We start from the raw sequence: 230,686 nt of genomic DNA, 5'->3' as shown, positions 1-230,686 counted from the left end.
ATAGACTGCAATAGGTTTCGAAAGCATTTTAAAGCCACTCATCGCTGCGAAGATAGCTGAGATACCGATCAGGGACATCCCAGCGCTTTTCGATAATACTTTTGGCATTAAACAAAGAATAGCACCACTGATGACACCAGGAATTATCCAACGATCCAAGGAAATGGTCATAAATTCTGCTGTGAAGGTAGAGCCGATATTTGTTCCTAGAATAATACCGATTGTTTGTGGGAAAGTTAAACTTCCTGCAGAAACAAGGCCGACCGTCATAACCATGACCGCTGAGCTGCTCTGGAGGATTCCTGTAAAAATGGTACCGGCAAAAAAACCTTTCCAGGGTCTATCTGTTACCTTTGAGAGGAAAGTTTTTAATGCAGCACCGGACATATTGAACAATCCGATACGTAAAACAGCCATACCGGCTAAAAATATCGCAATGAATAATAGAAATAAAATTAGCTCATACATGACTCTCACCCCTTAATCAGCTTATGGTCCAAAGGGGGTAGACATGCTATAAAAAGGATTTCTTTGCTCTAGGATGATTGTTTTGTGAAAAATTATGACATAAACATGATAATATTCGAAATAAGTTTGATTTTATTGGTTGACCTGTTAAAGATGATATATTATAATTGTTTAGTACATGTATAACATGTTGACAACTTGAGTTAGTGTGTTGTTTTCGGAGGGAGGGAAAGAGATGTCTAAAACCGTCGTTCGTAAAAACGAATCGCTTGAAGATGCTCTTCGTCGTTTCAAACGTACTGTATCTAAAGCAGGATCGCTTCAGGAAGCTAGGAAGCGTGAATTTTATGAAAAACCAAGCGTAAAACGTAAGAAAAAGTCTGAAGCTGCAAGAAAACGTAAATTCTAAGAGAGGGTGGAAAGATGAGTCTTCTCGAGCGTTTAAATAATGATATGAAACAAGCGATGAAGAACAAGGAAAAGGACAAACTATCTGTTATTCGGATGCTGAAAGCTTCTATTCAAAACGAAGCTCTAAAGCTGAGACAAGATTTAACAGATGATGAAGAATTGACAGTGCTCTCTCGCGAATTAAAACAACGCAAAGACTCCCTCCAGGAGTTTGAAAACGCAGGTCGTTCCGATCTCGTGGATAAAGTCCGCACCGAACTAGTATACGTAGAGGCATATATGCCTGAGCAACTTTCAGAAGAAGAGATTTCTAAAATTGTTAAAAAAACAATTGAAGAAGTCAATGCAACGTCCAAAGCAGATATGGGGAGAGTTATGGGAGCTTTAATGCCTAAAGTTAAAGGTAAAGCAGATGGTTCTCTAGTAAACAACTTAGTACAACAACATCTATCTTAAACTCGAAACCTAACCGCAGGCAAATTGCCTGTGGTTTTTGTGTATTAAAGGATTAGATTACAATATTTATGCGTATATTATTGGGACAAATGGCGAGATATTATGGATACTTTTAAATTTATTTGCTTTTTTTGAAACCTTTTTCATATACATACGTAATAACTAAGGAACAGAGTAAAGGGTAGCTTCATTTGCAGGGGCCTCTTATTCAATTTTTAGTTACGGGCTGAATTTATCTAGTAAGTATTCTTCGGAAAATCGGAGGCCGCTTACAGCGTTAAGTACGGGAAAGGAGGCGTTCCGTTGAAAATTTGGCGTTATATTTCTTTGCTCTTATTTGGATTGCTGTTTACCATGTCTTCACTGATGGTGCCGGCTGTTTCTGCAAAGGAGAAGATCGTTTACCATGTTCCGATTGAAGAAACGGTGGAAAAGGGACTCTCTGCTTTTTTAGAGCGTGCGTTGACCACTGCAGAAGCCGCTAATGCAGATCTTGTCGTTTTCGAGGTGAATACCCCTGGTGGTGCTGTTGATGCGGCAGGGAAAATTGCTAAGTTAGTGTCCGATTCACCAATAAAGACAGTTGCCTACGTCAATAACAGAGCTCTTTCTGCAGGCGCCTATATTTCTCTGAGTGCCGATGAGATCTATATGGTTCCGAGTGCGACGATGGGATCGGCAGCTGTTATTGATTCATCAGGAAACGCTGCAGGAAAGAAAGCGCAATCTTATTGGCTTGCTGCCATGACGACTGCTGCTGAACAAAATGGACGCGATCCGATTTTTGCCCAGGCGATGGCGGATGAAGACATCAACCTTCCTGAATATGGTGCAGAAACCGGAAAGCTGCTGACATTTACAGCGGAACAGGCTAAAAAGGCTGGCTATAGTGAAGGTACCGTTTCTGGGATAGAAGAGCTGTATAGTATACTTGGGGTTGAGGATGCCGATATTCGATCTATCGAAGAAAGCTTTCCTGAGAAACTTGCCCGCTTTTTGACCAATCCAATTGTCATTCCTATTTTATTAACAATAGCAGGAATCGGGATTGTGATTGAATTGTTTTCACCTGGTTTTGGAATTCCGGGTGTTATAGGGATTTCCAGTCTTGTGTTGTTCTTTTATGGCCATCTTGTCGCAGGTATCACCGGGTACGAATCGTTAGCATTGTTCATTATTGGAATCATTCTTGTACTAGTAGAATTTTTTGTCCCAGGGGGGATTATCGGGCTGCTTGGGTTTACCTCGATTGTGGGAAGTCTATTCCTCGCATCAGGTGATCCTGTTCATATGACGATTTCCTTGCTAATTGCGATTACCGTATCCATTTTGGTATTCATCCTACTTGTAAAGGTGTTTGGAAAACAGATGAAATTTTTCAGGAAAATGATATTAACCGATGCAACAAAAACGGAACAAGGGTATGTGAGCAATCCGAATCGAGTGGATTTATTAGGTGTTGAAGGGAAGGCCCTTACAGATTTAAGGCCTTCAGGAACAGCTTTGATTAATGATGAAAGAGTTGATGTCGTGACTGAAGGAAGTTTTGTTTCCAAAGGTTCGTCAATCATAATTGTTAAAGTTGAAGGATCTAGGGTTGTCGTCCGGGAAATTCCGGAATCAAATTAAAAGATACAGGAAGGATGAATCATTAAGTGATAACTTCAGGAACGATTTTTATTGTACTGGCAGTGATTGCTGCTATCATCGTATTGGCAGTGTTTTTCACATTCGTACCAGTAATGTTATGGATTTCTGCTTTAGCGGCAGGAGTCAAAATCAGTATATTTACATTGGTGGGTATGAGGCTTCGTCGAGTTATACCAAGCAGAGTTGTCAATCCTCTTATTAAGGCCCATAAGGCTGGAATCAATGTTTCAACGAATCAATTGGAGAGCCATTATCTTGCAGGCGGTAATGTCGATCGCGTCGTGAATGCATTAATTGCTGCGGAACGTGCGAATATCGTGTTACCTTTCGAAAGAGGTGCGGCTATTGATCTTGCTGGTCGTGATGTACTGCAAGCTGTTCAAATGAGTGTTAACCCGAAAGTGATCGAAACTCCGTTCATCTCTGGTGTAGCAATGAATGGGATTGAAGTAAAAGCGAAGGCAAGGATCACGGTTCGTGCCAATATTGAACGTCTAGTCGGTGGTGCCGGTGAAGAGACGATCATTGCCCGTGTAGGGGAAGGGATCGTATCGACAATTGGTGCTTCGAAAATGCACACGGATGTACTGGAACATCCCGATTTGATTTCAAGAACAGTTTTATCAAAAGGGTTGGATTCAGGAACAGCATTTGAAATTCTCTCCATTGATATCGCTGAAGTGGATATCGGGAAAAACATCGGGGCGATCTTGCAAACAGACCAAGCCGAAGCGGATAAGAAAATTGCCCAGGCAAAAGCAGAAGAACGACGTGCCATGGCTGTTGCGCTTGAACAGGAAATGGTTGCCCGCGTTCAGGAAATGCGAGCGAAGGTTGTCCAATCCGAAGCGGAAGTTCCGTTGGCTATGGCAGATGCACTAAAAAGTGGAAACCTTGGAGTGATGGATTATATGAATATCCAAAATATCACGGCTGATACGGATATGCGTGATTCCATCAGTAAAATATCCGACAATCCAAAAGATAACAACATTAACAATAATAATAATAACAATAATAATATTTAGATCAGGGAAGGGAGGTCTTTAAATGGGAGATTTTATTGATTTCTTTCTCAAGAACCCATTCCTTATCATTGTCTTGATCGGTATTTTAACGTCCATGTTAGGAAAGAAAAAGCAGCCTCAGCAAAGTGATGATCCAAACACGCCTCCGAAAAAGAAATGGCAGGAGGTCATCCGGGAGCTTCAAGGTGAAATGGCACAAGGTAATCAACAGCAAAGGCCTACACCTGCTCCCGTAAGGAAAGTCGAACAGCAGGCAACTCAGGCTGCTGAAGTTATCGATGAGACGAAAACTGAAGCTAACAAAAGGATTGCGGAGCTTAGGCGTCTGCAGCAGAAATACGATCAAGAGCGTTTGTATCAAAAAGCAAAGGCTGATCAAATTACATCAGCGATTTCAGATAACAGCAGTTCAGTCTATCGTAAAGGTCCATCTTATGGCAAAAAGCAGCTGATTGATGGAATTATCATGTCAGAGGTGTTGGGCCCGCCAAGGGCAAAGCGCAGTCTGCAGAGGTCAAGGAGATAACTCGATAGGGGACCTGTTTGCATTATGTATTTGATGCAATAAAAAAATAGACTTTTGTTCCTTTATAATTTTGTGCTAGAACCCTCTTTCATTTCATACATTGAGATGAAAGGGGGTTCTTTTTTATGGCTCGTAATTGGGGAAAAAAAATGAAACAGCTTATGACCAAAACAATGGACCTTCCGCAAGATGTCATGATGGACCTGCCGCGAATTACTATGATCGGACAATTACATATTTATATTGAAAATCATCGTGGCTTATTAGCTTTTACTGACAGTGAAGTACGATTGATGCTGAAAAATGGTCAGTTGCTAATAAAGGGAACAGCCTTTGTCATTAAGACGATTTTGCCGGAAGAAATCATGCTAGAAGGCAAGATTGACAAGGTATATTTTATCAATGAATGATCCCGGGAGGTCTCCATGAAAAACCAATGGACAAACTACTATACAGGCTATGTTAAAGTGAAGGCATATGGCAGAGGTGCGGAACGGTTGATTAACATGCTGACAAGGAGAGGGCTTCATATCTGGGATGTGAAGCGTGTTGGAAGTGAATCTCTAATTTTTCATATGGATTTTAGAGATATTCCAAAGCTCCGTCAGGTTATGCGTAAAAGTGACTGCAAAGTAAAGTTCATGCAGGGAAAAGGCGTTCCGTTCCTATTGAAGAGAGTTATGAAAAATAGCGGGTTTTTGGCTGGTCTAATTGCCTTCCTGCTTTGCATTTTTGTACTTTCCAATATGGTTTGGGGCATTGACGTGCAAGATGCAAAGCCGGCAACCGAGCATGCCATCCGAAAAGAGTTGGACAAGATGGGCGTGAAAATTGGTAAGGTGCAATTTTTTGTTGATGATGTGGATACAATCCAGCGTAAACTATCTGATCGGATTGGCGCATTAACGTGGGTGGGAGTTGAGCTGAAGGGGACAACTTACCATTTTAGAGTTGTTGAAAAACGGCAGCCGAAAGAAATCGAGAAAACGTCTCCACAGAATTTGGTAGCTTCGAAAAAAGCAATAATCACTGATTTGTTCGTAAAAAAAGGACAATCTATAGTAAACGTAAATGATTATGTCGGCAAAGGGCAGCTTCTTGTTTCAGGTGTGATAGGGAAAGAAGACAAGCCGGAAATTGTATCAGCTCAGGGAGTAATAAAAGGGAAAACCTGGTACAAGGCGGAAGTGAAGGTTCCATTGAAAACTAAATTTTCTGTTTTAAACGGAAATGAAACGAGTAAGCACTATATAAAAATGAGTAGCTTTTCTTTGCCAATCTGGGGTTTCAAAGATCCGGGATATGAAAAACAGGAAAAAGAAACGACTGTGAGGCCGTTTCACTTTCTTCAATGGGAACTGCCTATTTCCTATAAAGTTGTGACCTTAAGGAGCAAGGATGATATTGTCCGAAGTTATACGAAGGAAGAAGCGATAAAGGAAGGTAAAAAAATGGCCCGAGCCGATTTGCAAAAGCTGCTCGATGAGGAAGATGAAATCGTGGGAGAAAAAATTTTGCACGAAAGCATAGAGAATGGTAAAGTTAAATTATCTATACATTACCAAGTTATTGAAGATATAGCGATTGGACAGCCAATCATTCAAGGAGACTAACGAATGGCAGATGATGTGAAAGTAATTAAGCTAGAAATAGAATCACCTAATGAAGCAATTGCTTTATTGGGCAATGGAGATTCAAATGTAAAAGTGCTTGAAGAAGAGCTTGGAATTTCAGTTATTACCCGAGGTGAAGCAATCAGTGTTGCTGGAGAAATCGAGCGGGTAACAATGGGTCAGGAAATATTGAAAGCACTATTAACAGTAATTAGAAAAGGAATTACAATCAGTTCCAGGGATGTTCTATATGCAATTGAATTGGCTAGAAAAGGGACCTTGGAATATTTCGGTGAATTATATGAAGAGGAAATCGCTAAAACAGCTAAAGGGAAATCCATTAAAGTCAAAACAATCGGTCAGAGATACTATATTCAAGCTATAAAGAAGCAAGACTTAGTATTTGGAATTGGACCTGCTGGAACCGGGAAGACCTACCTTGCTGTAGTGATGGCGATTAATTCATTAAAAAATGGCCATGTTAAAAGAATTATCTTGACTCGACCGGCTGTTGAAGCGGGTGAAAGCCTAGGTTTCCTGCCAGGAGATCTGAAGGAAAAAGTAGATCCGTACCTACGGCCGTTATATGACGCCCTACATGACCTTCTGGGGATGGAACAGACCCAAAGGATGATAGAACGTGGAACGATTGAAATTGCTCCTCTTGCCTACATGAGGGGACGTACGCTTGAAGATGCATTTGTCATCTTGGATGAGGCACAAAATACGACTGAAGCCCAAATGAAGATGTTCTTAACTCGGCTTGGATTCGGTTCAAAGATGGTCATTACGGGAGACCGTACACAGATTGACCTTCCCAAAGGAATGAAGTCTGGTTTGGTTCGGGTTGAAGAAATCTTGAAAAATGTTAAAGGTCTTTCATTTGTTTATTTTGAACAAATTGATGTTGTAAGACATCCACTTGTAGCCAAAATCATTACTGCTTACGAGCAGGCAAAGGAATAAGAAAAAAATCCGCCAATTCCACTCGGCGGATTTTTCGTGCTGTGTGTAGATTATGTGTCTTTATTAGCAAAAAGTAGAAATAGAACGGAAGAAGCTTTACATTTATCATAACCAGGGTGAAAATTAACAAGAAAACTGTTATGATTTTACATATCTAGAATATTACATCACTTTCTTATAGGAGGACCTTCCTTGAATCGTATCCAGAAATTTTTCACTAAAATAAAGGGGCTATTGGTCCATCGTTTTTTTCAAGTACTGTTGTTTCTGATACTTGGTTTGTTTGCGTATGGATTAATGTTTTCCAATGTCAAACCGGAAAAAGTCCAGGTAGAGCTTTTTAAGCCGGCAGAACAAACTATTCGTTCAACAAAGACTGTAGAAGATACATATAAGACCGAACAAGAAAAAGAAGAGATTTCAAAACAAGTGGCGGATGTCTATACATTAAAAAAAGAATACGCCAAAAATAAAGTAGATCTGATTTCATCCATTTTTGATTCGGCGATTGAGGTGAATAAAGAAACAGATCCTGAAAGAGATAAAAAAGAGGAAGGAAAGGAAGATAAAAAGGAACCAATAAAAACTGATGCTCAGAAGGTTTCCATTTTAAAAGAAAAATTGACAGATGAAGTCAATAGAAATATTGAGGATTCTGTTTTCCTTGCTTTAGTACAGGCGGATGAAGATGAGTTGAAAATTGCAAAAGACTCAACGATCACGGCTGTTAATAATGTGATGAGCTCACGAATTGCGGCCAGTGATGTCGAAAATGCCAAGAAAAAGGTTGTAGAAGAATTAGGGTATATGAGCATTAATAGCGATATGAAAAAAGCCTCTAATTCCCTTGCACGCACGGCAATCATCCAAAATGTGTTTTTCGATAAGGATAAAACCGAGGAGCAACGTAGGAAAGCAGTCGAAAGCGTAGAGCCTATTAGAATTCTTCAGGGGCAGATTATTGTTGAAGAAAATCAGTTAGTAGACCGGGATGTGTACAGGCAACTTGAACTGGCAGGTTTTTTAAGTACAGAGTCTACCATTTATCCTTATATTGGGCTACTGCTATTTATCCTTTTAACTTTTGGAGCTTTTTATTACTTTTTTTACTTTTCAATTTCCAAAAGGGATAACAAATACAATCAGTTATTGATCTTCAGTCTTGTCTTTATCCTTTCAATGGCAACTATGAAAACTGTCAGTGTTTTGGCAGATCTTAAAAATTCGAATTTGGAATACATTTTCCCAGGTGCCATGGCGGCTATGCTTATTAAGATTTTATTGAATGATAAGCTAGCTGTAGCAATGATTATTTTATTAGGTTCGTATGGTACGATTATATTTAATGGTGATACACCTGGAAATCTAGATTTCTCTATGGGACTTTATATTATTTTCGGGGGTTTGGCGGCAATCATTATATTATCGCGCCCCAATTTCAAATCAAAAGTTCTGATTGCAGGACTTCTGATGTCTTTAATCAATATGGCATTTGTATTTTCGCTTATCTTTATAATGGACGGGCATTATACTAAAATGGAGTATTTGTACTATGCTGCTGCAGCTATAGGATCGGGAGTGGGTTCAGCTGTTTTGACAATGGGCCTGTTACCGTTTTTTGAGGCAGGTTTCGGGATCTTATCATCGATGAAGCTAATCGAACTTTCAAATCCAAACCACCCTTTACTACGAAAAATTTTAATTGAAGCGCCAGGGACTTACCATCATAGTGTAATGGTGGCCAATTTAGCGGAATCAGCTTGTGAAGCTATTGGATCAAATGGATTGCTTGCAAGGGTCGGCAGTTATTATCATGATATAGGCAAGACGAAACGTCCGCATTTTTTCATCGAGAATCAGATGAATGAGGAAAACCCGCATGATCGACTGCAGCCGGAAACGAGTAGGGATATCATCATTGCCCATGCTGTTGATGGTGGAGAGATGTTGCGCAGTCATAGATTCCCGAAAGAGATTGTTGATATTGCGGAGCAACATCACGGGACTACTTTATTGAAATTTTTCTATCATAAGGCGAAGAAGCAGGATGATTCGACAGTTGAAGCCTGTTACCGTTACCCAGGCCCAAGGGCGAAAATGAAGGAAGTCGCTGTCATAGGGATTGCTGATAGTGTAGAGGCCGCGGTGAGATCGATGCAGCACCCTACACCTGAGAAGATTGAAGAGCTGGTAAGTTTTATTATTCAGGACCGAATTCAAGACGGTCAATTTGATGAATGTGACATTACTATGAGAGAATTAAGTATTGTGAAGCATTCCTTATGTGAATCGCTTAATGGTATCTTCCACTCTAGGATTGAATATCCGGAGCCGGATAAATTAGGACAGAAGGTGAAAGAATGATTTTAGCAATCGATTTAATGGATGAAACGAACGAAGTTACGGAAAAAGCTCAGAACCTTGTTGAAAGTATTCTGCAATTTGCGGCTAAAAAAGAAAATATTGAAGAAGATACGGAACTGTCTGTCACTTTTGTAGATAATAAAAGAATTCAGGAAATCAATAAAGAATATCGCCATAAAGATGCAGCTACCGATGTCATTTCTTTTGCACTGGAAGAGATGGGTGAAGATGAAGTGGAAATTATCGGGGCCGAAATGCCTCGTATGCTTGGTGATATTATCATTTCCATTGAGCGTACAAAGGAGCAGGCAGAAGAATACGGACATTCTTTTGACCGTGAACTTGGGTTTTTAGCTCTTCATGGTTTTCTTCATTTACTAGGCTTTGATCACATGACTGAAGAAGATGAAAAAGTGATGTTTACTAAACAAAAGGAGATCTTGGAAGAATATGGACTTTCAAGAGAAGGATAAAAAAAAGTATCCTTTAATAAAAAGCTTCTCGTTTGCCTGTCAGGGGATTTTGGAAGCAGTTCGAACAGAACGTAATATAAAGATTCATTTCGTATTAACAGTAATCGTCGTATTCTTTGGTTGGTATTTTTCATTGAATGGGATGGAATGGCTGTTCATTTTGGCTGCCATTGCTGGTACGATTACATTAGAGCTCGTTAATTCAGCGATTGAAAGGGTTGTAGACCTGGTAACAGACCAAATCCATCCCCTTGCTAAGCAGGCAAAAGATATTGCAGCGGGAGCTGTATTCATATATGCTATATTTTCTATAATAGTTGGATTGATTATCTTTTTGCCGAAGTTTGGTCTATAGGTGGTTGAAATGGTATCCAATTTGAAAGGAAGATGTGAATTGAATACGAATGAATTGATCGAGGAAGCTAAAAAAGCAAGGGAAAAGGCTTATGTACCTTATTCAAAATTCAAAGTAGGGGCTGCTTTATTAACTGCCGATGGTAAGGTTTATCATGGGTGCAATATAGAAAATGCTGCATATAGTATGTGCAATTGCGCAGAAAGAACCGCTTTATTTAGTGCCTATGCCCATAATGATAAGAAGTTCACAAAACTAGCAGTCGTGGCAGATACTGATCGTCCAGTTTCTCCATGCGGAGCGTGCAGGCAGGTTATTTCAGAACTATGTGAACAAGATATGATGGTTGTTTTAACCAACTTAAACGGGGATATTAAAGAACTAACAGTACAGGAATTGCTTCCAGGAGCTTTTTCACCGGAGGATTTAAATGAATAAACTATTTGACGAAACACAAGTAAAAGGTTACAAATCAGGTTTTATTTCAATTATAGGACGACCTAATGTTGGCAAGAGTACATTTTTGAATCGGGTTATTGGTCAAAAAATTGCCATTATGAGTGATAAACCGCAAACAACTAGAAACAAGGTTCAAGGTGTACTTACACAAAACGATTCACAAATGATATTCATTGATACACCGGGTATTCATAAACCGAAGCATAAGCTTGGGGACTTTATGATGAAGGTAGCAACAAATACATTGAAAGAGGTCGATTTGATTCTCTTCATGATTAATGCGACAGAAGGATACGGACGTGGTGATGAGTTTATCATTGAAAAACTACAAACCGTAAAAACACCTGTTTTCCTTGTAGTCAACAAAATTGATGCTATGCACCCTGATGATTTGCTTCCAATTATTGAGAAATATCAAAAGCTTTATCCGTTCGCGGCCGTCGTTCCAATCTCAGCGCTTGAGGGCAATAATGTCGATACACTGCTTGAGCAAATCAAGGAGCATCTTCCTGAAGGTCCACAGTTTTATCCAGCTGACCAAGTAACCGATCATCCGGAGCGTTTTATTATTTCCGAATTGGTCCGCGAAAAAGTTCTGCACCTGACTAGGGAGGAGATTCCCCATTCAGTGGCTGTTGTTATCGATTCAATAAAAAAAATGGATAACAGTGATACGATTAATGTTATGGCTACGATTGTGGTAGAACGTGATTCACAAAAAGGTATTGTCATTGGTAAGCAAGGGAAAATGTTGAAAGAAGTCGGTAGCCGTGCGAGGGTTGATATCGAGAATTTATTAGGCTCGAAAGTATTCCTGGAACTATGGGTGAAGGTACAGAAGGATTGGCGTAACAAAGCAAGCCAACTTCGCGATTATGGTTTCAATGAGAGTGAGTATTAATTAGCAAAATTTACGCTTCATGAAAGTGTGGAAAAAGGTCAAGCTAATCATATGGTCGGATATTTATATTGCTAGTTAAAAATGAAAGGTGGGCTTTATATGTTGGATTTTACCTGGGAGTTATTTAGTGAAACAGGTAATGTGGACACCTATTTGCTGTTTAAGGAGATAGAAGTCGAAAGACAGGAAAGACCCTTAGTATTGAGTGAAGAGCTAGCAGATATTGATTTTCCTGTTTCATAAGATAGTCTTGGCAAGCATGGGTGGTGTCTTGGTATGCTCCAAAAATGTGAAGGCATTGTCATAAGACGGACTGCATATGGAGAAAACAACAAAATTATTACTATTTATACCCGTGAGCTAGGGAAAATTGGAGTTATGGCTAGAGGAGCCAGTAAACCTAATAGCAGGCTTGCTGCCGTCACCCAACTTTTTTGCTCCGGGTATTTCCTTGTTTCTACATCAAGCGGACTCGGAAGTCTTCAACAAGGAGAAATGGTCGACTCGCTTCGTTTTATAAGGGAGGACCTTTTTGCCACTGCATATGCTTCATACATTGTTGAATTGGTTGATAAAAGCGTTGATGATAAGAAACCAAATCCATATCTGTTTGAATTACTCTCGCAAACCTTGCATTACATAAACGAAGAATATGACGCGGAGGTTTTGAAATTTATTTTCGAAATGAAGATGCTGCCCGTCAACGGGATTAACCCAGTACTAAATCAATGTGCTGTTTGTGGTGAAACAGAAGGGGAATTCTCCTTCTCGCTACGGGAAGGTGGTTTTATTTGTCACCGCTGTCTGGGAAAAGACCCATATCACTATAAAATTTCACCCGCAGCCGTTAAATTGCTGCGAATATTTTATTATTTGGATTTATCAAGGCTCGGAAACATTTCGGTTAAGCCTGAAACGAAAAAAGAACTGCAGAAAATCATTGATGCTTATTATGAAGAGTATTCAGGCCTCCATTTAAAATCAAAAAAGTTCTTAAAACAGATTGATACGATGAAAGATATGTTTTAAGATTTGACCTATTGACATTCCAGGCCTGATTGTATAAAATTCTAATCATTAAAATAAGAAGATTGCGTTGATGGAAAAGAGTATCTGTCATTCTCCATAAAAAGCGAACCCGGGATGGTGAAAGCCGGGATATGGATTTACAGGGAAGGCATTCCGGAGCATGTAGCTTTGAAAAGAGGCCGGTTTATTAACGGCAATTAGGGTGGAACCGCGGGTAAACTCTCGTCCCTATGCATTTCGCATAGAGACGGGAGTTTTTTGTTTGCAAAAATGCGAAAGAATAACAATGAATGGACCGGTAAAACACTTGAATTAATTGGTGAAATGCATGCGTGGCCGATAAACGATTCAAAATTACTGGTATAGGAGTTCCCGTCCCTAATTCATAAAGAGGCGTTTTAAATAATCTGGAGGTGTACGATGAATATTCAAAATATGATTTTAACTTTACAAAAGCATTGGTCTGAACAAGGCTGCATATTAATGAATGCTTATGATGTCGAGAAGGGGGCAGGAACGATGAGCCCTTATACGTTCCTTAGAGCAATTGGACCTGAACCGTGGAGTGTTGCTTATGTGGAGCCATCCCGCCGTCCAGCAGACGGTCGTTATGGAGAGAATCCTAACCGTCTCTATCAACATCATCAATTCCAAGTGATCATGAAGCCATCACCAGACAATATCCAAGAGCTGTATTTGGATTCATTGCGCGCATTAGGTATTAACCCACTTGAGCATGATATTCGCTTTGTAGAAGATAACTGGGAAAACCCATCACTAGGTTGTGCTGGTCTCGGCTGGGAAGTTTGGCTTGATGGAATGGAAATTACACAATTTACGTATTTCCAACAGGTAGGCGGTCTTGAGTGTAAGCCGGTTTCCGTGGAAATTACATATGGAATCGAGCGTCTGGCTTCCTACATTCAGGAAAAAGAAAATGTGTTTGATCTAGAATGGACAGAAGGATTTACAGTACGGGATATTTTTGGACAGCCGGAATACGAGCATTCAAAATATACGTTTGAAACATCCGACCTTGATATGTTATTTCAACTTTTCACAATGTATGAAAAGGAAGCACATCGCCAAATGGAAGAAGGGCTTGTACATCCTGCCTATGATTATGTTTTAAAATGTTCACATACATTTAATCTTTTGGATGCAAAAGGTGCGATTTCAGTAACGGAAAGAACGGGGTATATAGCCCGCTGCCGTAACTTAGCACGTAAGGTTGCCAAAACCTTCTATGAAGAGCGGGAAAAATTAGGCTTCCCGATTCTAAAAGTGAAAGGGGAGAATACAAATGAGCAAGCGTGATTTGTTATTGGAAATTGGATTGGAAGAGATGCCGGCTCGTTTTGTGACAGCGTCTATGAAACAGTTGTCAGATAAAGTACAGAAATGGCTTAAGGAAAAAGCAATTGAATTCGGAGCGGTTGAAGCTTTTTCCACACCAAGACGTTTGGCCATATTGGTAAAAGACGTTTCAGAATCACAAAAAGATATCGAAGAAGAAGCAAAAGGACCAGCTAAAAAAATTGCTTTGGACAGTGAAGGAAACTGGTCTAAAGCAGCATTAGGGTTTGTTAGAGGCCAAGGGATGACCGCTGAGGATATTTATTTTAAAGAACTTAAGGGTATTGAATATGCCCATGTAAATAAATTCATTAAAGGACAACCGACTTCCCAGCTTTTATCTGATTTACAGGAAATTATCAGCGGGATGACGTTCCCGAAAAATATGCGTTGGGCCAACCAAGACCTTCGTTTCGTCCGTCCGATTAAATGGCTGATTGCATTATTCGGCAACGAAGTAGTGCCATTTTCCATAGCTGATGTTGAAACAGGCCGTGAAACAAAGGGACATCGCTTCCTAGGAGAAGTTGCAATGATAGAGGCTCCTGAACAGTACGAAGCAACGTTAAGAGACCAGTTTGTCATGGTTAATCCAGATAAACGTCGTAGTGTTATTTTAGAACAGATTAAAAGTCTTGAGCAGGAAAAAGGCTGGATTATCCCAGTTGATGAAGATCTGCTTGAAGAAGTCAATAATTTGGTTGAGTACCCAACGGTGTTATTTGGCCACTTTGAAGAAGAATTCCTTGAACTTCCAGCTGAAGTTTTGATCACTTCAATGAAGGAGCACCAACGTTATTTCCCAGTTAAAGATCAAGACGGCAAGTTACTCGCATTCTTTGTAACCGTTCGTAATGGAGATGACCGTCATCTAGAAAAGGTATCTAAAGGAAATGAAAAAGTGTTGCGTGCCCGTTTATCGGATGCGGCATTCTTCTTTAAAGAAGATCAGAAAAAAGAGATAGCAGATGCTTTGAAAAAACTCGACAGCATCGTTTATCATGAAGAAATAGGTACCTTAGCTGAGAAAACAGCCCGTGTAACAGCGGTGACAGGCGTTCTGGCAGATGCTTTGAATTTAAAGGCAGAAAAGGATCTGGCGGTTCGTGCTGCTGAAATTGCTAAATTTGATTTAGTAAGTCATATGGTTTATGAATTCCCCGAATTACAAGGGTATATGGGTGAGAAGTATGCGCTCCTAAAAGGAGAAGCAAAAGAAGTAGCGGCTGCAATCAATGAACACTACATGCCAAGACATGCGGATGACAATGTGCCGCCTTCTGTTATTGGAGCAGTTGTAAGTATAGCCGAAAAAATTGATACTCTCGCATCATTCTTTGCTATTGGCGTCATTCCAACCGGCTCCCAGGATCCATACGCATTGAGAAGACAGGCAAGCGGTGTTGTTCAAATTTTAGCGGAGAAAAAATGGAATATCTCTTTAGAAGAGCTTATTACTCTAGGACTTAAAGGACTTGAATCAAAAGGTCTTCTAAAACGCGATTTAGAGGAAGTAAAAGCAGACATGTTTACCTTCTTTAAAGCGCGGGTAAAACATTTACTTCAAGAACAGCAGATTCGTTATGATTTAATTGATGCCGTTCTGATCGATGAGATTGGGTTTATACACTCTTTAGTAGAACGTGCTCATGTATTGGACGCGAAAAAAGATGAAGCAGGCTTTAAAGAAAGCCTCGAAGCATTAAGTCGCGTTATGAATATTGCTGTAAAGTGTGACCATAAAGTGACAGTTGACCCGAATGCTTTTGAAAATGAGCAGGAAAAAGCGCTTTATGAAAAATATCAAACAGTAGCATTGCGATATGTTGAATCTAAAAAAGAGAAAGAGCGTTTTGAACATCTTATCTCGCTTCAATCGGAAATAGAATCATATTTCGAGAATACAATGGTCATGGCAGATGATGAAGCAATCCGTAATAACCGCTTATCCCTAATGAAAGAAATTAGCGATTTAGTTTCAGGCTTTGCGGCTATGAATAAAATTATCCTTTCATAATTGAAAGGATTCATCGAAATCGGAGACACTTTATATAAAGGTTTCCGATTTCTTAAAATATTAAATGGTCAATAAATAGGACAAACCTGCTTTTATTAAAAAATATAGTATATAATTGTTAGATGAATAACTTTTGTTACTTTTCTCTGCGAAAGCAGTGGGGTGGTGATTATAATCCAATTGAATAAGCGTCAGGAGCATATTTTACAAATTGTTAAAGAGAATGGACCGATTACAGGTGAACATATTGCCGATAGACTGAGCCTTACAAGAGCGACGCTTCGTCCGGATCTTGCTATCTTAACGATGGCAGGCTTTCTTGATGCGAGGCCGCGTGTCGGGTATTTTTATACAGGCAGGTCAGGAACACAGCTTTTGACAGATAGTTTGAACCATCTTTATGTACGAGACTATCAATCGATCCCTGTCGTTGTTGATGAAGGCATTTCCGTATATGATGCAATCGTCATGATGTTTTTAGAAGATGTCGGTACCATGTTTGTTGTCGATAAGCATGCTCTGCTAGTTGGTGTCTTATCAAGGAAAGACTTGTTGCGTGCAAGTATAGGTAAGCAAGAACTTAACTCCATTCCAGTCAATATTATTATGACTAGGATGCCCAATATTACAATGTGTTCAAAAGAAGACTTATTGATTGATGTTGCCAAGAAATTGATTGATAAACAAATCGACTCATTACCGGTCGTCAAAGAAACAGAAAAAGGCTATGAAGTAATCGGAAGAATTACAAAAACCAATATAACAAAAGCATTCGTAGCTTTAGCTGATGAAGGCTATTAGGGGGCTTGCAAAAGGAATGACGGAGAATATGAACGGTTCTATTATATATGTTGTATCGGATTCAGTGGGGGAAACAGCGGAATTGGTTACAAAAGCAGCTGCAAGCCAGTTCTCGGGATCTGCTTTTTCCATAAAACGGATTCCGTATATTGAAGATGAACAAAACGTGGATGAAGTAATTTCACTGGCAAAATTAGATGGAGCGATCATTGCCTATACCCTTGTTAAGCCAACTATTAGAGCTTACATGAAAGCACAGGTCGAAAAAGAAAATCTGTCTGCTTATGACATTTTAGGGCCGCTCATGGACATCCTTCAGAAAAGAGCGCCAAAAGGACCGCTTAATGAACCAGGTCTCGTTAGAAAGCTTGATGATGATTATTTCAAGCGAGTCGAAGCCATTGAATTTGCGGTAAAATATGATGATGGGCGGGATCCCCGTGGTATTTTACGAGCAGATATCGTCCTTGTAGGTGTATCACGCACTTCAAAAACACCTCTATCTCAATATTTGGCACATAAACGTTATAAAGTCGCTAATGTACCTTTAGTGCCTGAAGTGGAACCACCAGAAGAATTATTCCTGGTCCCACCTGAAAAATGTATTGGTTTAAAGATTAGTCCGGAAAAGCTGAACCATATTCGTAAAGAGCGATTAAAGTCCCTGGGGCTTAATGATCATGCTATTTACGCAAATGTGGAACGGATTAAAGAAGAGCTGACGTACTTTGATACAATCATTTCGAGGTTGAATTGTCCAATCATTGATGTTACGAATAAAGCTGTTGAAGAAACAGCCAATTTGATTATCAATATCCTTCAAAAAAAAGATCGTTGATAGGTGGATTTATTTAATTCTTAAATTATGGTAAACCAAAATGTGAGCTAGACACTTTAAGTGTCAGCTCACATTTTAATGCTAAGGGGATTTAAGGGAATTTCGCACAAAAATAGGAAATGATTACATAATTTTCTCCTCTTTTTACATTTGAAATTCCATCGATTTGTATAAAATAAGAATCGGAATTTAAATGTTGGCATCTTCTAATCAAATAGACTATAATAAAAAATTGTGAGAAAAAAGTAATCTTAAGGTTTAGACTTAATTAATAAGGAATAAACTAAAGGTTAATGAGAAGTCAAGGTTTTTATCATAAAAATAATTCGACATGTTCCGTATAATTTTAAATTGGCTGACTCTGAATCAAGGTAAAAGCAGCATTGTAACTTTACTAAGAAGAGATTCCTTGAATTAAAAAGGTTGGCTCTTTTAGAGAATATTCTCTGACCCATGGCTGAAAGTTACACTATATCTCGATAAAGTTTAGGGGAGAAAAAGGATTATGCAGAAAGATGTAGAATTAAAAGGTATGAATAATAAACCAACCATACACGTCGATGCCGATGCATGTCCGGTGAAAGACGAGATCCTTCATTGTGCACGATTGCACGATGTCGAAGTCTGTTTTGTTGCGTCATATAAAAATATGATGAACAACCCTGAGGGTAAATGGGTATATGTCGATGCGGACAAAGAAGCGGCCGATCTTTATATAGTAAATTCAGTAAAAAAGGGTGATATCGTTGTAACTGCAGATATTGGATTGGCTGGAACCCTGCTTCCAAAAAGCGTTTATGTTCTTTCACCGAGGGGAAAAGAATACACAGACGAGAATATTTTTATGCTCCTAGATATGCGTTATCAGTCAGCGAAACTTCGCAGGCAGGGTAAACATACGAAAGGGCCGAAAGCATTCACAAAGGAAGATCGAACATGTTTTACAAATAAACTTTTGAAAACTTTGTCGAATTTTGCAGGGATTTAGAAGTCGGTATCGAATTAGAAACTATCACCAAAATTGCAAGGTGGAAAAATGACAAATGGCCGTATAGAAGACGAGAAAATAAACCAAATTCGTGAAGCTGTTGACATTGTTGATTTAATTGGAGAATATGTCCAGCTGAAGAAGCAAGGGCGAAATTACTTTGGTCTTTGTCCTTTTCATGGTGAAAACTCGCCGTCGTTTTCCGTTTCAGCTGATAAGCAAATCTTTCACTGTTTCGGTTGTGGGGCAGGCGGGAATATTTTCACTTTCTTAATGGATATAGAAGGCTACAATTTTGTGGAATCAGCGAAAGTTTTAGCTGAAAAAGGAAATGTTCCTTTAGATGTTGAAATAAATAAGGACTCCCAGCGTTCTAATATGCCTGCTGGCTCGCAGCAAATGTTTGAAGCACATGACTTGTTGCGAAAGTTTTACCACCATCTCCTCGTAAATACGAAGGAGGGTCAAGAAGCTCTTGAATATCTTCTTAAACGCGGATTTACAGAAGAGACGATAGAAAAGTTCCAAATTGGTTACTCATTGGATTCATGGGACTTTGTCTCCAAGTTTCTTTTAAAACGTGGGTTTCCAGCGGAATTTATGGAGCAAGCAGGGCTAATTATTTTTAGGGAAAAAGACGAGTCATATTTTGACCGTTTCAGAAATAGAGTCATGTTTCCAATTATGGATCACCAAGGGAATACGATTGCGTTTTCGGGGAGAGCAATGGGGGACGATGAGCCCAAATATTTGAATAGTCCCGAAACGCCAATCTTCAATAAAAGTAAAACTTTATATAATTTTCATCATGCAAGACCTCACATACGAAAGAAAGAACAAGTAGTTATTTTTGAAGGCTTTGCCGATTGTATTTCAGCTGTTCGTGCGGGTGTAGAGAATTCGGTCGCTACGATGGGGACCGCCCTAACCGATCAGCATATCCAGCTATTAAAAAGAAATACTGATCAGATACTAATCTGCTACGATTCGGACTCTGCGGGATTGAATGCGGCAAACCGTGCAGTTAATATGTTACAGGACAACGATTTTACAGTTAAGGTCGCGCTGATGCCTGATAACTTGGACCCCGATGACTACATAAAGGAATTCGGTGAAAAAAGCTTTGTTTCTGAAGTAATAGGGGCCAGTTTAACCTACATGGCATTCAAAATGCATTATTTACGACGAGGAAAAAACGTAAATAATGAAGGAGATCGAATTCAATATATCGAAGAAGTTCTTAGAGAAATTTCGCGATTGCCCAATGCTGTGGAGAGGGATCATTATCTCCGGCAGTTATCCTCTGAATTTTCTCTATCATTGGATGCGTTGGAACAGCAGCAGCGACAGGTATTTTTTGCAGAACGCAAGAAGGGGACACTGCCGCAGCCTGCAATACAAAAGAAAATGACCCTGCAATATGAGCATAAGTTAAAGCCAGCTCACCATAATGCTGAAACTAAGTTAATTGCCCATATGCTGAAAAGCAGGGATATGACTTTCAAAATTCAGCAGTTGCTTGGGCAAACAGTCTTTCATGTAGATGAACATCAGGCAATCATCACCTATTTATATGCGTTCTATGAAGATGGACACGAGCCGGATACAAGCTTTTTCCTTACTTATTTACCGGATCCAAACTTGAGAAGGATCGTTTCGGAAATAGAAATGATGTCAGTGAATGAGGAAGTTACCGAAAAAGAACTGACCGATTGTATAAATCAAGTGTTGAAATATGAAAAGTTGTTAAAGATAAAAGAAAAACAAGTTGAAGAAAAAGATGCAGTTAGACGTAGTGATTATGTAACTGCTGCACAAATTGCCATGGAAATCATTAAATTGCGTAAATTGTTGTAGTAAGTTGTTTAGGTGTAAGTCCTGGAAGGAGGGGAACTAATGGCTGAAAAACCAGCACGTTCCAAACAAGTTGATAATGAATTTAGCCTTGAGCAGGTGAAAGAAAAATTAATAGAGCTAGGTAAAAAACGGGGCTCTTTAACTTTAGAAAAAATCGCAGAAAAAATTGGCGGTTTTGAGTTAGATTCCGATCAAATGGATGAGTTCTATGAGGTGTTAACTGAAAACGGAGTCGAAATACTCACTGATGGTGAGGAAGACGAAGATGAAGATGATCCCGATGAGAAGAAACTTGCAAAAGAAGAAGAGTTTGACTTAAATGATTTAAGTGTTCCTCCTGGCGTAAAGATTAACGACCCTGTCCGTATGTATTTAAAGGAAATTGGTCGCGTTGACCTTTTATCAGCCGAAGAGGAAATCTCTTTAGCGATGCGAATTGAAGAAGGAGATGAAGAAGCAAAACGCCGTTTAGCTGAAGCCAACCTGCGTCTAGTTGTCAGTATTGCTAAGCGTTATGTTGGACGCGGTATGCTCTTCCTTGACCTTATTCAAGAAGGTAATATGGGACTTATCAAAGCGGTAGAAAAATTTGATTATCGCAAGGGATACAAATTTAGTACGTATGCAACATGGTGGATTCGCCAGGCCATTACTCGTGCCATTGCTGACCAAGCAAGAACGATTCGAATCCCGGTGCATATGGTTGAAACCATCAATAAATTAATTCGTGTTCAAAGGCAGCTTCTTCAGGATCTTGGACGTGAACCATCTCCAGAAGAAATTGCAGAGGATATGGATTTAACTCCGGAAAAAGTTCGTGAAATCTTGAAAATAGCTCAGGAGCCTGTTTCCTTGGAAACGCCAATCGGTGAAGAAGATGATTCCCACTTAGGTGACTTCATTGAAGATCAGGACGCGACTTCTCCATCTGAACATGCAGCATATGAACTATTGAAAGAACAGCTTGAAGACGTATTAGACACACTGACAGATCGTGAAGAAAATGTCTTGAGACTTCGCTTTGGACTTGATGACGGCCGTACACGGACGCTTGAAGAGGTAGGTAAAGTGTTTGGAGTTACCCGCGAGCGTATCCGTCAAATTGAAGCGAAAGCATTACGTAAGCTGAGACACCCAAGTCGCAGCAAACGCTTGAAAGACTTCTTAGAATAGAAATAAATATGCCCTTCACAAGAGCCACTCTTTGAATGCCAAGCGTTCGGGAGCGGCTTTTTTTCACGTGATTAAATGTAAAAATATACATATAAGAACAATATTTATGTATTTATCTATATAATGGAGACGAGATTCAGTGCATTAAATATCTATTAATAGGAACATAGGTAGCCACTGGTATCGTACGAACGTTCCCCTTAGTGCCGAGCAAAATTGTAAAATCAATCTTAAATGAATGGCTTTATTAGCCGATATAAAGAACAAACGGGCATGAGGATGTGTATTCATGGATGAGACGAGAAAGAAAATTATCATTCAAGAAATTAACTCCTGGAAGGAAAGTCATATGATTCCGGAGCAATATTGTAATTACTTACTTGCATTATACTGTCAAGGAGAATTACCACCTGCTTATTCGAATAAAACCGGGAACGACAAAAAAGACATTCTTTCAGGGCTGATAATGGGAGCCTTTTTTGTATTTATTGTATTTTTGAATTATTTTACTGAAATACCCATAAGAATGCAAATTGTTGTGACAACAATTTCTATCATCATCTTTGGGTTTTTAGTTCGCCGCTTTATTAACAAAAAGATTGTTTTTCAATTGACGTTAATAGGAATGGCATTATTAATGCTTTTATTTACAGTTAAATTGACTGAATTAATTGCCCCTGGTAGAGAAAGTATTCTTAATACTTGTTTGTTTATCCATTGCGGGCTCTGGATTTTAATAGGGAAAAAACTAAAGCTGCTCTATTTCTCCATATCGGGGTGTCTAGGGGTTATTATCACACTTTACTTTTTATTAATATAATTAAAATGGACAATCAAGTGTTTTAAAAGAAATTTTAGGGTATTATGGAATATATATAAAGAAAAAACTGTTTGGAAATATACATAAGTTTTTGACAATTTTAAGAAATTATATAATATCTTCTATTTTTGGGCTTTTACTTGAAACTCTTTTCAAGTAAAATAATATATAGTTGTTTGTATATAATATTAAATATGGTAGGTTTAGGTTCTACATAGGGGAGGAAATACTATGAAAAATCCAGTAATGCCTTTTATTATTATCATGGTTTTTGGTATTGGACTTATGTTTTTACTTTCGTTTAAAGGTTTGGGTGATGCCAAAGATCTTGCTAAGGAAAAAGAAGGCGGCGCAAAGACAGAAGAAACAGAAAGTGCCTCAGCATCACCTGAAGACATCTATAAGCAGACCTGTATCTCTTGTCATGGTGATGCCTATCAGGGTGGTGTCGGTCCAGCTCTAAAAGGAGTTGGCGATCGTCTATCAGTAGACGAAGTTAAAAATGTAATTACTAATGGACGAGGTGCCATGCCACCAGGTTTAGTCGAAGAGCAAAACATTGATGCCATGGCCGAGTATATTCACGGACTGAAATAATTTATGAAAACTGACTCAAAAAATCGTTGGAAGGCGAGCTTTTTGAGTCAGTTTTTCTTTTCTTCCGCAAAACAAAGATTCCAATGATGGAAGTTGTCCTTTGTCTAGTGATTGAGAGAGAGCCATATTTCTCTCGTTCTGTAATTTTTCCATAGAACTTGTTATAATCGAATGGGAAACTAAACTATGTAAGACATTATTTGAGTTAAGAGAGTTGATAATATGAATCATGAAAAACTATCGATGAGATTAGAACGTGTTGCCATACATATACCAAAAGGAAGCATCCTTGCAGATATTGGTTCAGACCATGCGTACTTGCCTTGCTATGCAGTGAGTAATGGACTGTGTGACCAGGCTATAGCCGGGGAGGTTGTAGAAGGACCATATCAGTCAGCTCGCAAGCAAGTGGCTATAACAGGGCTTCAGGACAAGATTGAGGTCCGTAAAGGAAATGGACTTGAGGTGTTAAATCCTGATGAAGCTACATGCATTACGATTGCAGGCATGGGCGGGACATTAATCTCAAGTATATTGGAAAGTGGAAAAGAAAAACTGGGCAAGGCAGAGAGGCTTATCCTTCAGCCGAATGTTGGTGCAGCAAATGTTCGTAGCTGGCTAATCGATAACGGCTGGGCATTAACTGGAGAAGAAATCCTCGAGGAAGATGGAAAAATCTACGAAATCTTAATTGCTGAAAAGGGGGACCCGCTTCAACCTTATCGTGTAAATAAGCAAATTGGCCTCATGTTTGGGCCGTTCTTGACAAAGCAATTCAGTGACACTTTCATAAAAAAATGGCAGCTTGAGAAAAGACATTTGGAAAGAATCATCGAACAATTGGATGAAAGCGGCCGAAGCGGATTAGAATCGAAGCGTAATGATTTAGAAGCTCAAATTTCTGTAATTGAGGAGGTGCTTAAAGGGTGAAGACAGCAAATGGTTTTCAAATCATTGAGATGTTTGAACAGTTCTCCCCAAAGCAATATGCGATGGAGGGAGATCCAATCGGATTACATGTCGGACAATTGAATAAGCCGGTTACAAAAGTGATGATTGCCCTTGATGTGCTAGAAGAGGTTGTGGACGAAGCAATAGAATGTGGCGTGGAACTAATCATTGCCCATCATCCCCTTATTTACCGTCCATTAAAGAAAATAGATACAACCGTTGCTGGCGGACGTATCATAGAAAAGCTGATCAAGCATGATATTGCTGTTTATGCTGCACATACTAATTTGGATGTTGCTAAGGGCGGGGTAAATGATTTACTTGCTGATGCTCTTCTATTACAGGATACAGAGGTACTTATTCCTACTCATGAAACAGCTCTAAAGAAATTGGTCGTGTATGTGCCTAAGGCTGATGAACAAAAGATAAGAGAAGCCTTAGGTAAGGCGGGAGCAGGAGCAATTGGAAATTACAGCTATTGTTCGTTTTCAGGTGAAGGTACTGGACGATTTTTACCAGGCGAAGGCAGTGAACCGGCAATTGGCTCACTAGGAAAGCTTGAAGCGGTTGCTGAAGTTCGGGTTGAAACGATATTCCCGGAAAATATCGAGAAGAAAGTGCTTTCTGCGATGATTAAAGCCCATCCGTATGAAGAAGTCGCTTACGATATTTATAAGCTGGAGAACAAAGGAGAATCACTTGGATTAGGTAAAATTGGTGTGCTTGCAGAAGAAATGTCACTTGAGCAATTTTCCGAACATGTGAAACAAACACTAGATGTTGATAAGGTACGTGTCGTCGGAGATTTGCATAGTCCGATAAAAAAAGTAGCAGTTCTTGGAGGAGACGGTAATAAATACTTTACGACCGCGAAATTTAAGGGTGCTGATGTGTATGTTACAGGTGATATGTATTATCATACGGCCCATGACGCGATGATGATTGGTTTGAATATTGTGGACCCTGGCCACAATGTTGAAAAAGTGATGAAAAAAGGCGTTGCGCGAATCCTAAAAGAAATGTGTCACGAAAGAAACTTCGATGTAGAGTTCATTCCATCCGAGATAAATACCGACCCTTTTCGATTTATTTAAACATACGAAAAAAGGCAACCACTATGGCTGCCTTTTTTTGAAAATTTATTTCTTTACTTTGATTTTAGGTAAAATTTTATGCAATGGTGTTTTCTTTTCCGTATTCCAGGTCAATTCATTATTTGGGTCATATTGCTCTATGAATGCAATAACTTCTTTTGTAATCGGTGTTGGTGTAGAAGCACCAGAAGTAACAGCAACGGTTTCTGCATCTTTTAGCCACTCGAGGTTCAGCTCGGAAATGTCAGCGATGCGATAAGCGGTTGTGCTGGCAATTTCTTGGGATACTTGTGCAAGGCGATTAGAATTGTTACTTTTCGGATCACCAACAACGATTAAAACATCGGCTTCTCCAGCTTGCTGGGCAACTGCTTCTTGACGTACCTGTGTGGCTAAACAGATTTCCTTATGAACTTCAGCGTGTGGAAACTTTTCTTTAACCTTATCCATGATATCCAATACGTCCCATTGGCTCATGGTGGTTTGATTGGTCACAATAATCTTTTCACTGTTCAAAGTTAAGGCTTCAACATCTTCATCCTTTTGAACCAGGTGAACGACATCGGGGGCAACTCCAACAGCGCCCTCTGGTTCAGGGTGGCCTTTTTTGCCGATATAGATAATTTGATACCCTTCAGCTTCTTTTTCCCGTATTAAGTCATGTGTTGCGGTAACATCAGGGCAAGTAGCATCGAGTGTAACAAGCCCTTTTTTCTCAGCAATCTTCCGAATTTCAGGGGAAACACCGTGAGCAGTAAAGATAACGGTTCCGCTGTCCACTTGTTCGATGATCTCGTTACGGTTACTGCCATCTAACGTGATGATTCCTTCTTCTTCAAAAGCATCAGTTACATGTTTGTTATGAACAATCATACCTAAAATGTAAATAGGACGTGGCAAGGTTTTATCTAAAGCCGCATTTCGGGCGATGACCATGGCATCGACAACGCCATAACAATAGCCGCGCGGGGAAATTTTAATCACTTTCATCTATGTGTCCTCCTTCAAAGGCAAGAAACTCTCACTATTTATACCTTTCTATTATATAAGACCATAGATGATATTACAAAACATCCTATTTGCCTAAAATTAGCTTTTTCGAATTTTAAATATAAAGCTTAGGGCCAGAAGACCTTACCCTTGTGGTTTCAGGACGAACTTTAGAGATTGGTTTATCAGGGATAACGGTTTCTTGTTTAGTTGTATCCTCCTTTAACTCATTGGTATTTGGTGACACATCCTTTGCTTTTGTTTCAACTTCACTTTCACCTTCTGATTTCACTGTATCATCACTGGATGATATGCTTCGGAAAACCTTCCACATGGACGGCAAGTTTTTAATAACTGGGCCATATTGCTCTACCATTGGGGTGAATTGTTCGGCTGCCTGCAGCACTTTTTGCGTGTTGTTGAGCATATTGTTCAGGGAATCAGGGTTTTTTAATGTCTCCAAAATCCCACCTCCACTACTTCTTGAAGAATTTTGGTTGGTGGAAGAAGCAGCTGGCGCAAATAAGTTGGGGGAAGCTGCATTCTGTTTGGACTTACCCAGAATTCTTGATAGCAATCCTTCTTTCTTCGCAGGTGGCTGTTCCTGCCTCTGTGGCTGATTGAATGGGCCTCGGAAACCTTGAGGTACTTGAGGTCTATTTGGTGCAACAGGCCGACGCATCTGTTGAAAAGCGTTTGGATTTTGCTGCTGGGGTCCTCTAAATGGGCCTGGTGGCTGCGGCATTCGCCTTCCATTAGGTGGTTGAAAACCGGGTCCGGGTGGCCGATTTCTACCTGGGAACATAGGTTTCACCTCCTCTAAGTTTATATGCTGGTGTTTTCTTCTATATAAATTATGCAGTTCAACAAAAAAGGTTTGAGGAAAGAATGACTGGGCTGTTGTGAAGTAACCGGAAAGAAGGTAAGATGGTAACGGTAGTCTTTTAGCTCCATGTCTGCGGGGGATACGCTATGGCCAGGACAGGGGCTTTTCGTTTGCAAGAGTCCATTTTAAGAGAACTAACCAAAGCGCTTGCGCTTTTTATATTTTTTTAGCTTCAGCGCCTAGCTCGTTGTGAAAAAGATGATGGACCTCAAAAGGCAAAAATCGCCTTATGGGTCAATCCCTATTTTCTTCACGAGCTACCCAAGGCGCTTGCGCTTTTTGTATAATTTAGCTTCAGCGCCTAGCTCGTTGTGAAAAAGATGATGGACCTCAAAAGGCAAAAATCGCCTTATGGGTCAATCCCTATTTTCTTCACGAGCTACCCGAGGCGCTTGCGCTTTTTGTATAAAATTTATTATAATAACAGGACATGTCTATTGACTGACAAGGATAAAGGAGTTTTTTGATGAAACAAAACCAATTTGAACGATTTAATTTGAAAAGCTACATTCTAGATGCGGTTCGTACTTTAGGGTTCGATAAGCCGACGGAAATTCAAGAACGTGTGCTTCCGTCGCTTTTAAAGGGAAGTAGCTTAATAGGACAGTCGCAGACAGGTACGGGTAAGACACATTCCTATTTGCTGCCAATTATGAACAAGCTTGATGCTGGTAAAAATGAAGTTCAAGCGATTATTTCCGCACCAACCCGTGAGTTAGCGAACCAAATCTACAAAGAAGCTTTGAAAATTGCAGACCATTTCCCAGAGGATGAGCAGATTCAAGTCCGTTGCTTTATCGGTGGTACTGATAAACAGCGAATGATTGATAAATTGAAGACACAGCCACAACTGGTTATTGGGACTCCTGGTAGGATTAAGGATTTGGTTGAAGCTCAGGCCTTACAAGTGTATACAGCAAAAATGCTTGTAGTCGATGAAGCGGACCTTATGCTTGACATGGGATTCCTTGAAGATGTCGATTTATTTGCATCACGTATGGCTGAAAAAATTCAAATGCTTGTTTTCTCAGCAACTATACCAGAAAAATTAAAGCCATTTTTGAATAAATATATGGAGAATCCGAAATATGTTCAAGTGAACCCTAAACAGGCGACTGCTGCAAAAATTGAACATGTCTTAATTCCGCTCCGCCATCGTAACAGAGAGCAGTTACTGCATGATATCATTGTTCGTTATAATCCGTATTTGGCGATTGTTTTCACAAACACCAAAAAAATGGCGGATCATGTGGCTAATTCCTTGATTGAAAAAGGGTTGAATGTCGGTCGTATTCACGGAGATTTAACACCTCGTGAGCGTAAAAAAATGATGAAGCAAATTAAAGATTTGGAATATCAATTTATTGTTGCGACAGATTTGGCTTCGCGTGGAATTGATATTGAAGGTGTCAGCCATATCATTAACTATGAATTGCCATCAGATTTGGACTTTTATATCCATAGAACAGGAAGAACAGCTCGTGCAGGATATTCAGGTATCGCCGCAACAATCTATAATACATCTGATGAAGATTCATTGAACCGTCTTGAAAAGATGGGAATCGAATTTCATGATGCCGATATCCAAAACGGCGATTGGGTTAATATAGAGGAGCGCAATAAACGGAAAAACCGTAAGAAACAAAAATCTGATATTGATGTTAAAGCAAATAGGCATGTTAAGAAGCCAACTAAAGTTAAGCCTGGTTACAAGAAGAAAATTCAACGTGATGTGGAAAACTTTAAAAAACGTGAACGTCGTATACAGAGAAAGAAATAATAAGGGAGTAATTAGATGCTGAAGATTGGATCGCATGTTTCAATGAGCGGGAAAAATATGCTTCTTGCTGCGAGTCAAGAAGCGGTTTTATATGGCTCCAACACATTCATGATCTATACGGGAGCCCCTCAAAATACAAGACGTAAAAAAATCGAGGATTTAAATATCGAAGCCGGTAGATTGCATATGGAGGAAAATGGAATTAGTGATATCGTGGTCCATGCCCCCTATATCATCAACATCGGAAATACGACGAATCCAGCCACATATGAGCTGGGAGTCAACTTTTTACGTAGTGAAATCGACCGGACAGAAGCGTTAGGTGCAAGACAGATTGTTCTTCATCCAGGTGCACATGTTGGAGCAGGCAGTGAACTCGGAATCAAGAGAATCATCGAAGGCTTAAACGAAGTGCTCACTGCCGATGATAAAGTTCAAATTGCCCTTGAAACGATGGCTGGTAAAGGAACTGAATGTGGCCGTTCTTTCGAGGAGTTAGCGATGATCATCGACGGTGTAACCCATAATGATAAGTTATCGGTATGCTTCGATACATGCCATACTCATGATGCTGGATATAATATCATCGAGGATTTCGATGGTGTACTAAATGAATTTGATAAACTAGTAGGTATTGACCGCATCAAGGTCCTTCATATCAACGACAGCAAAAACGAACGCGGTAAGCGTAAAGACCGCCATGAAAATATTGGTTTTGGCCATATTGGTTTTAATGCGTTGAATTATATTGTCCATCATCCGCAATTAAGCGATGTTCCGAAAATACTGGAAACACCTTATGTAGGAGAAGACAAGAAAGACAAAAAGGCACCATATAAATTTGAAATTGATATGTTTAAGAACAATCAATTCGAAGAAGATGTATTGGAAAAAATCATGTTACAAAAATAATAATGTTGAAAGGGCGATTCATCGAAATAACGATGAATCGTCCTTTCATTTTACTTACAATGTGGACGAATGCCTAGGTAACTAAGTCAGACAGCCGGCAGAGTTATTTAAAAATTGGAAGTAAGATTGTTGAAGAGGGTTTCAATTTCCCTGGCTGTGCTGGCTCCGGCAACATTAGTAATTTGACCAAGAACGTTCTGTCTTTGACGTATATCAAAAATGTTAATGTTTTTACCTTTTAGAAGTGCGCTGATATCTTGTGCTTGTTTTTGAGTTAGTGAAACCTGGTGCTGCCTCGCAAGGGAAAGTAGTTCATCGGGTCGTATATTGTTAATTTTATGATTAACCATCATTTCAAATAATTTCATACGATCTCCTCCTTTTTTAAAACATATGAAGAAGGTAGACGTATGTGAACATGAAACTTTGTTTGATTCTCGAGAAATTGATGTAAATAATGAATTTTGGTATTTCAGGGCGAAAAAGCTCTTGATTAGAGGGCCGGATTCTTTACATCTGAACTTCTTTGATTTATACTAACCATTGTTAATCGTAATGATTCTTAAAAAAAAGGTGATCTCTTTGGATAATGTAGTAAACCCCATTGTTAAATTAGAAGATATATCTTACAAATATACAAAAGATCTAGTGTTGGAACATGTTTCGCTTGAAATCCCTAAAGGGGCTTTTTTAGCAATTGTCGGGCCAAATGGATCCGGTAAGTCCACGCTTTTGAAGTTGCTACTTGGTTTGTTTAAGCTCCAAAAAGGAAAAATTGAAATATTTGGGGAAGATATACGACGCTTTAAAGATTGGCAAAAGGTCGGGTTTGTGTCACAAAAGGCGAACTCCTTTAACTCAGGATTCCCTGCAACTGTATTTGAAGTGGTTCAAAGCGGTTTGACCAAAAAAATCGGTTTATTTAAATTTGCAAGTAAAGAGGATAAGCAAAAGGTAAAGAAAGCTTTGGAATCTGTGGACATGCTCGATTATCAGAGCCGCAATATCGGTGAATTATCTGGGGGCCAGCAGCAGAGGGTATTCATTGCCCGATCACTTGTCAGTGAGCCGGAATTGATGATCCTGGATGAACCTACGGTCGGAGTGGATTCAAAGAACGTCCACCAATTTTATGAAATGCTGGAAATGTTAAATGAAAAATTAGGAATTACCCTAATTTTAGTCACTCATGATGTTGGTACGGTGACCGATAAAGTCACACATGTCGCCTGCTTGAATAAAAAGCTTCATTTTCATGGGGATGCCTGTGAATATAATGATTTGGATGAGGGAGAATTGTCATCAATTTATGGGCACGGCGTCCAATTGTTAAATCATAATCATTAAAATGTTTTGGAGGATAGCCCAATGATATCGGGGATATTGCAATTTGAATTTTTGCAGAACGCTTTTTTGACTGGAATCATCATCGGAGCGCTTGCGCCATTAGTAGGCGTTTTTGTCGTGGTAAGAAGGATGTCGATGATTTCCGATGCACTTAGTCATGTAGCGCTTGCTGGAATAGCATTTAGTTTATTGCTTCAGAAGAGCTTTCTATCACTTGCTGGATTGAATCCGCTATATATAGGGATGGCTTTTTCGGTAGGGGGTTCTTTATTTATTGAAAAATTAAGAGGGGTATACAAGCATTACCAAGAACTTGCAATCCCAATCATTATGTCCGGTGGCATGGGTCTGAGTGTAATTTTTATTTCAATTGCGGATGGTTTCAATACGGATTTATATGGTTATTTATTCGGAAGTGTCAGTGCAGTCAGCCGTTCAGATTTGTATGTCATTTTGGCAGTGGGGATTGTCGTTGCCTTGATGCTTACCCTATTGTATAAAGAACTATTTCTGTTATCATTTGATGAAGAGCATGCGAAAGCATCTGGAATACCTTATAAAGCGATTCATTTTATTTTTATTGTCATGGTAGCATTGGTCATTGCTGCTTCGATGAAAATTATTGGAATATTGCTAGTATCCTCGCTCATGACGCTACCAGTTGCAGCTAGCCTCCGCTTTGCGAAGGGTTTTAAGCAGATGATTGTATATTCCGTATTATTCGGTGAAATTTCCGTTATCGGCGGATTATTTTTATCTTACAATCTTGATCTCGCTCCAGGTGGGACAATTGTTATTATCGCAGTGCTAATTCTCATCTTGTCAATTTTGTTTGATAAGTGGAAAAATCGATAGATGGGGTGATGTTTTGAACGTAACAACTGCCATGCAATTACTAAAAGATAAAGGCTTTAAACATACAGGAAAGAGAGAAGAAATGCTTCAGCTTTTTTCTTCCAGTGATAAATATTTAACCGCTAAAGATGTGTTGGAGAATATGAAACAGGAATATCCAGGCTTAAGTTTCGATACGATTTACCGTAATCTTTCCTTGTTTGTCGAACTCGGAATCTTTGAGGCGACCGAGTTGGAAGGAGAAAAGCATTTTCGCTTTACATGCGGACATTCTTCACACCATCACCACTTCATCTGTTTGAATTGCGGTAAAACGAAGGAAATCGAATTATGCCCGATGCAGGAACTTCAGGAAAGTTTGAAGGACTATGATGTTTCGGGACATAAATTTGAAATTTATGGACGCTGTCCGGCATGTAGTGTTTCTGTAGAAGCGTAAAAAACCATTGACTTCAGTCAATGGTTTTTCTTTTTATTTTATAGTAAGGGCTTTTCTGCCATCCAATTATTCACCCAGTGAGAGGCTTCTTGCCAATTGTTGACTCGTATCACTCTATCGGGCACAGGATCTTGGTTATAAGGGGTATTAAATAAAATTACGGGTATTTTGCATTCTTCAGAAATGGCCACCGCATTATCATGCTTGTCCTCCAAAAAGAGATCGACGGCAAATTTTTTGGCTGTAGCAACTTTATCGTGTGAACCAACCAACTCTAGGTGGTTATAAATGACCTTATTCGTTGAAAACCAATTCTTTGTTACATCCAGCAGGCGGTTGCTTCTGGCACTGATAAAATATAAGTCAGCTTGGTCTGTCCACTTTTCCAATACATCTTTTGCTCCCTCAGCCAATATAGACTCGGAATAAATGAGTGGCTCGGTTTCTATGAACCATTTGGTGAAGTCTTCTTTTGGTACATTTACAAACGGGAATAGGTCATACTCAGTAATATCCTCATAAGCTAAATTCAGTTGAAAAGCTTTATTTAAATAGGGGACCATGGTATCAGGTCTTGTAACAGTCCCATCTATATCAATGCCAAAACGTTTTTTCATGATGAATCTCTCCTCATTTTCAATACTTGTAATAGTGTACCATATACCAACTTAGCAATGGAAAAAAACCATATTTATTTCCAAGATATGAAACCTTTTTCACGGTAGTTTCTATAGATTGTACATACACTATAAATGCTCCTACAAATGAAAGTGAGGGATGCACGAATGGAAAAAGATCAATACTCCAGTATTGACGATGAGATGCGATCTAAAGAGGAAAGTGTACCAGCTGTTGTAGATGATCAGCATCATGAGCGTTATTATAATGAAGATACAGCTGCAGATGACAGGCGTTATGAAAATCGGGAGTCTAATGTAAAGACGGATAACCGCTATCGTGAAGAAACTTCTGCCGAAATATCAACACCGCCTCAGCGAAGCAGAGGATATAATGACGAGTCGGTTGATTCTGAAGATATGACTTCAAGAGGAAACGTTGTTGGAGTTATATCCTTAATCATCTCCATAATATCGTTATTTATGATGCCCTTCATCTTAGGGGCTTTAGGGATAATTGTTGGTATTTTTGCTCGCGTTCGAGGATCGAAAATGGGTACATGGGCCATAGTTATTGGTGCAGTCTCCATCATTGTCGGCCTATTTATTCTGCCGTTCTTTTAAAGGAGCATAAGCTTGCCTTCGATGTCGTTTTCATGACATTGAAGGCGCTTTTTTTGTTTGTAATCAGTACAAATTTTATGCTTAACACTTTTCTAATAGCGGATCGACCAATGGTGAGTTATATTTATTAGAATTTAGTGCAATTAGTGTATTAAAAAGAAAAAAGTCCCGAAAATAAAATTCGGGACTTTTTTTATTTAGTTAAGGCTGCAGCAGCAGCAGCTTCTGCTCTTTGTTTTTCATAGTACTCTTCAGCGATTTTGTCAATTTCCTTTTTCAGTTCCTCGACCATCGTTTCTTCAGGCACTTTACGTACGATTTGTCCTTTTCTAAACAGTAAACCTTCACCACGTGCTCCAGCAATGCCGATATCCGCCTCACGAGCTTCACCAGGGCCGTTTACAGCACAACCTAGAACAGATACCTTAATTGGTGCTTTAATCGTCTGGATGTACTCTTCAACCTCATTAGCGATTGAGATTAAATCAATTTCGATACGTCCGCATGTAGGACAAGAAATTAAAGTAGCCATGTTAGAAGCAAGTCCAAATACTTTTAGAAGCTCCCTTGCCACTTTCACCTCTTCGACAGGATCAGCACTTAAGGAAACACGCATCGTGCTTCCAATACCTTGGCTTAGGATGGCACCTAGTCCGGCAGCACTTTTTACAGTTCCGGAAAACAGTGTACCTGATTCCGTAATCCCCAGGTGTAGAGGATAATCGAATGCTTTTGAAGCTTTTTCATATGCTTCGATGGCTAAATTTACATCAGAAGCCTTCATGGAAACGATGATGTCATGGAAATCGTGATCTTCCAGGATCTTGATATGGTGTAAGGCACTTTCAACCATGCCATCGGCAGTTGGGTATCCATATTTATCGAGGATCTTCTTCTCGAGAGAACCTGCATTGACTCCAATACGAATCGGAATTCCTTTTGCTTTCGCAGCTTTAACAACTGCTTCAACTTTTTCACGTCGTCCGATGTTACCAGGATTAATCCTGATTTTATCTGCTCCGCCTTCTATTGCTTTAAGAGCCAGCTTATAATCAAAATGAATATCAACTACAAGTGGGATGTTTATCCGTTTTTTTATTTCAGGAATGGCATCAGCCGCTCTTTCATCTGGGCAGGCGACACGTACGATTTGGCAACCAGCTTCTTCAAGACGAAGAATTTCTGCAACTGTTGCTTCAACATCATGTGTTTTTGTTGTAGTCATGCTTTGTACAATAACTTCATTATTGCCGCCAATTGTTAAGTTTCCGACTTTAATTGGCCGCGTCTTAGTGCGATGTATGATTTCACTCAAGTGGAATTCTCTCCTTTAGGAAAAAATCAGTTTTGATTTTTAATTTATTTCTCTAAAATATTGTATCAATGTACATACCGCTTTACAAGGAATAGGATGCATTATCTTTTTTTTGTATCAAGAAAGTATTCCGTTTTTGAAACCGTGGACCCTTTGATAGCTATTTATAAACAGGAATTTTATATGTTTTGCCAATTTGCATTTGTTCGGGCTTCAACCCTTCGTTCAGTCCTTGAAAGTCAGATATAATTGTCTCAATCGGCTGGTTTGATGCGCCGATTTCCTTTTCAACGATGGAGAGTAATGTATCACCAGGTTTGATGGTGATTTCATTGTAAGCCACTGAAGGGACAGATGCAGGCTTACTTGCCGGAACAGATGGCTCGACTGAAGTGGTTGATGGATGGGAATCCGGCAGTGTACCTGTGGTTAAATCAAAATAAATAATAAATATAATGAAACAGAATGAGATAAAAAGCAGTAGCCGTTTCATTTTACCATCCTTCCAAGCTTGTCTTTAATACATATATACTTGGAAGGTTTAAAGATTATGCCTAATATTGGGCAGATTTTTCAAATGAAAATTAGGACTTGCTTGTACGACTTTTTTATTTTGTTGTGTAAAAGCCCTTTTATATGAATTGTTAAGAAAGTAGCGGATTTCCTTTGGCGTCAGATCAATCTTTTTTTGCCTCCATTATTACGATTAAAGGTTAATAAACCTAATAAATAACAACTGAGTGATTGTATAACAGTGATATTTCCAAAGTAAAAACCCGGGCCTTATCGGCGCGGGTTTTTTGCAATTCATTAGCATATAATTCATTATTCCTTAACAGCTGATGTTTCTTTAATTGATAAGTACATTATAATTAATGTCACAAACCAGCTAAGGAGCGAAGCAAATGGAACATTTGCCTTAAAGATGTCCATGATGGTAAAGAAAATAGTGGAAAGTGTAATACTGTATGCACTAATTCTCCATAGATGCCTATAAGCAAGCGAACGACCAAGAGTGCTTTTGAAAAGAAGACCAAAAGCGGCTAGAATTGTCACTTTAATGAATGTTCCACAAGCAGTAAACAGGTATAATATGAGAAGCAGTAGCGAAAGGATAATCGGCAGCACAGAATCGACTGAATCAAGCCAAATGGATATGTCCTGATTATTTCCTTCTAAAAGGGAATAAGGAGAAGTTTGAACGTTACCACCAGAAACGAAAACCAGCTCGGATTTTAAAAGGGCGATTGCCTCATCAGCTTTAGAGCCCACATCTTCTGGGGTCAAGGTCCCTGAACCGTCTACAAAAATTTGGTATCCGTTTTTATTCAAGATAAAGGGCTCGCTACTTTCAGACGTTAATGTGCCATTTTTAATTTCAAATTCCGGCAAATCTTCAGATACTGTTTCGTGCATCGCATCAATCCCGTCCACAACCATTGTACCGAAGTAAAAAGCTGAAGGGAGAAAGGCAACAAGGCTTAATAAAAATACAAATAGAATCGTTTTTCCAATTCCTTGGTTTTGAAAGGAAGCGATATCTTTAGGTGAATACAAGCTTACCCATAGTTGTTTGAATATGTTCAATGTTTTCAGCACCTATCTATTGTGATATACCTATCCAATTTTAACTACATGGTAAAAATAAAACAACCTGTATTCTACTTCAATGGTTTCACATATCTGTAAACAGGTAATTATGAAGAGATAGAGGCAAATTATAAATGAAATGTGAAAGGGCGTTTTAATTGTGGATACAATATTTTGGATAATTATAGTCCTGATGTTCATAGTGGGCTTTGTCGGATTAATTTTTCCAGTTATTCCAAGCGTTTTATTTATATTTGGGGGGATTTTGTTATATGGGCTATTTTATTCCTTTGAACCTTTTGGATGGTTCTTTTGGACAGTCCAAATTTTATTTGTCATTCTCTTATTCGCAGCAGATTATATCGCAAACATGGTCGGGGTCAAAAAATATGGAGGGACCAAAGCGGGGGTTTGGGGCAGTACAATCGGGCTTCTTGTCGGACCATTTGTGATACCATTTGTCGGGATATTAATAGGGCCTTTTATAGGCGCATTCCTGGCAGAAATCATAGTCCATAAAAAAGACCCTATTACTGCATCTAAAATCGGCCTTGGTTCCGTTATCGGATTTATAAGCAGTGTGATTACAAAAGGTATCATCCAACTTTTGATGATTGCGTATTTTTTATTCGTGGTATTCTCATAGGAAATAGAATTGAATTGAAAAAGTGAGGCATAAGGTTTGAAACCGTTTCAAAAATTTGATACTCTATTGCTAGCGAGCTTTAGGTATCTTAAGAGAACTAGAGCCCTCAAAAAAACAGCTTACATAGGGAGGAATTTTATTATGGCTTTCGAACTTCCACAATTACCGTATGCATATGACGCATTAGAACCACACATCGACAAAGAAACAATGAACATTCACCACACTAAACATCACAACACGTATGTGACAAACTTGAACAATGCTCTAGAAGGCAACCAAGAACTTCTAAGCAAAAGCGTTGAAGAAATTGTTGCTAATCTTGATGCAGTACCTGAAGCTGTTCGTACAGCTGTACGTAACAATGGTGGTGGACATGCTAACCACTCATTATTCTGGGAAATCCTTTCACCAAACGGTGGCGGACAACCAACTGGTGAATTAGCTGATGCTATCACATCTAAATTTGGCAGCTTTGACAGCTTTAAAGAAGAGTTCGCTAAAGCGGCTACTACTCGTTTCGGATCTGGCTGGGCATGGCTTGCTGTAAACAACGGTGAGTTAGAAGTAACAAGCACACCGAACCAAGACAACCCATTATCAGAAGGTAAAACTCCACTTCTTGGATTGGATGTTTGGGAGCATGCTTACTACCTAAACTACCAAAACCGTCGTCCTGAATACATCAATTCTTTCTGGAATGTTGTTAACTGGGATGAAGTTGCAAAACGTTACAGCGCAGCTAAATAATTAGTAGGAATTAAAAAGACGGGAATCCCTTTTACGGGGATTCCCGTCTTTTGTTTATCTCTGTCTACGCCTTACAGGCTAGCCAATCGAAGAGTTTTCTTTACACTTCTTATAACCCGTTGAGAGGAAGAAAATTCGAGGTAGTAACGGGTTAAGGTAACAAGTGTAAGGGCACCTACATCTCTGTCTACGCCTTACAGGCTAGCCAATCGATGAGTTTTCTTTACTTTTTTTCACATAAATACCCTTGTTTTTTCAAACACTAGAGTGGAATTTAAAGGAGAGTTAAAACAATGGGTATTTTAGAGAGATGGATGGGTGAAGCGGGAGCGAAGAAGGATTTGCATCTCCTCTTGCTGATTGGCGGCCTGTACAGCCTCAGTATCGCTTTATCCAATACATTCGTTAATGTGTATCTGTGGAAACAATCCGGTCAAATTGTTGATATTGCCGTATATAATCTAACCGTGGTGCTTTTTCAACCGCTAACCTTTGTATTCGCTGGCAGATTAGCGAAAAAAGTAGACCGGATCATTGTCCTGCGTTTGGGTGTTATCTTTTTGGCCCTATTTTATTTATCAGTTCTTTTGGTCGGCACAAGGGCCACGGATTTCATTTGGCTACTTGGTGCACTGTTAGGGATTGGGTATGGGTTCTATTGGCTTGCTTATAATGTGTTGACTTTTGAGATTACGGAACCAGAAACAAGAGACTTCTTCAATGGATTTTTAGGGATTTTATCTTCATTTGGAGGGATGATTGGTCCCATTCTTTCAGGGTTTATCATTTCGAGGCTCGAGAAATTCACAGGTTATTCTATTGTTTTCGGATTATCGTTACTTTTGTTTTCCATAGCAGTGTTTCTCAGCTTTTCATTAAAAAGGCGTCCGGCTCATGGGAAATACTTTTTCATACGGATAATGAAGGAACGAAAAAATAATCGAAATTGGCTTTTAATAACTCGTGCTCACTTTTTTCAGGGAATACGAGAAGGAACATTCATGTTTATCATTTCGATTATTGTTTTTATTCAGACGGATAGTGAACTTGCTTTGGGCGGTTATGGGCTCTTAAATTCAGCTATATCTTTTATTGCTTATTTTGTTGCTTCTCGATATATAAAACAGCCGATGCGAAAAAAAGCAATTCTTGTTGGGGGAATCCTGTTGTATGCAGGGATCTTGCTAATTGCTTTTGATATCACATTTGGAAAGCTTCTCATTTATGGGGCAATCGTTGCAACCGCCTACCCAATTCTACTCGTACCGTATATATCATTGACTTATGATATTATAGGCCGGGCTTGGAATGCCGCAGAAATGAGAATTGAATATATCGTAGTTCGTGAGCTGTTCGTTCATTTTGGAAGAATCGTTTCTATATTAGGATTTATTCTGTCAGTCATGTTTTTCGAATTAAAACAGATCCTGCCAATATATCTGTTAATCGTCGGGGCGGGGCATACTATGATTTATTGGTTTGTGCGGAAAATCGACATCAATGACCAAAATTGAAAAAGAGGCCTTAGAGGCCTCTTTTCAATATCTAAGACTTACGATTTTTGAAATTATGAGCCGTAAGTCACTTTTTATGTAAAGTTCGTTAGATGTTTAATATTTCTAGTACACTAAGGTAGAAAAAAATATAAATGTTCTATAGAATGGTATAGGACTATTATGACTATGTAAAAAGGATGTGTGGCTTAGTGTGAATAAAAAGAAAAAGAAAAAGACGCATGTGCCTTTCAGATTGAATATTCTTTTCTTTTTAGTATTTGTTTTGTTTTCTGCTTTAGTTTTGCGTTTGGGTGTTGTACAGATTGTGTATGGTGATGATTACCGGCGCGAGATTGAAAGAACAGAGGAAGTGACCGTGAATAATTCGGTGCCCCGTGGGAAAATGTATGACCGTAATTTAAAACTGATGGTCGACAACCAACCACTGGATGCAATTACATATACAAGAAAGCAAGGTACGAAACAAATTGAAATGGTCGAAACGGCTGAGAAACTTGCGAAGTTGATTGATAAAGAAACGAATAAAGTGACGGATCGTGATAAAAAGGATTTTTGGATTTTGAATAATCCAGAGCTTGCCGAGAAAAAGATTACGGATAAAGAGAGAAAAAAAGTAGAAGAGGGCGAGCTTGAAGAAGGTGATTTGTATAAGCTTCAGCTTGATCGAATTACTGAAAAAGAAATGGAGATTCCTAAAGAAGAAATGGAAGTCCTTGCTATTTATAGAGAATTCGCAAGTGGATATGCTCTGACTCCGCAAATTGTGAAAAACAAGAAAGTAACGAAGGAAGAATTTGCAAAGGTGAGTGAAAACCTTGATTCGCTTCCTGGGGTTGATGTATCAACGGATTGGGATCGTTTCTATACGTATAATAAAACGCTCAAATCTGTGTTAGGGAAAGTTTCTTCTTCTGAAGAAGGATTACCTAGTGAAAGCCTGGACTATTATCTAGCACGCGATTATAGCCGGAATGACCGAGTAGGTAAGAGTTATATTGAGGCGCAATATGAGGATATTCTTCAAGGACAGAAAGCTAAGGTAAGGAATGTGACCGATAAATCAGGGAACATTGTGGATTCCGAAGTGATTACAGAAGGTTCGCGAGGAAAAGATCTTATATTGACAGTTGATATGGATTTACAACTTGCAACAGAGGAAATCATTGAAAAGCAATTGATTGCCAAGAAAAAAATGGGCAACACTAAGTTCTTGGATAGAGCCTTTGTCGTTATGATGGATCCTAATACAGGGGAAATTTTAACGATGGCTGGTAAGAAATATGAGAAGGATCCGAAAACAGGGAAATCTTCCATAGAGGACTTTGCATTAGGGAATATTACGACTTCCTATACGATGGGTTCTTCCGTAAAAGGTGCAACTGTTTTGACCGGTTATCAAGAGGGTGCCATCCAGCCGGGTACTTACTTTTATGATACGAAGCTGAAAATCAAGGGTACAAAGGAAAAAGGCTCATATAGTAACTTCGGGAATATTAATGATTTAACCGCCTTAAAAGTATCCTCGAACGTTTATATGTTTAGGACAGCGATTAATATTGCAGGTGCAAATTATGTTCCGAACGAACCATTAAATATAAGTTCAAGCGCCTTTTCAACTATGCGTAATTCATTTGCCCAGTTTGGCTTGGGTGTCCGTACGGGGATCGACCTCCCGAATGAAATGAGTGGATTCAAAGGTTCGGAAACGTCACCAGGTAAGCTGCTTGACCTCGCAATCGGACAGTACGATACGTACACACCGATGCAGCTTGTGCAATATGTTTCAGCCATTGCGAATGGTGGAAATCGTATGAAGCCGCATATGGTTAAGGAAATCCGTGATCCTGTTGATAATAATGAGGAATTGGGTCCTGTTGCGGAAGACGTTTCACCAACTGTCCTTAATCGTCTTGAAATGAAGGAAGAATGGATAGAACGTGTGCAGAGCGGTTTCGAGAAAGTTTCGATGGAACAAGGCGGAACAGCATATACTTACTTTGGGAATAAATCATATACGGTAGCGGCTAAAACTGGGACGGCGCAAGCGTTCTATGACGGTCCGAACCGAGCGGATTATAGCGAACCTCAAGATACGATGAATATCACGTTGGTCGGCTATGCACCTGCTGAAAACCCTGAAGTTGCTTTTGCTGTTGTTGTCCCGTGGGCGTACCAGGGCCATTCGGGACATAATATGAGTAAAGAAATTGGCGAAGAGATTATGGATACTTATTTCAAACTGAAAAAAGAGCGTGCTAAGAAAGGGAAGACTGAAGAAACGACTGAGTTGAAGGTAGAGAATGGTAAAGACGTTCAAAAAGAGCAGGCTGAAATAAGAAAAAGTCAGGAAAATGAATAAAAAGTCGTAAAACACGTTTTTGGGTAAAACCGAAAGCGTGTTTTTTTGTCATAAAGTAAAATTGCTCCGTGGTGTCATGCTATCAGTTTGCCTCGACCTTTGCACTTTCCCCTTATGAAAAAGACTTATAATCACTTCAGTTGGAGTTGGAGTAATTTCCCCCGTATGTAAATAACCACTGGGCACAAAATAAGAGAGTGATTAATGTAAAAGATACTGTTGTTAATTAGTACCATATTACTTTTTGACTACCTTTACAATATATAAACAATTATTTACTGAATGTTTACAATTGCTTTAAACGGAATTTACAGTCAAAACGTATGATGTGTTTGTAGGACAAAATATTCATATAAAATTCTTAGGGGGATATACAAATGAGACGTTTCAAATTTATGGCAATGACTGCAGTAATGGGTGGAGTAATAGCAGTGGCAGCTGGATGTGGATCTAATGATACTTCAAACAGCGGTAAAGGAAATGAAACGGCTTCAGATAAACTCAAGGGCGAAGTGATTATGGATGGTTCATCGACTGTATTTCCAATCATGGAAGCAGTTGCTGAAGAATATATGACGGCACAACCTGATGTTAAAGTATCTGTAGGATCATCGGGAACAGGTGGAGGATTTAAAAAATTCATCGCTGGAGAAACGGATCTAACTAATGCGTCCCGACCAGTCAAAGACGAAGAAAGTGCGTTACTTGATGAAAAGGGAGTTAAGTATACAGAAATGAAGCTTGCGTTTGATGGTATTTCTATCGTTGTCAATAAAGATAATGAGTTCATCGATAAAATGACAGTTGACGAACTAAGAAAGCTTTGGGTTGACAATGGATCAGTGAAGAAATGGTCTGATATACGTCCGGAATGGCCGAAGGAAGAAATTAAATTTTACTCTCCGGGAACTGATTCTGGCACATATGATTATTTCAACGAAGTTATTTTAGAGGAAAAACCAATGGTCGAAAATGCGACTCTTTCTGAAGATGATAACGTTCTTGTACAAGGGGTAGAAGGTGACAAAAATGCGATTGGTTTCTTCGGATTTGCTTACTATGCAGAAAATAAGGATAAATTAAAAGTTGTATCCATCGATAATGGTAAGGGTGCTGTTGAGCCGACACATGAAACGATTAAAAGCGGAGAGTATGCACCACTGTCTCGTCCTTTGTACACATATGTATCCAATAAAAGTGTAGCTGAAAAAGAACAAGTGGCTGATTATACTCAATTCGTCATTGAAAATGCTGGAGAGCTTTCTGAAGAAGTAGGCTACGTCAGCTTACCGGAAGAAGAGTACAAGAAGGATCTTGAAAAATTGAACGAACTAAAAAAATAATCAGTTTAACAGGCTGCCCAATCTCTTAGTATAAATAGAGGGATTGGGTAGCCCCTTAATATTGCGTGTCTGAAATGGAGGATACATGTTGGAACCGAAACAAACAGATACCTATTCTGTACAGCAATTAATTCTAGAAAAGAAAAGCAAAAAAAGATTGAATATAGAGAAACTCATTCCTAAGCTGTTGTTCCTTACAGCAGTGATTTCTGTATTTATAACCATTGGGATAGTCCTTACGTTGATTTTTGAAACTTTTATATTTTTTGAGAAAGTGTCCATCGTGGAGTTTTTAACAGGACATAAATGGTTACCCTTTGCATCCACGCCTTCCTTTGGGGTTATGCCACTTGTTGTTGGAACATTAAAGGTAACGGTAATAGCGGCGATAGTTGCAGTTCCGATAGGTCTTGCAACCGCCATTTTCTTGAGTGAATATGCATCAGAGAAAACACGGAGAATCATTAAGCCGATTTTAGAAGTTTTAGCTGGAATCCCTACTATCGTTTATGGCTTCTTTGCCTTAACCTTTGTAACGCCAGTATTGAGGGATATATTCCCTTCCCTTGACATGTTCAATGCTATAAGTCCTGGGATTGTGGTAGGAATCATGATCATGCCGATGATTGCCTCTTTATCGGAAGATGCACTTGTCTCAGTACCGAAATCGATTCGTGAGGGTGCGTATGCTCTAGGAGCTACAAAGCTGGAAACGACGATTAAAGTGGTATTGCCAGCAGCCATGTCCGGTATCGTTGCTTCAATTGTCCTGGCTTTATCCAGAGCAATTGGAGAGACCATGATCGTAAGTGTCGCAGGTGGATCGACTCCAAGTATGAGTATGGACGTCACAAATTCTATTCAAACGATGACTGCCTATATCGTACAGGTGAGTACTGGAGACGCAGGGTACGGGACAACGATTTACTACAGCATATATGCGGTTGGAATGACACTGTTCGTCTTTACGCTTATTATGAATTTATTGGCGCAGTTCATCTCCCGCAAGTTCAGGGAGGAATATTAAAACATGAAACTGATAAACAAAAATCATGTTGTAAAAAAAATGCCCACTCGGCTGGCGGTTAACTCGATATGTAAAGGATTATTCTTCTTAGCAACCTTATTTGGCCTTCTGGTATTGGCCATTTTATTTTATCGGATATTGACTCAAGGAATTGGTCATTTAAATTTAGATTTCTTCCAGAATTTCGCTTCAAGGAGACCGGAAGAGGCTGGTGTAAAGGCAGCTCTTATCGGTTCGATATGGTTAATGGCCGTCGTTACCCCAGTTTCCCTTCTTCTCGGTGTGGGAACGGCGATTTATTTAGAGGAATATGCACGAAAGAATTGGATCACATCTTTTATAAAGTTGAATATATCCAACCTGGCAGGTGTTCCGTCAATTGTATTTGGATTGCTCGGTTTGACGGTTTTCGTTAGGGCTCTAGCCTTGGATCGCTCCGTGTTGGCAGCAGGTTTGACGATGAGCCTACTCGTCTTGCCAGTCATCATTGTTGCAGCTCAGGAAGCCATACGTTCTGTACCGCGTGACTTAAGGGAAGCTTCTTATGGAATGGGTGCAACAAAGTGGCAGACAATTTTAAAAGTGGTTCTTCCAGCTGCGATACCTGGTATTTTGACAGGTGGAATACTAGCTTTATCCCGGGCGATTGGGGAAACGGCTCCATTAGTGGTGGTTGGTATCCCGTTGTTCATCGCCTTTTTACCGCAATCGGTCATGGATACTTTTACGGTGCTACCGATGCAAATCTATAACTGGACATCCCGGCCACAGGAAGAATTTCAGCAGGTTGCGGCTGCAGGTATCATCGTTTTACTTGCCCTGTTAATTTTAATGAATTCGATAGCTGTCATAATCCGTAATAAATTCCAGAAAAGATACTGATTGGAGGAAGGAAAGAATGAATATGACATTAACGGGACCCAAAAAGGCTCCAACAGTTGGAATAGAAAATGAAAATGCAGATTCTGTTTTCTTAAAGGAAACGGTGTATGAAACGTCAGATCTCAATTTATGGTACGGTGAAAACCATGCTTTAAAAAATATTAACCTAGATATGTATCAAAATGAAGTGACTGCCATTATCGGGCCTTCAGGATGTGGAAAATCTACCTACATCAAAACGTTAAATCGGATGATTGAACTTGTTCCAGATGTTAAAACGACTGGGCAGATTAAATATAGGAACCGCAATATTCTAGATCAGTCTTACAAGGTAGAAGATTTAAGGACACAGGTTGGTATGGTTTTCCAAAAACCTAATCCCTTCCCTAAATCAATTTATGAAAATGTTATATACGGACCAAAAATCCACGGTATCAAAAATAAAAAGATTCTAGACCAAATCGTAGAAAAGAGTTTAAAAGGGGCAGCCATTTGGGATGAAGTGAAAGACCGTCTGCATGAAAATGCGTATGGACTTTCTGGTGGACAGCAACAGCGCCTTTGTATCGCTCGTTGTCTGGCGATTGAACCTGATGTCATTTTAATGGATGAACCGACTTCTGCTCTTGATCCTATTTCCACTTTGAAAATAGAAGAATTAGTCCAAGAGCTAAAAAAAGATTTCAGTATCATCATCGTTACTCATAATATGCAGCAGGCTGCTCGTATCTCTGATAAAACGGCCTTCTTCTTAAATGGGGAAGTCATCGAATATTCCGACACTAACACCATCTTTTCGAACCCGAATGATAAGAGAACAGAAGATTATATTACCGGACGTTTTGGCTAATGAAAAGGAGATGCGACAATGGTTGTTCGTGAAAATTTTGAGCTTCAATTAAAAGAATTGCAAGAGAAAATAGTGAAGTTGGCAAATTTAGCTTCAGGTGCGATATCAAAATCATTTACCGCACTGGAAAACAAGAATCTTGAAGAGGCTCTTGAAGTTATTGATGATGATACAATAGCTGATTTACTTGAAGAGGAAATTAATGACTTTGCGATTTTACTGATTGCTAAGCAACAGCCAGTTGCGATTGATTTGCGGAGAATCATTGCTGCTATAAAAATAGCTTCAGATATTGAAAGGATGGCGGACTTTGGCGTCAATATCGCTAAATCAGCCATCCGAATCGGTGACCAGCCATTTATTCTGCCTTTAACACCATTAAAGCAGATGCATGATATTACATTAAAGATGATTGAACTTTCGATAGATGCATTCGAGAAGGAAGATGTTGTTCTTTCAAGAGAAATCATTGAAATGGATGATGAGGTCGATCGCTTTTATGGAGAGATGATTCGAAGTCTCCTTCGACTTTCAGATGAAAAAAACCTTCAGCAGATCACACAGCTTTCTTTAATTGCCCGTTATTTAGAAAGAACGGCTGACCATACAACGAATATAGCTGAAAATATCTACTTTCTGGTAAGAGGGAGATATATTGGCAGGAATGAATGAATACATTCCTAAATGGAAAAAGAGTGACTTTTTTTTCGGACAAAGTCCAATTAAAAAGTCTCTCTTTTTTTTAATGAGTTAAAGTATGGGCCAACTGTCTGTATGTCATATTATTTGTAACGACAAAGTCGCCGATTTGAACATTTTTAGAGAAATCATGTTCATTCATATAAGCTTCAAAACCAGCAGCATCATCGATGATTTTCTCTTTAGCTAGAATCTGGGTAATTTCTGTAGTGGTCATATTCGATTTCACTTTTAAAGTATAGGAGACGATCGAGCCTTCCTTTTTGGAAATCTCTTTCTCTTTCGCTTCCTGAATCGGACTTACATCTTGTTTTTTCTGTTTTTCTTTGTCCGCATTCTTCGAGGGCTTGCCTGCTATTTCGCCTTCATCCGTCGGAGATGACACGACAAATCCTTTTTTTACGAGCAATTCCTTAGCTTCCTCCGTAGTCGGAGCGTGGCTTGCATTCGCCCCTGTGCCATAATAAAAGCCAGCAAATATTGCGGTGGAAAAAATGATACCGGCGGAAAGACCCTGCAGTGTTGCTTTATTCATCTTCGTTTCCCGGCAATCTATGTTGTTCGATGACAGAGATGGTTTGTTCCGTTGTTAAAGAGGATTGCTCAGCGATTTGGTTCAAAGAAAGGCCTTGGCTGTATAAAGAAAGAACCTGGCTTTTTAAAATTTTATGAATAGGCTCCAATTCATTGGAAGAAACAGCTTGTTGGAATTTGGATTCAGGATTAATCAGCTCATCCTGAATAACAAATTCCTCCTCAAGAATCTTCACTTTCTTCTTTAATTGGTAGATATCCTGCATATAGGTTAAGGTCATCTGCTCTAGATCTTCTTCTAACTTGGCAATCTTATCTTGTTTGAAAAAAGATATCATAAGTATAACGGTGGCTAATGAGAATAATAGGATAATAAGGGCTTCCATGCTTTCACCTCAGAAGAGAATTTTCGACATTTACTTATATTTTACACATATTTAAGAAAAATTGGTGATTTTCATATTTTTATATCATCTAAAATACTGCTTAGCTTCATAATTATGTCTTATTTGTAACAAATTTTTGTCGAAAAACATGATGCCTTTTACTGAGATGGAAAATTTTTGATTTTAAAACGGGAAAAAACCCTTTGCTAGCCAACTTACATAAAATTCGACAAAATGTGTTTATTGTCCATAAGCCAATTCAATGCTAACATGAAGATAGAATAAAAAGAAAAGACGAAATATTTTGAATAGTTAATTATAAGTGAAACTAAAGAAGAATATGGTGTGCAGAATCTAATAAGGATAGTTACGCTGTCAGCGCCTAACGATAAGTTATATATAAATTAATTAGAGAAAGGGATGATTGTATGAGTTCACTATCCGCGTATATGCCGCAGGATAACCAGGAATTATATCGAAAGGGGTTAAAGGCTGGGCTATGGATGGACGAGAGTTTTGATTGGTATCCTGAAGAGGATATAATGAGTCATCCTAATGGAGAGATACGGACGCTTGTACAAACTTATAATCAGGGACAGGTAACCTTTTCAAAGTTTACGATAAGGAATACCTCATTTGAGCCTAAACATCCGAAGGTGTTTTTTCACTATGAAAACGCTTTCGAAAGGCAGGCAGTGGCTTTTTACAGTCCAAATGAAAGGGCGATTTTACATGTTGCCCCTCAATCGATTGCTTTATTAGGGGGATTGGTAAAGGGTAAAAGCATCTCGCAATATTGCATTCAAGGTAAAGGAAGCCTTTATCAAGAGGGGTGTTTTAAATCACTGAAAGAAGGACTACTTGCCTATTCACCGCTTGCCAAGGGAGAGGTCACGAGTATGTTTACCTTAGAGACGGAGATCTTGCCGAAGGAATGTGTGGAGGCGGTCGCTTGGGCCATTCATGCTGAAACTAGAGAAGAAGCGAAAGTCATAAATAATCAGCTTCTCCTGACGATGCAAAACATGGGTAAATAAACTATAAAAAAAAGTTTATGTTGTATTTCCCGAAAAACATACTAGCAATTCACACTAAATAATGCTATTATAGAAAAGTCCTATGTGAAAAAGTCAATATGTTTGGAGGGAAATACACATGCGCGTGAATATTACGTTAGCTTGCACTGAATGTGGAGACCGTAACTATATTTCTAAAAAAAATAAACGTAACAATCCAGACCGTCTTGAGCTTAAAAAATACTGCTCAAGAGAAAAACGCAGCACCACTCACCGTGAAACAAAGTAAGCAACAGGATTTTTCCTGTTGTTTTTTTTATGCTTTTTTGATTGTCCCCACTTTAATATTCGATTTTTGAAAGAATCTAGCCCCTTTTAATGAACCTTTTTCTAATATGCACGGAATAATTCGACAATTTTCTACTTCGTATTTAGTAAATGAATAAATATTATGAGATAATAATAGAAGTAGACTAAAGGAGTCGGAAAAGATGAGAGAACATAAGAAAAAGCTCCGGCAGGAAGTTAGATCTCGTTTAATGGAGCTAACCAAAGAGGAGCACGAAGAATTATCGAATAAAATTGCTGAAAACTTATTTTCCCTTGATGAATGGAAAAAAGCTAAAACCATTGGGATTACTATTTCAATTCCTCCGGAAGTTCCAACTGTCCGTATTATCGAGCAAGCATGGAGTGAGGGAAAAGAAGTAGCCGTTCCAAAATGTGACCCTGAAAAGAAAACGATGGAGTTCAAAAAGATTATGTCCTTTAATCAGCTGGAATCTGTTTATTATGGACTACTTGAACCTGTAGCTGAAACAAATAAAGCTACTATTGAGGAATTAGATGTATTAGTTGTACCAGGCCTTGCTTTTACAAAAGAAGGGTATCGACTGGGGTTTGGGGGCGGCTATTATGACCGTTTTCTCTCTTACTACCGAGGAGCTACATTAGCTCTTACATACGAAGTTCAAATAATAGATGATCTGCCTATTGAGGTGCATGATATCGCGGTGGGTAAACTTATTACCCCAACAAAGGTTTTACGGACATATGCCCATTAGAAGATGAAGTTCATTAATTATCATTTTTAGCTCATAAAAATCCTATCCTGTATCACACTAACGGTAGGAGGGATTGTTATGCTTCGATTAATTGTTCAGATTTTCTTGGTTGGATTAGTGGTTTATGCAGGCTATCAAAACCGGTATCGCTTGATAAATGTTGCGCTATCTAACGGCTTAGTAAGAAGGTTTCTAGTGACCAAATCCTTGGATATGCCAATTGTCAGGGATAAAATGATGCAAAGCATGTTCAGTCAGACCAAATGATGATGTCAGCCTTTTAAAAAGGAACCTGAATAAGGGTTCCTTTTTTATTTAAAAGGAGAGAAAGATTGGAATTAAACAGTCTCTTTTTTTACTTTTTTCTTAATTTCGTCTATAGTTTTAATTAAATGAAACAGGAATTTTAGAAGGAAAAGATTCATTGGAAAGTGGGGAAGGTATTGGGATTTAAAGAGGATTATTTGTTTTGGGAGATTGTAAGGCAGTTGTCAACCCAATATGATTATCGAATGATCACTGTCACGGAAAACCATCAGGAGATTTGGCTCGAAAGCGATAAAAATAAGGAGTTCCCGGTCATCAGACTTATTCGTCATGATTTGGATTGGGCAAACTGGCTGAAACGCGATATTGACCGAACCTTGCAGAATGGGGAAAAAATCCGAAGAAAATTATACAAAAAACCTATTTCGATATTAAGTATCTACGTTAGTAAATTTGCTCCTGTAGATGATTATGAATTTAGTTTGCAGCCTGCATCATTTCAAAAATCGAAGGTTAACACGTTTATTTTAGCTTGTGAAACGTTTCCCGCTTCGTTACAAAATCTTGAGCATGTCCTAAAAAAACCGCTAACCATTCACGATCTGAAAGCTGAAGATTTAGATGAAGAAAAAGTTCTCACGTTAAAGCAGGCCGCCATCACGGAATCCGTTAAAAAGACTAAGGCTGAGCAAAAAGTGTTTCAAAATTCTAAACCATTCTTTACATATATATTCATTGCTATACAAATAGCTGTTTTTATCTTGATGGAGTTCAATGGTGGAAGCACCAATTCGAAGACGCTGATTGAGTTTGGAGCTAAATATTCTCCCTACATCATACAAGGGGAATGGTGGAGATTCTTTAGCCCGATGATCGTCCATATTGGCTTTATCCATTTACTTATGAATACATTTTCGTTGTATTTAATCGGTGCTGAAGTAGAAAGGATTTATGGAAACGCCAGGTTCTTATTCATTTATATTTTTGCTGGGTTTGCCGGGACTTTGGGCAGCTTTATTATGACACCAAATCTTTCAGCAGGAGCGAGCGGTGCTATTTTCGGCTGCTTTGGGGCACTTCTGTATTTTGGAATTGTATATCCGAAATTATTTATGCGATCTATGGGCTCTTCGGTCATCGTTTTAATTATTATTAATCTAGTTTATGGTTTCACTGTTTCAGGCATTGACAATGCAGGGCATATTGGCGGATTGATTGGCGGCTTCTTGGCTGCTGGAGTGGTCCACCTTCCAAAAGCTAAAAATCTCTTGCGTCAGCTGGCCTTTTTAATAGGAACGGCAGTACTGACATATATCTTGCTGCAATTCGGTTTTAACCATCAGAATAGTGCAGCTATAGATGATAAAACCATGGCTATGTTGGCCCAGGAATACATTGACAATGAAGAAGAAGATAAAGCGGAGGATATATTGATCAAATATGTGAATGAAAATTCTGACGCACCGCTTTCACTTTTTATACTAGGGAATTTATCTTTTGGCGCAGAGGATATAAATCAGGCTCGTGATTATTATGAAAAAGCGATTGAACAAAATCCTGAATTACATGAAGCCCATTACAATCTGGCTTTAGTTTATGTGAATCTAGGGTTATATGATCAAGCTAAAGAACAAGCTCAAAAGGCAATTGAGCTTGCTCCAGAGAAAAAATCATATACTAAATTGTTAAAAAAAATTGAAAATCAACTATAGCTTCTGACGTAGCATAATAGGGGTACCGTCTTCCAGTGTAAACAAGACAAGTATTTCACTTTGATTCTTTGCTACAAGCAATTGGGGGATGGTGCTACCTTGTGAACTCACAGTAGAGCCATCCTCCTTTTTTACCCCTAACACATAATTTTTATAAAGTCCTTCCCAAAGCTTTCCTACAATTTCTTCACGTTGGAATTGGGGAAAGGCAGAAAGCCATTGGTTTTTTTTTGAAGGTAACTCGGTTAATGAGATAATTTTGTACTGATCTTGATTAATTTGAAATGTATTACTAGCTTCCTCCAAACTGTTTTGAGTAATTTCATCGGTCAAGTTGTCCAGCGTTTTTTTCCATTCGTTCTGTACTTCGGAAAGAGGTCTATGGAAATATTGAAAAGTTGGTGTAGTTACGGTATAAAGTTTATCTTTACTTAGTTGTTGAGCACTGGTAAAAATGGTTTCAGTTGGGTGTACCTCGGCATAGTGAAAAGTTACGGCTTCATAACGCCCGCTTTCGCTTTCTTTGGATTTAGCTTTTTGGGAGAGTCCTTGTTTATTTTGTCTCCAATTTTTTAAAGATCCAGTCAATTTCCCATTTTTGTATAGCAGGGAGACATCTTGGCGCAGGTAGGCAGACCGGTCCAACGAAGAATTGACCTTCCAAGTTATAGAGTATGTTGAATCTCCTATTTTTTTCGGCGTCAAATGAGTGGCAGCTTGTTCAAAATGGAGAGAGGTATCGATAGGAAAATAAATAATGGTTTCCTCTACCTGATTTTTATTTGAAAAATAAAGGATGACAAAAATGGTAGTTAGTACTAAAAAAGCAGTATACTTCAATTGTAGTTTCATTTTTCCCCTCCGTTTTAACGAATGATGACTGTTCAAAATACTAGGTTGGTTCGAATAATGAAATATGGAAATTTCAAAAGACCTTCAATGAACGTTCACTTTCCTAATGTTTCATCATATGAATAGAGTTGGACATCTATGAGGGGATGGGAAAAATTATCATAAGGGGAAATCTGCGCTTGTTACATGGCGGCGGATTCGTTATACTTTCCTATAGAATAGAGTAAAGAGGTTTATTATGAAAACATTTTATGATCTTCAACAATATTTGAAAAGATTCGGGACGTTTATTTATATTGGTGATCGTTTAGCCGAGCTTGAACTGATGGAAGCAGAAATCAGAGAAATTCATCGAATGCAGATGATGGACACGAAAGATTATCAAATGGCGATACTTTTAATTAGGCAGCAATTGTCTCTTGAAAGAGAAAAGCAGAAAAAAAATTGATAAAAAGGTGAGAATGATGGAAAAGTGGCTGATGGGTGTCGATTTAGGCGGTACAACTACCAAGCTTGCTCTAATTAATTTATACGGAGAGATTATTCATAAATGGGAAATCAGCACTGACATCTCCGAAAATGGTAAATTCATTACGATGAACATAGCCAAAGCGATTGATGCGAAGCTTGAAGAACTCAATGAACCGAAGAGTAAAGTGTTAGGTATAGGAATGGGCGCCCCTGGTCCTGTGAAATTTGTTAACGGTTCCATTTATGAAGCCATCAATATAGGATGGAAAGACTATCCTTTAAAAGATCTATTGGAAGTGGAGACATCTCTTCCGGCTGTAATCGATAATGATGCCAATATGGCAGCATTGGGGGAAATGTGGAAAGGCGCGGGTAATGGAGCCAAGGACCTTGTATGTGTTACTCTTGGAACAGGTGTAGGTGGCGGAATCATCCATAATGGGCAAATCGTCCATGGTACAAGTGGGGCGGCGGGTGAAATCGGACATATAACCGTTGTAACAGATGGTGGAGCTCCATGCAATTGCGGGAAAACGGGTTGTTTGGAAACGGTTGCTTCAGCAACAGGAATCGTCCGACTGGCTTTAGAGGCTTTGCACAATTCCGAGCAAATGTCCCTTCTTCAGCAGAAAATCAACGAGGGAATTATGCTCTCTTCTAAATTGTTATTCCAATGTGCAAATGCAGGTGATCCTCTATCTAAAGCTGTGGTAGATAAGGTATGCAATTACTTAGGGTTAGCCTTATCACATGTTGGGAATGTCATGAATCCAGATAAAATCGTTATTGGTGGAGGCGTTTCACAAGCGGGAGACATTCTGCTCGCCAATGTCCGTTCGGCATTTGAAAAATATTCATTTAAGCGGGTTTGTAAATCAACGAAAATTAGCCTTGCAACACTAGGCAATGATGCAGGGGTAATTGGAGCAGCTTGGCTTATTAAAAATCAATTAAATCCATGATTCTTTCCTTATAACCCTGTACAAACAGGGTTATAAGGTTAATTAATGCAATTTTCAAAAAAGTTTGTGCATCTAACAAATTGTAAGGCTTCATCTCAGTTAGGAAGTTCAATGTTTCTACTAACTATCAGTTGTAAGTGAACAATGAATCGTGATGGAAGTGTTTTGTTGTTTGGAAGTAAAAGATTATAGCTCCAACGCTTTTTTTATTAGGAGGGACCAGATTGAAAAGGGACTTCAAGAATCAGAAATATTCGTTATTTTGGGTTGTGTTTTTATCACTTTGGCTTAAAACATACATCGCTTATAAAACAAGTTTTGAGATAGATATTGAAAATTGGATTCAGGAAATCATATTATTCATTAATCCGGTCAGCTTCCTTTTACTAGCTCTTGGCATAAATATTTTTTTGAAAGAAACCAGACGAACAGCCTATTTGTTGACCATGAGTTTTTTAATTACCTTAGTACTGTTTGCCAACCTTGTTTTTTTTCGCTTTTTTAATGATTTTTTAACCATTCCAGTGCTTTTTCAGACGAGCAATATGAGCGACCTTGGAAGCAGTGTTCATGAACTGATTAATGCGAGTGACCTTTTGTATTTTGTTGATCTTCTTTTCTTGATAATACTTTTAAAATATAAACCGAAATTATTCTTTAATCGAGCGAACAATCTGCAGGATCGAAAATTCTATTTACTAATGACGATAGGAATTACGTTTTTTAACCTAGCATTAGCAGAAGCGGAGCGTCCTGAACTCCTTACTCGTACTTTTGACCGTGAAATCCTCGTTAAAAACATCGGTACGTACCATTACCACCTGTATGATGCAATATTACAGACAAAGTCATCGGCTCAGCGTGCTTTAGCAGATGGCAGTGAATTGACTGAGATTGAAAATTATGTTCGCGCCAATCAAAAAGCAGAGAATGATGACTTCTATGGGCTTGCCAAAGGAAAAAATGTGATTCTTGTATCATTGGAATCCACCCAGAGCTTTGTCATCAATAAAACCGTGAATGGTGAAGAAATCACCCCGTTTTTGAATAAATTTATTAAAGAGAGCTATTACTTTGATAACTTTTATCACCAAACTGGTCAAGGAAAAACGTCTGATTCCGAGTTCATTATTGAAAATTCTCTCTATCCATTAGGACGAGGCGCGGTATTTTTTACACATGCCCAGAATGAATATAAAGCTACTCCTGAAATATTAAAGGAAAATGGCTACTATACAGCTTCCTTGCATGCCAATAACAAAAGTTTTTGGAATCGTGATTTGATGTATGAATCTCTTGGGTACCAGCGTTTTTATAATAGTGATGATTATAAGGTTTCAGAAAAAAATTCGGTCAATTGGGGTTTGAATGATAAATCATTTTTCCAGCAATCAATTGCTCACTTAAAGGGAATGCCGGAGCCTTTTTATGCAAAGTTCATAACTTTAACCAATCATTTCCCATTTACTTTGAATGAAGAAGACAGGACATTGGAAGAATACAATTCTAATTCCAAAACATTGAATCAATATTTTCCGACTGTCCGCTATACTGACGAAGCGTTAGAACAATTTATCACAGATTTGAAACGTGACGGTTTATATGAAGATTCTATTATTGTATTATATGGCGACCATTATGGAATTTCGGAAAATCACAACTCAGCGATGAGCCAGTTCCTTGGGAAGGAGATCACTCCGTTCGAATCCATTCAACTTCAGCGTGTCCCATTGATCGTTCATATTCCTGGAGAGAAGGGACAAACCATTTCCACCGTTTCTGGGCAGATTGATGTAAGGCCTACTCTCCTTCATTTACTGGGTATTGAAAATGATGATTATATCGAATTCGGAAAAGACTTATTTTCTAAGGAGAAAATTGATTTTACCGTTCTTCGCGATAGCAGCTTCATCATGAAGAATTATCTCTATACTATGGATACCTGCTATGATAAAAAAACCGGAGAGCCTACGGAAAAGGAATCATGTGAAAGGTATTTGGAAAAGGCAAAGCAAGAGCTTGAATACTCAGACAAAATCATATACGGAGATTTGCTTCGATTTTATGAGCATTGATGTAAGGAACCTGGTGAAAACCAGGTTTTTTGTTTTTCTAAAGATAATTCAACTGGAATTCAGGATAAAGGCATCCTTTTATAAAACGCTGGAGCTTGGTGAACATCTTTCGGCTTTTCGTTTCATAAAGATTAAACAATGAAAGGGGCGAAGGCTATGAGAGTTGTGAGCAGAAGCGGTGATAGGTTGGCGTATTACAGTGATTTGTTTCAAATCCCAAAAGAATTAATTGAGGATGCCAATCCCGATATTCATGAAGGAATTTTGCCAGAAGGCCTGGATGTGGAAATTCCGGGTTTCATTCTTCAGAAGGAAACCCGGCTAGATATCGATTTAGCAGCTATTGCTTTACAATATCAACTGCCTATTGATGCGTTATTAATGGTAAATCATGTTGAACAAAGACCATTTTCTGTACCCGTTCGAATCATGGAACCTCTCCTTGTCACCGAAAAGCTCTATGATTATCAGTCGCTTCTTGATGACCTAGAAATTTTATCTTTTCATTACCCTTTTATAAAAGTTGAATCGATTGGTTTGAGTGTGTTAGGGAAAGAGCTCCTTGAAGTAAGAATAGGTAAAGGTGATAAGGTTATTCATTACAACGGTTCTTTTCATGCAAATGAATGGATTACATCGGCGGTCTTGATGAAATGGTTGAATGATTTGCTACTTTCAGTTACGAATGGTAGTTCTCTTTGCGGAATGGATTGCCTGCCCTTCTATAGAGATGTGACTATTTCGATGGTTCCAATGGTAAACCCGGATGGGGTTGATCTTGTCCTTAAGGGGGAGGTGGCTGCAGAGGAAAAGGTTGATGTGCTGAAAATAAATAATGATAACCCTGCATTTTATGCCTGGAAAGCCAATATCCGTGGAGTAGATCTGAATAATCAATATCCAGCTAATTGGGAGATTGAAAAGAAGAGGAAGGTTCCAAAGGCGCCTGCACCGAGGGATTTTCCAGGAGAGACCTGTTTATCAGAGCCAGAAGCAGTGGCAATGAAGGAGTTGGCTGAAAGACGAAATTTTGAAAGAGTGCTAGCGCTTCATACACAGGGAAAAGAGTTTTATTGGGGATATGAAGGACATGAACCAGAGCAGGCAGCAAATATAGCAAAAGAGTTTGAGGAGAGGAGCGGATACCGTGCTGTCCAATATGTTGACAGCCATGCAGGGTATAAGGATTGGTTTATTCAGGAGTTCAAGCGGGTAGGATTCACAATTGAGTTGGGTAAGGGAATTAATCCACTTCCACTATCGCATATGCCTACCATATATGAAGATTCAGTGAAGATTTTAATGGCAGGGCTGTATATGTGATGACGATTTTTGAAGGAATATACTTCCACGAAAATATAAGATAATTATTCGCCACATTTTCTCTTTTTTACTTTATAATGAAAGTCGTAAGGGTTTCGATTGGAAATCTTTACTCTTTCTAATGTCTCGCTCACATATGCCAGGCGTTTTAGTTTTGAAGTGGGAGGTGTGTGGAGATTAAAGTATCCAAAGCAGCTCTTTGTAAGCAGCTGTCTATCTGTAAGATGTTGTGTTTCGTCGCATTATTTATCTCCACTATCCTACTTATCTCGGCTTGTGAGCCTTCCAAGGACCTTAGTAAACCCGTAAATGATACGGAAAAAGAACACTCCCAATCTAACCAAGAAACTTCATTAAGCACATTAAAGATCCCAGCTTCAAAAACAGAAAAGATCGAAGCTATTTATGGATGGCTTGATTCTAAAACCATTTTATATTCTGTGAAGCAGGATGGTAATGATTTATCACAGTTGATGGTATGGAATTTGGAAACGAATGATACTTCCATTTTTTATCAGCCGTCTTTTGAGCTTTCTGAAGTATCAATCAGTCCAGCTGGTACGCATATTTTGGTATCGTCCTTCACGTCTTCAGGTAAAGCATCAATAGCGATCCTTGATCAAACAGGAAATCCGCTGTATTCTGTGGCAATACCAGCCTATGAATTAACTTATGAGTGGAATTCACATCAAGATGGCATGTTGTTTTTATCTAGTTTTAATGAAGACTGGACATACAGCAGCTATGTGTTAAATCCAGAAGAGCAAACAATGGAAACGCTCGACTTTCCGCAGCCATTTGCTCAGTGGTCAAGTGAAAAAGAACTGATGTTTCTTGATTGGAATAGGGAAGAACCCGCTTTGACGGCTCCTTTAGAAAGAAAAGCGCTGAATGATGATGGAGTAGAAAGCCTTATGCTCGATGTTATTCACTTTAAAAAAATGAAACAGGCGCTAATGACGATTCAAGTGGAGACAGAAAAACAAGATCGGGGTACATATGCATTTTATGATCAGACAAACAAACCGATCCACTCTTTTTCCGTACCGCTATTGAAAAGCTTTTCAGATTGGGTGATTCCATCCTATGATTTCATCGAAAAAAATAAGGAATTTATAACCTTTATTCCTAATGAATCAAAAGATGTTGACCAATATGATGGCAGGTTTACCTTAACTAAATTAAATTGGGAAAAAGGCACACAAGAAGAATTGATGAAGGACATGGAAAATGAACCATTAAGCTGTTCGCTTGATGGCAGACTATGCTTATATGGATATCAATTTGAGAAAATCATTGATATGAAAACCCATCAAATACAGAGATTATTTAAAGAAAGTTAATGACCTAAAACAAAAGCCCGCCGCATGGCGAGCTTTTTTCTTTAATGTGCAACAGGAAAACCGCTGTTGATGACAGTCATAACAGTAAACCAACCAAACACGACTGCACTGCCTGCTGCAAAAATGAATCCTAAGAAGTTTCTGTGTTTTAATGAGGTAACCACAGCTGCTGCACCTAGGATAGCCACAAGTCCGAAAACAACCATTAATATCATATCAAAACCCCCTTTTAAGTAATGAAAACCTAATCTCTAATAATATACCCAGAGAATAAAGTAACTACCAAAAATATGTAGAAAAGATTGCATTTGTTAATATTTTAATATTTTTTCAATTGTTTGTCGAGGTTTAAAAGGTGACACTTCTATGGCGTGAGTAAACTGGATTAACAATAGCAGCTTAAATTGGTGTAAGATAAGGGTAGAAAATCATAATGGAGTTGATGAAAATGAAATGGACTCAAATTCCTTTAGGCCCGCTGCAAACGAATTGCTATGTAGTTTCCGATGGACAGAACTGCATTATTTTCGATCCGGGTGAGGAGCCGCAGAAAATTATTCAGTACATACAAACTAAAAAGTTAAAGCCGCTAGCGATTTTATTAACACATGCTCATTTTGACCATATCGGAGCACTTGATGCAATCCGCGACTATTATGAGATACCTGCGTATATTCATGAAAAGGAAGCAAAGTGGCTGCTTGATCCTGCATTAAATGGTTCACAGAAGTGGTTCCCGGAAAACCCAATGCGGATGAAGCCGGCCGACCATATTCTCGTAAATGAGCAGGAACTTACTATTGGTGGGTTCACTTTTGAAGTATTCGAAACCCCTGGGCACTCACCGGGCAGCGTGTCTTATTATGCGAAGGAAGAGCGGTTGCTCTTTTCCGGGGATGTATTGTTCCAGGGAAGTGTTGGCAGAACCGATTTAATAGGCGGAAGCGAATCAGTGCTTTTAAAAAGCATTGATACAAAACTGCTAACGCTTTCTGATGATACTATTGTTTTTCCTGGTCATGGGCCAGTTACGACGATCTTAGATGAAAAGAATACAAACCCCTTTTTGAGATAAAAACTTTTGCAGGTGCCAGGTTTGGCACCTTTTTTTATTGTTGAATTTAAAAATGTGAATTTATTGAAAAATATTCCTTTCGCAATTATACTGAATATTAAAATAAATCGTGCTGCTTTTCTAGGTTTTAAAAACATGAAAGGAGGTTGGGATTATGGAGAGTGAGAACAAAGGTATATTGGAGAAGGCCTTGTTAGATTTAGAAAGTGGTTTTACTGACATTGTAAATTGGCGAAGGCATTTGCATCAGTATCCTGAATTATCTTTTCAAGAAACGGAAACCTCGCAATTTATTGCAGAGAAACTAATTAGTTTTGGATTAGAAGTTAGGAAAAATGTTGGTGGTAATGGTGTGATAGGCATATTATCCGGAGAGAATCCTGGTAAAACCATTGCATTGCGAGCGGATTTTGACGCATTGCCCATTCAGGATGAAAAAGAGACACCCTATAAGTCTTTAAAATCAGGAGTTATGCATGCGTGCGGTCATGATGGTCATACTGCGGCTCTATTAGGAACAGCCCGAACATTAAGCAAGTTCCGTGAAAAATTAAAGGGGCGTGTTATTTTTGTTTTCCAGCATGCAGAAGAAAAGCCACCAGGCGGTGCGAAGGATATGCTGGGAGATGGGGCCTTAGAGGGCGTGGATGCCGTTTATGGGGCGCATTTAGCCACAGATATACCTGTAGGGAAAATAGCGGTGGGTAGCGGGTACAAAATGGCTGCAGTGGACGCATTTGAAATCACCATTGAAGGAAAGGGCGGTCACGGGGCTAGACCTCAGGAAGCCATTGATTCGATCGTAATTGGAAGTGAGATTGTCCAAGCATTGCAAAAAATCGTGAGCAGAAGAATAAGCCCTCTACAATCTGCGGTTGTAACTATAGGAGTTTTTCATGCTGGCTCGGCCTTTAATATCATCGCGAATACGGCCAAACTCGAAGGGACCGTACGTACATTCAATCAAGAAGTAAGATTCCAAATCGAAGAAGAAATTCGCTCGATAGTGAAAGGGATAACCGAGGCAAATCATGCAGCCTATAAAATTGACTATCTGAATGGTTATCCTGCTTTATACAATCATAGGGAGGAAACGGAGATGGTTCGAAACATTTTTGTGAATACCTTTTCTGAAGAAGCTGTAGTTGAATTTTCCCCTTCTATGGGAGCAGAGGACTTTTCTTATTTCTTACTAGAGAAACCAGGTACTTATTTTAAAATCGGTGCAAGAAATGAGAATGACAACACCCATTTTCCTCATCACCATCCTCGATTTGATTTTGACGAAATCGCACTAATAGATACGGGGAAGGCTTTTATAGCTATAGTATCAAAAGATATGTTCTGAGTTTGTTTTTTTTGGAGCAGATCAAATTACAAGTTTATTGAACAAAGAAGTAATATAATCAATAACTATTTTGTGCATGAGCTTATTGTGGAAGGGGATCAAAGAAGAGGTGTTAAAATGAAAAATCTCCTGAAAGAAATGATTGTAAACAGTCCCCAAGATAGAATTTCCTATCATGATTATATGGAAGCCGTCTTATATACACCAAATATAGGTTATTATATGCGTGAAAAGGAGAAAATCGGTATAACTGGGGATTTTTATACATCTGGTAATGTTGGGGATGCATTTGGGAGGGCGCTAGCCAGATGGTTTATCTATTTGATAAAAGAATGCGGATTGCCTCCGAGAATAATCGAAATCGGTGCAGGGGATGGGAAGCTTGCCTATGATATCCTGGCCTTTATAAAAGAAACAGAGCCGGTGCTGTGGAGCTCACTCACTTATATCCTAGTAGACAGTAGCCCTTACCACAGAAAGGTTCAGCAAGAGCGTGTAGGGGTGTTTAACCAGGTTGCTTTTATGGATAGTTTAGAAAATTTGCCGAATGTAAATGGAATTGTCTTCTCTAATGAACTTTTTGATGCGTTGCCTGTACATGTCATTGAAATGTATAAGGGAGCTCTAGTAGAGGTATTTATCACTGTAGAGGAAGGACAATTGGTAGAAATAAAGGAACCTTTGAAAAATCAAGATATTCTTAACTACCTATCAAAACTGAATATCATGTTATATGAAAAACAGCGCTATGAAGTACCACTTAAAATGATACAAGAATATGAGAAAATCGTTTCGCATATTCAATCAGGTGTTCTTCTTACAATCGATTATGGCTATACGGAACAGGAGTGGAAGGAACCAGCCCATCTTCAGGGAAGCTTAAGAGGGTATTATCAGCATAAAATGATGAAAAAAGTACTTGAGTATCCGGGTGAGATGGATCTGACATCACATATTCATTTTGACACATTAATCGAAAGCGGGAAAAATGTGAATTTTTCTATGGAAGGACTATTTCAGCAAAATGAATTTTTACTCAAAATAGGGATTCTTGAGGAACTGAAAGACCACCAAGAGACGGATCCTTTCTCAAAAACAGCAAAGCGGAACCGAGCAATACGGGGGTTAATTGTTCCTGGTGGCCATAGTGAGTATTTTAGGGTGTTGCTGCAATCGAAGAATTTATCCGAGAAAGTGAGACTATTTCCTGAATAAGGACATGTAGAAACCCATGAATCAAGATTCATGGGTTATGTATATTGCTCTGTTCCTTAATGTGCAGTACCTGGCGTCATCATAAATACGCTCCAGTAGGAAAATCCTGCAAAGAAAACGGTAAGATAGGCGCCAAAAACATAAATATACATGCGCTCAGATAATTTCAAATAACTTAAGAGTACAAAAAAGCCGGTTTGTGCGAAGAAAAGTAAAGAAGTTTGATGCATATGGCCAAGATAAAAGAATATTGCCATAATTCCTGTCCAAAAACCACATACTCTGAACATGCGTTCCATCCGAATCCCTCCTTTTGTCTAGTCGTGTGCATTCAAAATAATTATAAATGAAATTGTAAGGTAATGTAAAGGATGCCTTTTGTTTCTATGCGAGAACCGACGCCTGATAAGAACATGTTACACAATTTTCCATCATATTTCCTAATTCCACAATTTTGACATTGTCAAACAATGCTTCAAACATACCTTTTAAGAATGAATTGTGCATTGCACAGATTGTACTAGGCTCGACATTGGTAACCTCTTTAAAAGGACAATTGAATATTCGAAAGAGAATGTTGTTTTCTTCTTCGCTTGCCTGTATTTCAGGTGAGAACCCAGCAATGGTAGCTGCATTTTTAAGCATGCTGACTTTTTCATCAAAAGTCAGATCGTCAATCGAAGTTGAGCTTAGGGATAGCTGCTGATTGATTAATTCCTCGCCAAATACCTTCCCTGTTTCATAAAGAGCCTTTTTTCCATGTTCTCCTAATGTCATCATCGTCTTAATGGCAATTCTTGAAAGAAGCTGATAGTCCCTGTATGGAAAATGAAGTTGAATGACTTTATCGGATAATCGATAAAGCCTGCTAGGGCGTCCGCCTTTCCCTGTCTTACGTGCATCCGAGGTAAGCATGTCCACATCTTCAAGTTTAGATAAATGTAGTCGTGCTACATTTGGATGAATTTTAAAAGAATCGGCAATTTGCTGTACAGATACATCTTGATGGTTGTTAACGATATATTGATATATATAATATCGGGTGGGATCTGCTAATACGTTTGTAATTCTTAACGTTTGTTCCATTATACCCTCCTGCTGTTCCAATAGTTTAACTATATTCCATTATAATACAGGTAGAAAAAAATGGAATAACAGAAACAGCAATCTCCCTTAAGTTAAGAAAAAGTTCACATTTCAAACAGAGATATAGTGCAAATGAATATACAAAACTTAAACAAATGTTATACAATTATTTTATAGAATCTTTAAAAAACAAAATGTGAACGGAGAGTGTTAAGAATGGGACGGTTAAAACGGTTAACTTTCTTTTCATACCCAAGCTGTACATCTTGCCGAAAAACAAAAAAATGGTTAAAAACCAATCAAGTATCCTTTGATGAACGTCATTTATTCAAAGAAACTCCAACAGAAGGAGAGTTAAAAAGAATCCTTGAATTGACAACGGAAGGACTTGATGAGGTCTTAGCAACAAGGAGTGAAGCCTATAAATGCTTACATGTTAATATTGACGAAATGCTACTTTCTGATGTCATCCAATTATTAACAAAAGAACCTAAATTATTAAGAAGACCCATCCTCATTGATGGAAAAAAGCTTGTGGTTGGACATAATGAAGATGCGTTAAGAAATTTGGTTTCATAAAAGCAAAATTTGAAAATGAGCATATAAGTTTATTCTCGAATCTTTTTTCGGGGATTTTTTTATTTTATAAGGAGGAATTTGTCGTGCAATGTCGAAACACTACTACAAGATACTTAGGAGGTGATGAAAGATTTGATATCGATTGAAAAGAAAGCAGAAAAAATCCTTTCCCGTGCCATTCAATTATCGGCATCGGATATTCACGTTTTACCACGCAGAGAGGGCCCTCTCATTCAATTCAGGATTGACAACAAACTCGTTCCTCAGGAAACATTGTCATTCTTTGAAACGGAACGACTGATCTCCCATTTAAAGTTCCTTGCCGCTATGGATATAGGTGAGAAAAGAAGACCTCAGAGTGGTTCAATTACCGTCAATTTATCAAAAAAAGTGGTTGGACTTCGCCTTTCCACATTACCAACTGCACATCTCGAAAGTTTGGTCATCCGCTTGATTCCCCAGCAGAATATCCTTCCTCTAGAACAGTTATCCCTATTTCCAAACACCGTTCAAAAACTGGTTGCCCTTCTGAAACATTCCCATGGCATGCTCATATTTACCGGTCCGACTGGTAGCGGGAAAACCACAACATTATACTCCTTGCTTCATCATTCAAAAGAGATGATAAACCGGAACATCATTACCCTTGAAGATCCCATTGAAAATGTGTCAGAAAAGGTATTACAAGTTCAAATTAATGAAAAGGCAGGTATTACGTACTCTGTTGGTCTAAAAGCTGTGCTTAGACATGATCCTGACGTGATTATGGTCGGGGAAATCAGGGATTCTGAAACAGCAAAAATTGCAGTTCGCGCTGCATTAACGGGTCATTTAATCCTCACGACCATGCATACAAGGGATGCACAAGGAGCTATCTCTAGGTTGCTCGAATTTGGAATCAGCTTGCTTGAGATAGAACAGAGCTTGATTGGTGTGACGGCTCAGCGGCTAGTTGAACTAACATGTCTGCAATGTAAAGAGGTTTGTACATCTGCTTGCCAAATGATTGCTCGTAATAAAAGGGCAAGTGTGTATGAACTGCTATATGGAAAAAGCTTGGCAGAAGTATTGAAGATGACGAAAGAGGAAAAAGGGAAGGGGACGGTCTCCTACCGCCAATTAAAGGATGAGATAGGAAAAGCGGTGGCAATGGGCTATGTGGATTCACATGAATTTGAACGGCTGGTATACGATGAAGGCAAAAAGTAAATGGAGGATAAAAGAACAAGCTGTCTTTATCTCGAAGCTGGGGGAATTATTAAGTCATGGCTATCCCTTAGCCGAGGCGATACATTTTCTGGAGTTTCAGGAATCAAAGAAGAAAGCTGAGGATTTTACTCAGGCTATTCAGGATTTAAGGAACGGGCATCCGCTGCATCAAGTGTTAACCCATCTTAATTTTCATCCACAACTTGTAAGTTATATATTTTATGGAGAACAATGCGGCGACCTCAATAGGGCGTTGATAGAAGGAGGTAGATACTGGAAGAAGAGGACGGAAGATTTGGATAAAGTGAAAAAGTTGATGGTGTATCCAATTTTCTTATTCTTTTTTGTGAACATCGTGTTTTATATCCTGCAGAGTGTCCTCCTTCCAAAATTCCAGACAATCTTTTTTACGATGGATGTTGAACAGAATATCATCCTGAAATTACTGGTAGCCTCTTCAGTTATCCTCCCTGTCATCCCCTTCATCTTGCTCGCATTGCTCCTTTTCTTTTTTTTACTCAAACAATTTTGGTTTAACAAGTTATGCCCCTTAAGGCAGCGAAGAATATTATTAAACATTCCTCTCGCAGGCACATTCATTAAGTTATATGAAACGTATTTTTTTGCAAGCCAATTCAGTGGCTTACTCTCTGGAGGGCTTTCCATTAACGAAAGCATCAAATTATTCTCCGTAAATCAGCAGCAGCCTTTTTACCAGAAACTTTGCTCAATTATTAAAGATGATTTAATTGAAGGCAGATCGCTAGAAATGATTTTTCAGGAGCTGCCTTACTTTGATAGAAATTTACCATTAATAGCCGCAAATGGTCAAAAGTACGGCAGGCTTGATTCAGAGTTACTTCATTACAGTCGTTTTTTGCTAGAGAAAATTGAAGAAAGAATGAATTCAATTTTGAAAATCATTCAGCCTCTTATGTTTTCATTGATTGGTCTGCTGATTGTTTCCATTTATTTAGCGGTCTTACTGCCAATGTTTTCTCTGCTCGAGGGGATATAGAATATTCTTAATAAATTCTGGAGGTGAATCTGCGCTGAAATAATTTTGGGAATAGGAAGTGTGAAATTTCTAATCTATTTTTATTTTTTTAGCAGCAGAATGATATGAAGAAAGTGTTGAATGAAAGAGGTTTTACATTAATTGAAATGCTTATTGTTTTACTCGTAATTTCCATTCTATTGATTATTACAATCCCAAATATAACAAAGCATCAATCGACGATTCACTCTAAAGGGTGTGAAGCGTTTGTTAAGATGGCTCAAGCACAGGTGCAAGCCTATGAAATAGATAATGGCAAACTTCCTGCAAGTATTGATGAAATGGAAAGTCAAGGGTACCTTAAACAAAAATCATGTCCGAATGGTGATGGTATTAGTCTGGATAACAAGGGAAAGGTTACGGTAATTGAATAGCAGCAAATTGATTGTGCGGCCTTCCTGTGGAGGTTATACCCTGTCAGAAACCCTCATCGTCCTCGTTATTTTTGTACTGCTAAGTGGCATCGGTCTAAATTTATATCCAAGCTTTATTAAAGGAATGGAAAATAAGATATTCATTTCTCAATTGAAAGAGGACATTTTCTATGCGCAGCAGTATGCCATCAGCCATGAAAGTCTGATTTACCTTCATATGGATAATACGAATAGGATTTACACGGTAACATCCTATAAGGAGGGGGTTGTGCTTGAGAGAAGCATACCAAAGGATATACAGTTCTTAAGTGGAACATTAGGACTTACGTTTCATTTTAATCAGTATGGAAATGCTTCAAAAGCAGGGACGATGATGATTGATACGACAAAAGGGAAGTACAAGTTAGTCCTTAATATCGGTAAAGGGAGGTTTAGGATTGAGAAACAGTAGAGGGTACGTCTACTTAGAAATGATAGCCGCTTTTTCGATTTGTATAGTCTTGGTCATTTCGATTCTGCCGATACTTGAGGAGATAATGACCAATCGGAAAAATGTTGTCTTAAGGACAGAAGCCCACTATTTGTTATATGAAAGATTGACCGCCTTCATGGATGGGGAGGTAAATGCTGTCGACCAGGAAATCCATTATCAGAAAAGATTGTATGAACTAACATGGAAGGAACAGAAGGATTTCCCAGGTATGATTGAAGGATGTGTACGATATGAAAATGAAGTGGGTAAATCAGAATCCATTTGTGATGCTGCGAAAAAATGATGGCTTTACAATAATTGAAATGCTTTTTTCTTTAATGATATTAATGACCACCTCTATTTTCATCTTACAACTTTTTTCAATTATTCACACACAGTTGGAATCAAAAGAGAAATTGCATCCTAAAGAGTGGGAGATCTTTACGATGCAAATGCAACAGGAGGTCAGGGGTGCTAAAAGTCAGGATGTAATAGAAAATAAATTATATTTACTTTCAGGTGACCAGTTATCTTTTATTGAACAATATGAAGATAAGCTCCGCAGGCGAGTGAATGGAAAAGGTCATGAGGTCATCCTGCAGAACATTTCAAAATTTAAGGTTGAGAAGGATGGTAACGTCATTGTGTTAAATATAACGGATAAAGCAGGGAATACTGTTATTCGCAGGTTTCATCCTTTCTTTAAAAGTGAGACGAAAGTTGATGAATAATCAAAAAGGGGTCGTTTTCCCGATGGTCATGATTGTAGCGAGTGTTTTTATCATGTTCACGATATTAATGATCGATCAATTTGTCATCGATAAAAAATTTTATAAAGAAGTGGAAGAAACGCTTGTGGCCGATCATTTAGTGCATCTAGCCGTTAATGAGGTAACAGCTGGATGGGGTGAAGATATACCGAAGAACCTTCAGGGGGATATCTCATATCCCAATGGTGATGTCCATTATATATTAACGAAACAAGATGCCCGTTATGCCTTTATTGAATTTGCTTCCTCGACTAAAGATAACCGAGTTGGTAGAATCATTATTCAATATGACAAAGAGTTAGGTAGAGTTGTAGAATGGATAGAAAAACAGTCCGTATAACCCGTATGAAGGCGCGGATTCAGTGATATGGAGTTGATAGACTGAAAATACTCCAGTGTGAAAACTGTGTCAGTAACAAGTGGAGAAAGGATTCAGGAAGGAGGAAAACGTTTTTGGCTGACTGAGAATGGGATTACGAACGGAATGATTTGTCCAATGTCAGGCTTCCCCTAAATGGAAATGGAGAACTTACCATCGATACAACAAGCAGGCCCAAATAGTAACCATCTCGGGTAAACTAGAAAGAATAAAAGAAGCATAAGCGGGGCATACTTTATTTAGGGTGATATTGTATGTCTACTAACGCTTATATCAAATATCTTACACAGCAGCTTGTCGAATATCTTAATTTGACTAAGAAAGAACGGAAAGAAAAACGTCGTCATCGGAAAGAGGATAAAAATACTGGTGTGTCCCACTGGTTTGGTATTGTCCCTTTCGCTTTGTCGATGTTTGTAAGAAAAAAAATCAAAAAAAGAAAACAGATGTCCTAAGCTTTTGGACATCTGTTTTTTTTGTTTAGTCAGGCAAACCTAGCTAGGCGGTTGTAGTAGAGAAATCATTTCTGAAAAAATAGATCCATTTATCCTAACGCTCTATCTGATAAGTAAAATAAACCGCCATTGATGATTGATATTAGAATATTTGGCTCATATTGGGCCTGTAATGCCTGTTTTTCAGTGAAATAACTTTCGCTTTTTTCATCCATATCCTTATAAAAATGCTCCAATAAATTTAAGTCATTCTGCCAGCGCTCCATGGCTTCTTCCGCCCAAGAATGGTCATCGTTCTCGAAGCTGGTTCGGATATATGTATCAAGTCTTGCTAACCCACTCTTTGGCATGATTAATGGTGAGAGGGTGAAGGAGTAATCCGGTATCTTTGGGGTGACTTTAACCGGTAAAACACGATTGTGAAATCCTTCCATGATCTCCCCGGAGATTAAATTCAATCCGACAGACATAAAGGTATCTTTTTTTCGATCACATTGATAAGATATTTTTACATTTAGTGTAAGCCAGGGGAACAATGGATTATGCCGACCATTTGAGGGGAGTGTATCCTCGAAAAGTCTAGTATATCCAGCCAGCCTTTTTGTTGATTCGATAATTTGATGGAGACGGGGCGAACCAAAGTGAATTCGTTCTCCTTTCATATTGGGTGGAGCCTGTTCAGGATCAGTAATGAAAGTAATCTGGGCTGGGTTTGGAATCCCGCCCGTTTTTTCAAGATAATGCCAATAAAAGGGACGGTTCATTAACTCTTTATCCATTTCAATCGTCAGTTGAACAGTGATATGGGATGGGGCATTCTCTAGTACTTCACAATCATTAGCTTCAAAGAAAGTTATTAAAAAATCATGAATTTCCTGTTGCTGCATGAATCTCACCTTCCTTCATAGTTTGAGCGAATTGAATCATCGATGAAAAATTATCCATCTTGATTTTCATTTCACCCTCAGTTCGGGACTCGCCGACCACGTCAATTAAATATTCTTCGATGTTGGTAATATCCAGCTTCGTTAAAATATCATCCAATTCACCAATTACTTTTTCAAACAAATGGATTTTTTCATATAATAATTTCAAAATATGTTCTTCAACTGTATTTTTCGTTGCAAAGTTATATATCATGACATCTTCTTCCTGGCCAAGTCGGTGAATCCGTCCAATTCTTTGTTCAAGTCTCATTGGATTCCATGGCAGGTCAAAATTAATCAAGTGGTGGCAAAATTGAAGGTTTATTCCTTCCCCACCGGCTTCGGTAGCAATTAAAACTTGAATCTGCTTTTGGAATAATTCTCTCATCCAGTCTTTTTTTCCACGCTTAAAGCCGCCGCGGAAGGGAACTGAGGAAATTCCATTCTGTTGTAAATACCATTGTAAATATAGCTGAGTGGCTCTGTATTCGGTAAAGATAATCACTTTGTCATCAATTTTCTTGATGAGTTCTAAAGCTTTTTCAGCCTTGGAGTTTTGTTCTGTTTCATTTACCTTCTCAAACAGCTCATCTAGCTTTGCTAAAAAGTCAGGGGAAGGCTGTTCATATTTGGCTTTCATGTTTTTCAATGTATAAAAAACGGCTTCTCTGCTGCTGCATGCTTCTCTTTGGAGCGTGAGTGCTGAAAAAGAACTTCCCTTCGATCCATCTGAAATAGGCTTAAATTTGGAAACAGCGTCGTACAAGGCTTGTTCAGTTGGAGAAAATTCAATGATGATTGTTTCCACCTGCCTTTTTGTCCATTCAATTCCAGTATCAGCCCGTCGGTTCCGAATCATTACAGTGTTGACGAGTTCCTTTAGGTGCTCATCCTCAATAACATTTCGGCCTTTGCCTTTATATTTCTCAGAAAAGAGTGTTGCATTTCCCAAGTGTCCCGGTTTCAATAACGAAACAAGATGGAAAATTTCTTCGACTTTATTTTGAATTGGCGTAGCTGTCAGCAATAAACAAAATTTCTTTTTCAGATTTTGGACAAATTCATAGTTCTTCGTTTTATTATTTTTAAGTTTATGAGCTTCATCAATAATGATAAAGTCATATTGCTGATTAAAAATGATATCTCGATGGGGAGCGCGTTTCGCTGTATCAATGGATGATATAACAACATCGCATGATTCCCACACATAGCTTTTTCTTTGAACAACAGCCGGAATATGAAACTTGGTATTCAATTCAAAAGCCCATTGACTTACAAGTGAAGCGGGGACAAGAATTAATACTTTTTTAACAAGACCTCGGATCATATATTCTTTAAGAATCAAGCCAGCTTCGATTGTTTTCCCGAGACCTACTTCATCAGCTAAAATGGCTTTTCCATTCATCTTTTCAACTACCTGCTTTGCCGCTTCCAATTGGTGGGGAAGCGGGGTGAGCTGTGGAAGATGCTTGGGTGCCTGTAAACCTTCAAAATCAGGAATAATGAGGTTTTCTTCCATTTGAACAGCCAATTTATAAAGCTCCCAATTACCCCATGGACCGTCATTTTCCATCTTTTGTAGAAACTCGTCATTCCAATCAGAACTGAAGGATATATTAATTTTCATTGAAACTACTCCTTCTAAAATCATAATTTTCTTATTTAAGGTTGAAACCCGAACATTTTATATGTGAAGTAAGAAAAATATTTCTCTGTAAAAGATATTGCAGAGAAAAGTTTCTTAAGGTAGGATGTAAGTATATTTAGAAAATTCCAATATCCCAAAACGCTTAAAAGAAGCGTACATTTTTATGAATGTAGTCATGTTTTTCATAGTATGGGCAACTGCCTCTTACTTTATCCCAGATTAACAGACTAGAGATCATTCATTAAGTTCTGAAGTTTTAAGGAGAGTTGGTAGAGAAAGCATTTTGTAAATGCACAGAGGTTTTACTAACTATCAGTAGGATTAATTACTTTCCTAATTGGTGGAGACACATTTATATGCGGGTGAAGATAAGGGGAGAGACTACGAATGTAGCGCCGAAGGAGCAAACTTAGCAGTGAATCTCTCAGGCAAAAGAACTCTTATTGGACGCAACTCTGGAGAGCGCCGCTCGTTGCAGAACGGCCACCAAAGGGGAAAGCCTATTATATAGGTAAACTTTCAGGTTTCAGGACAGAGAAAAAGCTCTTTAGGGCTTTCTCTGTCCTTTTTTGTGCCCTTTTTTCCACATTATGAATCAGGATGAGAAGTATAAGAAGATCTGACAGGATGGAAAGAAGCTTTTAGAAAAGTGAGCAAAGTAAACTAAAAAATCTAAGGGGGGTCATTTTTTGACCAATTTAAAAAGAACGCCACTATTTGAGGTTTATCGAGAATACGGAGGAAAAACGATCGATTTTGGCGGCTGGGAACTTCCTGTCCAATTTTCGGGTATCAAGGACGAACATGAAGCAGTTCGTACAAAAGCTGGCTTATTTGATGTTTCCCATATGGGTGAGGTTGATGTGAAGGGCCCAGGGAGTCTTGCCTTTTTACAAAAAATGATGACCAATGATGTATCAAAGCTAAAACAGGGCGGAGCAATTTATACGGCTATGTGTTATGAAAACGGCGGTACTGTTGACGATCTTATCATTTATAAAAAGGCAGAAGACGACTATCTGCTCGTGGTCAATGCCGCCAATACAGAAAAAGATTTTAACTGGCTACAAGCTAATTGTTCAGAGGATGTCCAACTTTCGGATGTATCAAGCGATTATACACAGTTGGCACTGCAGGGACCTTTGGCAGAGAAAATATTACAAAAACTATCTAATGATACACTTTTGAGTGAAATTGGCTTTTTTAAATTCAAGGAAAATGTCCTGATAAATGGGCTTTCCACGATGGTTTCACGTACAGGATATACGGGTGAAGATGGTTTTGAAATATATAGCCACAGTGAAAATGGCCCGGCCCTATGGAGAGCTATTCTAGATGCAGGAAAAGAAGAAGGGATACAGCCGATAGGTTTAGGGGCACGTGACACACTCCGCTTTGAAGCTAAACTTCCGCTTTATGGACAGGAGCTTTCACCGGATATTACCCCAATTGAAGCCGGGATTGGTTTTGCGGTTAAAGTAGATAAGGAAGCCGACTTTTTCGGGAAAGCCGTTCTTACTGAACAAAAGGAAAAAGGGGCACCACGTAAGCTTGTCGGAATTGAAATGATTGACCGCGGCATTCCTCGTCATGGCTATAAGGTATACAGTGGGGATAAAGTCATTGGTGAAGTTACGACTGGCACTCAATCACCAACATTGAAGAAAAATGTAGGATTGGTACTTATCGATAAAGATTATTCGGTGATGGATTCTGAAGTCGAAGTGGAAATTCGTTCAAAACGATTGAAAGCTGTTATTATACAAACACCTTTTTATAAAAAACCACGTAAATAGAGAGGAATGGTCATTAAGATGAAACATCGTTACTTACCCATGACAGAGCAGGATAAACAACAAATGCTGGAGGTAATAGGGGTCCCTTCTGTTGAGAACCTTTTCAACGATATTCCTGAAAGTGTCCGCTTTCAAGGCGAATATGACATTAAACCAGCTAAATCAGAGCCAGCCTTAATGAAAGAATTATCAAAACTTGCTTCCAAGAATGCTGATCTTAAAAACTATGCCTCCTTTCTTGGTGCGGGCGTGTATGACCATTATTCACCGGTCATCGTCGATCATGTTCTTTCCCGCTCGGAGTTTTATACAGCCTACACCCCTTATCAGCCAGAAATTTCACAGGGGGAGCTTCAGGCCATTTTTGAATATCAAACGATGATTTGTGAAATGACAGGAATGGATGTCGCCAACTCCTCCATGTATGACGGAGGGACGGCATTAGCGGAAGCAGCGATGCTTGCATCCGGTCATACACGACGTAAGAAAATTCTAATTTCAGCGGCAGTACATCCTGAATCAAGGGAAGTCGTTAAGACGTATGCGAAAGGTCAGCGAGTGGAAGTCATTGAAATTCCATTTAAAGATGGTGTGACAGATCTAGCTGCCTTAAAGGAATTGGCGAAAGACGATATTGCGGGAATCATTGTGCAATATCCAAACTTCTTTGGACGAATTGAACCATTGAAAGAAATGGAAGAAATCATTCATGATGTGAAATCCATGTTTATCGTTTCGAGTAACCCGCTTGCACTAGGTGCATTGACCCCTCCAGGTGCCCTTGGTGCTGATATCGTAACAGGCGATGCTCAGCCATTCGGTATTCCAGCAGCTTTTGGCGGACCGCATTGCGGATACTTTGCGGTCACGAACAAACTTGTTCGAAAAGTGCCAGGTCGTCTCGTCGGGCAAACAGTGGATGAAGATGGTAAACGGGGATTTGTGCTGACGCTTCAAGCTCGTGAGCAACACATTCGTCGTGACAAGGCCACATCCAATATTTGTTCCAATCAGGCGTTAAATGCTTTGGCAGCTTCTGTTGCGATGACCGCACTTGGGAAAAAAGGTGTCAAAGAAATGGCTGTGAATAATATTCAAAAAGCCTATTATGCGAAAAAAGCTATAAAGGAAAAAGGAATAGAAGTGGTATTTGAGGGACCATCGTTTAATGAATTTGTCATTAAACTGCCGGCATCTTACCAAGAAATTAATCAAAGTCTTTTTGAAAAAGAAATTATCGGCGGCTTCGACTTAGGGACTGTTTATCCACAGCTGAAAGACCATATGCTTGTGGCTGTAACAGAACTTAGAACAAAAGAAGAAATTGATGCACTTGCGCACGAATTGGGGGATCAACATGAATAATCAAGATCAATCACTCATTTTTGAAATCAGTACGTCCGGTCGAATCGGGTACAGTCTACCGGAAATGGATGTTGAAGAAATTTCGCTTGAAGAGATTTTTCCTGCCGAATACATCCGTCAAGAAGAAGCTGAGCTTCCAGAAGTATCGGAATTAGATATCATGCGTCATTATACAGCTCTTTCCAAACGGAATCACGGGGTGGATTCGGGCTTTTATCCACTCGGTTCTTGTACGATGAAGTATAACCCGAAGATAAATGAAAATGTGGCGCGTTTTAACGGTTTCGCCCATATCCATCCATATCAAGATCCGGCGACTGTACAGGGAGCCTTGGAACTATTATTTGACTTGCAAGAACATTTAACAGAAATCACAGGGATGGATCAAGTGACCTTACAGCCAGCAGCAGGTGCACATGGTGAATGGACAGGATTAATGATGATTCGTGCCTTCCATGAAGCGAACGGCGATACAGCACGGACGAAAGTGATAGTTCCTGATTCGGCACACGGTACGAATCCAGCTTCCGCCACTGTTGCGGGGCTCGAAACGATTACGGTAAAATCAGATGAAAATGGCTTAGTTGACCTTGAAGATTTAAAGCGCGTTGTAGGTTCGGATACAGCGGCTTTAATGCTGACGAATCCCAATACATTAGGATTGTTTGAAGAGAATATTTTGGAAATGGCAAAACTTGTCCACGATGCTGGTGGGAAGCTTTATTATGACGGGGCCAATCTTAATGCAGTCCTATCTAAAGCCCGCCCAGGTGATATGGGCTTTGATGTGGTCCATTTAAATCTCCATAAAACATTTACAGGTCCACATGGTGGCGGTGGCCCGGGTTCTGGTCCTGTCGGTGTAAAATCGGATTTGATTCCCTACTTGCCTAAACCACTCGTGGTCAAACGAGATGAGCAATTTATGCTGGATTATGATCGCCCGCAATCCATCGGAAGAGTTAAACCTTATTACGGAAACTTCGGAATAAATGTGAGGGCTTATACGTACATTCGTTCCATGGGTCCTGATGGTCTTAAGGCTGTCACGGAGAATGCGGTCATCAATGCGAATTATATGATGCGTAGGTTGGAACCATATTTTGATTTACCATATAATCGCCATTGTAAGCATGAGTTTGTGCTTAGTGGCCGCCGGCAAAAGAAGTTGGGCGTCCGAACACTCGATATTGCCAAAAGATTACTAGACTTCGGCTATCATCCACCTACTATTTACTTCCCGTTGAACGTGGAAGAAGGAATGATGATAGAACCGACTGAAACGGAGTCAAAGGAAACTCTTGACGCGTTCATTGATGCGATGATTCAGATAGCTAAGGAAGCGGAAGAAACTCCGGAGATCGTACAGGAAGCGCCACATACAACAGTTATTAAAAGGCTGGATGAAACGCTTGCTGCAAGAAAACCAGTCCTCCGTTATCAAGCTTAATAGCCTAAATAAAAATCCCCGCCATCTGAGCGGGGATTTTTATTTTTATATGTATAGAGAATGACCGGCTGGAAATGAATATACCATAAGACATAATAAGCTATAAGACTGCATTTCATTTCAATTTTTAGTATGATAGCTCTTTAATTAAAAAGAGCCCATGCGGAGATGGGTTCTTATTTCTTTGCTTTAATTTTACCGGTCCACATTTTGAAACCGCCTTTTAGGTGAAACAGTTCTTTGTAGCCTTTTTTGTATAGCATGGCTGCAGCTCTTCCGCTGATGATTTCGCTTTGAGCGTACAAGTATACAGGCTTGTCCGGCCTAATTTCGACCAGGCGTGTTTTCATTTGAGTCATAGGGATGTTTCTTGCGCCTAAGATATGACCATTATCAAATTCATTTGGTTCCCGCACATCGATTAGTTGTACTTTTCTGTAGTTAGCAATAAATTCATCCTGTGTTAACGTTTTAACGATTTTACGCTGGCGGTACCAATTAAAAAGTGAATACGCAATAACCACTCCTATGATGATGAGCAGTGTATATAATAATTCCAAACATAAAAACTCCCTTCTACCTAACGAATACAGACAATCTTTATTATATAATTGCTTTAACTAATAATCAAAAAATATTTTCGTAAAATTCTTTATCGACTTAATGGTACTTTCTTTTTTAGAGTGTTAAAGTCTGTTAAACTACTAAATGTGAGTTTTTTTATGACGGAATTACTGACTTACTTTTAAACAGTCTACATGAAATGAGGGGTAAGGATGACAAAAGAAAAATGGGGATTTATAGATTCTGGATATTGTTCACCGGCTTTTAATATGGCGATGGACGAAGCTCTTTTAAACTGGCAGAGTAAAGGGGAAATACCACCGATTATACGCTTTTATGGTTGGGACCCAGCTACATTGTCGATTGGTTATTTTCAAAAGGCAGAATCTGAAATTGATATAGAAGAAGTTAAAAGGCAGGGCCTCGGTTTTGTTCGCAGACCAACAGGAGGACGTGCTGTACTGCACGAACATGAATTGACTTATAGCGTAATTGTCCCAGAATCCTATCCGGGAATGCCTACTACTGTTACTGAAGCATATCGAGTTATTTCTGAAGGGATATTAATGGGGTTCAGGAATCTTGGATTGGATGCTTATTTTGCTGTACCTCGAACCGATCAGGAGAAAGCGGCTTTAAAAGCACCCAAGTCTTCCGTCTGTTTTGATGCGCCAAGCTGGTATGAATTGGTCGTTGAGGGCCGTAAGGTAGCTGGCAGTGCACAAACAAGGCAAAAGGGCGTCATCCTTCAACACGGGGCCATTTTACTTGAACTTGATGATGAAAAGCTCTTTAGCGTATTTAAATTCTCAAATGACAGGGTTAAAGAGAGAATGCAAAAAAACTTAAAAAACAAAGCCGTGGCCATAAATGACATTGCCGGAAGAAAGATTACCATCCCAGAAGCAAAAGATGCTTTTGAAAAAGGTTTTGCCGATGGACTTTCGATTGAATTAGAGCCATACGTCCTCACTGAACAGCAATTGCAGGAAGTGAAAGCCATTGCAGAAAGCAAATATGAAAGCGATGAATGGAATTTTTTGAGATAGAAGAAGCAGGATAATTAGAACAGATAATAAAAATGTTTTTTCAGATTTTTGCAAACAAATAAGCTTTTCCTTGCAACGATAAGCACTAACAAGGACAGGGAAAAAGCAAGGTTCAAATTAATTGAAATCTGATGAAAAATTATTATAAATCGACATTTTCCTCCCTTTTACTAACTATATTAATTGATTTATCGTTTGACAAAATTAAAAGTTAATCAACACAAACACAATATATAGTAGTCGGAATATTTATTACGACACTATATATTGATTTTTAAGTTTCGCTATGATAAATTTAGGGTAACTTGTTAAGCGAAACGGACATGTAAGACTACATATAGATTTTTGCAGCAAGAACGGATCTTGAAACATATAAAGGAGAGGGAATTATGTCGGTTGTAATAAAAGAAGCTTTAAAGGTTGATCTAGAAAGGTTGAATAAGGATATTTCTTTATTTCCCCAGGTCCATCCTGTAACAGCTGATATGAAAATGACGCATAAAGGCGTGTCCCGTCTAGTTATGCTTGACCGCTATTCTTTTAAGGATACTGAAAAAATTACGCTCTCGACTGGCGATTTTGTAGTATTGACGATTAAGGAAGATCCGAAATTCCCTGCACGGGGTCTTGGTTACATCGTTGAAATAGATTGGGAAACGAAAAAAGCTAAGGTATTAGTGGATAATGAATTCCGCGGAGCATTAGATAACCCGGAAGAAGTGGAAACGGGGATTGTAAATCGACCGCTTGATATCATTGAGAAGCCGCTTGAAATATACTATGAACAAATTGCAAAACGTAATGCAACGGGATTGGCTTCAGTGGAAAAGACTGAAGAAAAAAGAACGGAATGGTTCAATAAGTTCTATGAAGAATTAAAGAACCTTAATTTTGTCCCAGCAGGACGTGTATTATATGGAGCCGGTTCTAACACGGATGTTACTTATTTTAATTGCTATGTAATGCCATTTGTTCCGGATTCACGCGAAGGAATTTCCGAACATAGAAAGCAAGTCATGGAAATCATGAGCCGCGGAGGCGGTGTAGGTACGAACGGATCGACACTTCGTCCAAGAAATACGTTGGCAAAAGGGGTAAATGGAAAATCCTCCGGTTCAGTTTCATGGCTTGATGATATTGCGAAATTGACCCATCTTGTTGAACAGGGCGGAAGCAGACGCGGTGCACAAATGATTATGCTTGCGGATTGGCATCCAGATATTGCTGAGTTCATTATTTCGAAAATGCAAAATCCACGGATTCTTCGCTACTTAGTGGAAAACACAAAAGATGAAACCATCAAAAAGTACGCTACAGATAAATTAAAATTCACTCCGCATACCGAACAGGAAACGGCTATGTACCAAGGTATTATCAACTATAAAGAGATTCCGGGTTTAGGCGGATTTAGCGAGAAAATCATTAGAGAGGCCGAGGAAAAGGTTCGTACAGGCGGAACGTACAGTGTCCATAATGCCGATTTTCTAACAGGCGCCAATATCTCGATTTGCTTGACTAGGGAATTTATGGAAGCTGCCGAACAAGATGGCGAATATGAATTGCGTTTCCCGGATGTTGAAAGCTATAATGCTGAAGAAATGGCGATTTATAATGAAGAATGGCACAATGTCGGTGATGTACGCGAGTGGGAAAAAATGGGCCGCAAAGTCCGTGTTTACCGTAAAATCCGAGCTAAAGAGCTTTGGAACTTAATTAATATTTGTGCTACTTATTCTGCAGAGCCGGGTATTTTCTTTATTGATAATGCTAACGAGATGACAAATGCAAAAGCATACGGACAACAAGTTGTAGCAACCAACCCATGTGGTGAACAGCCACTGGCTCCATACTCTGTATGTAATCTAGCAGCTGTCAATTTAGCAGAAATGGCTGATAAAGATAACAAAACAGTTAACTTTGAGAAACTTAAGCAGACCGTAGAAGTGGGTGTGCGTATGCAGGATAACGTCATTGACGCAACCCCTTACTTCTTAGATGAAAACAAGAAACAAGCACTCGGCGAGAGACGGGTTGGTCTTGGTGTTATGGGTCTACATGATTTGTTAATCTATTGTGAAACGGAGTACGGGTCTGAAGAAGGGAATATCCTGGTAGACAAGGTGTTTGAAACGATTGCAACTACAGCTTACAGGACTTCAGTAGACCTTGCTAAAGAAAAGGGCAGTTTCCCGTTCCTAATCGGGTCAACTGATGAAGAAACGAATGAGCTTAGAACGCGTTTCACTCAAACCGGATTTATGGAAAAAATGCCAGAAGATATCAGAGAAAGTGTTGCTGCACATGGCATCCGTAATTCTCATTTATTGACAGTTGCTCCTACAGGCAGCACAGGTACGATGGTTGGGGTATCAACTGGTCTTGAACCATATTTCTCTTTCACCTATTTCCGTAGCGGTCGTCTTGGTAAATTCATTGAGGTTAAGGCTGACATCGTACAGGAATACTTGGATCGTCATCCAAAAGCGGATCCAGAAAAGCTTCCGAAATGGTTCATTTCTGCAATGGAATTGGCTCCTGAAGCTCATGCTGACGTTCAATGCATTATTCAACGATGGATTGACAGTTCGATTAGTAAAACGGTTAACGCTCCTAAAGGATATACCGTTGAACAAGTAGAAAAAGTATATGAACGTCTATACAAAGGCGGAGCAAAAGGCGGTACGGTGTATGTAGATGGAAGCCGTGACAGTCAGGTTCTTACGCTTAAAGCGGAAGAAAACCAAATGGATGAGCAACTTGAAATGGATGAATTAACAGATGTGGAAGAAAAGAAAAAAGTCGTATTGGTTGATACGATAAATGAACTGCGTTCGACGAATGTTACGATTGGGTCGGAAGTAGGTAACACCTGCCCTGTTTGCCGTAAAGGTGAAGTTCAGGAAATGGGCGGATGTAATACATGCACGAATTGTGGCGCACAATTAAAATGCGGCCTATAAGTTTAATTTAAGAAAGTCGTTAAGGTATAGCTGAAAAGCTGATCTTAACGGCTTTTTTTTTGCAAATCTAAGAGTGTATTCAATATTTTGAAATTTTAAAGGTTACCTTTTATTGGTTTGTAAACTATTAATTGTTATTAGTTCTCGTGAAGGCTTTTCTTTATATATGGTTAAACTACAATGTAATAACTATGATGGGGTGTATGAATGGAAAATCAGAAATGCGATAATACGAAGGTAAGTGCTTGGTGTATTGTAAGCATGGCTTCGATTCCGCTCGTCATGACACTAGGAAATTCTATGCTTATTCCGGTGTTGCCGGTTTTTGAAGAAAAAGTGAACATAACATCCTTTCAGTCGAGTATGATAATCACCAGTTATTCAATCGCTTCCATTTTTCTAATTCCAGTAGCAGGTTACTTGTCTGATCGCATTGGAAGGAAAAAAGTTATCCTACCCAGCCTTATTTTAGCTTTGATAGGTGGTTTGATTGCTGGTTTTGTTTCCTGGAAGATGGACAATCCGTATACCTGGATTATCTTGGGCCGCGTTCTTCAAGGGATTGGTGCTGCTGGGGCAACTCCAATCGTCTTGCCATTAGTAGGGGACCTTTATAAAGCTGATGATGAGAAAACAAGTTCCTGTTTAGGCATAATTGAAACATCGAATACCTTCGGAAAAGTGTTAAGTCCGATTTTAGGATCCTTATTCGCTTCACTTATTTGGTTTTTACCGTTCTTTTCTATTTCCTTTTTTAGTTTAATTTCGATTGTTCTCGTTTTTTTCTTTATAAAAGTACCGAAGAATAATCATGCACCAATAAAGTTCAAAGAATTTTTAAATAAAACGAAAGTAACCTTTGAGGAGGGAGGGAAGTGGCTTTCCGTTGTATTCCTATTGGGCGTTTTTGTCATGCTTGTTCTTTTTGCAGTGTTATTTTTTTTATCGGAAAGTCTAGAAAAATTACATGATTTAAAAGGCATTAAAAAAGGCTTTGTCTTGGCAATCCCTTTGTTCTTCTTATGTATCTCCTCTTTTGTGGCGGGAAGGAAGATAAAAGGAAGCATATCGTTGATGAGAAAGATTATATTGATTAGCTTAATATTAATGTCAGGAAGTATAGTTTTTGTTGGCTATACGAAGGAAAAAATTGTGTTGCTGCTTATAATAACAAGTGTATTAGGAATCGCGATTGGTGCCATGCTGCCAACTTTGGATGCGCTCATTACTGAAAATATTGAAAAGACACAGCGGGGAACAATTTCCTCTTTCTATAGTTCTGCACGATTTATTGGTGTTGCAGCAGGACCACCACTCATGTCAGTGTTAATGAAAAACTATTTAAATATAAGTTATATTATTGCCGGAGTATTTGGTATTATCTTGCTTTTCCTTGCGTTTAAACTCCTTAAAGAAAATACAATGAAAATGAAAGCAGCAGAGAAGACCGAGTCTTAGGATTCGGTCTTCTTTGCTGCATTCATTTGTCAGCCATTTTCATTTTGTTGGGCAATTTCCTTTTCGGCCAAGTATTGGTTTCCATCCTTTAACACCGAGTATTCATCGACAGAGTCTCCAGGGACATTCCGGGGATTGGGATATTTATTATCTGTTTGTACGGTAATTACTTGTTTACCCATTCCATTTGTCAAGAAGTCTTGCTTTTTAGTCATATTACATCTCCCATACTTGAATTTACCAATTAGAATCAATCATGAGGATAATTGAATTAAGAAAAACTATCCTTATAAGTTAGATTGTCTAGTTTGAATAAAAGTATGAACAAATCCGAAAAAGAATGGAGAAGTATATGAAACCATTTATCCCACAGCTAGTATATATTGAGCCAAGAGCACTGGAATACCCGCTTGGCCGAGAATTAAAAAAGAAATTTGAGGATATGAATATTGAGATCCGTGAAACTACTTCACATAATCAAATTAGAGATTTACCTGGGGATAATGATTTGCAAAAATATCGTGTCGCCAAGTCGACGCTGGTTGTGGGAATTAGGAAAACGTTGAAGTTCGACTCATCTAAGCCATCTGCAGAATATGCTATCCCGCTTGCTACTGGGTGTATGGGTCACTGTCACTATTGTTATTTACAGACGACGCTAGGTACAAAACCATACATTAGGACATACGTGAATCTTGATGAGATTTTCGAAGCAGCTGAAAAATATATAAACGAAAGAAAACCTGAAATTACCCGCTTCGAGGCGGCATGTACTTCTGATATTGTCGGCATTGACCATTTGACACATTCATTAAAAAGGGCCATTGAATATTTTGGTAAAAGTGAATACGGTGTTCTCCGATTTGTAACCAAATTTCATCATGTCGATCATCTATTGGATGCCGAACATAATGGGAAAACAAGATTTCGGTTTAGTATTAATTCACGTTACGTGATCAAGAATTTTGAGCCTGGAACTTCGAGCTTTGAGGAAAGAATGGAAGCGGCACGCAAGGTAGCAGGTGCAGGATACCCATTAGGTTTTATCGTTGCGCCAATATATCGTCATGAAGCATGGAAGGAAGGCTACTTTGAACTATTCGAGCTGTTAAGTGAGGCATTAGAAGGGGTGGATATTCCTGATTTAACTTTTGAGCTAATCCAGCATAGGTTTACTGGTCCTGCAAAAAAAGTGATTCAAAAAAATTACCCTAAAACAAAATTGGAACTTGATGAAACGAAACGGAAATATAAATGGGGTCGCTATGGCATTGGGAAATATGTGTATCAAACTGAAGAAGCAGCAGAACTTGAATCAACTATCCGAGGGTATATAGCGAAGTTTTTCCCAAAATCGGAAATTCAGTATTTTACCTGATGAAAGGTTGTTTCTATATAAATCAGTCATAAATCGCTCTAATCCTGCTTAAAAATGTAAAGACCGGAATAGAGGAGGGCAGCAATGATTATTGACGGCGTTTTTTCCGGAGGCGGGATTAAGGCATATGGTTTAGTAGGAGCCCTGCAGGAATTGGAGGAACGTGGATTTGTATTTAAAAGGACAGCTGGAACGAGTGCAGGCTCAATTATAGCAGCTTTTTTAGCTGCAGGTTATACAGGAAAAGAAATGGAAGAGGTTTTTCTTGATATAGAATTAAGTAGCCTGTTGGATAAGAGGCGGGGCCTTTTGCCTATCCCACTTGCCAAGTGGCTACTTGTTTATTGGAAATTAGGTTTATATAAAGGGGAGGCCTTGGAAAATTGGGTTGCGGGTAAGCTAGCAGAAAGGAATGTAGTCACCTTTAATGATGTTCCACCAAATTCTCTCCGTATTATTACCTCTGATATTACAAATGGGAAATTGGTAGTGCTTCCTGATGAGTTACCGAACTATGGAATCGATCCAATCACTTTTCCAGTGGCCAAGGCGGTAAGAATGAGTTGTAGCATTCCATATTTTTTTGAACCAGTAAAGCTGAATGTTGGGAAAAGTACGTTTCTATTTGTTGATGGAGGCGTGTTAAGCAATTTTCCAATGTGGTTATTTAATTCAGACCATGTAAGAAAGGAACGACCAGTCATAGGCTTACGTCTTAGTGCAGATGAGATATGGAAGCCGCATAAAGTGGATAATTCGGTTGAATTGTTCTCAGCACTATTCAAGACAATGAAAGATGCCCATGATGCACGTTATATTTCCAAGAAACATGTTCAGAATATTGTATTTATCCCGATGAAGGGGATCTCCGCTATGGATTTCAACTTGAATGATGAAAAAAAAGGAGAGGTAATGAATCGTGGTCGTCAGTTTACTAGAGAATTCTTAAAGCATTGGACATATTAAAAAAGAAAAATCGGGCTCTTAAAAAGAAGCCCGATTTTTCTTTTTATTCTTTTTCCCTTCGATGACGGTTAAGTGACTATCTGATTTCTTTCTCACTTTTATTTTTTTAGACGATTTTGCTGCAGAGAAGCTAGCCACATTATCCTTTTTCGAAGTTCGGTTCTTTAGCCTTTTTTTCGATTGGCGTGCAGCCTTTCGAAATGCCTGTTGCTCTTTTTTTACTGGTTTTCCCTTTGTTAATCCGGTATAAATCATATAAATAATCCCTGCGACAATGGCAATTATAAGAATGTTTCTAAAAAAGCCAATCGGGTCATTAAACAGTCGGCTCATTAGTCCGAGGACTCCGAGGGCGATGATTCCGTATATCATGAATGATATGAAACGTTTCAACAAAGCCACCTCCTTAAGAGCATCATAAGCATTTTTAGCTTATTTTAAACATTATTCATGTAAAATATTTGAAAAAATGAAGATTATTCTCTTTGTTTAGTATATGATTTTTCATAATCATATTGTGATAGATGTTTTACACAATAACATCCGTTTCTAAACCTTCTTCCGTCCTTTTTTCCAACCTTAACAGTTCATGAAAGGAAGCCAATGCGACTTCGACCTGATCGTCGGAAGGAGCTTTTGTAGTCAATAATTGAAGCCAAAGACCAGGATAACCAAGGTAACGCAGAACTGGAATATCTCTCACTTTGTTTGTCAACTGCAATACCTCGAAGGAAATGCCGAGCACGACGGGAATAAGTAACACTCGATCCACGACACGTAGCCATAAAGGGTCGATTGGGACGAGCATATAGACAAACATACCAACAATGACAGTAAATAAAATAAAGCTGCTGCCGCAACGATAATGAAGCCGTGAACTTGCCTGCACATTGGCGACAGTCAATTCTTTCCCGCTTTCAAAACAACTAATCACTTTATGCTCTGCACCGTGATATTGAAAGACTCGCTTGATTAATGGTGTCATGGATACTAGGTAAATGTAAATGAGCAGTAATATCAACTTAAACAAGCTTTCCATTAAAACCTGAGCCATTTGACCAGGAAAAATAGGTCTTGTTAATGCTGCAAGAAAGACTGGAATCAGTGTAAACAGCAATTTACCAAATAAGAAGGAAAGTACCCCGATTACGGCAACTCCAAGCCATACACTTAGTTTTGAAGATTCCTTTGTTTCTGTTTTCTTTTCTTCTTTCTTTTCCCCGCCTTCTTCTTCATACTGCTCTGTGGAAAAGTTTAGATGTTTTGAGCCGGTAGCGCTCGACTGAATCAGTGAGACAATTCCCCGTAAAAACGGTATTTTTTTTAAGCGATTGACAGCAGGCTTTGATTCACGCGGTATATGGTAATACACAATCGTTGAATCTTTGCGGCGGACAGCAGTGACTGTATGGTGTTTGCCGCCAAACATGACGCCTTCCACTACAGCCTGCCCTCCATAAACGGGTTTTTGAACCTCAGACATTTCTACACCAACCTAATAGTTATTCACGTAGCTCTCTCATGGGTGCTATCATGTTTATTATCAAGTATTCACAAGGTATAAGACCCTATAGAACCGCCCCTCTCAAAGATCAATGGACGAATAAATGGAGGCCTACTCCTTGCAAATACTTTATGAATGATGAATCGCAGGAAAGAAGTATCCTGTGTACATATAAAATTCAACAGAGGATGGACATAATCCTCTGAAAAAAGCACATTATTTATGTTTTTATCATACAGAATAAATCCAAAAACCTCTAGTAAATCTCCTCACTACGGATAAAATAAAATAGTTCTATTTAACAAAGGGCATACTACGTAGCGGAGGTGTTTGATATGTCTTCTAATGAAAAAGGACAAAATCAACAGGAAAATAGAATCATGTTAATCAACAATGCATTAGCTATCGGTTTTGTTGGAGGGCTCCTTGCCAGTTTTGCCGGAATAATAGCACATTATTTTAATTTTATGGAGTTTAGCCCCAAATTTATACTTACTTCTTGGTCGAATATGACATGGATTGATCGCTGGCTTGGTACGGTGATGACCATGCTCGTCTTCGGAATTCTGTCCGTGGGGATTGCTTTAATATACTATGGACTTTTTAGAAAAATGAAAAGTATTCTTTTAGGTGTTTTTTTTGGTGCCGTTTGCTGGGCTTTGCTGATATTTGTCTTAAAACCGATGTTCTCTGATTTGCCATCCTTTTCGGAAATGTCGTCAAAGTCCATTATAACCAGTATCTGTATTTTTATTTTATACGGTCTTTTTGTCGGATATTCTATTTCTTACGACCATCAGGAATATATTCGTCATAATAATAAAGGTGCTGAAAATCAGTCGAGAAGCTGAACGCCTGGGTTGTAAAAAAGTAGTAAGACAATTTGTAATTATGATAGAATGTTCATGGAAAGCATTCTTTTAATTATGAGCAGGTGTTTGATAATGACAAAAATCTTATTAATTAACGGTCCGAATTTAAATCGCTTAGGGAAACGTGAGCCTGCGCATTATGGGTCTTCGACGCTTTTGGATGTGGAAACTCTATTACAACAGCAGGCTCAAGGGTTAAATGTGGAAATCACTTGTTTTCAATCTAACCATGAAGGAGCGATTATCGATAAGCTCCATTGGTCAGAAGATCATGGGATAGACGGGATTATTATTAATCCAGGAGCATTTACTCATTATAGCTATGCGATTCGCGATGCAATTGCCGGAATTGATGTTCCAGTTGTGGAAGTACATATTTCGAACATCCATGCCCGTGAAAGCTTTCGGCATGAATCAGTTACCGCACCGGTGTCGGCGGGACAGATTGTCGGCTTGGGGATACACGGATATGAATTGGCTTTGCAGGCGATTACAAAGATTGCAAAGGGGGAGAAATAAAATGAATAATCTGAAACGTTTAAGAGCCTCAATGGAAAAGGTGGGCATTGATGGTTTTTTGATTACCAGTACATATAACCGCCGATTCATGACCAATTTTACTGGAAGTGCCGGTGTTGTTTTAATTTCCCAAAAAGAAGCTAAATTCATTACTGATTTCAGATACGTAGAACAAGCGGGCAAGCAGGCAGCAGACTTTGAAATTGTTCAACACAAGGGGACAATTATTGAAGAAGTCGGTAAACAGGCTAAAGAGATGAATATAAGCATACTCGGCTTTGAGCAAGATCATCTGACTTTTGCGACATATAAGGCATATGAAAAGGTCATTGAAGGACAACTTTTGCCGGTGTCGGGAGTAATTGAGAATTTACGCTTGATAAAGACTTCATCAGAGATTAAGATATTAAAGGAAGCGGCTGCTATTGCTGATGCTGCCTTTACACATATTCTGGATTTTATGCGCCCAGGAATTTCAGAGCTGGATGTGTCCAATGAGCTTGAATTCTTTATGAGGAAACAAGGGGCCACCTCTTCTTCCTTTGATATTATTGTTGCTTCTGGTAAAAGATCTGCTCTTCCGCACGGAGTGGCTACGAATAAAATCATTGAAAAAGGCGATTTTGTCACATTAGATTATGGGGCGTACTATAACGGGTATGTGTCTGATATAACTCGGACATTAGCAGTTGGTCAGCCAAGTGAAGAACTTATTAATATTTATGACATTGTTTTAGAAGCGCAACTGCGTGGCATGGCCGGGATAAAACCTGGGATGACAGGCAGGGAAGCGGATGCACTAACTCGTAATTTAATTGAAGAAAAAGGATTTGGACAGTATTTTGGACATTCAACAGGACATGGAATTGGTCTTGAAGTTCATGAAGGTCCAGCATTATCCTTGAGGTCTGATATCATTCTAGAACCAGGTATGGCTGTTACCGTTGAGCCGGGTATTTATTTACCGGGAGTTGGCGGAGTACGGATTGAAGATGATACAATCGTTACAATAGAAGGTAACGAAGCACTTACACATTCATCAAAAGAGTTAATCATTCTGTAAACATGTACATGTAGGAGGACAATTTTATGATTTCTGTAAACGATTTTCGCACAGGTGTTACAATTGAAGTAGATAATGGAATTTGGCAGGTTATCGAGTTCCAACATGTTAAACCAGGTAAAGGCGCTGCCTTTGTACGTTCTAAGCTTCGTAATCTTCGTACAGGATCCATCCAAGAGAAAACATTCCGTGCGGGTGAAAAAGTGGCGAAAGCGCATATTGAAAACCGTAAAATGCAGTACCTTTATGCAAGTGGAGACAGCCATGTCTTTATGGATAACGAAACTTACGATCAAATCGAGCTACCAGCTTCAAGTATTGAACGCGAATTAAAATTCCTAAAAGAAAATATGGAAGTGCATATTATGACTTTCCAAGCCGAAACACTCGGTGTCGAGCTTCCTAACACAGTTGAACTTGAAGTTGCAGAAACAGAGCCTGGTATTAAAGGCGATACATCTTCAGGTGGAACAAAATCAGCTGTACTTGAAACAGGCCTTTCAGTTCAAGTGCCATTCTTCATCAATCAAGGTGACAAATTATTGATCAATACAAACGAAGGTTCATACGTATCACGCGCATAATTAGAAGAAGTCCGAGATTATATCTCGGGCTTTTTTTTTGTCTTTTTTCATTCCTTTTTATGTATGACTTTTTCTATAGCTAGGGATTGAAGTAGCTAAGAAGTTCTCAACAGGATTACTAAAAGGTCAGTTTCTTTATTAGCTTGTCATTATTACAGGATGATCGGCATATATTTTATTGAAAGTGGTGTATACAGGAGGATTGTCAAAATGGAAACGATTCTTTCTTTTTTACCGAAAAAATTATACGAGCAGCTCCGGGGTATGACACCGATGATGATTGAAAAAATGGAAGAGTTGAGAATTCGGATTGGAAGGCCTCTAGAGGTTATTGTAGGGGGGGACCCTTTCTTCTTTTCATATGAAGTGACCCATTCGGATGCCGAACAATTACTGAATCAAATAGGTCAATTTTCGTTATATACGCTTGAGGAAGAATTAAAGCGAGGATATATAACTATAGCAGGTGGACATCGGGTTGGTCTTGCAGGAAAGGTAATTCTTGAAAATGGGGCGGTCAAAGCGATAAGGGATATTTCCTCCTTCAATATTCGGATAGCACGCGAAAAAATAGGTGCAGCGGAACCGCTCACTTCTTATTTATATAATGGCGAATGGCAGCATACTTTGTTAATCGGTGCTCCACAAACAGGAAAAACGACGATATTACGTGATATTGCAAGGATGATATCTAGTGGAAATGAAAAAAGAGGTATTGCCCCTCAAAAGGTGGGAATTGTGGACGAGCGATCAGAAATTGCGGGAAGTGTTCATGGTGTACCACAGCTCGAATTTGGAACAAGGGTGGATGTGCTCGATGGATGTCCTAAAGCGGAAGGAATGATGATGATGATCCGTTCTATGTCTCCGGATGTGTTAGTCGTAGATGAAATTGGTCGCGCAGAGGATACACAAGCAGTACTAGAGGCCGTAAACGCCGGTATTAAACTTGTGATAACTACACATGGTCATACTTTGGATGAAATTAAAAAACGGCCCTTTTTCGCCGAAATCTTAAGGCAAAACATTTTTGAACGGTTTATAGAATTGAAAAGAAGTAAATCTGGTAAGCGGAGCTACAATGTTCTCGACTCAGCGGGCCTCCCTTTATATTTGGGTGAAAGTGTGAATCCACATGTTTAAGTTAATAGGAGCGGCAATTATAATCTTAGCCACAACATGGGCAGGCTTTGAAGCTGCAAAAAAATTAAGTATGCGTCCTCGCCAACTGAGGCAGCTAAAAGTCGCCATGCAATCTCTGGAGGCTGAAATAATGTATGGTCATACACCGTTGAAAGAAGCGGCCCAGAAACTTTCCAAGCAGATGCCCAAACCTTTATCCTTATTTTTTGATACATTTGCGAATCGACTTGAATCAGGTGAAACCACTGTAAAAGATGCATGGGATGAAAGTTTGAAGAAAATATGGCAGTCCCTTGCCTTAAAGCAGGGAGAGTTCGAAATTCTTTCACAGTTTGGTGAGACTCTAGGAAAAAGTGATAAATATCATCAGCAAAAACAAATTATGCTAACGATGGCACACTTGGAACGGGAAGAGAGCGATGCACTAGACCGGCAGGGAAAATATGAAAAGATGATGAAAAGCCTTGGTTTTTTAACGGGATTATTACTAATCATTTTGCTGATGTAGGAATAAGTGGGGGGAATGAAAATGGGCATTGATGTGGACATCATATTTAAAATAGCTGGTGTTGGGCTGGTAGTGGCATTTCTTCACACGATACTCGATCAAGTTGGAAAGAAAGAATATGCCCAGTGGGTAACGCTTTTTGGATTTATATATATTTTATTCATGGTAGCTTCTGTTGTAGAGGATTTATTCCAAAAAATTAAATCAGTATTCCTATTTCAGTAAGGGGGGGATTCGCGATTGAAATCATAAAAATCGTGGGCATTGCCCTAGTTGCCACTTTTTTGGCCCTAATCGTCAAGGAGCAAAAACCTAATTTCGCTTTCCTGCTTGTCGTTTTTGTAGGTTGCTCCATTTTTCTTTTTTTAGCAGATAAAATATACGAAATCATTTTAATGTTAGAAAAAATTGCGGTAAATGCAAATGTAAATACCGTTTATTTGGAGACTATCTTGAAAATAATCGGAATCGCCTATATCGCTGAATTTGCCTCCCAAATTACAAAAGATGCAGGGCAGGGATCACTCGCTTCCAAAATAGAATTGAGCGGGAAAATCTTGATTCTGGCGATGGCAATTCCGATTTTAACCGTCATTATTGAAACAATTATACAGATGCTTCCAAGTTAATGGACTATTCCTACTAGTCAATGAGGTGAAAGTATGAAGCAGCGGATGCCTTACTTATCCATTCTATTCGTTTTACTCTTTTTTTTGCATACATCTGTTGGACAAGCTGCCGAAAATGGTGAAAGTGGAGAAGTTGATCAAGAGCCAATTATGCAGTCTGAATTGGTCCAAGCTCAAATAGAGAGACTCGGCGTTGATGAGCTCAAGAAATATTGGGATGACATTGTCACGGAGTATGGAGGGTTTTTACCTGAAAGTCAGAAAGGAAGTTTTATGGATTTTGTAAGCGGAGATAAGAAATTTTCATTTGATCAATGGATAAAAGGGATTATAAAGTTCGTTTTTCATGAACTGCTCGTGAACGGGAAGCTCCTAGGATCACTCATTTTATTGACCGTGTTCAGCATGTTCCTGCAAACTCTGCAGAATGCGTTCGAGCAAAGCTCGGTGAGTAAGGTCGCTTATGCAATCGTTTATATGGTATTAATCATTTTAGCGTTGAACAGCTTTCATGTGGCGATTGAATATACAAAAGATACGATAGATTTGATGATTTCTTTTTTAATGGCGCTCATCCCTTTGCTATTAGCTTTAATAGCAGCTTCTGGAGGACTTGTATCTGCAGCGTTCTTTCATCCTGTCTTAATGTTTTTAATGAATACCAGTGGCATCTTGATACAATATATCGTCCTACCATTATTATTCTTCGCAGCGATTTTAAGCATAGTCAGCACGCTGACCGAACATTATAAAGTGACTCAGCTAGCCCAATTGCTCCGTAACTTTGCTATCGGGATTCTGGGTGCTTTTATGACCATTTTTCTTGGTGTTATATCCGTTCAAGGAGCATCGTCTGCTGTTGCAGACGGAGTGACAATCAGGACGGCGAAATTTGTGACAGGCAACTTTATACCGGTAATAGGGCGCATGTTTACTGATGCAACCGATACGGTCATTAGTGCCTCCGTTCTTCTGAAAAATACAGTGGGTTTGTCAGGTGTCATTATCCTCCTGCTTATAACTACATTCCCAGCTATAAAAATCTTAATGATCTCCTTTGTCTATAAACTAGCGGCGAGTCTTTTGCAGCCGCTTGGTGGAGGGCCTGTAATAAAATGTCTCGACATTATAAGTAAAAGCATGATTTATATTTTCGCAGCATTGGCCATTGTCTCACTCATGTTCTTTTTAAGTATCACAGTAATTATAGCCTCTGGAAACATTACACTGATGGTTCGTTAGAAAGGAGGAGGGCTTGGTGAGTTTTTTAGCTGGCTGGGTATCCAATATTATCGTATTTGTATTGCTGGCTACTGTAATCGATATGCTCCTTCCCAATTCAGCTTTACAGAAATATGCCAAAATGGTAATCGGACTTTTACTGATTGCGATTATCATCACTCCTATATTGGGATTATTCAATAAGGATTTCGACGAAATTCTGTCAGCGGCTACAAGTGAATTTGAAAATCAGAAAAAAAAAGATTTAGGAAATTTGACAGAAATGAAGAAAAAAGAAATACAAGCTACCCAGGGTGCATATATTTTAAAACAAATGGCTGTTGACTTACAGGCTGAAGTAGAAGAGGAGCTGATGGTGGATTATAACATGAAGATTAGTTCAATTGATGTAGGAGTCAAGAATGCTGAAGAACCAAGCGTTGATGATTTGCAAAACATAACCATATCATTGGAAAAGGCAGAAGGGAAAGAAGACTCGGAGATAGAGGCAGTAGCGAAGGTTAATATCAATGCAGAGAGTCCATCCTCTTCGAATGATGCCAATCTGGATGCTGTAAAAAGGTTTCTGGCAACAAGTTGGTCTGTCGATGAAGAAATCATTGAAATCGCCGGGGAAAGGAAGTGACTGAGTATTGAACAAAGACAAAGGTCCATTATCCTGGCTGCAAAAACTATTAAATAAAGACCCTGACCAAAAAGAGCCTAAGGAAAAAAAACCTTCCCTGTATGTCTATGCTCTAATAGTTGTCCTTTTGGGAGCGGGAATTATGTTGGCCGGGAATTTGTTAACTACCAACCAGACGGGACAAACACCTGAAGTGAAGACCGTATTCAATAATGATAAACAGGATGATGAGGGGGATGTTGAAACATTCGGCCAGAAGAAATCCGAATTCAAGACGACAAAAGATTATGAAATATATCTTCAGAATGAAATGAAGGAAGCGCTTGAATCCATCGCAGGAGTCCAGGATGTAAAAGTCGTAATATACGTGGATGCATCCGAGAAAAAAGTATATGAAAGAAATAAAGTCACTCAAAAACAAGTAACTGAAGAAACCGACCAGGAAGGCGGTAAAAGAACGGTTGAAGACACATCTGTTGATGAGCAGCTAGTCTTGATCAAAAGCGGTGAAAAAGAAGGACCAATCATTTCAGAAACAAAAAAACCTAGTGTACGAGGGGTCCTAGTGGTCGCTAAAGGGGCCGAAAATATTCAAATAAAGAAGTGGATTATCGAAGCTGTCACACGCTCACTTGATGTACCAAGTCACCGGGTATCTGTTATGCCTAAAAAATAAGGGGGAAAATCTACATGTTATTAAAAAAACAAACCGTTTGGTTATTGACTATGCTAAGTCTGGTAGTGGTACTGTCTGTCTATTATTTAACCGCTCCTGAAGAAAATGCTGCTGATATGACAGCCACTGAACAGACAGAAAGTAAAACAGAGAGTAAAACGGAAAGCAAAACAGAAAGTAAAACAGAAAGCAAGGGTGAAACTAAGAGTGATAAAGAGACCTCTTCTAAGAATGCTGCTGGTTCTTCTGTAACCATAGCATCAGGCGACGAGTTCGAATCATTAAGGATGCAGATTGAAGATGAACGGGCAAAGTTGAATGAAGAATTGACTGTGAAGATGGGCAATACAGAACTATCAGCTGAGGAAAGAGAAGATGCATATGCGAAAATCGAACAATTAAGCGAGACAAAAGTAAAGGAAAATATCATCGAAAACCTAATTGTGGCCATGGATTATAATGCGGCACTCGTGCGAGTCGATGGAACGGATGTAAAAGTGAGTGTCAAAGCTGATAAACAATCAAAAACAGAGGCCAATAACATTATACGCCTCGTACGTAAAGAAGTGGATGATGCTCAAAATGTAGTTGTGGATTTCCAACCAGAAAAGTAATCATACATTCTAAAAAAAGAGCTGATACACAACAGTTTATAAATAAAAAAAATTAGAAGGGTCCTCTTTTTTAGAAAAAAAGGACTTTTTTTTTTTGTTTTTTATCAGTATAAAACAACTGGGAAACTTTGAAAAAAAAGGTTTTTTGGTGTAAATTGATTCCAGTAATTCAAATAGAAATAGTGATATTGAACTTTCGTAATATTCTAGAAAAGTAATTAATGTAAATTTTTAGCTGATTTTCTTAGGTAATTTGGTAAAACAATCTAGAAAACGCTTACAATTTTTAAATCAAAAAATATTCACAATCTTATAATAAAGGTGTAATATAGGAGTATAGATATCGAGTTGCAACTAATCTATCATTGAATTTTTATAAGCTAATATTGTATGATGTTAGAAGCTGGTCATAAATTTTTCAGTCCTCTATAGATAACAATATTTTAAGAAAGTGAAATTTCTGTTATAATACAGATGAGGTATTTATTCAGTCAATCGCTTTCTGGTTTAGAAAGCGGCTTCATTGTGAAGAATTGGACAAGGTATGGACAAGCTAAAGTTAGAAGGTACATAAAATATTGCCTCAAAAAATTAATATCAAATTAGACAAGGGGTGCCACAAATGAAAGTGCAAGAAATTCGTGAAATTATTAAGCTAGTCGATCAATCTAACATCAGTGAATTCGTTTATGAAAATGAAGGAACAAAAATTAAACTAAAGAAACCTGAAACAGAATCAGTAGGACACCCAGCGGCTGCTCCAGAAGTTGTTCATGCTAAAGCAGCTGTTGAAGTTAAGCCTGTAGCAGCGCCTGCCCCTGCAGCGCCAAAAGCTGTTGAACCAGCTAAGCCAACTGCTGCCATCACTGAGCAAGAAAATTTACATAAAATCACTTCTCCAATGGTGGGAACTTTCTACCAATCTCCATCTCCGGATGCTGCTGCATATGTGAAAGCAGGGGATAAAGTTACAGCAGATTCTATTGTTTGTATCGTAGAAGCTATGAAACTTTTCAATGAAATTGAGGCCGAAGTAAGCGGTGAAATTGTTGAGGTTCTTGTAAAAGAAGGCCAACTTGTAGAATATGGTCAACCATTATTTTTAGTAAAGCCGGAATGAGGAGCTGTTTCTAAATGATCAAAAAGGTATTAATTGCCAATCGTGGGGAAATTGCAGTCCGAATTATCCGGGCATGCAAGGAATTAGGTATTGAAACTGTAGCGGTCTATTCAGAAGCCGACAAAGAAGCATTACATGTTCAAATTGCCGACGAAGCTTATTGCATCGGTCCTAAATTATCAAAAGACAGTTATTTAAATACAACGAACATTATCAGCACAGCCAAGAAAACAGGATCGGATGCTATTCACCCTGGTTATGGATTCCTTGCCGAAAATGCTGACTTTGCAGAGCTTTGCCGTGAATGTAATATCATATTCATCGGTCCTAGTCCCGAAGCAATAAATAAAATGGGGACAAAGGACGTAGCAAGGGAAACCATGCGCAAAGCTGGTGTACCGATTGTTCCTGGTTCTAAAGGAATTATTAAAGATACAGATGAGGGTGTAGCCCTTGCTAATGAAATGGGCTACCCTGTCATCATTAAAGCTACAGCCGGTGGCGGCGGTAAAGGTATCCGGGTCGCTAGAACGGAAGAAGATCTTATTAAAGGCATTAGCATTACGCAACAGGAAGCTGCTACAGCTTTTGGAAATCCAGGCGTGTATATTGAAAAATACATCGAAGACTTCCGTCACGTTGAAATCCAAGTCATGGCTGATAATCATGGGAATGCAATCCATTTAGGAGAGCGTGATTGTTCGGTACAACGACGTTTGCAAAAACTGGTTGAAGAAACTCCTTCTCCTGCACTTGACGGTGAAACCCGTGCGGAAATGGGGCAGGCTGCAGTTACGGCTGCCCTTGCTGTTAACTACTCTGGTGCTGGTACAGTTGAATTTATTTATGACTATGTGAATAGAAGATACTATTTTATGGAAATGAATACACGTATCCAGGTTGAGCATCCAGTTACAGAAATGGTCACAGGTGTAGATTTGATTAAAGAACAAATCAAAGTTGCTTCAGGTGACAAACTTTCTCTTTCACAAGAAGATGTTACATTTAACGGCTGGTCAATCGAATGCCGGATCAATGCCGAAAATCCAGAGAAAAACTTTATGCCTTCTGCCGGTAAAATTCAAATGTATTTACCGCCAGGTGGCTACGGAGTACGTGTTGATTCTGCAGCATATCCTGGGTATACGATACCGCCATATTACGATTCTATGATTGCTAAATTAATTGTCCATGCACCGACAAGGGAAGAGGCAATTGAGAAAATGAAACGTGCTCTAGGTGAGTTTGTCATTGAGGGAATCAATACTACAATTCCTTTCCATATTAAGTTACTTCAGCATGACCAATTTGTTTCTGGAGAATTTAATACCAAATTCCTTGAAATATATGACGTAATGAACTCATAATGTAAAGGAAGACAGGAGGTGCTTTGAATGAGTGAAATGGAAGGCCAATTACTCGAAATGAATGATTACAATAGTGGACTAGGCAGAGTGGAGATTGCGCCTGAGGTGATAGAGGTAATCGCGGGTATAGCTGCATCGGAAGTTGAAGGTGTCGCACATATGCGCGGGAATTTTGCTACTGGCGTAGTTGAAAAGCTTGGCAAAAAGAACCACGGTAAAGGTGTTAAAGTAGACTTAACTGGAGAAACAATTAAAGTCGAGCTTTATTGTGTCATGAAATTTGGTGTTTCTATTCCGAAAGTTGCGCAGGAAGTACAAGACAACATTCGTGAAGCTTTATTAAATATGACCGCTATCGACGCGGGCGAAGTGAACATTCATGTTGTCGGTATAGCATTTGAAAACGCAAAACAGGAAGCGGATTACGAACAAGAAGTGTAATTAGCATCATTCAACTTACACCTGCAAAAACCCGGCAATAGGCCGGGTTTTTGTTTTTTTATTTTTACCCCATCGATTACGTTCGTATAAAAAGCCTGCTTATAATATTACGTTAAATGAACATAATAAGGCGGTGTCTGGAAGTTTCCCTTTAATTCAAGGGTGATTTCTGTTAGAGTGTAAAAGATGAAATATGAGCATGAAAGCTAGGCAAGAGCTTTTTGACACTTTCGAAATGTATACATCTCTGTTGTGAATTAAACATATATAAGGTTTTCAATTTAACTTAAAAGCACCTTGGAAAAAATGTTATGAATAATAGGTGAGTGAGGGTCTTTTGACCTTAATATTAGTGAAATTTAGCTAAACCTTGAAAAAATACAGCAAAAATCTTAATATTTTCGAAAAAAAGTTATTTAATGTTCGTTTGTTCTAGCATTTTCATATATAATAGTAGATGTTAAAGGAGTAAGATTATGAAAAGAAGAGTAGCCCGTGAAAAATCCCTTCAAGCACTATATCAGATAGATATCGCCAAGTCAGATGCAGAAGAAGCAATGGAAAGCGTTCTGAATGGCGCTCCTACTGATGAATATTTCAAAAAATTAGTTACTGGGATTACGGAAAATCGTGAACAACTTGATGGAATGATCAGGGACAATTTAGAGAACTGGACGTTGGAAAGATTAGCGAACATTGATCGGAATTTACTGCGTATCGCGGTTTATGAAATGGTTCACAGTGAAGATGTTCCTGTAAGTGTTGCTATGAATGAAGCTATTGAAATTGCTAAGAAATTCGGTGATGATCAATCGAGCAGCTTTGTGAATGCCGTTTTATCCAAGGTTAAGGTGAAAATCGGTTAAAGCAGCTGCCCTTTAAAAAAGGGTAATCTCAGCAATTTCTTTAGCAAAATTAACTTGGGAGGAAATATTACACATGTCAGCTCAAATCATTAATGGTAAAGAAATTGCAGAGGCAGTTAGACAGGAAATCAGTAAGGAAGTTCAACAATTACGTGAAAAAAATATTGTACCAGGTTTGGCAGTTATTTTAGTCGGTGACAATCAAGCTTCACAAACCTATGTGCGCAATAAGCAAAAAGCCTGTGAGGACTTAGGAATGCATTCTGTATTGATTAAAAAGCCTGCAGATTTAACTCAGGAGGAATTAATTCAGAACATTGATGAATTAAACCAGGATGATAGCATTCATGGTATTTTGGTGCAGCTACCATTGCCTGGACATATTCAGGAAAAAGCGATCATTGAAGCGATTTCCCCTGAAAAGGATGTTGATGGATTCCACCCGATTAATATTGGGCGAATGATGACAGGGCAGGATGCATTTTTACCATGTACGCCTTACGGGGTAATGGTAATGCTTGAGCATATTGGCTATGAACTTGAAGGTAAGCATGTGGTAATAGTAGGGAGAAGTAATATCGTTGGCAAACCGGCCGGACAACTGTTTTTAAATGCGGATGCAACAGTTACCTATTGTCATTCAAAAACAAAGGACCTTGCTTATTATACGAAGCAGGCTGATGTGGTTGTTGCAGCTGTCGGAAAAAGAGACACAATTACTAGTGACCATATTAAAGAAGGTGCAGTCGTCATTGATGTCGGAATGAACAGGAATGATGAAGGGAAGCTTTGCGGCGATGTTGCGTTTGAAGATGTGAAAAATAAAGCTTCATACATTACTCCTGTTCCTAAAGGGGTTGGTCCCATGACGATCACAATGCTAATGAAGAATACAGTCAAATCTGCTCAAAAAACACTTAACTTGAACAAACAAGCACTAAAAAGTTAAAAAAATCGCTAAATTATTTTAAAGAAGCGGACCTCTTGTTTTATAATAACGAGAGACCGCTTTTTTTCTATTCATAGATTTACGAAAGTTTTAAGTGTAACCTATAGGTGAGCTTTCTTATATCCGATTCTTGTCGGAAGGAGACATTATATGAGCAACCAACAATATTTGAGTGTATCGGCTTTAACGAAGTACATTAAAAGGAAGTTTGATGCCGATCCTCATTTGCAAAATGTATACATAAAAGGTGAAATTTCCAATTTCAAACAACATACAAGTGGCCATATGTACTTTACTTTGAAAGACGAGAAGGCTCGCTTGCTTTCCGTTATGTTTGCTGCAAATAACAAAGGGATGAAATTCCTTCCCGAAAATGGGATGAAGGTACTTGTGAAGGGCGATATTTCATTATATGAAGCGAGTGGACAGTATCAGCTTTATGTGAAAAGCATGGCTCCTGATGGTGTTGGGGACCTGTATCTTGCATATGAACAGTTAAAGAAAAAGCTAGAAGAAGCAGGCTTGTTTTTAGCAGAACATAAGAAGACGATTCCACTATACCCTAAATCTGTAGGGGTCATAACATCTCCAACAGGTGCTGCACTGAGGGATATTTTAACAACCATTAAGCGCCGTTATCCAATTGCTAAAATCATCGTTTATCCAGCTCTTGTTCAAGGGAATAATGCCGCTAAATCGATTGCCCAGGCGATCACGATGGCTAACTCGAGGGCTGAAAGCGATGTACTGATTGTCGGAAGGGGCGGCGGTTCCATTGAGGAGCTCTGGGCCTTTAATGAGGAGATAGTAGCTGAATCCATTTATGATTCGGATATTCCAATTATTTCAGCTGTTGGACACGAAACAGATTTTACAATTGCGGATTTTGTAGCAGATATGCGGGCACCGACTCCTACTGGGGCAGCGGAGCTTGCGGTTCCTCATCTGAATGAAATACTTGAACGGCTGATGAACCGTAAGAATCGTTTGACGCGTTCCATCCAGGAAACGGTGAATTTCGAACGTACCCGCTTGACTAGGATGGAAAGATCGTATGCCTTTCGCTATCCACACAAAATGTATGAGCAGAAACTCGAACAGCTTGACAAGACTTTGGACAGGTTAGGGAAGACAAGTACCCGGTATTTCATGAAAAAGAGGGATGAGCTAAATCAGGTGACCGATATTCTGAAAAAGCAGCATCCTGAACAGGCTGTGAAAAATTCAAAAGATGATTTGTATCAGCAAGAAAAAGCATTACGTCGGGCCATGGAAGCCATTTATCGTCAAAAGTCACAGCAGTTTGTTCATATCACTGCAACTTTGTCTGCCCTCAGTCCATTAAAGATTATGGAACGGGGCTATGGGCTGGTTTTTGCTGAGGATGAAACATTAATAAAAAGTACACAGCAAGTATCCAAAGGGGATAAGATAGCTGTTTCAATAAAAGATGGAACCCTTGAATGTGAAATTAAAGAAATAAAGGAGCGAATTGAACCATGACAAAGAAACAAGAAGTTACATTTGAAGAAGCAATGGAGAATCTCGAAAAAATTGTAGAGCAGTTGGAAGAAGGGGACGTGCCTCTCGAAAAAGCAATTTCCATATATAAACAAGGGATGGATTTATCTCGACTTTGCCATTCGAAGTTGAAGACTGTTGAAGAACAATTGACTCAAATTTTACGCGAAGATGGGGAACTTGAAACCTTCGCTGTACAGGAGGAAGAATAATATGAGTACGGCGTCCTTTGAAACGTTTTCAAAAGAATATAAAGCTGTAATAGAGAGAGAAATCGTTGAATATGTAAATAAGCTTGAAGCTCCAGCTGTTGTCAAAGAAGCGATGACTTATTCATTGGAAGCAGGAGGTAAACGGATTCGTCCTTTATTGGTTTTTGCGGTTTTAGAGGCGTTCGGAAAAAATTTAAAGACAGGAATCCCTGCAGCGGCGGCCATTGAAATGATTCATACATATTCCTTGATTCATGATGACCTTCCAGCGATGGATGACGATGATCTTCGACGTGGAAAACCTACGAATCATAAAGTCTTCGGTGAGGCGGTAGCTGTCCTGGCAGGGGATGCTTTGCTTACTTACAGTTTTCAATTGGTGACGGATATGATTGATCCTGAGGTGACTGCGGAAATGAAGTTAAACTTAGTAAGTGAAATTGCTAAATCTGCTGGCGCTGAAGGGATGGTTGGAGGTCAAGTTGCCGATATGGAAGGTGAAAGTAAACAGTTGACCCTTAAAGAATTGGAATATATTCATGAACATAAAACGGGGAAGCTATTGACTGCAAGTATCATTTCAGGTGCCATATTAGCTGGAGCAAATAACGAACAGCACCAGCATTTACGTGATTTTGCTTACCATCTGGGACTTGCTTTTCAAATTCGGGATGATATTCTGGATATTGAAGGATCAGTAGAGTTAATTGGCAAGCCAGTTGGCAGTGATGAAGGCAATCATAAAAGCACATATCCTTCTTTACTTACGCTTGATGGGGCAAAGGAGAAGTTGGATTATCATATTAAACTTGCCCATAACGCTTTAGGAAAAACAAATTTACAAACAAGTTTATTAAACGAACTAACCGATTTAATTGCGACCCGTGACCATTGAGTGTGGCTAAATTTGTTATCAAATGAGGTTTTATGGTATACTCATTGTGCAAAAATATGTAAAGATAAAGATGAATTTTTTAGTTAAGATACGTGATAAAATAGGTAAAAATAAGCCGCCGAAATCACCTGGGTGTTGGCGGCTATTTTTACCTTATAACGAATTTTTCGGTCAAGTCTTCTAAATAGCACTCTTTTTTGAGGCTTTGTTTATGCTTACAACCGAAAATGACAGAAAGTGAGTGGTCCAGTTTGGATCTTCTATCTATAAAAGACCCTTCTTTTTTGAAGAATATGAATAATGAAGAGCTTGTCGAATTAAGTGTAGAAATTCGTAAGTTTCTTGTAGAAAAATTATCGGTAACCGGTGGGCATATTGGGCCCAATTTAGGCGTAGTCGAATTGACAATAGCGTTGCATAAAGAATTCGATAGCCCGAAGGATAAAATATTATGGGATGTAGGACATCAATCATATGTTCATAAAATCCTGACTGGAAGAGCTGGAGAGTTTGATACTTTAAAGAAGTATAAAGGTCTTTGCGGGTTTCCTAAAATGATTGAAAGCCCTCATGATGTATGGGAAACCGGACACAGTTCTACTTCCCTTTCAGCTGCTATGGGAATGGCAGCTGCTCGTGATATTAAGGGAGAGAAAAGTTTTATTTTACCTGTAATTGGTGATGGAGCGCTTACAGGGGGAATGGCACTTGAAGCCTTGAATCACATCGGTGATGAAAAAAAGGACATGATTGTAATCTTAAATGATAACGAAATGTCAATTGCACCTAATGTCGGTGCTTTACACACGATATTGGGAAGATTACGGACAGCAGGTAAATATAATTGGGCAAAAGACGAGTTGGAACTGCTTTTGAAAAAAATCCCTGCAGTTGGCGGGAAACTTGCAGCTACTGCTGAACGCTTGAAGGACAGTATGAAGTATTTATTGGTCTCAGGGATCTTTTTTGAAGAACTAGGTTTCACATATCTTGGACCAGTGGATGGTCATAATTATGAAGAACTGTTAGAGAATTTAAGGTATGCCAAGAAAACAAAAGGACCAGTCCTGTTACATGTCATCACGAAAAAAGGTAAGGGGTATTCTCCTGCTGAGTTGGATACAACAGGGAATTGGCATGGGACAGGTCCATACAAGATTGAAACAGGTGATTTCGTTAAATCCCCTAGTAAAGGTCCTGCTTGGAGTGCACTTGTAAGTGATACTGTAAGCAGACTTGCACGCGAAGATGAACGAATTGTCGCGATTACACCTGCGATGCCTGTAGGTTCGAAATTGGTAGGGTTTTCTGAGGAATTTCCGGAACGTTTTTATGATGTGGGGATTGCCGAGCAGCATGCAGCAACTTTTGCTGCTGGATTGGCAACGCAGAAAATGAAACCATTTTTGGCGATTTACTCAACCTTCTTACAAAGAGCATATGACCAGGTGGTACATGATATCTGCCGCCAGAATTTGAATGTCTTTATTGGAATTGATAGGGCCGGCCTTGTCGGTTCCGATGGTGAAACACATCAAGGCGTTTTCGATATTGCATTCTTACGCCATATTCCGAATATGGTTTTGATGATGCCAAAAGACGAAAATGAAGGTCAGCATATGGTAAATACGGCTTTAAACTATAATGATGGTCCGATTGCTATGCGCTTCCCGCGTGGAAATGGTTGGGGAGTTGTAATGGATACAGAATTACAGCAGATTCCTATCGGTTCTTGGGAAGTCCTGAAAGAAGGAACAGATGCCGCCATTTTAACGTTCGGGACAACGATTCCTATGGCACTTGAAGCTGCAGCACTTCTGGAGAAAGAGGATTATTCTGTAAAGGTGATTAATGCTCGGTTCATAAAGCCACTGGATGTAAAAATGCTAAGTCGCCTTCTGGGTGAGAAAATGCCTATCTTAACAATAGAAGAAGCTGTCCTTCAAGGTGGCTTTGGTAGTTCTGTACTTGAATATGCTCATGATCAAGGATTTTATGGTGCGATTATTGACCGAATGGGAATCCCTGACTATTTCATTGAACATGGAAGTGTTGACGAGCTACTTGAAGAAATAGGTTTAACGACTAAGACAGCTATGAAAAAGATTAAAATGATTACACCCAAAAAAGAAAAAAGGGCCTGACAATATGAAAGTAATGAAAGAAAGATTAGATGTATTACTAGTAGAACAAGGCTTAGCTGAAACGCGTGAAAAAGCTAAACGTATGGTTATGGCAGGTCTTGTCTATGCAAATGAAGAGAGATACGAAAAGCCGGGGGAAAAAGTACCGGTTGATCTTGAATTAACGATTAAAGGGAAAGTAATGCCTTACGTTTCAAGAGGTGGCCTCAAACTAGAGAAGGCATTAAAAGAATTCGATTTACATGTGAATGGAAAAGTTCTCCTTGATATCGGTTCATCTACTGGAGGCTTTACTGATTGTGCTTTACAAAATGGTGCCGTCATGTCTTATGCGCTTGATGTAGGGTATAATCAACTAGCTTGGAAGCTTAGACAGGATGAGAGGGTTAAAGTAATGGAACGGACCAATTTCCGGTACGTCACTCCAGCCGATCTCGATGGGAAGATGCCAGACTTTGCAAGCATTGATGTTTCTTTTATCTCGCTCACGTTAATTTTACCGGTTCTAAAGACCTTGCTTGTACCCAAAAGCGACGTTGTAGCCCTAGTTAAACCGCAATTTGAAGCTGGGAAGGATCAAGTCGGTAAAAAGGGGATTGTTCGTGAACCCAAAATCCATAAAGAAGTGTTAAATAAAATAATTTCTTTTGCAAAAAAAGAAGGCTACGATATTAAGGATGCCTCCTTTTCTCCGATTACAGGTGGCGATGGAAATATTGAATTTTTGCTTCATTTATATTGGGAAGGGTCGAAAGTAGATGGAGACCTAATGCTCTCAAAAACGGTTGATGACATAGTTGGAGAAGCACATGCCCAGTTTAAAAAAGAATAAATAGAACTATGTATAGCTCCTTTAGCTGAATGGTTGGCTGAAGGAGCTTTTTCACTTTAGGAAGTGAGAGGCAAAAGGCCCTCGATTTATAGGGGGAGTTTACATTAAAAAATTTAAGAACAAAATATAGACATGTTATGTATTTTTGAGAAAAAGTTGTACAATTGCATAAAAATCCGATAACATTAATATTAGCACATCCTATAGCATCAGATTTGTACGCAAGGGACGTTGTTAAAGGCAATATAGATGTGTTTATAATGCGGAAGCAACGCCTGCTTGGCAGCTTGCTTAAACGCTTATATAACGGTTATTTACTAAATTAAATTAGCAACAGTCGAGAAGAGGTGCTTCTACTTATGAATAAGGGACAACGACATATAAAAATCAGGGAAATTATTACGAATAACGATATTGAAACTCAAGATGAGCTAGTTGAAGAACTGAAAATTGCTGGATACAATGTTACTCAGGCTACTGTATCAAGGGATATTAAAGAGCTCCACCTTGTTAAGGTCCCGTTAACAGACGGAAGGTATAAATACAGCTTACCAGCCGACCAACGCTTCAATCCACTTCAAAAATTAAAGAGAATGCTGATTGATGCTTTTGTTCGCATTGATGCGGCAAATAATTTGCTTGTTATGAAAATGCTCCCGGGAAATGCCCAGGCAATCTGTGCATTAATTGATAATTTAAATTGGCAAGAAATACTCGGAACAATCGGCGGCGATGACACATGTTTAATTATCTGCCGTTCTGAGGAAGATGCGAAGATCATTTCCGGCAAATTCTTGGACATGCTCTAATAATTTTGTGAGGTGACCTAGTTTGTTAACAGAACTTTCGATTAGGAATTTTGCGATCATTGACAGCTTGTCTGTTTCATTTGAAAAAGGCCTGACTGTATTGACCGGCGAAACAGGGGCAGGGAAATCCATTATCATAGATGCAGTTCATTTATTGGTTGGTGGCCGTGGTTCGGCAGAGTTCATTCGACATGGTGAGTCGAAGGCCGAAATAGAAGGGCTCTTTCAAATTGATGATGACAAACATCCGGTCTTTGCCAAGGCTGAAGAATTTGGCTTGGATATGAATGATGGGATGGCTATCCTCCGAAGAGATATCTCACTCAGCGGCAAGAGCGTCTGCCGGGTAAATGGAAAGCTCGTAACGATTGCAATTTTACGTGAGATAGGACGGACTTTAATAGATATACATGGTCAGCATGAACATCAGGAATTAATGGATGAACGACTCCACCTTCCTTTGCTTGACCAGTTCGGCGGCGAAAAAGTTGCTTCAGCTCTTGCCGAATATCAAAAGTTATTTAAACGGTATGAAACAGCTTCTAAACAACTGAATAGTTTAAGTCAAAATGAACAGCAAATGGTTCATCGTCTCGATTTAATCCAGTTTCAATTCGATGAAATTCAGAAAGCAGATTTGAAACTACGCGAAGATGAAGAATTGATGGAAGAACGGAAAAAAATTAATAATTTCGAAAAAATTCATGAAGCGCTGCAAACCAGCTATAATGCTTTAAATGGAGAGCAACATGCAATTGATTGGCTATCCGTGGCCATGAATAACCTCGAAGAAGCAGCGGGTCTCGATGAGGGTTTAAAAAATAGCTCGGAAACTGTTTCAAATAGCTATTTCCTTCTCGAAGAAGCGGTCTCGACCATCCGAGATCAGTTAGATTCTTTGGATTATGATACAGAACGAGTCGAATTTATTGAAAGTCGCCTTAATGAAATAAATCAATTAAAACGTAAATACGGACGGACCATCGAGGAAATATTGGAGTATGGTGCTGGGATTGAGGAAGAAGTCGAAAAGCTTCAAAATCGGGAAACCCATATAGCGAAGCTTGAAAAAGAAATAAAATCGATTAAAGCTGATTTAATTGTTGAAGCAAAAAACCTGTCTGAACTTCGGCAAACATTCGCACAGCAGTTAACAAAGAAAATACATCAGGAATTAAAAGATTTATACATGGAAAAAACAATTTTCGAACCGCATTTTCTTCAAACAGCTTATACTTTCGATGAGTTATCAGACAGGGGAATTAATCAGTCGGGTCTGGATTCCATGGAGTTTTATATATCCACCAATCCAGGAGAGCCGTTAAAACCTCTTTCGAAAATTGCTTCTGGCGGAGAATTATCTAGGATAATGTTGGCTTTGAAAAGTATTTTCTCCAAACATCAAGGCATTACTTCCATTATATTCGATGAGGTGGACACAGGTGTAAGCGGTAGGGTTGCACAATCTATTGCCGAAAAAATCTATAAAGTGGCAACGGGTTCCCAGGTACTTTGTATTTCACATTTACCACAGGTCGCGGCAATGGCAGATACCCATTTATTTATTGCAAAAAATGTTAGGGCAGGACGAACCAATACTTCGGTGAAGCCTCTTATAGAAAGTGAAAAAATAAAAGAAATTGGCAGAATGATCTCCGGTGTCGAGATTACGGATTTAACGAAGCAACATGCCAATGAATTAATTCAGCTAGCCAAAAGGTTGAAAATCACGTCTTGAAACGGTCTTTATAAGAGTACTTGCAACTAATCATAAGCATTCATTGTAAAGCTATCCAAAAACGGATAGCTTTTATTTTGTGCTTCTGTTATAAATGACTGTCATGAAGGCTAAATTAAAGGTGTAGCCATAAAGTGTCAGAGAGCGAGGAGAGTGAATGGATTGAAATTTGTATGGATTAACAGAATCATCGGTGGAATTCTCCTTGTTTCGCTATTAACATTAGGGTTATACCAGCCATCTCGTGAATATTTTTTAATTCCAAATCATCTTGTACTATTTGAAGGAAGTCAATATAGTATTTCCAAATCATTACCCGTTTCTGCAAAAGTTTCGGAATCCAGTGATGGGATTTCGCTTCATGATGAGCAAGCTTCAATCACGCTTGGTGCTGAGAAACCAGGTACAAATGAGGTATTACTTGATGTAGCAGGCTTGCCTGCTAAAAAGGTCGATATTAGGGTGTTAAAAGACTTTAAAGTTATGCCTGGAGGCCAATCTATTGGAGTAAAGCTTAATACTCTCGGGGTGCTCGTTGTAGGTCATCATCTAATTGATACTGAGCAGGGAAAGAAATCACCAGGAGAAAAAGCGAAAATTGAAATCGGTGATATTATAACAGAAATCAATGGTCAGACGATAAAGAAGATGGGGGATGTAACCCCTTTTGTTCAGCAGGCAGGTGAAAAGGGAGAAGCGTTAAATATTGTTATCAACCGTGATAATAAAGTGCTTCACAGTATACTCTTGCCTCTAAAGGATAAGAATGAAGGAACTTACAAATTGGGCTTGTATATCCGCGATTCAGCGGCTGGAATTGGGACGATGACGTTTTATCACCCCGATTCGAAAAAATATGGAGCACTAGGGCATGTCATCTCGGATATGGATACAAAAAAGCCAATTGTTGTAAAGGATGGGCAGATTGTTCAATCGACTGTTACGTCCATCGAAAAGGGAAGCAATGGTGACCCAGGAGAAAAATTAGCACGTTTTTCTTCTAACAAAGAAAAAATAGGAAATATTAATCGCAATAGTCCCTTTGGGATTTTCGGGAAGTTAAATCAAGATTTCAAAAATGGAATAAGGGACAATGCCCTTCCAATAACTCTTTCCCACGAAGTGAAGGAAGGACCAGCAAAAATCCTTACTGTAGTGGATGGTTCTAAAGTAGAGGAATTTGATGTGGAAATAGTCAGTTCCATTCCACAAAAGTTCCCTGCAATTAAAGGAATGGTTTTAAAAGTGACAGATAAAGAATTGCTTCAAAAAACGGGTGGGATCGTTCAAGGTATGAGCGGCAGTCCTATCATACAAAATGGGAAATTAATCGGTGCAGTTACCCATGTATTTGTTAATGATCCTACAAGTGGGTATGGTGTCCATATCGAATGGATGTTAAACGAAGCCGGTATCAATATATACGACAAAGATAATTATGAAAAGGCAAGCTAAAGAGTCTGGGTATCCATTTGGATGCCCCTTTTTAATTAAATGGGCAATGTCGGACCATTCTATCTTCGTTTTATAAGGAAAATAATCAGGTTTAAAAATGATTTCTTCAAAAATTGAGGTTTTTTTGAATTGATGTGATAAAATGATAACAAAATGAAGATTTTTCGACAATCTGTTTATTCGAATAGCAAACGAAGTCGAAAACAAGAGATATCCGGAGAATAATATTGAATTCCTTATATTTTTTCAAAAATAAAAGGAATTTAGTTTCCATTGTCGAAAAGTTCAATTACAATAGAATTTAGTCATATAGAAAAAAAGACCAATTGTAGTTGAGGAGGAAATCAAGCGTGAAAAAAATTAAGGTGTGCGTTGTAGACGATAATAGAGAACTTGTTGGCCTTCTGGAAGAATACATTTCAGCACAGGAAGACATGGAAGTAATTGGGGTTGCACATAATGGTCAAGATTGCCTGGGTATGTTAGAAAGCGTAGATCCGGATATTTTGATTCTCGATATTATCATGCCTCATTTAGATGGGTTAGGTGTACTTGAAAAACTTCGTGAAGTAAAACGGGGTGCAATGCCTAATGTAATTATGCTTACTGCATTTGGTCAAGAAGATGTTACGAAAAAAGCTGTTGATTTGGGTGCGTCTTACTTTATTCTAAAGCCATTTGATATGGAGAATCTGGCCAATCATATTCGTCAGGTGAGCGGCAAAGGACAGGCTGTATTGAAAAATCATAGTCAGTTTAGTTATCGTCCTCAAAATGAATCAAAGCCGAAAAACCTTGATGCTAGCATCACAAGCATAATTCACGAAATTGGAGTGCCTGCGCATATTAAAGGCTATTTATATTTAAGGGAAGCCATTTCAATGGTGTATAACGATATTGAACTATTAGGATCGATTACAAAGGTTCTATATCCGGACATTGCAAAAAAATACAATACAACCGCCAGCCGTGTTGAACGTGCCATCCGACATGCGATTGAAGTGGCTTGGAGCAGGGGAAATATTGAATCAATTTCATCTTTATTCGGCTATACCGTTAGCATGACTAAGGCAAAACCTACGAATTCCGAGTTCATTGCAATGGTTGCTGATAAGCTTCGTCTTGAGCATAAAGCTTCTTGACAGGGGTAGGGGGAGAACCGATTGTTGAGATTTAATATTTAACAATTGACCATATAAAGGCTAGAGCCGCTAAATATATATAGTAATTCTCCGTCTAGATGATAAGCAGACATGAAGAAGTTGCTTTGTGATTTTTTCTAATCAGCAACTTCATTATTTTTAACGCTGCCGAATACAAAAATTAAGCGCCTTTTATTTATTGGATTTTACAGGAAGAATCCAATAAATAAAAGGCGTTTTTGTTTGGGGTTTGTTATAGGCTCCTAGGAAGTAATCAGAGACAGTAACATCTTGCTACTTCATTTACTATCTGAATTATTAGTTAGTGAAATATGTATGTTTTTATTTTTCTCTCAATTTTTAGATTATAATTAGGTATATATAATTATAATCACAAAGGGGAAATATATGATATATGAGAAAAATAAGTATTTTGTACTAGGATTGGAAAATGAAATGATTTATATTACTGTTTTTCAAAAGGGTTTTTCCATTCTGCATTTAAATCCTATTTTAATAAAATTCCCACAAATCCTACTAGAGAATTTTAATGACTTAAAGGATGCCCTTACACAAGCAAGTGGAGCGAAAATTCAAATTGGAAAACAAAAACCGACCATAGAGTTGGATATAGCTGAAGATAAAATGTCAGCTAGTGTCAAACTTAATTGTTCAAAAGAGTATCTGAAAGAGAATTATTCAGTAATTATGAACAATATTTTAAAGGAGCTTCAAAGTTACAAAAGGAACTTTTTATGCAGAAAATAATTACCTGCATTTCGATTAGTTTCTATTAAAAAACCGTAGTGAAATAATTTTCTGTTTCTTTTCATAAAATTGGGGATATAGCGATTTTAGGGAGAGGGGCAGATTTCATTATGACCTTAATCTTTGCTCATCGAGGATCAGCAGGAACCCATCCGGAAAATACGATGTCGGCTTTCAAAGAAGCTGCCCGAGTTGGGGCGGACGGTATTGAAACGGATGTTCAGCTCTCGAAAGATGGTGAAGTAGTCATTATTCACGATGAAAAGCTTAATCGAACAACGAATGCCTCTGGGTTTGTGAAGGACCGGACTTTAATGGAGTTAAAAACTTTTAATGCGTCCAATAGTTATAAAGGGAAAATGGGTAATGAGAGAATTCCTACACTTGAAGAATTATTGATATGGCTAAAGAATAATCAGCTTTTTTGCATTATTGAATTGAAAAATACCCTCTTTCAGTATCCAGGGTTAGAAGAAAAAGTCATTAGGCTCATTCGTAACTACGATATGGAAGAGAGGATAATCATTTCTTCTTTTAATCATTATAGTTTAGTTAATTGTCATCAACTGGCACCTGAAATAGAAACGGCACCCCTTTACCGAGATGGTCTGTATATGCCATGGATTTATGCCAAGGCAATCGGAGGAAGTGCTATTCATCCAAATATCCGAGTTGCCTCTGATATCATCATTCAATCGTCGTTGAGTGCGGGTGTTCCTGTACGACCATATACCATTAATAAAGAATCAGATATGAAACGATTATACTGCTTGAGATGCAGTGCCATCATCACCGATTTTCCGGAGATAGCGAACCGAGTCAGAGAGGAATTTGAATAGAAGTAAGAAAGAAGGTGTCCATGATTCATGGCACCTTCTTTTACGTTTTAGAATTTATTAAACCTGCTTTGGACCTTATTTTGTTTCCGATCCCGATGAAGAACAAATCCTGCTATAAAGGCTATTCCACCAACTGTGATAATCAGCCCAATTAAAAATTGTAGCCAAAGGACTGGGTAGGGGGGCTGTAAAATACCAAAGACCATGTCCCGCATTATTTTTATACCATAGGCAGCAAAGGCACCAGGAATAAAAAGAATTAAAAAAGCGATTAAACGTTTCATGCAGTCAAATCCCTTCAAAAAATTCCGTCTTTAAAAAATGATAAAGGATATAAGAAATTTGTCAAGTTTCGGGAACTTAGAAAAAGCCTGGAAGATGGTGACTATTTATAGTCGATACTAATATGGTAAAATGAGGGTATATAGTATGAAAAAAATTGCAGAGATAATAAAAATTGAGAAAAAAATAGCAAAACAAAAAGGGGGAATGAAAATGCAAAAAGTCATGATAGTAGGAGGAGGATTAGGGGGGACAACGGTGTTGAAGCTCCTTTCGGAAATCGAAGAATTCTCAATTATTTGTATGGCAGATACGAACGAAGCTGCTGAAGGAATACTTGCTGCAAAAGAACGAGGGATTTCTACTGTATCAAATTGGAGCAGTGCGCTAGATAAAGGCTTAGACATTATTATTGATACAACAGGAAATCCGTCTGTCTTTAATAAGATAAAAAAAGATATGGATGATCAAACGATACTCATCCCAGGAATCGTCGCTCATATTCTTACCAACCTATTTGAAGAGAAAAATCGTCTTATAAATAAATTGGAGAATGCTTCAGCAAAAATGGACTTAATACTTAATACAACCAGTGACGGAATGATAGTCATCGATCACAATGGATATGTCATAATGTTTAACGATAGTGCGGAACGAGTATCGAATACAAAGCGTGAATCAGTGATTGGTAAGCATATTAAAGATATCATCCCTTCAAGTGGATTACTGAGAGTGATGGAAACTAAACAGAGGGAAGAAAATCGACGGATCACCCTCGAGAATGGGATGGATTTCATCACGACAAGAATCCCTTTAATGAATGCAGAGGAAGAAATTATAGGGGCATTTTCTATGTTTAAGGATAAAACGGAAGCGGTACAATTAGCTGAACAGATTACTGATTTAAAAGAGATTCAGACGATGCTTGAAGCGATTATTCACTCAAGTGATGAAGCTATATCTGTCGTTGATGATCAAGGAAGGGGGCTTTTGATCAATCCGGCATATACAAGACTTACTGGTTTAACAAAGAATCAGGTGATTGGAAAGCCGGCTTCTATAGATATTTATGAAGGTGAAAGTATGCATATGAAGGTGCTTCAAACAAAAAAGCCGGTTCGTGGTGTCAATATGCGTGTCGGTCCAAAGCATAAGGAAGTAATTGTTAATGTTGCTCCGATTATTGTAGACGGACGTCTAAAAGGGAGTGTTGGGGTCATACATGATGTTTCAGAAATTCAAGCTTTAACTCACGAATTGAATCGAGCACGTCAAATTATTAGGACTTTGCAGGCCAAATACTCCTTTGATGATATAATTGGAGCTTCTGAAGAAATGAAGCTTCCGGTTGAACAGGCGAAATTATCTGCAAGAACCCCGGCCACTGTTTTGTTGAGAGGGGAATCAGGGACAGGCAAGGAGTTGTTTGCCCATGCTATCCATAATGCGAGCGATAGGAAATTTAATAAGTTTGTACGTGTAAACTGTGCGGCAATTTCTGAATCATTACTTGAAAGTGAACTGTTTGGTTATGAGGAAGGAGCCTTTACCGGTGCGATAAGAGGCGGGAAAATCGGTTATTTTGAAGAGGCAAATCAAGGAAGTATATTTTTGGATGAAATTGGTGAATTACCAGCTAACATTCAGGCAAAATTACTTCGAGTATTGCAGGAACAAGAAATCATCAGAGTTGGTGGAACAAAGCCTATTCCAATCAATGTCCGGGTAATAGCTGCTACCAATATTAACCTTGAACAAGCCATTGGTAATGGATCATTCCGGGAAGACCTATATTTCCGGTTAAATCGCATGCCCATTCTCATTACCCCGTTACGAAAACGAAAAGAAGATATGCGAGAATTAGCGGAGCATTTAATTAATAAAATCAATCAAGAATACGGACGGAGTATTGAAGGGATTACCGAAGCAGCCATCCATAAAATGCAAATCTATAATTGGCCAGGAAACGTAAGAGAGCTGGAAAATATTTTAGGGCGAGCGATTATCTTCATGAAATTAAATGAGACAATTATAGATATACAGCATATTCCGGATTTTATTGAGGCGATTCCATTAAAACAGGATAAAGTCGTGACAAAACCTTCTGCCTACGTATCGGGGAAACCGCTCTCGGAAATAATAGATCAGTATGAAGCCGAAATTATTCAGCAAGCGATATATACTCACAAGGGAAATAAAACACTTACAGCTAGGGCCCTTGGAATTTCAGTAAGAAATTTATATTACAAGATGGAAAAGTTAGAACTGTGAAGTTATTTGCGTGCAAAATATTGCATTATGTGAAATAATTTGCGTATGATTTTAGAAAATATTCTCATGTAAATTGGTTCAACTTCTAACATGAAATATTTAAAAATTATGTAAAGGGTATTATTGGCCGCTTATTAACCGGAATATTCGTTTTTAGTTAAAAAGATACCTTTTATTGGCATGTAATTTGCATATTGAATAGTACATGGGTTTCTTCCGGGAACCATTCTCCAAAGGGAAAAATACCATGAAATTAGCGGATATTATTTGCATGAACGAAGTAACCCAGTAAGAATGAGGAGTAATTATCAGCCTCTCTTATCTGTCACTTAATAAAAACATCTAGGGAGGATTCTTTTATGGAAATTTTTAAATATCTTGAAAAATATGATTACGAACAACTTCTTTTCTGTCAGGATAAACAATCTGGATTAAAAGCGATTATTGCTATTCATGATACGACTTTAGGGCCTGCTCTTGGAGGCACGCGGATGTGGACGTATGCTACAGAAGAAGAAGCCATAGAAGATGCTTTAAGGCTTTCAAAAGGAATGACTTATAAGAACGCAGCCGCTGGCTTAAATTTAGGCGGAGGAAAAACGGTCATCATCGGCGATCCACGCAAGGATAAAAATGAAGAAATGTTCCGTGCATTCGGCAGGTATATCCAAGGATTGAATGGTCGTTATATAACAGCTGAAGATGTTGGAACAACGGTTGAAGATATGGATCTCATTCACGAAGAAACAGACTTTGTGACAGGTATCTCCCCTGCATTCGGTTCTTCAGGTAACCCTTCACCTGTGACTGCTTACGGGGTATATCGGGGTATGAAAGCTGCAGCAAAAGAAGCATTCGGCACTGATTCTCTAGAAGGCAAGGTGGTTGCAGTCCAAGGTGTCGGAAATGTAGCTTATAACTTATGCCGTCACCTTCATGAGGAGGGCGCTAAGCTGATCGTTACGGATATTAATAAAGAGAGTGTAGCCAGAGCAGTCGAATCCTTTGGTGCAACTGCCGTAAATCCTGATGAAATTTATGGTGTTCAATGTGATATTTATGCACCTTGTGCATTAGGTGCTGTAATAAACGATCAAACGATTAATCAAATCAAAGCTAAGGTCATTGCAGGTGCAGCTAATAATCAGTTAAAAGAACCTGTTCATGGTGACCAAATACATGAAAAAGGAATTGTTTATGCTCCTGATTATGTAATTAATGCAGGTGGAGTCATAAATGTGGCTGATGAGCTTTTAGGGTATAACCGGGAAAGAGCTCTTAAGAAAGTGGAAACGGTTTATGATACCATTGAACGAGTCATTGAGATTGCAAAACGTGATAATATCCCAACCTATAAAGCAGCTGATAGGATGGCAGAGGAGCGCATTGAACGTATGCGGAATTCACGGAGTCAATTTCTACAAAATGAAAAGCATATCTTAAATGGACGAAGATGATTTAAGTTGTAAAAGATATAGATTCCTGTGTTTTTTTTTGATAAACACAGGAATTTTCAACATTGATAACGTAATAAACATAGGGCAAGTAAAAACGGTAACAACTGTTTAAAAGTGAGGAGGAGTGGTTTTGGCTGAAGAATTTGACCTTGTTATCCTAGGCGGAGGAACAGGCGGGTATGTGGCAGCAATTAGGGCTGCTCAATTAGGTTTGAAAACGGCTGTCGTGGAGAAAGGCAAACTCGGCGGGACGTGTCTACATAAAGGCTGTATCCCTTCAAAAGCGCTTTTAAGAAGTGCAGAAGTGTATCAGACTGCAGTGAAAAGTGAGGAATTTGGTATTGTTACCGGGGATGTAAATGTAGATTTCCTTAAGGTGCAAGACAGAAAAAATAAAATTGTTGATCAACTTTATAGAGGGGTTCAACACTTAATGAAACAAGGGAAGATAACGGTTTATGAAGGCTTAGGGCGTATACTTGGTCCATCTATATTTTCACCGATGCCCGGAACGATTTCCGTAGAAATGAATAATGGCAGTGAAAATGAAATGCTTATCCCTCAGAATATCATCATTGCTACCGGTTCACGCCCGAAGACATTACCCGGTTTACCTATTGATGGAGAATATGTACTTACGTCTGATGAAGCACTAAAGCTAGAGAGCTTGCCAAAATCAATTATTATTGTAGGCGGGGGTGTGATTGGTATTGAATGGGCCTCGATGCTGAATGATTTTGGTGTGGAAGTAACGGTTCTGGAATATGCAGATAGAATCATTCCGACTGAGGACCATGAGATTTCAAGTGAAATGCTTCGTCTTCTAACGAAAAAAGGCGTCAAGTTTGTTACAGGGGCTAAGGTATTATCGGAAACGCTGAAAATAGAAGATTCGGTATCTATTTCTGCTGAAATAAATGGAACCACTGAGGAATTCACAGCTGAAAAAATGCTGGTTTCCGTAGGCAGATCGGCAAATGTTGAAGGAATCGGCCTTGAAAATACAGAAATAGTGAAAGAAAAAGGTTTTATTGAAACCAATGAGTTCTTCCAAACTAAAGAAACACATATCTATGCAATCGGTGATTGTATCGGTGGTTTGCAGTTGGCACACGTTGCCTCCCATGAAGGTATTACAGCTGTTGAACATATGACAGGCAATAAACCTGAGCGTATAGATTATTCGCTTATTTCAAAATGTGTATATTCAAGTCCCGAAGCTGCAAGTGTCGGTTTGACAGAAGAACAGGCAAAAAAGGAAGGCTATGACCTTAAAACCGGAAAGTTTCCGTTCAGGGCAGTGGGTAAGGCCCTCGTTTTCGGGGAAGCAGATGGTTTTGTCAAAATCATTGCAGATAAAAAAACGAATGATATCTTAGGCGTTCACATGATTGGACCACATGTAACCGATATGATTTCTGAAGCAGGTCTTGCAAAAGTACTAGATGCGACACCTTGGGAAGTAGCAAAAACGATTCATCCACATCCAAGTCTTTCTGAAGCAATCGGCGAGGCAGCGCTAGCAGTCGATGGACTTGCCATTCATTCATAAAGAATAAGGTCAGGAGGTTTTATGATGGTAGAAAAACGTCATGAACAATTAGGCTTAAATGAGGAAACAGTTTTAGATATGTACCGGACAATGCTTTTGTCCCGTAGGATTGATGAGCGGATGTGGCTGTTGAACCGTTCCGGGAAAATCCCCTTTGTAATTTCTTGTCAGGGACAGGAGGCAGCTCAGGTTGGGGCTGCGTTTGCATTGGATCGTCAAAAGGACTATGTATTACCCTATTACCGAGATGTTGGAGTGGTTCTGACATTTGGAATGACCGCAAAGGACTTGATGCTTTCAGGATTTGCAAAAGAGGAAGATCCCAATTCTGGTGGACGGCAAATGCCAGGTCATTTTGGCCAGAAGAAAAACCGGATTGTCACTGGGTCTTCCCCTGTAACGACACAGGTTCCCCATGCAGTAGGAATTGCCCTTGCCGGGAAGATGGAAGGGAAGGATCTAGTTACATTCGTCACATTTGGAGAGGGTTCATCCAATCAGGGAGATTTTCATGAAGGAGCAAATTTTGCAGGTGTGCATAAGCTTCCGGTCATCTTTATGTGTGAAAATAATAAATATGCGATTTCTGTTCCTATTTCGAAACAACTCTCCTGTGAAAATGTTTCGGATCGGGCGATTGGCTATGGTATGCCTGGAATAACTGTGGATGGCAATGACCCATTAGAAGTATACGAAGCGGTGAAAGAAGCGGCTGACCGTGCTCGCAGGGGCAAGGGACCCACTTTGATTGAAACGGTTTCGTATAGGCTCACCCCTCATTCAAGTGATGATGATGACAGAAGCTACCGAACTGCGGACGAAGTGGCAGAAGCGAAGACAAAGGATTCCATCAAGACCTTTGGAGCGTATTTAAAGGAAACAGGAATTATGGATGATGCGCTTGAAAAACAAATGAATGATGAAGTGATGATAATAGTCAACGAAGCAACTGACTATGCCGAAAATGCTCCATATCCGAAGGCTGAAAGTGCTATGAATCATGTGTATGCACAAAAGTAAGGGGGTAATAGAATGCCAGTGATTTCTTATATAGATGCCGTTACAATGGCAATGAGGGAAGAGATGGAAAGAGATTCTCGTGTGTTTGTACTGGGAGAAGATGTAGGGAAAAAAGGTGGGGTCTTCAAAGCTACTAATGGATTATACGACCAATTTGGTGAAGCCAGAGTTATTGATACTCCCCTAGCTGAATCAGCAATTGCAGGAGTTGGAATTGGAGCCGCTATGTATGGTCTTCGGCCGATAGCTGAAATGCAATTTGCTGATTTTATCATGCCGGCTGTAAACCAAATTGTCTCAGAAGCGGCCAAAATTAGATACCGTTCTAATAATGATTGGAGCTGTCCTATCGTCATACGTGCACCTTATGGGGGAGGGATTCATGGAGCCCTATATCATTCGCAATCTGTTGAAGCTCTCTTTGCAAATCAACCGGGCTTGAAAATTGTCATGCCCTCCACTCCCTATGATGTAAAAGGGTTGCTTAAAGCAGCCATTCGAGATGAAGATCCAGTGCTTTTCTTTGAACATAAACGCGCTTACCGCTTGATTAAAGGTGAGGTACCAACTGAAGATTATGTACTTCCAATCGGCAAGGCAGATGTGAAAAGAGAAGGGGAAGACATCACGGTCATATCCTATGGTCTTTGTGTGCATTTTGCACTCCAGGCAGCAGAAAAATTAGCTGCAGATGGTATATCTGCTCATATTCTGGACTTGCGAACCGTGTACCCATTAGATAAGGAAGCTATCATTGAAGCGGCTTCTAGAACGGGGAAAGTCTTACTGGTTACAGAGGATAATAAAGAAGGTAGCATTATGAGTGAGGTCGCAGCCATCATTGCCGAACATTGCCTATTTGATTTGGATGCTCCGATTAAACGGTTAGCCGGTCCTGATATTCCTGCCATGCCATATGCTCCTACTATGGAAAAACATTTTATGGTGAATCCAGATAAAGTGGAAAAAGCGATGAGAGAACTGGCTGAGTTTTAATGACTGATAAGTAGGAGGAACAAATCATGGCTACGGAACTAATGAAAATGCCTCAACTAGGTGAAAGTGTCACAGAGGGAACTATCAGTAAATGGCTTGTTAAGCCAGGGGATCGTGTCACTAAATATGACCCGCTTGCTGAAGTGATGACAGATAAAGTAAATGCTGAGGTTCCTTCTTCCTTTACCGGTATCATTAAGGAATTGAAAGCAGACGAAAATCAAACGTTGGCAGTAGGAGAAGTTATTTGTTCGATTGAAGTTGAAACGGCAAAAGCAGAAAAAACGGAAGGTCAAGCAGAGTCATATAGTGAGAAAAATGATTCAAATGAAACAAGGGATGTTCACACATCTAGTGAAGCATCAGGGAAAACCCGCTTTTCACCAGCTGTATTAAAACTCTCTCAGGAACATGGAATTGACCTTTCCCAAGTAAAAGGTACAGGAAGTGAGGGACGGATTACCCGTAAAGATTTACTGAAACTTCTTGAATCCGGTACTCTTCCTAAAGCGGATGCTCCTTCCGCTATTCCTGAATCCGTTCGCGAAGAGACTATCTCACCAGTCACTAAGCGAGCTAGTACAGAAATCATAATTCCGACTGCGACTGGGGACAGGGAAATACCCGTTACCGGGGTGAGGAAAGCGATTGCTTCCAATATGTTGAAAAGTAAGCATGAAATTCCTCATGCTTGGACGATGGTAGAAGTTGACGCAAGCAACATGGTAAAGTTACGTGATTCACTAAAAACCGATTTTAAACAAAAAGAAGGCTACAACTTAACTTACTTTGCATTCTTTGTAAAAGCAGTTGCTCAAGCTCTAACGGAATTTCCGGAAATCAACTCGATGTGGGCAGGAGATAAAATCATTCAAAAGAAAGAAATCAATATTTCAATAGCCGTTGCCACAGAAGATGCCTTATTTGTACCTGTCATAAAAAATGCAGATGAAAAATCAATTAAAGGTATTGCTAGGGAGATAAAAGAACTTGCATCTAAAGTGAAGGCAGGTAAATTAAAATCGGAGGACATGCAAGGAGGTACGTTCACTGTAAATAACACTGGTTCATTCGGTTCCGTCCAATCTATGGGAATTATTAATTATCCACAGGCAGCTATTCTACAAGTCGAAACAATAGTAAAACGGCCTGTGATTATTAACGACATGATTGCGGTCCGTGACATGGTAAACCTTTGTTTGTCACTAGACCATCGTGTATTGGACGGACTGGTATGCGGCCGATTCCTTGCAAGGGTTAAAGAAATCATCGAAAAGATTACCGAAGACAATACATCTATTTACTAGAATAAGGGAAAAGGAAGGAGGAAGAGCCTAGAAGGTTTCTTCCTTTTTTTTCTGTGCTTAATTACTTATTTATTAATAAATTTTTATTGGAATATAGAAAAACATCGACAAAATTTTTATTTTTGCTTATTATTTTATAGAGAGCTGTTCTAATACACAGCTAACTGTACTTCAATAGAGGTGGTATAGATTTTCTATACAACAGACTGTGCTAATTTCTATTAGCTTAAATTTCAAGAAAATTATGATAGAATGTTATTATAATTCAGATTATTTGATGGGAGGGCGGTTTTCTTATTTAACTGACTGAGCGTTCGGTCTCCGTTATTAAGGGATAGAACGATTCGGGTAGTAAACGATAAGAAAGCGATTACAGATGGAACTGAAAGATGTAAAAAACATAACCTTTCCTAAACCTTCGTTAGAAGAGTGGAAAGAAGCTACAGAAGTCAGTTTAAAAGGTAAAAGTGTTGAAAAATTAAAAACATATACATATGAGGGTATTACTTTAAATCCAATCTATACAGAAAAGGAGGATTCATCAGCAAAAACAGCAGAATTACCGGGATTTTTTCCATTTACTCGCGGAATTACTCCGACAGGTTATTATGAACAACCTTGGCTTGTCGTTCAGCCTGTAAGCGGTATCACAGCAGATGAGGCAAATGAAAAGATGCAAGCGGCATTTAAGCGCGGTCAAAATGTCGTTGCATACCCGGCTCGTTTACTTGCTGAGGGGGCAAGGATTGAAAAATTGTTTAATAATATCCCGTTAAAGGAACTCCCAGTGTTCATTGACCTTAAGGGGAAACAAAAAGAATTTTTCCCACAAATCAAAGCTGTTGCGGATCTGCAAAAAGCCCAGTTGAAAGGTGTGCTGGCAGAGGATCCAATTGCAGAATGGCTTATTGGTGGTCAGCTCCCAGAAGATACAGACCAATATTTTGCTGAATGGATAAAAACAGTTCAAGATTATCAAAAAGTTGGACCAAATTTAAAGACAGTTCTGGTTAATACGGCTGTATTCCATAACGGCGGGGCCAATGCTGTTCAAGAGATTGCTTACGGATTGGCTGTAGCTGTCCAATATGTATTGGAAGGTCAAAAACAAGGGCTTTCTATATCTGAGATTACAGAAAAAATCGTATTTTCTTTTGCAGTTGACTCCAATTACTTTATGTCAATTGCGAAGCTGAGAGCGGCTAGGCGACTTTGGGCTGGTCTTGCTGAAGCCTTTGATACAGCTCCACATCATTTTAAAATGGCAATACATGCTGTAACGTCCGAATTGACAGAAACCCTATATGATCAGCACGTCAACATTCTTCGTACCACCAATCAAGCTTTTTCTGCTGCGATTGGAGGAATTCAATATTTACAAATTCATCCATTTAATCATGCATTCGGGGAATCTGATGATTTTTCAGAAAGAATCGCACGAAATACACACTTGATATTAAAAGAAGAAACGAATATTACGACAGTGGTCGATCCTGCAGGAGGTTCTTGGTATGTAGAGCAATTGACGGATGAACTGGCTGAAAAAGCGTGGATGAAGTTCCTTGAAATTGATACAGCTGGTGGAATTTTTGAAGCAATTAAGCACGGCTCCTTACAGGCAGATTTAGTTGAAGTTTACCAAGGAAGAATTCAAAATGCTGCGTTAAGAAAAGAAAGCATTATCGGAACGAATGTATATCCGAATCCCGCAGATAAGATCAAAACTCCAACACAAGAAAAACAGGTGTCATATATGGTTGTTGAGAAGCCAGTTGAGATTACACCAATTACGTTGGAGCGCATTTCAGTCCAATTCGAACAGTTAAGATTACGGAGTGAAACTTTTAAACAAAGTAGTGGAGAAGCCCCGAAAATCGGATTAATTAATTTAAAAGAACTTAAATCCTACAAACCTCGTGCTGATTTTGTTAAGGGGCTAGTTGCAGCAGGGGGCATTGAAACAGTAGAAAGTGCAGGCTGTCAATCAATCCAGGATGCAGTCGATTACGTAGCATCAACAAATCTTCCCATCTATTGTGTTTGTGGCAGTGATAATGACTACTCGGAATTAGCAAAAACGACAATCAAAGAAATTAAAAAGCAGTTCCCTGAAATTAATCTTTATATAGCCGGTAAGCAGACAGAAGAATTGGAAATCTCACTAAGTGAAGCCGGAGTTAAAGAATTTATCCATGTTAAAACGAATGCTGTAGCAATTTTGATAGAATTACTGCAAGCGCTAGGGGTGAACTAAGATGAAAAAACCGAATTTTTCTACCATAAATCCTGCTAAGGCTGAGATAAAAGGAACGGTTGAAGCATGGAGAAAAGAAGCCGAGATAGCAGTTGAACAAAATATTGACGACCTTTTGTTTGAAACGAATGAACAAATAAGGGTTAAACCGCTTTATGTCAAAGAAGATAATCACAAGTTGGAGCATATGGAAAGTGTGCCAGGTATTGCTCCGTTTACAAGAGGGCCATATCCTTCCATGTACGTTAATCGCCCTTGGACCGTCCGGCAGTATGCAGGCTTTTCGACAGCTGAGGAATCCAATGCGTTTTACCGACGTAATCTAGCGATGGGGCAAAAGGGTCTCTCAGTTGCCTTCGATTTAGCTACTCACCGTGGCTATGACTCAGACCATCCGCGTGTTGTCGGTGATGTTGGAAAAGCGGGAGTTGCAATTGACTCCATTCTTGATATGAAAATCTTGTTCGACGGAATTCCGCTTGATCAAATGTCAGTATCCATGACGATGAATGGTGCGGTATTACCTATTCTGGCTTTTTATATTGTGACAGCTGAGGAGCAAGGGGTTACACAGGATAAACTTTCAGGTACGATTCAAAATGACATTCTAAAGGAATATATGGTTCGGAATACGTATATCTATCCACCTGAGATGTCGATGAAAATTATAGCTGATATTTTTGAGTATACATCCAAATATATGCCTAAATTTAATTCGATCTCCATTTCCGGTTATCATTTGCAAGAAGCAGGTGCTCCGGCGGACATCGAGCTCGCCTATACGTTGGCTGATGGACTTGAGTATGCACGTACAGGAATGAAAGCCGGAATCGATATCGATAAATTTGCACCACGTCTTTCATTCTTCTGGGCTGTAGGAATGAACTACTTCATGGAAGTAGCGAAAATGAGGGCGGGTCGTTTTATTTGGTCAAAACTAATGAAACAATTTGAACCGAAAAATAAAAAAGCAATGGCATTAAGAACCCATTCTCAAACCTCAGGATGGAGCCTTTCTGAGCAGGATCCGTTTAACAATGTCGCACGGACTTTGATTGAAGCACATGCGGCTGCACTTGGTCATACACAATCCCTGCATACGAACGCATTAGATGAGGCGATTGCATTGCCAACTGATTTCTCGGCTCGTATTGCTCGTAATACACAGCTTTACCTGCAGGAGGAAACAGGAATTACAAAGGTTATCGATCCATGGGCGGGTTCATATTACGTTGAGTCGCTCACTAATGAATTAATTGAACGGGCTTGGGCTCACATTGAAGAAATCGAAGGACTTGGCGGGATGGCTAAGGCAATTGAAACTGGTCTTCCAAAAATGAGAATCGAAGAAGCGGCAGCGAAACGTCAGGCTAAAATTGACTCTCAAGATGAAACAATCGTTGGCGTCAATAAATATCGTCTGAAAAAAGAAGATCCGATTGAAATACTGGAAATTGATAATACGGCAGTTCGCGAAAGTCAGCTAAAGCGTTTGAGCGAATTAAAAGCGAACCGTGATCAGGCTATGGTCGATGAAGCTCTTCAAGCGCTAACTCTGGCTGCTAGAACAGGTGAAGGCAACATGCTTGAATTAGCTGTGCAGGCTACCCGCGTACGGGCTTCGCTTGGTGAAATTTCTGATGCTATCGAAGACGTGGCTGGACGTCACAAAGCAACAATCCGTTCTATCAGTGGTGTTTATAGCTCTGCTTATTCAAAAGAAGCAGAGATTGAGGAAGTCGTCCAAATGACAGAAGAATTCCTTGAAAATGAAGGAAGAAGACCACGTTTGCTGATGGCTAAAATGGGTCAGGACGGACATGACCGTGGAGCGAAAGTAGTCGGAACAGGTTTTGCTGATTTAGGCTATGATGTTGATATAGGACCGCTATTTCAAACGCCAGAAGAAACTGCGCTTCAAGCCGTTGAAAATGATGTTCATGTTGTCGGTATGAGTTCGCTTGCTGCCGGTCATAAAACATTGTTGCCACAGCTGATGTCAGAATTAAAAAAATTAGGTCGTGAAGATATTATTGTCATCGTCGGCGGTGTTATTCCTGCGCAGGATTATGATTATTTAATGCAAAATGGTGCTTCTGCCATTTTTGGTCCTGGTACAGTCATTCCTCAGGCAGCGAAAAAAGTGCTTCAGGAAATATACAATCGCCTCGGATATGAGGAAGTGGCGCAGTAATGAGTGAAGACAAGAAGCCGGAATGGGTCGATCTTAACAATCAGGAAGGTTTTGCTTCTTCGTTAAAGCCAGGTGTGGAATTAGCAGCCAGCCATAATAAAGCTTCGAAAAACAAATTCGTCAAAAAGCACAATGTAAAGATTTCGATTCCTGAACTTAAAGAAGGTATCATAAAAGGCGAAAGAGCAAAGCTTGCTAAAGGGATTACACTGGTAGAAAGTAATGCTCCCCACCACTTTGATTTGGCACAAGAATTATTGCATTCCATTTTGCCTCATACAGGGAACTCGCTTCGCATCGGGATATCTGGCGTACCGGGTGCCGGAAAGAGTACATTTATCGAGACGTTTGGCAACTATTTATGTGATAGGGGTTATATGGTGGCAGTCCTGGCTGTCGATCCGAGTTCCTCAATCAATGGAGGAAGTATACTTGGGGACAAGACGAGGATGGAGGAGCTTGCACGAAATCCTCGTGCCTTTATCAGGCCTTCCCCATCGGAAGGAACCTTGGGCGGGGTTCACCGTAAAACGAGGGAAACGATGTTGCTCTGTGAGGCGGCAGGATTTGATGTCATATTGATAGAAACAGTAGGTGTTGGTCAGAGTGAAGCAATTGTCCGGAGCATGGTCGACTTTTTCATGTTGCTTGTCCTTACAGGTGCAGGGGATGAATTACAGGGCATGAAAAAAGGGATTATGGAACTTGTAGATGGAATTGTGGTCAATAAAGCAGATGGTGAGAACATTCCGCTTGCGATTAGAACAAAGTCTGAATACAGTAGAATTTTGCATTTCCTTCAGCCTGCAACCAAAGGATGGGCAGGAAAAGCATACACTTGTTCTGCTGTAACTGGTAAAGGGATTCCCGAGCTTTGGGATGTGCTGCAGGAGTTCTCTGATACAACGAAGGAGTCAGGTGTTTTTCAAGAGCGGAGAAGGATGCAATCTAAAGAATGGTTATATTCATTAATTGATCACCAACTCAAAACGATGTTCTATAAAAATGAAACCGTTAAAGGTCTGCTGCCTGTGCTCGAAAACCAGGTAATGTCCGGGAATAAAACGGTTACTACTGCTGTTCAGCAAGCATTTCAATCTTTCACGGATACTTTTAAGTCAAATTAAAAAAGAAAAGGGTGGGGCATAAATGCTACGCATAATGCCCCATCCTTTTATAGATGAAATTACCTTGTTGTAAACTATATGATTCCCGCTTCTTTTTCGTTTAAACATGTTAGTCCTGTGCTTTCTGTTGTTTTAGAAGGTAAATATATTGAATCAAGATGAGGCAATTGTTATGATAGGATTGAAGAGAAAACTTGGAAGGAGCACATACTTATGAATATGGATTTCAATTTTTTAATGAACGACGTGGTCAAACAAGCTCGCGATGAGATTAAGACTGCTGGATATACAGAACTGACTACCCCTGAGGAAGTAGAAGAAGTTTTTGCACAAAAAGGAACGACTCTTGTTATGGTCAACTCTGTTTGTGGTTGTGCAGGAGGGATTGCTAGACCGGCTGCAGCTCATGCCATTCATAATGATAAACGCCCTGATCAGCTTGTAACTGTTTTTGCTGGTCAAGATAAAGAAGCAACGGAGAAGGCCCGTGATTATTTCGAAGGTTATCCACCGTCTTCACCATCATTTGCTCTTCTGAAGGATGGAAAAATCATTACGATGATAGAACGTCATGAAATCGAAGGGCATCATCCAATGTCTGTTGTCGAAAAATTGCAAGATTACTTCGATCAATATTGCGAAGAAGTGTAAGTTGCTTTTTTGTAAGCTGACTTGTAAGGATGAAACCCGCCAATTTGGCGGGTTTTTTTATTCATTATTCTGCATAATTAAGGAACTTTTAGGAAAAAAGATAAATAAGGCAAACAGATATGCTTTAAATGAAGTGAAAATATGAAAAATAAAATTAGTTATGAGAATATTCTAAAAAATAAATCTATTTTTAACGTTATTGAATAATTACTAGAGTGTGTTAAAATACATATTAGTGTATGAATATTAGTTAATCAAATTAATTAATAATTTAACAAAAACTAAATTTAATACCAAGAGAATTGAAAATATCATTTTGGAGGAATAATAATGAAGTTGAAAAAGCAGTTAGCATTGTTGCTTACTTCTGTTTTATTAGTAGGTATTTTAGCAGCATGCGGAACATCAGAGAAAAAAGATACTAACACAGCTGATAATAAAGACAAAAAAGTTCTAGTAATGGGAACCTCTGCGGATTATCCGCCTTTTGAATATGTTGAAACTTCGAAAAGCGATGAAATAAAAGGATTTGACATTGATATCGCTAAGGCCATCGGTAAAAAATTAGGTTATGAGGTTGAAGTGAAGGATATTGACTTTAATAGCCTTGTACCGGCACTTGAAAATAAATCAATCGATTTTGTTATCTCTGGAATGACTCCGACACCTAAACGTGAGCAATCAGTCGATTTTAGTGATATCTACTATACAGCTAAAAACATGATTATTACCACAAAAGACAGTAAGATTAAAACCGTTGAAGATTTAAAAGGGAAAACGGTAGGTGTACAGCTAGCGTCCATCCAAGAGACATTGGCAACTGACTTGAATAAAAGTAAAGATATCGGGATGAAAGTTGAAAAACGAAATAGGATTCCAGAAGTTGTTCAAGAAATGGCTTCAGGACGTTTTGATGCAGTAATAATGGAAGATACTGTGGCTAAGGGCTATTTAAAAGACAATAAAGATTTAGTAGGCTATGTTATTGAGTCTGGTGAAGAAGATGCTGGTTCAGCAATTGCTTTCCAAAAAGGGAGCAAGTTAACGGAAGAATTTAATACCGAATTGAAAAAAATGTTAGAGAATGGTGAAATGGAAAAATTAATACTAAAATGGTTTGGCGGCAGCGAAACTGAATAATACAGAGAGATGAAAAGCGTTCAGAAGCATTTAGTATGCCTTCTGAACGTTTTTCCGCGCTTTATTGTTTTTGAAAATGAAGCAAGAAGGGCCTAGGTACTGGCCTTCATAAGAGAGGATGAATGGAGTGAATCTGGATTTTGAGACGATTAGGCCGTCCCTTCCATATATTATGGAGGGAATACCGACTACTTTAAAGGTTGTAGCGGTTGCGGCTGTCATCGGTTTTATATTGGGGATATTATTATCAATACTGAAAATCAGTAGAATTAAGCCATTAAATTGGATTGCTGACTTTTATACATCGATTTTCCGCGGTACACCATTAGTCCTGCAATTGATGCTTATTTATTTTGGTTCACCACAAATATTAGGAATTCAAATCGAAGCATTTCAAGCAGCGTTCTTAGCTTTCGGCTTAAACTCTGCCGCATATATCTCAGAGATAATCAGGGGAGGTATATTAGCGGTTGATAAAGGTCAGCGTGAGGCTGCGCTTGCACTTGGGGTGCCCTATTCTAGCATGATGCTTAACATTATTCTGCCGCAGGCGATCAAGAATATCTTGCCATCTCTTGTGAACGAATTGATTTCTTTAACAAAGGAATCTGCAGTTGTTACAATTATTGGATTAGGAGATATTATGCGCCGTTCTTATATTGTCGGCGGTGAGACATATAAATTCTTCGAGCCGATTTTATTTGCCGGTCTCATTTATTATGTGATGGTAATGGTTCTTACCATCTTAGGCAAAGTAATTGAAAGGAGAATGAGACGCAGTGATTAAAATTGATAAACTCAAAAAAAATTATGGTAAGCTCGAAGTATTAAAGGGAATTAGCACCGAGATAGGACAGGGTGAAGTGTTAGCGATTATCGGTCCTTCTGGTTCAGGAAAATCAACTTTCTTACGATGTATCAATATGCTTGAGACACCAACTGATGGCCAAATTTGGTTTAAGGATCAAATTATTACTGAAAAAAAGACCAACATAATGAAAGTACGTGAAAATGTAGGGATGGTATTTCAGCATTTTCATTTATTCCCTCATAAAACCGTGCTAGAGAATTTGACATACGCGCCTATGAAGGTGAAAAAATTATCGAAGGCAGAAGCGGTAAATCAAGCTCGTGAGCTTTTGAAAAAAGTCGGGTTGGCTGATAAAGAATCATCTTATCCTAACCGTCTATCCGGTGGACAAAAACAAAGGGTCGCTATTGCTCGCGCATTGGCGATGAACCCGGAAGTAATGCTTTTTGATGAGCCTACTTCAGCACTTGATCCTGAGATGGTAAAAGAAGTACTCGACGTTATGAAGTCGCTTGCTCATACAGGGATGACTATGCTGATTGTAACGCATGAAATGGGATTTGCTAAAGAAGTGGCCGATCGTGTACTTTTCTTAGACGAAGGCCTGCTTGTTGAAGAAAGTGCTCCTGAAGAATTCTTTTCCAATCCGAAAAGTCAGCGTGCAAAAGACTTTTTAGAAAAAGTTTTATAAGCCAAAGTATTAGTATATAATTATAAAAAAGGTAACTTTTGGTTACCTTTTTTTATTTTATCCATATAATGTATTTTTGAGAAAATGTATTTTTAAAAATTGAAAATTTTCGTTCTAAGGACTGTAAAATTATCTAAATTGCTGATAGTATTATAATAGATAGTGAAAGAGCCAGGTGATACATAACAATGTTTAAAATCGGATACAGAACGATTAAAACTGCTTTGGGGGCAACCTTGGCAATTATTATTGCACAAATGCTTAACCTGGATCATTTTTCGGCTGCGGGAATCATTACGATTTTATGCATACAAGTTACAAAAAAGAAATCGGTGTATGCCTCCTGGCATCGATTTTTGGCTTGTTTAATCGCAATGGTTTATTCCACCCTATTGTTTCAGTTTATTGCCTTCCATCCATTGATAATAGGATTGATTCTTTTGATTTTCATTCCAACTACAGTTGCTTTGAAGATTAATGAAGGGATTGTAACGAGCAGCGTCATTATCATGCATCTATATGGGTCTGGTGACATTTCTTTTGCTCTTCTGATTAATGAAACGATATTAATCGCCGTAGGAGTAGGGGTAGCGCTTGTCATGAATCTGTACATGCCTAGTCTTGATGAGAAACTGCTGGCCTATCAGGAAAAAATTGAATCTAATTTTAGTGCGATTTTGATGGGGATTGTTCGCTATTTACGGGATAATGATCACACCTGGGATGGAAAGGAAATTACAGAAACAGCTAATCTTCTTAATCAAGCCAAAAGCCTTGCTTTCCGAGACGTAGAAAATCATTTTTTAAGGGAAGAAGACCTTTATTACCATTATTTCAAGATGCGTGAAAAGCAATTTGAAATAATTGAGCGGATTCTTCCTTTAGTTACAAATATTCCTCTGATAGTTAAGCAAAGCGGGATAGTGGCTGATTTTATAGAAGATCTTGCAGAAAATGTTCACCCGCAAAATACAGCCATACTTTATCTGAAGAAGCTTGAAGAAATGGAGATATTTTTTAGGGGAATGGAACTTCCGCTAACCCGAGAAGAGTTTGAATCAAGGGCCGCGTTACTGCAGCTCATGAAGGAAATGGAGCGCTACTTATTGCTTAAGCATTCCTTCAAGGGATTACCTAAGCCGACCAATAATCGAATGAAAAAGAGGCACTTGGCTTAAACTAAGCAAAAAAGAAAAGGAATTGATAGAAATGAAATGGATCCTTTCTTTATTGCTTATCCTGTCTATGTTGCCACTTCAGGTACAGGCTCAACCTGTAAAGACCGGCGACCCGTTTATAATCATCAATAAAGCTAACAACAAATTGGCTTTTATCGATGATAACGCGGTTCAGGAGATACTACCGGTCGGCACAGGAAAGAGTCAAGAATTGACACCTGAAGGATTATTTACGGTTAAGGTCAAAGCGGTTAATCCCTATTATCGAAAAAAGAATATTCCGGGTGGAGACCCTAGGAATCCACTTGGATCAAGGTGGATTGGATTTGACGCACGAAATACCGATGGCAGGATTTATGGGATACATGGTACAAATCAACCTGCATCAGTTGGAAAATATATTTCAAATGGCTGCGTACGAATGCATAAATCCGATGTAGAGCGTTTGTACGAAAAAGTCCCTATTGGATCAAAGGTGTTAATTACTATATCAAACGAGGATTTTAAAACATTGGCAAAGAAATATGGAGCCATTAAATAAAGAAGAGGGAAGCTTTTGGCTCCCCTCTCCCTTCTGGATATCTATTACAAAAGAAATGCGATACCTGATAATAAGGTCGTTAATATCATCGAGATAAGCATTAAATAAACAACGATCTTTCTTATTTTTTTATTTCTCATTATGCTCTCTCCTCAAAACAGTTTGATTAATATTATTTTAACTTGAACATTTAGTAGAAACAAGCAAAAGTATAATGTTCTTATTATTCCGAAAGTTAAAGGCTTTTCAACCAGATTAGTAGAATTTTAATAGAGTTGTCTAATAGTACATAGCAAAAGGGGTTTATTTGAATGATTAAAAATATCGATCATATCGGCATAGCTGTTAAGTCACTTGATGAAACTTTGCCGCTTTACACTGATACACTGAAGTTGGAGCTCGAAGGAATTGAGACAGTAGAAAGCCAAGGCGTTAAAGTGGCATTTATCTTAGCAGGAAATACTCGTTTAGAGTTGTTGGAAGCGTTGTCACCAGAAAGCCCAATTGCCAAATTTATCGAAAAACGGGGCGAAGGTATTCATCACGTTGCCCTAGGTGTAGAACATATCGAAGATCGGATTAAAGAAATTAAAGAATCAGGCATTCGAATGATTGATGATACCTCAAGAAAAGGAGCGCACCATGCTGATGTTGCTTTCGTTCACCCTAAATCAACAGCGGGTGTATTATATGAGCTTTGTGAAAGAGCTGAATCAAAGGAGGAGCAGAAATGACAGACATATATGAAACAATTAATGACTTGTACGACAGACGCCGGAAAGTAGAACTAGGTGGCGGTGAAGAAAGAATCGATAAGCAACATGAGAAGGGTAAACTTACAGCAAGGGAAAGAATTGAACTTTTAGTGGACCCAGGCACGTTCATTGAACTAAATCCTTTTATCAAACATCGTAATACTAATTTTGGTATGGAAAAGGCAGAAGGGCCAGGAGAAGGGGTTGTCACTGGTTACGGAAAAGTCAATGGGCGCGATATTTATTTGTTCTCACAAGACTTTACCGTATTTGGTGGAGCATTAGGGGAAATGCATGCTCTGAAAATTGCCAATGTTATGGATTTGGCAGCGGAAAATGGAGCCCCGTTCATTGGTTTAAACGATTCTGGTGGAGCACGTATTCAAGAAGGAGTAGTTTCTCTGGACGGATATGGTCAAATTTTCTATCGTAACTCTATATATTCAGGTGTTATTCCACAAATTTCTGTTATTATGGGACCTTGTGCTGGTGGAGCAGTATATTCTCCAGCGATAACGGACTTCGTCTTCATGGTTGAAAAAACGAGTCAGATGTTCATTACAGGACCAAAAGTTATTGAAACGGTTACAGGCGAAAAGATTTCATCTGAAGGATTAGGTGGGGCAACAGTACATAACACAATAAGTGGCAATGCTCATTTCAAGGGAGCATCAGAGGAACAAGTTTTAGCGGATGTTAGACGTCTTCTAAGTTATCTGCCACAAAACAATGAAGAAAAGCCACCAGTTTTGGAGGTAGACGATGAAGATGACTACCGACCAGACTTAACGGATGTTGTTCCATATGAAGGGATTCGTCCATATGATGTTCGTAAAGTATTGGAGCAAGTTGTCGATGATGGTTCGTTCATGGAAGTACAAGCTGGATTTGCGAAAAACATTGTGGTCGGTCTGGCACGTATTAAAGGAAAAGTGGTGGGACTTGTCTGTAACCAGCCAAAGGTATTGGCAGGAGGGCTGGATATTGATTCATCTGATAAAGCTGCCCGTTTTATTCGTTTCTGTGATTCGTTTAACATTCCATTAATTACGTTTGAAGACGTTTCTGGCTTCTTCCCTGGTGTTAAACAAGAACACGGTGGCATAATTCGTCACGGAGCAAAGCTGCTATATGCGTATTCTGAAGCAACAGTGCCAAAATTGACAATCATTCTCCGTAAAGCATACGGCGGCGCCTACGTGGCTCTTAATAGTAAATCAATCGGTGCGGACCTTACGTTTGCATGGCCTAATGCTGAAATTGCGGTTATGGGATCTGCTGGAGCAGCGAATATCATTTTTGCCCGTGAAATTCAAAATAGTGAAGACCCTGAAGCAACTCGTGCAGATAAAATTGAAGAATACCGTGAGAAATTCGCCAATCCATATGTAGCTGCAAGTCTTGGGATGGTAGATGACGTTATTGATCCTCGAGAAACCAGGATCAAGATTATTCAATCTCTTGAAATGCTACGCAACAAAAAAGAAACTCGACCATGGAAAAAACACGGAAATATTCCGTTGTAATTCTAACTTGTAAGGAGCCCAAAACAAATCTGTTTTGGGCTTCTTTTTGGCGAAGTTAAGTATGAAGTAGTAAATCACTTATCATAGATCCGTGTCCTCCTCGGCATTCGATAGTTCAATTTGATCTATCGACATGTAAGAAGACACAAACTATTTTAATGAAGGCTCTTTTTTTCGGATTATTTGCCGGGTTACCACTTTTAGAAGTATACTTAAAGTGGAAAACTTTTTTTGGAGGTTTTATTTTATGATTAATGAAGAACGTTTGGTTAGCGAATTTATGGAATTAGTACAAATTGATTCTGAAACAAAAAATGAAGCCGCAATTGCCAAAGTGTTGAAAGAAAAATTCACGGCACTTGGTGTAAATGTTTTTGAAGATGATACAACGGCGGTTACTGGCCATGGTGCAGGTAATTTGGTTTGTACTCTAAAAGGTACCAAAGAGGGCGTAGATACCATTTATTTCACGTCTCATATGGATACGGTTGTGCCTGGGAACGGAATCAAGCCTTCCATTAAAGATGGATACATAGTGTCAGACGGAACGACTATTTTAGGAGCGGATGACAAAGCTGGATTAGCGGTTATGTTAGAAACGCTTAAAGTGATTAAAGAACAGAATATCGAACATGGAACGATTGAATTCATTATTACTGTTGGTGAAGAATCAGGGTTAGTTGGGGCAAAAGCACTAGATCGCTCCCTTGTGACGGCCAAATTTGGTTTTGCACTCGATAGTGATGGAAAAGTAGGAAATGTTGTGGTTGCCGCACCTACTCAGGCTAAAGTTTCAGCTGTAATTTTAGGTAAGACAGCTCATGCTGGTGTTGCTCCTGAAAAAGGCGTTTCAGCGATTACGATTGCTGCTAAGGCAATTTCAAGAATGCCCCTAGGCCGTATCGATGATGAAACAACAGCCAACATCGGACGTTTCCAAGGCGGACAGCAAACCAATATTGTTTGCGACCATGTTGAAATCTTAGCAGAAGCAAGATCCTTAATTCCTGAAAAAATGGAAAAACAGGTAGCAAGAATGAAAGAGGCATTCGAGACCGCAGCCATCGAAATGGGTGGACGGGCCGAAGTAGAAGTCAACGTCATGTATCCTGGCTTTAAATATGGAGCTGGTGATCATGTAGTCGAAATCGCGAGAAAAGCAGCAGAGAATATCGGACGTCCATGCGAGTTAGTTAAAAGTGGCGGTGGAAGTGATGCGAATGTGATTGCAGGGTTTGGAATTCCTACTGTCAATCTAGCTGTAGGCTATGAAGATATTCATACTACGAATGAGAGAATTCCTGTTGAAGAATTAACGAAGCTTGCTGAAATGGTAGTCAGTATCATTAAGGAAGTTGCTGGGGAATAGTAATCACCCTTAAAACCATTGATTGAAATAAATAAGGTGCTATTTCCAGGTAAACCTGAGACGGACATGCATGAACAGAGATGGATTGCGATAAGGACAGATGGCCTGTCCATAGGACTTGTTGTGCAAGCAGCTCGATGAAATACTTGTTTTACAGACTTACCTAATGAACAAATCGGTTTATTAGGCAATCAAAAAACTGGATATATGCAGGGGGTTGCCAGTATAGGTAACCTTTTGATTACAATCATTGATTCGCAAATATTCGTATCATCTCTAGAAGGCGTTCAAGTATTGCAGGAATATATCTACAGTCATCAATAATATGATGGCTGTTTTTCTTGGAGTAGAAGTATCATTTCAATCTGGTTACCAAGGATAAATATGGGTACCTTAAAAGAAATAGTTATTTTTAATTGGCCCTATTATAAGGTATTTTTTCTTGTACAAGGATGTGACGGTCACATGAAGGACATGTATCCCAAAAATGGCAGGGTCATTCTCCATGTAGACATGAATAGTTTCTATGCTTCAGTGGAAATGTCCTATGATGTTTCATTGAAAGGTAAGCCGCTTGCCATAGCCGGTAATGTAGAGGAAAGAAGAGGCATCATCGTCACGTGCAGCTATGAAGCAAGAAAATTCGGCGTTAAAACGACTATGCCTATTTGGCAGGCGAAAAAACTTTGCCCTCAATTAATTATTCGGAAACCGAATTTTGAACGTTATCGAAAAGCATCACTGGCTATTTTTGAGGTATTGCGACAATATACAGAGATGGTTGAACCGGTTTCCATCGATGAAGGGTATCTGGATATTAGCGAATGCGTCGAATTAGGTTCGCCTCTAGAAATTGCCAAAAGCATTCAGGAAAGAATTTATAAAACGATGGACCTTCCTTGTAGCATCGGTATTGCCCCTAATAAATTTTTGGCCAAAACTGCCTCTGATATGAAAAAGCCAATGGGCATCACCGTGTTAAGAAAAAGAGATATTTCTAAGAAGCTCTGGCCTTTACAAGTGGGCGAAATGCATGGCATCGGCAGTAAGACATCGGAAAAACTTCACTCCATCGGTATTATGACAATAGGGGACCTTGCTCATGCTCACGATAGGCAACTGAAGCAACTGCTTGGAATCAATGGCGCTCGTTTAAAGGATAGAGCAAATGGTATCGATCCTCGGGTTGTTGATCCGGAAGCGATTTTTGATCATAAAAGCATTGGGAATTCGACAACTCTCCCCCATGATTCTACTAATCAAAAGGAACTGATTGGGATATTGGAAAAGCTTTCAGAAAAGGTTGCTGTCCGATTAAAAAATAAACGTCTGCTTGGTCAGAAAATTGGTGTGACGATCCGCTATAAAGACCGTCGCACCATTACCAGAAGTAGAACAGTTCCTAATCCAGTTTTTTGGAAAATTGGATATTTTGAATAGAGCTGTTGACCTGTTTTTAAAAAATTGGAATGGGGAAGGAATTAGGCTTCTTGGTGTCACTGCTTATGATGTTATTGAAAAAGAATCGGCCTTCAAACAGCTTGATATATTTTCCTTTCAAGAAGACGCCGAAAAAGAACCTTTGTACGAAGCGATGGAACACTTGCAAAATAAGTACGGAGAAAATATTATTAAAAAGGGATTATCCTTGAAAAACCGTTCGATCGGAACAGACACAAGCTTCAGCAAAGATTTCTTTGAACAATCAAGGAGGAAAAATCCTTCTGATGACAAAGATTAGCTTATAAGTTGTGTAAAGATATAGAGAAGGGAAAGATAACCATGAAAAAACAACAGATTGGCGTTATCGGACTAGCCGTAATGGGTAAGAATCTTGCATTTAATATTGAAAGCAGAGGATATTCAATTTCCGTCTATAATCGCTCAGGATCAAAAACAGACGAAATGATGAATGAAGCAGAAGGTAAAAATGTATTTGCAGCGTATACCCTAGAAGAATTCGTGAATTCTCTGGAAACACCTCGCAAAATTTTATTGATGGTTAAAGCTGGTGCTGCAACTGATGCTACAATCGAACAATTAAAACCACTGCTTGAAAAAGGCGATATCGTCATTGATGGTGGAAATACGTTCTTTAAGGACACTCAGCGCCGTAACGAGGAATTAAGCCAGCTAGGTATTCATTTCATCGGTACGGGTGTCTCAGGAGGGGAAGAAGGAGCTTTAACAGGTCCTTCAATCATGCCTGGCGGTCAAAAAGAAGCATATGAACTTGTTGCACCAATTTTGAAGGATATTTCGGCTAAAGTAGATGGCGATGCTTGCTGTACATATATCGGATCAGATGGAGCCGGACATTATGTTAAGATGGTGCATAATGGAATTGAATATGGAGACATGCAGTTGATTTCCGAATCTTATTTCCTTTTGAAAAACCTTCTTGGTCTGACTGCTGAAGAATTCCATGAAGTGTTTACAGAATGGAATAAAGGAGAGCTTGATAGCTATTTAATCGAAATTACTGCTGATATTTTCAAAAAATATGATGATGAAACTGGCAAGCCAATGGTCGATATCATTTTAGATAAAGCAGGCCAAAAAGGAACAGGGAAATGGACAAGCCAAAGTGCCCTTGACCTTGGGGTTCCGCTTCCAATCATCACGGAATCTGTATTTGCGCGGTTTATCTCAGCAATCAAGGAAGAGCGTGTAGAAGCGAGCAAAATCCTTCGTGGACCAAAAGCTGAGTCATTTACTGGTGATAAAAAGGCATTGATTGAAAGTATTCGGAAAGCTCTATATATGAGTAAAATTTGTTCATATGCACAAGGCTTTGCCCAAATGAAGGCAGCATCCGAAGAAAATAACTGGGATCTCCAATATGGAGAAATCGCAATGATCTTCCGTGGGGGCTGTATCATTCGTGCACAATTCCTACAAAAAATCAAAGAAGCGTACGATCGTAAAGCGAACTTGAACAATCTGCTTCTTGATCCTTATTTCCAAGGTATTGTAGAAAGCTATCAAGGTGCTTTACGTGAGGTAGTTTCTACAGCAGTTATGAATGGAATTCCTGTTCCATGCTTGTCATCAGCACTTGCTTATTTTGACAGTTATCGTACAGAAACGCTACCAGCAAACCTGATTCAAGCTCAACGCGACTATTTTGGTGCACATACGTATCAACGTATCGATAAAGAAGGAACTTTCCATACAGAATGGATGGAAAAATAAATGAAAGTAGCCGGCTTAAAAGGGAGATTTCCTTTTTAAGTCGGTTTTTTTGGCCTTTTAACGCCAATGCAGTTTGGTCACTTTACCATGTAAGCCACTTTCTCCTCACATAGAACATAAAAAGGGGTGTACGAATTAAAGCATGTGGACGAAATATGGTGAATAAAATTTTATATATTGGCTGGAGAAGGATAAAATGGTAATGTTATACTGGTAATAAATAGGGCCTTTGTATTTTCTTTTTTGATAAAAATCATAGTATTATATGTCATTTAATCTTGTTCTTTAGGTTTAAACACCTGCAATATAAGGAATGAAGATCGAAGGATACAGTATGACGTTAAGAGAGAGAGAAGGAGCGGGTAACTGTGTATATCATTTGGGTGGCTTTAGCTATAATGTTATTTTTTATTGCCTTTGAATTTGGTGTATCATTTTGGCTTAATTCAGAAACAGATAAAGAAATGTCAAAATCCAAGGAAATGATTCATACTATCCGAGCGAAATTAGTCAGGAAGAGTGCCTCATGAATAGAGAAGAGGATGCAGATTCACTGCATCCTCTTTATTATTTAATTAATCATTTTTCTTTTCTGATTTCTCGATTTGCCACCAAATATGTCCATCTTCGGCTAGAAGCTCATCGGATGCAAGGGGGCCTGTCGATCCTGCTTCATAATTAGGGAACGATTCTTCTTTAGTATTTTCCCATGCATTAGAAATGGTGTCGACAAACTTCCATGAAAGGGCCACTTCGTCCCAGTGTGTGAAGTTTGTAGCATCTCCACGCATGCTGTCAAACAATAGCTTCTCATAGGCTTCAGGAGAGTTAATATGTTCAATTCCTTTGTTGGAGACGGTAAGCTTCACAGGCTTCGTATTCGACGTTGTCCCAGATTTTTTAACATTTAAGTATAGAGTGATTCCTTCATCAGGCTGGATATGGATAACGAGAAGATTCGGGTTCAAGGTTTCTTCCGTTTTATAATACAGATTCATTGGAATATCTTTAAATTGGACGACAATTTTTGTTGATTTTACATCCATTCGCTTACCTGTTCGGATATAAAAGGGAACACCGGCCCAGCGGAAGTTATCAATCATCAATTTACCTGCAACATAGGTTTCTGTGTTGGAATCTGGATTTACGTTCAATTCATCGCGATAAGCCGAAAGTGTTTGTGCGCCTACTTTACCGCTGCCATATTGACCACGGACAAAGTATTGATTGACTTCTTCCACTTTCATTGGCCGAAGCGAACGCAGTGCTCGTACTTTTTCGCTGCGTATCTCTTCTGTTGTCAAAGCAATCGGAGGTTCCATAGCAAGTAGGGCAACCATCTGCAGCAGATGGTTTTGGACCATATCTCTAAGGGCACCGCTGGTTTCATAGTAACGACCCCGTTCTTCAACCCCTAGCGTTTCGCTTGATGTAACTTGAATGTTAGAAATATAGCGGTTATTCCAAAGCGGTTCAAAGAGCGCATTGGAAAAACGAATGACTTCAATATTCTGAACCATTTCTTTTCCTAGGTAATGATCGATTCGATAGATTTCATCTTCAGCGAAAGCGGTACGAATTTGCTCATTCAATATTTGTGCTGTTTCGAAACTGTGTCCAAACGGCTTTTCTATGACAAGACGCTTATAGCCAGTCGTATCAGTCAAGCCCTGTGCTTTAATCTGCTCGGCAATTGTCCCGAAAAACTCCGGTGCCATCGCTAAATAAAAGATTCTATTACCTTCTAATTGATACTGTCCGTCTAAATTTTCAGCAAAACCTTTTAACTTCAAATACGATTCAGAGCTCGTTACATCATGAGAATGATAATGGAAATGGGAAATGAATTCATCGACTCTTTCTTCCGCATGTCCGAACGTAAGGATGGATTCTTTAACACTTGATTGAAACTCCTCGGTGGACAATGGTCTTCTTGCTACACCAACGACCGCAAATTTGTTGATTTTCTGTTTTTGAAATAGTCGATATATGGAAGGAAACAGTTTCCGTTTCGCTAAATCTCCGGTAGCACCAAAAATCATGATTAATGCTGTGGGTTTATTGTTTTCTGTCATGTTAAAACCTCAACTTTCCGTTAATTCCGTCGTATGAAGTTGGAATTTCTGTATATGTACCAATTTCTAATTTTACGGTTAGCTTACCCTCAAAGCAATCAATTTGCGCATTTTTTCTCATATTTCATGAAAAGTTTAAAATGGCTCTAGTTTTAAAAGAGTCATAAATGAAAGAGCACCTTTGTTATGCTATAGTTAAATTATAAAGTTTTTGCAACGGAGGTAGGAATGTGGATTTTGTTTTATTAGGTACAGGCGCTGGTGTTCCTGCAAAAGCGCGTAATGTGACGGCAATCGCTCTTCAATTATTGGAAGAACGAGGAACGGTTTGGTTATTCGATTGTGGGGAAGCAACACAGCATCAAATTTTAAAAACGGCAGTTAAACCGCGTAAAATAGAAAAGATTTTTATTACCCATTTACATGGTGACCATATCTTTGGGCTTCCTGGTTTATTAAGTAGCAGGTCTTTTCAGGGCGGGGTAGAAAAATTGACTGTGTATGGCCCAAAAGGTATTGATGCCTATATTACGACAAGCTTACAAGTCAGTGGCACTCATTTAAAATATCCATTAGAAATTATTGAAATAGAGGAAGGCATAGTGTTTGAGGACGAGCAGTTTACAGTGATTGCTTTGTCTCTTGATCACGGTATTTATAGTGTCGGTTACCGAATTGTAGAGAAAGACCGTCCAGGAAGCTTACTTGTAGACCAGTTGCTTCAGGAAGGTGTGAAGCCGGGACCTCTTTTTAAAGCGTTGAAAAACGGTGAAATGGTCCGACTCGACGATGGTCGCGTCTTGAATGGAAAAGATTATCTTGGTGATCCTCAAAAAGGTCGGATAATCACAGTTCTTGGTGATACAAGAGTATGCAGTAATGCTCTTATTCTTGCTGAATCTGCGGATTTTCTTGTTCATGAAGCTACCTTTTCGGCAGAAGAAACTGAAATGGCATCGGCCTATTTTCATTCGACCACCGTGCAGGCTGCAGAAACGGCGATGAAAGCAGGAGCTAAGCAGCTAATTCTTACTCATATTAGTTCTCGCTACACTCTCGAGGATTCGGAACGGCTAAAAGAGGAAAGTAAGGCAATTTTCGCAAACACGATAATGGCAGAAGATTTAATGGCGATTAAAATTCCCTTATATGTAGAGGAATAGAGAAGCTGAAATCAAAGCGATTGTTTGATATAATAATTCAATTGTTTATTGGATATACAAAGGAGTGTAAAAAATGACTGACCAAAGCAATCTACATACTAAGGCAATGGATTTTCTTTTAAAAACAAGCCGGACTTTTTTCATTCCAATCAGCTACCTTCCAAAGGGATTACAGGAAGCCATTGGAGCTGCTTACCTTTGCATGCGGGCTATCGATGAAATTGAAGACCATCCCGAATTGCCTGCCGATAGTAAGATTTCCTTATTACAGACTATCAGTGAGCTGCTTAAGACTGATGATTATAGTGAAAAGGAACTTCAGACCTTGTTTGAACCGTATAAGGACGATTTACCGGAAGTGACCTTGCTTCTTTCGGATTGGATTCAATATTGTCCGCCTAGTGCGACCGCAAAAGTCTTGAGCTCGACACAGGAAATGGCCAAAGGCATGGCAAAGTGGGTTGCGAAGGACTGGCAGATACACAATAAGGAAGAGCTTGATGATTACACATATTATGTTGCGGGTTTAGTTGGAGTCATGCTATCTGATATTTGGAACTGGTATGATGGAACTGAAACAGATCGTGATCTTGCTATTGCATTTGGCCGTGGACTTCAAACTGTTAATATTCTTCGAAACCGTGAGGAAGATGCAGAGCGCGGTGTTAACTTTTATCCAGATGGTTGGGGTTTCGACGAGATGCTTGCCTATACGGAACATAATCTTGCATTAGCTGATACGTATATAGCAGAGATTGAAACAAAGGAAATTATCCAATTCTGTAAAATACCATTAGAATTGGCAAAAGCTACTTTAAAAGCTTTGAAAGAAGGAAAAGAAAAAATCGACCGGGCGACTGTTACCAAAATTGTTAACCAAGTCGTCGAACACTGACATTTTAGTATGCTGCTGTGAAAGTAATAATAACTTTCACAGCAGCTTTTTTTATTGTTTTAAACATAAAAACTTGTAAAATTCTAAAAAGTTAAAAAATATATTGATATAATTGAGAATAAACGATTATAATTTAGTAAATAAAAGCGTAAAAGCTGCCATCTTAGAAAGGCAGAATCTTAAAATAAGAAAAAAGCGGGGGGAAAATATGATGAAGAAATTATATTCGACTGCAGCAATGACCTTAGTAGCGGGATTATTACTGGCAGGCTGTGGAAATGACAAAGCGAATGATACTGCGAAAAATGAAAGCGGTAAGGATACCTTCAATATTGGGGTAACACAAATCGTTCAGCATGATTCACTGGATCAAGCATATGAAGGGTTTCAGGCTGCATTGAAGGATAGTGACATCAATGCCAAGTATAATCTTCAGGTGGCACAAGGGGATCAAAACAACAGTCAGACGATTGCCAATAACTTCGTTGGGGATAAAGTGGATTTGATTTTTGCAAATTCGACTCCAAGTGCATTAAGTGCTTTAAATGCAACAAAGGATATTCCTATTGTATTTACATCTGTAACGGATCCAGTCGCAGCCGAACTTGTTACATCCCTGGATAAACCAGGTGGAAATGTGACGGGTACGACGGATTCTCATCCGGAAGCCATTGCAAAATCTATGAAATTCCTAGCAGAAGAACTTGGCGCCAAAACCATTGGGACCGTTTATAATACAGGGGAACAAAATTCGGTCGTCCAAATAAAAAACGTAAAAGCGGAAGCGAAAAAAGCCGGATTAAAAGTCGTGGAAGCATCTGTCTCGACTTCTGCTGAGGTCAAACAGGCAGCAGAATCATTAATCGGGAAAGCAGATGCTTTCTATATCATTACTGATAATACAGTAGTCTCAGCATTGGAATCAGTCATTTCGGTGGCGAATGATCAAGATATTCCATTATTTGTTGGTGAACTTGATTCTGTGAAAGCTGGTGGTTTCGCAGCCTATGGCTTCAGTTACTATGATATTGGCTATGAGGCAGGACAAAAAGCGGTTGAAATCTTAAAGGATGGTAAAAAACCGGGAGACATCGCCGTTCAATATCCACAAAAGTTGAAATTGGTTATTAATGAAACAGCAGCAAAAGGTATGGGTGTTGAAATAAAAGAAGAATGGAAAGCAGATGCTGAGTTTGTAAAATAAACTCTGCTTTAGTTCAGGGAAGGAAGAAAAAAATGTTCTCAGCCTTATTCAACTCTTTTGAGTCGGGAATGATTTATGCGATTATGGCACTTGGTGTCTATTTAACATTTAGGATTCTCGACTTCCCGGATATGACAGTGGAAGGTAGTTTTGTGACAGGGGCCTCTGTTGCCGCTATTATGATTGTTAACGGTTTCTCGCCGATTGTAGCCACGTTTTGTGCCATGGTTGCCGGGTTTATCGCAGGGACAATGACGGGACTGCTGCATACGAAAGGGAAAATTAATCCACTTCTTGCAGGAATTTTAATGATGATTGCCCTATATTCTATCAATTTAAGAATTATGGGTGCATCGAACATTCCGTTGCTTTCTCAAACAACAATTATCACGAATATTCAGGATGCTTGGGCTGGCACTGGGTTGGACAATATGTTGAATGGTCTATTATCAATCATGGGCCTTGGTGATAGTTTGCCAAAAACATGGGCTATTTTAATTGTGATGCTTATTGTAGCTGTAATTATTCAGGCTGGAATGTCTGCATTTTTAAAAACGGAAATTGGTCTTGCACTACGTGCGACAGGTGACAATGAAGCCATGGTTAAGAGTTTTTCCGCCCATACAGGTAATATGAAGATTTTAGGACTCGCAATTGGAAATGCACTTGTTGCTTTCTCTGGATCTTTAGTTGCTCAATATAACGGTTTTAGTGATATTGGGATGGGGATTGGAATCATTGTCATTGGATTGGCATCCGTCATTATTGGGGAAGCGTTATTCGGTGCAAAAACGATTGCGCGGGCGACGCTTGCAGTTATTGGTGGAGCGATTATATACCGGATCGTCGTTACTTTGGCACTTCGTGTAGAATTCCTTGATACGGGTGATGTTAAATTAATTACCGCGCTTATCGTGGTTGGAGCACTTGTTATTCCAAAAATTTCTGATAAACAAAAAGAAAAAAGCCGCAAGAAAAAGCGTCTCAAAGAATTACAGATGCGTCATATCGAGACTTTATCGAAGGGGGGATAAGAATTTGCTGCAACTAAATCAGATTTATAAGGTCTTCAATGAAGGCACACCGGATGAGAAGTTGGCCCTTGGAAATCTTGCATTGCAAATGACAAAGGGTGAATTTGTAACGGTCATTGGCAGTAACGGCGCAGGTAAATCGACGTTGATGAATATGATATCCGGTAAGATTCTCCCTGATGCCGGTGAAGTCATCATTGATGGCGAAAATGTGTCGACAATTGAGGAGCATGCTCGTGCGAAAATGATTGGCCGTGTTTTTCAAGATCCGATGCTTGGTACAGCCCCGCATATGACCATTGAGGAAAATATGGCCATTGCCTATGGCAGAACTAATAGAAGAGGCTTTGGCTTTGGGGTGACAAAAAAAAGGAAAGCACTTTTTAAAGAAAGTTTGAGTACGCTTCATTTAGGCTTGGAAAATCGAATGAGTGCAAAAGTCGGATTATTATCGGGAGGGGAGCGCCAGGCATTATCATTGCTGATGGCCACCTTTACCGATCCTAAAATCCTGCTTCTAGATGAACATACAGCTGCTCTTGATCCCTCTAGAGCAGAGCTCGTTACAAATCTGACGAAGGAAATCGTTGAAAAAAACCAGTTAACGACACTTATGGTGACTCATAATATGCAGCAGGCAATAGATCTTGGAAATTCATTAATCATGATGGATAAAGGTCAAATCATTTTTGAAGCAAGGGGCGTCGAAAAGCAGGAGCTTACCGTTGAAAAACTGCTGAACGAATTCCAGCGTATTAAAGGTGAAAAAATGCTCAACGACCGTGCTGTGCTTATTTAAATGATGAAAAGGCCCGTCCCTTAGGTGAAAGTTTAACCTTGGGGCCGCGGCCTTTTTATATTTGAGGTAATTACTAGCTTGGGTTCTTGAACTATTTGTGAGTTCGAAGAGTCATGGGCTAAAGGATGTACATCGAGGTCTAATGGTATTTGTATGATCTTAAATTTGCAGGTAGAAGAAGGAAGGCTATCATATTCTTTGGTATTAATCGTTGACGGCTGTGCTCTTCGAAGAAGCATCACGTTCAGTTATTTCCAAAAATCGTTTTCATGAATGGCCATTTCTTCGTTTTTTTAGTGGCAGCCGTTTCTTCAGCAGCCAGAAAATAATCGATTGGCGGAACTTTTTTTGTTTCTAACTCTTCAATACGTGCTTCAAGCTTCTTAACGAGTTTCTGTAAGTCTTCCATATCGCTTCTGTGCTGTAAAATTTGATAGGAGACAACGTCATCAGCTTTTGTCTTTAGTCCATTTTCAAGCCTAACAATCCTTTCTATCATTCGATCATGTTCTTTATTCGTTTCGGAATGTTGTTTCTGTACTGTTGCCTTTCTAATCTTTTTCTCTGATATGCTGACCTTTTGGAGAATGATTCCTTCGTTCAGCTGATCTTGAACTTTTCTCAATAATGCAATGTCATCGTCTGAAAACTGATAGTGTCCGAGCTGATTTCGTTCTACCTCCATATTCAATTGGGTAACCCAGCGTTGAATCGTACTATGGGAAACGTTCAGTAACCGGGCAACTGCACTTGTATTCATCGAGATTCCCCCTTTTGTGTGTAGAATTCGAGATGGAAGAGGCAATTCCTTTACAGATGACAAAACAAGTAATCATTCGGCAAAGAAAGTGAATTTCCTACGTAATTTGCATCCATATGGATTATTAAAGGAATCACTTCGGCATTTCTGCTCCTTTGTTAAAGGTTGATAAAGAATGGATTTTTTAGAGCTATTTTAGTAACAGTGATGAAGTGATAAAAAAAGGAAAAAAATTCTAAGCGTCGAACTATCATATGAAGAAATAAAATGGGGGGGACAAGTATGAACAGAATAAACCTTATTACTTTAGGGGTTAGAGATATTAATAAATCTCTAAGATTTTATAGGGATGGATTAGGATTCCATACACCTAGTGAAGAGGACAATCCTGCTGTTGTTTTTTTTAATAATGCAGGAACAAAACTTGCTTTATATCCTATAGAAGAGTTAGCAAAAGACATTAATGAGAAAGAACAGCCTAAACGGAATGGATTTTCAGGTGTTACTTTTGCTTATAACGCTAAATCAATTGAAGAAGTTGATGACATTATTAAAAAGGCTGAAAAGGCTGGAGGAATAATCGAGAAATTACCACAACGTGTTTTTTGGGGAGGATATAGCGGCTATTTTTCAGACCTCGATGGTTACTATTGGGAAGTTGCGTATTCGGAGGATTGGAGTTTTGATGAAGCAGATATGCTGATTATTAAGTAATAGTTATCAACAATTGAAGGGAATTGGTCCCTTTTTGCTGAGATAACAAAAAACAACGTTTTAGTGTTTCTCTTGTTCTGGTAAATTCCTTAACAGGTACTAGCTTCCTACATAAATAGGCTGTTGGCTTAACACTTCCGATTATGGGGTGTAAGTCAACAGCCTATTATGATGTGCTTTTTACTGCGGTACTACATACTTAGCGAGCTCTTTGCTAATTTGATTACCCATCCGCTTAGATTGCTCGGTCGCTTCTTCAACACAGGCAATGAACGCTTCCTGGACTTGATGCGCTTGAAGTGCTTTCAAACCGGCTTCTGTAGTTCCACCGGGTGATGTTACTTCCTTTCGAAGCACGGCAGGAGTTTTCGGTGATTTCTGCAACATCTCAGCCGCACCTATCAGTGTCTGAAGGATTAATTGCTTTGCGGTTTCAGAATCGAGCCCTATTGATTCTGCTGACTTTTCTAATGCCTCGACCAAGTAATAAATATAAGCGGGGCCGCTCCCAGATAAGCCTGTTACGGCATCGAGCTGCGTTTCTTCAACAATGGAAACCGATCCTACCGTTTCAAAAAGGGTAATCGCTGTTTGTAATTGTACTTCGTCTGTATGACTATTCGCTGCAAGAGCCGTTGCTGATCTTCCGACAGCTGCGGATGTATTAGGCATAGCGCGGACGATGGAGACCTGCTTATCGGCAATTCCTTCTAAACTAGTTGTATGAACCCCTGCCACAACGGAAATGAACAGCATTTCTTCGTGAATGTATTCTTTTATTGATTGCATCGTTTCTAAAATATCTTTCGGCTTCACTGCTAGTACGACTAGATTTGCATCTTGTAGTAATTGCTGCAGTGACCTTGTTGCAGTCACACCGTATTGCTTCTTTAAATAATCAAATCGTTCATCATTTGATTTATTTGTAACAAAAATATTTTCTGAGTCAATTACCTGTTGAGTGACCAATCCCGAAATGATTGCTTCCGCCATCGATCCAGCTCCGATAAATGCGATCTTTTTCATACTTCTCGCTCCTTCTGTACATGCTATTTATGGTCCGCTTATTTGAAAAATAAAAAGACCCCTCATCCGATAAAGGACGAAAGGTCTAGCTTCCGTGGTACCACCTTTGTTCAACTTTCCATAAAAAATAAATAGAAAAGCTGCACTTGAATCCTCTAACGCGGGATTTACGTCAGGTTTTCCTGAAGGCTCATAAGGTAGGTTCAATAATGAGAGGGCGATGAAGCCTTTCAGCACTTTCCGAGCTTCACTCTCTTTACGCCATCAATAAATTTACTTGGCCTTAATCACAGCCATTCCGTCTTTAATTACTTGTGATTATGAAGGATGCATCAGTACTCTGTCAATGATAATATATGTTTTAGCTTCAAAAAAAATACGTGAATTATGTGAAAATAATGACAATATTTAAGAATACATGTAAAATGGTAATTAAACATTCATTTTCTTGATAAATGGACAGGTTTATCGGTATTGTGTATAAAAAGATTTATATAAATATAATATTTTAAGGTGGAAATGATTATGGTGAATTGGAATGGAGATATTGCTAAACTGGCTTTGCCAACACCGTTTGCAGTTGGCGATGTAAATGTTTATGTAGTTAAAGGGGATGCTTTAACTTTAATTGATACTGGCGTTAAAACAAAACAATCAAAAGAAGTTTTGACTTACGGGCTTGGAGAATTGGGGCTAAAACTGTCTGATATCGAACAAATCATCTTGACCCATCATCATCCGGACCATGCCGGTGCACTCGATTTCTTTGATAAGGAAGTTCCTGTTTACGGACATAAAAATAATCAGCGGTGGCTGACTATCAGTGATGAGTTCCTTGAAACCCATAATCGTTTTTTTCTGGACTATGCTACGAAGTTTGGAGTAGCTGAAGAGTTGAAAAATAATTTGATTCATTACCGCGACGAAATCAAATTCCTTAGTGAAAGAAAGTTACAGGGGTTTTTAGCTGAGGGAGATGAACTTCCTGGACTTCCAGGATGGCGAGCGATCGAGACTCTTGGACATGCTCAAAGTCATTTATCCTTTTACCGTGAAAGTGATGGCTTGATGATTGCGGGTGACCACTTACTTGCGAAAATTTCACCTAATCCGTTAATGGAACCGCCTTTACTTCCGGGCGGTGACCGTCCACGTCCGTTACTGCAATACAACGCTTCGCTTCAGAAATTCTTAGGAATATCTATATCCACTGTATACTCTGGGCATGGATCTGAAGTGGATGGAGACGCGGTTGCTGATTTGATTCAATATAGATTTGAGCGGCAGCATAATCGGGCCATGCAGGTGAAAAGTATGCTTCAAGATAAACCTTTATCAGCATTTGAAGTGTGTCAGCAGCTTTTCCCGAAAGTATATCTTCAGGAAGTCGGCCTAACACTATCGGAAACGATCGGTCAGCTAGACTATCTAGAAGATTTGGGTGAAATCGAAACAGAAACTCAATCAGGGGTAATTCTGTATTCAATCGCTTAAACGTTCTCGAGGAGGATAATTTTTTGAATAAGTTGCAAGGGAAAGTTATTGTAATTACCGGGGCTTCCGGAGGGATTGGCAAGGAAGTGGCGATTCAAGCAGCAAAGCAGGGAGGGCGCCTTGTTCTCTTGGCTAGAAGCCTGGATAAATTACATCAGCTAAGGGATGAACTAACTAATCAATATGGTGTTGATGCATATGCATATAAACTTGATGTGGCAGACACCGACCAGGTGGAAATGGTATTTGGCGATATCCATGCTCAAATCGGTGAGGTGGATGTATTGGTTAACAATGCTGGTTTCGGCACGTTTAAAGAAGCCCTAGATACAGAATTAGATGAGACAAAAGCGATGTTTGCTGTCAATGTGATTGGATTGATGGCCTGCACAAAGCTAGTACTCCCTTATATGAAGCAGCGAAAATCGGGGCACATCATTAATATTGCCTCACAGGCCGGTAAAATTGCCACTCCCAAATCTACATTGTATTCTTCGACCAAGTTTGCGGTGCTTGGCTATTCAAACGCGCTTCGACTTGAACTAATGGAAGATCATGTTTTTGTGACCACCGTCAATCCTGGGCCAATAGAAACGAATTTCTTTAGCATTGCGGATGAATCTGGGACATATGTGAAAAATATCGAAAAATTTATGCTTAAGCCGGGGGATGTCGCAGCCAAAATCGTGGAGGCTATGCTGACTAATAAGAGGGAAATCAACCTCCCTGGCTGGATGGATTTAGCTGGGAAATGGTATAACATGTTTCCAAGAATCACCGAGACTTTTGGGAAAAAAGCATTTTTTAAAAAATAGGCTAAACTGTTGATATCGGGACAAAACGAACGGTGGTCTATAATTAAAAGGGGGACTGTCAAATGACATTCCTCTTTTTTGTATGAAGGAAAGCTAGAAAAATGGAGGAGCTGGGACATAAGTCCCTTTTACAAGAGGTTCAGTTTATTTTCAGATAAATTAGTAACTCTTTTACTGGAAAATTCGTCTATTTTATAGGGGGGATTTTCATGAAGATGATGTTAAACCTTTTTGTATATACACTAGTGGCTTTTATTCTGGGAAGCTGTCAATCCTCTTCAGAAAAGAACACGCAGGAGGCCATTGATAAGGGGGAAGAAGGCTTTATTACGGATCTAGACGATAATCGGATTTTGATTAAAGGGACGTACTACAAGGTAACCAATCGTACATATATACAAGATCAACATGGGAAGGACCTCAGCTACTCGGACTTGGTTATCGGGATGAAAGTAAAACCATGGCATCGGGGTGGTATTAAGAAAACATATCCTGCGAAAGCGGAAGCAGAATTGATTCGCGTGCTAACGGACGAAAAGAGCTTGGAGGAACAAAAGGCGGTAACTGCTGCAATTGAGCACATGAGCAAAGCGGAAAGTCAGCGATTCATGGTACTTGAAGTCATGCATTTACCTTCAGAGCATGTGTATAACATCGAAATGATGAATCGTTCTAACTTAGATTCATCATTTATAGTGACTGTAGAAGATTTCACGGATGAAATTTTATATATAAAATAAACCGGACAGAATCATATATAAATTCTGTCCGGTTTATTTTTAGCCTATGTTCTTATCAGTATTTTATAAAGTTTTCGCACCTAGGTATTTCGGTTTCCAATAAGAATTATCCATATCAGTGATGGTTATTCCTTTTGAAGACGTAGCACTAATGAATTGACCATTTCCGATATAGATTCCAACATGTGATACTCCTGTTCTTCCAGAAGAAGTATCAAAGAATACAAGATCACCTTTAGATGGTGAAGATACTTTTAAACCAGTATTGGAATAGAGCAATGATGTTGTACGTGGTAAGGTAATTCCTTGTGATTTCTGAAATACATAATAGACGAAGCCTGAGCAGTCGAATCCAGTTGGTGTTGTTCCGCCCCATTTGTAGGGTTTGCCTATTAAGGTTTTTGCATAGCTGATCAAGCTTGTATTATTGACCTTATAAACACCAAGCGCATTAAATGTGCCACGGCCGGCAATTCCGTCGGCAGTTAACCCTTTGGCTTTTTGGAATTTTTTTACTGCGGACACAGAATAGGTGCCATAATATGTAGTCAGTGAACCTGAATATGTGAAATAACCTTTAGTTTTTAAAAGTTGTTGTAGTTGTTTGACATCGCTATGAGTCATTCCGGGTCTGAGGGTTTGATCTCCAATATTTGCAAAGGCTTGCAGTGGGGTTAGCATCATTGCAGAAGCAACGGCAGCTGAAGCAATCCATTTCTTCATAATTCTCATTTCCTCTCTCTCTCTCTATCTTTCTATTATTCTTTACAATATTATCCTACAATACCATTGTGACAATACGACATATTTTTGATTACAGTTTCATTACAAAAGATGGGCAGTAAGACTAAAATAAGATTAGACTAAAGGCTATTGAAAAGGGATGTTGTTTTAAATGAATAATGGGAATTTAGTTGTATTTTGAATTATTCAAGATACTAATTAATCTATTTCTAAAGAAACTATTTGGTTATAATGTATTTTTATGGAAAATGAGTATTTATTAGGGTTATTTTGTTTTTTGAAGGCGATTACCTTAAAAAGTAGAAATTTGTAATAAAACTTCCATTGAAAGAGAACGTATATTCGGTTAAAGTTATGGATATAATAAAAAGCGAACGTATATTCTTATTAGGGTGAAGAAATGATGGATTATAGGACGATGCCGAAACAATCAATTATGTGTATCGATATGAAAAGTTTTTATGCAAGCTGTTCAGCGGTCATGCTTGGTTTGAATCCACTCGAATGTTATCTAGCGGTGGTTGGTGATTTGAATAGGACGGGTAGCATTGTGCTTGCGGCTTCTCCAAAAATGAAGAGGGAATTTGGTATTAAGACAGGTTCGCGGATGTTTGAGATCCCGAATGATCCAAGAATTGTCCTCGTTGAACCTAAAATGGCAACCTATTTAAGGATTTCGACGGAAATTACCCGCTTGTTCAACCGCTATGTCCCGAAAGAAGCGATTCATGTATATAGTGTGGACGAAAGTTTTGTGAAAGTCGATGGAGCCGCTTCTTTATGGGGAGACACCCGGGTGATAGCTGAAAAAATAAGAGATGAAATCGAACGGGAATTGCAACTCCCATGTGCCATTGGAATTGGGCCAAACATGCTGATGGCGAAGCTTTGCCTTGATTTGGAGGCCAAACATAAAGGGATTGCCGAATGGAAGTATGAAGATGTTCCAAACAAACTTTGGCCGATTTCTCCGCTTCGTGAAATGTGGGGGATCGGAAGACGCGTAGAAAAAACTCTTCATGGAATGGGGATATTTTCGGTTGGCCAGCTTGCCAATTATGATCTTGAATTACTTGAAGCGAAGTTTGGAATTATGGGCAATCAGCTCTACCACCACGCTTGGGGAATAGATTTATCGGATATGGGAGCAGCGATTATTGAAGGACAGGTCAGCTTTGGCAAAAGTCAAATTCTACTGCGGGATTATAAGGAGGAGCATGAGGTCAAGCAGGTCATAGTGGAAATTTGCGAAGAAGTTGGAAGAAGGGCACGTACCCATCGAAAGGCAGGAAGGACGGTCAGTCTAAGCATTGGCTACAGCAAGAATGAGTTTGGCGGAGGTTTTCACCGTTCTCGTTCGATTAACGAACCGACTAACATTATGATGGAGTTATATAAAGTCTGTCTGGAGCTTTTTCATGAGAACTATAATAAGCAAAAAACAGTTCGAAGCATAGCAGTCACGCTCTCAAATATTGTGGATGATAACGAGATGCAGCTGACTTTATTTGATGCTTCGCGCTGGAAAAAACGGGAGTTGGGTTATACGGTTGACCGGATTCGCCATAAATATGGATCAAAATCACTGTTGCGTGCGGTTTCGTATACAGAAGGAGGTACAGCTGTTTACCGAAGTAGGCTGCTTGGTGGGCATAAGGCGTGATAGAAAGCTCAGTAGTGACAAATGATTTTATATAATAATGTCACACAAAATGCAATGGAAAAGTGGGTGTTTCGAGGTGATTCGCGACAGGGGCCGTATCAAATGGGTTTCAATGATGTTACCAGAACATGTAAAATTACTAAGAGAATATAATGAAGGTCTGGATAAAGTCGAAAAGCCGGTTTTAGATGAACAAAAATATGAAGAATTCAATGAAATTATCTGTAGGGCCATGGAAGAGAACATTACTCTACAATTTACTTATTATCAAAAAGGTGAAATTAAAAAATTTCTTGGTAATATTCATTATATCGATGGACTAAAAGGAGAATTACGAATTATTAGTCATGCATCCGAGAAGTGTATCTTAAAGTTAGTAAACATTATTGAAATTGAATATTAAGTATGATTTTTGGTTTAATTGCCATTGAAAAATAGGGATAGCCTGTTTTTTAAAACAAAAGGATTGATCAAAACAGGCTATTTCTACGATTTAACCAACTAGATAGTAAGGCAAGTTAAAATTTCATAGCTCCCCGAACGAAAATTCGGACAGCATTCAGGTTATTTCTCAATGAATGCACGCAAATGACTGATAAAGTTTAAAATTTGAAAATGGATTTTCGCCATTTCTTCTACCGTTTGCTCTTCGCAATTATCCAGCCACTCCTGGATTACACCTAAAATGGCTGATGTCATAAAGGCGTGCATATAATTACGAAAAGCATCATTTTGTGCTGCTGGATGTTGACGAATTAAACGTTCTAATAGTATTTCACCAAATACATGCTTCAATTTTTTGGCAAAAGAGGGGTCTCCGTGATCGCCAAGAATGGCACGAAATGCACTGGCATGCTCACTAATGAATTGAAAAATCGCTATAAAGGGTGGATATAGTTGTTGCTGATGGAGGGCTAAAAAAGCTTCTTTTGGTAGAATAGAAGTAATGCGTAATTGAAGTTCTACTAACAATTCCTGTTGTAAGTGATCCATCAACTCATATTTATCTGCATAATGCAAATAGAATGTACCTCGATTAATGCTCGCGCGATCTGCAATTTTTTTCACCGATACATGCTGAAATCCTTCTTTTTCAACAAGTGCGATAAAATGCTGTTGAATCTGCAGTTTCGTTTTTTGAGCCTTTTGCTCATGAATCGTCGCCATCGAATTTCTCCTTCACTAAACAGTCTTCAAAAATGTGTTGATTGTATTTGACCAAATACTACCTTAGAATGTTGATACATTCAACACCGTGTTAATTATAAAAGAGGAAGGGTGTGCGTGCAGTGAATGCGATTACCATTGAGGAAATTGCTAAAGGTTTTAAACACAAAAAAGTCATTCAGCCATTAAACCTAAATATTGCAGAAAGAAAAATTTTCGGCTTATTAGGACCATCTGGTTGCGGGAAAACGACCTTAATTAAAATGATTGTCGGTATGATGAAGCCGGACACTGGAAAAATCACAGTGCTTGATTGTGAAGTGCCAAATGAAGCATTGCTATCAGAAATCGGCTATATGGCGCAGTCCGATGCCTTATATACAGAGCTGACGGGTGCTGAAAACCTTGAATTTTTTGCAAAGCTTTACCGTTTATCGAAAAAGGAACAAAGAGAACGCATTCAGTATGCAGCTGAAATTGTACAGTTAACGAATGATTTGTCTATTCGGGTTGCATATTATTCTGGGGGCATGAAGCGTCGCCTGTCACTTGCTATTGCCCTTATCCAAAATCCGAAAATTCTAATTTTGGATGAACCAACTGTCGGTATGGACCCTGTGTTGAAACAATCCATCTGGAAGGAATTAGAACGTTTAAAAAATGATGAGCATAAAACAATCCTCATTACAACGCATGTAATGGATGAAGCAGAACGTTGCGATAATCTAGCGATGCTGCGTGAAGGGAAAATCATCGCATCCGGCACACCTGCCGCATTAAAGACACAATACGGGGTACAAACGTTTGATGAAGTGTTTTTAAAGATAGTAGGTGAGCTGTAATGCGGATTACATCTCTTGTTACACGAATTACACGACAAATGCTCCGAGATCGAAGAACACTCGCATTGCTCTTCTTTGCACCATTGCTCATCTTAACACTCATGTATTTTATTTTTCATTCAGAAGCGAGTGATTTAAAAATCGTTGTTACAGGTAGTAATGAAAACATCGCTGAAGCATTGAAACAAGCAGATTTTCAAGTAACGGTTGCCAAGCATTTTTCAAAAGAGAGCATGGCCAAAAATAACATCGACGGCTGGCTGCAATTTGAAAATGGCAACATGAAGCTGACCCTTTTAAACGATGAACCGTCTCGTGCAAAGGCCGTTCAAATGCAATTAGCGCAAGGCTTGCAAGGAGATGCAAACAATCCTTCGATTGATGCGCATTATGTGTATGGTGATGCCGATACGAAGATTTTTGATATTTTTAGTCCTATGCTCGTGGGCTTTTTCGTTTTCTTCTTTGTTTTTTTAATAGCGGGGATTGCGCTGCTAAAGGAACGTACAAGTGGTACATTAGAACGGTTACTTGTGACACCGATTAAACGATATGAAATTGTTGCAGGCTATGTAATTGGATATGGTTTGTTTGCACTCATTCAAACTATAATTGTTGTACTATACGCGGTAAATGTACTGGATATTGTGCTCGTCGGCTCCATTTGGCTCGTTTTATTGACGAATATTCTCGTCGCGCTTGTGGCATTATCCCTCGGTACATTGTTATCAAGTTTCGCAACATCTGAATTTCAAATGGTACAATTTATTCCACTCGTCATCGTGCCACAAATCTTCTTTACGGGTATTTTTCCATTAGATGGTATGGCAGACTGGCTGCAGCAAATTGGCAAAATCATGCCGCTTTACTACGCGTCGGATGCATTGAACGGTATTATGTACAAAGGCTTAACCTTCGCTGAGGTAGTGATGGATTTACTCATTCTCCTTGCATTTGCCGTTGTTTTTATCACTTTCAATATTTTGAGTTTGAAAAAATATCGTGCCTTATAAATGAGAGGAGTTGTAAGCTACTATTTCTTTATGGAGTTGAATCAGGAATTTGAAGGAACCCGTTTGGCGGGATTCATAATGATAATGAGCTTATCCAAAGATCCATATCGTCGCTTGTTTTTAACAGGTTCACTATATCCGTCTCGCCGATATAGCGGGCGTAAGGTTAATAGAATAATAGTGGAAGGGCTGTTTCCTAGAGATAGGCCTTTTTATCGAAAATAAGAGGAAATATGAGTAACATTGGGCTGTGATTTTCTTAATGGAAGCAACATTGGTGGAAAGGACCTTCATTTGAGTATCTTGAAAATGGCATAAAGCAGTTTCATTAACAGAAACGTTTTTATCGTTTATAATGAGGGAACGAAAACACATGAGGAGGTATGTAAATCATGTATATTGAATGGACGGAAAGAGCGGCAGATAAAATAGCCGATAAGATACAGGGGCAAGAAGGATTTTTACAGTTAAAATATGACACAGATGGCTGTGGCTGCGTTGTGAGTGGTGTGACAGCCCTATGGTTAGTCAACGAACTTGATGAAGGTAACGAGAGAGTGGAAACAAACGGAATCTCTCTATACGTAGAAAAGTCAAAAATGATTTTTCTGGATGAAGTTATGAAAATAGACTTTGTACCGGAAGCGAACAGCTTTCAGTTAAAAAGTCCGAATCAAATCTTAAATCCGAGAATGAGCTACTTTAATAAAATCTAAAAGAAGAAAAAGAGAGGATATCAAGCTTTCATGATAGGTATCCTCTCTTTTTCTATCTCAATACAAGCTGTTTAAGAAACTGATCAATTTGTTCTTCATATTCTTTTGGATTTTCATTATAAGATTGAGCGTGGGCGCCCTTTTTAGCAATGTACAGCTGCTTTGGCCCCTCTTTTGCTGCATATAATTCCGTTGTCATGGAAACGGGGATAAAGGTATCATATTCACTATGAATGAACAGTACTGGTTTTTTAATATTTTTTATATAATTGATCGGTGACACTTCTTTAGTCCAATATCCGTCACGAAGTTTGATGAACGTACGACCAAGCGGAAACACGGTCCAAGATGGTAAAGGGATTTCCGCGCTGATTTGGTGTTTGATCTGCTCCTCAAAGTTTGAAAATGGGCAATCGGCAATGTAAAAATCAGCGCCATCTTCGAGCATCCCGGCATACAGAAGCAGAGTTGCGGCTCCCATGGATTCCCCATGAATGCCAATTTGAAGGTCGTCGGAGCCTTTACGTCTTTTCAATTCGTCGATCACGGCCTTCAAATCGAATTTTTCATAATGGCCATAACTGCTAGTCTTACCACCAGAATCTCCATGACGGCGATGATCATAAATGATAGCATTGAAGCCGCGCTTAAGAAAAATGTTCATGTACTTAATCGAATTAATTTTGTTCTCCGTCACACCATGAGAAATAATAATCCACTTATTCGTCTCAAACGGTTCGATAAACAAACATTTCAAGGGATATCCGGATGGTGAAGGTACCCAGATTTCAGTTTTAGGTAGGATATCAAAATCCTCTTTAATTAGACGTTTAGCCATAATTTCACGATTCTGGATAAAATCATCTTCCTTCTTTTTCATGTACATGATCCGATTAGAAAAATAAATGCCGACGCCGATGATATAGGTCAGAATTCCAGCCAATGCAAGCCACCATTTTTTCATGAAAATCCTCCTCAGTTATTTTCTTTATTTTACCATGAGGGAAATGGAGAAAACACTGTTTGAAAATCATAACGAGAGAAACCGCAGTCGTGATATAATAATTTCATAATGGCTAGGAGGTTTTAGGGATGAAAAAGAAACAGCCGCGGAATCAAAATCAAAGCAAAATACAAGATAAAGAGTCATCATCATTGAAACTTGGTGATATGCTTAATCAAGATATCATGTCCCAGCTTCGTCAAAAGCAAAAAGAACTGAATGATGCTGAACAAGAGAAAAAAGCAGCGGAAGAAGAAAAAAAACGCGAAGAAAGAAAACGGCGTGAGAAAAATAAATCATTCGAAGAGCTGCTGGGAGAAAGTAATCTTAACTGGAAGAACTATAAATAATGTAAAAAGGGAGCAGACTTGGTACTGTCTCCCTTTTTGATAAACCACTCTTTCTGAAAGAGTACGCCGATATTTATTCAATAACGAATATTGCTTTATTTTATAAAGTATAACGATTATATTAAAGATAAGTTTGATATGTATTCATAATATCAAACGGACTACTACTAGCTGGTGATATGATGGAAAAAAGATTAGAAAATGTACTGGAAAACCAATTATGTTTCCTGCTTTATGCAAGTTCAAGGGAAATGACGAAAAAATATAAACCGCTGCTTGATAAACTCGAAGTGACATATCCACAGTACCTCGTTCTCCTTCTACTATGGGAGCAGGATACACTTACAGTTAAAAAATTAGGGGACTTACTTGCCCTCGACTCAGGAACGCTTACCCCCATGTTAAAACGAATGGAACAGAATGGCTTGATTGTCCGTGAACGTTCCACTCAAGATGAACGGTCTGTCATGATTCAGCTGACCGAAAAGGGAAAGGGTTTACAGGAAGATGCCTGTTTCATTCCCAATCGCATTTCAGCTATGTCGGGTGAGGATAAGAGGGTGGTTGAGGATTTGAAAGCTTCGCTGCTCCAACTATTGAAAACATTACAGAAATTTTAGCGAAAAGAAAAAACGCTTGGGGAGCCCAAGCGTTTTTTTGTCGGATATATTAATCTACATCGATTTCAATAGTGACGTCCACATTGCCTTTGATTGCTTTTGAATAAGGACACATTTGGTGCGCTTTATGAACAAGGGTTTCAAACGTCTCTTTATCGATCCCAGATCCTTTCACAGCTAAAGTGACAGCCAAGCTGTACTGATGCATCTCACCCATCAATAAACTGACACTAGCAGTGACTTTAGAATCAAATTTAATGCGTTCAATCTTACCAACAGATTGCAAAGCACTATCAAAACAAGCAGCATACCCAGCTGCAAAGAGCTGTTCAGGATTAGATGCTTCAGGCATCTTATTAGCCCTCGGCGTTCCAGGCATCGCAATATCAACTGTGAAGTTTCCATCGGCAGAAATGGCCGTTCCTTCTCTTCCCCCATCAACCGTTACAGACGTAGTAAATAATGTTTTTGTCATCATTTTTCTCCTTTGCTTCATATTTAAATTGTGCACAATTGAATTGTATAGCATGCATTTAGGAAAAGCAACAGAAAAGAATTAGTGAAAAACATTAGGAGTGATAACAATATTGTGCAAACCTAAAAAATAGAGACAATAAAATAAAAACAGAATATCGAGAAGGGTAAAATGTTGGAAGAGTGCAATTAGATGGGTTTAAGCTTGGTCTAAGTTGAAGGGTTTCCCTATTAAATAAGCAGATGGAAAAACGGAGAGATCAGTGCAGTATTATGATGAAGATAGCGATAGGGTTTAAACGATAATAGACTACCTCAGCCCGCTGTTTTAAGGGAATAAGGTAGCCTATTAATGCTGGGTTATATTTTTCTTTGAAATACTAGGTTAGTTTAAGGTCTCCCTTTTATCATTTCCCGCCAGAAGACTCCCTCTTCAAGCGTGTGAAGGGCGAGAGCCCAACGGTAAGGGGGAGATGAATGGCGGTTGGCATAAGCCAAAGTAATCTTTTGACAAACGTATGTTCGATGGTTAATAATAACTATAAGGGGGTGAAACCAATGGTCGTAAACAAAGCTTATAAATTTCGAATCTATCCAACTAAAGAACAACTAGTTCTAATCAATAAAACGATCGGCTGCTCCCGTTTTGTCTATAACTTCTTTTTAGGCAAACAAAAGGAGAAAGATGCCTACTGGTATATTTGTGAAGAAATGAAGCAGAACGGCCAATTACCCTCTAATGAATGGAAAGGTTCTTTTCTGAATAAATACGCAACAATCAAAGAACTTCCAGCTTTAAAGAAAGAGTATTCTTTCCTGAAAGAAGTAGACAGTATTGCCTTACAGAAATCGGTGGAAAATTTAGCAGATTCCTATAGTCGATATTATAAAAAGCAAAACAAGTCACCACGCTTCAAATCGAAAAAGAATCCTATCCAGTCCTATACGACTAAACATACGAATGGGAATATTGGAATTGTTGGAAACAAAATCAAATTGCCAAAACTCGGTCTAGTTCGTTTTGCTAAAAGCCGCGAAGTCGAAGGGCGAATCATCAATGCCACAATCAGGCGGAACCCTTCGGGTAAATATTTCATTTCCGTTTTAGCGGAAACCAATGTACAAGTACTTCCTAAAACGAATCGTTCGTGCGGTGTAGATGTTGGCTTGAAGAATTTTGCTATTCTTTCAGATGGTACGGTCTATCAAAACCCAAAATTCTTCCGGACGGTCGAAAAGAAATTGTCCAAAGCACAACGGATTCTTTCAAGGCGACAAGAAATAGCCTTGAATCAAAATAAACCATTGGCTGAAGCCAAAAACTATCAAAAACAAAAACGAAAAGTGGCTATCCTACACGAAAAAATTTCAAATGCCCGAATGGATTACTTACATAAAGTTTCTACCGAAATCATCAAAAACCACGATGTTATTGGAATGGAAGACTTGCAAGTGTCGAATATGATGAAAAATCACAAACTAGCTAAAGCTATTAGTGAAGTATCTTGGTACCAATTCAAAAAAATGTTGGAATACAAAGCAAAATGGTATGGTAAACAAATCGTGACCGTATCTAAAACGTTTGCTTCTAGCCAATTGTGTTCTAGCTGCGGTTACCAAAATAAAGACGTTAAACATCTGAATCTTCGTGAATGGGATTGTCCTTTTTGTTCTACTCACCACGATCGAGATATTAACGCAGGACTCAATCTAATGAATGAAGCCATAAGGCTTCTAACCGTAGGAACTACGGGAGTAGCCTAATTAAAAATTGGCCGATAGGCTAATATTCTTAGGAATCCCCCACTTCAATCAGACCGTAAGGTCGATAAGTGGTGGGTAGTTCAATCCCGATGACTTTCATATTTGTTTGCTTTGGTCAACTGCTTCAACACATCAAGTTCAGCTTCAGTAAGCGAAGAGCTGTTAACGGCACGGCAGTTTTCACGGAGCTGCTGCACTGAGCTTGCTCCAGGTACGACAGCAGCAACGCTTTGGTGTGACAATACAAATTGCAGGGCCGTATCATTCAACTTTCTGCCGGAAAGCTTGTCCTTTAATTGTGGAAGCAGATCTTTAAGTTCTTGATAACTATAGTCAAGATAACCATCTTCATTTGCTTTTTCAAGCATTTTCTCACTAAGTAGTCCTTTGGCAAGGGGGCCACGGGCAATGATGCTGATCTGTTTGTTTTCCAAAAGAGGCATCCACTCTTCTGGGCGGCGATCGAGTAGGCTGTATTGCATCATCACGGAGTCAAGATCAGACTTTTCGGTAAATTTCTTAATTACGTTGGGGCGAATTGAGGAAATTCCATAGTACCGGATATAGCCTTCCTTTTTCAACTCCTCAAATGCTTCAACTGTTTCTTCGATATTGTCTGAAATCGTGCCCCCGTGCAGCTGATAAAGATCAATATAATCGGTTCCTAGCCGTTTTAAGCTGTCCTTTACTGCCGTTTTGATATGGGTGCCAGATGGATCCCAGTTCCAACTATCCTTATTTTCATTCCAGCGGTTTCCGACCTTCGTGGCTATGTATACTTGGTCGCGGACCGATTTTAAGTTTTTTCCGACGATTTCTTCATTCACACCGAAATTATATAAGTCAGCAGTATCAAAATAATTGATTCCTTCATCCAAAGCAGCCTGTATGATCTCAGATGCCTGACTTTCGACAGTACCCAATGACATGCAGCCGAGCCCGATTTCAGATACGAATAACTCTGAACTTCCTAGTCTACGATTTTTCAATTTTATCCACTCCCTTTACCTACATTGTAAAGGACAAATCCATTTCGCTCAAAGAATTCACTTGATTCGTTTTAAAGGAGAGGTTGCCTGTTGATCGTGTATGTCGGCAATCCAATCATTGATATAGACATATTTATTTTGCAATTGTTTTAGTTTTTGAACGATCTCCCAACTCTTTCCAGATAAAATGACGCCTTTGTCCAATACATAAACTTTCATCGAATCGCCCTCCATCTCTATTATGGTAAAATGTATGAAGAATAATACTGCAATTAGAACAGAGGAGTGGTCAGGATGAAAAAATTTGAAGAAAAAACGATATCTTCTGAAAAAGTATTCACCGGTAAAGTAATCAGCCTACAGGTGGATGATGTAGAGCTTCCAGATGGAAAAACAAGTAAACGTGAAATCATCAAGCATCCGGGAGCGGTTGCAATCATAGCTGTTACAGCAGACAATAAAATCATCATGGTCGAACAGTACCGTAAAGCGCTGGAGAGAAGTCTGGTTGAAATTCCTGCAGGAAAGCTCGAAAAAGGCGAACAACCGATTCTGTCGGCAGAACGGGAACTTGAAGAAGAGACAGGGTATGTATGCGAAAAAATGGAACACATCATATCCTTTTATACGTCCCCAGGCTTTGCCGATGAATTGGTTCACATTTATGTAGCCCACAATTTGAAAAAGAAAGAAAATGCGGCCCCCTTGGATGAGGATGAATTTGTCGAGGTGATTGAGCTGACGGTAGAGGAAGCTCAAACCTATATAGATGAAGGGAAAATCCAGGATGCCAAAACGGCATATGCAGTTCAGTACCTGCAGTTGAAAAAGGTGATGACTTCATAAATGAAAGAGTATTACGCTGACCTGCATATCCACATAGGCAGAACAAGAAGTGGAAAGGCCGTAAAAATAACCGGTGCTAAAACGTTGACCTTCAGCAAGGTGATACAAGTGGCAAGTGAGAGAAAAGGTCTCGATTTAATCGGGATAATTGACTGCCATTCTCCTGAAGTTATCGAAGAGATTGAAGCAGGAATTCTGGACGGGGAAATTACAGAGAAGGATGAAGGCGGTCTTCTTTACCGGAACACAACAATCATTCCAGGCTCTGAAATTGAAATTTATGATCAGCATTGTAATGGCCCAATCCATGTTCTTGCCTATTTTCCTACATTGGAAGCGATGAAGAATTTTTCGGTGTGGATGAGCGGTTATGTTAAAAATATCACCTTAAGCTCTCAAAGAATTTATTGTGACGGAAGAACACTGCAAAAAATAGTAAAATCACTTGGCGGCTTGTTTATCCCAGCACATGTTTTTACCCCCTTTAAAAGTTTATATGGTAAAGGGGTAAGATCGAGTCTGGCTGAAGTATTCGATCCAGAGTTAATCGACGCCATCGAGCTTGGGTTAAGTTCTGATACAGATATGGTCAAGGATATAAAAGAGTTGGAATCCTTTGTCTTCGTGACGAATTCTGACGCACATTCGCTTGGGAAAATTGCTCGTGAATATCAAAAAATTCGACTTAAAGAACCAAGTTTTAACGAGTTGGCAAAAGCCCTTCAAGATAAAGAAGGACGAAAGGTATCAGCCAATTATGGGTTGAATCCCTTATTGGGAAAATATCATCAAACCGTTTGTTCAGGATGTTTACATCAATTGTTAAGGGATAATGAACAATGTCCTGAATGTGGAAACAAGACTATCATTAAAGGGGTGTCGACTCGGATAGAGGAACTATCTATTCCTAAAATGAATGGAGAGAAACGAAGGGAAAGACCGCCATATATCCATCAAGTACCCCTCGATTTCATCCCGGGACTTGGTCCTAAATCAATGGAAAAACTGCTAGAGGCATTTGGAACCGAGATGAATATCCTTCATGAGGTAACCCTTGAACAACTCACAGAAATCGTTCCTGTAAAATTGGCCCACTATATCGATTCTGCCAGAAAAGGGGAGCTTACTTTTGAAGTTGGGGGCGGAGGTAAGTATGGGAAAGTAAAAAAGAACAGCTAATTATTTGTTTATGTAAGGGAATAAAAAAGAGTCCTGACAGAGGAGGTTTATACTGTCAGGACTTTTTTTAGTTTGTTGTTTTTGCATATATATAGGTGTCTCGCAATTCCTTGCCGTCAGCACTTAGACAGTCATTATGTAAAGTTCCTTCAAGAGTATACTTTAGTTTTTCGGGAATTCGTTTACTAGCAAGGTTATTAGGGTCACAGCGGATTTCAACCCGCTTTGCCCCATAATGATGAAAAGCAAATTGGGTTAACTTTTCAATCGCTTCGGTTGTGTACCCTTTTTTACTGTGTATTGTATCAATCCAATAGCCAATTTCAAATTTGGGGATATCCCAGTTAATTCGGTGCAGACCAGTGGAACCGATGAATTGGTCGTCTTCTTTCCTATAAATATGAAGTCTAATATCCTCTTTTAAAATAAAGTCCGCAAAGGCTTTTAGGACGTTCTGTTCTGAGGTTTCCAAGGACGGTTCCTGATGGGCAAATGGAAGCCATTGTTTTAATTCATTCTGGGAACGGACAATGGCTTCATACACATCTTTGCCATCTCCAGGTTGACAAGGTCTTAGATATAGCCGTGGAGTTTCAATTTTTTCTGGGAAATCCATTAATATAGCTTTCATATCACACCTCCAAGTAATGGTTATGGAAAATTATAACATGATATTACTTTGAGGTGTTCTTCCTGATTAGGGAATTCATACTTGTTTTCTTTAGCATAAATGAAAGAGTGAAAACATAGATTCTAGTAAGCGGAGTTGGGAGGATGAAAGATGAAAAAAAAATCTGTCGTACAAAATGCCGTAATGAAACACATTAACGAACATTCCTCATTATATGTCTTTATCACTGTGCTTTTTTTAATGGGTGTCATTTTTGGCGCTGTACTCGTAAATAGTTTGAGTTTTACCCAAAAAGAGGACTTGTTCTATTATTTATCACAATTTTTTGGACAAGTTACCAAAGGAGAATTTGCATCTTCGCATGATATGTTTAGCCAAAGTATTATGCATAACATAAAATATATAGGCCTCATCTGGATTCTTGGGATTTCGGTTATTGGGTTGCCGGTTATCTTGATATTGTTATTTATTAAAGGAATGGTTGTAGGGTTTACAGTCGGCTTTTTAGTTAATCAAATGGGGTGGAGCGGGTTCTTATTATCATTTGTCGCAATTCTACCACAAAATATATTCATTGTACCGATTTTCATCGTGATAACGGTCCTTGCTGTCTCGCTATCAATGAAAATGATCAGCCGGATTTTCCTCAAGCAAATTCGAGAGCCGCTGAAGCCAATTATATCACGCTATATTTTTTCATTAATTTTGTCAGGAGTATTTTTAATTACAGCTGCTGTATTTGAAGCATACTTATCACCCTCTTTAATGAAAAATGTCGTCAGTTTCCTGGGTCATTGAAGGGAATTTGCTAATCACAACAATTTTTTTATCATTAACAAGAAATCTATTTTGACAGTTTTCCCTCATTTGATATAATGGATAAGATAGCGGCGCGGGAGGGAATATAGGTATGGAAATAGAAAACAGAATTGATAGAATAAAAAAGCAGTTGCACTCGTCCAGCTACAAACTAACGCCTCAGCGAGAAGCGACCGTCCGCGTTTTACTTGAGCACGAAGAGGATCATTTAAGCGCAGAAGACGTTTACCTCCTTGTCAAAGAAAAGTCGCCGGAAATTGGATTGGCAACAGTATACCGTACGCTAGAGTTGCTGACTGAATTGAAGATAGTAGATAAAATTAACTTTGGAGACGGGGTTTCCCGTTATGATTTAAGACAAGAAGGGGCTGCCCATTTCCATCATCATCTTGTTTGTGTGGAATGTGGAGCGGTAGATGAGATTCAAGAAGACTTACTTGAAGACGTAGAATCCATTGTAGAACGCGACTGGAACTTCAAGATAAAAGATCATAGATTAACCTTTCATGGTATTTGTCATCGATGCCATGAGAAAGACGAGAATAAAGGTGAATAAAGTCGGACCTTTTCCATTAAATGGAGAAGGTTTTCTGCATTTTTAAAAGGGTAAATATCTGCAGAGCAAGGTCCATTCGACATGTAGCTGAATTCAGGAAATTAGGATAACGCCACTTTTCTCTTTTATAGCTGTTTTTGCTTTCTCCTTACCGAAACATGTATAAAACTTGTCCTGTTGGGCATAGATTGATACAAAGGATCGAATGGGAGGGGAAAGGTGATGAAAACTTCATTGTCGCTTGTTCTACATACAGCTAAAGTGATGATTCTCTTTGTTAGCTTCACTATTCTTTTTTATATAGGAATGGTATGGTTAAATCAGGAATATCAAAGTTATCATCGTTATGACGAACCAAAAGGTATGGCTGTAAAAGTATCAAAGGCTGTTGATACAGGTGATGATGCATGGCTTGAACGCTTAATGTTGCTTTATTTAAACGGGGAGTAATGAATATGGAGAATCAAATTAGGGATTTTATTCATTTTTTAACCATTGAAAAAGGACTTGCAAAGAATACGCTCGTTTCTTATGAACGCGACTTAAATTCATATTGGAGCTACTTGAAAAATGTAGAAACCATTACCAACTGGAATGATTCGCGGAGGGTGAACATCTTGCATTTTCTCGTTCATTTGAAGGATCAGGGCAAATCATCGAAAACGGTAGCGCGTCATATCGCCTCCATTAGGTCTTTTCATCAATTTCTTCTCCGAGAAAGGGTGACCGAACAGGATCCATCTTTACATATAGAAACACCAAAACCAGAGCGAAGCCTCCCAAAAGTGCTAAGCATGGAAGAGGTGGAAGCGTTATTAGAGGCCCCAAAGGTAATAGATGAATATGGTTTGCGTGATAAGGCGATGCTTGAATTGATGTATGCGACAGGGATGCGCGTAAGTGAGTTAATATCAATGGATGTGAGTGATGTCCATGCATCGATGGGCTTTGTCCGCTGTATTGGAAAAGGAAATAAAGAAAGAATCATTCCAATTGGCCAAACGGCACTTGGTGCTATTGAACATTATTTGGATAGGGCCCGAGGAAAATTTGCTAGTCCAAAGCACCGAACAGAGTCACTTTTTTTGAATCATCATGGAAACAGGCTGACAAGACAGGGATTTTGGAAGATTTTAAAGAAACTTGTGAAAACGGCGCAAATAGAAAAAGAAATCACACCACATACTTTGCGTCATTCCTTCGCGACACATCTATTAATGAATGGGGCAGATTTAAGGGCAGTCCAAGAGATGCTAGGTCATGCGGATATATCGACGACGCAAATTTATACGCATATTACAAACGTTCGGATTAAGGATGTATATTCAAAATTTCATCCACGAGCTTAGAAGTTTAATAGAATGATAGAGAGGTTGTGAACTTCACTGCAAAACAGATGAAGGAAGCAGCCTTTTTCGAAATTGAAAGGGGATACAAACGGTCGATACTAAATCGCTATAGTGGACATTGTGAACATCTAGTGATACTTTTTTCTTTCAGAAATATATTATTTGTCTCCATCATGGTAATCGTTTACAATGTAGAGAGGTCAGACTTCTGACGTTCTCGTGATTTTCATTTTATTGAAGAGTAACTAAACAGTATACGGGTAATATAGAGAGTATAAAAACTGATTTACTATTTTAGGAGGAATGAGCATGAAAGGGAATTCAGCGTTTAAACGTATTTTTGTAGTGGTTATGGACTCAGTAGGGATTGGTGAAGCACCTGATGCAGATTTATTCGGTGATAAAGGGTCAGATACACTCGGTCATATCGCAGAAAAAATGAATGGATTAAACATGCCAAATCTCGCAAAATTGGGTTTAGGCAATATCCGTGAAATCAAAGGGATTGATAAAGCGAAGCAACCGCTCGCATACTATACGAAAATGAAAGAAGCGTCTACTGGAAAAGATACGATGACTGGGCACTGGGAAATTATGGGGTTGAATATATCGACTCCATTTCGTGTGTTCCCAAATGGTTTCCCAGAATTATTAGTCAATGACCTCGAAGCGAAAATGGGTCGTGGAATTATTGGGAATATTCCGGCTAGCGGGACGGAAATCATAGAAAAACTTGGCGAAGAACATATGAAAACGGGTGCGTTAATTGTTTATACATCTGCGGATTCAGTTTTACAAATCGCTGCCCATGAAGATATAGTTCCGGTAGAAGAATTATACCGAATTTGTGAGATTGTACGTGAAATAACAATGGCTGATGAATTTAAGGTTGGACGCGTAATCGCAAGACCTTTCACAGGCCAACCAGGCAGCTTCAAAAGAACGCCTAATCGTCATGATTATGCTTTAAAACCATTTAACAGGACGGTTATGGATGAATTGAAAGATTCCGGATATGATGTTCTGGCAATCGGGAAAATTTCTGATATTTTTGATGGTGAAGGGGTCACTGAATCCTTAAGGACCGTATCTAATATGGATGGAATGGATAAATTAATCCAAACCATCGAACAGGATTTCAAAGGTTTAAGTTTCCTTAACCTGGTCGACTTCGATGCTTTATACGGTCACAGACGTGATCCAGAGGGTTACGGAAAGGCATTAGAAGAATTCGATGCTAGAATGCCAGAAGTACTCGATAAGCTAAAAGAGGACGATTTATTAATCATCACTGCTGATCACGGGAATGACCCGGTACATGAAGGGACCGACCATACACGTGAATATGTGCCATTATTAGTTTATTCTAAACGATTTACAGAAGCTGGCGAGCTTCCAATAAGAGATACATTTGCTGATATAGGGGCAACAGTCGCAGCTAACTTTGATGTGAAAATGCCTGCCTTCGGAAAAAATATTTTGGGCGATATGAATTAAGGGGAGAGAAAATATATATGTTTAATAAAATAGAAGCAGCTGCCTCATTTATAAAAAGTAAGATTGATGGTTCTCCAGAAATAGGATTAATTCTTGGTTCGGGACTTGGGGTATTAGCAGATGAAATTGAGAATCCTATTACGATCCCATATCACGATATACCGGAATTTCCAGTATCAACTGTTGAGGGACATGCAGGTCAGCTTGTCATCGGTATTTTAAGCGGCAAAAAAGTTATAGCTATGCAAGGTCGTTTTCATTTTTATGAGGGATACTCTATGGAGAAAGTCACATTCCCTGTGCGTGTAATGAAGCTTCTTGGAGTTGAGCAGTTAATTGTAACTAATGCTGCGGGAAGTGTTAATGAAAGCTTTGCACCGGGAGACTTGATGCTAATTACGGATCATATCAATTTAATGGGGGCAAATCCATTAATTGGTTCAAACGAAGAGCGTTTTGGTCCTAGGTTCCCTGATATGTCAGAAGCGTATAACAAAGAGCTACGAGCTCAAGCTAAAAAAATTGCTTCATCGCTTGGTATGGATATTAAAGAAGGTGTCTATATTGGGAATTCAGGCCCGACCTATGAAACACCCGCAGAAGTGAAAATGGCAAGGATTCTTGGCGGGGATGCAGTCGGCATGTCCACTGTTCCGGAGGTTATTGTGGCAAGACATAGCGGTATGAAAGTACTCGGTATTTCATGTCTTACCAACATGGCTGCAGGCATTTTGGATCAGCCGTTGTCACATGTAGAAGTAATTGAAACGACGGAAAAAGTAAAGAGTAGTTTTCTGGAGTTTGTTAAACAAATCGTTAAAGACATATAAAACAGTTTAAATTTAAAATAAAATAAGCACAGCTAAATGTAGCGGTGCCTTTAAAAAAGCGGGGAATCTAATATGAGAATGGTTGATCTAATCGAGAAAAAACGTGATGGGAAGGCTCTTTCTACGGAAGAAATTCAGTTCATTATCCAAGGGTTTACTGATGGAACGATTCCTGATTACCAAATGAGTGCTTGGTCAATGGCCGTTTATTTCAAAGGTATGAATGAGCAAGAGCGTGCTGATTTAACCATGGCTATGGTTGAATCGGGCGATCAAATTGATTTAACTATGATTGAAGGAGTTAAGGTTGATAAGCATTCCACTGGAGGTGTTGGTGATACGACAACACTTGTTCTTGGACCTTTAGTGGCTGCAGTTGGAGTTCCTGTAGCGAAGATGTCAGGACGCGGTCTTGGCCATACAGGCGGAACAATCGATAAATTGGAATCTGTTACAGGTTTTCATGTGGAAATAGAAAATGACGAGTTTATACGACTTGTGAATAAAAATAAAATAGCTGTCATTGGTCAAAGTGGTAACTTAACACCAGCGGATAAAAAGTTATATGCATTGCGCGATGTAACGGCTACTGTTAACAGCATCGGCTTGATTGCTGGTTCAATTATGAGTAAAAAAATCGCTGCTGGTGCCGATGCAATTGTACTTGATGTGAAAACGGGTGCAGGAGCATTCATGAAAACTCTCGAAGACTCAGAAGAATTAGCTCATGCAATGGTGAGCATCGGGAATAATGTTGGGCGAAACACGATGGCTGTAATTTCAGATATGAGCCAGCCGCTCGGTTACGCAATCGGAAATGCTTTAGAAGTGAAAGAAGCAATCGATACGCTTAAAGGTGAAGGTCCGGAAGATTTAACGGAACTTTCCTTAACACTAGGCAGTCATATGGTGTTCCTTGCTAAAAAGGCAAGCTCGCTTGAAGAAGCTAGAACCCTGCTTGAAAACGCAATTAAAGATGGTTCTGCTCTTAACTCATTTAAGGTTTTCTTAGAAGCGCAGGGAGGCGATGGTTCGGTTGTAGATCAGCCAGAAAAACTTCCGCAGGCTGCCTATACTTTTGAGCTTGAAGCAAAAGAAGATGGATATGTATCAAAAATCGTTGCCGATGAAGTTGGAACAGCGGCTATGCTTTTAGGAGCCGGACGAGCGACCAAGGAATCAGAAATTGACCTAGCTGTTGGGCTAGTGCTCCGTAAAAAAATCGGAGAAGTCGTGGCAAAAGGTGAATCTCTAGTGACGATTTACAGTAATTTTGAAGATGTTTCAGAAGTAAAAGAAAAATTGTATGAAAACATATCTATCTCGAAAGAAAAAGTTGAAAAACCTACGCTTATCTATAAAGAGATTATGGAATAATGTAACTTCAAAAATGTTGCTCTTTTTTTTAGAGAGTGACCTTTTTGTAACCTTAGCTAGCTTATGTAGCTAAAATAAATCCCATGATTTTTAAAAAGAGGATGCCTATGCGCATCCTCTTTTTATTTTTGTGTTAATTTTCCTAATAATTCTTATATTTACAAAATTTATCTTTAAATGAACTTATTTGTATAAAAATGGGTGTAATGGAAAAAATAAATCATATAAAGATTGGAGGGTATGGAGATGAAGCGGATTCTTTCTCTATTTTTAACCGTATTAATAGCTGCTGGTTTTAGCATCCCACATACAAAAGCAGCGGAAGATAAAGGAGTCGACTTAGCGGCTAATGCTAAATCTGCTATTTTAATTGAACGGGATACAGGTACCGTATTGTTTGATAAAAACGCAGATGATCGTCTTTCACCGGCAAGTATGACCAAGATCATGACGATGCTGCTAATCATGGAAGCAATCGATAAAGGCGAACTTACCATGAAGGAAAAAATCAGGACAAGTGAGTATGCAGCGTCGATGGGTGGTTCTCAAATCTTCCTCGAGCCAGGTGAAGAAATGACCACGGAGCAAATGCTTAAAGGCATCTCGATTGGTTCGGCGAATGATGCATCGGTGGCGATGGCGGAACGAATTGCGGGATCTGAAGAAGAGTTTGTTAAGAAAATGAACAAAAAAGTGAAAGATCTCGGGCTAAAAAACACGAAGTTTCAAAATGTGACAGGCCTTCCTGTTAAAGATCATTACAGCTCGGCTTATGATATGTCCATCATGGCGAAGGAGTTATTGAAATACGATACAATTACAAGGTTCACGGGTACATATGAGGACTATCTCCGTGAAAATACCGAAAAGAAATTCTGGCTTGTTAACACGAATCGATTAGTGAAATTTTATCCGGGGGTAGATGGGCTAAAAACAGGATTTACAAATGAAGCGAAGTATTGCCTGACGGCTACAGCGAAAAAAGGGAATATGCGGGTCATTGCCGTCGTTTTCGGAGCAGCATCTCCGAAGGAACGAAATGCGCAGGTTACCAAAATGCTTGATTATGCTTTTTCACAATACATCACATACCCTATATATAAACGAGGCGAGATGTTAGGAGAATCAAAGGTAAGTAAAGGTCACAAGAAAATGGTTATAGGAGTAACAAGTGAACCTATTTCAGTTTTGACAACCAAGAACGGAACAGCGAAGGATTTTACAAAAAAAATTACTCTTAATAAAGATTTGAATGCACCAATCAAAAAAGGCGATCAAATTGGTACCCTTGAATTGAAGAAAAACGGTAAGGTGTATGTCGAATCGCCAATTGTTGCGAAGGAAACTGTTGAAAAAGCCAGTTGGTGGCAATTGTATAAACGGGCTTTCGGCATGTTTACTCAAGTCAAATAGAATAAATTGTCGCATTACCTGATAAATGTACTAATTTAGGCGAAAGCCCACTAGTTTTGCTATGAAGAAGGAATCTGCAGGTGAAAAAGAGAATTTGACTCTTTATAAGACAGTGAAGGAGGCTGTATATAATGAGTCTTACGATTAATATGGAGGCGAAAGATCGTGTATTATGCATTCGTCTCAAAGGTGATTTAGATCATCATACAGCAGAAAAATTGAAAAAACAGGCAGAGGCAGCAATTCAAAAGCATAACATCAAGCACATTATTCTCAACTTAGAAGAATTACATTTTATGGACAGTTCAGGACTCGGTGTTATTTTAGGGCGTTATAAGCAGGTAAACAATAAACAGGGTGAAATGGTCGTCTGCGCAATTTCTCCAGCAGTAAAGCGGTTATTTGAGATGTCAGGGTTGTTTAAAATTGTTAAAATGGAACTATCCGAAAAAAACGCTTTGCAAAGACTGGGGGTTGCCTAAGATGAAAAATAAAATGGAAACGAAATTTTCTGCACTAAGCCAAAATGAATCTTTTGCCAGGGTTACAGTTGCGGCTTTTATTGCCCAGTTAGATCCAACAATGGATGAATTGACAGAGATCAAGACTGTCGTGTCAGAAGCAGTTACGAATTCGATTATTCATGGGTACGAGAGTGACCCGGAAGGATGGGTCTACATTTCCGTGATTATTGAAGGTGATACTGTAGAATTGACCATCCGTGATGAAGGACTGGGCATTGAAGACGTCGAGGAAGCTAAACAGCCACTATTTACGACAAAACCTGAACTTGAACGTTCCGGTATGGGATTCACCATTATGGAAAACTTCATGGATGAAATCAATATTATTTCCCATAAGGGTGAAGGTACGATCATTCGATTAAAAAAGCACTTAACTACAAGCAGAGCTTTGTGCAATTAAGGGAGACTTGCATATGGATGTGGAGGTTAAAAAAGAGAAGAGCAAAAAAGGCCAGCCCCATTTAAAAGATGAGGAATTACGGAATTTAATCCAACGCAGCCAGAGTGGTGACCAGGACGCAAGAAACTTGATTGTCAATAGCAATCTAAGACTTGTCTGGTCCGTAGTACAGAGATTCCTCAATCGAGGTTATGAACCGGATGATTTATACCAGATTGGCTGCATTGGACTTTTGAAGTCCGTAGATAAATTTGACTTATCGTTTGAAGTGAAATTCTCTACGTATGCTGTACCAATGATCATTGGAGAGATTCAACGTTTTATCCGTGATGATGGAACTGTAAAAGTAAGCCGTTCTTTAAAGGAAATGGCAAATAAAATTCGTAGAGCCAAAGAGGAACTTTCAAAAACGTACGGCCGTGTTCCAACTGTCAATGAATTGGCGGAACATCTTGAGCTGTCACCAGAGGAAATTATCATGGCCCAAGAGGCTAGTCGAAGTCCTTCTTCCATCCATGAAACGGTTTATGAAAATGATGGCGACCCGATTACTCTTCTTGACCAGATTGCCGACAATAATGAAACATCATGGTTTGACCAAATCGCTTTAAAAGAAGCCATCCATGAATTGAATGAACGTGAAAGACTAATTGTTTTCCTGAGGTACTATAAAGACCAGACGCAATCGGAAGTAGCAGCAAGACTTGGCATATCCCAAGTACAGGTGTCACGGCTGGAAAAGAAAATTCTCCAGCAGATGAAAAACCACATGAATCAGTGATTCATGTGGTTTTTTTATTTGATTTGAGAAAAATTTGGGTTTTAGGAAAAGGTAAAAAGACTCTAATCATATTAAAAAGGAGCCCATAGTAGTTTGAGGGTGATGGAAATTTACGGAAATAAGAGAGGGGATGAAATTTTTTAGTTGAATTTAGAATTAAAAACGAATATTATAGTAAAGGTCGCGCTTTTCATTCGTTTTTTATCTTTCATTCAACGAATATGGTTAATCTGAAAAAAGTGTAGATGCAGTACAATTTTAGGACACCTTTGTCTTCGCATGCAAACGATTGTATCGGTGTTTCCTTTAGATCTGGAGGTCTAAATGATGTTTTTAGAAAAGTTTTTCTCCCTAAAAGAAAATGGGACGGATGTCCGTACTGAAGTTATGGCGGGTGTTACGACATTTTTAACTATGGTTTATATCCTTATTGTGAATCCGGCTTTATTATCCTCAATCGGAATTCCATTTGAACAAGTCTTTATGGCAACAGTCATATCTGCTGTTATAGGTACCCTTATTATGGGGTTGGTCGCAAAATATCCAATTGCGATTGCACCGGGGATGGGCTTGAATGCTTATTTTGCTAGTGTAGTTGGTGCACAAGGTCTTTCATATCAAACCGTATTTGGAACAGTTTTCATCGCAGGCTTGCTATTTTTATTGATAAGTGTAACGAGCTTGCGCAAAATGATAATTGATGCCATTCCGAATTCATTAAAATATGGAATCACCTCTGGAATTGGTTTATTCATCGCGTTTATCGGATTGAAAAACGCGGGAATCGTCGTACCGAATGATTCAACTATGGTTACGCTTGGCGACTTGCATCAACCTGGAACAGTTTTAGCACTTGCAGGTTTATTTATAACGTTAATTTTAATGGCACGCAATGTTAAAGGAGCAATTTTTATTGGGATGATCATTACGGCAGTCATTGGCTACTTTATCGGTCTTCTCAACTTTAATGGAGTGCTATCTGTGCCGCCTACACCGGTATTTTTCGATATCGATATCTCTGGGGTCTTTACGAACTCTCTATATTCAGTTGTTTTTGCCTTTTTACTTGTGACAATCTTTGATACGACAGGTACATTGATTGGAGTAACGGAGCAGGCAGGTTTAACGAAGGACGGGAAAATACCTCGTGCGAAAAAAGCATTTTTAGGAGATGCAATTGCGACGACAATTGGCTCTTTGTTTGGAACAAGTCCTTCCACAGCATATGTTGAATCTAGCACAGGTGTGGCAGCAGGAGGCCGTACTGGTTTAACAGCCACGGTGGTAGCTATCTTGTTTGCAGCATCTATTTTCTTTTCTCCATTGATCTCGGCCATTTCTTCAGTTTCAGCAATCACTGCACCTGTTTTGATTATCGTAGGTTGTTTTATGATGGAAGGTTTAGCTAAAGTCAATTGGAAAATGTTTGATGATGCATTTCCGGCATTTGCGATTATTTTAACGATGCCTCTTACTTCAAGCATATCAACGGGGATTGCAATTGGATTCATAACATATCCCCTTATGAAGTTATTTAGTGGAAAAGGAAAATCAGTTCATCCACTTATTTATATTTTTGGATTGATATTTTTAGTTCAACTGATTTTTTTCCCAACTCATTAAGTTAATAATGTAAACAAAAAAGACATGCTGTCATTCAGCATGTCTTTTTTGTAATATCTTTCACCCTCGTAATTAGTAATATTTGGACATCCGTTACTTCCTGCATTTTCACTGTGTTTCCAATCCATACTACTATCATAAGGAAATAAAAGGTCGGGATGTGATGATAATGGCAGTTGTATATATCAGGATGAGGAACCGTGTACAAGTAAAGGGAAATCAAACGGTGAGGATTAAAGATATTGCAAGGATAATCGGACCTGAAGAAGTGATTCAAATAATTGAAGAGACCTTTTTATTAACGGTCAAGAAGGAAGATAAGAATATTATTGTCATTGATTTGGCTCAACTTATCATGGCCATTCGTAAAGTGGATCCGCAAATTGATGTGCAGACATTTGGGCCATCCCAGACCATCATCGAAGTCATATATTCAAAAAAGAAAATGTCTTACCTGACTTTTGCTCTAGTCTGGTTCTTATTATTTATTGGAGCTGGGATGACAATTATGAATTTCCATGTTGATGTCAGTATGGGGGAAGTCCATCAAAAAGTCTTTACGTTAATAACGGGGAAGCTAGATGAAAAGCCACTATTAATACAGATACCTTATAGCTTCGGACTTGGCATAGGAATGATTTTATTTTTTAATCACTTTTTTAAAAAACGCTTTAATGAGGAACCTAGTCCGCTCGAAGTTGAAATGTTCAATTACCAGCAGGATTTAGACCGTTATGTCACCATGAATGAAAATAAGGAAAACGTGCGCGATCTTGATGACAGGTAAAATTATCTTCGGAATCTTTGTCGGTTTAGCTGGAGGTTTTGCAACAGGTGCCGGTTTTGTAGCGTTTTTGACTGTACTTGGAGTGATACCGAGACTGACTCAGTTGACGAAAACGATGAAAATGATTCATTACTATGAAGGAGCAATTATTGCAGGTGTTGTCGCTGGAACATGGTTAGGCTTACAGGAAACGAAATTTTTTCTGCATCATTTTTTATTAATTCCGATTGGCTTGGCAGATGGGATTTTTAATGGGATGCTGGCTGCTGCTTTGACTGAAGTTTTGAATGTTTTTCCGATTCTTTCTAAACGAATCGGAATTCAAGAGAAGATTATTTATCTGTTAATGGCACTCGTATTAGGGAAGATAGCCGGTTCTTTATTCCAATGGATTTATTTTGTCGATTTGTAAGTTCTTAAGTATTATTCCTGATGATGAAAGAAGGGCCAAGATGGTGACCAAACGAAAAGTGATATTAATAACGGATGGAGATGAGTATGCAAAACGGGCTGTCCAGCTTGTAGCTAAGGAAATAGGGGGACGGTGCATCTCTATGTCCCAAGGTAATCCATCCCGTTATTCGGGCAATGAGCTAGTTGAATTAATAAAAAAGGCAAAGTATGATCCTGTACTGGTTATGTTTGATGATAGTGGTTTTATCGGTGAAGGATACGGAGAACAGGCGATGAAGGTGGTTGCCGGTCATCCTGATATAGATGTCCTTGGGGTTATTGCAGTTGCTTCAAAGACAAGGAGGGAAGAATGGACAAAGGTAGATGTATGTATTGACCGGGATGGGAATTTAACACCAAACGGAGTTGATAAATACGGGGCCCAGGAATTTGAACTAGGAAAGATTACAGGAGATACAGTGTATTGCATCGATGAATTAAATGTTCCGATAGTGGTGGGGATAGGGGATATCGGGAAAATGTCCCATCAAGATGATTTTAAAAAAGGAGCACCAATCACGAAGCTTGCGGTGGAAATTATTTTGGAAAGGAGCGGTCATAATGGCTTCAGAAAATCCTCAAAACATGAAACCGATTCCGAATAGAGTAGCGGAAGTAGACTCGTTCATGGAAGAAAAAGTCGGTCTTGGCGTCAGCTTTGACTTAGGGGTAAGAAGAATAAAGGTCTTAAAAAAAGATGTACATCTTTACTATGTGAACGGGTTGACGGATACAGAGTACATCATTGGAATTCTTGACTCGCTAATCCATAACAAAAATGCTGAAATTATGACGACAAAAGTGTTTGAAACAGTCAAAAACTTGCTTGTCCATCAATCTGTTGAAGAAATAAGTACAATGGATGAGCTTGTTGATCAAGTGCTGTCCGGCTTAATAGTCATCGTCGTCGATGGTAGAGCAACGGGATTGGTTGTAGATGTCAGGAGTTATCCTGGAAGGCAACCAGTAGAGCCTGATACAGAAAAGGTCGTCCGTGGATCCAGGGATGGTTTTGTCGAAAATATCATCATTAATACAGCGATAACCAGACGGAGAATTCGGGATGAAAGATTACGTTTTGAAATTTTGAAGGTGGGGGAACGTTCGAAAACGGATATAGCAATCGGATACATTAAAGATATTGCCGATCCGGATTTAATAGCAGTCGTACGCAAGGAATTGGAAAGTATAGAAGTTGATGGCATAACGATGGCGGATAAGACGATTGAAGAGTTTATCGTCAAGCAAGGATATAACCCGTATCCGCTTGTAAGATACACGGAGAGGGCTGATGTAGCGGCAACGCATTTACTTGAGGGGCATGTCCTTATTTATGTGGATACTTCACCGAGTGTCATCATTACCCCGTCCACTCTTTTTCATCACATGCAACACGCTGAGGAGTATCGGCAGGCACCTGCTGTTGGAACCTTGGTGCGATGGGTCCGTTTTTTAGGGATTTTCGTTTCGTTATATTTGCTGCCGATTTGGTTATTGTTTTCGTTAGAACCGTCCCTTCTCCCCGATAAGCTTGAATTTATCGGGCCGAATGAAAAAACGCATATACCGATTATTGTCCAAATCTTCATTTCGGATATTGGGATAGAATTTTTAAGGATGGCAGCCGTTCATACCCCGACCCCGCTTTCTACGGCAATGGGTTTGGTTGCGGCAGTTTTGATTGGACAGATTGCGATAGATGTTGGCCTATTTGTCCCTGAAGTGGTTCTCTACGCTTCCGTAGCGACAATCGGTACATTTGTCACTCCAAGTTTAGAACTAGGGGTTGCAAATAAAATTTCCCGTTTAGTACTGCTTTTGTTGGTTGCTTTTTTTAAAGTGCCGGGCTTAATTATAGGTATCACACTTCATATTATTTTGCTTACCAGTTTAAAAACGTTAAATACACCGTATTTATGGCCGCTTCTCCCGTTTCAGCCAAAGGCTTTGTCTCATATAATATTTAGAAAACCTTATCCAGGCACTATAGAACGTCCGAGTATTGTACATCCCCAGGATATATATAGGCAGCCAAGAAAATCTAAAGGTTGATGTTGTCGAAAAGTTGTGGTAATTTAATTTTATTCGGAAAAAGCAGTAAAGTTAAGGCTTCACAAAGAGAAAGAGCTCTTTCGTCTCTTTGAAGTTAAACCAATCTGGCTTTCCCTTCGAACTACTAAGCAGTTTGTTTGATTAAAGAGGATAGAAAACATTTTTATTCGGGATAATCGATTAATTTGAATGAGGCTTTTTCAAAGAGGGAGAACCTTTTTCGCTTGCATAAGTGGGAACTCTCTTTGAGGCTGCCTCATTTCTTATTAATCGTTAGTTTTAAGTCAGGAAGGTGAGCTATCATGCATTTGTACGGAACCGGTCGTGTCAATGATCGTGGACATCTTGAGATTGGCGGAGTGGACACAATCGAATTGATTGAACAATTTGGAACGCCATTATATGTTTATGATGTAGAGTTAATTCGCGAGCGTGCTAGAGGATTCAAGCGAACATTTGAGGAATTGGGAATTTCTGCTCAAGTCGCCTATGCGAGTAAAGCTTTTTCTTCGATTGCAATGATCCAGTTGGCTGATCAAGAGGGCCTATCACTCGATGTCGTCTCAGCGGGAGAATTGTATACAGCAATTAAAGCAAATTTTCCAACTGAACGTATTCATTTTCATGGAAACAACAAAAGTGAAGAAGAGCTACATATGGCCTTGGATTATAAAATCGGCTGTATTGTAGTCGATAATTTTTCAGAGCTTACATTATTAGAAGAGATTTGTACACAGCGGGAACAAAAAGTGAAAATCCTTCTTCGTGTGACTCCAGGTATTGAAGCACATACGCATGATTATATTTTAACAGGGCAGGAGGATTCGAAATTTGGTTTTGATCTTATTAACGGTCAGGCTGAAGAGGCCCTTAGACAAGCACTACAAAGCAAGTGGATAGAAGTACTAGGACTGCACTGCCATATTGGCTCACAGATCTTTCAAACGACTGGATTCCTTCTTGCAGCACAAAAAATTATCGGCAAGCTTAAAAATTGGCATAAATTATTAGATTTCCAGCCAAAGGTATTGAATCTTGGAGGCGGATTTGGAATCAGATATACCGAAGAGGACGACCCGCTTCCAGCTTCTCAATATGTAGAAGAAATCGTTAGGGAAGTGCAGAACCTGGTTGCTAATTCTGATTTGGAGATGCCGGAAATTTGGATTGAACCTGGCCGTTCATTAGTCGGCGACGCTGGTGTGACTTTATATAAAGTCGGTTCTGAAAAGGAAGTACCTAATGTTCGTAAATATATAGCAGTTGATGGTGGTATGAGTGATAATATTCGCCCAGCTCTATATGAGGCTAAGTATGATGCAATTCTTGCCAATCGGCCGCTTGATCCAGTAGAAGAAACAGTGTCCATTGCTGGGAAATGCTGTGAAAGCGGAGATATGTTGATTTGGGATTTACCTTTGCCAAAAGCAGGACGAGGGGATGTATTGGCTGTCTTTTGTACAGGGGCATATGGATATTCCATGTCCAATAATTACAACCGGATTCCGAGGCCGGCTGTCGTCTTCGTCGAAGATAGGGAAGCTCGTTTAGTCATTAAACGCGAAACCTTCGAAGATCTTATCCATTTGGATTTGGCACTTCATGAAGCAGCCGTTACGAATAAGGATTAAGAAAAGAGGATGGCATAGCCATCCTCTTTTCTTATCTAAATCAGTTAAAAAATGATTTGATTGCGTCTATTAAACTATTGAAAACTTCTTTCAATTTATCTAAAAATGATTGTCCTTCTTCGGATTCAAGGAAATTGGACAGCTTATCTTTTGCTGCTGTCAGCTGATCACCAACAGCGTTCCAATCAATATTCAATTCTTTTAGCTTATTAAATAAATCAATCAAACTTTGCTTTTGATCTTCATTTAAGACAACACCAAGTTCATTTGCAGACGATTCGACAACCTGGCGGACTTCTTCAGTCGTAGTCGGTGGATTTTCAGCCATTCCTTCTTTGATTTTTGTTACGAGTGCAGAGGCTTCCTCTGTACCGATTTCATCGCCCAATTTAGCTGTCTTCACCATTTCTTCATTAGCTGCTTGCTTCACATTCTCCGGAATTGTTTTATCGGAAGAAATCTCATACGCTTTTATGACTCCTGTTAAAGCAGCTGTACCTGAAACTGGTATCGGTGCAGTGACATAGACGGTGGCATCTTTTACTCCAGCAGTCGCCAGAGCATTGATATACATTTCATCAGTAACCCAGTTAATGTTTTTCGACTCCAATTTAATGCCAGTACCTTTTTCTTCTAATGTAATAGCAGAGGATGAAATCGCTTTTGTGCCAATTAGCCGGCTAGCAATATAATCCCCTAAATATTCATGTTCCTCTGCATTAGTAACCGTTAAAACCTCAACGTCATCAGGAGCTTTCATTTCTGACAATAGCATACTTTTTTGTTCTTTTGTCAAATTTTCCCCTAGTGTGACGATCATTTCACCAACAGCCGCGTCCGCAAAGGCTTTATATGGCAATAATAGGCATAATAAAATGGTCACAATGACCCATTTTTTCATTTTTTTCATTGTTATCCTCCTTAACATTTCCTGCTGAATTGGATTCTTTTATTTAAAGAGCACCGCTATAAATAAAAGTTTCATAGTATTGGACGAACCAAAAGGTAAAAAAGATACAGATTAATAAAAAATATTTATTTCGTCCAAAATAGCTAATGTTCTTACTAAGAACGAAAAGTGATTGTATCCTTGTCTAATATACCTGTGAGACATGCTATGAATCCTAAGTTTACTTTATCAATGTAGTAAAATGAATGCAAGATTGCAAGGGGTATTTGTCAGATTGTGCTAAGTTATAGTAAAATGAATTCGTTATTTAAATATTTAGACCATTGAATAAAGGGAGTATGGGATGAGGAAAAGTAATAAAACTCTTTTACTTATGATGCTTGTTATCGCTTTGATGTGGGGAATCGTATATTGGCTGTTCATCGCGTAGCACATAGGAGATCTATAAATCAAGTGCTGAAAGTGATGTTGAAACAAAAGAAAATTTTATGTATGATGGAAATGTTATAAGTGGGGATTATTATTCAAAGCGAATTAATTAGAAACAGGTAGATAATAAAAACGTTATTTAGTAACGAGGGATATTATGTTGATTAAGTATAAGAAAAGTTATGAGAAGTTTGCCATGGGATTATTATCTTTCATGCCAAATGAAAAAGAGATAAAAGTGCTTCGGAATACGATGAAGAATTACGAAACAGATGAAAATCTACAGTTGTTCTTATGGAAAGATGAAGAGATTATAGGCTTGATCGGAATAGAAGTCTCTCCAAATCACATTGAGATTCAACATATATCTGTAAATCCATCTTTTCGAAAGCAAGGTATCGGTAAAGCAATGGTCAGGGCTCTAAAGGAGCAATATCCTGACAAAGAAATAAAAGCAAATGAATATACGGAAAGCTTCTTAGACAAATGTGAAGAAGCTTAGATCATGAGAGCAAGAATAGAGGACCACTCTTAAGAGTGGTCCTCTATTCTTGCTCTTCGGAGGGATAGTTGTCGAGCTCTTTCTGAAATAACATCTGAACGGTCACGCTTTAGATGCTTGTCTATTAATGATAAATTAGCCATGTCGCTATCTGTGCACCATACGTATCCTTCCTGGCTGCATATGGCTTGGCATTGTACAATCAACTCTTGATCTGTTATAGGAAGGTTGATGCTTTCATATGGTTTTTTAGACAACATACGTGCATGGGTGTTCTGAAGCAAATTAAACAGTTCTTCGGGATCGAGGCCTAACAGTTGCAGCTCTACTTTTTTCGAACGGAGATTGGCAACGGCTTTAGCAAGGGTCCTTGTAGCACCTTGTTTGTTGCCTCTACGGTCGTGATATAGGGCAACTGCAATTTGAATCAGCCCGACCCAATGCGAGTCACGCTCTTTTGGTGCAGTATCCTTCCAGTATTCTTCAAGTATTTCGTGACATTCAAAGTAATCCCTAGTGCCATGAAAATGGACAAGGAAAGACAGGTAGTCTTCCGGGTAATTCAATATGAGCACCCCTTTTGTTTGATGGGTTCATTTAAGGTAGAAAAGCCATATTAAACAGCTTTACACCGGGCGTGTATACTCTCTTTAGTTTATCACAGAAAATTACCCTGGAAAATAAGGAAAGCTGATTGCTATGCAATCAGCTTGATTCATCAGTCTTCAATTAACACCAAGAAGCACCGACAATAATTAACAAAATGAACAATACTACAATAAACGCAAATCCGCCGCCGTGTCCAAAACCACCACTGCCCATAATAAGTTCCTCCTTTATTCTGCTATTCTTACATTCCTAGGTTATGTTAGTTTTACAGATGTGATTGGGCATTGACCCAATTAGCACAAATCCCTTATAAGAACTTTTCTAAGTGCCGCAAATTATTATTATTGGATAAAGGCCGGTAATCCACTATACTTGATTAGTACAAGAAACAGGCCTAACATTGGCCAATTAGATTTAAATGGGGTAATTTTATGGGTTATAATATTAAAATTGATGCTTTTGAAGGTCCGATGGATTTACTCCTTCATTTGATAAACCGTCTTGAAATAGACATATATGATATTCCAATGGCTGATATCACAGAGCAATATTTAGGCTATATTCATACGATGCAGCATCTTGAATTAGATGTGGCCAGTGAATATTTAGTAATGGCTGCGACACTACTTGCTATCAAAAGTAAAATGTTGCTACCCAAGCATGAAGATGAACAATTGATTGATGAAGATGGAGAACTATTTGAAGAAGATCCACGGGACGAGCTTGTGGAAAAACTATTAGAATATAAAAAGTATAAAAATGCTGCAGAAGAATTTAAGGGGTTGGAAGAAGAACGAAGCTTGATGTTTACAAAACCGCCAAGTGATTTATCTGTTTATGTAAAAGAAACGGAAAATGAAAAACAAGAGTTGAATATCAGTCTATACGATATGTTGGGCGCTCTGCAAAAACTGCTGCGAAGGCAAAAAATTCAAAAGCCCCTATATACAAAAGTGACGAAACAAGAGATATCAATTGAAAAACGCATGGATGAAATCATGATTGAGTTACAATCATTTAAAGGAAAAAAAAGCTTTTTTGAGCTCTTTTCACAACCGGTTAAGGAGCATATCGTCATTACTTTTATGGCGGTATTGGAACTAATGAAACAAAATGAAATAATCGTTGAACAAGAAGATAATTTTTCGGAAATTATGATTGCAGCTAAGGAAGGTGTAGAACCAGTTGGAAGTTATTAATTGGAAGGGGATTCTTGAGGCATTATTGTTTGCTGCTGGAGATGAAGGCCTCTCAGTCAAACAAATTGCCTCTGTCCTAGAAATTACAGAATATCAAGCAACAGACATCATTGAAAGCTTAAAGGAAGAATATATATCGGATGTACGAGGGGTTCAAGTGATTGAAATAGCAGGTGTGTTTCAAATGACTACAAAAAAAGAACACTCGGATTATTTAAAAAAACTTGTAGAAACTTCAAGTACTCAAGGTTTATCACAGGCTGCTTTGGAAACACTCGCAATCATCGCGTATAAGCAGCCAATTACGAGAGCTGAGATTGATGAAATTCGCGGTGTCAAAACGGAACGGCCGATTCATACACTTGTCACTAAAGTGTTAATAAAAGAGGTCGGACGTGCTGAGGGGTCTGGTCGGGCTTATTTATATGGGACAACGAAAGAGTTTTTGGATTATTTCGGTCTAAACTCAATTAAAGAATTACCGCCACTCTCCGATAATTCAGAAGAAAGCTTCGAAAATGGTGAAGCAGATTTGTTTTTTGAGAAATTTCAACAAACAATCGAATAACATTTTTCTTTAAATTGTGATAATATAGAAAAAACTGAATACGGGGGGATTTCGGGTGCGAATTGTAGCATGTAATGGATTTGGACTTGAAAAAGAAAAGTCCAATTCTCCGGAGGAATTTTTTAACCGATCCGTTATAGAATACATAAAGGATGGAGAAGAAAAGACACTGAATGTGCTGTATCTTCGTTATTTTGATGAGATGGTCGCTCGGTGGACTCCATATTCCACCAATCCTTTATTCAAAAGTTTCGACCGAGATATTTATATGGCTGATATCATTGCAATGGTTTGCCTTTTCAAAGACCCGAGTTTGACTAGCCGAAAACGTTTATATATTAATTCAGAAAAAGAGTTAGCTGGTTATTTCGAAAATATAAATTTTGGAAAATTGGAGAAAGTGTTTATATCTATTGACCAAGCTAAACCATATGATATTAAATCAAATGTAGATTTTAATATTCTTTCATAATCATTTTGAGGAGGGTTCACGGTTGGGGAATACATTGGTAAAATCTCAGCTTGAGGATGTAAAAAGCTTTTTAGAAACGACAGTAGCTCAGTTAGAAGAGTTCATAAATGAGACGACCTATTCTAAGCTTCAACAGGAAAAAAGCGGGGAAGAAAGTTATTATAAAGGAATCCTCTCTAGTTTAAGAAGAATGCTTGTAAGTTGTGAAGAGGGCTTAGAAGCTTGCCAAATCGTCCTTAAAAATGAAGTTTTTAATAAAGCTGCAGCTGAAAAGACGCTATATAGAGTGTATCATCAATGTATAGAAGAATATTTTTCGCCAAAATCGGACCGTTGGTTTGAAGACAGCCGATCTGCCTATACGGGAAAAAACTCGATTAAATTTCATCAAGGTGTACCGGACAGCATTATATCCATTCTGAAATCTGTAGAAAGTGGATTTCAGACCATGCGAGAAGAATTAGAGTATTATGAAACGGATTACCGGACGAAAATGTTACAGTCAAGATAAAGAAACAGCGAGGCTTAATAGGCCTTGTTGTTTTTTTTGTTTATAAATGGAATCTTCGCTTATTCGTAACATAAAATACTCTGATGATTTATGTGTAAGTAGGTTACAGGGGGGTTGAAAGATGTCTGATGTAAGACAGTATGCAAAAGAGGTAAGTGATTGGATTGATGAAATAATGGCATACCTTGAGAGAATAGATATCACCGATTCGACAGTGTTGGCAAACATTGAAAGGCTTTCCCAATGGACTAATGATCTCGTTGCAGAGGAAATAGATTATGAGAATATGGTCTTGATTGAAGAAGAGATGGCTCGGGTCTACGAAGAAATTGAAGAGATAGCTAGAGATCTCAGTACTCAGCAAAGACAAACTCAATCTCAATCTGTACCAATTGGAAAACATACGCTTCCGCCGCTGCGTTATGCCTATAATGCGTTGGAACCGACCATTTCAGAGGAAATCATGTACCTTCACCATGATAAGCATCACCAAACTTATGTAGATGGTCTGAATAAAGCAGAATTAATGATGAAAAATGCCAGGGAGACGAAGGATTATTCATTGTTGAAACATTGGGAAAAGGAAGCAGCCTTTCATGGATCCGGGCATTATTTGCATACAATATTTTGGGAAGGGATGATTCCAAGAGGCGGCGGCCAGCCGAAGGGAGACTTACTTAAACAGATTGAGAAGGATTTTGGAAGTTTCGCAGCATTTAAAAATCACTTTAGTGAAGCAGCTAAACAGGTTGAAGGTGTTGGCTGGGCGATTTTAGTCTGGGTGCCACGTGCGCGTAAACTAGAAATTCTTCAATCAGAGTTGCATATGATTTTAACGCAATGGGATACGATTCCAGTACTTGTATTAGATGTGTGGGAACATGCATATTACTTACAATATAAAAATAATAGAGCTTCTTATGTGGATAAATGGTGGGACGTTGTAAACTGGCCCCAAACAGCTTTACGGTTTACGGAAGCGAAAAAGCTTACTTGGAAACAACAATAACGGATAAAATATTTGTTCTACCAAAAACGAATTGTTTTCAGTTGAAGGGCCGAGCCATTATGGTTCGGCATTTTTTCGTTTAAAAGGAAAGTACAGATTAGTTTTTGGGGGTTAATTAGGAATAATGTGGGAAGTATATGAAGGATGAAGTAAATTGTATGGATGAAATCGACAATTGATTCTCATTTGGAATTTATTATTTTATTGAAAAGGAGATCAATATCATCTTTCGAAATAATTAGGATAGTTGTTATTTTTAACCTTGATATAACATTGAAGATGTGATAAATACGCTATTTTAAAGTACAATGCGGTTTATAAATTGTTTAATGTATATCAATATAAAAACTGTGGCTAATTTGTGAACTTAAAAATTATTAAGGTATATTTATTGACTAGTTTCTATTTAATAATTATTATAAATAGGAGCGGATTAAAAAATATATCTATTGGAGGAATTTATTATGTCATTGATTAATAAACAAGTTGAAGATTTTAAAGTACAAGCTTACCATGCAGGAGAATTCAAGGAAGTAACATTAGAAGATGTTAAAGGAAAATGGGCAGTATTCTTCTTCTACCCAGCTGACTTTTCATTTGTATGTCCAACAGAATTAGCTGATCTTCAAGACAACTATGAAACATTCAAAGAAATTGGTTGTGAAGTTTACTCAGTTTCAACAGATACTCATTTCAGCCACAAAGGATGGGCTGATGCTACTGATACAATCGGTAAAATTCAATATCCAATGTTAGCTGACCCAGCAAATGTTTTATCTCGTCAATTCGGTGTATTAATCGAAGAAGATGGTTTAGCTCTACGTGGAACTTTCATCGTAAACCCAGAAGGACAAATTAAAGCATACGAAGTGAATGATTTAGGAATCGGTCGTAATGCTGAAGAACTTGTGAGAAAAGTTCAAGCTGCACAATTTGTAGCAGAACATGGTGATAAAGTTTGCCCTGCTAAATGGACTCCAGGTGAAGCTACTCTTGAACCAAGCTTAGATCTAGTAGGTAAACTTTAATCTTTTGAGGAAATAATCCAATTCGTTACTGGACACTATCTACACATTGATTACGAAGACAATTCGTTTGACAAGATTCTAATGACAAAAGGCACTTACCTAAAATAAGTGCCTTTTGTTATTCAAAATAAACTGTTTTTTAGTAAGTATTATTATTCAGCAAGGAGAACAACTATGGAAAAAATACATGATTTATTAATTATTGGTGGTGGTCCTGCAGGTCTTTCAGCGGGTGTATATGCAGGTAGAGCTAAAATTAAAACAATAATTCTTGAAAAAGGTACAGGTGGCGGACAAGCTGCAACAACATCAGAAATTGCAAACTATCCTGGTATTCGTCATATTTCAGGCCCAAGGTTAGTTGAAGAAATGAAACTTCAAAATGAAGATTTTGGAGTGGAGTTTGCCAAAGCTGATGTAACAGGAGTGGATTTCTCTGGTGAGGTAAAGGTCGTTAAAACGCTTAGTGGGGATTACCATGCGCGCGCTGTAATAATTGCAACTGGCGCCTCTCCAAGAACACTTGGATTCCCAGGGGAAGAAGAATTTACTGGTCGTGGAGTAGCTTATTGTTCAACTTGTGATGGCGAATTTTTTGAAGGGTTGGAAGTTTTCGTTATTGGGGCAGGATATGCAGCAGCTGAAGAAGCTATCTTCCTGACTCGTTTTGCTACAAAAGTCACAATCATTGCCAGGGAATCAAGTTTCTCATGTGCTCCTTCTATTGTTGATAAAGTAATGGCAAATGATAAGATTGAAGTGAAATTCAATACAGAAATCCTTGGGGTATATGGGGATGGAATGATTCAAAGTGCCCGCTTCATCAATAACCTTACCAAGGAAGAGTTTGAGTATGAAGCGAAGAAAGAAGACAGTACGTTTGGAGTATTCGTATTCATTGGTTACGAACCGAAAACAGAGATTTTCAACGGCCATATCGAAATGGACCATGCTGGTTACATTCTCACAGATGATGATATGAAAACGAATGTGAAAGGTATATATGCAGCTGGCGACTTAAGACCAAAATCCTTGCGTCAGATTATTACCGCTGTTTCTGACGGAGCGATTGCAGCAACGGATGCAGGTAAATACATTGCTGAAGAAAAAGATCGCTTAGGTATTAAAGATGAGCCTGCTGTTGAAAAACCTGAGAAAAAAGAACAGGCTGCTGTTCCAGCAGGAAAGAGCGCTCTATTAAGTGACGCACTACGCGGTCAATTAAAAGGAATCTTCGGCAAGATGGAAAGCGATGTAACGTTGGTATCTATTGTAGACGAAAGTTTGCCAAAATCAGTCGAATTGCGTGATTTCTTGTTGGATGTTTCTGAATTAGGTGACAAGCTTCATCTTGAGTTATATAACAAAGGTGAAAATAAGGAAATCGAAGAAAAAATCAATGCTGATAAGTTCCCAGTTGTCTCTCTAATAAATTCGAGAGGTGAATACAGTGGTGTCAAATACCATGGTGTACCAGGCGGTCATGAGTTGAATTCCTTCATTTTAGCTATTTATAACCTAGCTGGACCTGGTCAAGCGTTGGATTCAGTTGTTTTAAATTCGATTAAATCAATCAGTAAAAAAGCGAACATTAAAGTTATGGTATCATTGGCATGTCACTACTGCCCAGACGTTGTAGTGGGTGCACAGCGTATTGCTATTGAAAACCCTAACGTTGAAGCTGAAATGGTCGATATAAGTAATTTCCAGGAAATCAAGAAAAAATATAAAGTAATGAGCGTGCCGGCTATGATCATCAATGATGAAGAAGTAGTATTCGGTGCAAAGAAAATTGATGAAATCGCTGCATTGTTAGTATGATAGAACGCTAAATCGATAGGGGGACATCTCATGTCCCCTTATCGATTTTTTTTATGGGTTCAAACATGGATCCGAAATTCACTCTATCTAAAATTATATTCATCAATAGTGGGAGGAGCATTTGGATTTATCCTGATATGTTCTAGTACATGAGTAAATTTGTATAATGTCATTTAAAGTTTTATGTGAAAAAGCCCTTATAAATCCTAGGATCTTATAGATATTCACATTCTTTTTATTCATAACCCTTGTCCCTTTGCATAAACTTGTACAAAAACAAGTTAAGAGACGAGGGGGCACTCATGCGTTTTCTATATAAAGGGTTATCAGGTTTGTTTATTATCATTCTCCTTTTGTCTTTTCTAGCACCGGTACAAAGCGCTAATGCTAACGTAGCCGTTAGTGCCCACAGCGCGATATTAATGGATGAGGAAAGCGGAAGGGTCATTTATGAGGTGAATGCTCATGAAAAAAACCGTATTGCCAGCATCACGAAAATCATGACGGCTATACTGGCTATTGAATCGGGAAAAATGGGGGAAACAGTAAAGATTAGTAGTAATGCCTTCGGGACTGAGGGTTCTTCCCTTTATTTAAAAGAAGGAGAAAAGATTAAGCTTGAAGATTTGGTTTATGGATTGATGTTACGTTCGGGGAATGATGCGGCAGTCGCAATCAGCGAAAAGGTGGGCGGGAGCCTTGATGGCTTCGTCTGGATGATGAATCAAAAGGCAGAGGAAATCGGTATGAAGAATACAAATTTCTCAAATCCGCATGGTTTGGATAATACGAATAACCATTATTCAACAGCATATGATATGGCTTTACTGACTCGTTATGCTATGCAAAATAAAACGTATGCAAAGATTGCCGGTACTAAGGTGCACCGAGCACCTAATTCAACAGAACAATGGGATTATGTCTGGAAGAACAAAAATCGACTTCTGACACAGTTATATGAGTATTGTACAGGGGGGAAAACAGGGTTTACCAAACTGGCAAAGCGTACCCTGGTCACGACGGCTACAAAAAACCAACATGATCTAATAGCTGTAACATTGAATGGTCCCGAGGATTGGAATGATCATATTCAAATGTATGAATCCGCTTTTAAAGAATATAAGCCAACTGAAATTTTACCTGAGGGCTTGGTAAAAGATATGAAAAATAAAACGTATAGAGGCCATGTATATATTAAAAACGATTTTTCGTATCCACTCACGAAAGAAGAAAGAAAACTGGTCAATGTGAAAATGAAATTGTTGAAACCACAGAAGGCTTGGAAAGATAAACGAAAAATTCCTGAAGTAATTGGCAAAGCTTCTATCTATCTCGATGGAAAAAAAATCGGTTCACGTTCAATTTTTTATGGTGAAACAAAAGAAAGCTTCAAGCATCAATCCTTTCAATCTACCTGGGCTGAGCTATTTGAAGCAGTATTAGGAATCAAAAGCAATGGTTAATTATATTTGGGTTGGAATGACCGTGATCGGCATCGTATTTGGAATGATAAATGGAACGATGGATCAGGTGAATGAAGCTCTTTTTGTCAGTGCTAAGGAAGCAGTCACCCTTTGTCTAGGGTTGATGAGTATTTTGGTTTTTTGGCTGGGGTTAATGAAAATAGCGGAAGAATCCGGACTGCTCGATAAGTTATCCAACTTGTTCAGACCATTCATGAGGTGGCTATTCCCAGAGGTCCCACCCAATCATCCAGCAATGGGATATATATTATCGAATATGATGGCAAACACATTTGGACTGGGGAATGCAGCCACGCCTCTTGGTATTAAAGCCATGGAGCAGTTAAAGAAACTTAATGGAGGAAAAGCAACGGTCAGCCGCTCGATGGTCACCTTTTTAGCGATAAACACATCAAGCGTTACACTGATTCCAACGACTGTCATTGCGATTCGAATGAATTATGATGCTCACTCCCCGACAGATATCGTATTTCCTACTATTATCGCCACGGCCATTTCAGCGGTTGGAGGGATTGCGATTGATCGATATTTTTATTACAGGAGAAAAAGGAACGGGAGGGAATAGGATGTTGCACTGGATGACCACCATTTCAATTTGGATGATACCGCTTTTGATTCTAACAATATTACTGTACGGGACATTGAAAAAAGTTCCTACCTATGAGACCTTCGTCGAGGGGGGGAAGGAAGGAATTAGCATGTCCTTTTCCCTTATACCTTTCTTAGTAGGAATGCTTGTGGCCATTTCCGTATTTAGGGCATCGGGGGCACTGGATTTTATTGTACAGTTATTAAATCCATTGCTTGCCCTGCTTCATTTTCCAGCAGAAGTTTTACCACTTGCGATAATCCGCCCGATATCAGGTACGGCAGCTTTAGGAATGACCAGTGACTTAATTTCAGTTTATGGGCCGGATTCCTTCGTTGGGCGCTTAGCTGCCACCATTCAGGGTAGCACAGATACCACATTCTATGTTTTGACCGTTTATTTTGGAGCTGTGGGAATCAAGAAAATGGGTGATGCGCTCAAGGTTGGACTTTTAGCGGATCTAATCGGAATTGTAGCTGCTGTTGTCGTTGTAACTCTCGTATTCGGAATGAAATAAAAGTCACGGAAATGGATCATTCCATTTCTTTTTTTTGTCCTTATACGTAAACTGTTTTTTTGCAAAAGGCCAACAAGTTTTTTTATTAAAATCAAACCTTCATCTAAAAGATACATTTTTTTGTATGGAAAAATAAGCTATGTTACACTCATTATGGAAACCAACCCATTTAACCGTCTGTATAATTGGTGTAATAATAAAAGAAAAGCTCTTAATCACGAAAAACCTTTTGTTTTTGCCTCTCTATATGTAATAATTGTATGATTGTGTATGTATAGACAATAACAAACGAATGATTATACTATGGGGTGAAGATAGATGGAACGATTACAAAAGGTGATAGCTCATGCTGGACTGGCTTCCCGTCGTAAGGCAGAAGAGTTGATTTTAGAAGGTAAGGTAAAAGTGAACGGCAAAGTAGTGAAGGAATTAGGTGTGAAGGTCGGTCCTAATGACAAGGTTCAGGTTAATGAAGTCCCACTTGAAAAAGAAGCTCCGGTATATTTCTTATTCTATAAACCGCGTGGTGTTATATCTGCAGTTTCGGATGACAAGAATAGAAAAGTTGTAACGGACTATTTCCCTTACATTAGTGAACGGATTTATCCAGTTGGCCGCCTGGATTATGATACTTCTGGTTTATTGCTTTTAACGAATGATGGTGAGTTTGCAAACACGTTAATGCATCCGAAACATGAAGTAGATAAAGTGTATGTGGCAAAAGTGAAAGGAATGCCATTACGTGAAAGCTTGAAAAAGTTAGAAAAAGGAATCAAGTTGGAGGACGGTAAGACAGCTCCAGCTAAGACTAGGGTTCTGTCAACTGACAAAAAAAAGCAAACGGCTATTGTGGAAATCACTATACACGAAGGAAGAAATCGACAAGTCCGCCGGATGTTTGAAGCAATTGGTCATCCTGTAATTAAATTGAAGCGGGAACAATATGGCTTTTTAACTTTAGCAGGCTTAACTGCTGGTGACTCCCGTGAATTGACTCCACATGAAGTCAAATTAATGCGAACTTTAGCAACAACCGAGCCTAAACAACGGAGAATGTAAGAAAGAAGTTATCCCGTATTAATAGGTTGAAACCACTACCCCATTCTTCTAACTAGAGGGATAGGTGGTGGAAAACAACCTGTAAATACCCTTTCTTTCATGAATAGGAAAAGAGTGTCACAAATCCTTCGGAAATGTAAAAAATATGGACATGGTGTTAAATGGTATAATGTTATGGTTAAATTTTAGTGTTGCCTTAGGAGGATTTCTATGGATAAAAAAAAGCGACGTCTAGTTAGCAGAACCATCATTCTTCTGCTGTTAGGTGCAGCTTTAGTGTTTGCCCTTTATACAAACTTCACTAAAGAAAAGAATGAAAGTCTTCGAAAAGGATCAGATGCACCTAATTTCGTTTTGACGGATATGGAAGGCAAAGAGCATAAGTTGTCCGACTATAAAGGAAAAGGTGTCTTTTTGAACTTTTGGGGTACATATTGTAAGCCATGTGAATATGAAATGCCTTATATGGAAAGTCAATATAAAAACTACAAAGACCAGGGCGTTGAGATATTAGCGGTGAATGTTGGGGAATCTGACTATGCTGTCAACAATTTTATTGCAAAACATAATCTTACCTTTCCTGTCATGATCGATAATGGTAGTAAAGTAGAGAATGCCTATCGCGTGGATATTTTGCCTGTCACCTTTTTGATTGATAAAGAGGGAGAAGTGATAGATATCATTACCGGAGCTTTGACAGAAGAGAGCATCCAAAAGCATATGGAGAGAATTAAACCATAATATTGGGGAGTTTTTGACATGAATGAAGTAAAATGCGATTGTGGTCATGTAAATCCGTTTGGTACAAAAATTTGTGGCAAATGCGGGATGGTACTTGGAAACGAAAAAGAAAACAAGCTTATTGATATGCGATATGAAGGTAGTGCCAGACGCTCACAAACCTATAAAAAAACAATCATTGATAAGATATGGAACTTTTTTTCTTCCGTTAAGGTAGGAGTGACGCTCATTGTCATTGCCTTAGTTGCTTCAGCGATTGGTACAATATTGCCACAGGAAATGTACATCCCTTCGACTGCGACGCCAGCAGAGCATTATGAATTAGAATACGGCTGGTTCGGAAAGGTGTATTATGAACTTGGATTTCATAATTTGTATAGTTCATGGTGGTATTTGATTATTATTGGCATGTTAGGCATATCACTTTTGATTGCCAGTATTGATCGCTTTTTTCCTTTATATCGTTCATTGAAAAAACAAGGAGTCACACGTCATGACGGTTTTATGAAACGTCAGAGAATTTATGGAGTGACAAAGCTGGATGAACAAGATATCGACCTTGAAGATGTGAAAAAGAGATTGAAAAAGCAGCGTTATCATATACGAGAGGAAAGCGGTAATATCCTTGCTGAAAAAGGCCGTTTTTCACGTTGGGGACCCTACGTAAACCATATCGGACTTATCATTTTTTTAATTGGGGCGTTATTGCGCTCTGTCCCCGGGATGTATATTGACAAAGTTCTCTGGCTCCGAGAAGGCGAGACGAAAGAAATTCCAGGTACAAATGGGGAATATTATCTCCAGAATAATGGGTTTACCCTAGAAGTGTATGACAAGGAAAATAAAGAGGATGAGCAATACAGTGCTGCAATAGACAAAACCGGTACAATAGCTAAAACCTATCAATCCGATGTCACACTATACGAAGCTCAGAGAGAAACGATACCTGGGGAAAAAGTGGACCTTGATAAGCTCAAAGATTTTAAAATTAAAGTCAATGAACCTTTGAAACATGATCATTATGCTCTCTACCAAGTGGACTATAAACTAGATGAACTTAGTACGATGGCTTTTAATTTAATTAATAAAAAAACCGAAGAGAATTATGGAAGCTTGAAGGTTGATTTGAATAACCCTCAAAAGAAATACGAATTAAATAAGGGATATTCAGTAGATTTAATCAGTTACTTCCCAGATTTCGAGTTCGATGAAAAAGGCCACCCAAGAACGAAATCGAAGATTCCGAATAATCCGGCATTTATCTTTAAAATGTACACACCGGATAAACCAGGGGGTGAAGTCAGTTTTGTTGCGATAAAAGAGACTGTGGAACCATTAGGTGAAAATACATATAAAATGGCTTTTAATGGTGTAGAAACTAAAGATGTCACTGCTTTGACGGTTAGAAAAGATCTTACACTGTGGATTCTGTTCACAGGTGGAATCATTTTCATGGTAGGTGTCGTCCAAGGTTCATATTGGAATCACCGACGTATTTGGATTAAAAGGAAAAATGAGGAGATATTAATTTCCGGCCATACAAACAAAAACTGGCACGGTATTAAAAGAGATATAAAACATGCGATAGAATCCACTTCTCTTTGCGAACCATCGGATCAACTTGAGGAGGAGAAATCTTCTACTAAGGGGGAAGTTTTAAATGGCTGAATTAAGCAGTAACTTTTTATATGCAGCTTTCATCTTATATCTGATTGCTACCTTTCTATTCGGAGGATCGATTAAGGATAAACGAGGAGCAGAGGAAAAGAAACAAAACAAATGGGCTAAATTGGGGATTATGATTACCATTCTCGGTTTTGCTTCACAAATTGGATATTTTATCACTAGGTGGATTGCTGCCGGGCATGCGCCGGTAAGTAATCTATTTGAATTTACAACCTTTTTCGGAATGATGCTGGTTGGTGCTTTCATATTAATTTATTTCCTTTATAAATTGCCTGCTCTTGGGCTATTTGCCTTACCTATTGCCCTACTAATTATCGCATATGCAAGTATGTTCCCAACAGAAATTTCACCGCTCATTCCTGCATTGCAGAGTGATTGGCTTCATATTCATGTAACAACTGCAGCAGCAGGACAGTCTATCCTTGCGATTAGTTTTATTGCTGCTATAATTTATTTAGTCAAATTTGTAGATCAATCTCAATCGAGCAAACGAACGTTCTGGCTGGAAATCATCATGTACACGTTAGTAAGTACCATAGGTTTTGTCATTATCACTTCAACTTTCGCAGCCATGGACTATAAAGCGAATTTTGATTGGGTCGATAAACATGATGAGCTGGCTAAACAGGAATTTAACCTTCCTGCACTTGTAGGTCCCCATGAAGGGGAACTAACTGATACAGAACGATTTGAACCACTGGTGAACATGCCTGCGATAATTAATGCTAAGAAACTGAATACAGTCATTTGGTCGATGGGAATCGGACTCGTTCTTTATGGTCTGATTAGACTGATTTCTCGTAAAAGAGTTGCCGCATTGATCAAACCGATTGTCAAAAATGTAAATTTGAATTTATTGGATGAAATCAGTTATCGTTCGGTCCTTATCGGTTTTCCAATCTTTACACTTGGAGCCCTCATTTTTGCCATGATCTGGGCTCAAGTTGCCTGGACACGATTCTGGGGCTGGGATCCGAAAGAAGTTTGGGCACTGGTTACCTGGTTGTTTTATGCAGCTTTCTTACATTTGCGTATGTCAAAGGGTTGGCAGGGAGAAAAATCAGCATGGCTAGCCGTTATCGGTTTTGCTATTATGATATTTAACTTAATATTTGTTAATCTTGTTATTGCTGGTTTGCATTCGTATGCTTGATTCGGTAATTTAATAAATTAGATTAAAGGGGTCTTTTGATAGAAACATCGAGGAAAATACTTATCGATGTTTCTAAGAATGATCCCTTTTTCTATCCTTTTATTTCCATGTTATTCCGGGGGAAATAACAACCAGGCATTAGTGAGGGAACAGAAGGAGTGTGTTTATTGTGACAAAATGGTGAATAGTTCATAGAAGCTAAACAGAATTGGCTATTTATCGTACTTTGGAAGGAAAAAATATTAGTCATAGAAGTTTTCATTTTGTAAAATATATGTAGGGAGGCTGATTACATAATGTATAATGCTATTAAAGTTCTCGTGGTGGATGATGAGGAAAGAATCCGCCGTTTGTTAAAAATGTATTTGGAAAGAGAAGAATACATAATTGATGAAGCTGAAAATGGAGATGTTGCTTTATCAAAAGCTCTTGAAAATGATTATGATTTAATTTTATTGGATATTATGATGCCAGGTAAAGATGGAATCGAAGTTTGCCGTGAGTTAAGAGAGAAAAAAACAACACCTATAATCATGCTTACTGCAAAAGGAGAAGAAGTCAATCGGGTCCAAGGATTTGAAGTAGGGACTGATGATTATATTGTCAAACCATTCAGTCCTCGTGAAGTTGTTTTAAGGGTGAAAGCGTTATTACGCCGTTCTTCAAGCACGAGTTACGTGCAGACCGAAACGACCACAAAAGATGTGATTGTCTTTTCTCATTTAACAATTGATAATGATGCACATCGTGTACTTGCTGATGATAAAGAGGTATCTTTGACACCAAAAGAATATGAATTATTGTATTTCTTAGCGAAATCACCTGATAAAGTATTTGATCGCGAGCAATTGTTAAAAGAAGTGTGGCATTATGAATTCTTTGGAGACCTTCGAACTGTTGACACGCATGTTAAACGCCTACGTGAAAAATTAAACCGTATATCCGAAAATGCTGCCAAGATGATTGTCACTGTTTGGGGTGTCGGTTACAAGTTCGAAGTTATTAATGACTGATGTTATGGGGCAGTGTTGTAGGGAAGCTTTGGGCAACCATTCTATTGCTCGTGTCATTTGTATTAATCGTTTTAACCGTTCTATTAGTAGAATTCTTTGAGAATTTTCAAATTGAAAATATTGAAAATGATTTAACCAAAACGGCAGAGCAGATCATAGAGGTTACAAATGATCATCAGGGCTCTAGCAATTATGTTTTACAAATAGCTTCGGAATTGATAGGCGACGAAACGAAAATGATAATCCTTAATGATGACAAAATGATATTCTCATCAATCGGTGATAAGGAGATTAAAATTACGCCAGAGTCAATTAAAAATGATCCCGATTTGCAGAAAGTTTTTACGGAAAGAAAGACTGTAAAAAAAGAAATGGCGCTATCTGATGACAATGGAAATAAGGAATTATCTGCAATCGTTGTCGGAGTGCCACTTGAACTAAATGGGGAGCAGGACGAGGTTTTCTTATTTCAATCCTTGGAATCCATGGAAGAAACCACTAAGTCCACAACGCAATTCATTCTGTTGGCAGCAGGGATTGCAATTATTTTAACAACGATTTTTGCTTTCTTCTTATCTACAAGGATCAATGCTCCGCTGGTGAAGATGAGGGAAGCCGCCCTAGCCATTGCTAGGGGGAAATTTGATACAAAGGTGCCTATCTTGACTCAGGATGAAATTGGTGAGTTGGCAATAGCATTTAATCAGATGAGAAAGCAATTGAAATTCAATATGAATGCTCTTAGCCAGGAAAAAGAACATCTTTCGAGCATCCTTAGTAGTATGGCGGATGGGGTCATTACCTTCAATAAAGATGGAACTATCCTGGAAACGAATCCGCCAGCGGAAAGATTTCTGCAATCTTGGTACTTTGAAAAAGGCTACAATCGGGAAGATAATGTAAATGTCCCATTGGTACTGATGAATCTATTTGATGAATCAGAGTCTTTCGATAAGGAGCAAGTCGGGGAAATTACATTGCAGGGAAGGGACTGGGGATTGATTGTCAGTCCTTTATATACAAATGCCGACAATATTCGCGGAGCAGTAGCTATCATTCGTGATATGAGTGATGAAAGACGTATGGACAAACTTAGGACTGATTTCATAGCAAACGTCTCTCATGAGTTAAGAACGCCGATTTCAATGCTGCAAGGATATAGTGAAGCAATTGTTGATGACATAGCTGGAAGTGAAGAGGAAAAAATGGAAATGGCCAGGATTATTTATGATGAATCTCTAAGAATGGGCCGTTTAGTCAATGATTTACTCGATCTAGCTAAATTGGAATCAGGAAAAATGAGTCTCAACTATGAGTGCATACCTATTTCATCTTATTTAAAGAGGATTACAAGCAAATTTTCCGGGTTAGCTAAAGAAAAGGGGATAACGATATCCACTAATCTTCAAGACAACGGAATCGAGTGGTGTTTCGATCCCGACCGAATTGAACAGGTATTGACGAATTTAATTGATAATGCGATTCGACATACCCCTCCAGGCGGGAACATTGATGTCATTCAAAGGACAAGTGATCGAAGAGGGCTGATTATTGATGTGAAGGACTCTGGTTCGGGTATCCCTGAAGAGGATTTACCCTTTGTATTCGAGAGATTCTATAAAGCGGATAAAGCACGTACACGCGGTCGATCGGGTACTGGCTTGGGATTGGCTATTGTTAAAAATATCATTAATGCCCATGATGGCTACATTTCGGTAAACAGTTTACCTAAAAAAGGGACGACATTCAGCATTATTCTACCTCGAATAATGGAAAATACTGAATGAATAACTGGTTGTTTGCCAGAAAATCTTGTTTCATAAGAAACAGTGGAGACAAAGGCAATTGGATTTATTTCCAACTTGTCTTTGTCTTTTTTCTTAGAAAGGGAGCAGGTTAGTAATATTCTAGTGAATAGGACTCTTTTATATAGAAATTCACTGAATTTTGTAATAAGATCATATGTAAAGTGTAACTTTTATATATGAATGACGACTATATTTATGAACGGATGTGGGGAAATGATGGATTCCGTTTTCCACGATCTTTATGAAAAATATCATCACGAAATTTATCAATTCATTTATTATATGACTAAAAATCGGGAATCGGCAGAGGACCTTGTTCAAGAGGTCTATATCAGGGTTATGAAGGCCTATGACCGATTCGAGGGAAAAAGCAGTGAAAAAACGTGGATATATTCTATTGCGAGAAATGTGACGATTGATTATTTTCGGAAACAAAAACGGTGGAGAGACAAAATCTTTTCTAACTTCGACTGGGAGAGGCAAATGATTAAAGATACTCAGCCTATTCCGGAGGAAGTGGCTATTATGAATGATGATATCCATGATATATATCAATGTTTGAACCGATGCACGGTCGATCAAAGGTCCGTCATCATATTACGATATATTCAAGCATTGTCCATATCAGAAACCGCTGAGGTATTGAATTGGAGTGAAAGTAAGGTTAAAACAACCCAGCATCGTGCGTTAAAGGCAATTAAAAAGATGATGGAAGATTTGTCTGGAAAGGAGGATGACCCCATTGAGAAAACCCCGTTGGAAAGAAAACGAAATTGAAGACATGCTTCACCAGCTTCCGAAAGTAAAAGACAAACGAACAAAGGATGAGGTGTATGCAGGGATTCATAATAAAAAGCGGAAAAAACAATGGTTTCCTCTTATTGTGGGTGTTGCCTCCTTATTCTTAATGGTTGTTTTGGCCTCTTCACTGATTATTGGGAAAGAAGGGACTACAAGCAAAGAGGAGAGCAGCGATAAGAAATTAGCTGTCTCTGAACTTAAAAGCCTGCCAGATCATGAACAACAGGATGCAAAGGTAAAAGATAAGTCTGCCGAAGACAAAGAGGAAAATAGCAAGCTTCAGAGTAAGCGTGAAGAAGATATAGAAACTAAAGAAGAAGTTTTCGATAGTGAACCGGTAAAAAAGGACAAGGCAGTAGCCCTTGCTCCTGCAATTTACCCAGACGATCTGAAAAATAAATCGACGATTACCATGGGTGTGCCAGATAATCAGCAGAATTTTGTCATCCCGATTTCAATTGTTGTCAATCGTTATGATGAATCGGATACTCTAAATCAGTTAGTTAATCAAATGTCGGATATCAATGAGGAACAATATGGTCTCTCTGACTATTTCCCACTTGATATTGAGATTACCCAAGGAACCGAAATGAATACTGCTCATATTGAGCTACATGAAGACAGCCAGTTATTGGATGAGGATATCCTCTTTCTCCATACGATGGAAGAGACGCTGTCCTATCTTAATATAGAGAAGATGACCTTTGCTACAGATGGAAAGCAAGGTGCAAGGTTTGCCCATGCAGGATTTTTAAAGGAAGCAGATATACCTCAACAAAAAAATCGCACATTTCTACTTTATCAAAATGATGAATCCTCACCAAAGTTTCTTGTACCAAGTAATATGGATTATCAGGACTTTGAGGAGGCACTTCAGGCAGGAAAAGAGGAGCCAGACATAGCGGGAATATCTTCTGCTATCCCCAATGATTTAATTTGGGAAAAAATAAGTTCAGATGGAGATCTTGTGACTATTCAATTAGCAGAACAAGCGGCAATTGAAAATAGTGAGGATTCTCTTCAAGCTTTAGAAGCTATTCTCTTTATTGCAAAGGAATTTGGCTTTAACAGAGTAAAGTTTGAAAATGCTCCAATTGAAAAAGTTGGCAATCTAAATCTAACAGAAGACATAATAGTACCCAAAGCCCCTAACCAAGTGAATTGAGGGGAGGAAGTTGTCAAAAGAAGCGGGAGCTGGGCTATATAAAACATCCTGATAATGGTTGCTGAGTATCTAAAATCTCGTAGAAAAAAGAATGTGCCCGCATTAAGGGCACATTCTTTTTTGCTTATAATGAAATGAGAGCCATGAATGTAATTTCTTCTGTTTCCTTTAAAAATTGCTTCATGTTATCACTTAATGGTTTATCAAAACTTAAAACCATGATAGCTTCTCCGCCAGCTTCTTTTCGACCTACCTGCATGGTTGCAATATTCACTTCATGATCACCAAGGATCTTACCTACGTTACCAATTACACCAGGTTTATCGGTGTGTTGGATATATAGTAAATTTTCTTCCGGATGGAAGTCGATTTTGAAGCCATTCAAATTTACAATACGAGAACCATAATTTTCAATGTAAGTGCCACTGATTGTTAGTTCACGGTTATCACCTTTTACTTTAAGGCTGATCAGGTTAGAATATCCTAAAGAGTCTGCAGAGATTTTTTCGCCAACGGTAATACCACGCTCTTTTGCAATCAGCAAGGCATTCACTTCATTGACCGAAGCGTCAACTCTTGATTTAAAGAAGCCTGATATTAAACTTTTTGTCAAAATCGCTGTATCAAAGTCCAATGATTCTCCCGCATATGTAACGGAAATCTCTTGGATGCCTTCTTTCATACATTGAGAAGCAATTGATCCCATTTGCTGTACGAGTTGATAAAATGGCTGAACCTTTTCAAACACTTCTTTAGAAATGGCTGGAAGGTTGATAGAACTTGAAACTGGATTTCCCTCAAAATAAGTCAGCACTTCTTGTGCAACCTGTACTGCAACATTTAATTGTGCTTCTTTTGTAGAAGCACCTAAATGAGGTGTAGCAATGACATTATCAAGTTCAAGTAGCTTATGGCCAAGCGGAGGTTCTTCAACGAAAACGTCCAACGCTGCGCCTGCTACATGCCCTTTAACAATCATTTCATATAAATCATCTTCGTCAAGAATTCCGCCACGGGCACAATTTAATACATAAACACCCTTTTTACAGGTAAGCAGTTTTTCTTTATTTATTAATCCTCTAGTTTCATTCGTTAGAGGTGTATGAACAGTAATAATGTCTGCTTTAGGAAGTAATTCATCTAACGGCAGGGAAGTGACAGACATTTTTTTTGCACGATCAGCAGTTAAGAATGGGTCAAATACAATGACTTCCATACCAAAAACTTTTGCGCGTTTGGCGATTTCTCCTCCGATACGTCCAAAACCCACTATACCTAATGTTTTACCGCGTAGTTCTGTTCCAGTATAAGAAGAACGTTTCCACTCCCCATTCTTCAGAGATGCATATGCTTGCGGAATGTGGCGCATTAGTGAAGCCATCATTGCAAATGTATGTTCAGCTGTTGAAATGGTATTGCCATCAGGTGCATTAACTACGACAATCCCACGTTTAGTCGCAGCAGGGATGTCAATATTATCAACGCCGACACCAGCGCGTGCAATAATTTTCAACTGTGGCATACGGTTCATTAAATCTTCCGTAACTTTTGTTGCGCTTCTAACAAGTATTGCATCAATCTGATCAAGTTCGTTTGCTGCTTCTTCTACTGTCTTTTGAATAAGAAGGATATTGGATGCCTCTGATAGCGGTCCGAGTCCTTCTGGTTTGATGGCATCTGCTACTAAAATCCGATACACGTGTAAACACCTTCCTAAGAAAAAAATTATCTTAAATTTCAGTTAATTTTACAATTGAAATGCCGAATATGTCAATTTGGCATTTATTAATGTAAGCGCTTAAAATAATTATTATTAAGTGAAATAATTGTATAAGTCCGCAATAATAATGGATTTATCATCTATTGTATGAAAAAGAACAATTATTTTAAATAATCTTAAAATTGATATAATCGTCAATATAATTTTTGCTTTAATTCATTAATATGTAAATGGTGAGATGTAAGAAATTATGGTGGCCATGAAAAATGAATATCTTCATATAAACTTTCAAATTAAAAAAAACTATTCAAAAAAAGGAAAGTCATATATAATGGAATTTGTAAAATAAAATTTTATAGGTCTATCTTCGGGGCGGGGTGTAATTCCCCACCGGCGGTGATGAAGAAATAATTCTTCTAAGCCCGCGAGCCTTACGGGGCAGGATTTGGTGTGATTCCAAAGCCGACAGTATAGTCTGGATGGGAGAAGATGGAGGTTCCTGATTGCGTTCAAACAGTCATTTACTGAACGCTTGTTTGATGAAACCTTTAATTTATCCCTTTAATTCGGTCGGAATTAAAGGGTTTTTTATTGAACATCAACATGATGAAGGAGCACTAACCTCTTTTTCGGGTAGATCAGAAAAAGAAGGAGAGAGAACTATGAAAAAGAACAAAGTGAATAAAATGGTCACACTGGCAATGTTGGGAAGCATTTCATATCTATTGATGCTTTTGAATTTTCCGTTTCCCGGATTTCCACCTTTTCTGAATGTTGATTTTAGTGACATTCCAGCACTGATGGCAGCATTGATTTTTGGTCCGATGGCTGGAATTCTAGTTGAATTTCTTAAAAACCTATTGGATTTAGTCATGACAGGGACAATGACTGCTGTACCTGTGGGGCATATCGCTAACTTTATAGCAGGAATACTGTTCGTCTTGCCAACTTACTATGTATTTAAAAAAATCAATTCAAAAAAAGGGATGACTTTCGCTTTACTTGCAGGTACAGTTACCATGGCGGTAGTTATGAGTGTTTTAAACTATTATGTCTTTTTACCGGCATATACCTTCTTTATGGGATGGGATGCAATGTCGGCACCCGAGTCAAGGAAGTTCGTAACGACGGCAATCTTACCTTTCAATGTGATTAAAGGCGTGCTTATCACTTCTGTATTCATGTTGTTGTTTATTAAATTACAGACATGGATCAATAAGCAAGTATTATATAAAAATGCTTAATGGCATTAACTATAGAACACAAAAAACCGGATAGTTATGTCCGGTTTTTTGTCTGTTTAATTTGGTTAGTCGGGGAAGGGATATAAGTAGCAAAAAAAAAGCCATTTTCGATTGAAAATGGCTTGTACCTTTATTCGAATTTTAGTGCATCCCCGTCAAATGCCTCGTCAGCAACTTTAATAGAATCTGTTGGACATCCTTCAAATGCGTCCATCATGTCATCTATAAGTACATCTGGAATTTCAACGATACCTTCGTTATCGTCAAGGGTAACAAATGCAATCCCTTCGTCATCATAATCATATATATCCGGTGCTGCTGCTCCGCAAGCTCCACAAGCGATACATGTTTCTTTATCAACAATTGTAAATTTAGCCATGAATATAACCCCTCCTAAGTTGATTAACAACTGATAATCTTTTTATTTCAGATTATTATCTCTTTCCTATTGTAAGACCGAATGCCAAACTTTTCAATAGAAATTGTATTGATACTAACTATTATGATGTGGAATGTCAATGATAAATATAGAAAATACTATTTTGATCTTTGCTTTCATTCGTCATTTAGCCACAATTTCTTATGGTATTTATCATTAAAAACGGCGATTTTTGCAGTTTTTTGATACAATAGGTTTAATTGGTTAATTGAAACAAGGATGTGAGTCCCATGAATAATTATCTACAAGTAATCATTCTATATGCAATAAAAAAATTTCAAGGCGAACGTTCTATTTATGCTATTTATCATATGCTACAGGGCAAAAAGTCGTCACAGACAATCCAGGATGCCCACTTATTCGGGTTAACGAATATATTTGGGACAATACCTCGTTTTACCCGACAACAATTAATTCAAAACATTCAACTATTTCATGAGCATAATTTCATTGAGATAACCGATAAAACCGATGCTTATATAATCAGTGGGCAAGGCGGGAGAAAGTTAACCGATTATTTGAAGAAGAATCCTTTTCCAACATCCTTAAATGGCTGGAAATATCAAAATATCACCCCGATATTCTGGGGGAGGTTAAACTTACTCATACAAACTATATCCCATATTGTCCACAATGAAAGACGTTTTTATCCTATACAACGAAACCCCAAAATCCAATGTTTTGTAAAGGAATTCTTACAAAACAATCGCCAGGACCGAGGGTTGATTGCGCAGCATCTTTATGAAGAACTGATATCGTTATTAGAGCTGCAAAGTAATTTAAAACGAGATATTTTTATTTTGAAATTAACAGGGGTAAACAGGATTGGACTTACGTTTGAACAGATTGCGAAAAGGAAAGATGTAGAAGAAGAGTATGTGCGCTTTACATTTCTTGACTCGTTACATCAAATGCTTGCGGAAATAGAACAGGTAACAGATTACCCTATTTTGGCATCCTTATTCAGTGATTGGCAAAGGAGTGGCAATCCTCATTTGACTCTTTCTACACAAGCGACATTGCGATATATTCAAGCGGGGAAAACTTTGTTTGAAATAGCAGAAATCCGCCGTTTAAAAGTCAACACCATTGAAGATCATCTTGTTGAAATTGTCTTATCGGATAAAAGCTTTCCAATTGCTGAATATGTATCCCATGAGGATGAAGGGAAAATCATCGCTGCAATTAAGGAACTCAATACAAAGCAGCTAAAGGCAATCAAACAGGAAGTTGATAATAAACAGATTAGTTTTTTCCAAATAAGGCTTGTACTTGCGAAATTGGGTGATGGATGATGAATTTAGAGCATGTCTTAAAAGAAAAATTTGGATTTGATAAATTCCGTCCAGGACAAAAAGAAGTGATTGAATCATTGATGTCTGGCTGTCATACTTTAGCGATGTTGCCAACGGGGTCAGGTAAGTCATTGTGTTATCAGTTGCCTGCTTACCTTTTGAATAAGACGACCTTAATAGTTTCCCCGTTATTATCTTTAATGCAGGATCAGGCAGATCAGCTCAAAATGAGAGGTGAAAAAAGTGTATTAACCCTTAATTCTTTTTTGACGTTAAATCAAAAAAGGGAGGCTTTCGATCGCTTACATATGTATCGGTTTATTTTTTTATCTCCTGAAATGCTTAGCCTTGAGGGTGTGATAAAGTCTTTAAAGACCTTAGACATAGGTTTGTTTGTCATTGATGAAGCACACTGTATCTCACAATGGGGGTATGATTTTCGACCTGATTATTTGAATTTAGGAGAAGTTAGACGTGAGTTGAACAATCCACTAACGCTCGCCTTAACGGCAACTGCAACAAAAGAAGTGCGGAAAGATATCATTGGAAAACTCAATATCAATCAAGCTAAAGAAACCGTATCATCTGTAGATAGGGATAATATTGCCATACTTGCTGAGAGACTATTCAGCTACGAAGAAAAGCTATTCCGTGTTCTGGAGCTTGTCAGAAAATTCACGGGGAGTGGCATTATTTATTTTTCATCTAAAAAGGTGGCAGAAGCCGTCACTGGATTTTTACAGGAAAACGGGGTAGATAGCGTCAATTTTTATCATGGCGGCATGGATCAGGAACAAAGAATGCTTATTCAGCAGCAATTCATTTCTGGCCAATTAAAAATAATATGCGCAACGAGTGCTTTTGGCATGGGTGTAAATAAATCGGATGTCAGATATGTTATCCATTTTCATATGCCCTCTACAATGGAATCTTATTTGCAGGAAATAGGTAGGGCGGGGCGTGATCGGAAACAAAGTGTAGCAGTCTTATTATATAGTGAAGGAGATGAAGGGCTTCCCCTTCATTTGATGGAACAACAATTGCCGACTGATTTGCAAATAGAGGGTGTGTGTTCCTTCCTAAGCGAAGCAAAAAAGATAGGAGCCAATTTGACTCTTTCTGAAAAAGAACAGCTGTCTCAATCTTTTTCCTTAAATGATATTCAGCTTCGTTTTTTTACACAGTTTCTTACCGGAAATCAGGATCCTCTACAGCATGTGGCAGAGATGAAAGAGTATTGTCAAAAGAGAAAGTCCCGGAATCAGGGAAAATTGCTTAGATTTCTCAATTGGATATATGCTCAGGAATGTCGCCGTTTGGGAATTCTGAATTACTTTGATGAAAAGCAGCAAAAGTTGAATCCTTTCTGCTGCGACTTCTGTGGAATGGATGCGAATAAGATGATCGATTTATTGCCCGCAGTGAAGGTAGAACAAGTTAAGTCTTATACCACTTGGAAACAGGAATTGGCTTTTATCTTATTAAAGAAGGAAAATTGGGATGAAAAATAAGCAAGCTGAATTAATAAAACAGCTAACAGATAAACAGTTGCTATATAATTTGTTTCTTACACAAATTATTCTCTTAACGTTAGCCTTTTTTTTAGGTATTATTTTATTTAATGATCGTTCTACTTTTTTCGACTTATTTATCTTCAATGACCTTAATATTTTGTTATTTGGTATCCCTGCAGGAATTATAGTCGTTCTATTTGATCTATTTATGATGAGAGTGACGCCATCATCCTATCAAGATGATGGTGGGATTAACGAACGCATTTTCAGTAGTCTGTCTTACTCGATGATTTTTGTTGTTGCTTTAGTGGTAGCAATAAGTGAGGAATTATTATTTCGTGGAGTGTTACAAACTCATCTTGGTTTACTTTGGACGAGTATTATTTTTGCTGCGGTTCATTATCGCTATTTATTTAATTGGTTTTTATTTTTAAATGTTTTGGTTTTGAGCTTCTTTATCGGGTTTCTGTTTGAATGGACAAATAATTTACTGGTGACGATCACGGCCCATTTTTTGATTGACTTTATCCTTGGAGTATTAATCAGGAAGAAACAAGCAAAGCGGATTGAGCAAGAAAGGGGGTGACCTATATGAATGATGTAAAAAAGAATGGGAAAGACAAAGATCAGGCTGGTGAACTTGGGACGCGAGTCGAACGTCAGAAGGCGAAGTCATCTCTGCCAAAGCGTAGCCAAGTCCATCAGAATAAAAAGAAAAAAAGTAAAGTGAAGATTAAGTTTCCGATGATTAAGTTATTATCGTTGTTTTTTATCTTGCTTCCGATTGGATTTTACAGTCTTAATACATATCTTCAAGAAAGACCTGAACGTGATCCAAGAAGTAATCAAGTAGTGAACTATAATGAAAATGAAGACGCTGATAAAGAAACGATACCAACTACAGCAACTGCAGATGATTTAAAAGATAATGATTTGGAGAAAGAAGAAACAAATTCAGCCAAGTCTGAAGCAGAGAAGAAGAAAGAAAAAGAAAAGCAGAAGGCTGAAGAAAAGGAACAAGCAAAGAAAAAGGCTGAAGAAAAAGAAAAAGCGCAGCTAGAGGCTGAAGAAAAGGCTAAGGCAAAGCAAATAGCTGAAGAAAAAGCTAAGGCAAAACAAATAGCTGAAGAAAAGGCTAAGGCAAAGCAAATAGCTGAGGAAAAAGCCAAGGCAAAGCAAATAGCTGAAGAAAAAGCCAAGAAAGAAGCAGCAGAAGACAAAAAAACAACGGAAAGAGCACCAGCAGTCAAGTCAAATAAGGATGAATATAAGGTTGTCTTACATACTGTTAAAGCGGAAGAAACATTATTCCGAATTTCCATGAATTACTACAAATCACAGGAAGGAATTGCTCTAATTAAGGAGTGGAACGGCCTGAATGGCAATGAAATTTCCAAGGGTCAGGTTTTAAAAATTCCAATAAAGAAATAGAAATAATAATGAACACTCTGTCTTTTGAGGCAGGGTGTTTTTACTTTCATTCAGCTTTTCTTTGTTCCGCAAAGAAGCTAATCATGCCTAGTTATTTATCATTTTTTTCTGGACAATCTCATATTATGACTTGAAGGGTAGTTATGAGGAGGAAAGAAAATGGAACCTACAATTATTTTATTGGATGAAAAAACGGATCAAGCAACAAAGCAAATGCTGCAGAACGTTGTAGATCGAAAAAAAAAGTTCGAGGCTCTAAAAAAGAAACATCTTCATAGTTTATGGGCAACAATGATTATTGCTGCTCTTTTTTTGGTTTATCTTTATTTTTATATTGTAGTTCCTTATTCCTATTCTTTTTTCAAGATGTTTAGTGTTTTTGTTGACCATTTCAGCCATTTTCTTTTTTTAGCAGCAGCATTTGGGCTGTATGGATATATGATATTAATTAAAAAGAAGCTTGATAAAGCTGAAAAGGAGTTTCAGTTGCTTCGTTGCGAAATCATTAATAAAAGTAAGCAGCTGTGGGAAAAAGAGGATGAATGGAAAAGTCGCCATAAGGTTTTTGAAATGATGAAGAAGAACTATGATATAAACTTATATCATGAAAATAAATGATTATTCGCTTTAAGAATATTTAATTGCGGGTAATATGGTTTTATGTTTATATGAAGGTAACTCTTGCCATTTGTAGAGAAAGAAGGTTTAACGGAAGATGTTATTGGTATATGGATTATTTTTAGGCTTAATTCTGCTGTTATTTGCTACTGTTATGCATATGTGGCGTACCGCAAATCAGGATAGGATAATTTTTCAAGACTTATATTTCAACGACTTTCCTGAAGGATTTGGCGATGTTCGGATTTTTTTTATATCTGATCTTCATCGACGGATCGTGTCGGATAAATTGATTGAGGAAGCCCGCGGTAAAGCAGATATGGTTATTATCGGTGGTGACATCAGAGAAAGTGGGGTTCCTCTGGAGAGAGTTGAACAAAATATTTTGAAATTAAAAGTACTTGGTCCCCTTTATTTTGTTTGGGGAAATAATGATTACGAAGGAGACTTTCATGAGCTAGATGCATCACTTCTGAAGCATGGTGTGAAAATTCTGGATAATACAGCCGTTTCTTTTGAGTCCCAAAAAGGGGATAAGTTTGCTCTCTTAGGTATTGATGATATATCAGTAGAAAGAGATAGGCTTGACCTTGCTCTATCAGATTGCGGGAATGAGCCATTCCGGATTTTGGTCAGTCATAACCCGCTAGTTAAAAAACAATTAACACCAGAACATCATATAAGACTTGTCCTATCAGGTCATACCCATGGAGGACAGATTCGGATATTCGGGCTTGGGCCATATCAGATCGGTAGTATAAAAAAAGAGGGTGACTGCTTGTACATGACAAGCAATGGTTATGGGACAAGCGCAGTGCCATTAAGACTTGAAGCGAAGCCAGAAACTCACCTTTTTACGCTAAAAAGAGGAAAACATACGCAAATTGGCGAAGCCGTGGAAAAGACCTATTAAGCTGCCTTCTGAAACAAGCATATCGAAATTTTACAGAGTTGAAAGAATCCACTATAATTTCAACAAATGAATGTTCTGTTATTGGAGGCTTTGTAAAACCATGCAAGAAGGTAAATATAATATTAAGGCAGTTTCAAAACTGCTAGGTATTCAGTCGGGTACGTTGAGGGCATGGGAAAGGCGCTATCAATTTATTGAGCCTGTCAGAAATGATTCTGGTCACCGGCTGTATACAGAGAAACATCTTCAAACCCTCAAATGGCTAATTAATAAAACAAATCAGGGCTTTACAATCAGTCAGGCCGTTTCACTTCTCGAAACTAGCACTGTAGCGACTGATGTTCCTGAAACAAAACGATATAATGAGCAATCTATAAAGTTAGCGGACGAGCTACTTGAAGCTCTCATAAGCTTCAATGAAAATAAAGCTCAAATGTTGATCAGCCAAGCTTTCAGTATGTATACGATTGAACATACTGTAGTTGATGTGATTGGTGCCATACTTGTTCAGATTGGCGATAAGTGGGAAAGAGGAGAAATTACTTCTGCTCATGAACATTTTGCATCTAACATTCTAAAGTCCAGAATTAGTTCCGTAATGCATATGATTCCAACCAGTGAATTTCTTCCTAAAGCTCTTACTGTTTGTGCCCCCGGTGAAAAACATGAATTCGGCTTGTTGATTTTTACAATCTTTTTAAAGCGAAAAGGATATGAAACGGTCTATTTGGGAGAATCCATCGCCGACAAAGATCTTTTTACCGTTTTAAAAATCATAAGACCATCCTTCTTATTTATGTCTTGTTCACTTAATGAAAACCTCGTAGGAACCTTAAGACTTGTCGAAGAATTAAGCCGGGATTTTCCAGATTTGAAGGTTGGTCTTGGAGGAGCGGCACTGAACCATGTATCGGATGAAATCCGAACCTCCTTCAGCAGAGTTTTAATCGGTGGATCTCAATCGGATTGGGAGGATTGGTTGAAAATTTAGAGGTTAGTGTTTGATAAATAATGGATATGCACCCTGAGACCAAGGCTTCATATGATGTATGAAGATGGTAACCAGGGGGCATTTTTTTATGAAGCTGGAGCGATTAACTAATAATAAAATCAAGATTTTTTTGACCCTTGATGATTTAATTGATAGAGGAATAACAAAAGAAGATATTTTAGGGAATTCTTTAAAAGTCCATAAGTTATTTCAGGATATGGTGGAGGAAGCGTGTGAAGAACTCAGCTTTAAAATGAGTGGTTCCATTGCAATCGAGATTTTTTCCCTGCCTGCTCAGGGGTTGATTATCATTGTAACGAAGGAAGAAGAAGAGTTATTAACAGATGAAGAAGAGTTCCTGGATTTGCAAGTGAAAATTGATGACTTCCCCCATATTTTGTATGTTTTCAATGAGTTTGAAGATATCGTTCAATTATCTCATAGATTGTCATATCATGGCTTGCTTAATAGCACTCTTTATCATTATGAGGGAAGATACTATTTACTGATTGAGAATGTCAAAGATACGACTTATGACACGGTCATCTCCTTAGCGGCTGAGTATGGCCATGCTTCAACACTTACGCTATACCGCATCAATGAATATGGAACATGCATCATTGAGAAAGAAGCCATACATGTATTAATCTCACATTTTAATTAGTTGAAAAAGAGGGAGACAGGGCAGACACATATTGAACATTCCAATGAGGTTTGCCTTATTAGTCTCAAATTCCCTGTTTAAGATAAAGTATAGGAAAAGAAGCAAGAAAACCCTTGGTATGATAACGTTTTCATTTTTTGAATATTTCCAACTTTTAAATTCCCATTTTTACTCTTGCATAAATATAACGAAGGTGTATACTAGCACTTGAAGAGGACTATTTGTAAATTATAATCTAAATATATGGATGAGATTTTCTAGGAGGTACTATTGATGGAATCGGCAAAAGGTAATGGCCCTGTAAATGAGGAAGAAAAACACGACGTATTGAGGTCTACCCAGACTGTTATACATAAAGCGTTAGACAAGCTGGGTTATCCTGAAGAGGTATACGAGCTCTTAAAGGAACCTTTACGTTTATTAACCGTGAAGATGCCAATACGTATGGATGATGGTTCAGTTAAAATTTTCACGGGTTACAGGGCACAGCATAATGATGCTGTTGGACCAACAAAAGGTGGCATCCGTTTTCACCCTAATGTGACGGAACGAGAAGTAAAGGCATTGTCCATTTGGATGAGTTTGAAATGTGGTATCGTTGATTTGCCTTATGGCGGAGGTAAAGGCGGAATCGTTTGTGATCCTCGTAATATGTCCTTCCGTGAGCTGGAAAGACTAAGCCGGGGCTATGTCCGTGCTATCAGTCAAATCGTAGGTCCGACAAAAGATATCCCGGCACCTGATGTATTTACTAATTCCCAGATCATGGCGTGGATGATGGATGAATATAGCCGTATGGATGAATTCAACTCACCAGGATTCATTACGGGTAAACCGCTTGTACTTGGTGGTTCTCATGGCCGTGAGTCTGCAACTGCAAAAGGTGTAACTATCTGTATAAATGAAGCTGCGAAAAAGCGCGGAATTGATATTAAAGGTGCACGAGTTGTTATTCAAGGATTTGGTAACGCTGGTAGTTTCTTAGCTAAATTCATGCACGATGCAGGTGCTAAGGTGATTGGGATTTCAGACGCCTATGGTGCTCTGCATGATCCTGAAGGCTTGGATATCGACTATCTTCTAGATCGTAGAGACAGTTTCGGAACCGTGACTAAATTGTTTAAAAGCACAATCTCAAATAAAGAGCTGCTTGAATTAGATTGCGATATTTTAGTTCCGGCTGCTATTGAAAATCAAATTACGGAAGAAAATGCTGCAGATATTAAAGCTTCTATCGTTGTCGAGGCAGCAAATGGTCCAACAACAATTGAAGCGACACAAATCTTAACGGATCGTGGCATATTACTTGTACCTGATGTCCTGGCTTCTGCTGGCGGAGTTACCGTTTCTTACTTCGAATGGGTGCAAAATAATCAAGGATATTACTGGTCTGAAGAAGAAGTGGACGAAAAGCTTGAAAAAATCCTTGTGAAATCTTTTAATAATATTTACGAGCTTGCACAGTCTAGACGAGTTGATATGCGTCTTGCCGCTTATATGATTGGTGTAAGAAAAATGGCTGAAGCTTCACGTTTCCGTGGCTGGATCTAATAGGTTCAAAGCTTGGATTGTAAACGAATAAATGCGTTCATTGCATTATCATTGAAAAGATTTGTAAAAACTCCTATCATGTATTGATAGGAGTTTTTATTTTTATTAGAGAACGAATTACATAGTGTGTAGGAAGGCAGTGGAATAGAAATGAATTATGAAGAAGTAATTATCATAGGTGGAGGTCCATGTGGATTGGCTGCTGCAATTGCCCTGAAGGAAGTGGGGATACAGTCTCTAATCATTGAAAAAGGCAATGTGGTGGATTCCATATACCGGTATCCAACACATCAAACCTTTTTTAGTTCAAGTGAAAAATTGGAGATTGGTGACACGGCTTTTATCACGGAAAACCGTAAGCCTGTCCGTAATCAGGCACTTGCCTATTATAGGGAGGTAGCTAGAAGGAAAGAACTGCGTGTGAATAAGTTCGAAAAAGTGGAAAAAGTGGAAAAACAGGATAATGGAAAATTTTTAGTCCGGACATCAAAAGGCGACTATACAGCTTTGCGAGTCATCGTATCGACCGGTTATTATGATCATCCTAATTATATGTGTATTCCCGGTGAGCAGCTTCCTAAAGTGTTTCATTATTTCAAGGAGGGTCATCCGTACTTTAACTGTGATGTTACAGTCATCGGTGGTAAAAACTCAAGTGTAGATGCAGCGCTGGAGTTGGTCAAGTCAGGGGCAAGAGTTACAGTCCTGTATAGAGGCTCAGAATTCTCTTCAAAAATTAAACCATGGATTCTCCCTGAATTTGAATCATTAGTCCGTAATGGGACAATTATGATGGAATTTAATGCGGTTATTGACGAGATCACAGAGGAGAGTGTCATTTATCACGTAGGTAACGAGGAAAAGGTTATTAAAAATGATTTTGTGTTTGCAATGACTGGATATCATCCTGATCATTCATTTTTAGCATCAATGGGCATCAAAATTGACGAGGAGACAGGAAGGCCTACTTATAATGAGGAAACGATGGAGACGAACATTGAAGGTATCTATATTGCTGGAGTTCTGGCAGCCGGAAATAATGCGAATGAAATCTTCATTGAAAATGGTCGGTTTCATGGAGGCTTGATTGCATACCATTTGGCTGTTAAGGAAAAGTAATTTTTATTACAGGAGCTGAAAGTATGGAGAAAATATCATTAATAACAACAGGTGGAACAATCGCCAGTAAAGAAACCACGAATGGTATGTTGGCTTCTGGTGCGTTAAGCGGGATAGAATTAGCATCACTTTGCAAACTACCAAACCATATTGAAATGAAAGTTGTAGACCTTTTCCGGATTTCTAGTATGTCCATGGGTTTTGGGAAAATGGAAAAACTTAAACGTGCAATTCAAAAAGAATTGGAGGATCCAGATGTTACTGGAATTGTCGTAACACACGGTACGGATACATTAGAAGAAACGGCTTATTTCTTGGATGTTACGATTAAGGATCAACGCCCAATTGTTTTAACGGGTTCTCAGCGATCTCCTAAAGATGTAGGAACTGATGTGTATTCGAATTTAAGAAATTCAATATTATGCGCGGCGAGTGAGTTGCTTTATGACGTTGGTGTGGTTGTTGTTTTTAATGAAAGAATCTATTCAGCAAAATATGTAAAAAAAGTACATGCTTCCAATTTGCAAGGATTTGAATCTTTTGGCTATGGGTATTTAGGTATTATTGATAACGATATCGTTAGCATATATCAAAAACCACTACATCGGGAGTGCTTTGATATCCATCATCGTATCCCTAGGGTGGATATCATCAAGTGCCATACTGACGCTGATGGCCTTTTTATAGAAGCTTCGGTCAAAAAAGGCGCTAAGGGTATCGTGCTCGAAGGTGTTGGCAGGGGACAGGTTACACCGGAAATGATTCCTGCCATCCAAGAGGCAATCGATAATGGTGTTACTATCGTCATGACAACAAGTGCGGAAGAAGGAAAAGTATATCCAGCATATGATTATGAAGGTAGCGCATTTGATCTAAAACAACGTGGAGTAATATTAGGTGCTGATTATGACAGCAAGAAAGCAAGAATTAAGTTAGCGGTCGTTCTAGCCAGTGAACACACCGTAGATGAAAAATTCTTTAAGTACTGAGGAATTAAAAAATGTAGCATGACTTTGATTCTTAGATTTAGTTTTTCTGCATTCCGTGGTACGATTAATAAAAAGAAAAAGAAAAGAGGGTCAGCTTATGCTGGTCATGTTGTCAGCAGCTATTGCGCCAGGGTTGGCGCTGCTCAGCTATTTCTATTTGAAAGATCAATATGAAACCGAACCCATTTCGGTCGTCATCAAAACTTTTCTCTTCGGTGTATTCCTTGTTCTGCCGATTATGTTTATCCAATATGTGCTGGAAACGGAGCATATTTTAAATACCGATTTTGCTAATGCTTTTTTATGGGCTGCATTGCTTGAAGAATTTTTCAAGTGGTTCATACTCATATATGTAATATATCAACATATAGCCTTTGATGAGCCATATGATGGAATCGTCTATGGTGCAGCAGTCTCCCTTGGATTTGCCACAATGGAAAATATATTGTATTTGCTGGCCAATGGAGTAGAACATGCTTTTATCAGAGCTATTCTCCCTGTATCAAGTCACGCTTTATTCGGTGTAATCATGGGGTACTATTTGGGCAAGGCGAAATTTTCTACTTCGAATAATAGGTCCTATTTATTCTTGGCACTTGTCATACCAATCTTGCTACATGGGGTTTATGACTATATTTTAATATCACAAAAATTTTGGGTGTATTTTATTTTGCCATTTATGATTTACTTATGGTGGTTAGGTATGAAAAAAGTAAAAAAAGCTCGTTTATTGTCTGAGTTCCATGCAGAAAAACTTTCTCAAAATCATTTTCTTAGTAAGTAATTTATATTTCTATGACGGAGTGCTGGCATATTTTGCCCGCTCCGTTTTTTATTGGTTTGGAATAAAAAAGCCATTTAAGAAGAAAATAGAATTACATTAATTCAAGAAAAAGAGGAGTGTTTTTGATGAAAGGAATTTCGTCAAAATGGAAATGGCTTTTGCTGTTTTCGTGTATAACGATTTGTTTCGGAATTTTCCCGGAAACAAGAACAAATGCCTTTTCGAGCCAAGTTATTCAAAAAGGCGCGGTTGGTGATGATGTAATTGAACTTCAGGCACGGTTACAAAACATTGGATACTATCATGGAAAGATTGATGGAGTCTATGGCTGGGGTACTTATTGGGCACTTCGAAACTTTCAACAAGATTTCGGACTTCCAATCGATGGCTTTGCCGGGACCTCTACAAAACAGAAGTTGGCAAATGCCTCTAATTTTAATAGGAAATTTGTTCACGAACAGATTAATAAAGGTAACGAGTTTACGTATTATGGAGGAGTCGATATTGAAAAGCAGGTAAAAGTGAAGGGGAATGCATCAGGATCTAAGCCAAGTGGAGGCAAAGCTCCATCCGAAAAAACACCCTCCAAAACTGCTACAGCTGCGAATCTTCCGGGCGGATACTCTCAGAATGATATACAACTGATGGCCAATGCCGTTTATGGCGAGGCGCGGGGGGAGCCATATACCGGTCAAGTTGCTGTTGCAGCAGTAATTTTAAATAGGGTAGAGAGCGTATCTTTCCCGAATACCATTTCGGGAGTGATTTTTGAACCTGGGGCCTTTACGGCTGTTGCGGATGGACAGATTTGGCTGACACCAAACGAAAGGGCAAAAGAAGCCGTAGTGGATGCTATCAATGGTTGGGATCCAAGCGGTAATGCAGAATATTACTTTAATCCCGATACCGCAACAAGTAAGTGGATCTGGTCAAGAGAACAAATTAAAAGAATCGGAAAACATATCTTTTGTAAGTAAAGAGGTGAAGGAAAATGATCAGGAATATAGTGATTGTCCTGCTTGTTGTAGTCGTTGCAGGAACCGCATTCTGGGGCTATCAAGAACATAAGGAAAAAAATGCTGTATTAATCAATGCGGAAAACACGTATCAGCGAGCCTTTCATGATTTAAGCTATCAAGTAGACTTATTGCATGATAAAGTCGGCAGCACATTGGCGATGAATTCTCGATATTCATTAAGTCCGGCCTTAACCGATGTATGGCGTATCACTTCCGAAGCCCAAAGTGATGTTGGACAGCTGCCGTTGACCCTGCTCCCATTCAATAAAACGGAAGAATTTTTATCAAAAATTGCGGACTTCAGTTATAAAACAGCTGTACGTGACCTTGAAAAAGAACCATTGAATGATAAGGAATATTCGACTTTAAAATCCTTGTACACACAGGCAGGTGACATCCAGGACGAGTTAAGAAAAGTGCAATATCTAGTCCTTAAAAACAATTTACGCTGGATGGATGTCGAAATGGCTCTTGCATCAGGAAAAGAAAATTCGGATAACACGATCATCGACGGATTAAAAACGGTAGAGAAAAAAGTATCTGGGTATGGGGAAACAAATGAGATGAATCCGACTTTTACTTCTGTACAACAGAAGGAGGAAAATTACAAAAATTTAGAAGGTAAAGTCTATACAAAAGAAGAAGCTGTTGCTGTTGCAAAAGGCTATGCCCATATTAAAAACGGAAATTTGAAGGTGAATGTCGAAGAAAACGGCAAAGGTTCCGATTACGGATTTTACAGTGTAAGCATTCTTGATAAGGATACCAATAACGAAGTGAATATGGATTTGACCAAAAAAGGCGGTTATCCAATTTGGTATATCAATAATAGGGACATTAACAAAACAAGTATTGATTTGAATCAGGCATATACTAAAGCCGCAGATTTTTTAAAAGAACATGATTTCAGTTCCCTTGAATTGTTTGAAAGTGCACAATACGATAATATCGCTCTGTTAAATTTCGTGACATCAATAGATGGAGTAAAGATTTATCCGGATTCAGTCAAGGTTAAAATAGCATTGGATGATGGATCTGTTATTGGATTTTCAGCGGATGAGTTTTTAAAATCACATAAGGTTAGGGAAATTGGAAACCCAAAAATTTCTGAGGAAGAAGCAAAGAAAAAAATTAACTTAAATGTTAAAATAATGGATCAAGGGAAAGCGTTAATCATTAATGATATTGGCGAAGAAGTACTCTGTTATGAATTTCTGGGTACGATAAACGAAGATACATACCGTATTTTCATTAATGCTGATAACGGCCAAGAAGAAAAAGTGGAAAAACTAAAAAATTCCGAGCCAATATACGAAAATTTAATGTAATTCTCTAATAATTTACTTTACTTACTATCATAGGGAAATGTGCCTAGTCACTTTCCCTTTTTCTTATTTCATGACATAATAATATAAACTATTTTATGGATTATGTGGGAAAATTTATAGGGAAATTCTTATGCAATCTCCTTCTTTAGTGGCTATCATAGAATGCGAGGACGTGGAAATCACAATGATTAATATTGGCGATATATTAATATTGGAACAGATATATTCTTCTCAAAATGAAAAGTTCAAATGTATGGTTGTAGAAATAGAAGCTGGGTGTGTTTATATAGACTTTCCCATCAATTTAGCGACTGGAAAAAATGCATTTCTTGTGGACGGAACTCAAGTGAACGTTACATTTTCTAATAAGGAACAGGCTGTATATGTTTTTGAGTCTGAGGTTTTAGGAAAAGTGAAGGGTCAGATACCGATGATTCAATTACTATTGCCGGATGTAGAAACATTTGTGAAGATTCAAAGAAGGAATTACGTTCGTCTTGATGTAACGCTTGATACAGCCATCCATCCCGAACATTCTGAGTTTACTCCATTTCGTGCACTTACTGAGGACATCAGTGCCGGCGGAGCTTCTATCAGGCTTTTAAAAGGTGCAAATATAAAATCGGATTCACAATTATATCTGTGGATGGCTCTTACTCTAAAATCAGGGCAAATCAACTACTTGCGGTTAAAAAGTCGAGTCATTCGAGTAACTGAGAAAGACCAGGGTAATATGCTACTGCACATACAATTCATTGAACCAACCAAAAATGATGTACAAACATTAATGAGATTTATTTTTGAAAAGCAGGTGGATGTAAAGAAAAAAGGGTTGTATGTTTGAATGAAAAACAGCGATTCTTTCCATACTGATAAGATAATCAAGTGTGGAAGGAGCAGCTTATGAAAACATTTGAAAGGCTGTTAATTAAAGTGATTATTATCCAACTGGTCTGTTTGTTCTTTTTTCAGTTCCTTTTGAGCAGGGAAGATCATATCTTCGAATTAACTAAGCTCTCAAGGTATGAAGGTGTCAATAGCAATAATTATACGAAAATCATTGAAACCTTCAATGGAATATCAAAATAAAAGCGGCCAATCCGCTTTTTTTGTATGAAGTTTTTTTCTGGAAGGAAAACTATTAATGGCCTTTTAAATCGAAAGTATACAAAAGCGAATTTGGATGTACACGCCCTTTTATTAATGATTTTCCCGCTAATTGTGATAAAATGAAAGGGTATTAAATAATCAGCATGATTGTAGGATTCTTGGGAGGATTTATGGAAAAAAAATTATCAGTTGCAATCGATGGACCAGCTGCTGCTGGAAAAAGTACGGTTGCTAAAATTGTTGCAGAAAAGTTCAATTACATATATGTGGATACAGGTGCAATGTACAGGGCCTTAACCTATAAAGCTCTGAATCATCAGATTCCTCTGAATGATGAACAAGCTTTATTTGAGATTCTTATTAATACAGAAATTGAATTAAGACCGAGTGAAAATGGGCAGTTGGTGTTCTTGGATAATGAAAACGTTACAGCCCAAATCAGAAACAATGAAGTGACTGGGTCTGTATCAGAAGTGGCGAAGCACCGGAGTATCCGAGAAGAAATGGTGCGTAGGCAGCAGAATTTTGGTGAAAATGGTGGAGTTGTCATGGATGGAAGAGATATCGGGACACATGTGTTACCTAATGCCGAAGTAAAAGTATTTCTAATTGCCTCTGTAGATGAACGAGCTCAGCGGAGACATCAAGAAAATATTTTAAAAGGTTTCCCATCCGATATTGAAAAGTTAAGAGAAGAAATTGCAACAAGGGACAAGCTGGACTCGGAACGCGAAGTAGCTCCCCTGAAAAAGGCAACAGATGCTATAGAAATTGATACGACTTCATTATCAATTCAAGAAGTGGCAGAAAGTATCATGTCTTTGATAGAAGAGAGGAAAAGATGAAATTGGATTTTTACACATTTGCCAAAAACGTCGTTAAAAGCGTTTTAATGCCTTCGTATAGGGTTAAAACGCTTGGGAAGGAACATTTCCCTAAAGATGGAGGGGTATTGATTTGTGCCAATCACATTGATAATTTGGATCCGCCTATAGTTGGCATAACGTCTCCAAGGGATATTCACTTCATGGCGAAGGAAGAGTTGTTTCAAGCACCGGTTTTAAAGGGTATTTTACCAAGAGTAAATGCCTTTCCCGTAAAGCGGGGAAATAGCGATCGGGAATCTCTTAGAAAAGGTTTAAAGCTTTTAAAAGAAGGTAAGGTGCTTGGACTGTTTCCGGAAGGGACTAGAAGTAAGACAGGTGAATTGGGAGAAGGTATGGCTGGAGCTGGGTTTTTCGCATTGCGTTCTGATGCGGTAATTATACCTTGTGCAATTATTGGTCCCTATAAGTTTTTGCGACCATTAAAAGTGGTTTATGGTCCACCAATAAATTTCACTGAATATAGGGAAAAGAAGGTTTCAGCCGATGAAGCAACCAAGATTATTATGGACCAAATCGGAAAATTGATTTCTGAGCATAAATAATCCTTCATACTTGACAATTTTATGATTTTGTTAGAATTTATAAAATAGGGGTATAGTTCCGTTTTAGGGATGAAAAGGAAAAAAACCTTGTTACTCTAAAAAAAAGCTGTTTTTATCTTTATTAGGAAAGTGTTTTTATTGAACCACTTTAAATAAAATATGTGGCCGATGAAGAGGAAATTTGCTGATCAGTCATGGGTTAAGGAGGAGTTAGTAATGACAGAAGATATGAATCAGGTAGAAGTGAACAATTACAAAGTTGGGGATCAAGTAAAAGCAACCGTTTCAAAGGTAGAAGAAAAACAGGTTATTGTAGATGTAGAAAACAGCAAGTCAGATGGAATTATTCCTATCAGTGAGCTGTCGAGCCTTCATGTCGAAAAGGCGTCAGATGCCGTTTCGGAGGGTGATATATTGGAGCTTGAAGTTATTAAAGTAGAAGAAGAAGCTCTTATTCTATCAAAACGTAAAATTGATGCGTTAAAAGCATGGGATGACCTGGAACAAAAATTTGAAAACGGAGACGTATTTGAGGCAGAAGTAAAAGATGTTGTCAAAGGCGGTCTTGTTGTAGATCTAGGCGTACGTGGTTTTGTTCCAGCTTCTTTAGTAGAAGACTACTTCGTTGAAGACTTTTCTGATTACAGAAACAAAACTTTAACATTCAAGATTGTTGAGCTTGAGAAGGATAAGAATCGTTTAATTCTCTCCCATCGGGCAGTCATTCAAGATCTAAAAGAAAAACAAAAAGCAAATGTTCTTGATACAATTGAAAGCGGGCAAGTACTCCATGGAACAGTACAAAGGATTACCGACTTTGGTGCATTTGTCGATATTGGAGGGGTAGACGGACTTGTCCATATTTCTCAGCTTTCTCATGAGCATGTAGATAAGGCATCAGATGTCGTTACCGAAGGCGATGAAGTGCAGGTGAAAGTTCTTTCTATTGATCGCGATAATGAAAGGATTTCACTGTCCATAAAAGATACTCTTCCGGGGCCTTGGACAGATATTTCTGATAAAGCGGCGAAAGGATCTACACAAAAGGGCATCGTGAAACGCCTTGTTTCTTTCGGAGCATTCGTGGAGATTTTCCCGGGAGTAGAAGGACTTGTCCATATTTCGCAGATTTCACACAAACATATAGCAACACCGCAGGAAGTGTTAAAAGAAGGTCAGTCTGTCGAAGTGAAAGTTCTTGATGTCAATGAAAAAGAACACCGTTTATCCTTGAGCATCAAAGAACTTGAAGATCCTCAGTCCAATTACACATCAGATTATGAACTCCCAGAAGAAACAAAGGGCTTTCAGCTGGGTGAAATGATTGGTGATCAATTGAAAAAACTAAAATAAGAAAATAATGGTGATAGCCTTGGAGAGAGCAAAACGAAAATTAGAGCATATAGACTTTGCATTAAAAACAGGTCAGCAGCGTAAATCCGGACTAGAAGATATTTCGTTTATTCACCAGAGCTTACCAGGAATTTCTTTGAATAATGTGGACCTCACAGTAGAAATTGGCGGACTTAATTTAAGTTCGCCAATTTTTATAAATGCAATGACCGGTGGCGGTGGTCTTGAAACAGAAAAGTTGAATGGGGATTTGGCGATTGCTGCGAGGGAAACAGGGATTGCTATGGCAGTTGGTTCACAAATGGCAGCCATAAAGGATTCCAGTCAGCAGGCATCCTTTAAGGTAGCAAGACAGGAGAATCCTAATGGAGTCCTGATTGGAAATCTGGGAGGTGAAGCAACTGTAGAGCAAGCAAAGCGAGCGAGCGATATGATAGAGGCTGACGCTCTGCAGATTCATCTCAATGTCATTCAAGAGCTGACAATGCCTGAAGGAGATCGGAATTTTTCTGGTACATTATCACGAATTGAAGAAATCAACAGAAGCCTTGGAGTTCCTATGATTGTAAAAGAAGTCGGGTTTGGAATGAGTAAGGAAACCGTTGAACAATTACTTTCCGTTGGAGTTTCAATCATTGATGTGGGTGGGTTCGGTGGAACGAATTTTGCGAAGATAGAAAATGAAAGACGAGCGAAAATACTCGGCTATTTTAATGATTGGGGTATTCCAACAGCTGCCTCAATAGTAGAAGCGGTAAATGTTTCACCTGCGCTTTCAGTTATAGGATCAGGTGGTATTCAAAGTCCTTCAGAAATTACAAAAAGCCTCGCCTTAGGGGCAAAAGGTGTAGGTTTAGCCGGCCATTTCCTAAAACTACATAAAGAATTGGGCTTGGCACAGTTAATTAAAGAAATAAACTACATACATGAAGATTTAAAAATCATCATGACGGCGCTTGGAGCTGCTAATATTTCTGAATTAAGGAAAACAAAAATAGTTATTGCTGGCAATACCTATCATTGGTTAGCTCAAAGAGGTATTGATTGCTCGACATATGCTAAATGAAACAAAAAGAAGCATCTCTAATTGTTCAAAGACAATCGGATGCTTCTTTTTTATTTAGCTGTTTCTTTTTCTTGCCTCTTCCGGGCTTTCCATTTTAGTGGCCCCTTTATGATCCAGTGATTGGTCTCTATCAGATTCCACCCGTTTACTTTCTTTCAATTTCTTTTCTTGACGATCTTTACCCATGAGTACACCTCCTTTTTGTAAATAACTAAATGAACAGTTTTATGTATAGATATTACAAGTACTCATTAAAAATCGAGCTTAATGTTTATTCTTTAAATAAACAAGCCATAATGTTTCCTAAAAGGGGGACGCTACATGGATGGAATTTTGTTTTATTGGATGTCATGGATAGTTTGGGTCATTGTCATGTATTTTATTCCAAAGACTGTTCCATTTCGTTTTGATTTTCTTTTTCATCTGTTAGCTGTCATGGTTTTAGCAGGATATAATCTGGAGGTCTCCTTGCTTTCTATACATATGAGCGGTCTATATCTTATCTTTATACTTTGTGTGTACATAAGGAAGGAATCAATCATCAAGATTATAGAGCTGATCAGCGGTTGCCTTATAATCACTCTTGCTTATGCAAGTTTTCAGCTATTTTCTATGCTTGATCCGATATGGCTCATTATGAAACCTTCTTACCTTTTGTGTATTTTTCTGAATTATCTTATCCTATTACTTTTTAAAAATTGGAAACATCGCTTGTTCGTCCTTTTAGTTGGACTGATTATGGGTGACCTCGTATATTCGGGATTGCTTGTCTATCATTCATTGTCCTATGAGGCACTTACATACGCATGGCATGATAATGCAGTACTGATATTGTGTGCGAACATAGTCTGGAGACTATTGGAACTTATGAGTAGATATATTTTTTCATCACCTCAATCAAGGTTTTTATCGAAGCAGAGAAAAGGGAACTTTAATCAATGAATAATTCTGACCTAACTATTAATGAAGCCAGAATATACGGTATGAGGATAAATGCTTGTTTTATCCAATAAGCAAGGTTGCATTTGGATTTAATTGGAATCGGAAGGCTTTTATGCATACAAACATTGTTGATTGGCGAGAAATTTGTTACTATAGGATAGTTAGAGGTCTGTAGATAAATCGTAATATGCTCTAATCAAATAAAAAGGAAGCTGAATGCCGAAAGCTTTTTTCGGCTATCTTCATTTTTTTGGGCTGTTTTTAATCACGTTTTACCATGCTGAGAGTTCAGCTTCATGTCACCTGAGGAACAGGGGAAGTGAATTGGACAATCTGCATGTAAATACTTGATACGTTTAACTAACTATCAGTGGGGAACTCTCTTACTGATGGAAGTTTCCTTTATATGATGGTGGATGCAGCCTTTTCCTTGAAAAGGAAATAATGAAAATCAACAATGCAGATGCAAGATTAAAAAAATGCATTCATGAATTTCGTGACTTTGACAGAGATATAGTAGCAGAAAGGGTGAATAGCAATGCCAAAACCGGTAATTGCGATAGTCGGTCGGCCGAACGTAGGTAAATCGACAATCTTTAATAGAATAGTGGGAGAACGTGTTTCAATAGTTGAAGACGTTCCAGGAGTAACAAGAGACAGAATTTATAGTTCAGGTGAATGGTTGACACATGATTTTAACATAATTGATACAGGCGGGATCGATATCGGTGACGAGCCGTTCCTCGAACAAATTCGCCAGCAGGCTGAAATTGCTATAGACGAAGCCGATGTAATTATCTTTATGACGAATGGTCGTGAAGGAGTAACAGCTGCAGATGAAGAGGTAGCGAAAATTCTCTTTAAATCGAGAAAACCTGTTGTTCTAGCGGTCAATAAAGTCGATAATCCAGAAATGAGAGATCAAATCTATGATTTCTACGCGTTAGGTTTTGGGGATCCATTCCCAATCTCTGGATCTCACGGGCTTGGTCTTGGAGACCTTTTAGATGAAGCGGCAAAACATTTCCCTAAATTCAGTGGTCAGGATTATGCTGATGATGTTATTAAATTCAGTTTAATTGGAAGACCGAATGTTGGTAAATCATCACTAGTCAATGCCTTGCTTGGAGAAGATCGGGTTATCGTCAGTGATATTGAAGGCACGACTCGTGACGCGATTGACTCACCGTATAAATATAATGGTAAAGAGTATGTCATTATTGATACCGCAGGGATGAGAAAAAAAGGGAAAGTGTATGAAAGTACGGAAAAATATAGTGTACTTCGTGCATTGAGAGCAATTGAACGTTCAGACGTTGTTCTTGTCGTTTTGAATGCGGAAGAAGGTATCCGTGAGCAGGATAAAAAAATTGCCGGATATGCCCACGAAGCGGGTAGAGCGGTCATAATTGTCGTCAATAAATGGGATGCTATCGAGAAAGATGAAAAGACCATGAAGGACTTTGAAGAAAATATTCGTGCTCATTTCCTATTCTTAGATTATGCGCCGATCATTTATCTTTCTGCCCTAACTAAAAAACGTACACATACGTTGATACCAGTCATTGATCAAGCTAGTGAGAATCATGCTATCCGTGTTCAGACAAATGTATTGAATGAAGTGGTTATGGATGCAGTGGCTATGAATCCGACACCAACTCATAATGGGAACCGTTTGAAAATTTACTATACGACCCAGGTAGCGATTAAGCCGCCAACTTTTGTTGTATTTGTTAACGATCCAGAGTTAATGCATTTCTCATATGAGAGATTTTTAGAAAATCGAATTCGGGACGCCTTTGGATTTGAAGGAACACCGATACGCATTTTTGGACGCCAAAGAAAATAGAAAGGGCGGTATGTACAATGGTGAACGCAAAAGAAAGTATCGCAGTTATTGGTGCAGGGAGCTGGGGAACTGCTTTAGCGATGGTATTAGCTGATAATCAGCATGAAGTGAGGTTATGGGGACATAATCCGAAACAAATTGATGAAATAAATCAAGCTCATACTAATAAAAAATATTTGCCGGGAATTGAACTTCCAATAGGAATTAAAGGGTATTCTTCAATCGAGCAGGCTTTAGTTGGGATTGAAATAATTATATTAGCTGTGCCGACGAAAGCCTATCGTGAAGTGCTTGGTCAGATTAAAGCAGCCCATGATAAGCCATTAACAATTGTTCATGTGAGTAAAGGCATTGAACCTGATTCGCTACTACGTATTTCAGAAATGATTGAAGAAGTATCTTCAACAGATTGGCTTAAAGATATTGTGGTCCTTTCTGGGCCAAGTCATGCTGAAGAAGTCAGTTTACGTCATCCAACAACAGTTGCCGTTTCTTCAAAAAATATGAAGTCGGCCGAAAAGGTTCAGGACATCTTTATCAATCATAATTTCCGTGTGTATACAAACCCTGATTTGATTGGTGTCGAAATCGGGGGAGCTTTAAAGAATATAATTGCTTTAGCCGCCGGTATTACGGACGGGTTAGGCTATGGGGATAATGCAAAGGCTGCCTTAATTACACGAGGATTGGCTGAAATCTCTCGTTTAGGAGTAGCCATGGGCGCTAACCCACTCACTTTTTCAGGATTAGCTGGTATTGGTGACTTAATTGTAACTTGTACAAGCGTACACTCCCGTAACTGGAGAGCAGGAAATATGCTTGGAAAAGGACAAAAGCTTGAGGAAGTTTTAGAAAACATGGGTATGGTTGTTGAAGGTGTAAGAACCACTAAAGCTGCCTATCAACTAGCTCAAAAGTACGAAGTGAATATGCCGATTACTGAAGCCTTGTACGATGTCTTGTTTAATGGTGAAGAAGTGAAACAGGCAGTTGACCTCTTGATGAATCGTTCGAAAACGAATGAAATGGAAGAACTCTTTAACATTTTGGATAGCAGACAGCAGGATTAACCTCAAATCTGTAGTTTCAATAAAAGAATTTCATTAAAATGGGCATTCGAGGATGCGCGTTGCAATGTATCAGCATACAATGCAACGAAAGTAAACTAGTAATTTGACCTCGGCACGGGGGATTTAGTCAAATGGGCAGAAGATATCTTGATATCTTCTGCTTTTTTTTATGAATAAAAATCACCCAATCACCTTACATTTTCGTTTATGACAAAATTTATTTTCAGCTTAATTACTTATTTATTGTTTTTTAATTTGATCATCACGAATTATGAATAAATGAATAGATTATTCAAGTTTGCATGAAATTTCTACTAATTTCCTTGTTATTCGCTTAAAATCGACTATTTTTTTTGGTATGAAAATTGCGAAGTGTAATATATTCAGAAATTTCGCAATAAGGAGGCACTAGAAAACGTTGGTAAAATTTTAATCAATGAACACAGATAATTAGGAAGGGGAATGATACATGCAAACAGGTCAGCTGAAAAGGTCTTTAAATTTATGGCATATTGTATTGCTCGGTGTTGGATATATGACCCCGATGGTTGTTTTTGATACATTTGGGATTGTTTCTGAAAAAACAGGGGGACATGTACCGACCGCTTATGTTATTGCTCTAATAGCGATGTTGTTTACGGCAGCCAGTTACGGGAAAATGGTAAAAGTTTACCCGCAGGCAGGTTCGGCCTATACTTACACCCAAAAAACGATTAATCCGCATTTAGGCTTTCTTGTCGGCTGGTCATCGATGCTTGATTATTTATTTTTACCAATGGTGAATGCCGTATTAACAAAAATATATTTAACTGCTCTTTTTCCTGAAGTGTCTCCATGGATATGGGTGGTTGCATTTGTTCTTTTAATGACGGTCATTAACTTATTCAATGTGAACTTTGCTGCCAATTTTAATAGCTTTCTTGTTTTTTTTCAAATGCTAGTCATTATTATATTTGTGGCACTGGTTGTTAAAGGGGTTATGGGTGGTGAAGGTACAGGAGAGGTCTTCTCGATTCAACCATTCATTGGGTCACATATGGAAATGTCCACTCTCATAACAGGAGCAACGATTCTATGTTTTTCTTTCTTGGGGTTTGATGCGGTCACTACGTTATCAGAAGAAACACCAAATCCAACCAAAACGATTCCGCGTGCCATTTTTTTAACTGCTTTTATTGGCGGAGTTTTATTTGTGACAGCTGCTTTTTTTACACAGCTATTTTTCCCTGATGTTTCCCGTTTTGCTGACCCGGAAGCGGCATCACCTGAAATTGCCCTATATGTAGGAGGAAAACTTTTTCAGGCGTTCTTTCTTGCAGGTACATTATCTGGTACCCTTGCTTCAGGTCTTGCATCACATGCTAGTGTTTCAAGGCTTCTATATGTTATGGGTCGAGACCAGATGATCCCGAAAAAACTTTTTGGGTTTATCCATCCTACATATAAAACGCCATTTTACAATGTCATCTTTGTTGGGGCTATATCACTGGTGGCATTATTCCTTGATTTAGTAACAGCTGCTTCACTCATTAATTTTGGAGCTTTAATTGCTTTCACTTTCGTAAATATTTGTGTAATCATCCATGCAATTAGGAATAAAAGCTTTCGTTCAGTTAAAGGATTTCTAAGTAATATCTTGTCCCCGGTAATAGGAGCAGCATCAGTGTTCATTCTTTGGCTTAATCTTGAAATGAGTTCACTGATTCTAGGTGTTATTTGGGCGGTAATCGGTATTGGTTATCTTCTTTATCGGACGAAATTGTTTACCAATTCTCCTCCGCAATTCCAATTTGAAAAAGCTCAAAATATCTAAAAAAATCAGAAACAAGGGAGGGTGTCATATGTCTGATAGAGGGATGAACGGGTCGTAAACGCTCATACCTGTTGTTCTATTTGGTTTTTCGTTTAAGGCGTTAGCGCATATGCTCTGGATTAATCCTATCAATAGTGAATCGGATCATAACAATACAAATGAAAAAATGTAAAAAGAGAATGAAAATTAGAAAGGAAAAATGTTCTTTTGCACAAGTCAGTTTAAAACAATTTGGGGATGCATTAGCGGTACATGTAACAAGGGTCCAATAGAGGGCCCTTTTTTATGTTTACAGATTCAGTTATATTGAAGATGAGTTCAGGAGTAAATGTTTATTTTTTATCTCGCAATTTAGAATTATGTTAAAATAAAGGCTAGTGACAAAAGGAGAGTGAAACTGTGCTATCCATACCGGATGATAAAATTAGACCATTCATAACTATCACAATTGATCAACCTACATTTTTAGCTCAAAAAGTTTATGAGATACAGGAACCTTTCTTTTTTCTGATGAAGGAACAGCAAGTGTTTGCCTATATCCGCATGGAGGACCTCCCGTTAAACGATAGAACATTAACAGCCGAACAGCTTGTGCAGTATGCCTTTTCAATTGATAATGTCTGTAAGTTGCCTCCGAACATCTCTCTGCCGCTTCTTTATCAAATTATCGGTGAACCTATCGTATTGATAAAAACGGATGAAGGCATGCTTACTGGCTATGTTAAAAGGGAAGATGTGTTAGCTGAACTATTCAAGCAGGACAGCAAACAAAATTTAGATCTGTTAAAAGTTATTTTGACATCCATTCCTATGGGGATCTTTGTAGCTGATAAAGAAAGAAATATTGTTAACTTTAATGAATCAGGCTTGAAAATGATAAAAAAGCCTTCAGAACAAGTACTTAATCAACCTGCTGCGACCATCTTCAATAAGCAGCATATACATAGTGTGT

237 protein-coding genes, 1 pseudogene, 3 riboswitches and 1 other annotated feature (2 of these 242 cut by a window edge) are annotated in these 230,686 nt (G+C 38.7%); of the genes and pseudogenes, 200 read left to right on the top strand and 38 right to left on the bottom strand.

The annotated features are described in order from the left end of the window. Nucleotides 1-468, bottom strand: the 5' portion of a protein-coding gene (locus NST21_RS19395) for a Na/Pi symporter (protein ID WP_340890753.1). The gene continues 465 nt to the left of window position 1, outside the view; the window shows 468 of its 933 coding nt (coding positions 1-468); the start codon lies at nt 466-468; its stop codon lies off the left edge, out of view. Between the two features lie 235 nt (nt 469-703). On the opposite strand from NST21_RS19395, the gene rpsU reads away from it, so the two are divergent. The 26 genes from rpsU to NST21_RS19265 all read left to right on the top strand — a co-directional run bounded on the left by rpsU (nt 704) and on the right by NST21_RS19265 (nt 25,191). Further along, nucleotides 704-877, top strand: coding sequence for a 30S ribosomal protein S21 (gene rpsU, locus NST21_RS19390; RefSeq protein WP_028391853.1), 174 nt, complete (start codon nt 704-706; stop codon nt 875-877). 14 nt (nt 878-891) lie between these two features. Further along, nucleotides 892-1,335 (top strand): GatB/YqeY domain-containing protein, encoded by a 444-nt coding sequence (locus NST21_RS19385; protein ID WP_340890752.1) that lies wholly within the window; start codon nt 892-894, stop codon nt 1,333-1,335. A 309-nt stretch (nt 1,336-1,644) separates the two neighbouring features. Continuing rightward, a complete protein-coding gene (locus NST21_RS19380; protein WP_387509828.1) occupies nt 1,645-2,964 on the top strand; it encodes an NfeD family protein in 1,320 nt (439 codons plus the stop codon). A 44-nt stretch (nt 2,965-3,008) separates the two neighbouring features. Next, entirely contained in the window at nt 3,009-4,013 is a 1,005-nt protein-coding gene (floA, locus tag NST21_RS19375) for a flotillin-like protein FloA (protein ID WP_445670603.1), read from the top strand. A gap of 22 nt (nt 4,014-4,035) precedes the next feature. Further along, complete coding sequence (locus NST21_RS19370; RefSeq protein WP_340890751.1) at nt 4,036-4,539, top strand: hypothetical protein; 504 nt, start codon at nt 4,036-4,038, stop codon at nt 4,537-4,539. Between the two features lie 125 nt (nt 4,540-4,664). Further along, nucleotides 4,665-4,949 carry a sporulation protein YqfC gene (gene yqfC, locus NST21_RS19365; RefSeq protein WP_053347001.1) on the top strand — a complete coding sequence of 95 codons (285 nt, stop codon included), beginning with the start codon at nt 4,665-4,667 and terminating at the stop codon, nt 4,947-4,949. Nucleotides 4,950-4,964: 15 nt separating this feature from the next. After that, nucleotides 4,965-6,152: a sporulation protein YqfD gene (gene yqfD / locus NST21_RS19360; RefSeq protein WP_340890749.1), complete on the top strand. Its 1,188-nt coding sequence runs from the start codon at nt 4,965-4,967 to the stop codon at nt 6,150-6,152. Between the two features lie 3 nt (nt 6,153-6,155). Then, nucleotides 6,156-7,118, top strand: coding sequence for a PhoH family protein (locus NST21_RS19355; RefSeq protein ID WP_340890748.1), 963 nt, complete (start codon nt 6,156-6,158; stop codon nt 7,116-7,118). Between the two features lie 192 nt (nt 7,119-7,310). Next, the gene (locus NST21_RS19350; protein ID WP_340890747.1) at nt 7,311-9,482 is read left to right on the top strand and encodes an HD family phosphohydrolase; all 2,172 of its coding nucleotides are present in this window, start codon (nt 7,311-7,313) and stop codon (nt 9,480-9,482) included. Continuing rightward, complete coding sequence (gene ybeY, locus NST21_RS19345; protein WP_053346997.1) at nt 9,479-9,955, top strand: rRNA maturation RNase YbeY; 477 nt, start codon at nt 9,479-9,481, stop codon at nt 9,953-9,955. Before NST21_RS19350 ends, ybeY begins: the two co-directional genes overlap by 4 nt. Then, nucleotides 9,933-10,310, top strand: a complete 378-nt coding sequence (locus NST21_RS19340) for a diacylglycerol kinase family protein (RefSeq protein ID WP_056528658.1) — start codon at nt 9,933-9,935, stop codon at nt 10,308-10,310. Before ybeY ends, NST21_RS19340 begins: the two co-directional genes overlap by 23 nt. A 9-nt stretch (nt 10,311-10,319) precedes the next feature. Continuing rightward, complete coding sequence (locus NST21_RS19335) at nt 10,320-10,748, top strand: cytidine deaminase (protein ID WP_376102825.1); 429 nt, start codon at nt 10,320-10,322, stop codon at nt 10,746-10,748. Beyond that, nucleotides 10,741-11,670 carry a GTPase Era gene (gene era, locus NST21_RS19330; protein WP_053346995.1) on the top strand — a complete coding sequence of 310 codons (930 nt, stop codon included), beginning with the start codon at nt 10,741-10,743 and terminating at the stop codon, nt 11,668-11,670. The genes NST21_RS19335 and era overlap by 8 nt, the downstream gene beginning before the upstream one ends. Before the next feature lie 99 nt (nt 11,671-11,769). Continuing rightward, nucleotides 11,770-11,913, top strand: a complete 144-nt coding sequence (locus tag NST21_RS19325) for a YqzL family protein (RefSeq protein ID WP_082527684.1) — start codon at nt 11,770-11,772, stop codon at nt 11,911-11,913. 33 nt (nt 11,914-11,946) lie between these two features. Next, entirely contained in the window at nt 11,947-12,699 is a 753-nt protein-coding gene (gene recO / locus NST21_RS19320; protein ID WP_056528660.1) for a DNA repair protein RecO, read from the top strand. A gap of 58 nt (nt 12,700-12,757) precedes the next feature. Beyond that, nucleotides 12,758-12,932: a binding site (T-box leader), on the top strand. 187 nt (nt 12,933-13,119) lie between these two features. After that, nucleotides 13,120-14,016: a glycine--tRNA ligase subunit alpha gene (gene glyQ, locus NST21_RS19315; protein ID WP_053346993.1), complete on the top strand. Its 897-nt coding sequence runs from the start codon at nt 13,120-13,122 to the stop codon at nt 14,014-14,016. After that, nucleotides 14,003-16,072 (top strand): glycine--tRNA ligase subunit beta, encoded by a 2,070-nt coding sequence (glyS, locus tag NST21_RS19310; RefSeq protein WP_340890746.1) that lies wholly within the window; start codon nt 14,003-14,005, stop codon nt 16,070-16,072. Before glyQ ends, glyS begins: the two co-directional genes overlap by 14 nt. A 162-nt stretch (nt 16,073-16,234) precedes the next feature. Continuing rightward, nucleotides 16,235-16,873 carry a helix-turn-helix transcriptional regulator gene (locus tag NST21_RS19305; protein ID WP_056528664.1) on the top strand — a complete coding sequence of 213 codons (639 nt, stop codon included), beginning with the start codon at nt 16,235-16,237 and terminating at the stop codon, nt 16,871-16,873. Nucleotides 16,874-16,889: 16 nt separating this feature from the next. Next, complete coding sequence (locus tag NST21_RS19300; RefSeq protein WP_235566106.1) at nt 16,890-17,711, top strand: pyruvate, water dikinase regulatory protein; 822 nt, start codon at nt 16,890-16,892, stop codon at nt 17,709-17,711. Nucleotides 17,712-18,243: 532 nt separating this feature from the next. Continuing rightward, nucleotides 18,244-18,699 carry a YaiI/YqxD family protein gene (locus NST21_RS19295; RefSeq protein WP_340892590.1) on the top strand — a complete coding sequence of 152 codons (456 nt, stop codon included), beginning with the start codon at nt 18,244-18,246 and terminating at the stop codon, nt 18,697-18,699. 48 nt (nt 18,700-18,747) lie between these two features. Beyond that, nucleotides 18,748-20,556 (top strand): DNA primase, encoded by a 1,809-nt coding sequence (gene dnaG / locus NST21_RS19290; protein WP_340890745.1) that lies wholly within the window; start codon nt 18,748-18,750, stop codon nt 20,554-20,556. Between the two features lie 39 nt (nt 20,557-20,595). Then, a complete protein-coding gene (gene rpoD / locus NST21_RS19285) occupies nt 20,596-21,729 on the top strand; it encodes an RNA polymerase sigma factor RpoD (protein WP_053346989.1) in 1,134 nt (377 codons plus the stop codon). A 289-nt stretch (nt 21,730-22,018) separates the two neighbouring features. Next, a complete protein-coding gene (locus tag NST21_RS19280) occupies nt 22,019-22,549 on the top strand; it encodes a hypothetical protein (protein ID WP_340890744.1) in 531 nt (176 codons plus the stop codon). A gap of 231 nt (nt 22,550-22,780) precedes the next feature. After that, nucleotides 22,781-23,146 carry a cytochrome c550 gene (gene cccA, locus NST21_RS19275; protein ID WP_098177900.1) on the top strand — a complete coding sequence of 122 codons (366 nt, stop codon included), beginning with the start codon at nt 22,781-22,783 and terminating at the stop codon, nt 23,144-23,146. 222 nt (nt 23,147-23,368) lie between these two features. Beyond that, nucleotides 23,369-24,076 carry a tRNA (adenine(22)-N(1))-methyltransferase gene (locus tag NST21_RS19270; protein WP_340890743.1) on the top strand — a complete coding sequence of 236 codons (708 nt, stop codon included), beginning with the start codon at nt 23,369-23,371 and terminating at the stop codon, nt 24,074-24,076. Further along, nucleotides 24,073-25,191, top strand: a complete 1,119-nt coding sequence (locus NST21_RS19265; RefSeq protein ID WP_340890742.1) for a Nif3-like dinuclear metal center hexameric protein — start codon at nt 24,073-24,075, stop codon at nt 25,189-25,191. The genes NST21_RS19270 and NST21_RS19265 overlap by 4 nt, the downstream gene beginning before the upstream one ends. A gap of 45 nt (nt 25,192-25,236) precedes the next feature. On the opposite strand, the gene NST21_RS19260 is transcribed toward NST21_RS19265, so the two are convergent. Beyond that, on the bottom strand, nt 25,237-26,181 hold the full coding sequence (locus NST21_RS19260) for a 4-hydroxy-3-methylbut-2-enyl diphosphate reductase (protein WP_053346984.1): 945 nt from the start codon (nt 26,179-26,181) through the stop codon (nt 25,237-25,239). 115 nt (nt 26,182-26,296) lie between these two features. Then, the gene (gene vrrA / locus NST21_RS19255) at nt 26,297-26,986 is read right to left on the bottom strand and encodes a VrrA/YqfQ family protein (RefSeq protein ID WP_340890741.1); all 690 of its coding nucleotides are present in this window, start codon (nt 26,984-26,986) and stop codon (nt 26,297-26,299) included. Nucleotides 26,987-27,533: 547 nt separating this feature from the next. On the opposite strand from vrrA, the gene NST21_RS19250 reads away from it, so the two are divergent. Together NST21_RS19250 and NST21_RS19245 are read left to right on the top strand one after the other, a co-directional pair. After that, nucleotides 27,534-28,847: a DEAD/DEAH box helicase gene (locus NST21_RS19250; RefSeq protein ID WP_340890740.1), complete on the top strand. Its 1,314-nt coding sequence runs from the start codon at nt 27,534-27,536 to the stop codon at nt 28,845-28,847. A 15-nt stretch (nt 28,848-28,862) separates the two neighbouring features. Beyond that, nucleotides 28,863-29,759 (top strand): deoxyribonuclease IV, encoded by an 897-nt coding sequence (locus NST21_RS19245; RefSeq protein ID WP_340890738.1) that lies wholly within the window; start codon nt 28,863-28,865, stop codon nt 29,757-29,759. Nucleotides 29,760-29,866: 107 nt separating this feature from the next. On the opposite strand, the gene NST21_RS19240 is transcribed toward NST21_RS19245, so the two are convergent. Next, nucleotides 29,867-30,127 (bottom strand): DUF2624 family protein, encoded by a 261-nt coding sequence (locus NST21_RS19240; protein WP_053346980.1) that lies wholly within the window; start codon nt 30,125-30,127, stop codon nt 29,867-29,869. Between the two features lie 214 nt (nt 30,128-30,341). Between NST21_RS19240 and NST21_RS19235 the strand changes: the two genes are divergently transcribed. From NST21_RS19235 to NST21_RS19225, 3 genes are read left to right on the top strand one after another with little or no spacing between them, the layout of a single operon-like run. Beyond that, nucleotides 30,342-31,106, top strand: coding sequence for a metal ABC transporter ATP-binding protein (locus NST21_RS19235; RefSeq protein WP_116820721.1), 765 nt, complete (start codon nt 30,342-30,344; stop codon nt 31,104-31,106). Nucleotides 31,107-31,127: 21 nt separating this feature from the next. After that, nucleotides 31,128-31,961, top strand: a complete 834-nt coding sequence (locus NST21_RS19230; RefSeq protein ID WP_340890735.1) for a metal ABC transporter permease — start codon at nt 31,128-31,130, stop codon at nt 31,959-31,961. A gap of 13 nt (nt 31,962-31,974) precedes the next feature. Beyond that, nucleotides 31,975-32,400, top strand: coding sequence for a Fur family transcriptional regulator (locus NST21_RS19225; protein ID WP_340890734.1), 426 nt, complete (start codon nt 31,975-31,977; stop codon nt 32,398-32,400). Nucleotides 32,401-32,438: 38 nt separating this feature from the next. Here NST21_RS19225 and NST21_RS19220 read toward each other — a convergent pair whose 3' ends face one another. Further along, the gene (locus NST21_RS19220) at nt 32,439-33,017 is read right to left on the bottom strand and encodes a 5' nucleotidase, NT5C type (protein ID WP_340890733.1); all 579 of its coding nucleotides are present in this window, start codon (nt 33,015-33,017) and stop codon (nt 32,439-32,441) included. Between the two features lie 168 nt (nt 33,018-33,185). Between NST21_RS19220 and NST21_RS19215 the strand changes: the two genes are divergently transcribed. Continuing rightward, a complete protein-coding gene (locus NST21_RS19215; protein ID WP_340890732.1) occupies nt 33,186-33,641 on the top strand; it encodes a DUF308 domain-containing protein in 456 nt (151 codons plus the stop codon). 193 nt (nt 33,642-33,834) lie between these two features. Here NST21_RS19215 and ispG read toward each other — a convergent pair whose 3' ends face one another. From ispG to NST21_RS19200, 3 genes are all read right to left on the bottom strand, one after another. Next, on the bottom strand, nt 33,835-34,947 hold the full coding sequence (gene ispG, locus NST21_RS19210) for a flavodoxin-dependent (E)-4-hydroxy-3-methylbut-2-enyl-diphosphate synthase (RefSeq protein ID WP_201225126.1): 1,113 nt from the start codon (nt 34,945-34,947) through the stop codon (nt 33,835-33,837). 169 nt (nt 34,948-35,116) lie between these two features. Then, the gene (locus tag NST21_RS19205; RefSeq protein WP_053346974.1) at nt 35,117-35,449 is read right to left on the bottom strand and encodes a LysM domain-containing protein; all 333 of its coding nucleotides are present in this window, start codon (nt 35,447-35,449) and stop codon (nt 35,117-35,119) included. Nucleotides 35,450-35,781: 332 nt separating this feature from the next. Further along, entirely contained in the window at nt 35,782-36,543 is a 762-nt protein-coding gene (locus tag NST21_RS19200; protein WP_340890730.1) for a DUF1189 domain-containing protein, read from the bottom strand. A 163-nt stretch (nt 36,544-36,706) separates the two neighbouring features. Here NST21_RS19200 and NST21_RS19195 point away from each other — a divergent pair, with 163 nt between their 5' ends. The 9 genes from NST21_RS19195 to phoU all read left to right on the top strand — a co-directional run bounded on the left by NST21_RS19195 (nt 36,707) and on the right by phoU (nt 46,592). Continuing rightward, entirely contained in the window at nt 36,707-37,192 is a 486-nt protein-coding gene (locus NST21_RS19195) for a DUF456 domain-containing protein (protein WP_056528682.1), read from the top strand. Between the two features lie 141 nt (nt 37,193-37,333). Beyond that, nucleotides 37,334-37,942, top strand: a complete 609-nt coding sequence (gene sodA, locus NST21_RS19190; protein WP_053346971.1) for a superoxide dismutase SodA — start codon at nt 37,334-37,336, stop codon at nt 37,940-37,942. A 293-nt stretch (nt 37,943-38,235) separates the two neighbouring features. Then, nucleotides 38,236-39,456, top strand: a complete 1,221-nt coding sequence (locus NST21_RS19185; protein WP_340890729.1) for an MFS transporter — start codon at nt 38,236-38,238, stop codon at nt 39,454-39,456. Between the two features lie 193 nt (nt 39,457-39,649). Next, nucleotides 39,650-41,818, top strand: coding sequence for a peptidoglycan D,D-transpeptidase FtsI family protein (locus tag NST21_RS19180; protein WP_340890728.1), 2,169 nt, complete (start codon nt 39,650-39,652; stop codon nt 41,816-41,818). Between the two features lie 377 nt (nt 41,819-42,195). Continuing rightward, on the top strand, nt 42,196-43,161 hold the full coding sequence (locus NST21_RS19175; protein WP_340890726.1) for a PstS family phosphate ABC transporter substrate-binding protein: 966 nt from the start codon (nt 42,196-42,198) through the stop codon (nt 43,159-43,161). 88 nt (nt 43,162-43,249) lie between these two features. After that, complete coding sequence (gene pstC, locus NST21_RS19170) at nt 43,250-44,188, top strand: phosphate ABC transporter permease subunit PstC (RefSeq protein WP_402877879.1); 939 nt, start codon at nt 43,250-43,252, stop codon at nt 44,186-44,188. Between the two features lie 3 nt (nt 44,189-44,191). Beyond that, a complete protein-coding gene (pstA, locus tag NST21_RS19165; protein ID WP_201223641.1) occupies nt 44,192-45,070 on the top strand; it encodes a phosphate ABC transporter permease PstA in 879 nt (292 codons plus the stop codon). Between the two features lie 16 nt (nt 45,071-45,086). Continuing rightward, nucleotides 45,087-45,920 (top strand): phosphate ABC transporter ATP-binding protein PstB, encoded by an 834-nt coding sequence (gene pstB, locus NST21_RS19160; protein ID WP_053346965.1) that lies wholly within the window; start codon nt 45,087-45,089, stop codon nt 45,918-45,920. 18 nt (nt 45,921-45,938) lie between these two features. Continuing rightward, a complete protein-coding gene (gene phoU, locus NST21_RS19155) occupies nt 45,939-46,592 on the top strand; it encodes a phosphate signaling complex protein PhoU (protein WP_340890724.1) in 654 nt (217 codons plus the stop codon). A 70-nt stretch (nt 46,593-46,662) separates the two neighbouring features. On the opposite strand, the gene NST21_RS19150 is transcribed toward phoU, so the two are convergent. Then, on the bottom strand, nt 46,663-47,154 hold the full coding sequence (locus tag NST21_RS19150; protein ID WP_340890722.1) for a hypothetical protein: 492 nt from the start codon (nt 47,152-47,154) through the stop codon (nt 46,663-46,665). Continuing rightward, the gene (locus NST21_RS19145; RefSeq protein WP_340890720.1) at nt 47,147-47,539 is read right to left on the bottom strand and encodes a hypothetical protein; all 393 of its coding nucleotides are present in this window, start codon (nt 47,537-47,539) and stop codon (nt 47,147-47,149) included. Before NST21_RS19145 ends, NST21_RS19150 begins: the two co-directional genes overlap by 8 nt. A 428-nt stretch (nt 47,540-47,967) precedes the next feature. Here NST21_RS19145 and NST21_RS19140 point away from each other — a divergent pair, with 428 nt between their 5' ends. The 5 genes from NST21_RS19140 to NST21_RS19120 all read left to right on the top strand — a co-directional run bounded on the left by NST21_RS19140 (nt 47,968) and on the right by NST21_RS19120 (nt 51,598). After that, nucleotides 47,968-48,576 (top strand): hypothetical protein, encoded by a 609-nt coding sequence (locus tag NST21_RS19140; RefSeq protein WP_340890718.1) that lies wholly within the window; start codon nt 47,968-47,970, stop codon nt 48,574-48,576. A gap of 118 nt (nt 48,577-48,694) precedes the next feature. Beyond that, the gene (gene rpmG / locus NST21_RS19135; protein WP_028391797.1) at nt 48,695-48,844 is read left to right on the top strand and encodes a 50S ribosomal protein L33; all 150 of its coding nucleotides are present in this window, start codon (nt 48,695-48,697) and stop codon (nt 48,842-48,844) included. Between the two features lie 202 nt (nt 48,845-49,046). Beyond that, complete coding sequence (locus NST21_RS19130) at nt 49,047-49,619, top strand: 5-formyltetrahydrofolate cyclo-ligase (protein ID WP_053346960.1); 573 nt, start codon at nt 49,047-49,049, stop codon at nt 49,617-49,619. Nucleotides 49,620-49,697: 78 nt separating this feature from the next. Further along, complete coding sequence (locus tag NST21_RS19125) at nt 49,698-49,886, top strand: hypothetical protein (protein ID WP_053346959.1); 189 nt, start codon at nt 49,698-49,700, stop codon at nt 49,884-49,886. 176 nt (nt 49,887-50,062) lie between these two features. Next, entirely contained in the window at nt 50,063-51,598 is a 1,536-nt protein-coding gene (locus tag NST21_RS19120) for a rhomboid family intramembrane serine protease (RefSeq protein ID WP_340890717.1), read from the top strand. On the opposite strand, the gene NST21_RS19115 is transcribed toward NST21_RS19120, so the two are convergent. Then, nucleotides 51,593-52,450, bottom strand: coding sequence for a hypothetical protein (locus NST21_RS19115; RefSeq protein WP_340890716.1), 858 nt, complete (start codon nt 52,448-52,450; stop codon nt 51,593-51,595). The genes NST21_RS19120 and NST21_RS19115 overlap by 6 nt on opposite strands. A gap of 238 nt (nt 52,451-52,688) precedes the next feature. On the opposite strand from NST21_RS19115, the gene NST21_RS19110 reads away from it, so the two are divergent. From NST21_RS19110 to NST21_RS19090, 5 genes are all read left to right on the top strand, one after another. Then, nucleotides 52,689-52,898, top strand: a complete 210-nt coding sequence (locus NST21_RS19110; protein ID WP_053346956.1) for a YqgQ family protein — start codon at nt 52,689-52,691, stop codon at nt 52,896-52,898. A 13-nt stretch (nt 52,899-52,911) separates the two neighbouring features. Beyond that, nucleotides 52,912-53,883 (top strand): ROK family glucokinase, encoded by a 972-nt coding sequence (locus NST21_RS19105; RefSeq protein ID WP_053348133.1) that lies wholly within the window; start codon nt 52,912-52,914, stop codon nt 53,881-53,883. A gap of 224 nt (nt 53,884-54,107) precedes the next feature. Next, a complete protein-coding gene (locus NST21_RS19100; RefSeq protein WP_056526063.1) occupies nt 54,108-55,958 on the top strand; it encodes an LTA synthase family protein in 1,851 nt (616 codons plus the stop codon). A gap of 156 nt (nt 55,959-56,114) precedes the next feature. After that, a complete protein-coding gene (locus tag NST21_RS19095; protein WP_340890712.1) occupies nt 56,115-57,281 on the top strand; it encodes a M14 family metallopeptidase in 1,167 nt (388 codons plus the stop codon). A 170-nt stretch (nt 57,282-57,451) separates the two neighbouring features. Beyond that, entirely contained in the window at nt 57,452-58,624 is a 1,173-nt protein-coding gene (locus NST21_RS19090; RefSeq protein WP_340890710.1) for a YqgU-like beta propeller domain-containing protein, read from the top strand. A 41-nt stretch (nt 58,625-58,665) separates the two neighbouring features. On the opposite strand, the gene NST21_RS19085 is transcribed toward NST21_RS19090, so the two are convergent. Next, nucleotides 58,666-58,839, bottom strand: coding sequence for a DUF2759 domain-containing protein (locus NST21_RS19085; RefSeq protein WP_082527590.1), 174 nt, complete (start codon nt 58,837-58,839; stop codon nt 58,666-58,668). Between the two features lie 233 nt (nt 58,840-59,072). On the opposite strand from NST21_RS19085, the gene NST21_RS19080 reads away from it, so the two are divergent. The 3 genes from NST21_RS19080 (at nt 59,073) to NST21_RS19070 (ending at nt 62,262) form a co-directional block, all read left to right on the top strand. Next, on the top strand, nt 59,073-59,699 hold the full coding sequence (locus NST21_RS19080) for an MBL fold metallo-hydrolase (RefSeq protein WP_053346952.1): 627 nt from the start codon (nt 59,073-59,075) through the stop codon (nt 59,697-59,699). A 154-nt stretch (nt 59,700-59,853) separates the two neighbouring features. Beyond that, nucleotides 59,854-61,047: a M20 metallopeptidase family protein gene (locus NST21_RS19075; protein WP_377372671.1), complete on the top strand. Its 1,194-nt coding sequence runs from the start codon at nt 59,854-59,856 to the stop codon at nt 61,045-61,047. 117 nt (nt 61,048-61,164) lie between these two features. After that, entirely contained in the window at nt 61,165-62,262 is a 1,098-nt protein-coding gene (locus NST21_RS19070; RefSeq protein ID WP_340890709.1) for a class I SAM-dependent methyltransferase, read from the top strand. Between the two features lie 56 nt (nt 62,263-62,318). On the opposite strand, the gene NST21_RS19065 is transcribed toward NST21_RS19070, so the two are convergent. Next, entirely contained in the window at nt 62,319-62,561 is a 243-nt protein-coding gene (locus NST21_RS19065; RefSeq protein ID WP_053346950.1) for a DUF2626 domain-containing protein, read from the bottom strand. Nucleotides 62,562-62,646: 85 nt separating this feature from the next. Next, nucleotides 62,647-63,348, bottom strand: coding sequence for a helix-turn-helix transcriptional regulator (locus NST21_RS19060; protein WP_340890707.1), 702 nt, complete (start codon nt 63,346-63,348; stop codon nt 62,647-62,649). 216 nt (nt 63,349-63,564) lie between these two features. Between NST21_RS19060 and NST21_RS19055 the strand changes: the two genes are divergently transcribed. The 9 genes from NST21_RS19055 to NST21_RS19015 all read left to right on the top strand — a co-directional run bounded on the left by NST21_RS19055 (nt 63,565) and on the right by NST21_RS19015 (nt 68,643). Further along, nucleotides 63,565-63,927: a Spx/MgsR family RNA polymerase-binding regulatory protein gene (locus NST21_RS19055; protein WP_340890706.1), complete on the top strand. Its 363-nt coding sequence runs from the start codon at nt 63,565-63,567 to the stop codon at nt 63,925-63,927. 123 nt (nt 63,928-64,050) lie between these two features. Next, on the top strand, nt 64,051-65,136 hold the full coding sequence (comGA, locus tag NST21_RS19050) for a competence type IV pilus ATPase ComGA (protein WP_053346947.1): 1,086 nt from the start codon (nt 64,051-64,053) through the stop codon (nt 65,134-65,136). Next, entirely contained in the window at nt 65,096-66,154 is a 1,059-nt protein-coding gene (gene comGB, locus NST21_RS19045) for a competence type IV pilus assembly protein ComGB (protein ID WP_340890705.1), read from the top strand. Before comGA ends, comGB begins: the two co-directional genes overlap by 41 nt. Nucleotides 66,155-66,258: 104 nt before the next feature. Then, on the top strand, nt 66,259-66,567 hold the full coding sequence (gene comGC, locus NST21_RS19040; RefSeq protein ID WP_053346945.1) for a competence type IV pilus major pilin ComGC: 309 nt from the start codon (nt 66,259-66,261) through the stop codon (nt 66,565-66,567). Next, nucleotides 66,560-67,018, top strand: a complete 459-nt coding sequence (gene comGD / locus NST21_RS19035) for a competence type IV pilus minor pilin ComGD (RefSeq protein ID WP_056526044.1) — start codon at nt 66,560-66,562, stop codon at nt 67,016-67,018. The genes comGC and comGD overlap by 8 nt, the downstream gene beginning before the upstream one ends. Beyond that, the gene (locus tag NST21_RS19030; RefSeq protein WP_056526040.1) at nt 67,005-67,343 is read left to right on the top strand and encodes a hypothetical protein; all 339 of its coding nucleotides are present in this window, start codon (nt 67,005-67,007) and stop codon (nt 67,341-67,343) included. Before comGD ends, NST21_RS19030 begins: the two co-directional genes overlap by 14 nt. Further along, entirely contained in the window at nt 67,291-67,770 is a 480-nt protein-coding gene (comGF, locus tag NST21_RS19025; RefSeq protein ID WP_057218374.1) for a competence type IV pilus minor pilin ComGF, read from the top strand. The genes NST21_RS19030 and comGF overlap by 53 nt, the downstream gene beginning before the upstream one ends. Further along, entirely contained in the window at nt 67,763-68,149 is a 387-nt protein-coding gene (gene comGG, locus NST21_RS19020) for a competence type IV pilus minor pilin ComGG (protein ID WP_056526035.1), read from the top strand. The genes comGF and comGG overlap by 8 nt, the downstream gene beginning before the upstream one ends. 293 nt (nt 68,150-68,442) lie before the next feature. Beyond that, the gene (locus NST21_RS19015; RefSeq protein ID WP_340890702.1) at nt 68,443-68,643 is read left to right on the top strand and encodes a YqzE family protein; all 201 of its coding nucleotides are present in this window, start codon (nt 68,443-68,445) and stop codon (nt 68,641-68,643) included. Nucleotides 68,644-68,732: 89 nt separating this feature from the next. Here NST21_RS19015 and NST21_RS19010 read toward each other — a convergent pair whose 3' ends face one another. Together NST21_RS19010 and NST21_RS19005 are read right to left on the bottom strand one after the other, a co-directional pair. Continuing rightward, a complete protein-coding gene (locus tag NST21_RS19010; protein WP_098176739.1) occupies nt 68,733-69,530 on the bottom strand; it encodes a YqhG family protein in 798 nt (265 codons plus the stop codon). Then, complete coding sequence (locus NST21_RS19005; RefSeq protein ID WP_190271218.1) at nt 69,508-71,196, bottom strand: DEAD/DEAH box helicase; 1,689 nt, start codon at nt 71,194-71,196, stop codon at nt 69,508-69,510. The genes NST21_RS19010 and NST21_RS19005 overlap by 23 nt, the downstream gene beginning before the upstream one ends. Nucleotides 71,197-71,579: 383 nt before the next feature. Further along, nucleotides 71,580-71,667, top strand: a riboswitch (glycine riboswitch). A 3-nt stretch (nt 71,668-71,670) separates the two neighbouring features. Then, nucleotides 71,671-71,754: riboswitch (glycine riboswitch) on the top strand. Between the two features lie 152 nt (nt 71,755-71,906). Between NST21_RS19005 and gcvT the strand changes: the two genes are divergently transcribed. Genes gcvT through gcvPB form a run of 3 tightly spaced genes read left to right on the top strand, consistent with a single transcriptional unit; the run spans nt 71,907 to nt 75,828 of the window. Beyond that, complete coding sequence (gene gcvT / locus NST21_RS19000; protein WP_340890698.1) at nt 71,907-73,013, top strand: glycine cleavage system aminomethyltransferase GcvT; 1,107 nt, start codon at nt 71,907-71,909, stop codon at nt 73,011-73,013. A gap of 18 nt (nt 73,014-73,031) precedes the next feature. Then, a complete protein-coding gene (gcvPA, locus tag NST21_RS18995) occupies nt 73,032-74,378 on the top strand; it encodes an aminomethyl-transferring glycine dehydrogenase subunit GcvPA (protein WP_340890697.1) in 1,347 nt (448 codons plus the stop codon). After that, nucleotides 74,371-75,828 carry an aminomethyl-transferring glycine dehydrogenase subunit GcvPB gene (gene gcvPB, locus NST21_RS18990; protein ID WP_098176743.1) on the top strand — a complete coding sequence of 486 codons (1,458 nt, stop codon included), beginning with the start codon at nt 74,371-74,373 and terminating at the stop codon, nt 75,826-75,828. Before gcvPA ends, gcvPB begins: the two co-directional genes overlap by 8 nt. Before the next feature lie 176 nt (nt 75,829-76,004). Here the strand turns inward: gcvPB and NST21_RS18985 are convergent, their stop codons facing one another. Beyond that, entirely contained in the window at nt 76,005-76,388 is a 384-nt protein-coding gene (locus NST21_RS18985) for a rhodanese-like domain-containing protein (RefSeq protein ID WP_053346934.1), read from the bottom strand. Nucleotides 76,389-76,604: 216 nt separating this feature from the next. On the opposite strand from NST21_RS18985, the gene NST21_RS18980 reads away from it, so the two are divergent. From NST21_RS18980 to NST21_RS18970, 3 genes are all read left to right on the top strand, one after another. Beyond that, complete coding sequence (locus NST21_RS18980) at nt 76,605-77,441, top strand: lipoate--protein ligase family protein (protein ID WP_340890695.1); 837 nt, start codon at nt 76,605-76,607, stop codon at nt 77,439-77,441. Between the two features lie 389 nt (nt 77,442-77,830). Beyond that, entirely contained in the window at nt 77,831-80,401 is a 2,571-nt protein-coding gene (locus tag NST21_RS18975; RefSeq protein ID WP_340890693.1) for a vitamin B12-dependent ribonucleotide reductase, read from the top strand. A gap of 207 nt (nt 80,402-80,608) precedes the next feature. After that, a complete protein-coding gene (locus NST21_RS18970) occupies nt 80,609-81,859 on the top strand; it encodes an MFS transporter (RefSeq protein WP_340890690.1) in 1,251 nt (416 codons plus the stop codon). 29 nt (nt 81,860-81,888) lie between these two features. On the opposite strand, the gene NST21_RS18965 is transcribed toward NST21_RS18970, so the two are convergent. Continuing rightward, on the bottom strand, nt 81,889-82,074 hold the full coding sequence (locus NST21_RS18965) for a hypothetical protein (RefSeq protein ID WP_340890688.1): 186 nt from the start codon (nt 82,072-82,074) through the stop codon (nt 81,889-81,891). 137 nt (nt 82,075-82,211) lie between these two features. Between NST21_RS18965 and splB the strand changes: the two genes are divergently transcribed. After that, nucleotides 82,212-83,237 (top strand): spore photoproduct lyase, encoded by a 1,026-nt coding sequence (gene splB / locus NST21_RS18960; protein ID WP_340890687.1) that lies wholly within the window; start codon nt 82,212-82,214, stop codon nt 83,235-83,237. An 84-nt stretch (nt 83,238-83,321) separates the two neighbouring features. Then, nucleotides 83,322-84,203, top strand: a complete 882-nt coding sequence (locus NST21_RS18955) for a patatin-like phospholipase family protein (RefSeq protein ID WP_340890686.1) — start codon at nt 83,322-83,324, stop codon at nt 84,201-84,203. Nucleotides 84,204-84,221: 18 nt separating this feature from the next. Here NST21_RS18955 and NST21_RS18950 read toward each other — a convergent pair whose 3' ends face one another. Together NST21_RS18950 and NST21_RS18945 are read right to left on the bottom strand one after the other, a co-directional pair. Further along, entirely contained in the window at nt 84,222-84,596 is a 375-nt protein-coding gene (locus tag NST21_RS18950) for an SA1362 family protein (protein WP_053346927.1), read from the bottom strand. A gap of 136 nt (nt 84,597-84,732) precedes the next feature. Further along, nucleotides 84,733-85,686, bottom strand: a complete 954-nt coding sequence (locus NST21_RS18945) for a DUF1385 domain-containing protein (protein WP_340890685.1) — start codon at nt 85,684-85,686, stop codon at nt 84,733-84,735. Between the two features lie 356 nt (nt 85,687-86,042). Between NST21_RS18945 and NST21_RS18940 the strand changes: the two genes are divergently transcribed. The 28 genes from NST21_RS18940 to NST21_RS18805 all read left to right on the top strand — a co-directional run bounded on the left by NST21_RS18940 (nt 86,043) and on the right by NST21_RS18805 (nt 111,280). Further along, nucleotides 86,043-86,558, top strand: coding sequence for a YqhR family membrane protein (locus NST21_RS18940; RefSeq protein ID WP_340890684.1), 516 nt, complete (start codon nt 86,043-86,045; stop codon nt 86,556-86,558). 93 nt (nt 86,559-86,651) lie between these two features. Continuing rightward, nucleotides 86,652-87,098 carry a type II 3-dehydroquinate dehydratase gene (aroQ, locus tag NST21_RS18935; RefSeq protein WP_056526000.1) on the top strand — a complete coding sequence of 149 codons (447 nt, stop codon included), beginning with the start codon at nt 86,652-86,654 and terminating at the stop codon, nt 87,096-87,098. Nucleotide 87,099: 1 nt separating this feature from the next. Then, on the top strand, nt 87,100-88,161 hold the full coding sequence (locus tag NST21_RS18930) for a M24 family metallopeptidase (RefSeq protein ID WP_098176752.1): 1,062 nt from the start codon (nt 87,100-87,102) through the stop codon (nt 88,159-88,161). Between the two features lie 26 nt (nt 88,162-88,187). Next, nucleotides 88,188-88,745 (top strand): elongation factor P, encoded by a 558-nt coding sequence (gene efp, locus NST21_RS18925; RefSeq protein WP_034308328.1) that lies wholly within the window; start codon nt 88,188-88,190, stop codon nt 88,743-88,745. Nucleotides 88,746-88,955: 210 nt separating this feature from the next. Beyond that, on the top strand, nt 88,956-89,888 hold the full coding sequence (gene spoIIIAA / locus NST21_RS18920) for a stage III sporulation protein AA (RefSeq protein ID WP_056526476.1): 933 nt from the start codon (nt 88,956-88,958) through the stop codon (nt 89,886-89,888). Further along, entirely contained in the window at nt 89,881-90,396 is a 516-nt protein-coding gene (spoIIIAB, locus tag NST21_RS18915; protein WP_056526473.1) for a stage III sporulation protein SpoIIIAB, read from the top strand. The genes spoIIIAA and spoIIIAB overlap by 8 nt, the downstream gene beginning before the upstream one ends. Before the next feature lie 21 nt (nt 90,397-90,417). After that, nucleotides 90,418-90,621 carry a stage III sporulation protein AC gene (spoIIIAC, locus tag NST21_RS18910; RefSeq protein ID WP_034308319.1) on the top strand — a complete coding sequence of 68 codons (204 nt, stop codon included), beginning with the start codon at nt 90,418-90,420 and terminating at the stop codon, nt 90,619-90,621. Nucleotides 90,622-90,635: 14 nt separating this feature from the next. Further along, the gene (spoIIIAD, locus tag NST21_RS18905; RefSeq protein ID WP_098176754.1) at nt 90,636-91,025 is read left to right on the top strand and encodes a stage III sporulation protein AD; all 390 of its coding nucleotides are present in this window, start codon (nt 90,636-90,638) and stop codon (nt 91,023-91,025) included. Nucleotides 91,026-91,058: 33 nt separating this feature from the next. Further along, nucleotides 91,059-92,267 (top strand): stage III sporulation protein AE, encoded by a 1,209-nt coding sequence (spoIIIAE, locus tag NST21_RS18900; protein WP_201185770.1) that lies wholly within the window; start codon nt 91,059-91,061, stop codon nt 92,265-92,267. A gap of 16 nt (nt 92,268-92,283) precedes the next feature. After that, nucleotides 92,284-92,892: a stage III sporulation protein AF gene (spoIIIAF, locus tag NST21_RS18895; RefSeq protein WP_340890683.1), complete on the top strand. Its 609-nt coding sequence runs from the start codon at nt 92,284-92,286 to the stop codon at nt 92,890-92,892. A gap of 7 nt (nt 92,893-92,899) precedes the next feature. Beyond that, a complete protein-coding gene (gene spoIIIAG / locus NST21_RS18890; RefSeq protein ID WP_340890682.1) occupies nt 92,900-93,568 on the top strand; it encodes a stage III sporulation protein AG in 669 nt (222 codons plus the stop codon). A 14-nt stretch (nt 93,569-93,582) separates the two neighbouring features. Beyond that, nucleotides 93,583-94,182, top strand: coding sequence for a SpoIIIAH-like family protein (locus tag NST21_RS18885; RefSeq protein ID WP_056526465.1), 600 nt, complete (start codon nt 93,583-93,585; stop codon nt 94,180-94,182). A 622-nt stretch (nt 94,183-94,804) separates the two neighbouring features. Then, nucleotides 94,805-95,302: an acetyl-CoA carboxylase biotin carboxyl carrier protein gene (gene accB, locus NST21_RS18880; protein WP_340890679.1), complete on the top strand. Its 498-nt coding sequence runs from the start codon at nt 94,805-94,807 to the stop codon at nt 95,300-95,302. Nucleotides 95,303-95,316: 14 nt separating this feature from the next. Further along, entirely contained in the window at nt 95,317-96,669 is a 1,353-nt protein-coding gene (gene accC / locus NST21_RS18875) for an acetyl-CoA carboxylase biotin carboxylase subunit (protein WP_340890678.1), read from the top strand. Between the two features lie 36 nt (nt 96,670-96,705). Further along, nucleotides 96,706-97,110, top strand: a complete 405-nt coding sequence (locus NST21_RS18870) for an Asp23/Gls24 family envelope stress response protein (protein WP_376106072.1) — start codon at nt 96,706-96,708, stop codon at nt 97,108-97,110. A gap of 476 nt (nt 97,111-97,586) precedes the next feature. After that, nucleotides 97,587-97,976, top strand: a complete 390-nt coding sequence (nusB, locus tag NST21_RS18865; RefSeq protein ID WP_053346912.1) for a transcription antitermination factor NusB — start codon at nt 97,587-97,589, stop codon at nt 97,974-97,976. Between the two features lie 73 nt (nt 97,977-98,049). Then, nucleotides 98,050-98,925 carry a bifunctional methylenetetrahydrofolate dehydrogenase/methenyltetrahydrofolate cyclohydrolase FolD gene (gene folD / locus NST21_RS18860; protein ID WP_057217321.1) on the top strand — a complete coding sequence of 292 codons (876 nt, stop codon included), beginning with the start codon at nt 98,050-98,052 and terminating at the stop codon, nt 98,923-98,925. A 150-nt stretch (nt 98,926-99,075) separates the two neighbouring features. After that, complete coding sequence (gene xseA, locus NST21_RS18855; RefSeq protein ID WP_340890675.1) at nt 99,076-100,428, top strand: exodeoxyribonuclease VII large subunit; 1,353 nt, start codon at nt 99,076-99,078, stop codon at nt 100,426-100,428. Beyond that, nucleotides 100,425-100,658, top strand: coding sequence for an exodeoxyribonuclease VII small subunit (locus NST21_RS18850; protein WP_053346909.1), 234 nt, complete (start codon nt 100,425-100,427; stop codon nt 100,656-100,658). The genes xseA and NST21_RS18850 overlap by 4 nt, the downstream gene beginning before the upstream one ends. Before the next feature lies 1 nt (nt 100,659). Then, nucleotides 100,660-101,553, top strand: a complete 894-nt coding sequence (locus tag NST21_RS18845) for a polyprenyl synthetase family protein (protein ID WP_328115186.1) — start codon at nt 100,660-100,662, stop codon at nt 101,551-101,553. A gap of 251 nt (nt 101,554-101,804) precedes the next feature. Beyond that, entirely contained in the window at nt 101,805-103,697 is a 1,893-nt protein-coding gene (gene dxs / locus NST21_RS18840) for a 1-deoxy-D-xylulose-5-phosphate synthase (RefSeq protein ID WP_053346907.1), read from the top strand. Between the two features lie 4 nt (nt 103,698-103,701). Next, nucleotides 103,702-104,529 (top strand): TlyA family RNA methyltransferase, encoded by an 828-nt coding sequence (locus tag NST21_RS18835; RefSeq protein WP_053346906.1) that lies wholly within the window; start codon nt 103,702-103,704, stop codon nt 104,527-104,529. 359 nt (nt 104,530-104,888) lie between these two features. Continuing rightward, nucleotides 104,889-105,338, top strand: coding sequence for a transcriptional regulator AhrC/ArgR (gene ahrC / locus NST21_RS18830; RefSeq protein ID WP_053346905.1), 450 nt, complete (start codon nt 104,889-104,891; stop codon nt 105,336-105,338). Nucleotides 105,339-105,360: 22 nt separating this feature from the next. Further along, a complete protein-coding gene (gene recN / locus NST21_RS18825; protein ID WP_056525314.1) occupies nt 105,361-107,076 on the top strand; it encodes a DNA repair protein RecN in 1,716 nt (571 codons plus the stop codon). Nucleotides 107,077-107,238: 162 nt separating this feature from the next. Further along, complete coding sequence (gene spoIVB, locus NST21_RS18820; protein ID WP_056525311.1) at nt 107,239-108,531, top strand: SpoIVB peptidase; 1,293 nt, start codon at nt 107,239-107,241, stop codon at nt 108,529-108,531. A 350-nt stretch (nt 108,532-108,881) separates the two neighbouring features. Further along, complete coding sequence (gene spo0A / locus NST21_RS18815) at nt 108,882-109,673, top strand: sporulation transcription factor Spo0A (protein ID WP_034308269.1); 792 nt, start codon at nt 108,882-108,884, stop codon at nt 109,671-109,673. 408 nt (nt 109,674-110,081) lie between these two features. Continuing rightward, nucleotides 110,082-110,441 carry a hypothetical protein gene (locus tag NST21_RS18810; RefSeq protein WP_340890672.1) on the top strand — a complete coding sequence of 120 codons (360 nt, stop codon included), beginning with the start codon at nt 110,082-110,084 and terminating at the stop codon, nt 110,439-110,441. A gap of 110 nt (nt 110,442-110,551) precedes the next feature. After that, a complete protein-coding gene (locus NST21_RS18805; RefSeq protein WP_340890670.1) occupies nt 110,552-111,280 on the top strand; it encodes a glycerophosphodiester phosphodiesterase in 729 nt (242 codons plus the stop codon). 47 nt (nt 111,281-111,327) lie between these two features. On the opposite strand, the gene NST21_RS18800 is transcribed toward NST21_RS18805, so the two are convergent. Next, complete coding sequence (locus NST21_RS18800) at nt 111,328-111,564, bottom strand: DUF2627 domain-containing protein (protein WP_340890668.1); 237 nt, start codon at nt 111,562-111,564, stop codon at nt 111,328-111,330. 145 nt (nt 111,565-111,709) lie between these two features. Between NST21_RS18800 and NST21_RS18795 the strand changes: the two genes are divergently transcribed. The 15 genes from NST21_RS18795 to NST21_RS18725 all read left to right on the top strand — a co-directional run bounded on the left by NST21_RS18795 (nt 111,710) and on the right by NST21_RS18725 (nt 130,752). After that, nucleotides 111,710-113,833: a sigma 54-interacting transcriptional regulator gene (locus tag NST21_RS18795; protein WP_340890665.1), complete on the top strand. Its 2,124-nt coding sequence runs from the start codon at nt 111,710-111,712 to the stop codon at nt 113,831-113,833. A gap of 359 nt (nt 113,834-114,192) precedes the next feature. Then, entirely contained in the window at nt 114,193-115,290 is a 1,098-nt protein-coding gene (gene bcd, locus NST21_RS18790) for a branched-chain amino acid dehydrogenase (RefSeq protein WP_053346898.1), read from the top strand. Between the two features lie 130 nt (nt 115,291-115,420). Beyond that, nucleotides 115,421-116,842 (top strand): dihydrolipoyl dehydrogenase, encoded by a 1,422-nt coding sequence (gene lpdA, locus NST21_RS18785; protein ID WP_340890662.1) that lies wholly within the window; start codon nt 115,421-115,423, stop codon nt 116,840-116,842. Between the two features lie 24 nt (nt 116,843-116,866). Further along, nucleotides 116,867-117,862, top strand: a complete 996-nt coding sequence (locus NST21_RS18780) for a thiamine pyrophosphate-dependent dehydrogenase E1 component subunit alpha (protein WP_340890660.1) — start codon at nt 116,867-116,869, stop codon at nt 117,860-117,862. Nucleotides 117,863-117,874: 12 nt separating this feature from the next. Next, on the top strand, nt 117,875-118,858 hold the full coding sequence (locus tag NST21_RS18775) for an alpha-ketoacid dehydrogenase subunit beta (protein ID WP_053346895.1): 984 nt from the start codon (nt 117,875-117,877) through the stop codon (nt 118,856-118,858). 26 nt (nt 118,859-118,884) lie between these two features. Continuing rightward, on the top strand, nt 118,885-120,165 hold the full coding sequence (locus NST21_RS18770) for a dihydrolipoamide acetyltransferase family protein (protein ID WP_340890657.1): 1,281 nt from the start codon (nt 118,885-118,887) through the stop codon (nt 120,163-120,165). Between the two features lie 376 nt (nt 120,166-120,541). Continuing rightward, nucleotides 120,542-122,419, top strand: a complete 1,878-nt coding sequence (locus tag NST21_RS18765; RefSeq protein ID WP_340890656.1) for a methylmalonyl-CoA mutase family protein — start codon at nt 120,542-120,544, stop codon at nt 122,417-122,419. Between the two features lies 1 nt (nt 122,420). Continuing rightward, entirely contained in the window at nt 122,421-124,613 is a 2,193-nt protein-coding gene (gene scpA, locus NST21_RS18760) for a methylmalonyl-CoA mutase (RefSeq protein WP_053346892.1), read from the top strand. Next, nucleotides 124,613-125,740 carry a methylmalonyl Co-A mutase-associated GTPase MeaB gene (gene meaB, locus NST21_RS18755; protein WP_340890654.1) on the top strand — a complete coding sequence of 376 codons (1,128 nt, stop codon included), beginning with the start codon at nt 124,613-124,615 and terminating at the stop codon, nt 125,738-125,740. The genes scpA and meaB overlap by 1 nt, the downstream gene beginning before the upstream one ends. A gap of 213 nt (nt 125,741-125,953) precedes the next feature. Beyond that, nucleotides 125,954-126,391 carry a BrxA/BrxB family bacilliredoxin gene (locus NST21_RS18750; RefSeq protein WP_034308239.1) on the top strand — a complete coding sequence of 146 codons (438 nt, stop codon included), beginning with the start codon at nt 125,954-125,956 and terminating at the stop codon, nt 126,389-126,391. A gap of 336 nt (nt 126,392-126,727) precedes the next feature. Continuing rightward, a complete protein-coding gene (locus NST21_RS18745) occupies nt 126,728-127,531 on the top strand; it encodes a transporter substrate-binding domain-containing protein (protein WP_430082502.1) in 804 nt (267 codons plus the stop codon). 127 nt (nt 127,532-127,658) lie between these two features. Beyond that, the gene (locus tag NST21_RS18740; protein ID WP_053346889.1) at nt 127,659-128,318 is read left to right on the top strand and encodes an amino acid ABC transporter permease; all 660 of its coding nucleotides are present in this window, start codon (nt 127,659-127,661) and stop codon (nt 128,316-128,318) included. Then, the gene (locus NST21_RS18735; RefSeq protein ID WP_053346888.1) at nt 128,311-129,033 is read left to right on the top strand and encodes an amino acid ABC transporter ATP-binding protein; all 723 of its coding nucleotides are present in this window, start codon (nt 128,311-128,313) and stop codon (nt 129,031-129,033) included. The genes NST21_RS18740 and NST21_RS18735 overlap by 8 nt, the downstream gene beginning before the upstream one ends. A 188-nt stretch (nt 129,034-129,221) precedes the next feature. Then, entirely contained in the window at nt 129,222-130,211 is a 990-nt protein-coding gene (locus tag NST21_RS18730) for an aromatic acid exporter family protein (RefSeq protein ID WP_340890651.1), read from the top strand. Nucleotides 130,212-130,242: 31 nt separating this feature from the next. Next, nucleotides 130,243-130,752, top strand: coding sequence for a L,D-transpeptidase (locus tag NST21_RS18725; protein ID WP_056525276.1), 510 nt, complete (start codon nt 130,243-130,245; stop codon nt 130,750-130,752). 44 nt (nt 130,753-130,796) lie between these two features. Here NST21_RS18725 and prli42 read toward each other — a convergent pair whose 3' ends face one another. Further along, complete coding sequence (prli42, locus tag NST21_RS18720) at nt 130,797-130,892, bottom strand: stressosome-associated protein Prli42 (protein ID WP_152952297.1); 96 nt, start codon at nt 130,890-130,892, stop codon at nt 130,797-130,799. 171 nt (nt 130,893-131,063) lie between these two features. Between prli42 and mce the strand changes: the two genes are divergently transcribed. The 5 genes and pseudogenes from mce to gndA all read left to right on the top strand — a co-directional run bounded on the left by mce (nt 131,064) and on the right by gndA (nt 137,597). Further along, nucleotides 131,064-131,486 carry a methylmalonyl-CoA epimerase gene (gene mce, locus NST21_RS18715; protein WP_053346885.1) on the top strand — a complete coding sequence of 141 codons (423 nt, stop codon included), beginning with the start codon at nt 131,064-131,066 and terminating at the stop codon, nt 131,484-131,486. Beyond that, nucleotides 131,483-133,033, top strand: a complete 1,551-nt coding sequence (locus NST21_RS18710; RefSeq protein WP_340890649.1) for an acyl-CoA carboxylase subunit beta — start codon at nt 131,483-131,485, stop codon at nt 133,031-133,033. Before mce ends, NST21_RS18710 begins: the two co-directional genes overlap by 4 nt. A gap of 247 nt (nt 133,034-133,280) precedes the next feature. Beyond that, nucleotides 133,281-134,402, top strand: coding sequence for a tripeptidase T (locus NST21_RS18705; RefSeq protein WP_053346883.1), 1,122 nt, complete (start codon nt 133,281-133,283; stop codon nt 134,400-134,402). Nucleotides 134,403-134,867: 465 nt separating this feature from the next. Then, nucleotides 134,868-136,143: pseudogene (locus NST21_RS18700) on the top strand (DNA polymerase IV). Between the two features lie 41 nt (nt 136,144-136,184). After that, the gene (gene gndA / locus NST21_RS18695) at nt 136,185-137,597 is read left to right on the top strand and encodes an NADP-dependent phosphogluconate dehydrogenase (RefSeq protein ID WP_056525267.1); all 1,413 of its coding nucleotides are present in this window, start codon (nt 136,185-136,187) and stop codon (nt 137,595-137,597) included. 575 nt (nt 137,598-138,172) lie between these two features. Here gndA and zwf read toward each other — a convergent pair. Continuing rightward, on the bottom strand, nt 138,173-139,672 hold the full coding sequence (gene zwf, locus NST21_RS18690) for a glucose-6-phosphate dehydrogenase (protein ID WP_340890646.1): 1,500 nt from the start codon (nt 139,670-139,672) through the stop codon (nt 138,173-138,175). 230 nt (nt 139,673-139,902) lie between these two features. On the opposite strand from zwf, the gene rnz reads away from it, so the two are divergent. The 5 genes from rnz (at nt 139,903) to NST21_RS18665 (ending at nt 144,767) form a co-directional block, all read left to right on the top strand. Then, nucleotides 139,903-140,835, top strand: coding sequence for a ribonuclease Z (gene rnz / locus NST21_RS18685; protein WP_340890645.1), 933 nt, complete (start codon nt 139,903-139,905; stop codon nt 140,833-140,835). Between the two features lie 73 nt (nt 140,836-140,908). Then, a complete protein-coding gene (locus tag NST21_RS18680; protein WP_340890643.1) occupies nt 140,909-141,730 on the top strand; it encodes a phytoene/squalene synthase family protein in 822 nt (273 codons plus the stop codon). A 208-nt stretch (nt 141,731-141,938) separates the two neighbouring features. Continuing rightward, complete coding sequence (locus tag NST21_RS18675) at nt 141,939-142,934, top strand: ABC transporter substrate-binding protein (RefSeq protein WP_340890641.1); 996 nt, start codon at nt 141,939-141,941, stop codon at nt 142,932-142,934. A gap of 32 nt (nt 142,935-142,966) precedes the next feature. Further along, on the top strand, nt 142,967-143,968 hold the full coding sequence (locus tag NST21_RS18670) for an ABC transporter permease (RefSeq protein ID WP_053346876.1): 1,002 nt from the start codon (nt 142,967-142,969) through the stop codon (nt 143,966-143,968). A gap of 4 nt (nt 143,969-143,972) precedes the next feature. Further along, on the top strand, nt 143,973-144,767 hold the full coding sequence (locus NST21_RS18665; RefSeq protein WP_056525252.1) for an ABC transporter ATP-binding protein: 795 nt from the start codon (nt 143,973-143,975) through the stop codon (nt 144,765-144,767). A 244-nt stretch (nt 144,768-145,011) separates the two neighbouring features. Here the strand turns inward: NST21_RS18665 and NST21_RS18660 are convergent, their stop codons facing one another. Further along, nucleotides 145,012-145,527: a MerR family transcriptional regulator gene (locus NST21_RS18660; protein ID WP_053346874.1), complete on the bottom strand. Its 516-nt coding sequence runs from the start codon at nt 145,525-145,527 to the stop codon at nt 145,012-145,014. Nucleotides 145,528-145,809: 282 nt separating this feature from the next. Here NST21_RS18660 and NST21_RS18655 point away from each other — a divergent pair, with 282 nt between their 5' ends. Beyond that, nucleotides 145,810-146,241, top strand: a complete 432-nt coding sequence (locus tag NST21_RS18655) for a VOC family protein (RefSeq protein ID WP_053346873.1) — start codon at nt 145,810-145,812, stop codon at nt 146,239-146,241. Between the two features lie 180 nt (nt 146,242-146,421). Here NST21_RS18655 and proC read toward each other — a convergent pair whose 3' ends face one another. After that, nucleotides 146,422-147,267, bottom strand: a complete 846-nt coding sequence (proC, locus tag NST21_RS18650) for a pyrroline-5-carboxylate reductase (RefSeq protein ID WP_201185720.1) — start codon at nt 147,265-147,267, stop codon at nt 146,422-146,424. 525 nt (nt 147,268-147,792) lie between these two features. Here proC and NST21_RS18645 point away from each other — a divergent pair. The 3 genes from NST21_RS18645 to NST21_RS18635 all read left to right on the top strand — a co-directional run bounded on the left by NST21_RS18645 (nt 147,793) and on the right by NST21_RS18635 (nt 150,316). Further along, the gene (locus tag NST21_RS18645) at nt 147,793-148,761 is read left to right on the top strand and encodes an MBL fold metallo-hydrolase (RefSeq protein ID WP_056525236.1); all 969 of its coding nucleotides are present in this window, start codon (nt 147,793-147,795) and stop codon (nt 148,759-148,761) included. A gap of 23 nt (nt 148,762-148,784) precedes the next feature. Further along, nucleotides 148,785-149,576 carry an SDR family NAD(P)-dependent oxidoreductase gene (locus NST21_RS18640; protein ID WP_340890638.1) on the top strand — a complete coding sequence of 264 codons (792 nt, stop codon included), beginning with the start codon at nt 148,785-148,787 and terminating at the stop codon, nt 149,574-149,576. 209 nt (nt 149,577-149,785) lie between these two features. After that, nucleotides 149,786-150,316: a hypothetical protein gene (locus NST21_RS18635; protein ID WP_340890637.1), complete on the top strand. Its 531-nt coding sequence runs from the start codon at nt 149,786-149,788 to the stop codon at nt 150,314-150,316. A 63-nt stretch (nt 150,317-150,379) separates the two neighbouring features. Here the strand turns inward: NST21_RS18635 and NST21_RS18630 are convergent, their stop codons facing one another. Further along, nucleotides 150,380-151,048: a C40 family peptidase gene (locus NST21_RS18630; RefSeq protein ID WP_321175413.1), complete on the bottom strand. Its 669-nt coding sequence runs from the start codon at nt 151,046-151,048 to the stop codon at nt 150,380-150,382. Between the two features lie 412 nt (nt 151,049-151,460). Between NST21_RS18630 and NST21_RS18625 the strand changes: the two genes are divergently transcribed. Beyond that, nucleotides 151,461-152,723, top strand: a complete 1,263-nt coding sequence (locus NST21_RS18625; protein WP_340890634.1) for a Y-family DNA polymerase — start codon at nt 151,461-151,463, stop codon at nt 152,721-152,723. Nucleotides 152,724-152,799: 76 nt separating this feature from the next. After that, a complete protein-coding gene (locus tag NST21_RS18620; protein ID WP_056525225.1) occupies nt 152,800-153,126 on the top strand; it encodes a YolD-like family protein in 327 nt (108 codons plus the stop codon). Between the two features lie 161 nt (nt 153,127-153,287). Here NST21_RS18620 and NST21_RS18615 read toward each other — a convergent pair whose 3' ends face one another. Further along, the gene (locus tag NST21_RS18615; RefSeq protein WP_340890630.1) at nt 153,288-153,890 is read right to left on the bottom strand and encodes a TetR/AcrR family transcriptional regulator; all 603 of its coding nucleotides are present in this window, start codon (nt 153,888-153,890) and stop codon (nt 153,288-153,290) included. A gap of 113 nt (nt 153,891-154,003) precedes the next feature. Here NST21_RS18615 and NST21_RS18610 point away from each other — a divergent pair, with 113 nt between their 5' ends. The 3 genes from NST21_RS18610 (at nt 154,004) to NST21_RS18600 (ending at nt 156,461) form a co-directional block, all read left to right on the top strand. Beyond that, nucleotides 154,004-154,732 (top strand): ABC transporter ATP-binding protein, encoded by a 729-nt coding sequence (locus NST21_RS18610; protein WP_376182662.1) that lies wholly within the window; start codon nt 154,004-154,006, stop codon nt 154,730-154,732. Beyond that, the gene (locus tag NST21_RS18605; RefSeq protein ID WP_098176786.1) at nt 154,732-155,745 is read left to right on the top strand and encodes an ABC transporter permease; all 1,014 of its coding nucleotides are present in this window, start codon (nt 154,732-154,734) and stop codon (nt 155,743-155,745) included. Before NST21_RS18610 ends, NST21_RS18605 begins: the two co-directional genes overlap by 1 nt. Nucleotides 155,746-156,137: 392 nt before the next feature. Next, the gene (locus NST21_RS18600) at nt 156,138-156,461 is read left to right on the top strand and encodes an iron-sulfur cluster biosynthesis family protein (protein ID WP_053346861.1); all 324 of its coding nucleotides are present in this window, start codon (nt 156,138-156,140) and stop codon (nt 156,459-156,461) included. A gap of 52 nt (nt 156,462-156,513) precedes the next feature. Here the strand turns inward: NST21_RS18600 and NST21_RS18595 are convergent, their stop codons facing one another. After that, nucleotides 156,514-157,425, bottom strand: coding sequence for an alpha/beta hydrolase (locus tag NST21_RS18595; RefSeq protein WP_340890626.1), 912 nt, complete (start codon nt 157,423-157,425; stop codon nt 156,514-156,516). A gap of 128 nt (nt 157,426-157,553) precedes the next feature. Between NST21_RS18595 and NST21_RS18590 the strand changes: the two genes are divergently transcribed. Both NST21_RS18590 and NST21_RS18585 read left to right on the top strand, forming a co-directional pair. Next, on the top strand, nt 157,554-157,814 hold the full coding sequence (locus NST21_RS18590; protein ID WP_056525217.1) for a YqkE family protein: 261 nt from the start codon (nt 157,554-157,556) through the stop codon (nt 157,812-157,814). 179 nt (nt 157,815-157,993) lie between these two features. Then, nucleotides 157,994-158,434, top strand: a complete 441-nt coding sequence (locus tag NST21_RS18585) for a MarR family winged helix-turn-helix transcriptional regulator (RefSeq protein WP_340890622.1) — start codon at nt 157,994-157,996, stop codon at nt 158,432-158,434. A 49-nt stretch (nt 158,435-158,483) separates the two neighbouring features. On the opposite strand, the gene NST21_RS18580 is transcribed toward NST21_RS18585, so the two are convergent. Next, complete coding sequence (locus NST21_RS18580) at nt 158,484-158,909, bottom strand: organic hydroperoxide resistance protein (RefSeq protein WP_340890620.1); 426 nt, start codon at nt 158,907-158,909, stop codon at nt 158,484-158,486. Between the two features lie 557 nt (nt 158,910-159,466). Between NST21_RS18580 and tnpB the strand changes: the two genes are divergently transcribed. Next, entirely contained in the window at nt 159,467-160,672 is a 1,206-nt protein-coding gene (gene tnpB, locus NST21_RS18575; RefSeq protein WP_340890618.1) for an IS200/IS605 family element RNA-guided endonuclease TnpB, read from the top strand. An 80-nt stretch (nt 160,673-160,752) separates the two neighbouring features. Here tnpB and NST21_RS18570 read toward each other — a convergent pair whose 3' ends face one another. Both NST21_RS18570 and mciZ read right to left on the bottom strand, forming a co-directional pair. Further along, nucleotides 160,753-161,661, bottom strand: a complete 909-nt coding sequence (locus tag NST21_RS18570; protein WP_340890617.1) for an aldo/keto reductase — start codon at nt 161,659-161,661, stop codon at nt 160,753-160,755. Nucleotides 161,662-161,718: 57 nt separating this feature from the next. After that, nucleotides 161,719-161,880 carry a Z-ring formation inhibitor MciZ gene (gene mciZ / locus NST21_RS18565; protein WP_082527557.1) on the bottom strand — a complete coding sequence of 54 codons (162 nt, stop codon included), beginning with the start codon at nt 161,878-161,880 and terminating at the stop codon, nt 161,719-161,721. A gap of 75 nt (nt 161,881-161,955) precedes the next feature. Here mciZ and NST21_RS18560 point away from each other — a divergent pair, with 75 nt between their 5' ends. Both NST21_RS18560 and NST21_RS18555 read left to right on the top strand, forming a co-directional pair. Further along, nucleotides 161,956-162,507 (top strand): NUDIX hydrolase, encoded by a 552-nt coding sequence (locus tag NST21_RS18560; RefSeq protein ID WP_053346855.1) that lies wholly within the window; start codon nt 161,956-161,958, stop codon nt 162,505-162,507. Further along, entirely contained in the window at nt 162,508-163,686 is a 1,179-nt protein-coding gene (locus NST21_RS18555; protein WP_056525205.1) for an endonuclease Q family protein, read from the top strand. 67 nt (nt 163,687-163,753) lie between these two features. Here NST21_RS18555 and NST21_RS18550 read toward each other — a convergent pair whose 3' ends face one another. After that, the gene (locus NST21_RS18550; RefSeq protein ID WP_340890614.1) at nt 163,754-164,317 is read right to left on the bottom strand and encodes a GNAT family N-acetyltransferase; all 564 of its coding nucleotides are present in this window, start codon (nt 164,315-164,317) and stop codon (nt 163,754-163,756) included. Between the two features lie 150 nt (nt 164,318-164,467). On the opposite strand from NST21_RS18550, the gene spoIIM reads away from it, so the two are divergent. The 17 genes from spoIIM (at nt 164,468) to lysA (ending at nt 180,409) form a co-directional block, all read left to right on the top strand. After that, on the top strand, nt 164,468-165,115 hold the full coding sequence (gene spoIIM, locus NST21_RS18545; protein WP_340890612.1) for a stage II sporulation protein M: 648 nt from the start codon (nt 164,468-164,470) through the stop codon (nt 165,113-165,115). A 118-nt stretch (nt 165,116-165,233) separates the two neighbouring features. Then, nucleotides 165,234-165,692, top strand: coding sequence for a ferric iron uptake transcriptional regulator (gene fur, locus NST21_RS18540; RefSeq protein ID WP_053348129.1), 459 nt, complete (start codon nt 165,234-165,236; stop codon nt 165,690-165,692). Between the two features lie 222 nt (nt 165,693-165,914). Continuing rightward, nucleotides 165,915-166,142, top strand: a complete 228-nt coding sequence (locus NST21_RS18535; RefSeq protein ID WP_340890610.1) for a YqzK family protein — start codon at nt 165,915-165,917, stop codon at nt 166,140-166,142. Nucleotides 166,143-166,147: 5 nt separating this feature from the next. Further along, on the top strand, nt 166,148-167,041 hold the full coding sequence (xerD, locus tag NST21_RS18530; RefSeq protein ID WP_340890608.1) for a site-specific tyrosine recombinase XerD: 894 nt from the start codon (nt 166,148-166,150) through the stop codon (nt 167,039-167,041). A gap of 309 nt (nt 167,042-167,350) precedes the next feature. Beyond that, on the top strand, nt 167,351-168,538 hold the full coding sequence (gene deoB, locus NST21_RS18525) for a phosphopentomutase (RefSeq protein WP_340890606.1): 1,188 nt from the start codon (nt 167,351-167,353) through the stop codon (nt 168,536-168,538). Nucleotides 168,539-168,555: 17 nt separating this feature from the next. After that, nucleotides 168,556-169,368, top strand: coding sequence for a purine-nucleoside phosphorylase (locus NST21_RS18520; protein WP_340890605.1), 813 nt, complete (start codon nt 168,556-168,558; stop codon nt 169,366-169,368). A gap of 72 nt (nt 169,369-169,440) precedes the next feature. Then, a complete protein-coding gene (locus NST21_RS18515; protein WP_056525190.1) occupies nt 169,441-170,745 on the top strand; it encodes a pyrimidine-nucleoside phosphorylase in 1,305 nt (434 codons plus the stop codon). Nucleotides 170,746-170,991: 246 nt separating this feature from the next. Next, nucleotides 170,992-172,158, top strand: a complete 1,167-nt coding sequence (locus tag NST21_RS18510; protein ID WP_056525187.1) for a D-alanyl-D-alanine carboxypeptidase family protein — start codon at nt 170,992-170,994, stop codon at nt 172,156-172,158. Nucleotides 172,159-172,289: 131 nt separating this feature from the next. Then, a complete protein-coding gene (spoIIAA, locus tag NST21_RS18505; protein ID WP_053346845.1) occupies nt 172,290-172,640 on the top strand; it encodes an anti-sigma F factor antagonist in 351 nt (116 codons plus the stop codon). Between the two features lies 1 nt (nt 172,641). Next, nucleotides 172,642-173,082, top strand: coding sequence for an anti-sigma F factor (gene spoIIAB, locus NST21_RS18500; protein ID WP_053346844.1), 441 nt, complete (start codon nt 172,642-172,644; stop codon nt 173,080-173,082). 13 nt (nt 173,083-173,095) lie between these two features. Further along, complete coding sequence (gene sigF, locus NST21_RS18495) at nt 173,096-173,863, top strand: RNA polymerase sporulation sigma factor SigF (RefSeq protein WP_053346843.1); 768 nt, start codon at nt 173,096-173,098, stop codon at nt 173,861-173,863. 324 nt (nt 173,864-174,187) lie between these two features. Beyond that, nucleotides 174,188-175,486, top strand: coding sequence for an NCS2 family permease (locus tag NST21_RS18490; RefSeq protein ID WP_056525184.1), 1,299 nt, complete (start codon nt 174,188-174,190; stop codon nt 175,484-175,486). Between the two features lie 166 nt (nt 175,487-175,652). Continuing rightward, nucleotides 175,653-176,273, top strand: coding sequence for a stage V sporulation protein AA (locus NST21_RS18485; RefSeq protein ID WP_098176900.1), 621 nt, complete (start codon nt 175,653-175,655; stop codon nt 176,271-176,273). After that, nucleotides 176,263-176,685, top strand: coding sequence for a stage V sporulation protein AB (locus tag NST21_RS18480; RefSeq protein ID WP_053346840.1), 423 nt, complete (start codon nt 176,263-176,265; stop codon nt 176,683-176,685). The genes NST21_RS18485 and NST21_RS18480 overlap by 11 nt, the downstream gene beginning before the upstream one ends. Before the next feature lie 40 nt (nt 176,686-176,725). Further along, nucleotides 176,726-177,331, top strand: coding sequence for a stage V sporulation protein AE (locus NST21_RS18475; protein ID WP_340455283.1), 606 nt, complete (start codon nt 176,726-176,728; stop codon nt 177,329-177,331). Beyond that, the gene (locus tag NST21_RS18470; RefSeq protein WP_340890599.1) at nt 177,288-178,778 is read left to right on the top strand and encodes a spore germination protein; all 1,491 of its coding nucleotides are present in this window, start codon (nt 177,288-177,290) and stop codon (nt 178,776-178,778) included. Before NST21_RS18475 ends, NST21_RS18470 begins: the two co-directional genes overlap by 44 nt. Nucleotides 178,779-179,080: 302 nt before the next feature. Continuing rightward, nucleotides 179,081-180,409 (top strand): diaminopimelate decarboxylase, encoded by a 1,329-nt coding sequence (gene lysA, locus NST21_RS18465; RefSeq protein ID WP_340890597.1) that lies wholly within the window; start codon nt 179,081-179,083, stop codon nt 180,407-180,409. 40 nt (nt 180,410-180,449) lie between these two features. On the opposite strand, the gene NST21_RS18460 is transcribed toward lysA, so the two are convergent. Continuing rightward, the gene (locus NST21_RS18460) at nt 180,450-181,319 is read right to left on the bottom strand and encodes a DUF1002 domain-containing protein (RefSeq protein WP_445670531.1); all 870 of its coding nucleotides are present in this window, start codon (nt 181,317-181,319) and stop codon (nt 180,450-180,452) included. Nucleotides 181,320-181,905: 586 nt separating this feature from the next. On the opposite strand from NST21_RS18460, the gene NST21_RS18455 reads away from it, so the two are divergent. Beyond that, the gene (locus NST21_RS18455) at nt 181,906-182,250 is read left to right on the top strand and encodes a GNAT family N-acetyltransferase (RefSeq protein WP_056525166.1); all 345 of its coding nucleotides are present in this window, start codon (nt 181,906-181,908) and stop codon (nt 182,248-182,250) included. Nucleotides 182,251-182,279: 29 nt separating this feature from the next. On the opposite strand, the gene NST21_RS18450 is transcribed toward NST21_RS18455, so the two are convergent. Both NST21_RS18450 and NST21_RS18445 read right to left on the bottom strand, forming a co-directional pair. Continuing rightward, a complete protein-coding gene (locus NST21_RS18450) occupies nt 182,280-182,825 on the bottom strand; it encodes a DUF309 domain-containing protein (protein ID WP_340890596.1) in 546 nt (181 codons plus the stop codon). A gap of 154 nt (nt 182,826-182,979) precedes the next feature. Next, nucleotides 182,980-183,072: a YjcZ family sporulation protein gene (locus NST21_RS18445; RefSeq protein ID WP_082527555.1), complete on the bottom strand. Its 93-nt coding sequence runs from the start codon at nt 183,070-183,072 to the stop codon at nt 182,980-182,982. A 218-nt stretch (nt 183,073-183,290) separates the two neighbouring features. Here NST21_RS18445 and NST21_RS18440 point away from each other — a divergent pair, with 218 nt between their 5' ends. From NST21_RS18440 to NST21_RS18355, 18 genes are all read left to right on the top strand, one after another. Beyond that, complete coding sequence (locus NST21_RS18440) at nt 183,291-184,058, top strand: segregation/condensation protein A (RefSeq protein ID WP_056525164.1); 768 nt, start codon at nt 183,291-183,293, stop codon at nt 184,056-184,058. Beyond that, nucleotides 184,045-184,626: an SMC-Scp complex subunit ScpB gene (gene scpB, locus NST21_RS18435; RefSeq protein ID WP_053346834.1), complete on the top strand. Its 582-nt coding sequence runs from the start codon at nt 184,045-184,047 to the stop codon at nt 184,624-184,626. Before NST21_RS18440 ends, scpB begins: the two co-directional genes overlap by 14 nt. Before the next feature lie 55 nt (nt 184,627-184,681). Next, the gene (locus NST21_RS18430; RefSeq protein ID WP_340890593.1) at nt 184,682-185,098 is read left to right on the top strand and encodes a hypothetical protein; all 417 of its coding nucleotides are present in this window, start codon (nt 184,682-184,684) and stop codon (nt 185,096-185,098) included. Between the two features lie 22 nt (nt 185,099-185,120). After that, entirely contained in the window at nt 185,121-185,609 is a 489-nt protein-coding gene (locus NST21_RS18425) for a YpuI family protein (RefSeq protein WP_053346832.1), read from the top strand. A gap of 121 nt (nt 185,610-185,730) precedes the next feature. Then, on the top strand, nt 185,731-186,618 hold the full coding sequence (locus NST21_RS18420) for a superoxide dismutase (RefSeq protein ID WP_340890591.1): 888 nt from the start codon (nt 185,731-185,733) through the stop codon (nt 186,616-186,618). A gap of 464 nt (nt 186,619-187,082) precedes the next feature. Continuing rightward, a complete protein-coding gene (gene ahpC, locus NST21_RS18415; RefSeq protein WP_057217417.1) occupies nt 187,083-187,646 on the top strand; it encodes an alkyl hydroperoxide reductase subunit C in 564 nt (187 codons plus the stop codon). A gap of 174 nt (nt 187,647-187,820) precedes the next feature. Continuing rightward, nucleotides 187,821-189,467 carry an FAD-dependent oxidoreductase gene (locus tag NST21_RS18410; protein ID WP_340890589.1) on the top strand — a complete coding sequence of 549 codons (1,647 nt, stop codon included), beginning with the start codon at nt 187,821-187,823 and terminating at the stop codon, nt 189,465-189,467. 302 nt (nt 189,468-189,769) lie between these two features. Continuing rightward, a complete protein-coding gene (locus NST21_RS18405; RefSeq protein WP_340890588.1) occupies nt 189,770-190,930 on the top strand; it encodes a D-alanyl-D-alanine carboxypeptidase family protein in 1,161 nt (386 codons plus the stop codon). Then, a complete protein-coding gene (locus tag NST21_RS18400) occupies nt 190,923-191,516 on the top strand; it encodes a nucleoside recognition domain-containing protein (RefSeq protein WP_053346827.1) in 594 nt (197 codons plus the stop codon). The genes NST21_RS18405 and NST21_RS18400 overlap by 8 nt, the downstream gene beginning before the upstream one ends. 13 nt (nt 191,517-191,529) lie before the next feature. Next, nucleotides 191,530-192,057, top strand: a complete 528-nt coding sequence (locus NST21_RS18395; protein ID WP_376108406.1) for a spore maturation protein — start codon at nt 191,530-191,532, stop codon at nt 192,055-192,057. 318 nt (nt 192,058-192,375) lie between these two features. Then, a complete protein-coding gene (gene rluB / locus NST21_RS18390; RefSeq protein WP_053346825.1) occupies nt 192,376-193,116 on the top strand; it encodes a 23S rRNA pseudouridine(2605) synthase RluB in 741 nt (246 codons plus the stop codon). A gap of 210 nt (nt 193,117-193,326) precedes the next feature. Further along, entirely contained in the window at nt 193,327-193,857 is a 531-nt protein-coding gene (gene resA / locus NST21_RS18385; RefSeq protein ID WP_340890585.1) for a thiol-disulfide oxidoreductase ResA, read from the top strand. Nucleotides 193,858-193,875: 18 nt separating this feature from the next. Further along, the gene (resB, locus tag NST21_RS18380) at nt 193,876-195,525 is read left to right on the top strand and encodes a cytochrome c biogenesis protein ResB (RefSeq protein ID WP_340890584.1); all 1,650 of its coding nucleotides are present in this window, start codon (nt 193,876-193,878) and stop codon (nt 195,523-195,525) included. Next, nucleotides 195,518-196,696, top strand: a complete 1,179-nt coding sequence (gene ccsB, locus NST21_RS18375) for a c-type cytochrome biogenesis protein CcsB (protein ID WP_056525138.1) — start codon at nt 195,518-195,520, stop codon at nt 196,694-196,696. The genes resB and ccsB overlap by 8 nt, the downstream gene beginning before the upstream one ends. A gap of 296 nt (nt 196,697-196,992) precedes the next feature. Then, nucleotides 196,993-197,709 carry a response regulator gene (locus tag NST21_RS18370; protein WP_053346821.1) on the top strand — a complete coding sequence of 239 codons (717 nt, stop codon included), beginning with the start codon at nt 196,993-196,995 and terminating at the stop codon, nt 197,707-197,709. Then, on the top strand, nt 197,706-199,496 hold the full coding sequence (locus NST21_RS18365; protein WP_340455314.1) for an ATP-binding protein: 1,791 nt from the start codon (nt 197,706-197,708) through the stop codon (nt 199,494-199,496). Before NST21_RS18370 ends, NST21_RS18365 begins: the two co-directional genes overlap by 4 nt. Nucleotides 199,497-199,733: 237 nt before the next feature. Beyond that, complete coding sequence (sigX, locus tag NST21_RS18360) at nt 199,734-200,294, top strand: RNA polymerase sigma factor SigX (protein ID WP_056525421.1); 561 nt, start codon at nt 199,734-199,736, stop codon at nt 200,292-200,294. Next, on the top strand, nt 200,260-201,483 hold the full coding sequence (locus NST21_RS18355; RefSeq protein ID WP_340890583.1) for a hypothetical protein: 1,224 nt from the start codon (nt 200,260-200,262) through the stop codon (nt 201,481-201,483). The genes sigX and NST21_RS18355 overlap by 35 nt, the downstream gene beginning before the upstream one ends. A gap of 124 nt (nt 201,484-201,607) precedes the next feature. Here the strand turns inward: NST21_RS18355 and serA are convergent, their stop codons facing one another. Continuing rightward, on the bottom strand, nt 201,608-203,182 hold the full coding sequence (gene serA, locus NST21_RS18350; protein ID WP_340890581.1) for a phosphoglycerate dehydrogenase: 1,575 nt from the start codon (nt 203,180-203,182) through the stop codon (nt 201,608-201,610). A gap of 380 nt (nt 203,183-203,562) precedes the next feature. Next, nucleotides 203,563-203,698, top strand: a riboswitch (FMN riboswitch). Nucleotides 203,699-203,865: 167 nt separating this feature from the next. Here serA and NST21_RS18345 point away from each other — a divergent pair. Next, nucleotides 203,866-204,447 carry an ECF transporter S component gene (locus tag NST21_RS18345; protein ID WP_053348127.1) on the top strand — a complete coding sequence of 194 codons (582 nt, stop codon included), beginning with the start codon at nt 203,866-203,868 and terminating at the stop codon, nt 204,445-204,447. 130 nt (nt 204,448-204,577) lie between these two features. On the opposite strand, the gene NST21_RS18340 is transcribed toward NST21_RS18345, so the two are convergent. Further along, on the bottom strand, nt 204,578-204,826 hold the full coding sequence (locus NST21_RS18340; protein WP_034308087.1) for a ferredoxin: 249 nt from the start codon (nt 204,824-204,826) through the stop codon (nt 204,578-204,580). A gap of 290 nt (nt 204,827-205,116) precedes the next feature. Here NST21_RS18340 and NST21_RS18335 point away from each other — a divergent pair, with 290 nt between their 5' ends. From NST21_RS18335 to fni, 20 genes are all read left to right on the top strand, one after another. Continuing rightward, on the top strand, nt 205,117-206,181 hold the full coding sequence (locus tag NST21_RS18335; RefSeq protein ID WP_340890579.1) for a helix-turn-helix domain-containing protein: 1,065 nt from the start codon (nt 205,117-205,119) through the stop codon (nt 206,179-206,181). Then, nucleotides 206,181-207,692 carry a RecQ family ATP-dependent DNA helicase gene (locus tag NST21_RS18330; protein WP_340890578.1) on the top strand — a complete coding sequence of 504 codons (1,512 nt, stop codon included), beginning with the start codon at nt 206,181-206,183 and terminating at the stop codon, nt 207,690-207,692. The genes NST21_RS18335 and NST21_RS18330 overlap by 1 nt, the downstream gene beginning before the upstream one ends. After that, the gene (locus tag NST21_RS18325; RefSeq protein WP_340890577.1) at nt 207,682-208,281 is read left to right on the top strand and encodes a CPBP family intramembrane glutamic endopeptidase; all 600 of its coding nucleotides are present in this window, start codon (nt 207,682-207,684) and stop codon (nt 208,279-208,281) included. Before NST21_RS18330 ends, NST21_RS18325 begins: the two co-directional genes overlap by 11 nt. 5 nt (nt 208,282-208,286) lie before the next feature. Next, nucleotides 208,287-209,126 (top strand): LysM peptidoglycan-binding domain-containing protein, encoded by an 840-nt coding sequence (locus NST21_RS18320; protein WP_340890576.1) that lies wholly within the window; start codon nt 208,287-208,289, stop codon nt 209,124-209,126. A 159-nt stretch (nt 209,127-209,285) separates the two neighbouring features. Continuing rightward, complete coding sequence (locus NST21_RS18315) at nt 209,286-209,744, top strand: YpbF family protein (RefSeq protein ID WP_053346804.1); 459 nt, start codon at nt 209,286-209,288, stop codon at nt 209,742-209,744. A gap of 97 nt (nt 209,745-209,841) precedes the next feature. Next, the gene (locus NST21_RS18310) at nt 209,842-210,657 is read left to right on the top strand and encodes a metallophosphoesterase (protein WP_340890575.1); all 816 of its coding nucleotides are present in this window, start codon (nt 209,842-209,844) and stop codon (nt 210,655-210,657) included. A gap of 100 nt (nt 210,658-210,757) precedes the next feature. Continuing rightward, nucleotides 210,758-211,648 (top strand): MerR family transcriptional regulator, encoded by an 891-nt coding sequence (locus tag NST21_RS18305; RefSeq protein WP_340890574.1) that lies wholly within the window; start codon nt 210,758-210,760, stop codon nt 211,646-211,648. An 88-nt stretch (nt 211,649-211,736) separates the two neighbouring features. Further along, the gene (locus tag NST21_RS18300) at nt 211,737-212,312 is read left to right on the top strand and encodes a genetic competence negative regulator (RefSeq protein WP_053346802.1); all 576 of its coding nucleotides are present in this window, start codon (nt 211,737-211,739) and stop codon (nt 212,310-212,312) included. Between the two features lie 273 nt (nt 212,313-212,585). Continuing rightward, nucleotides 212,586-213,863 carry a Glu/Leu/Phe/Val family dehydrogenase gene (locus NST21_RS18295; protein ID WP_053346801.1) on the top strand — a complete coding sequence of 426 codons (1,278 nt, stop codon included), beginning with the start codon at nt 212,586-212,588 and terminating at the stop codon, nt 213,861-213,863. Between the two features lie 150 nt (nt 213,864-214,013). Then, the gene (locus NST21_RS18290) at nt 214,014-214,982 is read left to right on the top strand and encodes a YpdA family putative bacillithiol disulfide reductase (RefSeq protein ID WP_053346800.1); all 969 of its coding nucleotides are present in this window, start codon (nt 214,014-214,016) and stop codon (nt 214,980-214,982) included. Between the two features lie 23 nt (nt 214,983-215,005). Then, entirely contained in the window at nt 215,006-215,971 is a 966-nt protein-coding gene (locus tag NST21_RS18285) for an asparaginase (RefSeq protein WP_340890568.1), read from the top strand. 97 nt (nt 215,972-216,068) lie between these two features. After that, nucleotides 216,069-216,755 carry a glutamic-type intramembrane protease PrsW gene (gene prsW / locus NST21_RS18280; RefSeq protein WP_056525106.1) on the top strand — a complete coding sequence of 229 codons (687 nt, stop codon included), beginning with the start codon at nt 216,069-216,071 and terminating at the stop codon, nt 216,753-216,755. 125 nt (nt 216,756-216,880) lie between these two features. Next, nucleotides 216,881-217,732 carry a spore cortex-lytic enzyme gene (gene sleB, locus NST21_RS18275; RefSeq protein WP_340890567.1) on the top strand — a complete coding sequence of 284 codons (852 nt, stop codon included), beginning with the start codon at nt 216,881-216,883 and terminating at the stop codon, nt 217,730-217,732. Between the two features lie 14 nt (nt 217,733-217,746). Further along, the gene (gene ypeB / locus NST21_RS18270; protein WP_056525099.1) at nt 217,747-219,102 is read left to right on the top strand and encodes a germination protein YpeB; all 1,356 of its coding nucleotides are present in this window, start codon (nt 217,747-217,749) and stop codon (nt 219,100-219,102) included. Between the two features lie 130 nt (nt 219,103-219,232). Then, nucleotides 219,233-219,946, top strand: coding sequence for a flagellar brake protein (locus NST21_RS18265; protein ID WP_340890564.1), 714 nt, complete (start codon nt 219,233-219,235; stop codon nt 219,944-219,946). Nucleotides 219,947-220,005: 59 nt separating this feature from the next. Continuing rightward, entirely contained in the window at nt 220,006-220,191 is a 186-nt protein-coding gene (locus NST21_RS18260) for a YpfB family protein (protein ID WP_053346794.1), read from the top strand. A 191-nt stretch (nt 220,192-220,382) separates the two neighbouring features. Beyond that, nucleotides 220,383-221,057, top strand: coding sequence for a (d)CMP kinase (gene cmk, locus NST21_RS18255; protein WP_053346793.1), 675 nt, complete (start codon nt 220,383-220,385; stop codon nt 221,055-221,057). A gap of 2 nt (nt 221,058-221,059) precedes the next feature. Next, nucleotides 221,060-221,641 (top strand): lysophospholipid acyltransferase family protein, encoded by a 582-nt coding sequence (locus tag NST21_RS18250; protein ID WP_056525415.1) that lies wholly within the window; start codon nt 221,060-221,062, stop codon nt 221,639-221,641. 216 nt (nt 221,642-221,857) lie between these two features. Then, nucleotides 221,858-222,994: a 30S ribosomal protein S1 gene (rpsA, locus tag NST21_RS18245; RefSeq protein WP_340890562.1), complete on the top strand. Its 1,137-nt coding sequence runs from the start codon at nt 221,858-221,860 to the stop codon at nt 222,992-222,994. A gap of 19 nt (nt 222,995-223,013) precedes the next feature. Beyond that, nucleotides 223,014-224,060 carry a type 2 isopentenyl-diphosphate Delta-isomerase gene (fni, locus tag NST21_RS18240; protein WP_340890561.1) on the top strand — a complete coding sequence of 349 codons (1,047 nt, stop codon included), beginning with the start codon at nt 223,014-223,016 and terminating at the stop codon, nt 224,058-224,060. Nucleotides 224,061-224,114: 54 nt separating this feature from the next. On the opposite strand, the gene NST21_RS18235 is transcribed toward fni, so the two are convergent. Continuing rightward, nucleotides 224,115-224,246, bottom strand: coding sequence for a YpzI family protein (locus NST21_RS18235; protein WP_082527554.1), 132 nt, complete (start codon nt 224,244-224,246; stop codon nt 224,115-224,117). Between the two features lie 135 nt (nt 224,247-224,381). Here NST21_RS18235 and NST21_RS18230 point away from each other — a divergent pair, with 135 nt between their 5' ends. From NST21_RS18230 to NST21_RS18210, 5 genes are all read left to right on the top strand, one after another. Continuing rightward, nucleotides 224,382-225,002, top strand: coding sequence for a YphA family membrane protein (locus tag NST21_RS18230; RefSeq protein WP_340890558.1), 621 nt, complete (start codon nt 224,382-224,384; stop codon nt 225,000-225,002). Between the two features lie 538 nt (nt 225,003-225,540). Next, the gene (gene der, locus NST21_RS18225) at nt 225,541-226,851 is read left to right on the top strand and encodes a ribosome biogenesis GTPase Der (protein WP_340453231.1); all 1,311 of its coding nucleotides are present in this window, start codon (nt 225,541-225,543) and stop codon (nt 226,849-226,851) included. Nucleotides 226,852-226,868: 17 nt separating this feature from the next. Further along, on the top strand, nt 226,869-227,921 hold the full coding sequence (locus NST21_RS18220) for an NAD(P)H-dependent glycerol-3-phosphate dehydrogenase (RefSeq protein WP_340890556.1): 1,053 nt from the start codon (nt 226,869-226,871) through the stop codon (nt 227,919-227,921). A 469-nt stretch (nt 227,922-228,390) separates the two neighbouring features. Next, nucleotides 228,391-229,734, top strand: a complete 1,344-nt coding sequence (locus NST21_RS18215) for an APC family permease (RefSeq protein ID WP_201185646.1) — start codon at nt 228,391-228,393, stop codon at nt 229,732-229,734. A gap of 399 nt (nt 229,735-230,133) precedes the next feature. Continuing rightward, nucleotides 230,134-230,686, top strand: partial view of a sigma 54-interacting transcriptional regulator gene (locus NST21_RS18210; protein WP_056525077.1) — the start only. 1,556 nt of this gene lie beyond the right edge of the window; only the first 553 of its 2,109 coding nucleotides appear in the window; the start codon lies at nt 230,134-230,136; the stop codon falls past the right edge of the window.

It is taken from the genome of Peribacillus sp. FSL K6-1552, assembly GCF_038005205.1.
Lineage (GTDB): Bacteria > Bacillota > Bacilli > Bacillales > DSM-1321 > Peribacillus > Peribacillus butanolivorans.
This window is presented reverse-complemented; position numbering and strand designations above follow the sequence as displayed.

Excerpts from the sequence above, each read along its gene's own strand:
- pstB (WP_053346965.1), top strand. The coding sequence starts at position 45,087 with ATGAATATGACATTAACGGGACCCAAAAAGGCTCCAACAGTTGGAATA.
- rpoD (WP_053346989.1), top strand. The coding sequence starts at position 20,596 with ATGGCTGAAAAACCAGCACGTTCCAAACAAGTTGATAATGAATTTAGC.
- meaB (WP_340890654.1), top strand. The coding sequence starts at position 124,613 with ATGAGTGAAGACAAGAAGCCGGAATGGGTCGATCTTAACAATCAGGAA.
- NST21_RS18460 (WP_445670531.1), bottom strand. The coding sequence starts at position 181,319 with ATGAAAAAAATGAAAAAATGGGTCATTGTGACCATTTTATTATGCCTA.
- ypeB (WP_056525099.1), top strand. The coding sequence starts at position 217,747 with ATGATCAGGAATATAGTGATTGTCCTGCTTGTTGTAGTCGTTGCAGGA.
- yqfC (WP_053347001.1), top strand. The coding sequence starts at position 4,665 with ATGGCTCGTAATTGGGGAAAAAAAATGAAACAGCTTATGACCAAAACA.
- rpmG (WP_028391797.1), top strand. The coding sequence starts at position 48,695 with ATGCGCGTGAATATTACGTTAGCTTGCACTGAATGTGGAGACCGTAAC.
- NST21_RS18725 (WP_056525276.1), top strand. The coding sequence starts at position 130,243 with ATGAAATGGATCCTTTCTTTATTGCTTATCCTGTCTATGTTGCCACTT.
- NST21_RS18510 (WP_056525187.1), top strand. The coding sequence starts at position 170,992 with ATGAAGCGGATTCTTTCTCTATTTTTAACCGTATTAATAGCTGCTGGT.
- NST21_RS19215 (WP_340890732.1), top strand. The coding sequence starts at position 33,186 with ATGGAAAAAGATCAATACTCCAGTATTGACGATGAGATGCGATCTAAA.
- proC (WP_201185720.1), bottom strand. The coding sequence starts at position 147,267 with ATGAAAAAGATCGCATTTATCGGAGCTGGATCGATGGCGGAAGCAATC.
- NST21_RS18405 (WP_340890588.1), top strand. The coding sequence starts at position 189,770 with ATGCGTTTTCTATATAAAGGGTTATCAGGTTTGTTTATTATCATTCTC.
- mciZ (WP_082527557.1), bottom strand. The coding sequence starts at position 161,880 with ATGAAAGTTTATGTATTGGACAAAGGCGTCATTTTATCTGGAAAGAGT.
- gcvPB (WP_098176743.1), top strand. The coding sequence starts at position 74,371 with ATGAATAATCAAGATCAATCACTCATTTTTGAAATCAGTACGTCCGGT.
- comGF (WP_057218374.1), top strand. The coding sequence starts at position 67,291 with ATGAAAATGAAGTGGGTAAATCAGAATCCATTTGTGATGCTGCGAAAA.
- NST21_RS19015 (WP_340890702.1), top strand. The coding sequence starts at position 68,443 with ATGTCTACTAACGCTTATATCAAATATCTTACACAGCAGCTTGTCGAA.
- NST21_RS18320 (WP_340890576.1), top strand. The coding sequence starts at position 208,287 with ATGAATGATGTAAAAAAGAATGGGAAAGACAAAGATCAGGCTGGTGAA.
- NST21_RS18800 (WP_340890668.1), bottom strand. The coding sequence starts at position 111,564 with ATGAAACGTTTAATCGCTTTTTTAATTCTTTTTATTCCTGGTGCCTTT.
- NST21_RS19220 (WP_340890733.1), bottom strand. The coding sequence starts at position 33,017 with ATGAAAAAACGTTTTGGCATTGATATAGATGGGACTGTTACAAGACCT.
- NST21_RS18970 (WP_340890690.1), top strand. The coding sequence starts at position 80,609 with ATGGAAAATCAGAAATGCGATAATACGAAGGTAAGTGCTTGGTGTATT.
- ccsB (WP_056525138.1), top strand. The coding sequence starts at position 195,518 with ATGGCTGAATTAAGCAGTAACTTTTTATATGCAGCTTTCATCTTATAT.
- glyQ (WP_053346993.1), top strand. The coding sequence starts at position 13,120 with ATGAATATTCAAAATATGATTTTAACTTTACAAAAGCATTGGTCTGAA.
- folD (WP_057217321.1), top strand. The coding sequence starts at position 98,050 with ATGTCAGCTCAAATCATTAATGGTAAAGAAATTGCAGAGGCAGTTAGA.
- NST21_RS18635 (WP_340890637.1), top strand. The coding sequence starts at position 149,786 with ATGAAGATGATGTTAAACCTTTTTGTATATACACTAGTGGCTTTTATT.
- resA (WP_340890585.1), top strand. The coding sequence starts at position 193,327 with ATGGATAAAAAAAAGCGACGTCTAGTTAGCAGAACCATCATTCTTCTG.
- NST21_RS18410 (WP_340890589.1), top strand. The coding sequence starts at position 187,821 with ATGGAAAAAATACATGATTTATTAATTATTGGTGGTGGTCCTGCAGGT.
- NST21_RS19005 (WP_190271218.1), bottom strand. The coding sequence starts at position 71,196 with ATGAAAATTAATATATCCTTCAGTTCTGATTGGAATGACGAGTTTCTA.
- NST21_RS19300 (WP_235566106.1), top strand. The coding sequence starts at position 16,890 with ATGACGGAGAATATGAACGGTTCTATTATATATGTTGTATCGGATTCA.
- NST21_RS19150 (WP_340890722.1), bottom strand. The coding sequence starts at position 47,154 with ATGAATAAAGCAACACTGCAGGGTCTTTCCGCCGGTATCATTTTTTCC.
- NST21_RS18600 (WP_053346861.1), top strand. The coding sequence starts at position 156,138 with ATGTATATTGAATGGACGGAAAGAGCGGCAGATAAAATAGCCGATAAG.
- xseA (WP_340890675.1), top strand. The coding sequence starts at position 99,076 with ATGAGCAACCAACAATATTTGAGTGTATCGGCTTTAACGAAGTACATT.
- NST21_RS18400 (WP_053346827.1), top strand. The coding sequence starts at position 190,923 with ATGGTTAATTATATTTGGGTTGGAATGACCGTGATCGGCATCGTATTT.
- comGB (WP_340890705.1), top strand. The coding sequence starts at position 65,096 with ATGAATTTGAACGGCTGGTATACGATGAAGGCAAAAAGTAAATGGAGG.
- NST21_RS18305 (WP_340890574.1), top strand. The coding sequence starts at position 210,758 with ATGCAAGAAGGTAAATATAATATTAAGGCAGTTTCAAAACTGCTAGGT.
- aroQ (WP_056526000.1), top strand. The coding sequence starts at position 86,652 with ATGACAAAAATCTTATTAATTAACGGTCCGAATTTAAATCGCTTAGGG.
- scpA (WP_053346892.1), top strand. The coding sequence starts at position 122,421 with ATGAAAAAACCGAATTTTTCTACCATAAATCCTGCTAAGGCTGAGATA.
- NST21_RS18260 (WP_053346794.1), top strand. The coding sequence starts at position 220,006 with ATGAAAACATTTGAAAGGCTGTTAATTAAAGTGATTATTATCCAACTG.
- NST21_RS18445 (WP_082527555.1), bottom strand. The coding sequence starts at position 183,072 with ATGGGCAGTGGTGGTTTTGGACACGGCGGCGGATTTGCGTTTATTGTA.
- NST21_RS19175 (WP_340890726.1), top strand. The coding sequence starts at position 42,196 with ATGAGACGTTTCAAATTTATGGCAATGACTGCAGTAATGGGTGGAGTA.
- spoIIAA (WP_053346845.1), top strand. The coding sequence starts at position 172,290 with ATGAGTCTTACGATTAATATGGAGGCGAAAGATCGTGTATTATGCATT.
- NST21_RS18595 (WP_340890626.1), bottom strand. The coding sequence starts at position 157,425 with ATGAAAAAATGGTGGCTTGCATTGGCTGGAATTCTGACCTATATCATC.
- NST21_RS19250 (WP_340890740.1), top strand. The coding sequence starts at position 27,534 with ATGAAACAAAACCAATTTGAACGATTTAATTTGAAAAGCTACATTCTA.
- NST21_RS19260 (WP_053346984.1), bottom strand. The coding sequence starts at position 26,181 with ATGAAAGTGATTAAAATTTCCCCGCGCGGCTATTGTTATGGCGTTGTC.
- NST21_RS18295 (WP_053346801.1), top strand. The coding sequence starts at position 212,586 with ATGGAATCGGCAAAAGGTAATGGCCCTGTAAATGAGGAAGAAAAACAC.
- NST21_RS18975 (WP_340890693.1), top strand. The coding sequence starts at position 77,831 with ATGTCGGTTGTAATAAAAGAAGCTTTAAAGGTTGATCTAGAAAGGTTG.
- yqfD (WP_340890749.1), top strand. The coding sequence starts at position 4,965 with ATGAAAAACCAATGGACAAACTACTATACAGGCTATGTTAAAGTGAAG.
- cccA (WP_098177900.1), top strand. The coding sequence starts at position 22,781 with ATGAAAAATCCAGTAATGCCTTTTATTATTATCATGGTTTTTGGTATT.
- NST21_RS19280 (WP_340890744.1), top strand. The coding sequence starts at position 22,019 with ATGGATGAGACGAGAAAGAAAATTATCATTCAAGAAATTAACTCCTGG.
- bcd (WP_053346898.1), top strand. The coding sequence starts at position 114,193 with ATGGAAATTTTTAAATATCTTGAAAAATATGATTACGAACAACTTCTT.
- NST21_RS18885 (WP_056526465.1), top strand. The coding sequence starts at position 93,583 with ATGTTATTAAAAAAACAAACCGTTTGGTTATTGACTATGCTAAGTCTG.
- NST21_RS18555 (WP_056525205.1), top strand. The coding sequence starts at position 162,508 with ATGAAAGAGTATTACGCTGACCTGCATATCCACATAGGCAGAACAAGA.
- recO (WP_056528660.1), top strand. The coding sequence starts at position 11,947 with ATGCTCCAAAAATGTGAAGGCATTGTCATAAGACGGACTGCATATGGA.
- NST21_RS19230 (WP_340890735.1), top strand. The coding sequence starts at position 31,128 with ATGATATCGGGGATATTGCAATTTGAATTTTTGCAGAACGCTTTTTTG.
- NST21_RS19185 (WP_340890729.1), top strand. The coding sequence starts at position 38,236 with ATGGGTATTTTAGAGAGATGGATGGGTGAAGCGGGAGCGAAGAAGGAT.
- spoIIAB (WP_053346844.1), top strand. The coding sequence starts at position 172,642 with ATGAAAAATAAAATGGAAACGAAATTTTCTGCACTAAGCCAAAATGAA.
- NST21_RS18705 (WP_053346883.1), top strand. The coding sequence starts at position 133,281 with ATGATTAATGAAGAACGTTTGGTTAGCGAATTTATGGAATTAGTACAA.
- xerD (WP_340890608.1), top strand. The coding sequence starts at position 166,148 with ATGGAGAATCAAATTAGGGATTTTATTCATTTTTTAACCATTGAAAAA.
- NST21_RS18805 (WP_340890670.1), top strand. The coding sequence starts at position 110,552 with ATGACCTTAATCTTTGCTCATCGAGGATCAGCAGGAACCCATCCGGAA.
- vrrA (WP_340890741.1), bottom strand. The coding sequence starts at position 26,986 with ATGTTCCCAGGTAGAAATCGGCCACCCGGACCCGGTTTTCAACCACCT.
- der (WP_340453231.1), top strand. The coding sequence starts at position 225,541 with ATGCCAAAACCGGTAATTGCGATAGTCGGTCGGCCGAACGTAGGTAAA.
- NST21_RS18420 (WP_340890591.1), top strand. The coding sequence starts at position 185,731 with ATGTCTGATGTAAGACAGTATGCAAAAGAGGTAAGTGATTGGATTGAT.
- NST21_RS18520 (WP_340890605.1), top strand. The coding sequence starts at position 168,556 with ATGTTTAATAAAATAGAAGCAGCTGCCTCATTTATAAAAAGTAAGATT.
- NST21_RS19145 (WP_340890720.1), bottom strand. The coding sequence starts at position 47,539 with ATGGAAGCCCTTATTATCCTATTATTCTCATTAGCCACCGTTATACTT.
- splB (WP_340890687.1), top strand. The coding sequence starts at position 82,212 with ATGAAACCATTTATCCCACAGCTAGTATATATTGAGCCAAGAGCACTG.
- deoB (WP_340890606.1), top strand. The coding sequence starts at position 167,351 with ATGAAAGGGAATTCAGCGTTTAAACGTATTTTTGTAGTGGTTATGGAC.
- NST21_RS18770 (WP_340890657.1), top strand. The coding sequence starts at position 118,885 with ATGGCTACGGAACTAATGAAAATGCCTCAACTAGGTGAAAGTGTCACA.
- NST21_RS19125 (WP_053346959.1), top strand. The coding sequence starts at position 49,698 with ATGCTTCGATTAATTGTTCAGATTTTCTTGGTTGGATTAGTGGTTTAT.
- NST21_RS19105 (WP_053348133.1), top strand. The coding sequence starts at position 52,912 with ATGATGGAAAAGTGGCTGATGGGTGTCGATTTAGGCGGTACAACTACC.
- zwf (WP_340890646.1), bottom strand. The coding sequence starts at position 139,672 with ATGACAGAAAACAATAAACCCACAGCATTAATCATGATTTTTGGTGCT.
- NST21_RS18560 (WP_053346855.1), top strand. The coding sequence starts at position 161,956 with ATGAAAAAATTTGAAGAAAAAACGATATCTTCTGAAAAAGTATTCACC.
- NST21_RS18605 (WP_098176786.1), top strand. The coding sequence starts at position 154,732 with ATGCGGATTACATCTCTTGTTACACGAATTACACGACAAATGCTCCGA.
- NST21_RS18220 (WP_340890556.1), top strand. The coding sequence starts at position 226,869 with ATGGTGAACGCAAAAGAAAGTATCGCAGTTATTGGTGCAGGGAGCTGG.
- NST21_RS19130 (WP_053346960.1), top strand. The coding sequence starts at position 49,047 with ATGAGAGAACATAAGAAAAAGCTCCGGCAGGAAGTTAGATCTCGTTTA.
- NST21_RS18440 (WP_056525164.1), top strand. The coding sequence starts at position 183,291 with ATGGGTTATAATATTAAAATTGATGCTTTTGAAGGTCCGATGGATTTA.
- NST21_RS18345 (WP_053348127.1), top strand. The coding sequence starts at position 203,866 with ATGAAAAAGAACAAAGTGAATAAAATGGTCACACTGGCAATGTTGGGA.
- NST21_RS18455 (WP_056525166.1), top strand. The coding sequence starts at position 181,906 with ATGTTGATTAAGTATAAGAAAAGTTATGAGAAGTTTGCCATGGGATTA.
- NST21_RS19370 (WP_340890751.1), top strand. The coding sequence starts at position 4,036 with ATGGGAGATTTTATTGATTTCTTTCTCAAGAACCCATTCCTTATCATT.
- comGC (WP_053346945.1), top strand. The coding sequence starts at position 66,259 with ATGAAGAAAGTGTTGAATGAAAGAGGTTTTACATTAATTGAAATGCTT.
- pstA (WP_201223641.1), top strand. The coding sequence starts at position 44,192 with ATGAAACTGATAAACAAAAATCATGTTGTAAAAAAAATGCCCACTCGG.
- NST21_RS18535 (WP_340890610.1), top strand. The coding sequence starts at position 165,915 with ATGAAAACTTCATTGTCGCTTGTTCTACATACAGCTAAAGTGATGATT.
- NST21_RS19075 (WP_377372671.1), top strand. The coding sequence starts at position 59,854 with ATGGAGAGTGAGAACAAAGGTATATTGGAGAAGGCCTTGTTAGATTTA.
- NST21_RS18965 (WP_340890688.1), bottom strand. The coding sequence starts at position 82,074 with ATGACTAAAAAGCAAGACTTCTTGACAAATGGAATGGGTAAACAAGTA.
- rpsA (WP_340890562.1), top strand. The coding sequence starts at position 221,858 with ATGACAGAAGATATGAATCAGGTAGAAGTGAACAATTACAAAGTTGGG.
- NST21_RS18585 (WP_340890622.1), top strand. The coding sequence starts at position 157,994 with ATGATGGAAAAAAGATTAGAAAATGTACTGGAAAACCAATTATGTTTC.
- spoIIIAC (WP_034308319.1), top strand. The coding sequence starts at position 90,418 with ATGGGCATTGATGTGGACATCATATTTAAAATAGCTGGTGTTGGGCTG.
- NST21_RS18795 (WP_340890665.1), top strand. The coding sequence starts at position 111,710 with ATGAAAAAAATTGCAGAGATAATAAAAATTGAGAAAAAAATAGCAAAA.
- NST21_RS18470 (WP_340890599.1), top strand. The coding sequence starts at position 177,288 with ATGGCTTCAGAAAATCCTCAAAACATGAAACCGATTCCGAATAGAGTA.
- NST21_RS18870 (WP_376106072.1), top strand. The coding sequence starts at position 96,706 with ATGGAAGGCCAATTACTCGAAATGAATGATTACAATAGTGGACTAGGC.
- era (WP_053346995.1), top strand. The coding sequence starts at position 10,741 with ATGAATAAACTATTTGACGAAACACAAGTAAAAGGTTACAAATCAGGT.
- NST21_RS18750 (WP_034308239.1), top strand. The coding sequence starts at position 125,954 with ATGAATATGGATTTCAATTTTTTAATGAACGACGTGGTCAAACAAGCT.
- NST21_RS18625 (WP_340890634.1), top strand. The coding sequence starts at position 151,461 with ATGATGGATTATAGGACGATGCCGAAACAATCAATTATGTGTATCGAT.
- NST21_RS18775 (WP_053346895.1), top strand. The coding sequence starts at position 117,875 with ATGCCAGTGATTTCTTATATAGATGCCGTTACAATGGCAATGAGGGAA.
- NST21_RS18285 (WP_340890568.1), top strand. The coding sequence starts at position 215,006 with ATGGAGAAAATATCATTAATAACAACAGGTGGAACAATCGCCAGTAAA.
- NST21_RS18580 (WP_340890620.1), bottom strand. The coding sequence starts at position 158,909 with ATGACAAAAACATTATTTACTACGTCTGTAACGGTTGATGGGGGAAGA.
- NST21_RS18710 (WP_340890649.1), top strand. The coding sequence starts at position 131,483 with ATGACAGACATATATGAAACAATTAATGACTTGTACGACAGACGCCGG.
- NST21_RS18955 (WP_340890686.1), top strand. The coding sequence starts at position 83,322 with ATGATTATTGACGGCGTTTTTTCCGGAGGCGGGATTAAGGCATATGGT.
- NST21_RS18310 (WP_340890575.1), top strand. The coding sequence starts at position 209,842 with ATGTTATTGGTATATGGATTATTTTTAGGCTTAATTCTGCTGTTATTT.
- NST21_RS18810 (WP_340890672.1), top strand. The coding sequence starts at position 110,082 with ATGATATATGAGAAAAATAAGTATTTTGTACTAGGATTGGAAAATGAA.
- nusB (WP_053346912.1), top strand. The coding sequence starts at position 97,587 with ATGAAAAGAAGAGTAGCCCGTGAAAAATCCCTTCAAGCACTATATCAG.
- spoIIM (WP_340890612.1), top strand. The coding sequence starts at position 164,468 with ATGAAAAAAAAATCTGTCGTACAAAATGCCGTAATGAAACACATTAAC.
- NST21_RS19140 (WP_340890718.1), top strand. The coding sequence starts at position 47,968 with ATGAGTTCACTATCCGCGTATATGCCGCAGGATAACCAGGAATTATAT.
- NST21_RS19355 (WP_340890748.1), top strand. The coding sequence starts at position 6,156 with ATGGCAGATGATGTGAAAGTAATTAAGCTAGAAATAGAATCACCTAAT.
- glyS (WP_340890746.1), top strand. The coding sequence starts at position 14,003 with ATGAGCAAGCGTGATTTGTTATTGGAAATTGGATTGGAAGAGATGCCG.
- NST21_RS18730 (WP_340890651.1), top strand. The coding sequence starts at position 129,222 with ATGTTTAAAATCGGATACAGAACGATTAAAACTGCTTTGGGGGCAACC.
- NST21_RS19055 (WP_340890706.1), top strand. The coding sequence starts at position 63,565 with ATGGGACGGTTAAAACGGTTAACTTTCTTTTCATACCCAAGCTGTACA.
- prli42 (WP_152952297.1), bottom strand. The coding sequence starts at position 130,892 with ATGAGAAATAAAAAAATAAGAAAGATCGTTGTTTATTTAATGCTTATC.
- NST21_RS19065 (WP_053346950.1), bottom strand. The coding sequence starts at position 62,561 with ATGGAACGCATGTTCAGAGTATGTGGTTTTTGGACAGGAATTATGGCA.
- NST21_RS18945 (WP_340890685.1), bottom strand. The coding sequence starts at position 85,686 with ATGTCTGAGGTTCAAAAACCCGTTTATGGAGGGCAGGCTGTAGTGGAA.
- NST21_RS18940 (WP_340890684.1), top strand. The coding sequence starts at position 86,043 with ATGTCTTCTAATGAAAAAGGACAAAATCAACAGGAAAATAGAATCATG.
- accC (WP_340890678.1), top strand. The coding sequence starts at position 95,317 with ATGATCAAAAAGGTATTAATTGCCAATCGTGGGGAAATTGCAGTCCGA.
- spoIIIAB (WP_056526473.1), top strand. The coding sequence starts at position 89,881 with ATGTTTAAGTTAATAGGAGCGGCAATTATAATCTTAGCCACAACATGG.
- NST21_RS18765 (WP_340890656.1), top strand. The coding sequence starts at position 120,542 with ATGGAACTGAAAGATGTAAAAAACATAACCTTTCCTAAACCTTCGTTA.
- NST21_RS18300 (WP_053346802.1), top strand. The coding sequence starts at position 211,737 with ATGAAGCTGGAGCGATTAACTAATAATAAAATCAAGATTTTTTTGACC.
- NST21_RS19110 (WP_053346956.1), top strand. The coding sequence starts at position 52,689 with ATGAAAACATTTTATGATCTTCAACAATATTTGAAAAGATTCGGGACG.
- NST21_RS18550 (WP_340890614.1), bottom strand. The coding sequence starts at position 164,317 with ATGAAAGCTATATTAATGGATTTCCCAGAAAAAATTGAAACTCCACGG.
- NST21_RS19385 (WP_340890752.1), top strand. The coding sequence starts at position 892 with ATGAGTCTTCTCGAGCGTTTAAATAATGATATGAAACAAGCGATGAAG.
- NST21_RS18265 (WP_340890564.1), top strand. The coding sequence starts at position 219,233 with ATGCAATCTCCTTCTTTAGTGGCTATCATAGAATGCGAGGACGTGGAA.
- NST21_RS18835 (WP_053346906.1), top strand. The coding sequence starts at position 103,702 with ATGAAAGTAATGAAAGAAAGATTAGATGTATTACTAGTAGAACAAGGC.
- sigX (WP_056525421.1), top strand. The coding sequence starts at position 199,734 with ATGGATTCCGTTTTCCACGATCTTTATGAAAAATATCATCACGAAATT.
- NST21_RS18680 (WP_340890643.1), top strand. The coding sequence starts at position 140,909 with ATGACTGACCAAAGCAATCTACATACTAAGGCAATGGATTTTCTTTTA.
- ybeY (WP_053346997.1), top strand. The coding sequence starts at position 9,479 with ATGATTTTAGCAATCGATTTAATGGATGAAACGAACGAAGTTACGGAA.
- NST21_RS18630 (WP_321175413.1), bottom strand. The coding sequence starts at position 151,048 with ATGAGAATTATGAAGAAATGGATTGCTTCAGCTGCCGTTGCTTCTGCA.
- NST21_RS18845 (WP_328115186.1), top strand. The coding sequence starts at position 100,660 with ATGAGTACGGCGTCCTTTGAAACGTTTTCAAAAGAATATAAAGCTGTA.
- NST21_RS18615 (WP_340890630.1), bottom strand. The coding sequence starts at position 153,890 with ATGGCGACGATTCATGAGCAAAAGGCTCAAAAAACGAAACTGCAGATT.
- NST21_RS18490 (WP_056525184.1), top strand. The coding sequence starts at position 174,188 with ATGATGTTTTTAGAAAAGTTTTTCTCCCTAAAAGAAAATGGGACGGAT.
- NST21_RS18645 (WP_056525236.1), top strand. The coding sequence starts at position 147,793 with ATGGTGAATTGGAATGGAGATATTGCTAAACTGGCTTTGCCAACACCG.
- NST21_RS18780 (WP_340890660.1), top strand. The coding sequence starts at position 116,867 with ATGGTAGAAAAACGTCATGAACAATTAGGCTTAAATGAGGAAACAGTT.
- NST21_RS19060 (WP_340890707.1), bottom strand. The coding sequence starts at position 63,348 with ATGGAACAAACGTTAAGAATTACAAACGTATTAGCAGATCCCACCCGA.
- accB (WP_340890679.1), top strand. The coding sequence starts at position 94,805 with ATGAAAGTGCAAGAAATTCGTGAAATTATTAAGCTAGTCGATCAATCT.
- tnpB (WP_340890618.1), top strand. The coding sequence starts at position 159,467 with ATGGTCGTAAACAAAGCTTATAAATTTCGAATCTATCCAACTAAAGAA.
- NST21_RS19340 (WP_056528658.1), top strand. The coding sequence starts at position 9,933 with ATGGACTTTCAAGAGAAGGATAAAAAAAAGTATCCTTTAATAAAAAGC.
- rpsU (WP_028391853.1), top strand. The coding sequence starts at position 704 with ATGTCTAAAACCGTCGTTCGTAAAAACGAATCGCTTGAAGATGCTCTT.
- NST21_RS18475 (WP_340455283.1), top strand. The coding sequence starts at position 176,726 with ATGGTGACCAAACGAAAAGTGATATTAATAACGGATGGAGATGAGTAT.
- NST21_RS18515 (WP_056525190.1), top strand. The coding sequence starts at position 169,441 with ATGAGAATGGTTGATCTAATCGAGAAAAAACGTGATGGGAAGGCTCTT.
- efp (WP_034308328.1), top strand. The coding sequence starts at position 88,188 with ATGATTTCTGTAAACGATTTTCGCACAGGTGTTACAATTGAAGTAGAT.
- NST21_RS18340 (WP_034308087.1), bottom strand. The coding sequence starts at position 204,826 with ATGGCTAAATTTACAATTGTTGATAAAGAAACATGTATCGCTTGTGGA.
- NST21_RS18235 (WP_082527554.1), bottom strand. The coding sequence starts at position 224,246 with ATGGGTAAAGATCGTCAAGAAAAGAAATTGAAAGAAAGTAAACGGGTG.
- dnaG (WP_340890745.1), top strand. The coding sequence starts at position 18,748 with ATGACAAATGGCCGTATAGAAGACGAGAAAATAAACCAAATTCGTGAA.
- sleB (WP_340890567.1), top strand. The coding sequence starts at position 216,881 with ATGAAAGGAATTTCGTCAAAATGGAAATGGCTTTTGCTGTTTTCGTGT.
- ahrC (WP_053346905.1), top strand. The coding sequence starts at position 104,889 with ATGAATAAGGGACAACGACATATAAAAATCAGGGAAATTATTACGAAT.
- NST21_RS19295 (WP_340892590.1), top strand. The coding sequence starts at position 18,244 with ATGAATAATAAACCAACCATACACGTCGATGCCGATGCATGTCCGGTG.
- NST21_RS18290 (WP_053346800.1), top strand. The coding sequence starts at position 214,014 with ATGAATTATGAAGAAGTAATTATCATAGGTGGAGGTCCATGTGGATTG.
- NST21_RS18215 (WP_201185646.1), top strand. The coding sequence starts at position 228,391 with ATGCAAACAGGTCAGCTGAAAAGGTCTTTAAATTTATGGCATATTGTA.
- rluB (WP_053346825.1), top strand. The coding sequence starts at position 192,376 with ATGGAACGATTACAAAAGGTGATAGCTCATGCTGGACTGGCTTCCCGT.
- gndA (WP_056525267.1), top strand. The coding sequence starts at position 136,185 with ATGAAAAAACAACAGATTGGCGTTATCGGACTAGCCGTAATGGGTAAG.
- sodA (WP_053346971.1), top strand. The coding sequence starts at position 37,334 with ATGGCTTTCGAACTTCCACAATTACCGTATGCATATGACGCATTAGAA.
- NST21_RS18335 (WP_340890579.1), top strand. The coding sequence starts at position 205,117 with ATGAATAATTATCTACAAGTAATCATTCTATATGCAATAAAAAAATTT.
- NST21_RS19335 (WP_376102825.1), top strand. The coding sequence starts at position 10,320 with ATGGTATCCAATTTGAAAGGAAGATGTGAATTGAATACGAATGAATTG.
- NST21_RS18395 (WP_376108406.1), top strand. The coding sequence starts at position 191,530 with ATGACCACCATTTCAATTTGGATGATACCGCTTTTGATTCTAACAATA.
- NST21_RS18590 (WP_056525217.1), top strand. The coding sequence starts at position 157,554 with ATGAAAAAGAAACAGCCGCGGAATCAAAATCAAAGCAAAATACAAGAT.
- spoIIIAA (WP_056526476.1), top strand. The coding sequence starts at position 88,956 with ATGGAAACGATTCTTTCTTTTTTACCGAAAAAATTATACGAGCAGCTC.
- NST21_RS18330 (WP_340890578.1), top strand. The coding sequence starts at position 206,181 with ATGAATTTAGAGCATGTCTTAAAAGAAAAATTTGGATTTGATAAATTC.
- NST21_RS18930 (WP_098176752.1), top strand. The coding sequence starts at position 87,100 with ATGAATAATCTGAAACGTTTAAGAGCCTCAATGGAAAAGGTGGGCATT.
- gcvPA (WP_340890697.1), top strand. The coding sequence starts at position 73,032 with ATGAAACATCGTTACTTACCCATGACAGAGCAGGATAAACAACAAATG.
- NST21_RS18370 (WP_053346821.1), top strand. The coding sequence starts at position 196,993 with ATGTATAATGCTATTAAAGTTCTCGTGGTGGATGATGAGGAAAGAATC.
- NST21_RS18315 (WP_053346804.1), top strand. The coding sequence starts at position 209,286 with ATGGAACCTACAATTATTTTATTGGATGAAAAAACGGATCAAGCAACA.
- NST21_RS18480 (WP_053346840.1), top strand. The coding sequence starts at position 176,263 with ATGACAGGTAAAATTATCTTCGGAATCTTTGTCGGTTTAGCTGGAGGT.
- NST21_RS18670 (WP_053346876.1), top strand. The coding sequence starts at position 142,967 with ATGTTCTCAGCCTTATTCAACTCTTTTGAGTCGGGAATGATTTATGCG.
- NST21_RS18675 (WP_340890641.1), top strand. The coding sequence starts at position 141,939 with ATGATGAAGAAATTATATTCGACTGCAGCAATGACCTTAGTAGCGGGA.
- NST21_RS19115 (WP_340890716.1), bottom strand. The coding sequence starts at position 52,450 with ATGAAACTACAATTGAAGTATACTGCTTTTTTAGTACTAACTACCATT.
- ahpC (WP_057217417.1), top strand. The coding sequence starts at position 187,083 with ATGTCATTGATTAATAAACAAGTTGAAGATTTTAAAGTACAAGCTTAC.
- NST21_RS19325 (WP_082527684.1), top strand. The coding sequence starts at position 11,770 with ATGTTGGATTTTACCTGGGAGTTATTTAGTGAAACAGGTAATGTGGAC.
- mce (WP_053346885.1), top strand. The coding sequence starts at position 131,064 with ATGATTAAAAATATCGATCATATCGGCATAGCTGTTAAGTCACTTGAT.
- cmk (WP_053346793.1), top strand. The coding sequence starts at position 220,383 with ATGGAAAAAAAATTATCAGTTGCAATCGATGGACCAGCTGCTGCTGGA.
- NST21_RS18850 (WP_053346909.1), top strand. The coding sequence starts at position 100,425 with ATGACAAAGAAACAAGAAGTTACATTTGAAGAAGCAATGGAGAATCTC.
- phoU (WP_340890724.1), top strand. The coding sequence starts at position 45,939 with ATGGTTGTTCGTGAAAATTTTGAGCTTCAATTAAAAGAATTGCAAGAG.
- spoIIIAE (WP_201185770.1), top strand. The coding sequence starts at position 91,059 with ATGAAGCAGCGGATGCCTTACTTATCCATTCTATTCGTTTTACTCTTT.
- comGA (WP_053346947.1), top strand. The coding sequence starts at position 64,051 with ATGAAAGATTTGATATCGATTGAAAAGAAAGCAGAAAAAATCCTTTCC.
- NST21_RS18660 (WP_053346874.1), bottom strand. The coding sequence starts at position 145,527 with ATGAATACAAGTGCAGTTGCCCGGTTACTGAACGTTTCCCATAGTACG.
- NST21_RS19270 (WP_340890743.1), top strand. The coding sequence starts at position 23,369 with ATGAATCATGAAAAACTATCGATGAGATTAGAACGTGTTGCCATACAT.
- sigF (WP_053346843.1), top strand. The coding sequence starts at position 173,096 with ATGGATGTGGAGGTTAAAAAAGAGAAGAGCAAAAAAGGCCAGCCCCAT.
- NST21_RS19070 (WP_340890709.1), top strand. The coding sequence starts at position 61,165 with ATGAAAAATCTCCTGAAAGAAATGATTGTAAACAGTCCCCAAGATAGA.
- NST21_RS18980 (WP_340890695.1), top strand. The coding sequence starts at position 76,605 with ATGACAAAAGAAAAATGGGGATTTATAGATTCTGGATATTGTTCACCG.
- lysA (WP_340890597.1), top strand. The coding sequence starts at position 179,081 with ATGCATTTGTACGGAACCGGTCGTGTCAATGATCGTGGACATCTTGAG.
- NST21_RS19080 (WP_053346952.1), top strand. The coding sequence starts at position 59,073 with ATGAAATGGACTCAAATTCCTTTAGGCCCGCTGCAAACGAATTGCTAT.
- NST21_RS19245 (WP_340890738.1), top strand. The coding sequence starts at position 28,863 with ATGCTGAAGATTGGATCGCATGTTTCAATGAGCGGGAAAAATATGCTT.
- NST21_RS19010 (WP_098176739.1), bottom strand. The coding sequence starts at position 69,530 with ATGCAGCAACAGGAAATTCATGATTTTTTAATAACTTTCTTTGAAGCT.
- resB (WP_340890584.1), top strand. The coding sequence starts at position 193,876 with ATGAATGAAGTAAAATGCGATTGTGGTCATGTAAATCCGTTTGGTACA.
- NST21_RS18230 (WP_340890558.1), top strand. The coding sequence starts at position 224,382 with ATGGATGGAATTTTGTTTTATTGGATGTCATGGATAGTTTGGGTCATT.
- prsW (WP_056525106.1), top strand. The coding sequence starts at position 216,069 with ATGCTGGTCATGTTGTCAGCAGCTATTGCGCCAGGGTTGGCGCTGCTC.
- comGG (WP_056526035.1), top strand. The coding sequence starts at position 67,763 with ATGAATAATCAAAAAGGGGTCGTTTTCCCGATGGTCATGATTGTAGCG.
- NST21_RS19085 (WP_082527590.1), bottom strand. The coding sequence starts at position 58,839 with ATGATATTAATGGTTGTTTTCGGACTTGTGGCTATCCTAGGTGCAGCA.
- NST21_RS19205 (WP_053346974.1), bottom strand. The coding sequence starts at position 35,449 with ATGAAACGGCTACTGCTTTTTATCTCATTCTGTTTCATTATATTTATT.
- NST21_RS19240 (WP_053346980.1), bottom strand. The coding sequence starts at position 30,127 with ATGAAATTATTTGAAATGATGGTTAATCATAAAATTAACAATATACGA.
- NST21_RS19095 (WP_340890712.1), top strand. The coding sequence starts at position 56,115 with ATGAGAGTTGTGAGCAGAAGCGGTGATAGGTTGGCGTATTACAGTGAT.
- NST21_RS18655 (WP_053346873.1), top strand. The coding sequence starts at position 145,810 with ATGAACAGAATAAACCTTATTACTTTAGGGGTTAGAGATATTAATAAA.
- NST21_RS18325 (WP_340890577.1), top strand. The coding sequence starts at position 207,682 with ATGAAAAATAAGCAAGCTGAATTAATAAAACAGCTAACAGATAAACAG.